The organism is Nocardia lasii, assembly GCF_042658545.1.
GTDB classification, from domain to species: domain Bacteria; phylum Actinomycetota; class Actinomycetes; order Mycobacteriales; family Mycobacteriaceae; genus Nocardia; species Nocardia lasii.
In genome coordinates this window covers 1-186,951 of record NZ_JBHSQN010000014.1, presented here as the reverse complement: position 1 = coordinate 186,951, position 186,951 = coordinate 1, and the positions used below count along the sequence as shown (strand labels likewise).

The 186,951-nt window shown below is 67.9% G+C and carries 191 protein-coding genes, 1 pseudogene and 3 riboswitches; of the genes and pseudogenes, 76 read left to right on the top strand and 116 right to left on the bottom strand.

Annotated elements, in window-relative coordinates; all coding sequences use genetic code 11:
* Positions 1 to 565: deoxyribose-phosphate aldolase (gene deoC / locus ACFP3H_RS21465; RefSeq protein ID WP_378608716.1), on the bottom strand; the 565-nt coding region annotated here is incomplete at its 3' end.
* A gap of 97 nt (positions 566 to 662) precedes the next feature.
* Here deoC and ACFP3H_RS21460 point away from each other — a divergent pair.
* Positions 663 to 1,190, top strand: coding sequence for a GNAT family N-acetyltransferase (locus tag ACFP3H_RS21460; RefSeq protein ID WP_378608715.1), 528 nt, complete (start codon positions 663 to 665; stop codon positions 1,188 to 1,190).
* 1 nt (position 1,191) lies between these two features.
* Here ACFP3H_RS21460 and purU read toward each other — a convergent pair whose 3' ends face one another.
* The 6 genes from purU to ACFP3H_RS21430 form a co-directional block, all read right to left on the bottom strand.
* Positions 1,192 to 2,085 (bottom strand): formyltetrahydrofolate deformylase, encoded by an 894-nt coding sequence (purU, locus tag ACFP3H_RS21455; RefSeq protein ID WP_378608713.1) that lies wholly within the window; start codon positions 2,083 to 2,085, stop codon positions 1,192 to 1,194.
* 20 nt (positions 2,086 to 2,105) lie between these two features.
* Positions 2,106 to 3,158, bottom strand: a complete 1,053-nt coding sequence (locus ACFP3H_RS21450; protein ID WP_378608712.1) for an alpha/beta fold hydrolase — start codon at positions 3,156 to 3,158, stop codon at positions 2,106 to 2,108.
* Between the two features lie 78 nt (positions 3,159 to 3,236).
* Complete coding sequence (locus ACFP3H_RS21445; protein ID WP_378608710.1) at positions 3,237 to 3,533, bottom strand: DUF2516 family protein; 297 nt, start codon at positions 3,531 to 3,533, stop codon at positions 3,237 to 3,239.
* Positions 3,534 to 3,728: 195 nt separating this feature from the next.
* Complete coding sequence (locus tag ACFP3H_RS21440) at positions 3,729 to 4,376, bottom strand: heparin-binding hemagglutinin (RefSeq protein ID WP_378608709.1); 648 nt, start codon at positions 4,374 to 4,376, stop codon at positions 3,729 to 3,731.
* A complete protein-coding gene (locus ACFP3H_RS21435; RefSeq protein ID WP_378608707.1) occupies positions 4,373 to 4,822 on the bottom strand; it encodes a helix-turn-helix domain-containing protein in 450 nt (149 codons plus the stop codon). Before ACFP3H_RS21435 ends, ACFP3H_RS21440 begins: the two co-directional genes overlap by 4 nt.
* 93 nt (positions 4,823 to 4,915) lie before the next feature.
* Complete coding sequence (locus tag ACFP3H_RS21430) at positions 4,916 to 6,247, bottom strand: DUF445 domain-containing protein (protein ID WP_378608706.1); 1,332 nt, start codon at positions 6,245 to 6,247, stop codon at positions 4,916 to 4,918.
* Positions 6,248 to 6,507: 260 nt separating this feature from the next.
* Between ACFP3H_RS21430 and ACFP3H_RS21425 the strand changes: the two genes are divergently transcribed.
* The 7 genes from ACFP3H_RS21425 to ACFP3H_RS21395 all read left to right on the top strand — a co-directional run bounded on the left by ACFP3H_RS21425 (position 6,508) and on the right by ACFP3H_RS21395 (position 12,969).
* A complete protein-coding gene (locus ACFP3H_RS21425) occupies positions 6,508 to 7,194 on the top strand; it encodes a TetR/AcrR family transcriptional regulator (RefSeq protein WP_378608704.1) in 687 nt (228 codons plus the stop codon).
* Positions 7,195 to 7,317: 123 nt separating this feature from the next.
* Positions 7,318 to 8,745 (top strand): ABC1 kinase family protein, encoded by a 1,428-nt coding sequence (locus tag ACFP3H_RS21420; RefSeq protein WP_378608703.1) that lies wholly within the window; start codon positions 7,318 to 7,320, stop codon positions 8,743 to 8,745.
* 26 nt (positions 8,746 to 8,771) lie between these two features.
* Positions 8,772 to 10,019 (top strand): saccharopine dehydrogenase family protein, encoded by a 1,248-nt coding sequence (locus ACFP3H_RS21415; protein ID WP_378608701.1) that lies wholly within the window; start codon positions 8,772 to 8,774, stop codon positions 10,017 to 10,019.
* Positions 10,016 to 10,648, top strand: coding sequence for a class I SAM-dependent methyltransferase (locus ACFP3H_RS21410; RefSeq protein ID WP_378608700.1), 633 nt, complete (start codon positions 10,016 to 10,018; stop codon positions 10,646 to 10,648). The genes ACFP3H_RS21415 and ACFP3H_RS21410 overlap by 4 nt, the downstream gene beginning before the upstream one ends.
* A 46-nt stretch (positions 10,649 to 10,694) precedes the next feature.
* A complete protein-coding gene (locus tag ACFP3H_RS21405; protein WP_378608698.1) occupies positions 10,695 to 11,540 on the top strand; it encodes a polyphosphate kinase 2 family protein in 846 nt (281 codons plus the stop codon).
* Positions 11,541 to 11,620: 80 nt separating this feature from the next.
* On the top strand, positions 11,621 to 12,406 hold the full coding sequence (locus ACFP3H_RS21400) for a DsbA family protein (protein ID WP_378608697.1): 786 nt from the start codon (positions 11,621 to 11,623) through the stop codon (positions 12,404 to 12,406).
* Positions 12,403 to 12,969 (top strand): vitamin K epoxide reductase family protein, encoded by a 567-nt coding sequence (locus ACFP3H_RS21395; RefSeq protein ID WP_378608695.1) that lies wholly within the window; start codon positions 12,403 to 12,405, stop codon positions 12,967 to 12,969. Before ACFP3H_RS21400 ends, ACFP3H_RS21395 begins: the two co-directional genes overlap by 4 nt.
* On the opposite strand, the gene ACFP3H_RS21390 is transcribed toward ACFP3H_RS21395, so the two are convergent.
* Positions 12,970 to 14,031, bottom strand: coding sequence for a S1C family serine protease (locus tag ACFP3H_RS21390; RefSeq protein WP_378608694.1), 1,062 nt, complete (start codon positions 14,029 to 14,031; stop codon positions 12,970 to 12,972).
* Between the two features lie 99 nt (positions 14,032 to 14,130).
* Between ACFP3H_RS21390 and ACFP3H_RS21385 the strand changes: the two genes are divergently transcribed.
* Genes ACFP3H_RS21385 through ACFP3H_RS21375 form a run of 3 tightly spaced genes read left to right on the top strand, consistent with a single transcriptional unit; the run spans position 14,131 to position 17,115 of the window.
* Entirely contained in the window at positions 14,131 to 15,183 is a 1,053-nt protein-coding gene (locus ACFP3H_RS21385; RefSeq protein WP_378608692.1) for an NAD(P)-dependent alcohol dehydrogenase, read from the top strand.
* Positions 15,184 to 15,236: 53 nt separating this feature from the next.
* Entirely contained in the window at positions 15,237 to 16,376 is a 1,140-nt protein-coding gene (locus tag ACFP3H_RS21380; protein WP_378608691.1) for an AI-2E family transporter, read from the top strand.
* A 7-nt stretch (positions 16,377 to 16,383) separates the two neighbouring features.
* Positions 16,384 to 17,115, top strand: coding sequence for a ZIP family metal transporter (locus ACFP3H_RS21375; RefSeq protein WP_378608689.1), 732 nt, complete (start codon positions 16,384 to 16,386; stop codon positions 17,113 to 17,115).
* On the opposite strand, the gene ACFP3H_RS21370 is transcribed toward ACFP3H_RS21375, so the two are convergent.
* Positions 17,116 to 18,399 (bottom strand): phthiocerol/phthiodiolone dimycocerosyl transferase family protein, encoded by a 1,284-nt coding sequence (locus ACFP3H_RS21370; protein ID WP_378608688.1) that lies wholly within the window; start codon positions 18,397 to 18,399, stop codon positions 17,116 to 17,118. It abuts the gene before it with no gap.
* A 96-nt stretch (positions 18,400 to 18,495) separates the two neighbouring features.
* On the opposite strand from ACFP3H_RS21370, the gene ACFP3H_RS21365 reads away from it, so the two are divergent.
* Positions 18,496 to 19,038: a TetR/AcrR family transcriptional regulator gene (locus tag ACFP3H_RS21365; protein WP_378608686.1), complete on the top strand. Its 543-nt coding sequence runs from the start codon at positions 18,496 to 18,498 to the stop codon at positions 19,036 to 19,038.
* A 19-nt stretch (positions 19,039 to 19,057) separates the two neighbouring features.
* Here the strand turns inward: ACFP3H_RS21365 and ACFP3H_RS21360 are convergent, their stop codons facing one another.
* From ACFP3H_RS21360 to ACFP3H_RS21340, 5 genes are all read right to left on the bottom strand, one after another.
* Complete coding sequence (locus ACFP3H_RS21360) at positions 19,058 to 19,477, bottom strand: VOC family protein (protein WP_378608684.1); 420 nt, start codon at positions 19,475 to 19,477, stop codon at positions 19,058 to 19,060.
* 87 nt (positions 19,478 to 19,564) lie between these two features.
* On the bottom strand, positions 19,565 to 21,889 hold the full coding sequence (metE, locus tag ACFP3H_RS21355; RefSeq protein ID WP_378608683.1) for a 5-methyltetrahydropteroyltriglutamate--homocysteine S-methyltransferase: 2,325 nt from the start codon (positions 21,887 to 21,889) through the stop codon (positions 19,565 to 19,567).
* Between the two features lie 418 nt (positions 21,890 to 22,307).
* Positions 22,308 to 23,180 (bottom strand): 3-hydroxybutyryl-CoA dehydrogenase, encoded by an 873-nt coding sequence (locus tag ACFP3H_RS21350; RefSeq protein ID WP_378608681.1) that lies wholly within the window; start codon positions 23,178 to 23,180, stop codon positions 22,308 to 22,310.
* Positions 23,181 to 23,332: 152 nt separating this feature from the next.
* Positions 23,333 to 24,622 carry an isocitrate lyase gene (gene aceA, locus ACFP3H_RS21345; protein WP_378608680.1) on the bottom strand — a complete coding sequence of 430 codons (1,290 nt, stop codon included), beginning with the start codon at positions 24,620 to 24,622 and terminating at the stop codon, positions 23,333 to 23,335.
* 503 nt (positions 24,623 to 25,125) lie between these two features.
* Positions 25,126 to 25,383: a hypothetical protein gene (locus ACFP3H_RS21340; protein ID WP_378608678.1), complete on the bottom strand. Its 258-nt coding sequence runs from the start codon at positions 25,381 to 25,383 to the stop codon at positions 25,126 to 25,128.
* A 122-nt stretch (positions 25,384 to 25,505) separates the two neighbouring features.
* Between ACFP3H_RS21340 and ACFP3H_RS21335 the strand changes: the two genes are divergently transcribed.
* Positions 25,506 to 26,645, top strand: coding sequence for an alpha/beta hydrolase family protein (locus ACFP3H_RS21335; RefSeq protein ID WP_378608677.1), 1,140 nt, complete (start codon positions 25,506 to 25,508; stop codon positions 26,643 to 26,645).
* 18 nt (positions 26,646 to 26,663) lie between these two features.
* Here ACFP3H_RS21335 and ACFP3H_RS21330 read toward each other — a convergent pair whose 3' ends face one another.
* Together ACFP3H_RS21330 and ACFP3H_RS21325 are read right to left on the bottom strand one after the other, a co-directional pair.
* Positions 26,664 to 27,596, bottom strand: a complete 933-nt coding sequence (locus tag ACFP3H_RS21330) for a nucleotidyl transferase AbiEii/AbiGii toxin family protein (RefSeq protein WP_378608675.1) — start codon at positions 27,594 to 27,596, stop codon at positions 26,664 to 26,666.
* 24 nt (positions 27,597 to 27,620) lie between these two features.
* On the bottom strand, positions 27,621 to 28,442 hold the full coding sequence (locus ACFP3H_RS21325; RefSeq protein WP_378608674.1) for a type IV toxin-antitoxin system AbiEi family antitoxin domain-containing protein: 822 nt from the start codon (positions 28,440 to 28,442) through the stop codon (positions 27,621 to 27,623).
* 93 nt (positions 28,443 to 28,535) lie between these two features.
* On the opposite strand from ACFP3H_RS21325, the gene ACFP3H_RS21320 reads away from it, so the two are divergent.
* Both ACFP3H_RS21320 and ACFP3H_RS21315 read left to right on the top strand, forming a co-directional pair.
* A complete protein-coding gene (locus ACFP3H_RS21320; RefSeq protein WP_378608672.1) occupies positions 28,536 to 28,697 on the top strand; it encodes a hypothetical protein in 162 nt (53 codons plus the stop codon).
* Between the two features lie 1,077 nt (positions 28,698 to 29,774).
* Positions 29,775 to 30,065: a hypothetical protein gene (locus ACFP3H_RS21315; protein ID WP_378608671.1), complete on the top strand. Its 291-nt coding sequence runs from the start codon at positions 29,775 to 29,777 to the stop codon at positions 30,063 to 30,065.
* Positions 30,066 to 30,148: 83 nt separating this feature from the next.
* Here the strand turns inward: ACFP3H_RS21315 and ACFP3H_RS21310 are convergent, their stop codons facing one another.
* The 11 genes from ACFP3H_RS21310 to uraD all read right to left on the bottom strand — a co-directional run bounded on the left by ACFP3H_RS21310 (position 30,149) and on the right by uraD (position 41,217).
* Entirely contained in the window at positions 30,149 to 30,565 is a 417-nt protein-coding gene (locus ACFP3H_RS21310; RefSeq protein WP_378608669.1) for a GNAT family N-acetyltransferase, read from the bottom strand.
* A gap of 86 nt (positions 30,566 to 30,651) precedes the next feature.
* Complete coding sequence (locus tag ACFP3H_RS21305) at positions 30,652 to 30,921, bottom strand: type II toxin -antitoxin system TacA 1-like antitoxin (protein WP_378608668.1); 270 nt, start codon at positions 30,919 to 30,921, stop codon at positions 30,652 to 30,654.
* 47 nt (positions 30,922 to 30,968) lie between these two features.
* Positions 30,969 to 31,880, bottom strand: coding sequence for an allantoinase PuuE (puuE, locus tag ACFP3H_RS21300; RefSeq protein ID WP_378608666.1), 912 nt, complete (start codon positions 31,878 to 31,880; stop codon positions 30,969 to 30,971).
* Complete coding sequence (gene alc / locus ACFP3H_RS21295) at positions 31,877 to 32,851, bottom strand: allantoicase (RefSeq protein WP_378608665.1); 975 nt, start codon at positions 32,849 to 32,851, stop codon at positions 31,877 to 31,879. The genes puuE and alc overlap by 4 nt, the downstream gene beginning before the upstream one ends.
* Positions 32,852 to 33,040: 189 nt before the next feature.
* Complete coding sequence (locus ACFP3H_RS21290; protein WP_378608664.1) at positions 33,041 to 34,261, bottom strand: DUF6986 family protein; 1,221 nt, start codon at positions 34,259 to 34,261, stop codon at positions 33,041 to 33,043.
* Entirely contained in the window at positions 34,258 to 37,167 is a 2,910-nt protein-coding gene (locus ACFP3H_RS21285; RefSeq protein WP_378608662.1) for a molybdopterin-dependent oxidoreductase, read from the bottom strand. The genes ACFP3H_RS21290 and ACFP3H_RS21285 overlap by 4 nt, the downstream gene beginning before the upstream one ends.
* Positions 37,164 to 38,018, bottom strand: a complete 855-nt coding sequence (locus ACFP3H_RS21280; RefSeq protein ID WP_465263771.1) for an FAD binding domain-containing protein — start codon at positions 38,016 to 38,018, stop codon at positions 37,164 to 37,166. The genes ACFP3H_RS21285 and ACFP3H_RS21280 overlap by 4 nt, the downstream gene beginning before the upstream one ends.
* 152 nt (positions 38,019 to 38,170) lie before the next feature.
* Positions 38,171 to 39,526 carry an 8-oxoguanine deaminase gene (locus ACFP3H_RS21275; RefSeq protein ID WP_378608661.1) on the bottom strand — a complete coding sequence of 452 codons (1,356 nt, stop codon included), beginning with the start codon at positions 39,524 to 39,526 and terminating at the stop codon, positions 38,171 to 38,173.
* Positions 39,523 to 40,416, bottom strand: coding sequence for a factor-independent urate hydroxylase (gene pucL, locus ACFP3H_RS21270; RefSeq protein WP_378608659.1), 894 nt, complete (start codon positions 40,414 to 40,416; stop codon positions 39,523 to 39,525). The genes ACFP3H_RS21275 and pucL overlap by 4 nt, the downstream gene beginning before the upstream one ends.
* A gap of 1 nt (position 40,417) precedes the next feature.
* A complete protein-coding gene (gene uraH, locus ACFP3H_RS21265) occupies positions 40,418 to 40,735 on the bottom strand; it encodes a hydroxyisourate hydrolase (RefSeq protein WP_378608658.1) in 318 nt (105 codons plus the stop codon).
* On the bottom strand, positions 40,732 to 41,217 hold the full coding sequence (gene uraD / locus ACFP3H_RS21260; RefSeq protein WP_378608656.1) for a 2-oxo-4-hydroxy-4-carboxy-5-ureidoimidazoline decarboxylase: 486 nt from the start codon (positions 41,215 to 41,217) through the stop codon (positions 40,732 to 40,734). The genes uraH and uraD overlap by 4 nt, the downstream gene beginning before the upstream one ends.
* Positions 41,218 to 41,343: 126 nt before the next feature.
* On the opposite strand from uraD, the gene ACFP3H_RS21255 reads away from it, so the two are divergent.
* Together ACFP3H_RS21255 and ACFP3H_RS21250 are read left to right on the top strand one after the other, a co-directional pair.
* Entirely contained in the window at positions 41,344 to 41,937 is a 594-nt protein-coding gene (locus tag ACFP3H_RS21255; protein ID WP_378608654.1) for a nucleotidyltransferase family protein, read from the top strand.
* Between the two features lie 17 nt (positions 41,938 to 41,954).
* On the top strand, positions 41,955 to 42,962 hold the full coding sequence (locus ACFP3H_RS21250; RefSeq protein ID WP_378608653.1) for an XdhC family protein: 1,008 nt from the start codon (positions 41,955 to 41,957) through the stop codon (positions 42,960 to 42,962).
* Positions 42,963 to 43,011: 49 nt separating this feature from the next.
* On the opposite strand, the gene ACFP3H_RS21245 is transcribed toward ACFP3H_RS21250, so the two are convergent.
* The 4 genes from ACFP3H_RS21245 to ACFP3H_RS21230 are packed head-to-tail and all read right to left on the bottom strand — an operon-like array spanning position 43,012 to position 46,489.
* Positions 43,012 to 44,076 (bottom strand): ABC transporter substrate-binding protein, encoded by a 1,065-nt coding sequence (locus ACFP3H_RS21245; RefSeq protein WP_378608651.1) that lies wholly within the window; start codon positions 44,074 to 44,076, stop codon positions 43,012 to 43,014.
* 60 nt (positions 44,077 to 44,136) lie between these two features.
* A complete protein-coding gene (locus ACFP3H_RS21240; protein ID WP_378608649.1) occupies positions 44,137 to 44,937 on the bottom strand; it encodes an ABC transporter permease in 801 nt (266 codons plus the stop codon).
* Positions 44,934 to 45,686, bottom strand: coding sequence for an ABC transporter permease (locus ACFP3H_RS21235; protein ID WP_378608865.1), 753 nt, complete (start codon positions 45,684 to 45,686; stop codon positions 44,934 to 44,936). Before ACFP3H_RS21235 ends, ACFP3H_RS21240 begins: the two co-directional genes overlap by 4 nt.
* A gap of 8 nt (positions 45,687 to 45,694) precedes the next feature.
* The gene (locus ACFP3H_RS21230; RefSeq protein ID WP_378608647.1) at positions 45,695 to 46,489 is read right to left on the bottom strand and encodes an ABC transporter ATP-binding protein; all 795 of its coding nucleotides are present in this window, start codon (positions 46,487 to 46,489) and stop codon (positions 45,695 to 45,697) included.
* 267 nt (positions 46,490 to 46,756) lie between these two features.
* Between ACFP3H_RS21230 and ACFP3H_RS21225 the strand changes: the two genes are divergently transcribed.
* The gene (locus ACFP3H_RS21225) at positions 46,757 to 47,776 is read left to right on the top strand and encodes an alpha/beta hydrolase (RefSeq protein WP_378608645.1); all 1,020 of its coding nucleotides are present in this window, start codon (positions 46,757 to 46,759) and stop codon (positions 47,774 to 47,776) included.
* A gap of 56 nt (positions 47,777 to 47,832) precedes the next feature.
* Here the strand turns inward: ACFP3H_RS21225 and ACFP3H_RS21220 are convergent, their stop codons facing one another.
* The 5 genes from ACFP3H_RS21220 to ACFP3H_RS21200 all read right to left on the bottom strand — a co-directional run bounded on the left by ACFP3H_RS21220 (position 47,833) and on the right by ACFP3H_RS21200 (position 52,029).
* Complete coding sequence (locus tag ACFP3H_RS21220) at positions 47,833 to 48,459, bottom strand: TetR/AcrR family transcriptional regulator (protein ID WP_378608644.1); 627 nt, start codon at positions 48,457 to 48,459, stop codon at positions 47,833 to 47,835.
* 145 nt (positions 48,460 to 48,604) lie between these two features.
* Complete coding sequence (locus ACFP3H_RS21215; protein WP_378608642.1) at positions 48,605 to 48,961, bottom strand: DUF3349 domain-containing protein; 357 nt, start codon at positions 48,959 to 48,961, stop codon at positions 48,605 to 48,607.
* Positions 48,962 to 48,972: 11 nt separating this feature from the next.
* Positions 48,973 to 49,254: a hypothetical protein gene (locus tag ACFP3H_RS21210; protein ID WP_378608640.1), complete on the bottom strand. Its 282-nt coding sequence runs from the start codon at positions 49,252 to 49,254 to the stop codon at positions 48,973 to 48,975.
* Positions 49,255 to 49,266: 12 nt separating this feature from the next.
* Positions 49,267 to 50,442 (bottom strand): inorganic phosphate transporter, encoded by a 1,176-nt coding sequence (locus ACFP3H_RS21205; protein ID WP_378608639.1) that lies wholly within the window; start codon positions 50,440 to 50,442, stop codon positions 49,267 to 49,269.
* Between the two features lie 72 nt (positions 50,443 to 50,514).
* Positions 50,515 to 52,029: an ATP-dependent DNA ligase gene (locus tag ACFP3H_RS21200; protein ID WP_378608637.1), complete on the bottom strand. Its 1,515-nt coding sequence runs from the start codon at positions 52,027 to 52,029 to the stop codon at positions 50,515 to 50,517.
* A 96-nt stretch (positions 52,030 to 52,125) separates the two neighbouring features.
* Between ACFP3H_RS21200 and ramB the strand changes: the two genes are divergently transcribed.
* From ramB to ACFP3H_RS21165, 7 genes are all read left to right on the top strand, one after another.
* Positions 52,126 to 53,532: an acetate metabolism transcriptional regulator RamB gene (ramB, locus tag ACFP3H_RS21195; RefSeq protein WP_378608636.1), complete on the top strand. Its 1,407-nt coding sequence runs from the start codon at positions 52,126 to 52,128 to the stop codon at positions 53,530 to 53,532.
* Positions 53,533 to 53,766: 234 nt separating this feature from the next.
* The gene (urtA, locus tag ACFP3H_RS21190) at positions 53,767 to 55,017 is read left to right on the top strand and encodes an urea ABC transporter substrate-binding protein (RefSeq protein ID WP_378608634.1); all 1,251 of its coding nucleotides are present in this window, start codon (positions 53,767 to 53,769) and stop codon (positions 55,015 to 55,017) included.
* Between the two features lie 75 nt (positions 55,018 to 55,092).
* Positions 55,093 to 55,977 (top strand): urea ABC transporter permease subunit UrtB, encoded by an 885-nt coding sequence (gene urtB, locus ACFP3H_RS21185; RefSeq protein WP_378608632.1) that lies wholly within the window; start codon positions 55,093 to 55,095, stop codon positions 55,975 to 55,977.
* Positions 55,974 to 57,101, top strand: a complete 1,128-nt coding sequence (urtC, locus tag ACFP3H_RS21180) for an urea ABC transporter permease subunit UrtC (RefSeq protein ID WP_378608631.1) — start codon at positions 55,974 to 55,976, stop codon at positions 57,099 to 57,101. Before urtB ends, urtC begins: the two co-directional genes overlap by 4 nt.
* Positions 57,098 to 57,904 (top strand): urea ABC transporter ATP-binding protein UrtD, encoded by an 807-nt coding sequence (gene urtD / locus ACFP3H_RS21175; protein WP_378608629.1) that lies wholly within the window; start codon positions 57,098 to 57,100, stop codon positions 57,902 to 57,904. Before urtC ends, urtD begins: the two co-directional genes overlap by 4 nt.
* Complete coding sequence (gene urtE, locus ACFP3H_RS21170; RefSeq protein WP_378608628.1) at positions 57,897 to 58,589, top strand: urea ABC transporter ATP-binding subunit UrtE; 693 nt, start codon at positions 57,897 to 57,899, stop codon at positions 58,587 to 58,589. Before urtD ends, urtE begins: the two co-directional genes overlap by 8 nt.
* 15 nt (positions 58,590 to 58,604) lie before the next feature.
* Positions 58,605 to 59,315, top strand: a complete 711-nt coding sequence (locus ACFP3H_RS21165) for a GntR family transcriptional regulator (RefSeq protein ID WP_378608627.1) — start codon at positions 58,605 to 58,607, stop codon at positions 59,313 to 59,315.
* Here the strand turns inward: ACFP3H_RS21165 and ACFP3H_RS21160 are convergent, their stop codons facing one another.
* Positions 59,316 to 60,194 carry an NERD domain-containing protein gene (locus ACFP3H_RS21160; protein ID WP_378608625.1) on the bottom strand — a complete coding sequence of 293 codons (879 nt, stop codon included), beginning with the start codon at positions 60,192 to 60,194 and terminating at the stop codon, positions 59,316 to 59,318.
* Between the two features lie 203 nt (positions 60,195 to 60,397).
* On the opposite strand from ACFP3H_RS21160, the gene ACFP3H_RS21155 reads away from it, so the two are divergent.
* Positions 60,398 to 60,946 carry a carboxymuconolactone decarboxylase family protein gene (locus ACFP3H_RS21155; protein WP_378608624.1) on the top strand — a complete coding sequence of 183 codons (549 nt, stop codon included), beginning with the start codon at positions 60,398 to 60,400 and terminating at the stop codon, positions 60,944 to 60,946.
* Position 60,947: 1 nt separating this feature from the next.
* Here the strand turns inward: ACFP3H_RS21155 and ACFP3H_RS21150 are convergent, their stop codons facing one another.
* From ACFP3H_RS21150 to ACFP3H_RS21130, 5 genes are all read right to left on the bottom strand, one after another.
* Entirely contained in the window at positions 60,948 to 61,274 is a 327-nt protein-coding gene (locus ACFP3H_RS21150; RefSeq protein WP_378608864.1) for a DoxX family protein, read from the bottom strand.
* 107 nt (positions 61,275 to 61,381) lie between these two features.
* Positions 61,382 to 62,077: a polysaccharide deacetylase family protein gene (locus ACFP3H_RS21145; protein ID WP_378608622.1), complete on the bottom strand. Its 696-nt coding sequence runs from the start codon at positions 62,075 to 62,077 to the stop codon at positions 61,382 to 61,384.
* Positions 62,078 to 62,128: 51 nt separating this feature from the next.
* Entirely contained in the window at positions 62,129 to 62,623 is a 495-nt protein-coding gene (locus tag ACFP3H_RS21140) for a L,D-transpeptidase (protein ID WP_378608621.1), read from the bottom strand.
* Between the two features lie 340 nt (positions 62,624 to 62,963).
* Positions 62,964 to 64,367, bottom strand: coding sequence for a dihydrolipoyl dehydrogenase (lpdA, locus tag ACFP3H_RS21135; RefSeq protein ID WP_378608619.1), 1,404 nt, complete (start codon positions 64,365 to 64,367; stop codon positions 62,964 to 62,966).
* Between the two features lie 152 nt (positions 64,368 to 64,519).
* Positions 64,520 to 65,494, bottom strand: a complete 975-nt coding sequence (locus tag ACFP3H_RS21130) for a dipeptidase (RefSeq protein WP_378608618.1) — start codon at positions 65,492 to 65,494, stop codon at positions 64,520 to 64,522.
* Positions 65,495 to 65,636: 142 nt separating this feature from the next.
* Here ACFP3H_RS21130 and ACFP3H_RS21125 point away from each other — a divergent pair, with 142 nt between their 5' ends.
* Positions 65,637 to 66,167 carry an AMIN-like domain-containing (lipo)protein gene (locus ACFP3H_RS21125; RefSeq protein WP_378608616.1) on the top strand — a complete coding sequence of 177 codons (531 nt, stop codon included), beginning with the start codon at positions 65,637 to 65,639 and terminating at the stop codon, positions 66,165 to 66,167.
* 28 nt (positions 66,168 to 66,195) lie between these two features.
* On the top strand, positions 66,196 to 68,253 hold the full coding sequence (locus tag ACFP3H_RS21120) for a prolyl oligopeptidase family serine peptidase (protein ID WP_378608615.1): 2,058 nt from the start codon (positions 66,196 to 66,198) through the stop codon (positions 68,251 to 68,253).
* Positions 68,254 to 68,257: 4 nt separating this feature from the next.
* Here the strand turns inward: ACFP3H_RS21120 and ACFP3H_RS21115 are convergent, their stop codons facing one another.
* From ACFP3H_RS21115 to ACFP3H_RS21080, 8 genes are all read right to left on the bottom strand, one after another.
* Positions 68,258 to 69,127: an alpha/beta hydrolase family protein gene (locus ACFP3H_RS21115; protein WP_378608613.1), complete on the bottom strand. Its 870-nt coding sequence runs from the start codon at positions 69,125 to 69,127 to the stop codon at positions 68,258 to 68,260.
* Positions 69,127 to 69,759 carry a TetR/AcrR family transcriptional regulator gene (locus tag ACFP3H_RS21110; RefSeq protein ID WP_378608612.1) on the bottom strand — a complete coding sequence of 211 codons (633 nt, stop codon included), beginning with the start codon at positions 69,757 to 69,759 and terminating at the stop codon, positions 69,127 to 69,129. Before ACFP3H_RS21110 ends, ACFP3H_RS21115 begins: the two co-directional genes overlap by 1 nt.
* A gap of 316 nt (positions 69,760 to 70,075) precedes the next feature.
* On the bottom strand, positions 70,076 to 70,672 hold the full coding sequence (locus ACFP3H_RS21105; protein ID WP_378608611.1) for an alkylhydroperoxidase domain protein: 597 nt from the start codon (positions 70,670 to 70,672) through the stop codon (positions 70,076 to 70,078).
* The gene (locus ACFP3H_RS21100; RefSeq protein ID WP_378608609.1) at positions 70,669 to 71,148 is read right to left on the bottom strand and encodes a hypothetical protein; all 480 of its coding nucleotides are present in this window, start codon (positions 71,146 to 71,148) and stop codon (positions 70,669 to 70,671) included. The genes ACFP3H_RS21105 and ACFP3H_RS21100 overlap by 4 nt, the downstream gene beginning before the upstream one ends.
* Positions 71,145 to 71,891 carry an ABC transporter ATP-binding protein gene (locus ACFP3H_RS21095; protein ID WP_378608607.1) on the bottom strand — a complete coding sequence of 249 codons (747 nt, stop codon included), beginning with the start codon at positions 71,889 to 71,891 and terminating at the stop codon, positions 71,145 to 71,147. Before ACFP3H_RS21095 ends, ACFP3H_RS21100 begins: the two co-directional genes overlap by 4 nt.
* Positions 71,881 to 72,792 (bottom strand): ABC transporter ATP-binding protein, encoded by a 912-nt coding sequence (locus ACFP3H_RS21090; RefSeq protein ID WP_378608606.1) that lies wholly within the window; start codon positions 72,790 to 72,792, stop codon positions 71,881 to 71,883. Before ACFP3H_RS21090 ends, ACFP3H_RS21095 begins: the two co-directional genes overlap by 11 nt.
* Complete coding sequence (locus ACFP3H_RS21085) at positions 72,773 to 74,608, bottom strand: ABC transporter permease (protein WP_378608604.1); 1,836 nt, start codon at positions 74,606 to 74,608, stop codon at positions 72,773 to 72,775. Before ACFP3H_RS21085 ends, ACFP3H_RS21090 begins: the two co-directional genes overlap by 20 nt.
* On the bottom strand, positions 74,608 to 75,771 hold the full coding sequence (locus ACFP3H_RS21080) for an ABC transporter substrate-binding protein (RefSeq protein ID WP_378608603.1): 1,164 nt from the start codon (positions 75,769 to 75,771) through the stop codon (positions 74,608 to 74,610). The genes ACFP3H_RS21085 and ACFP3H_RS21080 overlap by 1 nt, the downstream gene beginning before the upstream one ends.
* 20 nt (positions 75,772 to 75,791) lie before the next feature.
* Positions 75,792 to 75,906, bottom strand: a riboswitch (SAM riboswitch).
* A 209-nt stretch (positions 75,907 to 76,115) separates the two neighbouring features.
* Between ACFP3H_RS21080 and ACFP3H_RS21075 the strand changes: the two genes are divergently transcribed.
* Together ACFP3H_RS21075 and ACFP3H_RS21070 are read left to right on the top strand one after the other, a co-directional pair.
* Positions 76,116 to 76,742, top strand: coding sequence for an FMN-dependent NADH-azoreductase (locus tag ACFP3H_RS21075; protein ID WP_378608601.1), 627 nt, complete (start codon positions 76,116 to 76,118; stop codon positions 76,740 to 76,742).
* Complete coding sequence (locus ACFP3H_RS21070; protein WP_378608600.1) at positions 76,720 to 77,910, top strand: MFS transporter; 1,191 nt, start codon at positions 76,720 to 76,722, stop codon at positions 77,908 to 77,910. Before ACFP3H_RS21075 ends, ACFP3H_RS21070 begins: the two co-directional genes overlap by 23 nt.
* Positions 77,911 to 77,954: 44 nt before the next feature.
* Here ACFP3H_RS21070 and ACFP3H_RS21065 read toward each other — a convergent pair whose 3' ends face one another.
* The 4 genes from ACFP3H_RS21065 to ACFP3H_RS21050 form a co-directional block, all read right to left on the bottom strand.
* On the bottom strand, positions 77,955 to 78,167 hold the full coding sequence (locus tag ACFP3H_RS21065) for a DUF2191 domain-containing protein (protein ID WP_378608598.1): 213 nt from the start codon (positions 78,165 to 78,167) through the stop codon (positions 77,955 to 77,957).
* 92 nt (positions 78,168 to 78,259) lie between these two features.
* The gene (locus ACFP3H_RS21060) at positions 78,260 to 79,102 is read right to left on the bottom strand and encodes a hypothetical protein (RefSeq protein ID WP_378608597.1); all 843 of its coding nucleotides are present in this window, start codon (positions 79,100 to 79,102) and stop codon (positions 78,260 to 78,262) included.
* A complete protein-coding gene (locus ACFP3H_RS21055; protein WP_378608595.1) occupies positions 79,096 to 79,818 on the bottom strand; it encodes an HAD family hydrolase in 723 nt (240 codons plus the stop codon). Before ACFP3H_RS21055 ends, ACFP3H_RS21060 begins: the two co-directional genes overlap by 7 nt.
* Complete coding sequence (locus ACFP3H_RS21050) at positions 79,815 to 80,594, bottom strand: AfsA-related hotdog domain-containing protein (RefSeq protein ID WP_378608594.1); 780 nt, start codon at positions 80,592 to 80,594, stop codon at positions 79,815 to 79,817. Before ACFP3H_RS21050 ends, ACFP3H_RS21055 begins: the two co-directional genes overlap by 4 nt.
* Positions 80,595 to 80,608: 14 nt before the next feature.
* A riboswitch (SAM riboswitch) is annotated at positions 80,609 to 80,720 on the bottom strand.
* 146 nt (positions 80,721 to 80,866) lie between these two features.
* On the opposite strand from ACFP3H_RS21050, the gene ACFP3H_RS21045 reads away from it, so the two are divergent.
* Positions 80,867 to 81,319 carry an SRPBCC family protein gene (locus ACFP3H_RS21045; protein ID WP_378608593.1) on the top strand — a complete coding sequence of 151 codons (453 nt, stop codon included), beginning with the start codon at positions 80,867 to 80,869 and terminating at the stop codon, positions 81,317 to 81,319.
* A 140-nt stretch (positions 81,320 to 81,459) separates the two neighbouring features.
* On the opposite strand, the gene ACFP3H_RS21040 is transcribed toward ACFP3H_RS21045, so the two are convergent.
* A complete protein-coding gene (locus tag ACFP3H_RS21040; RefSeq protein WP_378608592.1) occupies positions 81,460 to 82,239 on the bottom strand; it encodes an alpha/beta fold hydrolase in 780 nt (259 codons plus the stop codon).
* Between the two features lie 207 nt (positions 82,240 to 82,446).
* On the opposite strand from ACFP3H_RS21040, the gene ACFP3H_RS21035 reads away from it, so the two are divergent.
* Complete coding sequence (locus ACFP3H_RS21035) at positions 82,447 to 83,247, top strand: DUF6585 family protein (protein ID WP_378608591.1); 801 nt, start codon at positions 82,447 to 82,449, stop codon at positions 83,245 to 83,247.
* A 166-nt stretch (positions 83,248 to 83,413) separates the two neighbouring features.
* On the opposite strand, the gene groL is transcribed toward ACFP3H_RS21035, so the two are convergent.
* Together groL and ACFP3H_RS21025 are read right to left on the bottom strand one after the other, a co-directional pair.
* Positions 83,414 to 85,039 carry a chaperonin GroEL gene (gene groL / locus ACFP3H_RS21030; protein ID WP_378608589.1) on the bottom strand — a complete coding sequence of 542 codons (1,626 nt, stop codon included), beginning with the start codon at positions 85,037 to 85,039 and terminating at the stop codon, positions 83,414 to 83,416.
* Between the two features lie 226 nt (positions 85,040 to 85,265).
* Complete coding sequence (locus ACFP3H_RS21025; RefSeq protein ID WP_378608588.1) at positions 85,266 to 85,991, bottom strand: Clp protease N-terminal domain-containing protein; 726 nt, start codon at positions 85,989 to 85,991, stop codon at positions 85,266 to 85,268.
* Between the two features lie 55 nt (positions 85,992 to 86,046).
* On the opposite strand from ACFP3H_RS21025, the gene ACFP3H_RS21020 reads away from it, so the two are divergent.
* On the top strand, positions 86,047 to 86,406 hold the full coding sequence (locus tag ACFP3H_RS21020) for a hypothetical protein (protein ID WP_378608586.1): 360 nt from the start codon (positions 86,047 to 86,049) through the stop codon (positions 86,404 to 86,406).
* Here ACFP3H_RS21020 and ACFP3H_RS21015 read toward each other — a convergent pair.
* The 5 genes from ACFP3H_RS21015 to ACFP3H_RS20995 all read right to left on the bottom strand — a co-directional run bounded on the left by ACFP3H_RS21015 (position 86,387) and on the right by ACFP3H_RS20995 (position 90,691).
* Complete coding sequence (locus ACFP3H_RS21015) at positions 86,387 to 87,469, bottom strand: NAD(P)/FAD-dependent oxidoreductase (protein ID WP_378608585.1); 1,083 nt, start codon at positions 87,467 to 87,469, stop codon at positions 86,387 to 86,389. The two genes, ACFP3H_RS21020 and ACFP3H_RS21015, sit on opposite strands and share 20 nt — an antisense overlap.
* 209 nt (positions 87,470 to 87,678) lie before the next feature.
* Positions 87,679 to 88,554: an RNA polymerase sigma-70 factor gene (locus tag ACFP3H_RS21010; RefSeq protein ID WP_378608583.1), complete on the bottom strand. Its 876-nt coding sequence runs from the start codon at positions 88,552 to 88,554 to the stop codon at positions 87,679 to 87,681.
* 202 nt (positions 88,555 to 88,756) lie between these two features.
* On the bottom strand, positions 88,757 to 89,638 hold the full coding sequence (locus tag ACFP3H_RS21005) for a CDP-alcohol phosphatidyltransferase family protein (RefSeq protein WP_378608582.1): 882 nt from the start codon (positions 89,636 to 89,638) through the stop codon (positions 88,757 to 88,759).
* A complete protein-coding gene (locus ACFP3H_RS21000) occupies positions 89,635 to 90,348 on the bottom strand; it encodes a phosphatidylserine decarboxylase (protein WP_378608580.1) in 714 nt (237 codons plus the stop codon). Before ACFP3H_RS21000 ends, ACFP3H_RS21005 begins: the two co-directional genes overlap by 4 nt.
* A gap of 70 nt (positions 90,349 to 90,418) precedes the next feature.
* On the bottom strand, positions 90,419 to 90,691 hold the full coding sequence (locus ACFP3H_RS20995) for a GlsB/YeaQ/YmgE family stress response membrane protein (protein WP_378608579.1): 273 nt from the start codon (positions 90,689 to 90,691) through the stop codon (positions 90,419 to 90,421).
* Between the two features lie 238 nt (positions 90,692 to 90,929).
* Between ACFP3H_RS20995 and ACFP3H_RS20990 the strand changes: the two genes are divergently transcribed.
* The 5 genes from ACFP3H_RS20990 to ACFP3H_RS20970 all read left to right on the top strand — a co-directional run bounded on the left by ACFP3H_RS20990 (position 90,930) and on the right by ACFP3H_RS20970 (position 95,870).
* Positions 90,930 to 91,958, top strand: a complete 1,029-nt coding sequence (locus ACFP3H_RS20990; protein ID WP_378608577.1) for a beta-ketoacyl-ACP synthase III — start codon at positions 90,930 to 90,932, stop codon at positions 91,956 to 91,958.
* 189 nt (positions 91,959 to 92,147) lie between these two features.
* Positions 92,148 to 92,339 carry a hypothetical protein gene (locus ACFP3H_RS20985; protein ID WP_378608575.1) on the top strand — a complete coding sequence of 64 codons (192 nt, stop codon included), beginning with the start codon at positions 92,148 to 92,150 and terminating at the stop codon, positions 92,337 to 92,339.
* Positions 92,340 to 92,396: 57 nt separating this feature from the next.
* Positions 92,397 to 94,064 (top strand): NAD(P)/FAD-dependent oxidoreductase, encoded by a 1,668-nt coding sequence (locus tag ACFP3H_RS20980; RefSeq protein ID WP_378608574.1) that lies wholly within the window; start codon positions 92,397 to 92,399, stop codon positions 94,062 to 94,064.
* An 8-nt stretch (positions 94,065 to 94,072) separates the two neighbouring features.
* A complete protein-coding gene (locus ACFP3H_RS20975) occupies positions 94,073 to 95,530 on the top strand; it encodes an ATP-binding protein (protein ID WP_378608572.1) in 1,458 nt (485 codons plus the stop codon).
* Positions 95,523 to 95,870 carry a UBP-type zinc finger domain-containing protein gene (locus ACFP3H_RS20970; protein ID WP_378608571.1) on the top strand — a complete coding sequence of 116 codons (348 nt, stop codon included), beginning with the start codon at positions 95,523 to 95,525 and terminating at the stop codon, positions 95,868 to 95,870. The genes ACFP3H_RS20975 and ACFP3H_RS20970 overlap by 8 nt, the downstream gene beginning before the upstream one ends.
* A gap of 1 nt (position 95,871) precedes the next feature.
* On the opposite strand, the gene ACFP3H_RS20965 is transcribed toward ACFP3H_RS20970, so the two are convergent.
* Entirely contained in the window at positions 95,872 to 96,246 is a 375-nt protein-coding gene (locus ACFP3H_RS20965) for a hypothetical protein (RefSeq protein WP_378608570.1), read from the bottom strand.
* Positions 96,247 to 96,407: 161 nt separating this feature from the next.
* Here ACFP3H_RS20965 and ACFP3H_RS20960 point away from each other — a divergent pair, with 161 nt between their 5' ends.
* The 8 genes from ACFP3H_RS20960 (at position 96,408) to mnhG (ending at position 105,937) form a co-directional block, all read left to right on the top strand.
* Positions 96,408 to 98,612, top strand: a complete 2,205-nt coding sequence (locus ACFP3H_RS20960) for an AAA family ATPase (protein WP_378608568.1) — start codon at positions 96,408 to 96,410, stop codon at positions 98,610 to 98,612.
* Between the two features lie 52 nt (positions 98,613 to 98,664).
* The gene (locus ACFP3H_RS20955; protein WP_378608567.1) at positions 98,665 to 99,954 is read left to right on the top strand and encodes a hypothetical protein; all 1,290 of its coding nucleotides are present in this window, start codon (positions 98,665 to 98,667) and stop codon (positions 99,952 to 99,954) included.
* 114 nt (positions 99,955 to 100,068) lie between these two features.
* A complete protein-coding gene (locus tag ACFP3H_RS20950; protein WP_378608565.1) occupies positions 100,069 to 102,858 on the top strand; it encodes a Na+/H+ antiporter subunit A in 2,790 nt (929 codons plus the stop codon).
* Positions 102,855 to 103,238 (top strand): Na(+)/H(+) antiporter subunit C, encoded by a 384-nt coding sequence (locus ACFP3H_RS20945; RefSeq protein ID WP_378608564.1) that lies wholly within the window; start codon positions 102,855 to 102,857, stop codon positions 103,236 to 103,238. The genes ACFP3H_RS20950 and ACFP3H_RS20945 overlap by 4 nt, the downstream gene beginning before the upstream one ends.
* Positions 103,235 to 104,830 (top strand): Na+/H+ antiporter subunit D, encoded by a 1,596-nt coding sequence (locus ACFP3H_RS20940; protein ID WP_378608562.1) that lies wholly within the window; start codon positions 103,235 to 103,237, stop codon positions 104,828 to 104,830. The genes ACFP3H_RS20945 and ACFP3H_RS20940 overlap by 4 nt, the downstream gene beginning before the upstream one ends.
* Entirely contained in the window at positions 104,827 to 105,381 is a 555-nt protein-coding gene (locus ACFP3H_RS20935; RefSeq protein ID WP_378608561.1) for a Na+/H+ antiporter subunit E, read from the top strand. Before ACFP3H_RS20940 ends, ACFP3H_RS20935 begins: the two co-directional genes overlap by 4 nt.
* Positions 105,378 to 105,638 (top strand): monovalent cation/H+ antiporter complex subunit F, encoded by a 261-nt coding sequence (locus tag ACFP3H_RS20930; RefSeq protein ID WP_378608559.1) that lies wholly within the window; start codon positions 105,378 to 105,380, stop codon positions 105,636 to 105,638. The genes ACFP3H_RS20935 and ACFP3H_RS20930 overlap by 4 nt, the downstream gene beginning before the upstream one ends.
* Positions 105,635 to 105,937, top strand: coding sequence for a monovalent cation/H(+) antiporter subunit G (mnhG, locus tag ACFP3H_RS20925; RefSeq protein ID WP_378608557.1), 303 nt, complete (start codon positions 105,635 to 105,637; stop codon positions 105,935 to 105,937). Before ACFP3H_RS20930 ends, mnhG begins: the two co-directional genes overlap by 4 nt.
* A 138-nt stretch (positions 105,938 to 106,075) precedes the next feature.
* On the opposite strand, the gene ACFP3H_RS20920 is transcribed toward mnhG, so the two are convergent.
* From ACFP3H_RS20920 to ACFP3H_RS20900, 5 genes are all read right to left on the bottom strand, one after another.
* Positions 106,076 to 107,425 (bottom strand): phosphatase PAP2 family protein, encoded by a 1,350-nt coding sequence (locus tag ACFP3H_RS20920; protein WP_378608556.1) that lies wholly within the window; start codon positions 107,423 to 107,425, stop codon positions 106,076 to 106,078.
* Positions 107,426 to 107,475: 50 nt separating this feature from the next.
* On the bottom strand, positions 107,476 to 108,618 hold the full coding sequence (locus ACFP3H_RS20915; protein ID WP_378608554.1) for a glutamate--cysteine ligase: 1,143 nt from the start codon (positions 108,616 to 108,618) through the stop codon (positions 107,476 to 107,478).
* 10 nt (positions 108,619 to 108,628) lie between these two features.
* Positions 108,629 to 109,324 (bottom strand): superoxide dismutase[Cu-Zn], encoded by a 696-nt coding sequence (gene sodC, locus ACFP3H_RS20910; protein ID WP_378608552.1) that lies wholly within the window; start codon positions 109,322 to 109,324, stop codon positions 108,629 to 108,631.
* Positions 109,325 to 109,414: 90 nt separating this feature from the next.
* On the bottom strand, positions 109,415 to 109,981 hold the full coding sequence (locus ACFP3H_RS20905; protein WP_378608551.1) for a LytR C-terminal domain-containing protein: 567 nt from the start codon (positions 109,979 to 109,981) through the stop codon (positions 109,415 to 109,417).
* Between the two features lie 42 nt (positions 109,982 to 110,023).
* Positions 110,024 to 110,350: a DUF3263 domain-containing protein gene (locus tag ACFP3H_RS20900; RefSeq protein WP_378608549.1), complete on the bottom strand. Its 327-nt coding sequence runs from the start codon at positions 110,348 to 110,350 to the stop codon at positions 110,024 to 110,026.
* A gap of 169 nt (positions 110,351 to 110,519) precedes the next feature.
* On the opposite strand from ACFP3H_RS20900, the gene ACFP3H_RS20895 reads away from it, so the two are divergent.
* The 7 genes from ACFP3H_RS20895 to thiC all read left to right on the top strand — a co-directional run bounded on the left by ACFP3H_RS20895 (position 110,520) and on the right by thiC (position 119,934).
* Positions 110,520 to 111,107, top strand: a complete 588-nt coding sequence (locus ACFP3H_RS20895) for a peptide deformylase (protein WP_378608548.1) — start codon at positions 110,520 to 110,522, stop codon at positions 111,105 to 111,107.
* Between the two features lies 1 nt (position 111,108).
* Complete coding sequence (locus ACFP3H_RS20890) at positions 111,109 to 112,095, top strand: N-acetylglutamate synthase, CG3035 family (RefSeq protein ID WP_465263769.1); 987 nt, start codon at positions 111,109 to 111,111, stop codon at positions 112,093 to 112,095.
* A gap of 444 nt (positions 112,096 to 112,539) precedes the next feature.
* Positions 112,540 to 113,364 carry an exodeoxyribonuclease III gene (locus ACFP3H_RS20885; protein ID WP_378608547.1) on the top strand — a complete coding sequence of 275 codons (825 nt, stop codon included), beginning with the start codon at positions 112,540 to 112,542 and terminating at the stop codon, positions 113,362 to 113,364.
* A gap of 41 nt (positions 113,365 to 113,405) precedes the next feature.
* A complete protein-coding gene (locus tag ACFP3H_RS20880) occupies positions 113,406 to 114,596 on the top strand; it encodes a homogentisate 1,2-dioxygenase (protein ID WP_378608546.1) in 1,191 nt (396 codons plus the stop codon).
* Entirely contained in the window at positions 114,593 to 115,777 is a 1,185-nt protein-coding gene (gene fahA / locus ACFP3H_RS20875) for a fumarylacetoacetase (protein ID WP_378608544.1), read from the top strand. Before ACFP3H_RS20880 ends, fahA begins: the two co-directional genes overlap by 4 nt.
* A 115-nt stretch (positions 115,778 to 115,892) precedes the next feature.
* The gene (locus ACFP3H_RS20870) at positions 115,893 to 118,130 is read left to right on the top strand and encodes an MMPL family transporter (RefSeq protein ID WP_378608543.1); all 2,238 of its coding nucleotides are present in this window, start codon (positions 115,893 to 115,895) and stop codon (positions 118,128 to 118,130) included.
* 163 nt (positions 118,131 to 118,293) lie between these two features.
* Positions 118,294 to 119,934: a phosphomethylpyrimidine synthase ThiC gene (gene thiC, locus ACFP3H_RS20865; RefSeq protein WP_378608541.1), complete on the top strand. Its 1,641-nt coding sequence runs from the start codon at positions 118,294 to 118,296 to the stop codon at positions 119,932 to 119,934.
* Between the two features lie 172 nt (positions 119,935 to 120,106).
* Here the strand turns inward: thiC and ACFP3H_RS20860 are convergent, their stop codons facing one another.
* On the bottom strand, positions 120,107 to 120,421 hold the full coding sequence (locus ACFP3H_RS20860) for an endonuclease domain-containing protein (protein WP_378608540.1): 315 nt from the start codon (positions 120,419 to 120,421) through the stop codon (positions 120,107 to 120,109).
* Between the two features lie 188 nt (positions 120,422 to 120,609).
* Between ACFP3H_RS20860 and ACFP3H_RS20855 the strand changes: the two genes are divergently transcribed.
* Together ACFP3H_RS20855 and ACFP3H_RS20850 are read left to right on the top strand one after the other, a co-directional pair.
* Complete coding sequence (locus tag ACFP3H_RS20855; protein WP_378608862.1) at positions 120,610 to 121,392, top strand: thioesterase family protein; 783 nt, start codon at positions 120,610 to 120,612, stop codon at positions 121,390 to 121,392.
* A 50-nt stretch (positions 121,393 to 121,442) separates the two neighbouring features.
* Positions 121,443 to 121,652, top strand: a complete 210-nt coding sequence (locus ACFP3H_RS20850) for a hypothetical protein (RefSeq protein WP_378608538.1) — start codon at positions 121,443 to 121,445, stop codon at positions 121,650 to 121,652.
* Positions 121,653 to 121,662: 10 nt separating this feature from the next.
* Here ACFP3H_RS20850 and ACFP3H_RS20845 read toward each other — a convergent pair whose 3' ends face one another.
* The 9 genes from ACFP3H_RS20845 to ACFP3H_RS20805 form a co-directional block, all read right to left on the bottom strand.
* Positions 121,663 to 122,169 (bottom strand): SRPBCC family protein, encoded by a 507-nt coding sequence (locus ACFP3H_RS20845; RefSeq protein ID WP_378608537.1) that lies wholly within the window; start codon positions 122,167 to 122,169, stop codon positions 121,663 to 121,665.
* A gap of 15 nt (positions 122,170 to 122,184) precedes the next feature.
* Positions 122,185 to 122,514 (bottom strand): ArsR/SmtB family transcription factor, encoded by a 330-nt coding sequence (locus ACFP3H_RS20840; RefSeq protein WP_378608535.1) that lies wholly within the window; start codon positions 122,512 to 122,514, stop codon positions 122,185 to 122,187.
* Positions 122,504 to 122,935, bottom strand: coding sequence for an SRPBCC domain-containing protein (locus ACFP3H_RS20835; protein WP_378608534.1), 432 nt, complete (start codon positions 122,933 to 122,935; stop codon positions 122,504 to 122,506). The genes ACFP3H_RS20840 and ACFP3H_RS20835 overlap by 11 nt, the downstream gene beginning before the upstream one ends.
* A gap of 75 nt (positions 122,936 to 123,010) precedes the next feature.
* Positions 123,011 to 124,528 (bottom strand): MFS transporter, encoded by a 1,518-nt coding sequence (locus ACFP3H_RS20830; protein WP_378608532.1) that lies wholly within the window; start codon positions 124,526 to 124,528, stop codon positions 123,011 to 123,013.
* A gap of 207 nt (positions 124,529 to 124,735) precedes the next feature.
* Positions 124,736 to 125,728 (bottom strand): ABC transporter substrate-binding protein, encoded by a 993-nt coding sequence (locus ACFP3H_RS20825; protein ID WP_378608530.1) that lies wholly within the window; start codon positions 125,726 to 125,728, stop codon positions 124,736 to 124,738.
* 34 nt (positions 125,729 to 125,762) lie between these two features.
* A complete protein-coding gene (locus tag ACFP3H_RS20820; RefSeq protein WP_378608529.1) occupies positions 125,763 to 126,527 on the bottom strand; it encodes an ABC transporter ATP-binding protein in 765 nt (254 codons plus the stop codon).
* A gap of 40 nt (positions 126,528 to 126,567) precedes the next feature.
* Positions 126,568 to 127,374: an ABC transporter permease gene (locus ACFP3H_RS20815; protein ID WP_378608528.1), complete on the bottom strand. Its 807-nt coding sequence runs from the start codon at positions 127,372 to 127,374 to the stop codon at positions 126,568 to 126,570.
* A 45-nt stretch (positions 127,375 to 127,419) separates the two neighbouring features.
* The gene (locus tag ACFP3H_RS20810; protein WP_378608526.1) at positions 127,420 to 127,842 is read right to left on the bottom strand and encodes a VOC family protein; all 423 of its coding nucleotides are present in this window, start codon (positions 127,840 to 127,842) and stop codon (positions 127,420 to 127,422) included.
* A gap of 143 nt (positions 127,843 to 127,985) precedes the next feature.
* Complete coding sequence (locus ACFP3H_RS20805; protein WP_378608525.1) at positions 127,986 to 129,131, bottom strand: GTP-binding protein; 1,146 nt, start codon at positions 129,129 to 129,131, stop codon at positions 127,986 to 127,988.
* A gap of 76 nt (positions 129,132 to 129,207) precedes the next feature.
* On the opposite strand from ACFP3H_RS20805, the gene thiD reads away from it, so the two are divergent.
* The gene (gene thiD / locus ACFP3H_RS20800) at positions 129,208 to 130,077 is read left to right on the top strand and encodes a bifunctional hydroxymethylpyrimidine kinase/phosphomethylpyrimidine kinase (RefSeq protein WP_378608523.1); all 870 of its coding nucleotides are present in this window, start codon (positions 129,208 to 129,210) and stop codon (positions 130,075 to 130,077) included.
* Positions 130,078 to 130,195: 118 nt separating this feature from the next.
* On the opposite strand, the gene ACFP3H_RS20795 is transcribed toward thiD, so the two are convergent.
* Positions 130,196 to 130,924 (bottom strand): TetR/AcrR family transcriptional regulator, encoded by a 729-nt coding sequence (locus ACFP3H_RS20795; RefSeq protein ID WP_378608522.1) that lies wholly within the window; start codon positions 130,922 to 130,924, stop codon positions 130,196 to 130,198.
* 150 nt (positions 130,925 to 131,074) lie between these two features.
* On the opposite strand from ACFP3H_RS20795, the gene ACFP3H_RS20790 reads away from it, so the two are divergent.
* The 3 genes and pseudogenes from ACFP3H_RS20790 (at position 131,075) to ACFP3H_RS20780 (ending at position 135,268) form a co-directional block, all read left to right on the top strand.
* A complete protein-coding gene (locus ACFP3H_RS20790) occupies positions 131,075 to 131,701 on the top strand; it encodes a class I SAM-dependent methyltransferase (protein ID WP_378608520.1) in 627 nt (208 codons plus the stop codon).
* A gap of 67 nt (positions 131,702 to 131,768) precedes the next feature.
* Positions 131,769 to 132,968, top strand: a pseudogene (locus ACFP3H_RS20785) (bifunctional glycosyltransferase family 2/GtrA family protein); the annotation flags it as partial.
* Positions 132,969 to 133,204: 236 nt separating this feature from the next.
* On the top strand, positions 133,205 to 135,268 hold the full coding sequence (locus ACFP3H_RS20780; protein ID WP_378608519.1) for a glycosyltransferase family 39 protein: 2,064 nt from the start codon (positions 133,205 to 133,207) through the stop codon (positions 135,266 to 135,268).
* Positions 135,269 to 135,320: 52 nt separating this feature from the next.
* Here ACFP3H_RS20780 and ACFP3H_RS20775 read toward each other — a convergent pair whose 3' ends face one another.
* From ACFP3H_RS20775 to ACFP3H_RS20735, 9 genes are all read right to left on the bottom strand, one after another.
* On the bottom strand, positions 135,321 to 135,752 hold the full coding sequence (locus ACFP3H_RS20775) for a PIN domain-containing protein (RefSeq protein WP_378608517.1): 432 nt from the start codon (positions 135,750 to 135,752) through the stop codon (positions 135,321 to 135,323).
* Positions 135,743 to 135,949 (bottom strand): DUF2191 domain-containing protein, encoded by a 207-nt coding sequence (locus ACFP3H_RS20770; RefSeq protein WP_378608516.1) that lies wholly within the window; start codon positions 135,947 to 135,949, stop codon positions 135,743 to 135,745. The genes ACFP3H_RS20775 and ACFP3H_RS20770 overlap by 10 nt, the downstream gene beginning before the upstream one ends.
* A gap of 71 nt (positions 135,950 to 136,020) precedes the next feature.
* Positions 136,021 to 136,635, bottom strand: a complete 615-nt coding sequence (locus ACFP3H_RS20765) for a TetR/AcrR family transcriptional regulator (RefSeq protein ID WP_378608514.1) — start codon at positions 136,633 to 136,635, stop codon at positions 136,021 to 136,023.
* A 4-nt stretch (positions 136,636 to 136,639) separates the two neighbouring features.
* Entirely contained in the window at positions 136,640 to 137,422 is a 783-nt protein-coding gene (locus ACFP3H_RS20760; RefSeq protein WP_378608513.1) for an enoyl-CoA hydratase family protein, read from the bottom strand.
* Positions 137,423 to 137,449: 27 nt separating this feature from the next.
* Positions 137,450 to 138,610 carry an acyl-CoA dehydrogenase family protein gene (locus ACFP3H_RS20755; RefSeq protein ID WP_378608511.1) on the bottom strand — a complete coding sequence of 387 codons (1,161 nt, stop codon included), beginning with the start codon at positions 138,608 to 138,610 and terminating at the stop codon, positions 137,450 to 137,452.
* Positions 138,607 to 140,676: an acetyl/propionyl/methylcrotonyl-CoA carboxylase subunit alpha gene (locus ACFP3H_RS20750; protein ID WP_378608510.1), complete on the bottom strand. Its 2,070-nt coding sequence runs from the start codon at positions 140,674 to 140,676 to the stop codon at positions 138,607 to 138,609. Before ACFP3H_RS20750 ends, ACFP3H_RS20755 begins: the two co-directional genes overlap by 4 nt.
* 8 nt (positions 140,677 to 140,684) lie before the next feature.
* On the bottom strand, positions 140,685 to 142,283 hold the full coding sequence (locus tag ACFP3H_RS20745) for an acyl-CoA carboxylase subunit beta (RefSeq protein WP_378608508.1): 1,599 nt from the start codon (positions 142,281 to 142,283) through the stop codon (positions 140,685 to 140,687).
* Positions 142,280 to 143,431 (bottom strand): acyl-CoA dehydrogenase family protein, encoded by a 1,152-nt coding sequence (locus ACFP3H_RS20740; RefSeq protein WP_378608506.1) that lies wholly within the window; start codon positions 143,429 to 143,431, stop codon positions 142,280 to 142,282. Before ACFP3H_RS20740 ends, ACFP3H_RS20745 begins: the two co-directional genes overlap by 4 nt.
* Positions 143,428 to 145,143 (bottom strand): acyclic terpene utilization AtuA family protein, encoded by a 1,716-nt coding sequence (locus ACFP3H_RS20735; protein WP_378608505.1) that lies wholly within the window; start codon positions 145,141 to 145,143, stop codon positions 143,428 to 143,430. The genes ACFP3H_RS20740 and ACFP3H_RS20735 overlap by 4 nt, the downstream gene beginning before the upstream one ends.
* Before the next feature lie 84 nt (positions 145,144 to 145,227).
* Between ACFP3H_RS20735 and ACFP3H_RS20730 the strand changes: the two genes are divergently transcribed.
* Complete coding sequence (locus tag ACFP3H_RS20730; protein WP_378608503.1) at positions 145,228 to 145,371, top strand: hypothetical protein; 144 nt, start codon at positions 145,228 to 145,230, stop codon at positions 145,369 to 145,371.
* 6 nt (positions 145,372 to 145,377) lie between these two features.
* On the opposite strand, the gene ACFP3H_RS20725 is transcribed toward ACFP3H_RS20730, so the two are convergent.
* The 6 genes from ACFP3H_RS20725 to thiO form a co-directional block, all read right to left on the bottom strand.
* Positions 145,378 to 146,214, bottom strand: a complete 837-nt coding sequence (locus ACFP3H_RS20725) for an adenylate/guanylate cyclase domain-containing protein (RefSeq protein WP_378608502.1) — start codon at positions 146,212 to 146,214, stop codon at positions 145,378 to 145,380.
* Positions 146,215 to 146,564: 350 nt separating this feature from the next.
* Complete coding sequence (locus ACFP3H_RS20720) at positions 146,565 to 147,323, bottom strand: ABC transporter permease (RefSeq protein WP_378608500.1); 759 nt, start codon at positions 147,321 to 147,323, stop codon at positions 146,565 to 146,567.
* On the bottom strand, positions 147,323 to 148,270 hold the full coding sequence (locus ACFP3H_RS20715; RefSeq protein WP_378608499.1) for an ABC transporter ATP-binding protein: 948 nt from the start codon (positions 148,268 to 148,270) through the stop codon (positions 147,323 to 147,325). The genes ACFP3H_RS20720 and ACFP3H_RS20715 overlap by 1 nt, the downstream gene beginning before the upstream one ends.
* Positions 148,271 to 148,352: 82 nt before the next feature.
* Positions 148,353 to 149,111, bottom strand: coding sequence for a thiazole synthase (gene thiG, locus ACFP3H_RS20710; RefSeq protein WP_378608497.1), 759 nt, complete (start codon positions 149,109 to 149,111; stop codon positions 148,353 to 148,355).
* Complete coding sequence (gene thiS, locus ACFP3H_RS20705; RefSeq protein WP_378608495.1) at positions 149,104 to 149,319, bottom strand: sulfur carrier protein ThiS; 216 nt, start codon at positions 149,317 to 149,319, stop codon at positions 149,104 to 149,106. Before thiS ends, thiG begins: the two co-directional genes overlap by 8 nt.
* The gene (thiO, locus tag ACFP3H_RS20700; RefSeq protein WP_378608494.1) at positions 149,316 to 150,398 is read right to left on the bottom strand and encodes a glycine oxidase ThiO; all 1,083 of its coding nucleotides are present in this window, start codon (positions 150,396 to 150,398) and stop codon (positions 149,316 to 149,318) included. The genes thiS and thiO overlap by 4 nt, the downstream gene beginning before the upstream one ends.
* A 107-nt stretch (positions 150,399 to 150,505) precedes the next feature.
* Between thiO and thiE the strand changes: the two genes are divergently transcribed.
* Complete coding sequence (gene thiE, locus ACFP3H_RS20695; protein WP_378608492.1) at positions 150,506 to 151,204, top strand: thiamine phosphate synthase; 699 nt, start codon at positions 150,506 to 150,508, stop codon at positions 151,202 to 151,204.
* Between the two features lie 219 nt (positions 151,205 to 151,423).
* Here the strand turns inward: thiE and ACFP3H_RS20690 are convergent, their stop codons facing one another.
* Positions 151,424 to 152,065, bottom strand: coding sequence for an NUDIX domain-containing protein (locus ACFP3H_RS20690; RefSeq protein WP_378608491.1), 642 nt, complete (start codon positions 152,063 to 152,065; stop codon positions 151,424 to 151,426).
* A gap of 127 nt (positions 152,066 to 152,192) precedes the next feature.
* Between ACFP3H_RS20690 and ACFP3H_RS20685 the strand changes: the two genes are divergently transcribed.
* Genes ACFP3H_RS20685 through ACFP3H_RS20675 form a run of 3 tightly spaced genes read left to right on the top strand, consistent with a single transcriptional unit; the run spans position 152,193 to position 157,296 of the window.
* Complete coding sequence (locus tag ACFP3H_RS20685) at positions 152,193 to 153,674, top strand: hypothetical protein (protein WP_378608489.1); 1,482 nt, start codon at positions 152,193 to 152,195, stop codon at positions 153,672 to 153,674.
* Positions 153,671 to 154,627: a glutamate ABC transporter substrate-binding protein gene (locus ACFP3H_RS20680; RefSeq protein ID WP_378608488.1), complete on the top strand. Its 957-nt coding sequence runs from the start codon at positions 153,671 to 153,673 to the stop codon at positions 154,625 to 154,627. Before ACFP3H_RS20685 ends, ACFP3H_RS20680 begins: the two co-directional genes overlap by 4 nt.
* A gap of 5 nt (positions 154,628 to 154,632) precedes the next feature.
* Positions 154,633 to 157,296 (top strand): serine/threonine-protein kinase, encoded by a 2,664-nt coding sequence (locus ACFP3H_RS20675; protein ID WP_378608486.1) that lies wholly within the window; start codon positions 154,633 to 154,635, stop codon positions 157,294 to 157,296.
* 209 nt (positions 157,297 to 157,505) lie between these two features.
* Here the strand turns inward: ACFP3H_RS20675 and ACFP3H_RS20670 are convergent, their stop codons facing one another.
* Together ACFP3H_RS20670 and pta are read right to left on the bottom strand one after the other, a co-directional pair.
* Positions 157,506 to 158,699: an acetate kinase gene (locus ACFP3H_RS20670; RefSeq protein ID WP_378608485.1), complete on the bottom strand. Its 1,194-nt coding sequence runs from the start codon at positions 158,697 to 158,699 to the stop codon at positions 157,506 to 157,508.
* Positions 158,696 to 160,774 (bottom strand): phosphate acetyltransferase, encoded by a 2,079-nt coding sequence (gene pta / locus ACFP3H_RS20665; RefSeq protein WP_378608483.1) that lies wholly within the window; start codon positions 160,772 to 160,774, stop codon positions 158,696 to 158,698. Before pta ends, ACFP3H_RS20670 begins: the two co-directional genes overlap by 4 nt.
* Positions 160,775 to 160,814: 40 nt before the next feature.
* Between pta and ACFP3H_RS20660 the strand changes: the two genes are divergently transcribed.
* The gene (locus tag ACFP3H_RS20660; protein WP_378608481.1) at positions 160,815 to 161,321 is read left to right on the top strand and encodes a nitroreductase/quinone reductase family protein; all 507 of its coding nucleotides are present in this window, start codon (positions 160,815 to 160,817) and stop codon (positions 161,319 to 161,321) included.
* Position 161,322: 1 nt separating this feature from the next.
* Here ACFP3H_RS20660 and ACFP3H_RS20655 read toward each other — a convergent pair whose 3' ends face one another.
* Complete coding sequence (locus ACFP3H_RS20655; RefSeq protein WP_378608480.1) at positions 161,323 to 161,670, bottom strand: hypothetical protein; 348 nt, start codon at positions 161,668 to 161,670, stop codon at positions 161,323 to 161,325.
* A 339-nt stretch (positions 161,671 to 162,009) separates the two neighbouring features.
* On the opposite strand from ACFP3H_RS20655, the gene ACFP3H_RS20650 reads away from it, so the two are divergent.
* Complete coding sequence (locus ACFP3H_RS20650) at positions 162,010 to 162,642, top strand: DJ-1/PfpI family protein (RefSeq protein WP_378608478.1); 633 nt, start codon at positions 162,010 to 162,012, stop codon at positions 162,640 to 162,642.
* The gene (locus ACFP3H_RS20645; RefSeq protein WP_378608477.1) at positions 162,639 to 163,091 is read left to right on the top strand and encodes a MarR family winged helix-turn-helix transcriptional regulator; all 453 of its coding nucleotides are present in this window, start codon (positions 162,639 to 162,641) and stop codon (positions 163,089 to 163,091) included. The genes ACFP3H_RS20650 and ACFP3H_RS20645 overlap by 4 nt, the downstream gene beginning before the upstream one ends.
* 165 nt (positions 163,092 to 163,256) lie before the next feature.
* Here ACFP3H_RS20645 and ACFP3H_RS20640 read toward each other — a convergent pair whose 3' ends face one another.
* A complete protein-coding gene (locus ACFP3H_RS20640; protein WP_378608475.1) occupies positions 163,257 to 164,708 on the bottom strand; it encodes an AAA family ATPase in 1,452 nt (483 codons plus the stop codon).
* 95 nt (positions 164,709 to 164,803) lie between these two features.
* Positions 164,804 to 165,562, bottom strand: a complete 759-nt coding sequence (locus ACFP3H_RS20635; protein ID WP_378608861.1) for an HAD-IIA family hydrolase — start codon at positions 165,560 to 165,562, stop codon at positions 164,804 to 164,806.
* Positions 165,563 to 165,737: 175 nt separating this feature from the next.
* On the opposite strand from ACFP3H_RS20635, the gene fgd reads away from it, so the two are divergent.
* The gene (gene fgd, locus ACFP3H_RS20630; RefSeq protein ID WP_378608474.1) at positions 165,738 to 166,748 is read left to right on the top strand and encodes a glucose-6-phosphate dehydrogenase (coenzyme-F420); all 1,011 of its coding nucleotides are present in this window, start codon (positions 165,738 to 165,740) and stop codon (positions 166,746 to 166,748) included.
* Here the strand turns inward: fgd and ACFP3H_RS20625 are convergent.
* Both ACFP3H_RS20625 and ACFP3H_RS20620 read right to left on the bottom strand, forming a co-directional pair.
* Positions 166,708 to 168,018, bottom strand: a complete 1,311-nt coding sequence (locus tag ACFP3H_RS20625; protein WP_378608472.1) for an ATP-binding protein — start codon at positions 168,016 to 168,018, stop codon at positions 166,708 to 166,710. The genes fgd and ACFP3H_RS20625 overlap by 41 nt on opposite strands.
* Before the next feature lie 148 nt (positions 168,019 to 168,166).
* Positions 168,167 to 168,541 (bottom strand): hypothetical protein, encoded by a 375-nt coding sequence (locus ACFP3H_RS20620; protein WP_378608471.1) that lies wholly within the window; start codon positions 168,539 to 168,541, stop codon positions 168,167 to 168,169.
* A 72-nt stretch (positions 168,542 to 168,613) separates the two neighbouring features.
* Here ACFP3H_RS20620 and ACFP3H_RS20615 point away from each other — a divergent pair, with 72 nt between their 5' ends.
* Positions 168,614 to 169,402 (top strand): hypothetical protein, encoded by a 789-nt coding sequence (locus tag ACFP3H_RS20615; protein WP_378608469.1) that lies wholly within the window; start codon positions 168,614 to 168,616, stop codon positions 169,400 to 169,402.
* A 13-nt stretch (positions 169,403 to 169,415) separates the two neighbouring features.
* Here ACFP3H_RS20615 and ACFP3H_RS20610 read toward each other — a convergent pair whose 3' ends face one another.
* The 11 genes from ACFP3H_RS20610 to ACFP3H_RS20560 all read right to left on the bottom strand — a co-directional run bounded on the left by ACFP3H_RS20610 (position 169,416) and on the right by ACFP3H_RS20560 (position 178,093).
* The gene (locus ACFP3H_RS20610; RefSeq protein ID WP_378608468.1) at positions 169,416 to 169,628 is read right to left on the bottom strand and encodes a hypothetical protein; all 213 of its coding nucleotides are present in this window, start codon (positions 169,626 to 169,628) and stop codon (positions 169,416 to 169,418) included.
* A 326-nt stretch (positions 169,629 to 169,954) separates the two neighbouring features.
* A complete protein-coding gene (locus ACFP3H_RS20605) occupies positions 169,955 to 170,800 on the bottom strand; it encodes a hypothetical protein (RefSeq protein ID WP_378608466.1) in 846 nt (281 codons plus the stop codon).
* Entirely contained in the window at positions 170,797 to 171,114 is a 318-nt protein-coding gene (locus tag ACFP3H_RS20600; protein WP_378608465.1) for a hypothetical protein, read from the bottom strand. Before ACFP3H_RS20600 ends, ACFP3H_RS20605 begins: the two co-directional genes overlap by 4 nt.
* 756 nt (positions 171,115 to 171,870) lie before the next feature.
* Positions 171,871 to 172,632, bottom strand: coding sequence for an ESX secretion-associated protein EspG (locus tag ACFP3H_RS20595; protein WP_378608463.1), 762 nt, complete (start codon positions 172,630 to 172,632; stop codon positions 171,871 to 171,873).
* Positions 172,625 to 173,821 carry a superantigen-like protein SSL4 gene (locus ACFP3H_RS20590; protein ID WP_378608462.1) on the bottom strand — a complete coding sequence of 399 codons (1,197 nt, stop codon included), beginning with the start codon at positions 173,819 to 173,821 and terminating at the stop codon, positions 172,625 to 172,627. Before ACFP3H_RS20590 ends, ACFP3H_RS20595 begins: the two co-directional genes overlap by 8 nt.
* Positions 173,818 to 174,207 (bottom strand): hypothetical protein, encoded by a 390-nt coding sequence (locus tag ACFP3H_RS20585; RefSeq protein WP_378608460.1) that lies wholly within the window; start codon positions 174,205 to 174,207, stop codon positions 173,818 to 173,820. Before ACFP3H_RS20585 ends, ACFP3H_RS20590 begins: the two co-directional genes overlap by 4 nt.
* 70 nt (positions 174,208 to 174,277) lie before the next feature.
* On the bottom strand, positions 174,278 to 174,862 hold the full coding sequence (locus ACFP3H_RS20580; protein ID WP_378608459.1) for a DUF3558 domain-containing protein: 585 nt from the start codon (positions 174,860 to 174,862) through the stop codon (positions 174,278 to 174,280).
* 277 nt (positions 174,863 to 175,139) lie between these two features.
* Entirely contained in the window at positions 175,140 to 175,625 is a 486-nt protein-coding gene (locus ACFP3H_RS20575; protein WP_378608457.1) for an STM3941 family protein, read from the bottom strand.
* A gap of 192 nt (positions 175,626 to 175,817) precedes the next feature.
* Positions 175,818 to 177,026, bottom strand: coding sequence for an O-succinylhomoserine sulfhydrylase (locus tag ACFP3H_RS20570; RefSeq protein ID WP_378608456.1), 1,209 nt, complete (start codon positions 177,024 to 177,026; stop codon positions 175,818 to 175,820).
* Positions 177,027 to 177,036: 10 nt separating this feature from the next.
* Positions 177,037 to 177,453: a rhodanese-like domain-containing protein gene (locus tag ACFP3H_RS20565; protein ID WP_378608454.1), complete on the bottom strand. Its 417-nt coding sequence runs from the start codon at positions 177,451 to 177,453 to the stop codon at positions 177,037 to 177,039.
* 17 nt (positions 177,454 to 177,470) lie between these two features.
* Positions 177,471 to 177,589, bottom strand: a riboswitch (SAM riboswitch).
* A 45-nt stretch (positions 177,590 to 177,634) separates the two neighbouring features.
* Positions 177,635 to 178,093 carry an Rv0361 family membrane protein gene (locus ACFP3H_RS20560; protein WP_378608453.1) on the bottom strand — a complete coding sequence of 153 codons (459 nt, stop codon included), beginning with the start codon at positions 178,091 to 178,093 and terminating at the stop codon, positions 177,635 to 177,637.
* A gap of 179 nt (positions 178,094 to 178,272) precedes the next feature.
* On the opposite strand from ACFP3H_RS20560, the gene ACFP3H_RS20555 reads away from it, so the two are divergent.
* Together ACFP3H_RS20555 and ACFP3H_RS20550 are read left to right on the top strand one after the other, a co-directional pair.
* Positions 178,273 to 179,661 carry an FAD-dependent oxidoreductase gene (locus tag ACFP3H_RS20555; RefSeq protein WP_378608451.1) on the top strand — a complete coding sequence of 463 codons (1,389 nt, stop codon included), beginning with the start codon at positions 178,273 to 178,275 and terminating at the stop codon, positions 179,659 to 179,661.
* A gap of 36 nt (positions 179,662 to 179,697) precedes the next feature.
* Positions 179,698 to 180,552, top strand: coding sequence for an amidohydrolase family protein (locus ACFP3H_RS20550; RefSeq protein ID WP_378608450.1), 855 nt, complete (start codon positions 179,698 to 179,700; stop codon positions 180,550 to 180,552).
* 1 nt (position 180,553) lies between these two features.
* Here the strand turns inward: ACFP3H_RS20550 and ACFP3H_RS20545 are convergent, their stop codons facing one another.
* Positions 180,554 to 181,036, bottom strand: coding sequence for a DUF456 domain-containing protein (locus ACFP3H_RS20545; protein ID WP_378608448.1), 483 nt, complete (start codon positions 181,034 to 181,036; stop codon positions 180,554 to 180,556).
* Positions 181,037 to 181,164: 128 nt separating this feature from the next.
* On the opposite strand from ACFP3H_RS20545, the gene ACFP3H_RS20540 reads away from it, so the two are divergent.
* Positions 181,165 to 182,262 carry a CaiB/BaiF CoA transferase family protein gene (locus tag ACFP3H_RS20540; RefSeq protein ID WP_378608447.1) on the top strand — a complete coding sequence of 366 codons (1,098 nt, stop codon included), beginning with the start codon at positions 181,165 to 181,167 and terminating at the stop codon, positions 182,260 to 182,262.
* Positions 182,263 to 182,307: 45 nt separating this feature from the next.
* A complete protein-coding gene (locus ACFP3H_RS20535) occupies positions 182,308 to 182,712 on the top strand; it encodes a hypothetical protein (protein WP_378608445.1) in 405 nt (134 codons plus the stop codon).
* On the opposite strand, the gene yczR is transcribed toward ACFP3H_RS20535, so the two are convergent.
* Entirely contained in the window at positions 182,699 to 184,198 is a 1,500-nt protein-coding gene (gene yczR, locus ACFP3H_RS20530; protein ID WP_378608443.1) for a MocR-like transcription factor YczR, read from the bottom strand. The genes ACFP3H_RS20535 and yczR overlap by 14 nt on opposite strands.
* Positions 184,199 to 184,260: 62 nt before the next feature.
* Here yczR and ACFP3H_RS20525 point away from each other — a divergent pair, with 62 nt between their 5' ends.
* From ACFP3H_RS20525 to ACFP3H_RS20515, 3 genes are all read left to right on the top strand, one after another.
* The gene (locus tag ACFP3H_RS20525) at positions 184,261 to 184,524 is read left to right on the top strand and encodes a hypothetical protein (RefSeq protein ID WP_378608442.1); all 264 of its coding nucleotides are present in this window, start codon (positions 184,261 to 184,263) and stop codon (positions 184,522 to 184,524) included.
* Between the two features lie 37 nt (positions 184,525 to 184,561).
* Positions 184,562 to 185,125, top strand: a complete 564-nt coding sequence (locus ACFP3H_RS20520) for a methylated-DNA--[protein]-cysteine S-methyltransferase (RefSeq protein WP_378608440.1) — start codon at positions 184,562 to 184,564, stop codon at positions 185,123 to 185,125.
* A gap of 211 nt (positions 185,126 to 185,336) precedes the next feature.
* Positions 185,337 to 186,152, top strand: a complete 816-nt coding sequence (locus ACFP3H_RS20515; RefSeq protein WP_378608439.1) for an alpha/beta hydrolase — start codon at positions 185,337 to 185,339, stop codon at positions 186,150 to 186,152.
* 124 nt (positions 186,153 to 186,276) lie between these two features.
* On the opposite strand, the gene ACFP3H_RS20510 is transcribed toward ACFP3H_RS20515, so the two are convergent.
* On the bottom strand, positions 186,277 to 186,564 hold the full coding sequence (locus ACFP3H_RS20510; protein ID WP_378608437.1) for a hypothetical protein: 288 nt from the start codon (positions 186,562 to 186,564) through the stop codon (positions 186,277 to 186,279).
* Between the last annotated feature and the right edge of the window lie 387 nt (positions 186,565 to 186,951).

Here is a 186,951-nt window from a genome sequence, read left to right as displayed (position 1 = left end):
CGCCGCTGGCCTTGACCCCGAGTCGACCCCCGACCGTCTCGGCCATCAACCGCACCGCGTGCACACTGGCCCCGCCTGCGGGATGAAAACCGGTGGAGGTCTTCACGAAATCGGCGCCCGCCTGCTCGGCGGCCCGGCACGCGCCGACGATCGCCTCGTCGGTGAGCGCGGCCGATTCGATGATCACCTTGAGCAGCGCCCGATCCCCGATCGCCTCCCGCACCGTGATGATGTCGGCGAGCACGGCATTGAAGTCCCCGGCCAGCGCGGCGCCCACGTCGATCACCATGTCGACCTCGGTGGCACCCTGATCCACCGCAAGGCGCGCCTCGGCGCCCTTGACCAGCGAATGATGCTTGCCGGAGGGGAATCCGGCGACGGTGGCCACCACCACGCCCGGCGCGCGCACCGGCAGCATCGAGGGCGAGATACAGATCGCGTACACGCCCAGCTTGCGGGCCTCGGCGATCAGCGTGTCCACCTCGGCCGGGGTGGCCTCCGGGGCGAGCAGGGTGTGGTCGATCAGGTCGGCCACGGCGGCCCGGGTCAGCGGCGCGGAAGTCATTTCCCGAGCATCGCACATGTTCGGGCGGGAGCGGCGCACGGTATCGCCGCCGCGGAGTCATTGCGCTCGTCTACTCCCATCCGGGAGACTTGACCCTGTGCTGATTCGTCGCGAGACCCCAGCGGACGCCGCGGCGATCGCCGCCATCCACCGCGCCGCCTTCGCCCCGCACTACGCGAGCGATCCGGCCGTCACCGAACCCCCCGAACCCGCCCTCGTCGACGCCCTGCGCACCGACGAGTCCTGGATGCCGACCCTGTCGCTGGTCGCCCTGGAATACGACACCGTCGTCGGCCACCTCACCCTCACCAGGGCGGGCATCGGCCCCTTCCCGGTGCTGGCGCTGGGCCCGCTCGGCGTCGACCCCGAACACCAGAAGTCCGGCGTCGGCTCGGCCCTGGTGCACGCCGCGCTCGGTGCCGCCGACGCCCTCGACGAATCGGTGGTCGGCCTGGTCGGCGACCCCGACTACTACGCCCGCTTCGGTTTCGTCCCCGGCGCGCGCCTGGGCATCGTCCCCGACGAGGCCGAGTGGGCGCCGTACTTCCAGGTCCGCCCGCTCACCGCCTACGATCCGGCGGTCACCGGCGAATTCCGTTACGCGGCACCGTTCTACGACCTGTGACTCACTCGAACACCACCGTGCGCCGCCCGTGCACGAGCACCCGCCCCTCGAGGTGCCAGCGCAGGCCGCGCGCGAGCACCACCCGTTCGATATCGCGCCCCTGACGCACCATGTCGCGCACGTCGTCGGCATGATCGACCCTGATCACGTCCTGTTCGATGATCGGCCCCGCGTCCAACTCGGCGGTCACGTAGTGACATGTCGCCCCGATCAGCTTCACCCCGCGCGCGTAGGCCTGGTGATAGGGCCGCGCGCCCACGAACGAGGGCAGGAAGCTGTGGTGGATATTGATCGCGCGCCCCGCCCAGTGCTCGCACAGCTCCGCCGGCAGCACCTGCATGAACCGGGCCAGCACCACCGCGTGCGGATCGTGCGAGTCGACCAGCTCGCGCACCTGGTCGAAGGCCGGTCCGCGCTCGGCCGGATCCTTCGGGAACGGCACGTAGTGGAACTTCACCCCGTGCGCCTCGGTCATCCCGGCCAGATCGGGATGATTGCCGATCACCGCCTCGATGGTGGCGGGCAGCTCACCGGCCTGCGCGCGCCCGAGTAGGTCGTGCAGGCAGTGCCCGTCCTTGCTCACCAGCAGCACCACCCGCCGCGGCTCCCCCGAATCGAGCAGCTGCCAATCGGTCTCGGGCCCGAACTCCGCGGCCACCTGCGCGAAGCGCGAGCGCAGCTCGTCGATCCCGAACGGCACCGTCGCGGCCTGCACCGACTGGCGGGTGAAGAACCAGCCGATGTCACCGTCGGAGTGGTACCCGGCCTCGGAGATCGAGCCGCCGAACTCGGCGATGAACGAGGAGATCCGGGCGATGATGCCCGGCCGGTCGGGACAGCCGAGGGTCAGCACGAAACGGCGGTCGTCCGAGGTCACGGGGGCGATGGTGCTCATGCCCTCATCCTCGCAGGCGATCAGGCCATGGCGCGCGCAGGCTCGGTGGCGGCGGTGAGCAGGGCGTTCAGTTCGGCGTTGAACAGGTCGTAGCGCTCCACATTGCCCAGGTGTCCGGTCGGCAGCACCTTGAACGCGACCAGGCTGCCCGCGTCGGCCAGCAGCGCGGCCAGGCGCTCGGCGTGCAGGCGCGGGGTCATGTCGTCGCGGTCACCGGCGAGCACGGTGGTGGGCACGCACAGGTTCTTCGCGTCGTCGCCCAGGTGCAGGTTGGTGAGCAGCAGCCCGTAGCGCGAGCGCGTCATGATCGGGCAGGCCCGCACCACCGACAGCGCGTAGTCGAGCTTGGCGCGCGAGGTGTCCAGGGTCATCACCTGGCGGGCGAAGATCCACCGCACCGGTTTGATCGGCGGCAGCACCACCGGGGTGCCGAGCACGAGCTTGCCCAGCCAGTCCGGGGTCGGCAGCGCGCGACCGCGCAGCAGCTGCAGCGGCTTGTTCAGGCCGGGGATCATGGTGGAGACCTCGACCAGCGAGTGGGCGCCGGTGTTGGTCAGGATCACCGCGGCGGCCTGTTCGGCGACCCGCTCGGGGTAGCGCCCGGCCCAGGCGATCAGGGTCATGCCGCCCATGCTGTGGCCGGCCAGCACCGCGCGCTGACCCGGCAGCAGCACCGCGTCGAGGACATCGCACAGGTCGTCGGCGAGCAGGTTGGTGCTCGGCTTGGCGTAGCCGTTGGTGCTCTCGCCGTGGCCGCGCTGGTCGTAGGCGATCACGCGGTACTCGCCGGCGAAGGCGTTGATCTGGGCGTTCCAGTATTCGAGCGAACACGTCCAGCCGTGCGAGAACACGATCACGGGCGCGTCGAGGGGGCCGTAGGCGTGCACGCGCAGCCGGGCGCCGTCGGCGGTGACCACCGGGATCACGTCGTAGGGCAGCCGCGGCGGATCGAGGGCCGCGTCGCCGTGGGACCTGGTCCGCAGGTCGGCACGGTGGGCCGCCCGAACCGTCTCGACCATGCTGGATACCTGACGGAACCCCTCGGCGAGAGCCGTCGACAACTTTGCGCGCATCGGCACACTCCTTTGTGTTACTGATAGAAACAGTAACACCGCGTACCACACACCCGGAAGGCTATCGGCGGGGAGATTTCACCACCGCGGACCGCGCTGCACCTCATCGACCTTGGGCCGCACATCAGCCAGGTACACCCCCGTCGCGATGATCGCGATGAACGTGAGCAGCCCCAGCCCACCGGCCGCGATCAGCAGAAACACCACGGCCCCACCGAGAATCGCCATCCAGATCGGCTTGGTCAGCTTGTCGGCCGCGGTAAAAGCGTCCGACCGCTGCCGCACGGCATGGATCAGGGCGAACACCGTCGCGCCGAAAGCCACCACCCAGATGACCAGCATGATCAGCGCCGTCAGATTGTTCACCGTATTCACACCCCCATCATACGAACAGCGACCCCGCACACACTGTGTACGGGGTCGCTGTCAACGATCTGGGACCGTCTTCCAAAACAAGGATCCAGCCAGAAGCCCGATCAACCGAGCCTCACTGTCAACGATCTGGGACCGTCTTCCAAAACAAGGTTCCAGTCAGAAGCCCGATCAACCGAGCCTCACTGGCCTGCAGTCTTAGACCTTCTTCGGCGCGGCCTTCTTGGCGGGAGCCTTCTTGGCGGGCGCGGCCTTCTTAGCGGCGGGGGCCTTGGGGGCGGGGGCCGGCTCGGTGGTGACCGCGACGACCTCGGCCTCGACGACGGCCTCGGCGGTGTCGGCGGCGGCCACGACCTCGGCCTTGCCGCGACCCAGCAGGTCGTTGACCTTGGTCAGGGCGTCTTCGGCGCGGGCGGAGGCATCCTTGTAGATGGTCTCGACGCGACCGATCTGCTCCTCGACGGCCGGGGTGGTCTTGAGCCGGTCGACGGTCTCCTCGCCGCGGACCGCGAGGTCGGCGTAGATGTCGAGGGCCTGGCGGTAGTACTGCTCGGCCAGCTTGCGCAGCTCTTCGGTGGTGAACTTCTCGCGCAGCTCGGCGAGGTCCTCCGGGAGCTCGGTGGGCAGCACGGACAGGCGCTCGCGCAGGGTGTCGAACTGGGCCTGCACGTCGGCGGGCACGTTGGCGATGCGCTCACGGGCCTCTTCCACGCGCGCCTTGGCGTCGGTGGTGGCCACTCGCTCACGGACGTCGGCCACGACGTCGTTCACGGCGGTGTAGATGGCATCACCGGCGCCGACGGTGGCGTAGAGCGGCTTGGTCACAGTGGCGGTCTTCTCGGTCATCTGTCTTCATTCTCCTGGTGTGGCGGAGTGTCAGTTGTCGTGAACGAAACGTCACTGTCCCGTTCGTTCCCCCCTGAGCCGGTGTCTTCCCCGTTTTCCCGGCGAAACGACTCATAGATTTCCAGCAACACCTGTTTCTGCCGCTCGGACACCGAAGTGTCGGCCAGCAGGGCGTCCCGGACCGGGCTGTGCGGGCGCTGTTCGAGAAAACCGGCCCGCACATACAACACCTCCGAGGAAACGCGCAGTGCCTTGGCGATCTGTGCGAGTACTTCGGCGGAGGGATTGCGTAATCCGCGTTCGATTTGGCTCAGGTACGGATTACTGACCCCAGCCAGAGCGGCGAGCTGACGCAGGGACACTTGCGCGCTTTCGCGCTGTGCCCTGATGAAACCTCCGATGTCTTGAGCCGCGTGCGCTACACGACTCTCGGGTTGGTCTGTCATCGCTCACCTTCTGGTGTTGTAAGGCCAATAGTAGAACAGGGTGCTAACTATTGCAAGCACTTCTGTTAGCACCGGTCCGGCTAACGGTTCGGGTCAGTGGAACAGCAACTGCGAGATCGTGTAGATGGCCAGGCCGGCGAGCGATCCGACGACCGTGCCGTTGATCCTGATGAACTGCAGATCCCGGCCCACCTGCAATTCGATCTTCTTGCTCGCCTCGTCGGCGTCCCAGCGCGCGACCGTGTCGGTCACCAGGGTGGAGATCTCACTGGCGTAGTTACCGACCAGATAGCGGGCGCCCCGGTCGATCCACCCGTCCACCTTGCCACGCATCTGCGGATCGTCGCGCAAGCGCTCGCCGAGCTGCTGCACATTTTCGGCGACTTTGCGACGCAGCGTGGAGTCGGGATCGTCGGCCGACTCGAGGATCAACCGTTTGGCCGCGCGCCAGGTGGCCTCGGCCATTCCGGTGATCTGCTCGCGGCCCATGATCTCGGCCTTGACCTTCTCGGCCTTGGCGATCATCGCGTCGTCGTGTTGCAGGTCCTCGGCGAAATCCTGCAGAAAGCGATCGGCGGCCTTGCGCAATTCATGATCGGGATCGGAGCGGACCTTCCAGGTGAACTCCACGAGTTCGCGATAGATTCGCTCCGAGAGCAGCGTGTTGACGAATTTCGGCGCCCACTGCGGCGAATCGCGCACCACGATCCGGTCGATCGTGTCCTGCGAACCCAGCGCCCACTGGTGCGCCCGCTCGGCGAGCAGGTCGATCAGCGGCCGCTGCCGGTTGTCGGCGATCATCTCCGAGAGCACCCGCCCCAGCGGCGGACCCCACAGCGGTTCGGCGATCCGCTTGACGATGGTGTTGTCGATGATCTGCTCGACGTCCTCGTCACGCAGCGTGTTGACCACCGCGGTCAGGATGGTGGCGCTCTCCTTGGCCACCCGCGCCGCGTTCTTCGGTTCGGCCATCCAGCGCCCCACCCGCAGCGAGATCTGCGCCGACTCCAATCGCGCCGAGACCACGTCGGGGGCCAGGAAGTTGGTGCCGACGAAGGCGCCCAGGCTCTCGCCGAGCTGGTCTTTCTTCTTGCGGATGATCGCGGTGTGCGGGATCGGCAGCCCGAGTGGGTGTTTGAACAGCGCGGTGACGGCGAACCAGTCGGCCAGCGCGCCGACCATGCCCGCCTCCGAGGCCGCGCGCACATAGCCGACCCACTCCCCGCCCCCGCCGCGCGATTCGAGCCAGCGGCACAGCAGGTAGATCACGCTGGCCACCACCAGGAACCCGGTGGCCAGCGCCTTCATCTTGAACAGGTCACGTCGTTTGCCCGCCTCATCGGTCATCACCGCGAAGCCGGCGGGCCGCTCGGCGGGTTCGGTGCGCGGCGCGAGAACCGCCGTGTTGCCGGGAGATTTCTCCATAACCACCATTCTGCTGTGCGCGCGGCGAGTACGCCGCCGCCAGCCCCGCGTGGCGGGTGCCGCGACACGGCGACAGCGCTGTTTCGGCTACGCGCGGGTAGCCGCGGGGGTGTGGTAAATGCCGCAACGTCGCTCAAAAATGCACCACCTCACACCTACGCGCCTAAGCTGTTCGGTAGAGACCGCCACATCGATCCAAGGGGGCTGTTCTGTCCACCGAAGACCTTGTCGAGATCGGCGAGCAGACACCGCGTCCGAGCGTGCGCGGCGGCGCCCAGGCCGACGGCCGCAAACGTCGGTGGCGCCAGCACAAGATCGACCGCCGCGAGGAGCTGGTCGACGGCACCCTCAATGCCATCCGGGCCAGGGGCAGCCAGTCGGGCATGGACGAGATCGCCAGCGAGATCGGCGTGTCCAAGACCGTGCTGTACCGCTATTTCGCGGACAAGAACGACCTGGTGCACGCCACCATGCAGCGCTTCATCGAAACCACCCTGCTGCCACGGGTGTACGGCGCGATCAGTCTCGACGCCGACGAGTACCAGCTCGTGCGCGCCGCGATGACCGAGTACGTCGGGACCGTCGACGACGATCCCGAGGTCTACCGGTTCATCATGAGCAACACCGCGGGCGATCAGTCCTCGCTGGCCGAGTTCGAGCGCCTGTTCGCCGAGGTGGTGGCCACGGTGCTCGTCGATCGGGCGGGCGCCAAGGGCATCCGCACCGACGGCGCGCTGCTGTGGTCGTATGTGCTGGTCGGCGGCATCCAGCTGGCCACCCACTGGTGGACCAACACCGACAAGGCCATGCCGCGCCAGGATGTCATCGACTACCTCACGATGATGGCCTGGAGCGCGATCGAGGGCATCGCCCGCGCCGGTGGCTCGCCGCAACTGTTCACCGCGGCGTCGCATCCGCTGCCCGAGGTTCCGCCCCAGCCGCTCTGATCTGCCCTTTCCCCTATTCCAGGGAGCGGAACTCGACAACCCGGCGTGGTTGGCTACGCTGAACCGAGCGGGACACTGTGGTTTGTGTCACCGTCGCGCGTCGGCACCAACGGAGGTATCTCGATGGCGAAGAACATGCCGACTTCCCGGCTGGCCCGTGGGACGAAGCTGGGCGCTGTCGCGGCGGGGTCGGTCATCCGGTCGAAGAAGACCAGGCTCTCGATGCGCGGCCGTTCCGACGCCGTGCGCGCGCGGATGGCCGAGGAGTCGATGATCCGCACCACCGAGCAGGTGGTCATGGTGCTGGGCACCATGAAGGGCGTCGCCATGAAGCTGGGCCAGATGATGTCGGTGCTGGATCTGGATCTGGTGCCGGAGAATCACCGCGAACGGTTCCAGCAGCGCCTGGCCGTGCTGCGCAATGCCGCTCCCACCGTGTCGTTCGAGTCCATGCGCGCGGTGATCGAGCAGGATTTCGACGCCCCGCTGGCGGAGATCTTCGCCGAGTTCGATCCCGAGCCGATCGCCGCGGCCTCGATCGGCCAGGTCTATCGGGCCACCCTGCACGACGGGCGCGCGGTGGCGGTGAAGGTCCAGTACCCCGGCATCGACGCCGCGGTGCGCGCGGATCTGAAGAACCTCACCATGTTTCGCCGCGTATTGGCCTCGGCCATGCCGTGGATCACCCCCGCGGTGCTCGACGAGCTGAAACTGAACATGGAGAGCGAGCTCGACTACCGCGCCGAGGCCGCCACCCAGTGCGAGATCGCCCACCTCTACCGCGAGCACCCGTTCATCGTGGTGCCCGCCGCCGTGCCCGAGTTGTCGACCACGCGCGTGCTGGTCAGCGAGCTCATCGACGGTGACGGTTTCGAGGAGATCCGCAAACTCCCTGCCGCGCAACGCAATCGGATCGGCGAGATCATCTACCGGTTCTACGTCGGCTCGCTGTTCACCTTCAACGAGTTCTGCGGCGACCCGCACCCCGGCAACGTGCTGCTGGCCCGCGACGGCCGCGTGGCCTTCCTCGACTTCGGCCTGTTCAACCGCATGGACCCCAAGCTGGTCCACTTCGAGATCCGCTGCCTGCGCGCGGCGGGCGAGGATCGCGCCGAGGACCTGCGCCAGTTGATGATCGAGCGCGGCGTGATCGATTCGCCCGAGGAGATCGGCGCCGAGGAATGCCTCGAGTACGTGCTGGCCGCCTCGGAGTGGTGTCTGGTCGACGAGGAACTCACCATCACCCCCGAGCTGGCCAGCGGCGCGTTCCTGCTCGCCGTCGACCCGAGGGCCAGTGAGTTCACCGGCATGAAGCAGCAGAATCTGCCGCCCGAGCACCTGTTCTCGCGCCGCGCCGACTTCCTCACCTTCGGCATGCTCGGCCAGCTCGACAGCACCAACAACTGGCATTCGATCGCCCGCGAGTGGCTCTACGGCGACGCCCCCGTCACCGAACTGGGCCTGGCCCACCACGAGTGGTTCGCCACCCATCCACCCAAGCCGGTCAAGAAGAAGACCCGCGCGCCCAAGGCGCCGGCGACCAAGCCCTGATCACCACCCTTTTCGAGAGGCGCGCAATGCCGCAGCACCGCGAGTTCGACCTGATCCTGTTCGGCGCGACGGGTTTCGTCGGCAAGCTCACCGCCGAGTACCTGCTCACCGCCGTTGCGGCCGACGCCAGGATCGCGCTGGCCGGTCGCTCGTCGAGCAAGCTGGCCGCCACCCGCGACGAACTGGGTCCGGCCGCCGCGCACTGGGATCTCGTCGTCGCCGATTCCAGTGATCCCGCGTCGCTGGCCGCGATGGCCGAGCGCACCAAGGTCGTGGTCACCACCGTCGGCCCGTACCTGCGCTACGGCATGCCCCTGGTCGCCGCGTGCGCGACCGCGGGCACCCACTACGCCGACCTCACCGGCGAGCCGCTGTTCATCCACGACGCCATCACCGGCTACGAGCAGATCGCGATCGACTCCGGCGCCAAGATCGTGAATTCCTGTGGCTACGACTCGATTCCGTCGGATCTGAGCGTGTACGAGATCTACCGCGCCACCCTGGCCGAGGACACCGGCGAGCTCGAGGACACCACCCTGGTCGCCTACCTCAAGGGCGGCATGAGCGGCGGCACCGTCGATTCCGGTCGCGCCATGCTCGAGGACGTCGCCGCGAATTCCGCGCGCGCCAAGATCCTGGCCCACCCGTATTCGCTGAGCCCGGACCGCAGCATGGAACCGGAGGTGGGCCGCCAGTCCGATCAGGCGCTGGCCCGTGCCGACAGCATCGACCCGAGCCTGCACGGTTGGGTCACCACGTTCATCATGGCCTCGCACAACACCAAGGTCGTGCGCCGCACCAACGGTCTGCTCGGCTGGGCCTACGGCAAGCAGTTCCGCTACCGCGAAGTGATGAACGCGGGCACCTCGGCCGCCGCGCCGCTGGTCGCGGCCGGGATCGCCGGTGGTATCGCGGCCGGGATGGCCTCGGGCGCGGTGCTGTCGCGGGTGTCGTTGGGCCGTAAGCTGCTCGACCGTATCCTGCCCGCTCCCGGCACCGGCCCCGACGAGAAGGCACGGCGCAGCGGCTGGTTCACCATGAAGACCTTCGCCCGCACCAGTTCCGGTGCCAAGTACCAGGCCACCTTCTCCGGCACCGGCGACCCCGGCTACCAGGCCACCGCCGTGCTGCTCGGCCAGGCGGGCCTGTCGCTGGCCTTCGACACCCTGCCCGATCGCGCGGGCGTGCTCACTCCCGCCTCGGCGATGGGCGAGGCGCTCACCGAGCGGCTGCGCGCGGCCGGTATGACGATCGAAGTCACCCGCGTACCGTGAATCTCGCCCGCAAGACCATGAATGCCCCGGCCCTGGCGGCGGTGTACGAGCGCGCGTGGCGACCCGCGGTGTTCTACCTCGCCAGCGGCCGCACCACCGGCACCGACCGTCGCGACGCTGTCGACGCGCTGCGCCTGCGCGGCCCGCAGAAGGTGCTCGATCTCGCCTGTGGCCCCGGCAATTTCGCCCACTACCTCAGCGGGTACCTCACCGACGGCGGGTTCGTGACGGGCCTGGACTACTCCCCCGCGATGCTGGCCAAGGCCGCCGCCGACAACGCGGGTCCGCGCGTGGGCTACGTCCGCGGCGATGCCCGCACCCTGCCCTTCGCCGACGGCACCTTCGACGCCGTCTGCTGTTTCGGCGCCCTGTACCTGATCCCCGACCCGTTGGCCGCCGCCCGCGAGATGATCCGGGTGCTGCGTCCGGGCGGCCGTATCGCGATCAGCACCAGCTTCCGCGAGGACAACCTGTTCGGCACGGTCAGCACCGCGGCGGCGGGCCTGAGCGGGCTGCGCCTGTTCGACCGCGACACCTTCCCCGACCTGTTCGCCGCGGCGGGCCTGATCGACATCGACCAGCGCGTGCACCGTTTCATGCAGTACGTGGACGCCACCCGCCCCGAGTGAGCTCGGAGCTACCCGCGAACCGGTCGACTAGTGGTAGGTATGGGAAATGGCGAAACAGTGGATCGACCGTGCTGATGTCGTGCTGCGGGCCGACGGTCAGCGAGTCGCCGACCTCGATACCTCGAGCACGCCCGGCTTCGACGGCGGCAAACGCGAGGGCAAGGAACTGCTCGCCGAGCGGGCGCAGGTGCTGTCGGTGCTGCAGGAGAAGCTGTTCGCGCACGGCCGCACCGGCGGTCAGCGCAGTGTGCTGCTGATCCTGCAGGGCATGGACACCGCGGGCAAGGGCGGCATCGTGCGCCACGTGATCGGTTCGGTCGATCCGCAGGGTGTCGATCACGCCTCCTTCGGCGTACCCACCGACGAGGAGAAGCAGCACGATTTCCTGTGGCGTATCCGCAAGCGGCTGCCCGCGCACGGCCAGATCGGCGTGTTCGACCGCTCCCAGTACGAGGACGTGCTGGTCGTGCGCGTGCACGACCTCGTGCCGCAGGCCGAGTGGGAGCAGCGCTACGACCAGATCAACGCCTTCGAGAAGCAGGCCGCCGACGCGGGCACGGTGATCGTGAAGGTCGCCATGTTCGTCTCGCTCGACGAGCAGAAGAACCGGCTGCGCCAACGCCTCGAACGCCCGGACAAGTACTGGAAGTTCAGCCCCGCCGACATCACCGAGCGCGCCTACTGGCCCGAGTACCAGAAGGCCTACCAGGCCGTTCTCGACCGCACCAACACCGATTACGCCCCCTGGTACGTGCTGCCCTCCGACCACAAGTGGTACGCGCGCCTTGCGGTCACCGAACTGCTGATCGGCGCGCTGTCCACGTTGAAACTGGACTGGCCGCCCGCGAACTTCGACATCGCCGAGCAGCTGCGCCGACTCGACGAGTCCTGAACGCCCGCTTTGCGGAAACTCTCAGGTTCGGCCCGCATGATGATGAGGTTCGCGATGGGGTGCCAACGAGCGAAAGGCGTGTGACAACGGTGACCACGGGCAAGAATCCTTCCGGCAAGGGTCCGGCGGGCAAGAATCCGCTGGCGGCGGCGGAAGAGGCCGACAAGAAGCGCAAGATCATGATCCAGGTCGGGGTGGCCGCGGTGTTGGTCGCGCTGGTCGCGGCCATCGGCATCGGCCTGGCGGTGAAGAAGTCCGACTCCGACAGCAAGGAGTCGACGAGTTCGGCGGCCCAGCTGCCCGCGACCGGCGGCTCGGTCACCCCCACCGGCACCGTCATCATCGGCAACCCGGCCGCCCCGGTGAAGGTCCGCGTCGTCGCCGATCTCCAGTGCCCGGCCTGCAAGCAGTTCGAGGCGGCCAACGGCGCGGCCCTGGCCAAGGCGGCCGCCGACGGCAGCGCCTCGGTGGAGTACCAGATCATCTCGTTCCTGGACAAGGCCTCCACCGACCAGTACTCCTCGCGCGCGGCCAACGCGTCGTTCTGCGTGGCCAAGTCCGATACGACCAAGTATCAGAGCTGGTTGCAGACCATGTTCGAGCAGCAGCCCGCCGAGGGCGGCGCGGGCCTGAGCAACGACCAGCTCGTGCAGATCGCGACCGACGCCGGCTACACCGATCCCGCCGTCGCCACCTGCATCAACGGCAAGCCCTACAACGACGACATCCAGAAGTTCACCCAGGCCGCGCTGCAGGGCGGCGTGCAGTCCACCCCCTCGGTCTACATCAACGGTCAGCTCGAGCAGTCCGACGCGATCTTCACCGAGGACGGCCTGACCTCGGTGATCGCCGACGCGGCCAAGTGATCACCGCCCCCGCCCGCGCCGCCTGGCTGATGCTCGTCGCCGGGCTGGCGGGCTGGTTGGCGTCGTTCACCCTCACCGTCGAGCGCTACAAGCTGTTCGTCGACCCGAATTACGTCACCTCGTGCAGCATCAACTCGGTGCTGTCGTGCGGGTCGATCATGAAGACCGATCAGGCCGCCGTCTTCGGCTTCCCCAACCCCCTGATCGGCGTGGTCGGCTTCTCGGTCGTGGTCACCCTCGCCGTCCTGTCGGTGGTCGGCGTCGGTTTCCCCCGCTGGATCTGGGCCGGTCTGTGGGTCGGCACGGTCCTGGGTCTGGCGGGCCTGTGCTGGCTGATCTTCCAGAGCCTGTACCGGATCAACGCCCTGTGCCCGTACTGCATGGTCGTCTGGGCCGCGGTTCCCATCCTGTTCGCCGTCACCACTCAGGAACTGTGGGGCCGCTCCCGAGGCGTCCTCGGCATCCTCGCCGAATGGCGCTGGACCCTGGTCGTCCTGTTCTACGCGATTGTCCTCCTGCTGGTCTTCCTGAAGTTCCAGGACTATTGGTTGAGCCTGGTCTGACTAGCTGGGCGTGCCGGTCGCCAGTACCGCTTCGACCGTCCGACGTTCCCCATCGGGCGAGGTGACCTCGAGTCGGACCAGGTCGGCGGGCTTGCGCACGCTGATCGCCGCGCCCAACGCCTTCGCCGTGGTGATCGAGACCCCGTCCACCGAGGTGATCACGTCACCGATGTTGATCCCGGCCTCGCGCGCGGGCTGACCGAAGAACGCCCAGCTGACCTGCGCCCCCGCCGGTCGCCCGTCGATCACCTGCACGCCCAGCGTCGCGGTCGGCCCGATGTGCACCGTCTCGGTCGGCGTCCCCGAGCGGATCTGCTCGACGATCCGCATGACGGTGTCGATCGGCACCGCGTACCCGTTGGCCGGTTTGCCCTCCGCGCGCGCCTCCTGCCCGGACGCGGCCGCGATCACCCCGACGACCGCGCCGCTGCCGTCGACCAGCGCCCCACCGGACTGTCCGCCCACCACCGGGGCGGCGATCTCCACCATCCCGTGCAGTGCCTTGCGGCTCAGGTCGGCGGCGTTCATCGCCACGATCGTCGCGTCGAGGTCGGTGACCGGGCCGGATACCGCGGTCGGGTCGCCGCCGTCACCGCCCGCGTCGCCGATGGCCAATACGTCCTGGCCGATCCGCAGGTCCGAGGAGCTGCCGATCCAGGCGACCGGCAAGCCCGACGCCCCGCCCAGCGAGAGCAGCGCGATATCGGCGGCGGCGTCGTAGCCGAGCACGCTCGCCTCGTACTCGAGCCCGTTGGCGATATCGGTGACGCGCAGTTTCTCGGCGCCCTTGATCACGTGATGGCTGGTCAGGATCTGTCCGTCCGGGGTGAGCACGATCCCCGAGCCGGCCGCGCCGACCCCCGAGCCCGCGCTCGCGGCGTCGATGTTGACCAGCACCGGTTCCAGCTGTCCGGCCACCGCGACCGGGTCGAGCGGCACCAGCACCGGTGCCTGCGCTTGCGCCACGAACTGCGGTTCGACCAGCGCGTATTCGCTGCGGAATCCGAGAAACGCGCCAAGCCCCAGCAGCGCGACCACCAGTAATCGTCCGACACTTTTCACAGGACATGTCCTCTCTTGCGAGCCGACCTATCCATTGTGACCCGATTTTCGCCGCGTTCGGTCTCGATCAGGATGCGGTAGTCCTGTAGGCATGTAGCCATGAGCACCGCAGCCGCCTACGCCATGCCGTCCTCCGACGGCGCCTTCGAGAAGGTCACGATCCAGCGTCGCGAGGTCGGTCCCGACGATGTGCTGATCGATATCAAGTTCGCCGGCATCTGCCATTCCGATATCCACACCGCCCGCGACGAGTGGGGTGGCGCGAAGTACCCGTGCGTGCCCGGCCACGAGATCGCGGGCATCGTGGCCGAGGTGGGGTCCTCGGTGCGCAAGGTCGAGGTGGGCGATCGGGTCGGCGTCGGCTGCCTGGTGAACTCCTGCGGCAAGTGCGCGCCGTGCCTGGCAGGCGAGGAGCAGTACTGCGCCACCGGCCCGACCTGGACCTACAACTCGCCCGTCGCCGAGACCGTGCAGCCCGGCGGTTACACCCTCGGCGGCTACGCCACCCAGATCGTGGTCGACGAGAGCTTCGTGGTGTCGATTCCCGAGGGCATCGGCCTCGATGTCGCCGCACCGCTGCTGTGCGCGGGCATCACCTTGTTCTCGCCGCTGAAGCACTGGAACGCGGGGCCGGGTAAGAAGGTCGCGATCATCGGCATGGGCGGGCTCGGGCACGTGGGGGTGAAGATCGCGTCGGCCCTGGGCGCGGAGGTCACCGTGCTGAGCCAGTCGCTGCGCAAACGCGACGACGGCCTGCGCATGGGCGCCACCCACTACTACGCCACCAGCGACAAGGAGACCTTCCGGCAGTTGCGCGGCCAGTTCGACCTGATCATCAACACCGTCTCCGCCGACCTGCCCATCGACAACTACCTGCGCCTGCTGGCCGTCGACGGCACCCTGGTCATCCTCGGCCTGCCCGAGAGCCCGATGAGCGTCACCGGCCGCAACCTCGCCGGCTACCGCCGCTCGCTGGCCGGTTCGATGATCGGCGGCATCGCCCAGACCCAGGAGATGCTCGACTTCTGCGCCTCGCACGGCATCGGCGCCGACATCGAGCTGATCTCCGCCGACGAGATCGACTCCGCCTACGAGCGGGTGGTCGCCAGCGATGTGCAGTACCGCTTCGTGATCGACACCGCCACCGTGTGATTCGACGCGCGCGCCGAGAGGCCGGGTAGGCGCGCGCTGGGTACCGTGGCACCGTGGTTGCCGAGAACGAACCCGCCCCCGCGAAGGCCATGCCCGCCTCCTGGTCGGCGCGCACGCCACCGCGCTGGTTGCCGCGCGCGCTGCTGTATGCCGCGCTGGCGGTGGCCGGGCTGATCGCGGCGTTCTGGGCGTTGGACAAGATGCAGGGTCTGCTGACCGTGCTGATGGTCTCGCTGTTCCTGGCCTTCGCGATCGAACCGGCGGTGAATTGGCTTGCCGCGCGCGGCATTCCCCGCGGGGTGGGTACCGGGGTGGTGTTCGGTGCCGTGCTGGTGGTGATCGTCGCGTTCGTGTGGACGCTCGGCGCGCTGCTGATCAACCAGGTGAGCATGCTGGTCACGAACGCGCCCACCTACATCCAGGACCTGGTCGACTGGGTCAACAAGACCTTCCACCAGGACATCTCGGGCGACGACCTGACCGATTACGCCTCGGAGTGGAGTTCCACGATCGAGAAGTACCTGGTCGGCATCGCCGGAAACGTCTGGGGCATCGGCACTGTCGCGATCGGCGCGCTGTTCCAACTGCTCGGCGTGTTGCTGTTCACCTTCTACTTCGCCGCCGACGGACCGCGCTTTCGCCGCTGGGTGTGCTCGCTGCTGCCGCCCAAGCAGCAGAAACACGTGTTGCGCGCGTGGGATATCGCGGTCGACAAGACCGGCGGCTACATCTACTCGCGTGCCCTGCTGGCGCTGTGCTCGGCCCTGGCCCACTATGTGGCGCTGCGGGTGCTCGATGTGCCGTCGGCGTTCGCGCTGGCGCTGTGGGTGGGTGTGGTCTCGCAGTTCATCCCGACCGTCGGCACCTACCTGGCCGGTGCGCTGCCGGTGCTGGTGGCGCTGGTGCACGACCCGATCACCGCGGTGTGGGTGCTGCTGTTCATCGTCGCCTACCAGCAGTTCGAGAACTACATCCTGCAACCGCGGATCACCGCGACCACCCTGGACATGCACCCGGCGGTGGCCTTCGGGGCGGTGATCGCCGGCGCCGCGCTGCTCGGCCCCACCGGCGCCCTGCTGGCCATCCCCGTCACCGCGACCCTGCAGGGTTTCGCGGGCGCCTACGTGCGCCGCTACGACGTCATCGACGCGACCGACACACCTTCCGAATCCGCGGGCTCCACCGACGAATAGGCAGATCATGGCGATTCTGTTGTCCCTGGTGTCGATGATCTCGACCCTGTTCGGCGGCTTCGTGGCGATGCGCATCGGCGACCGCAAACACCTGGTTCTCGGCCTGGCCGCCGGGGTGATGCTCGGCGTGGTCGCCTTCGACCTGATCCCCGAGGCGCTCGAACAGTCCGACGGCGAGTTCCACGGCATCCCGGTGGTGATGATCGCCGCGGTCGTCGGCTTCCTGAGCCTGCACATCATCGAACGCGCGGTCGCCATTCACAAGGGCCATGAACGCGAATTCGGCGCGCACAAACACGGTTTCGAGTCGGTCGGCCTGCTCGCCGCCGGTGGCCTGATCTTCCACAGCACCCTCGACGGTTTCGGCATCGGTCTTGGCTACCAGGCGGGCGCCGCCGTCGGCATGTCGGTGGCGATCGCGGTCATCTGCCACGATTTCGCCGACGGTTTCAACACCTTCACCATCCCCACCGTCTACGGCAACGCCCGCAAACGCGCCCTCATCCTGCTCGCCATGGACGCCGTCGCCCCCGTCGTCGGCGCCATCCTCGGCACCCTGATCCGCGTCCCCGAGAACTGGATCGGCCTCTACATGGGCTACTTCGCCGGCTTCCTCCTCTACCTCGCCACCGCCGACATCCTCCCCGAAGCCCACGCCGGCCACCCCTCCCGCCTCACCCTCCTCTGCACCGTCCTCGGCGTAGCCGCCATGTTCGCCGTCGCCGCCCTGAGCCACTGATCATTCGACGGTCTGCAACAACTCCACCAATGTCAGTCGCAGCTTTTCCATCTGGGAGCGGCTGTAGTGGTCGGTGTCGTATTCGAGTTGGAGGGTGAGTCGACCGGCGATGGTGAAGGCGGTGAGTTTCGGGGGCATGCCGGGGCCCATCGCGTACACGTCGTCGCGGAGGAAGGCGATGTGGTCGGGGATCGAATGTGGGGGCACCCGACCGATATTGGAGATCGCGAGCGTCGGGGGTGCGGACAGCAGCGCGGCGGTGAACGGGTCGCGCACGAGCTGGGCGGCGAGTGGGAACAGGGCCGGTTCGCGGCGTTCGCGTGCCGCGCGCAGGCCCGTTTCCACCTGCTGGGCGAGTTCGAGTTGGGTGGTGTCGCCGGTGGCTCGCACGAGCGTGCCCGCCCCGGAGGCGAAGTTGACGATCGTCTCGACGGGCACCGCCGGGTCGAATTCCCCGCGAACATCGGCGGCGAACCCGCAGAACATCGCCACCTCCCCCGATTCGGGAAACCGCGTCCGCACGGCCGCCAACGCCGCCCCGCTGAGCACGCTGTTCACCGACAGCCCCCGCTCACGCGCCACCGCGACGAGTGCGGCCGTCTCCTGCGCGGTCAACTCCACCCGCTGCATCGCGAATCGTCCGACCGGATCCCCCGGCGCACCGTCTCGAGGCAGCGTGCGCGGCGCGTCCGCCGGATCCATGGCCGCCGCTCCCGCCGCGACCATCGCCAACCACCCCTCGGCCTCCTCCGTCGAAACCACTTCACCCAAGCGAACATCCAATGCTTCGGGCAGTCGCGCATCCGAATTCACCGACGGCCCAACATCTCCCGCCACGTGCGCGCTGTAGCGACTCCACAGCTGCTCGAGCAACGCGAATCCTGATCTCCCATCAGCGATCCCGTGATGCACGACCAACACCACCTGCTGCCGCAACCCCGCCCTCAGCAGATACGCCCGAAACAACCCCTGCTCCCACTCCGGCGCCCGGTTGATCAACGCCAGATACTCGGCTTCCCCACCGTCGATGAAGTCGAGCCGAGGCCGGAACTCGTCCTCGCGCACGAAGAACTCGCCTCCGTCCTCGCGCACCACCCGACTCCGCAACAGCGGATGCGCGGCTGCGAGTTCGGCGAGCACGGTCGCCAACAGCGCGGGATCGAGCACCCCGTGCACGGTGGTGCCGAGAAACAGCGGCATCCCGCCGGTGGGCACGCTGCCGAGGGTCGTACCGGCACCGAAGTAGCTGGATTCGAACGGGGAAACGCGTCGCCGAGAGCTCATACTCGAACCATACAACCGTTTCAAACACTTGTCACTGACGTTTGTTTGAAACCGATGTCACAAACGTCCGTATGCCCCACTTGCTATCGTGCCCGGGTGGGAACCCGAGAAGATCTCCTCGACGCCGCCAAGCAGTGCCTGGCCGAGCGCGGCTACGCCCGCACCACCGTCCGCGACATCGTCGCCGCCTCCGGCACCAACCTCGCGGCCATCAACTACCACTTCGGCACCCGCGACAAACTCCTCCAGCAGGCCATGCTCGAATCCAGCGCCGAAGCCGTCAACGAGATCCTCGAAGCCCTCCCGCCCGAAAACCCCACCGACCCCACCGCCCGCCTAGAAGCCTTCTGGCAACGCCTCCTCACCTCCTTCGCCGACAACACCCCCCTCTGGCACGCCAACGCCGAATGCCTCACCCAAGCCCTCCACTGCCCCGACCTCCGCACCGAACTCGCCACCGCCCAAGCCCGCGCCCGGCACGGCCTGTCGCAGGCTTTCGGCAGCGGCGACAGCAACGTTGGCGCGATCCTGCAAACGATGATCGGCGGTCTGCTGCTCCAGTGGCTGATCGACCCGACCAACGCCCCCACCCCGGCCGAACTCACCGCCGGCGCCTCCGCGATGAGCCTCCCCCGCTGACACCCGGCACCTGACGACCTCAGAACACCGGCTGCGGCACCAACATCACGATCCACCCATCCGGATCGGGAAACCCGACACCCCCGGTGGCCGCCCAGTAGGGATTCTCCGCTTCCACCGGCTCGACCCCGAACGCAATGAGCCGCCGCACTGCCTCCCCCATCGCCTCGGCCCCGTCGAAATACAGCACCAGCAGGTTCTCCGCACTCGGCGCCGCCCCCGGACTCCCGTCGACGTGACTGGTGAACTCCAGGTGATAGTCGACCCCCGGCAGCCCCACCATCACCCCGTCGTAGCCGGCGTGCCCCGCGAACCGCCCCACTTCCGGCAGTCCGAGCCCGTCCACGTAGAACCGCACCACCTCCGCGAGCCGATCGGTCGGCCGCGCCACCCGCACCTGCGCGACCCGCAGCGAATCGGGCCAGCTGTTCTCGCTCATGTCCGGCACAGTACCGCCGCCCGGTGACACGATCGCGGAGACGACGAACGGGCGCACCGAAACACGGTGCGCCCGTTCGATATTCGCCTACTCGGACTCGGCGGCCGCTTCTTGCGCCGCCAACGCCCGCCGCCGCACCCGACGGGCCGCGGCGACCATGTTCCGCAACGAGGGATCCAACTGCCAGTAGTGCCGGGTCTTGAGCCCGCCGTCCGGGTTGGCCCACAACCGTTGCGGCGTCACGGCTTCAGCCGCCTGGGTGAGCAGTTCGTCGAACTCGTCGATGTCGGGAATGCGCGCGGAGCGGCTCTCGTAGACGCCGGGGCCGACGCCGTGGGTGAGCCCGTGACCGGAGGACAGGTCCTCGGTGAGGGCTTCGATGACCCATTCGATGGAGCGGGTCGCCACGATGGCGGTGACGTCGGCGTCGAGCTGGTCGATCGCGTCGACCACTTCGGTGCGCCCGGAATAGCCGATGTGGGTGTGGATCTGGGTGTCGGGCCGCACGCCGGAGGTGGCGAGTTTGAAGGCGCCGACGGCCCAGCGCAGGTATTCCTCGCGACCGTTCGGGCGTCCGGGCAGCAGTTCGCGGATGGCGGGTTCGTCGACCTGGATGATCGCGATGCCCGCCTTCTCCAAATCGACCACTTCGTCGCGGATGGCCAGCGCCACCTGGTCGGCGGTCTCGTAGAGCGGCTGATCCTGGCGCACGAACGAACGCGCCAGCATCGTGACCGGCCCTGTGACCATGCCCTTGACCGGCTTGTCGGTCAGCGACTGCGCGTAGGCGGTCCACTCCACCGACATCGGCGCGGGCCGGGCCACGTCGCCGTAGACGATCGGCGGTCGCACGCACCGGGATCCGTACACCTGCACCCAGCCGAAGCGGGTGGTGGCGAAACCGTCGAGCTGTTCGGCGAAGAACTGGATCATGTCGTTGCGCTCGTGCTCACCGTGCACGAACACGTCGAGGCCGATGTCCTCCTGCAGGCGGATCGTCGCCTCGATCTCGGCTTCGACCAGCTTGCGGTAGTCGTCCTCGGACAGCCGCCCGGAACCCACCTCGTAGCGGGCCTGCCGCAGTTTGGCGCTCTGCGGGAACGACCCGAGCGTGGTGGCAGGCACCAGCGGCAGGTTCAACCGTTCCTGCTGGGCCGCCGCGCGCACCTCGTAGGGCGCGCGTTCGCGCATCTGCGGCGTCACCGCGTACACCCGCTGCCGCACCGCGTGCTTCTGCTTGAAGTGCACCTGGGTGGGCCGCTTGCGCCAGTTCTCCGAGGGCCCCTCGGTGAGCGCCTTGGCGAGCGAAACGACTTCGCCCACCTTCTGTTTCGCGAAGGCGAGCCGGTCGGCCACGTTGCCTTCGATGTCGTATTCGGACAGCACGTCGTAGGGCACGTGCAGCAGCGTGGTGCCGGTCGACACCACCAGGTCCGGGCACACCTCGGCGATAGCGTTGAGGTAGTTCAGCGTGACGAACCGGTCCGCGCGCCACACATTGGTGCCGCTGATGACACCGGCGTAGATCCGCTTGCGCTTGATCCCCGGAATCGCCGCGAGCTCCTCGGGCTGCATCCGGTAGGAGGCGAGGTCGAGCCCGATCGCCTCGACGTTGCTCGCGGCCAGAATCCGCAGTGCCTCACCGAAATCGCCGTACTGCCCGGTCACCAGGATGCGCGGACGCAGCGGGGCCTTCGACAGCTGGGTGTAGGCCTTCTCGAACGCCGCCAGCTCGGCGGGCGTGCGCTCACCGGTGAAGCAGGGTTCGTCGAGCTGCACGCACGTCGACCCGCGCTTGGCCAGGATCGAGAACAGCTCCTCGTAGAACGGCAGCAGCTGATCGAGCAGGCTCAGCGTGTCGAACTCGGCCTCGCCCGGCACGTGCCCGGCCTTGGACAGCAGCAGCAACGACACCGGCCCCAGCACCACCGGACGCAGTTCGATTCCGCGCTGCGCGGCCCGATCCCACTCGTCGAGCAGGGCTTCGGGGTGCAGCGAGAACGTGGTGTCGGCGTCGAGTTCGGGCTGGCGGTAGTGGTAGTTGGTGCCGAAGAAACGCACCAGTTCCAGCGGCGGGACGTCCGGGTTGCCGCGCGCCATCAGGAAGTAGAAGTCCAGCGGGTCGAGCCCGTCGGCGAATTCCTTGAAACGCGAGGGCACCGCGCCGAACAGCAGCGCGTTGTCGAGAATGTGATCGTAGAAGGAGAAGGTGTTGCCCGGCACCTGCGTGAGTCCGGTGGCGGCCAGCTCGTTGAACTGACGCTCCTGGATGTCACGGCCTACCGTGAGCAGTTCCTCGCGTTCGAGCGATCCGCGCCAGTACGCCTCGAGCGCGCGCTTGAGTTCGCGGTGCGGACCGATTCTCGGGTATCCGAGAACGCTCGACCCGAATCCGTCGGTGACGTTGACCATGACCGCCGATACTCCTTTTCGATCACACGCTGCGCTCGACATAGCACCGGCCGCGCGAACACCGCCGGTATCAGCAGCTTAGGCCGCAAGAGCGCCCCCGCGCCGCTCCCCCCACCAAACCCGACCCGCGAATCCCCATCAGGAGCGACCGCCACGCAAACGCCTCAGCACCCCCGCCCAACCTGAGTCATCAAAAACTCCCCGCCAAAACCCAGCCCCGCACATCCCGACCTCGAGGAGGGATCGCCGCGCAGCGGCGTAGCGGCCCGGCCGCGAGTTAGCGCCCGTTGCGTCCGCGGCGCAGCCGCCAGCAACGGGTGCTAACTCGCGGCCCCTGGGGGGCCGCGCTCGAGCGCGCCAGCGCTCCAAAAACACAGCCTGCGAACCCCCTGGGCCCACCGAACCTGAGTCCCGAAACCTACTTACCGTACTGGTAGAACCCGGCCCCGGTCTTCTTCCCGAGCAGCCCAGCCTCCACCATGCGCATCAGCAACGGCGGCGCCGAGTACAGCGGCTCCTTGAACTCCGAGTACATCGAGTCCGCGATCGACTTCACCGTGTCGAGCCCGACCAGGTCGGTCAGCGCCAGCGGCCCCATCGGGTGCGCACAGCCAAGAACCATCGCCTTGTCGACGTCTTCCTTGGTGGCGAAGCCCGACTCGACCATCCGGATCGCCGAGAGCAGGTACGGCACCAGCAGCGCGTTGACCACGAACCCGGACCGGTCGGCCGAGCGCACGATCTGCTTGCCGAGGATCTCCGCGGCGAACTGCTCGGCCCGCTTGGCGACCGGCTCGCTGGTCTTGAGCGTGGTGACCAGCTCCACCAGCGGCAGCACCGGCACCGGGTTGAAGAAGTGCAGGCCGACCACGCGCTCGGGGTTGGCGGTGGCGACGGCGATCTTCATGATCGGGATGGAGGAGGTGTTGGAGGCGAGCACGGCTTCGGGGTCGGTGACGACCTTGTCCAGCTCGCTGAAGATGGCCGTTTTGACCTCTTCGTTCTCGACAACGGCCTCGACCACCAGCTGACGATCGGCGAAATCGCTCAGATCGGAGGTGAAGCGCAGCCGCCAGGCGGCCTGCTCGCGCTCGCGCTCGGTGATCTTGCCGCTGCTCACGCCACGATCCAGCGAACGCAGGATGCGCGCGCGGCCCGCAGCGGCGAGTTCACGGGTGGTCTCGTAGACGAGGACATCGACGTGCGCGCGTGCGCACACTTCGGCGATGCCGGCGCCCATCTGTCCGGCGCCGATGATGCCAACGCGCTGAATCTTCTCGCTGCTGCTCACGTCCCGCTCCTGCTGTGTGTCTGGCTGTGGGGTGGCTGGGGAGGTCATAGCGACCAAAGTATAGGGATGCCCTCCCTCACCGAGGGCTGATCGGCGAGGGAGGGCGTACACCCCTACCGGAGTAGAGGAAAGGTGCTGCTATTCAAAGCAACTCAGTGGAACTGGCCCTCTTCGGTGGAGCCCTTGAGGGCAGCCGTCGAGGTGTTGGGGTCCACGGTGGTGGCGATGGTGTCGAAGTAGCCGGCACCGACCTCACGCTGGTGCTTCACGGCGGTGAAGCCACGCTCGGCGGCGGCCTTGAACTCGCGCTCCTGCAGGTCGACGAACGAGGTCATGCCCTCGCGAGCGTAGCCGTACGCCAGGTCGAACATGCCGTAGTTGAGCGAGTGGAAGCCGGCCAGGGTGATGAACTGGAACTTGAAGCCCATCGCGCCGAGCTCACGCTGGAACTTCGCGATGGTCGCGTCGTCCAGGTGCGCCTTCCAGTTGAACGAAGGCGAGCAGTTGTAGGCCAGCAGCTGGTCCGGGAACTCGCTGCGGACGGCCTCGGCGAACTTGCGCGCGACCTCGAGGTCCGGCACGCCGGTCTCCATCCAGATGAGGTCGGCGTAGGGGGCGTAGGCCTTGGCACGCGCGATGCAGGGCTCGATGCCGTTCTTCACGCCGAAGAAGCCCTCAGCGGTGCGGGTGCCGTCGAGGAACTCACGGTCGCGCTCGTCCACGTCGGTGGTGAGCAGGGTGGCGGCCTCGGCGTCGGTGCGGGCGATGATCACCGAGGGCACGTCGGCGACGTCGGCGGCCAGACGGGCCGAGGTCAGGGTGCGGATGTGCTGCTGGGTGGGGATCAGCACCTTGCCACCGAGGTGGCCGCACTTCTTCTCCGAGGCGAGCTGGTCTTCCCAGTGCACGCCGGCCGCGCCGGAGGCGATCATGGCCTTCTGCAGCTCGTAGGCGTTCAGGGCGCCACCGAAGCCGGCTTCGGCGTCGGCCACGATCGGGGCCAGCCAGTTCTTGACCGAGTCGTCGCCTTCGACCTTGGAGATCTCGTCGGCGCGCAGCAGCGCGTTGTTGATGCGACGCACGACCGCGGGAACCGAGTTCGCCGGGTACAGCGACTGGTCCGGGTAGGTGTGGCCGGACAGGTTGGCGTCACCGGCGACCTGCCAACCGGACAGGTAGATGGCCTTCAGGCCGGCGCGAACCTGCTGCACGGCCTGGTTGCCGGTGAGGGCGCCGAGGGAGTTGATGTAGTCCTCGTTGTTCACGAGGTCCCACAGGATCTCCGAACCGCGACGGGCGAGGGTGTGCTCCTCGACGACGTTGCCCTGCAGCTTGACGACCTGCTCGGCGGTGTAGCTACGGGTCAGGCCCTTCCAACGCGGGTTGGTGTCCCAATCCTGCTGGATTTCGGCTGCGGTCTTCGGGGTGCCGGGGAGAGACATCTCTTGACTCCACTTCCTCGTGTGGTCGGTGCGCCACGCAGACGGCGTGCGAATCAACCGGCGGCTGAACGCTTTCGGTTGCACATCTCGTACTGCTGGCGCAATTTGCAGGCTTGCTAGGACTTACTAGGGCCCAAGGGGTGTACTTCCAAACAATGGCACACCCAGAAATAGCCGTCTACCTGTTGGTTGTGTGAATCTCAGCTAGTTTTGCCGACGCGTTTGCTAACTTTGCGAAATTAGCGGGCGGATTGCAACCGTTCTGTCTACCGAGGGGTAGTGCTGACCAGGAGTTTCAGCATAACGCTCGTACTGTTAGCGATCATGACCACCCGCCGCGTCGACACACCCGAGCCTCCCACTCTGTGAGGGCTCTCACACACCACGCCGGGTCACGGACGTGTGCGTGTCGTCACTCATTTCGGACACAGCACGAGGGCCCCGCCGTCAACCGACGACGAGGCCCTCGACAACCGAACGCGCCTAGCGCACTCGACCCACCATCAACCGGCCGAGCCGAGCGCACTCGAACCGAGGTTGAGCATCCTCCCCACCTCGGCCAGCGACCCGAAGATCACTCCGAGCGGGCCGTAGTAGTAGCAGGTCGTGTTGCAGTATCCGCCGCCGAGCCACTCCAGATCCGCGGAGCCGACCACCGGTCGCACGCTTGTCGGCGCGCCCACCTCCGCCGACGCGGGCGCGGCGCCCCCGGCGATCAACGCCCCCGAAAGCAGGATCGTCGCGATTACGGATCGCTTCATAGCGGTTCCTCCCAGCTAAGTGAAATATCGTTATTTCACCACTGCGGATGTGTGCCGTGCCACACCCCGAAAATGGGGGCATGCGGGCGGACCGGGCACAATCGGCCTGGTCGAACGAGGGAATGAGGGTCATGGGTAAGTCGAGAATTGTGCTGATCGCGGCCCTGGTGGCACTGGGTGCCGTGCCGCACGCGACGGCGAACGCGCAGCCTGCCGGGCAGGTCGTCGCCGTCGAATCGCTGCCCGCCGCGGCGACCGCGCCGGACTCGGCCCGCGCCGAGCGCCTGATCTACCGCTCGACCACCGCGAACGACGAGCCGACCACCACCAGCGCGGCCGTCTACTTCCCCGCCGGCGAAGCACCCGAGGGCGGCTGGCCGGTGATCGCGTGGGCGCACGGCACCGTCGGCCTCGGCGACGAATGCGCCTACAGCATCGCGGGCCCCGCCGCCGTCGACCGCGACTGGGCCTACCTCGGCACCTGGTTGAACCAGGGCTACGCGATCGTCGCCGCCGACTACGCGGGCCTGGGCGGTCCCGGCGAACACCCCTACCTCAACGGCGTCGCCGAAGCCCACAACGTGGTCGACGCCGTCCGCGCCGCCACCGCGCAGTACCCGTCGCTGTCGAACAAGTGGGTCGCGGTCGGCCAGTCCCAGGGCGCGGGCGCCGCGGTGACCACCGCCCGCTACGCCACCGAATTCGGCGGTCCCACACTCGATTACCGAGGCGGCGTCGCCACCGGCATCCCCGCCTACATCGAGGACGCCATCCAACTCCTCGGCCCCGCCCTGCCTCCCGTCCCCCTGAGCTCCCACCTCACCGCCTACGTCCTCTACATCCTCAGCGGCCTGCGCACCACCTACCCCACCCTCGACATCGACTCCTTCCTCACCGACACCGGCCGAACCTGGCTCACCCGAGCCCAATCCACCTGCATAGGCCCCCTGGGCGAAGACCTGGCCACCACAAAACCCACCCTCGCCTCCTTCTTCACCCGCCCCCTCGCCGACATCCCCCACCTCCACACTCTGCTGACCGGCTACATGGGCCTCCCCGAATCCGGCTACAACCGCCCCCTCTTCCTAGCCCAGGGCCTGGAAGACACCGACGTAATCACCCCCCAAACCCTCCGCTACGCCGCCACCCTGAAAGCCAACGCCCAACCCCTCACCTTCCACACCTACCCCACCGACCACAACGGCACCGTCAACGCCTCTCTAACCGACTCGATCCCGTTCGTCCGAAGCTTGTTCGCGTGACCTCATCCCGCCACATGTTCAACCGCCGGACTGCGCTTCATCGCGCCAACTCTGCATCAGCGGATCCCACGTCCCAGAGTTCCGAGTGCCGTCGAGCAGCGGGCAGAGGAAAGCCGTCAGCACGGCCAGCGCGTCTCCGAGCGCGTGCAGACGGGATTCGAGCCTGGCGTTGCGCGCCTCGGCTCGATAGCCGGAGTCCCATTGGGGACCGGGGCTTCTCACCGCTGTCGGCAGCGTGAGATTTTCACGCCGCTGCTGTTGAAGTCTCAGCGCGGCAACGGTACTCGCCGCATCGACGGGGAACCGCGCGATGATCAGCAGCAGGTCCACCAGGTCGTGGTAACGGGTGGAAGCAGTAACACTCGCAGGCCCATAGAGCTGGTACATCGCCGCCACCTTGTCCGCGATCTGGTCTGCCAGCGACATAACCCGGAAGGCCGGAAGTTCGGCGAAACCGTCGAGGTCGACGATCGATGTCGGGACAACGCGATCGGTACCGACGGCGAGGCCGGACCGGATCGACAGGTCGATCGGAAAGGCGTGTAACTTCGTCGGCCCGAAGTACACCTCTGCCTTGAGCTGCGCCGAATCCGACCGCCCCGTATCGGCTTTACTTCGCCCGACCTGGAAGGTCAGCGGATCGAGATGAGTAGAGCCGTCTACGAGAATCTGAAGCTCGGCCACTGCTTCCTCGATAGTCACGTCGATACGCATCAGATCGACATCGCGACTGTGGCGAGCACCGTCGTTGATGCGAACCAGCAGTCCGCCACCGCCTTTGAGCACCCAGGGGCTGGCCGGGTCGACGAAGACACGCGCGAGGAACCTGAAGAGATAGACCTCGCGATGGATCTGCTCGGGGCGTCTGCCGGTGCGAGTCGACGCGGCCCTGGTTTTGGCGTTGAAAGACGATTGGAAGGCAGAGACTGATCGGCGCGGTGTTGATGTCAACGTAGCTCCTGTAGTCAGGTCGGATCATCCGTGTTCGTCATGCGCGCCGGGGCCCGTGATCGCGGCCTCGCGCGGAAGGTTTGCGAAGCCGCCGGTCACCAGCGCTTCCGACACGGCTTTTCGGATGGCGTCGAGCAGTTCGGGACTCAACTCGACGCCGGGTCGTTGGCTTGCCTGTGCGAGAGCGACGGCCGAGGTTGGCACTCCTGCGGTATGGATAAAGGTTCTGACCAGATCGATTCCGTCGCCAGGCAGGGACCCGTACTTGTGGGCGTAGTTTCGCAACGCTTCGGCGATCACCGCGAAGGTCGTGCCACCTGCGAGAATCGCATCGCGAACAACACTGGCCAGGTGTCCGCCGTCGGTGTTCACGGCGGCCAGATCGACAACCGTGCGTAGTGGGCGCGTGACGGGCAGCCCCTCGACCAGGTGCCACTGGTCGGAATCAAGCTCGGCGACAACAAAAGTCACCTCGGAACTGCGACTCCGGCGAGGGCGGTGAACTGTGAACTGGTGGATGTCGGCATCGAGATCCCCCAGGTCCTGCAGTACTGCGGCAGACCGATGCGACACCACCCCGAAAGGGACCGGATCGCCGAGTCGATCACCAGCCGTCCGAGCAGGCTCCAGCGCCAGCCACGCGCCGCGGATCGCCTCATGCCGAGAAGTCGGAACCCCCGCGATTCGGTAAACACCGTGCCGGATCCGAACAAGATGACCATGATCGGTCAGCCGTTTGAGCTGCAGCGGCGTCACCCCGCACTCGACTGCCGCCTGCCTGCTGGTGAACAGGCCCCACTGCCCCTCCCCCAGAGTGGCGAGTTCCAGCAGCGGCCCGTTCAGCATGGTCCCGATATTATCACTCCCATACACGATAATTTCATATATTCTGAAACTATCGTGTACGGCTCAGCCGCTGGTTGACCCCCAGGAGGTTCGATGACAAACCCCGCCAATAGCCGGAACTGGCCGACCTACCGCAATATCGAGGAGTTGCTCGCCGAACTCGACCTGGACAGCACGGACATGGCCGCAGCCGTTCAGACCACCAACGACTATGTGAAAACGCGGCGCGTCCACGCTGCCGACGGTCACCGATAGCGGCCGAATCACCACCGCCACAGCCTGTTTGCTGATCCGTTACCCGAGGTGTACCGTCGCGCACAGAGATCGGCCCCCGGGAGCGCTACCAACGCTCACCGAGGGCCTGGGTACGAAACAGCACGAACTGTTCGCACCGTAGGGAAAACCCTACCCGCACCTCCTCGGAGTGCTCCAATGCCGAGGTCGTCGTCCCGACGCCAGGAGTCACCATCCTCCCGCGCGCGGACCGCGAACATTCTGTTTCCCCAGGCCCTGGGCCCTTCGCGGTCGTTACCGACGAGCCCGACCGGGGAGCATCCAACCCACCAAACAGCCGTCTGCGAGTACCACAGTCGTACGCCTCGCACGTACGCACCGTGACGGTTCGGGAGTGCACACCTTCGCCACGGTCCAACCAGCCACGCGCCCTCCGGGACGCGCGGCCAGAAGTGTTGGCCGAGAGGGTCTATCGGGGCATGGTGATCGGGAGGTCGGGGAAGTGGGGATACGACACCGGCACCCCTGGGTGCTCGATACGGTCCAACACAGCCCGCAGGTCCTCACGACCGCAACAGCCGAATCCCTTCCTTACCGCACCGCCCGAAGCAGTACTGACACTCCATGTCGGTCGGATCATCAATCGCGACAACAGACTTCAGGTCATAGTCCCGATCCTTGACGCCCCGAACCTTCCCGCACAGCGTCCGATAGGTCCCGTCGGCCTTGACCTCGCGAACGTAGTGCGCGCGCGTCCCGGTCTTCGTGCGAACCCAACGTCCTACCCGCACAGCGCTATCCGGAGGCTCGCCGAGTGGTTGCTCGCCCCGCTTTCCTCGACTCACACGCGCACGACGGTCGGGCGAAGACTCAGCACCGATCGATTCATCAGCCGGATTGGTACGCACCACGCGACGGTACCGCGCGTCGTCTTGGCCGCGAGGTACCAGACCAACCGAGTGTTCACCCTCGACGAAGGCGATTTCCGGCGACTGTCTCCACTGGATTCACACTCCCACTTCACCTCACTCTCTGCAGCTCCGCCCACAGCGTGTGGTGCCCACCATGGTCGGTGAAACCTCGATTACTGTTGTGCGAGTGAAGATTATGAGATCCGCCGTCCTTGCCGGCTTCGTCGTACTCGCCGCCCCGGCATTCGCCCACGCGGACCCGCCACCGCCGATCTTCACCCAGGAAGAGCAGTGCGAGACCACCCGCGCGTTGGTCGACAGCGTCCGGGCGAACAACCCTGACGCCACCCCGGAGGAGATCGCGGACGCGTTCGTCAACCAGATGGACTCGCTGGGCGCCTACACCCGGGTGCCGAAGGCCAAGGAATCCGATCGCCAGATCACCCTGAGCAATATCGAACGCTGCGGGCTGGCGTAAACGCACACACCAACGAAAATCAGATATATCCCGGCATGGCGAGCAGTCCGCTGTAGCACCCGGGTCCGAGTCCGCATCGGATCTCAGTGCACGCCGAATGCCGCCATCGCGGTCGACATCTTCATGACCAAGCGATTCTCGGTGTTACGAACCGGAGTGAATCCGAACCGCGCATAGAACGCGGCAGCGGACTCGTCGATGGCGTCGACCACGATGAGACGGCCGCCCGTGGCCTGCGCGGCCCCCATGATCTTGGTGACCGCGTCGACCAGCAGCTGCTCCCCCAGGCCCTGGCGGTGCAGCTGCTGGTCGAGCGCGAATTTCGCCAGCAGGAAGGCGGGGACAATCTTCAGTCCGGACGACAGCGACTGCGACAGGCCGTCGATATCACGTTCGACCTGGGTGGGCGCGATCGCGTAGTACGCGCGCACGGTGGGGTCGTCAGCCGTGATCCAGACATAGGTGCGGCTTGTCCAGCGCTGCTCGGCCTGCAGCGCCATCCGCTGCAACCAGTCGTTGAGAACCGTTTTGCCACAGTCGAATTCACTCAGCTTGTGGTCGACGGAGATCGCCGTCGATACCCAACTCACCGGCGGACGAAGACTCGGGGCTTGGCGGCGGCATTCGCCAACGCCGGGGCCGCGTCCGGGGTGTCGAGCGATGACATCATCGCGTCGAACTGCTCGGCAGGCATCAAGGTGCGGCTCGACAGCGCCAGGATCCGATCCGCCCGATCGAAGGCCGCGGCGCGAATGAACTCGCTCAGCGACTCGTTCACCGCATCCGCCGCAGCCTGGATCTGGGCTTGTCGTTCCTTGTCGAGCCGAACTTCGACTCGTTGGGTCTTGGCGGTCATACCCACCACTGTACGGACAATGTACGGAACTATCCAGTGAGTTGCGCTCAGTCCAGCACCCCCGCCGGATGCACCTTGCGCCAGTGTTCGGCGATGTCGATGCGTCGAGTTATCCACACCCTGTCGTGGGATTGCACGTGGTCGAGGAAGCGCTCGAGGGCGGCGACGCGGGCGGGGCGGCCCGCGATGCGGCAGTGCAGCCCCACCGACAGCATTTTGGGGGCCCCTTCGGTGCCTTCGCGGTAGAGGATGTCGAAGGCGTCGCGCAGGTGGGCGTAGAACTCGTCGCCGTTGGCGAAGCCGGCGGGAGAGGCGAAGCGCATGTCGTTGGTGTCGAGGGTGTAGGGGACGACCAGGTGGTTCTGGCCGTTGACCGAGGTCCAGTAGGGCAGGTCGTCGGCGTAGGAGTCGGAGTCGTAGACGAAGCCGCCGTGTTCGACGACGAGTTGGCGGGTGTGGGGTGAGTCGCGGCCGGTGTACCAGCCAAGGGGGGCGGCGCCGGTGAGTTCGGTGAGGATGCGCACGGCTTCGGCCATGTCGGCGCGTTCGACGTCCTCGTCGACGAGCTGGTAGGACTTCCACCGCAGCCCGTGGCTGGCGATCTCGTATCCGAGCTCCGAAAAGGCCGCTACCGCTTCGGGATTGCGTTGCATGGCGCGCGCGACGGCGAAGACGGTGAGTGGCAGATCGCGCCGTTGGAACGCGCGCAGCACCCGCCACAGTCCGGCGCGCGACCCGTATTCGTAGAGCGATTCCATGCTCATGTGCCGGTTGGGGAAGGCGTCGGCGGGTGTCATCTCCGACAGGAACGTCTCCGAGTGCGCCGACCCGTCGAGGACGTTGTTCTCCCCGCCCTCTTCGTAATTCAGCACGAACTGCACCGCGATGCGGGCGCCGTCGGGCCACTGCGGGTCGGGCGGGGTGGGCCCGTAGCCGAGGAAATCGCGGATGCCGCTCATGCGCTCAGCTCCCCGTAGAGGCGCAGGCGGGCGAGGCCGCCGTCGGGATAGATGTCGAGCCGCACCTCTTCGACACCCGGCACCGGCTCGAGCACGAACCGGTGCCGGGTGTCGGGCAGCAGGTCGGTGCGGGGCAGGAGTGCGATCTCGGTGCCGTTGTGGGTGTAGCCGGTGAGCGAGGCCGCGCCGGGGCTGTTGCCGAGGAAGCAGGAGGTGTCGATCTCGGCGAGCCGGATGGAGCCGGGTCCGGCGAGCTTGATGCGGACCCAGTCGTTGCTGTCGTCGCGGCGGCGCGCGGTCTCCCAGCCGTCGCCCATCACCCGGGCCTGGCCGGGGTAGAGCAGCTGGTTGGGTGAGCTGTAGAAGCGGTTGGAGCACGCCTGGACCAGGGCGCCGTTCTCGAGCGCGGCCAGGTCGATGGGGCCCAGGTGCAATAGGGCCGGGTCGGGTCGACCTTCGCCGTGGACGCGTAGTCGGGCGATCCCGCCGTCGGGGTGCATGGTGAGTTTGACGTGGGTCCAGCGGTCTTCGCTGTCGATGGCGAACGGGTTGCGCGAGTCGCCTTCGACCTTGCTGCGGTCGAGCAGCGTGACCCAGTCGGTGCGTGCGGCGATCTCCTCGGCGGGCGGGTAACCGTCGATCTCGAGCGCCTCGATCGACACCTCGGGCGGGAAGTTGCCCTTGAACCAGCGCGTGTCGACCACGACCCCGCGGATCACCCCGGGCACGCCGAGTCGCACGATGGCCACGTCGTCGCCGGGCTTGCCGCGATGCCTGCGGGTCTCCCACCCGTCGTAGACCTGGCCTTTGTGCCCGAAGGTCGAGATCTGATATTCGGGTGGTCCGACGTTGACCAGATTCTCCTTCTCCGCGAAGAATTCGTCGTTGGCCCAGATCACCGACCCGCCGAGGGGTCGGACCGCCAGATCTGGAAGCAACGTGAAGTCGTCGCTGCCGAGATGTCTGCTCACCGTGTCTCCTATGCCTTCAGGTGCCGCGAAGCATCCGCCGCGCACCCCGTTGTGTACTGCTCCGCGCGTCGAGCCGCGCCTGTTCGGATCTGTGTCACCGCCACCGCGAACATCGTCCCAGTCGGGAGGCGTTGGGCTGCCGATATCGCGGGTGCCGACGCCGCGACGGCACGCTCGTCGGAGGACCCATCACGAATCCTGCGGCGGGGCCTGCCGGGCGGCCAGCGCTTCGAGCGCGGAAACGCCAAGGCGCGGGTCCAGTTCGTCCGCGCCGGTCGCCCCGCATCGCAGCCCGCGCAACACCGTGGTGGCCAGTGCCTCCGCCGTGGCGGGCTCGTCGACGACCCCACCGGAGCGCCGATCGAGGTAGGCGCCAAGGCGCGGAACGGCCGCGTCGGTGGCGACGCGGAAGAAGTTGTAGGTGGCCAGCCAGCGGGTGATCAGGTGCCCCGGGTGCATGTCCCAGCCCTGGTAGTAGCCGCGCCGCAGTGCCCGTTCGACCAGGCGGTAGTGGTTGGCCAGCGCCCCTTCCGGATCGACATCGGGCACGATCTGGGTCGATCCGTCGCAGATCCATACGCCGGTCTGGGCGGCGGCCACCTGCATCACCGATTTGGCGTAGTCGGCGGCCGGGTGGTCGAGGGTCTGGTCGGTGGCGGCGATCCCGCAGGCGGCGGTGTAGTCGTAGGTGCCGAAATGCAGTGCGCTGCAACGCCCCTCGGCCAGTTGGATCATGCGCGGAATGGGCACGGTGCCGTCGGGGGCCAGGACGGCCTGCGGGCTCTCGATCTGCAATTCGAACCGCAGCGACCGCTCCGGCAGCCCGTGACCGCGCTCGAGCCCGGTGCACAGGTCGACGATCGCCGTAACCTGTTCTGCCGCACGGATTTTCGGCACGGTGAACACGAACCCGGGCAGCACCCCACCGGCACTGTCGAGCACCAGTTCCAGCGTGCGCAGCGCGCGCCTGCGCTCCTCGGCGGCCAGCCCTTTCGCGCGAACACCGTAGGAGGCGGGCGCGCCGGGGGTGTCGGCCCAGGCCGCGAGGGCCGCGCCCGCCGCCTTGGCCGCCGCGTCCTCCTCCTCGTCGGCGCGGAACCCGTAACCGTCCTCGAAGTCGATGCGCATGTCCTGGATGGGTTGCTCGGCGAGGCGGCGGCGCACGGCGGGCAGCGAGCCGGTGGTGTCGAGTTCGACGAGGAAATCGGCGTGCCGGTGCAGCAGTTCGAGTGCGGCGGCACCCCATTCGGCGGGGGTGTCGGCGCCGGCGCGGTCGGCGGGCACGTAGGCGGTGTGCACGGGCTGCACCCGCTCCCCCGCACCGGGGTAGCGGGTCCGCAGGTCGGCGTCGACCGCGTCGAGCACGGCATCGACGCGGGCCAGAATGTGTTCGGGCAGACGAGTACTCACCCGGCGGCTCCTTCCTGGATGGCGCGCCACACGCGGTCGGCGGTCATCGGTAGTCGGTTCGGGCGGGCGCCGACGGCGTCGCGGATCGCGTTCGCGAGGGCGGGCGCCACCGGGTTGTAGGGGGACTCACTCATCGATTTGGCACCGAGTGGGCCGAGTTCGTCACTGGTTTCGGCGAAATAGACCTCCGTGCGCGGCAGGTCGGCGAACTGCGGGATGTGATAGTGGCGCAACGTTTTCGTGGTCACCACGCCGTTCTCGGAGCGCATGTCCTCATACAGCGCGGTCCCGAGCGCCTGTGCGACACCGCCTTCCACCTGACCGCGCAACTGCACCGGGTTGATGACGGTGCCCGCGTCGGCGACCTGGATCGATTGCAGGATCCGCACCGCGCCGGTCGCGGGCCGCACGGCCACCCGGAACGCGTGCACGTTGAAACTCACCGAGCGCGGGGTGCCCGCGTGGGTACCGTGGGCGATGAGTTCGCCGTCGGCGAGCAGTTGGGCGGCGGTGATCAGTTCGTCGCCGCAGCGCACACCGCCCGATTCGAGCACGCAGTCGCGTTCGGGATGACCGCTCACCTTCGCGGCCCTGGCCAGCAGCATGGCGTGCAGTTCGAGGGCGGCGGCGTAGGAGGCCTTGCCCGCGACCATGGTGCCGGTGGAGCCGAAGGCGCCGGTGTCGTGGCCGACGAGGTCGGTGTCGGACTGGCGCACGCGGATGCGCTCGGCGGTGGTGGCCAGTGCGGTGGCGGCGAGCTGGGTGTGCACGGTGGTGGTGCCGTTGCCGAATTCGGCTGTGCCGACGCCGAGTTCGTAGCTTCCGTCGGGCAGCAGGCGGGCGGTGGCGTCGGAGTGGTGGCCGCGCGGGGGGACGGTGGCGATCATCGCGACCGCCATGCCCTCGCCCTCACACCAGTCCGGGCCGGGCGCGGTGACGCCGTTGCCGCGACGCAGGGCCCGCTGCGCGGTGTCGAGGCACTGGTCGAGGCCGTAGCTGCCGAAGGTCAGGTCGGACTCGTCGACCTCGTGCCCGGTGAACCGGTCGCCCGGGATCACCACATTGCGGCGCCGGAACTCGAACGGGTCGATGTCGAGTGCGCGGGCGAGGTCGTCGATGGCCGATTCGACCCCGAAGATCACCTGGCCGAGGCCGTAGCCGCGGAAGGCGCCGGAGGGAATGTTGTTGGTGTACACCGCCTGTGCGTCGACGCGCTTGTTCGGGCAGCGGTAGACGGCCACCGATTCGCCGACGGAATGGAACATGACTCCGGCGCTGTGATTGCCGTAGGCGCCTGCGTCGGCGAGGACGTCGATGGACAGGGCGGTGAGGATGCCGTTCGCGTCGGCGGCCGCGGTGACGGCCACGCGCATGGGGTGGCGGCAGGTGGCGGAGGTGAATTCGTCGGTGCGGGTGAATTCGTACTGCACCGGGTGGCCGGTGCGCAGGACGGCCAGCGCGATCAGGTCCTCGGCCAGCATTTCCTGCTTGGCCCCGAAGCCGCCGCCGACGCGAGTCGCGAAGACCCGCACGCGCTCCCGGTCGAGTCCGAAGACGTGGCACAGTTCGTCGCGCACCAGGAAGGGAACCTGGGTGCTGGAGCGGATGACGAGCCTGCCCGCGTCGTCGAGCCAGCCGATGCCGCCGTGGGTTTCGAGGTGCACGTGCTGCACGCGCGACGAATTCCACACGCCGCTCACCACTTTCGCGGCCTCGGCGATTCCGGCGTCGAAATCACCGACGCCGCCGTGGATCTCGGCGATCAGGTTGTGTTCGGGGTCGGCGATGCGCGCGGACTCCGGTTTGTCGGCGTGCAGCTTCGGAGCGTCTTCCGTCAATGCGGCTTCGGGATCGAAAACAGCTGGCAGCACGTCATATTCGACGCGCAGTGCCCGCACACCAGCACGTGCGGCGTCGAGGGTCTCCCCCACGACCGCCGCGACCCGCTGCCCTACGAAACGCACCGATCGATCGAGTACGAAGGTGTCGTCCGGATCGTCTTCGCGCAGTTCGTGTCGTGCCGTGGAGAACGCCGTCCCCGGCGCATCCACATGCGTCAACACCACCCGCACCCCCGGAACAGCCTGCGCCGCACGCACATCGATCGACACGATCCGCGCGTGCGCGTGCGGACTGGTCAGCACCGCGAGATGCCACGGCGCCGTCGGCGGCATCCGCTCCCCACCCCCGACCACCACATCCATCGTGAACGGCTCCCCACCCCGCACGATCCGCCCACCGGCGGGCGCCCGCACCCCATCCCCGATCTGCCCCGCCCCATACTTGCGCCGCATCACCCCACCGACCCGCGCCGCTGCGGCCAACACCTCCCCACCACCGACCTCCGGCCCCCGCCCGTCACACGCGCCGGGGACCGTCGAGGCCGTCGAGGAACCTCCTGCTTCCCGAGCAGACGGCGCCTGACCCGCGCAACCAGTGGCATCAGTGGTGCACAGCGACGCACAGGACCCCGACAGCGCATCGGCGATCGACCGGTACCCCGTGCAACGGCACAGGTTCCCCTTCATCAACTCGGCGCGTTCACCCTCGGTCACTTCCGAGTCGGACCGTGCGGCGGCCAACCCGGAAGCCGTCACCACCATGCCCGCCGTACAGAACCCACACTGGAATCCCGCGTTCTCCACGAAACTGCGCTGCACCGCGTTCGGCTCGTCCGCGTCCGCGAGCCCGGCGGCCGTGGTCACCGTGCGGTCGGCCGCGCGGTGGGCGGGGATGAGGCAGGAGTGGACCGGTTCGCCGTCGAGCAGGACCGAGCAGGCGCCGCAATCGCCGGAGTCGCAGCCCTTCTTGACCGCGAGTTCGCCGTGTTCGCGCAGGACCGTGCGCAGGCACTGGCCCGGTCGGGGGCTCACCTCCACCGGGCGGCCGTCGATTTCCAGTCTCATAACTCACCTCCGGCGAGTTCGGCCGCCACCTCGCCGACGAGCAGGCCGGTGACGTGTTCGCGCCAGTCGGGGGCGCCGTGCGGATCGTCGAACCACAGCTCCGGTTCGATGTCCGCGAGGGCGGCGGCGAGCTGCGAGCGTGTCGGCACACCGTCGAAGTCGAGGACGACGGGGCGCACGGTGGCGGCGGTGATGGTGATGGCGCAGCGGTCGTCGCGTTCGCGCCTGCCCATCACGACCGACCCGGAACGACCGAGCGGCGCCAGGGCGATCTTGCGAAAGCTGGTGTGCGCCAGCAGGCTCGAGGTCGGCACCAGGAACGAGCGCACCACGGCACCCGTCGCCAGCAGGTTCTCACCGGGTCCGGTCACGAAGTCACGCAACGGAATCCGGCGTTCGCCGCCGCCACGCGGCCAGATCACCACGGCCGCGTCCAGCGCGACCAGCGCCCCGAGCACCGCCCCGGCGGGCAGCGACAGACACACGTTCCCGCCGACCGTCGCCGTGCGCCAGATCTTGTGCGAGGCCAACAGCGCCCGACACGCCTGGGCGAACAGCGCCGTCCCCGGCCACTCCGGCCGCAACCTCGACATCCCGAGTTCGCGACCCGGTGCCGCACCGGCGAACTCGGCCAGCGTGCAGGTGGCGGCGATCTCGAGACCCCGGGTCCGCTTCGTCAGCGGCACCCAGCCGAGGGTGGTGATGTCGACGAGTCGATCGAGGTGATCGTGCGGCTCGGAGAACAGGAACGTGCCGCCCGCCAGCACCGCGCTCCCGGCGCCGAGCCGCGCCAGATCGGCGCGTTCCCGGGCGAGGACAACCTCTCGAACAGTATCCAGATCCACGTTCACCTCGCTTACCTCTCCGGCCACAGTAGGGGCCGGGAGTTGCCACGGTGTTGCACGAAACCCGCGCCAGATTGCGCCGCGGTTAACCCGGTGTACGCCCTCCAGTGTGCGCCGAACAGAGCAAATCCGCAGCTCAGCGCGCCGAGGGCACACACTCACCGGTCGGCGAGCAGCGCGGCCTGCGCCTGGGCCACCTCGGCCCCTACCGACTCCTCGTCCACCGTCAACACCACATCGTCACGAACCACTTCGCGCCCGTTCACCACCAGCGCGGCCAGCGGCGGCGCCTGCCCGAGCACGAGCGCGACCACCGGGTCCTCGATCCCCGCGTGCGCGGCCGTATCGAGCCGCCACAGCGCCAGATCCGCCAGCTTGCCCGGCTCGATCGACCCGATCTCGGCCTCGCGCCCGAGCACCCGGGCCCCGCCCATCGTCGCCAGTTCCAGCGCGGTCCGCACCGTCATCGCCCGTGGGCCGCCGACCGCGCGGGCGTAGAGCAGCGCGTTGCGGGGTTCCTCGATCATCGAACTCGACTCGTTGCTCGCCGCGCCGTCGACCCCGAGTCCCACCGGCACCCCGGCCGCGACCAGATCGGCGATCCGCGCGATTCCGGCCCCCAACCGGCCGTTGGAGGTCGGGCAGTGCGCGATCCCGGTCCCGGTCCGCGCCATCGCGGCGATCGCGGGATCGTCGAGGTGCACGGCGTGGGCGTACCAGACATCGTCGCCGAGCCAGCCGAGCTGTTCCATGTACTCCGCGGGCGTGCAGCCGAAACTCTGCTGGCAGAACTCCTGCTCGTCGAGGGTTTCGGCGAGGTGGGTGTGCAACCGCACCCCGGACGAGCGCGCCAGGGCGGCCGATTCGCGCATGAGGTCGGCGGTCACCGAGAACGGCGAGCACGGGGCCAGCGCGATCCGCACCATCGAGTCGAAGGACGGGTCGTGCCAGTCGGTGATGGCGGCCGAGCTCGCGGCGAGGATGTCGTCGATGGACTCGACCACGTTGTCCGGCGGCAGCCCGCCCTTGCTCTGGCCCAGATCCATCGACCCGCGCGCCGGATGGAACCGCAGCCCCACCTCGGCCGCCGCGCTGATCTCGGCGGCGAGCAGGTCACCGCCGTCGCGCGGGAACAGGTAGTGGTGATCGGAGGAGGTCGTGCACCCGCTGCGCGCGAGTGAGACCAGCGCGCCGGTGGCCGCGGTGCGCACCGACTTCTCGTCGATACGCGACCACACCGGATACAGCGTGGTCAGCCATTCGAACAGGGTATTGTCGGCGGCCAGCCCCCGGGTGATCCACTGGTAGAGGTGGTGGTGGGTGTTGACCAGGCCCGGGGTGAGCACGCAGCCGCGCCCGTCGATCCGGCGCACCTCCGGCCCGACCGCCGGCGGCGCGCCCGTACCGAGCGAGTCGATCCTGTTGCCGCGCACCAGGACCCAGCCGTCGCGGTACTCGGTGCCCGCCGCGTCGACGGTCACCACCGCGCAGCCGTGAATCAGCAGTTCGCTCATGGCAGCCACGCGATTCCCGCATCGGGGGCGTCGGCGCGCGCCAGGGTGGCGTGGATGGAGCCGTAGGGGCGATCTGCCGCCCAGAACACCTCGCCCTTGTTCTCGATCTCGAACCGGGCCAGGTCGTAGTCGAAGTGGTGCTTGTTCGGGGCCGAGAGGCGGATCTCGGCGAGTACCGGGAACCGTTCCAGCACAGCGGTTCCCATCGCGTAGAGGGTCTGCTGTAGGGCCTTGGAGTAGGTGGTCGCGAACAGTTCGAGCAGGGTGGCACGGATGCCCGCGTACACCTCGTCCCAGTCCACGCCCTCGGTCTCGGCGAACCGCCACTGCACCACCAGCGAACTGGCCAGCACCCGATCGTCGGTGGGCGCGAGGGTCGTGTACTCGTCGGTGAGGAAGCCGTTGAACTCCGAGCCGGTCGACTTGAGCAGCACCAGGTCCTTGATCCCGCCGATCACCCAGGTCCGTTCGGCCGTCACGGTCACCGCGGCGGTGCGCACCTCCGGTCCCACCCGCGCCCAACTGTGGTCGTGCTCGACGCCGTCGATCGAAATCCGCTGCCACCCATAGGAGTCCACGTCGATCCGCGCGCTCGCGACCGGCTCCACCGTGTCGACGAAATGCTTCGCCAACGCGATCGCGTAGTCCTCGATGGTGTCCAGGCCCGGCTTCTTCGAGAAGACGAACGCCATGTGCTTCTGGGTGTCGGTGGGCAGCACGTGACCCTGGTCACCCTCGGTGTAGGCCGCCTCGAAATCGCCGCGCAGCGTGGTCGAGACGTTCACATCGCGAATCTCGTGGCGCGCGTTCTCCTTGTAGAAGCGCACCACCCGATTCTCGGCCTTGCCATATCGGTGATCGGTCAACACGATCGGGCCGGTCAGTGCCATCTCAGCTCCCTCGGTAGGTCGAATAGGCGAACGGCGACAGCAGCAGCGGCACATGCAGGTGTGCCTGCGCGCCCACCGTGAACGCGAGACAGACCTCCGGGTAGAAGGTCTCGGTGCCCTGCGCCGCGAAGTAGGCGCCGGTGTCGAAGAACAAGCGGTAGTCGCCCGGATTCAGCCCGGCCGCAAGCTCTTTCACGCGGCCGTCGGCGTCGGTGAGCGCCTCGGTGAGCCGCTGCTCGCCGCGCGTGAGCCACACCGCCACCCCGGCGGCGGGCACCCCGCGCACGGCGTCGAGCACGTGCGTACTCAGGCTCGTCATGCCAGCACCCGCGCCAGCCGCAGTGCGTTGATCTTGCCCAATTCCGTGCGCATGACCTGCCTTTCGGTCGCCGGATCGTTGTCGAGTCGGGCGCGCAGCACCGCGAGCAGTTCCGCGCCACCGCGCCCCGCCGCGCACACCAGGTAGATGTGGCCGAACTTCTCCTCGTAGTCCCGGTTGCCCGCGGCCAGCTCGGCGCGCAGGTCAGCGGCCACCCCGGCCTGCTCGCGCGCCGATGCCGCCGAGGTCGGCTTGTCGCCGATGCGCGGGTGACCGGCCAGTGCCTGATCGATATCGGTGTCGTCGAGTGCGCGCAGCGCCGCGTCGGCCGCGTCGAGCAGCGAGGCCGTGGTGGCGTACGGCCGCGCGGCCGCGACCGCCTGTGCCCACCGCGGCGCGGAGCAACAGGCAAGCAATACCTCTTCGGCGGCCGCGACGGGGAGTTCGTTGAAACCCGCGAGGCCGATCCCTTCGCTTGTCATCGATCCAGCATCGCGCGAACCCCACCCCCTCGCCACCCATGTGGAATCCGTCACGTCGGCGTGTCGTCGTCGCGGCGGCTCCCCGCCGTAATCGACCGGCAACATTGGGTCATTACCTTTCCTCACATGCCCCCCGCCGCCCCTTCCGCGCCTCGTTCGTGCGCGGGCATCGTCCTGGCGGCGGGCGCGGGCACGCGATACGGCAAACCCAAGGCACTCGCCGAGAACGGCGCCTGGTTGCGCGCCGCCGTCACCGCCCTGCGGGCCGGCGGCTGCGACCCGGTGATCGTCATGCTCGGCGCCACGGGACCCGATCCCGAGGCCGTCGCACTGCCCCCGCACACCCGGTCGCACTGGGTCGCGGACTGGGCGAGCGGACTGTCGGCGACGGTGCGCGCGAGCCTGCGCGCCGCCGCCGCGATCGACAGTCGCTATGTCGCCTTCCTGCCCGTCGATATCCCCGATATCGGGCCCGATGTGGTCGCCCGAGTACTCGCCGCGGCGCGGTCGAGCGAGAGCGGACTGGCCCGCGCTGTGTTCCACGCCACACCGGGACATCCCGTTGTGATCGAGAACAAGCACTGGGACGCGATTTCGGAGCTCGCCGTAGGTGATCACGGGGCCGGTTCCTATTTGGGCACCCGACAGGATATGGTGTGCGTCACGTGCGACGACTTGGCGACAGGGGCCGATCGTGATTTCCCGGAAGTCGGCGCATGATGATCGGAGTTTGAGCTATGCGCGATATCGTCGATGACCTTCTGCGAGTGTGGCATTCGGGCCGTACCGGAGGATTGGCCACCGTAGTCCGTACTATCGGCACCAACTCCGTTCCGATCGGTTCGTCGATGCTCGTCACCCCCAATGGCGGCGTATTCGGTTCCATCGCCGCGGGGCGCCTGGAAGAGACCGTGTACGAGGCCGCATTGGAAGCCGCCCGCACCGGCGTCCGGCAACTACGCCGCTACAGCATGCTCACCGGGCAGGAATCCAGTTCCGACGACGGCACTCTCGTCGATATTTTCGTCGAACCCTTCTCCTGCCGTGATTTTCCCGAATTCCCCACCATCGCCGCCGATATTCAGGCCCATCGCCGGGTCACCGTATTCACCGTGGTGTGGAATCAGGACCCCGATGTGATCGGCCAGCATCTGGTCACCGATCGCAAGCACGCCACCGAACTCGTCGCCCTGCCCGAGTCGGATCTGTTCGTCGCGTCCTACTGCCCGCCGCCGCGCCTGATCATCTTCGGCGCCAACGCCTACGCGGCCACCCTGGTGGCCCAGGCGCGCGCCATCGGGCACCGCGTCACCATCTGCGACTCGCGGCCCGAGTTCGCCGACCCGGCCTCGTTCCCCGGCGCCGAGGTGGTCGTGGACTGGCCGCACCGCTACCTCAACACGCTCTCGGCCTCGGGCGAGATCGACTCGAGCACCGCCATCGTGGTGCTGGCCAACGAGCCGCGTTTCGAGATCCCCCTGCTCACCGTCGCGCTCCGCCTGCCCGAACTCGGCTACCTCGCGGCGCTGGGCACCCCCGCCGACCAGTCGCGTCGCCTCGACGACCTACGCGCGGGCGGCTTCGACGAGCCCACCCTGGCCCGCATGCACGTGCCGGCCGGGCTGGAATCGGGTCCGCGCACCCCCGCCGAGACCGCGGTGTTCATCACCGCCGACTTCCTGGCTTCGCGTGCGGGCCTTCGCCTTTCGGCCCAGCGCGACTACGCGGCCGCGGTCGCTATCTGAACATGAGAAAGTCGGCGCCGCTGATGTGCGGCGCCGACTCCATCAGGGCTTACTTCAGGCCCGGGTTCTCCGCGTAGATCTCCTTCAGGATCGACAGGTCGAACAGCTGCTCGGCAGTGATGTCGATCTTGGCCGTCTTCAGCGCGGCGATGTTCTGCGCGATCAGCGCGTCACTGATCGTGAACAGGCCGTTGGCCTTGGTCTCGTCGGAGACGACCAGGTCGTTCTGCGCGGTGGCTTCCAGGGTCTGCTCGGCCAGGTCGAGCTTGAGATCCTTGCCGTAGACCTCCACCGCCAGGCGCGCGGACTCGGCCGGATCGGCCACCGCGTCCTTCCAGCCCTTGATCTCGGCGATCAGGAACGCCTTGAGCTTGTCGCGCTCGTTGTCGATGGTGTTCTGGCTGACGGTCAGCGTCTCGGCGACCAGCGGCAGCCCGAAGTCGGCGAACAGGAAGTGCTCGTTGGCGAAGCCCTTGGCGGCCAGGGTGATCGGCTCGTTGGTCACGTAGCTCACCCAGCCGTCGACCTCGCCGTTGGCCAGCGGGGTCGGGTCGAACTGCGCGGGCACGATGGTCACGTCGGCGGGGTTGATGTTGTTGGCGGCCAGCAGGGCGTTGAAGATGAGCTGGTTGGTGTCCTGGACGCCGATCTTGCGGCCCTTCATGTCCTGCGGGGACTTGATCGGCTTGGCCGCCGAACTCACGATCGCGAACGGGTTCTTCTGGAAGGTGGCGCCGACGATCTTGGCGGGCAGGCCCTCGAGGATGGCGGGCGCGGTGGTCTGCGGGGCCGACAGGCCGAGCCAGATCTTGCCGGTGTCGAGCCCGGCCTCCACCGAGGTCGAGGCCGCGCCGCCGGCGACGAGATCGACCGCGCCGAAGCCGGCTTCCTTGAAATAGCCCTTGGAATCGGCGAAATACTCACCGGCGAATTCGATGTTCTTGATCCAGGACAGCTGGATGGCGACCTTGCCGTATTTCGACCCGTCGTCGGTCGAACCGTTCGAGGAGGTGCCCGAACTGCCGCCACAGGCGGCGAGCAGACCGGCGCCGCCGAGTGCGGCGCCGGTCAGTGCGGTAAAGCGGAGAAAGGAACGACGGTCGATATTGCTCATACGCAGAATGTAGATTCGCCGCGTTTCGTTCTCTTTGCGCCCACGTTCCGCAGGTATTCCCTACTTACCGGCGTTGGGCCCGAACCGGGCGAGGACCAGGTTCTCGATCACGCCGACAATCGCGTAGAGCAGAACCGACACAACCGTAACCACCACAATGGAAGCCCACAGTCGGTTGTATTGGAACATCGGAATGGCGCGCACCAAACTCGCGCCCAATCCCGTTCCGCTCCCGAGCCATTCACCCAGCAGCGCGCCGATCAACGCACCGGGCACCGAGACCCTGGCCGCGGCGAACACCGACGGCAGCGCGGCGGGAATCGCGACCATGCGCAATCGCGTCCATCGCGAGCCGCCGTACGCGGTCACCAATTCCATTGCCTGCCTTGGCGCTTCCCGCAATCCGGTCATGATCATCACCAGCGCGGGGAAGAACACCACGATCGCCGACAGCACCGTCACGCCCGTGGTGCCGCGCCCGAAGACCAGCACCACGATCGGGCTCAGCGCCACCAGCGGCACCGAACGCAACAGCATCGCCACCGGCATGAACGTCTGTTGCACCGCCGAATACAGCACGAACACCGCCGCGACGCCGAGCGCGCCGAGCATGCCGACGACGAACCCGGAGGCCGCGTCGCCGAGGGTGATCCACAGGTCGTCGAAGATGGCCGCGCGCGCGGTGGCCGCACCGGGCGAGGTGACCAGGTAGGTCCAGATATCGGACGGCGTCTTGCCGACCCGGGGGCCGATCTGCGGGTACAGGCGAAGGAACAGCGTCCAGATGACGAGCAGCAGGATCAGCGAGGTCGCCAGCGGCAGCAGGAAGCGCCCGATCCGGCGTAGCACTGTGATGGTCATCGGCTCTCCTCCGCGGTCGCCGTCCACGGCGTGATCAGTCGTGCCGCACCCGCTACCAGCAGATATCCCAGTCCGGCCAGTGCGGCGGCGGCCAGGGCCATGCCCCAGGTGCGCGGCACGTTGTAGGCGGTCTGGGCGGCGGTCAGCGCGACGCCGATCCCGCTGTCGACACCGCCGAGGTACTCACCGATGATCGCGCCCAGCACCGCCGAGGGCGCGGCGATCTTCAACGCCGCGAACGTATTCGGCAGCGCCGCGATGGCCTGCACGCGATAGAGCTGCTGCCAGCGGCCGCCGCCGTAGGCGCGCACCAGATCCAGGCTGGCCGGATCAGCCGACCGCAGGCCGCTCACCGCCCCGACCATGGTGGTGAAGAAGCAGTACATGGCGGCCAGGAACACCGTGGGCGTGCGCCCGCCGAACACCACCAGAATGATCGGGCCCAGCGCCACCAGCGGGACGCAGTAACTCAGAATCGCGAGCTGGGTGGCCAGCGGTTCGATCCGCGGCACCAGCATGACCAGCGCCGCGACGCCGATCGCCGCGATATTGCCCCACAGGAAGCCCTTGAACGCGCCCCACGCGGTGATCTGGAAGTTCGGCCCGTACAGGCCCCACCCGTCGGACCACATGGTGGACAGCACCCGCCACGGAGTGGGAATCGTCCCACCCGCGACCCCGGCCGCGGCCAGGCCCCACCACAGCGCGATCAGCGCGACGATGCCCAGCGCGCCTGCCAGGCGTCCCATTCGCGCACTCACGCCACTCCACCCCGCCCGAACAGCAGCTCGGACAGGTAGTCGCAGAGCTTGTGGAATTCCGGGGTGCGCATCATCTCGGGCGTGCGCGGGCGCGGCAGGTCGATCTCGACCAGTTCCAGCACCCGGCCGGGGCGCGGGCTCATCACCGCGACCACGTCGGAGAGGAACACGGCCTCGCTGATGCCGTGGGTGACCATCAGGGTGGTGGCGGGCTTCTCGGTCCAGATGCGCAGCAGCTCGAGGTTCAGCCGCTGGCGGGTCATGTCGTCGAGGGCGCCGAAGGGCTCGTCGAGCAGCAGCACCGAGGGCTGCACCACCAGGGCGCGCGCGATCGAAACCCGTTGGCGCATACCGCCGGACAGCTGCGCGGGCTTGGCCTTCTCGAAGCCCTCCAGACCCACCAGCGCGATCAGCTCGGCGATGCGGTCCGGTTCGGCGGGCAGCCCGGCCACCTGCAACGGCAGCCGAATATTCGATTCCACGCTGCGCCACGGCAGCAGCGCCGAATCCTGGAACGCGATGCCGAGCTGATGGCCGCCGCGCAATTGCGCCGGGCTCAGCCCATTGATCCGCGCCGTTCCCGCACTCGGTTCGTCCAGGCCGGCCAGAATGCGCAGCACCGTCGATTTGCCACAGCCCGAGGGGCCCAGCAATGACAGGAATGCGCCGTGCGCGGTGTGCAGATCGACCGACTCGAGCGCGTTGACGGTGTTGCGGCCCACCTTGAAGGTCTTGCTCAACCCGCTGATCTCGATCCCGGTGGTCGCGCTACCGGGGATTTCCTTACCCATGCTCGTCACCATAAGAGCGCCCGGTTGCGGTGGGATTTCCTGAGCGGGGTCGATATTGCGTCGTCGTTAACCGTGCGCGTGGTAAAGCTAAAGCGTGCTCGAGGTCACCCAGAAAAGTGAACCAGTAACGATTATGTCTCGGCGGAGGACATAGAATGTCAGAGGATCTGCCAGCCTGGAGCTTGTCGAACCGATAGGGTCGCACAAGCTGGGGAAACACTGCGATGACGTGCCCGACAGGGCCGTGGACTGGAACCGACTGTTCGAATGAAGCTCTCTGCACTCCGTACTGTGGCCGTGATGCGCACGACCGCCGTCGCCCTGACCGCCGCGCTGTCGGTGGCCGTGGTCGCCGGTGGCTCCGCTGCCGCCGAACCCGAGAAGCCCTCGGCCGTGTCGTCCATCGTCAAGGACGGGCGCACCTGGCATCTGAAGGTGTACTCGGCGGCGATGAAGAAGGACATCACTGTCGACGTGCAACGTCCTGCGGACGAGTCGACACCCGCCCCCAACTTCTACATGTTCTCCGGCCTCGACGCCGGTGAAGGCTCCGCCAGCTGGCAAGCCCAGACCGACGCGCTCGGCTTCCTCGCCGACAAGCACGTCAATGTCGTGCTGCCCATCGGCGGCCGCGGCAGCTACTACGCCGACTGGCAGCAGGAAGACCCGAAGCTGGGCCTGAACAAGTGGAGCACCTTCTTCACCGAGGAGCTCCCGCCGCTGCTGGACAAGACCCTCAACTCCACCGGCCTGAACTCGCTGGCGGGCCTGTCCACCTCCGGCACCTCGGTGCTGCAGCTGGCCGAGCAGAAGCCGGGCCTGTTCAAGTCCGTCGCCGCCTACAGCGGCTGCGCGCAGATCGCCGATCCGATGGGCAAGCAGTTCGTCAAGTTCTCCGTGGAGGCCTGGGCGGGCGGCAACACCCAGAACATGTACGGCCCGGACAACGATCCGGCCTGGGTCGCCAACGACCCGGTCATCAACGCCGAGAAGCTGCGCGGCACCAACCTGTTCATCTCCAGCGGTAGTGGTCTGCCGGTGATGGAAGACGTGCGCTACTACACCGAGGGCAACGGCCCGATGGGCGTGGTCAACCTCGGACTCGGTGTCGCCATCGAGGCCGCGACCAATGCCTGCACCGCGAACCTGAAGACCAAGCTGGACTCCCTCGGGATCCCGGCCACCTACATGTTCAACCCGGTCGGCACCCACTACTGGCCGTACTGGGAGCAGGCCCTGCACGAGTCATGGCCGATGCTGGCCGAGGGCATGGGCATCCCCGCCTGATCTCTCGCACACGAAACGGGAGGCATCCGCACCGGATGCCTCCCGTTTTTCGTCGGCTAGGTGGGCAGGACCGCCGGTGTGCGCACGGTGAGCCCGGAGCGGATGAAGTAGGCGATCTCGTCGCAGATCTCGTCGACCGAGATCGCGGCGCCGGGCACGCTGGTGTGCACCATTTCCTGGGCCAGCGAATTCACCGCGCCGATCACCGCCAGCCCGAACAGGTGCAGGCTGCGCGATTCGGCCTCGCCGCGTTCGGCGGCCCGCTGGGCCTCCCGGGTGAGCAGCGCGGAGATGGCGCGGCGTTGCGCGCGCCGCCACTCCTCGACCACCGGGCTCACCCCGACGACCTCGACATAGAACACCCGTGCCGCGCGCCGATCCCGGCAGGTCACGGCGAGAAACGCGCGGAAACTCTCCACCACGCGCACCACCAGCGGCTGCTCGTTGGTGCGCTCCAGTGCCTCGTCGAGGCGGCGCAGCGCGGCCGAGTTCAGCCGGTCCACCAGCGCGATCAGCAGCGCCTCGCGGCTGCCGATGTCCTCGTAGAAGCTGCGCGTGGACACATTCGCGGTCGCGCACAGGCGTTCGATCGAGGTCGCCGAATAGCCCTGGGTGCCGAAGAGTTCCAGCGCCGCGTCGGTCAATCGGGTGCGGCGTAGCGCGACCCGCTGCTGGCGCGACAATCCACCGTAACTACGTCCACCATCGGTTACATCCGCGCGCCGAACCACGGGTGAATGCTAGCGCGCACGCAGGCGCCGCCCCGGCGATTCGGATTGTCGAACTTTGCGAATTACCGTGCCGCACCGAATTTTCGGCGCGCGCGGATCAATTCTGTTCGGAAGTGGGTTCACCGTCGTCGAGCGGTTCGTCCAACGGCCAGCCGCCGGCGGCCAGATGTTCGGCCACCCTTGTCACATCGGCGGGCGCGGGCTGCTGCTTGGCGAAATCGGCGATGGCCGCGGCGATATCGGACTCGCTGATCGCCTCGCCCTCGCGGTAGGCCTCCACGAGCCGCTCCGCGATCACCACCACCTCGTAGTCGGTGAGGTGGCGGTGCAGCACCGCCAACAGCGCCACATAATCCGATTTCGGAATGCCCTGCGGGTATCCGGCGCGCAGCCAGTCGAGCACGCGGGCGAGCACATTGGGCCGTACCGGGCCGGGGGTGGTCGGATCGGACATCGGGTCCTCGCTCATGATTGGCCGAACAGGTGAATACCGAACTGATGGGCGATGAAAGCCTTGGCGGTGAACAGGATTCCGGAGATCACCACCACGACGATCGCGACCATACAGAGCAGCGCACCGGTGAGCGCGACGTAATTACGGCGCACCTGACCGTCGGCGCCGACGGTCTCGGCCTGTGCCCACCAGCGCACCGCGAAGGCGAACACCGCCGGTACTCCGACGCCGAGGACCAACGCCGCGATCAACACATCCCACAGTTCGCGCAGATTCAGCCACAGTGTGTGCATGGAATGTGCCTCCTATCCCATCTGCTTCTGATCATCGGTCCGGGCCGGTTCGACCGTGTCCCATTCCTCGTTCACGTTGTGGTGGTCGACCGGGGCCTTGCGGGAACGCCAGTAGATGCCGAGCCCGCCGCTGATCAGTACAGCGAAGACTACGAGAACTCCGGCCAGCCCGCCGATCAGGTGGGCCAGCGCCCAGCAGATCGCGCCCACGATGCCCGCCGCGGGCAGCGTCAGCAGCCAGGCCACCACCATCCGGCCCATCACGCCCCAGCGCACCTCGGCGCCCTTGCCGATGCCGGAACCGAGGATCGAGCCGGTGGCGGTCTGGGTGGTCGACAGCGGCAGGCCGAAGTGCGCGGAGGTCAGGATGATCGCGGCCGAGGTCGACTCGGCGGCCAGTCCCTGCGGCGCCTCGATCTCGACCAGGCCCTTGCCCAGGGTGCGGATGATCCGCCAGCCGCCCAGGTAGGTGCCCAGCGCGATCGCGACCGCGCAGCTGGCCATCACCCACAGCGGCATGTGGTCGTCGGCGTCGATCGAGCCGTAGGCGACCAGCGCCAGGAAGATGATGCCCATCGTCTTCTGCGCGTCGTTGGTGCCGTGCGCGAGCGAGACCAGCGAGGCCGAACCGATCTGGCCCCAGCGGAAGCCCTCGTCGGTCTTGTCGGTGCCGACCCCCCGGGTGATCCGGTAGACCAGGAAGGTGCCGATGGCCGCGACCAGTGCGGCCACCACCGGCGCGAGCACGGCGGGCAGCACGATCTTGACCAGCACGCCCTCGGTGCCCGACACCCAGATCACGCCGCTCCACCCGAGCGCGGCGATGGTCGCGCCGATCAGGCCGCCGAACAGCGCGTGCGAGGAACTCGACGGCAGCCCGAGCAGCCAGGTGAACAGGTTCCACAGGATGCCGCCGACGAGGCCGGCGAAGACTATGACCAGCAGATCCTGCCCGTGCACCTCGTTGAGCCGCACGATGCCCTTGGCGACGGTGGCGGCCACCGCCACCGACAGGAAGGCGCCGACGAGGTTCAACAGGCCCGCCACCGCGACTGCCACCTTCGGCTTCAACGCGCCGGTGGCGATCGAGGTGGCCATCGCGTTGGCCGTGTCGTGGAAACCGTTGGTGAAGTCGAAGAAGAGAGCTGTGACGATGACAATCAACAGGACCACTAGTTCGGCGCTCACCCGAACAGTGTGTCGTATGCTGCGCCCGGATTGCCAAACTGTTGCGGGAAAGTCTCGCTGATCTGCGCGAGTTCAGCCCGACGGCATGGCGAGTCCGCGCACCGTGTCGATCGTGTCGGCTTCGTCCGGTTCCTTGTCGGGCCGGTAGCGCACCACGCGGGCGAAGCGCAGCGCCACGCCGCCCGGATACCGCGTGCTCGTCTGCACCCCGTCCAGCGCGACCTCCACGACGATCCCCGGCCGCAGATACACCGTCTGGGCGTCGCGGTGGGTTTCGTGGCGGGGGAACTCCTCGGTCTGCCAGCGCAGCAGTTCGTCGGTGAGGCCCTTGAACGTCTTGCCGACCATCACCGGCTCCCCCGTCACCGGATCGCGCGCGCCCAGGTGCAGGTTCGACAGGAATCCCGTCCGCCGCCCGTAACCCCACTCCGCGCCGAGCACCATCAGGTCGAGGGTGTGCGCGGGTTTGATCTTCTGCCACGCCTTGCCGCGCCTGCCCGCCGCGTACGGCGCGTCGAGGGACTTGACCATCACGCCCTCGTTGCCGACCGCGAGGGCGTCGTCGTAGGCCGCGGCGGCCGCTTCGGCGTCGGGGGCGACGAGGGCGGGGATGCTGTGCTCGCCCGCGACCTTCTCCAAGGCCGCGCGACGGGTCGCGAGCGGTTCGTCGATGAGGTCGGTGCCGTCCAGGTGCAGGCAGTCGAAGAAGTAGGGGTGCAGCTGTCGGGGGTCGCCGATGGTGGCGAAGCGGCTCATCGTCTCCTGGAACGGGCGGGGGCGGCCCGCATCGGTGAGGGCGAGGGTCTCCCCGTCCAGGACCACGCTGGTGCACTCGAGGGTTCGGACCAGTGCCACGAGTTCGGGGACACCGGCGGTGATGTCGCGCAGGGTTCGGGTGAACACCCGCACGTCGTCGCCGGCGCGGTGCACCTGGATGCGGGCGCCGTCGAGTTTGTGTTCCACGCTGACGCGGGGGCCGAGTTCGGCGAGGGCCTCGTCGAGGGAACCGCCGGGCGAGGCGAGCATCGGGGCCACCGGACGACCCACTTCCAGGCGGAATTCCGACAGGGCCGGTTCGCCGCCGGACAGGGCGGCGATCGCAGTGGTGGGCAGGTCGCCCGAGAGCATGTGGGCCCGGCGCACGACCTCGACGGGGATCGCGGTGGACTGCGCGAGCGCCTCCACCACGACCGCGGCGAGCGCGCCCTGGCGCAACTCCCCGGTGAGCAGGCGGATCAGGAAGGACTGCTCCGGCGCGGTGGCGGCGGTGAACAGGTCGGTGAGCAGTTCGCGGCGGCGAGCGGTGGAGCCCTTGCCGCCGAGGCCGGTGAGCTGGGTGAAGAGGGCGTCCACCGCTTCGACCGTGAGGCTCGCCTCGGCACTGCGCGGGGTGTCGAGTCCGGCGACCGTGCGCCAACCCGCGCCGATGCGGCCCTGCACCAGCTCCCCCGACAGCCACGCCACCACGGTGCCGATCTCGTTCGGGCCCGCGACCTCGAAAAGCCCGGCCAGCTCGGCGATCTTCGCCTTGCGTGACCGGGTGGCTCGGACGGCGTCGGAGGCCGCAACGACATCGCTGAACAGCACCTCACGACCCTAACGCGGGGGTCCGACAGAAACCGGCGGGGCGCGGTTGCTAACAATCGCTTGGCAAGGCTGTGAAATCGCCCCTAAACTGGACATATGGCCAAAACGTATGTCGGAGCGCGGCTGCGTCAGCTGCGCACCGAACGCGGACTGAGCCAGGTGGCGCTCGCGCAGAAGCTGGAGATCTCGGCCAGCTATCTCAACCAGATCGAACACGACGTGCGCCCACTCACCGTGCCGGTGCTCACCCGCATCAACGACGTCTTCGGCGTCGACCCCACCTTCTTCTCCGCCCAGGACGACACCCGCCTGATCGCCGAGCTGTCCGAGGTCGTGATGGACGCCGAGCTCGGCATCGAGGCCGACACCCAGCAGATCGCCGACATGGTCTCGGCGCACCCGTCGATGGCGCGCGCCCTGGTGGCCCTGCACAACCGCTACCGCAACACCAGCGCCCAGCTCGCCGCCGCCACCGAGGACCGCTTCGCCGACGGCTCCGGCAGCGCCGCGATCTCCAAGCCGCACGAGGAAGTGCGCGACTACTTCTATCAGCGCCAGAACTACATTCACGAACTCGACACCGCCGCAGAGGATCTCACCGCCCGCATCCGTTTCCACGGTGGCGAGGTGAGCACCGAGATCGTGCGCCTGCTGCGTTCGCACGATGTGCGGGTGATCGAGCGCATCGACCTCGGCGAGGGCGTGCTGCACCATTTCGACCCCGAGACCAGGCAGCTCGAGATCTCCCCGCACCTGTCCGGCGGGCAGCGCACGTTCAAGCTCGCCGCCGAACTCGCCTACCTCGAATGCGGCGCCCTGCTCGAAAAGCTGGTCGACGAGGGCAATTTCGCCTCCGAAGCCTCCCGCAAGCTCGCGATGCTGGGCCTGGCGAACTACTTCGCCGCGGCGATGGTGTTGCCCTACACCCACTTTCACGATGTAGCCGAGAACTTCCGCTACGACATCGAGCGCCTGTCGGCGTTCTTCTCGCAGAGTTTCGAGACCATCTGCCACCGCCTGTCCACCCTGCAACGCCCCACCCTGCGCGGTGTCCCCTTCTCCTTCGTGCGCGTGGACCGCGCGGGCAATATGTCGAAACGCCAGTCCGCCACCGGTTTCCACTTCTCCGCCAGCGGCGGCACCTGCCCCCTGTGGAACGTCTACGAGACCTTCGCCTACCCCGGCAAGATCATGACCCAGATCGCCCAGATGCCCGACGGCCGCAAATACCTCTGGATCGCACGCACCGTAGAACGCCGCGCCACCCGCTACGGCCAACCCGGCAAAACCTTCGCCATCGGCCTGGGCTGCGAACTACGCCACGCCGGCCGCGTCGTCTACGCCGACGGCATCGACCTCGGCGAAGCCGCCGCCACCCCCATCGGCGCCGGCTGCCGAGTCTGCGTCCGCGCCAACTGCCCCCAACGCGCCTTCCCACCCCTGGGCAAAGCCCTAGACATCAGCGAACACCGCAGCTCGGTCTCCCCGTATCTCATCAAGTAACGCCACCTCTCCGGCCCGGTCGGCCTGTGTGGATGAACAATTCACATGGATGAAACAGACGAAACGGGCATGTGATCGGGCGATATTCCGGGGCAACATCGCCCGTTTACTGTTCGCACCACGAATACAGCTTCTGTATACAACTCGGTGTACATCCAGTCCCGGGGCAGGCAGCGGCGGTATTCGTTGTGGCGCGTGTGGCGCCGCCGTAACACCTGATGAGGAGAACGCCCCATGTCTGAAACCCGTTTGGTCAAGGCACTTTCAGTGTCTGCCGCGGTGGCCGTCGCAGGCCTGCTGCTCACCGGCTGTGGTGCGCGCGATGACGCGTCGGAAGGCTCGACCGCCGCCTCGTGCGTCGACACCACCAAGGACACCATCAAGGTCGGCTCGCTGCACTCGCTGTCGGGCACCATGGCCATTTCCGAAGTCACCGTGGCGAATTCGACCAAGCTGGCGATCGACCAGATCAACGCCGCCGGTGGCGTCAACGGCAAGAAGATCGAGATCGTCCTCGAAGACGGTGCCTCGGATCCGAAGACCTTCGCCGAGAAGGCGGAGAAGCTGATCAGCTCCGACTGTGTCGCCGCCGTTTTCGGTGGTTGGACCTCGTCGAGCCGCAAGGCCATGAAGCCCAAGTTCGAGAGCCTGAACTCGCTGCTCTACTACCCCGTGCAGTACGAGGGCCTGGAAGATTCCAAGAACATCTTCTACACCGGCGCCACCACCAACCAGCAGATCATCCCCGCGCTGGACTACCTGAAGCAGAAGGGCATCACGTCCCTCTACCTGGTCGGCTCGGACTACGTCTTCCCGCAGACCGCCAACCGCGAGATCAAGGCCTACGCCGCGGCCAACGGCATCGAGATCAAGGGCGAGGACTACACCCCGCTGGGCTCGACCGACTTCTCCACCATCGTGAACAAGGTGCGTGCCGCCAAGGCGGGCGCGGTGTTCAACACCCTCAACGGTGACTCCAACGTCGCCTTCTTCCGTGAGTACACCAACGCCGGTCTCAAGGCCGCCGAGATGCCGGTCGTGTCGGTGTCGATCGCCGAGGAAGAGGTCGCCGGTATCGGCGCGCAGAACATCGCGGGCCAGCTGACCGCCTGGAACTACTACCAGACCATCGACACCCCGGCCAACAAGAAGTTCGTCGCCGACTACAAGGCCGCCTTCGGCGCCGACAAGCCGACCTCGGACCCGATGGAAGCCGCCTACGCCTCGGTCTACCTGTGGAAGAACACCGTCGAGAAGGCCAAGTCCTTCGCCGTCGCCGACATCCAGGCCGCGGCCGACGGTGTCAGCTTCGAAGCCCCCGAGGGCCTGGTCACCATCGACGGCTCCAACCACCACATCACCAAGACCGCCCGCATCGGTGAGATCCGCCCCGACGGCCTGATCTACACCGTCTGGGATTCCGGCACGGCCATCACCCCGGACCCGTACCTGAAGTCCTACGAGTGGGCCAAGGGCCTGAAGTAAGTCGCCCGAAGGTGGTGGGACGCGCCTGATTCCGGGCGCGTCCCACCACCGTCCATCTTTGCTAGGAGTCCTGCAATGGACGTGCTGATCAGTCAGCTCTTCACCGGGCTGAGTCTGGGATCCATTCTTCTGCTCGCCGCGCTCGGCCTGTCGTTGACCTTCGGTCAGATGGGCGTCATCAACATGGCGCACGGCGAGTTCATCATGGCCGGTTGCTACACCACTTATGTTGTGCAGCAGATCTTCTCCTCGGCCGGCGTCTCGCTCGTCGTGTCCCTGTTCATGGGGTTCTTGATCGGTGGCCTGCTCGGCGCCGCCCTGGAAATGGGGCTCATCCGCTACATGTACGACCGCCCGCTCGACACCCTGCTGGTCACCTTCGGTGTCGGCCTGGTGCTCCAGCAGGCCGCGCGTGACATCTTCGGCGCCCCCGCCAAGAACGTGCTCGTCCCCGAATGGCTCAGTGGCGGCATCACGATCGCCGGTGCGGTGGTCCCCAAGACCCGCATCTTCATCCTGGTGTTGGCGATCGTCGCGGTGACCACGCTGGCCGCCGTGCTCAAGACCACCCCGATGGGCCGCCGGATCCGCGCCGTCGTGCAGAACCGCGGCCTGGCCGAAACCAGTGGCATCTCCAGTCGTTTGACCGATATCAGCACGTTCTTCATCGGTTCGGGCCTGGCGGGTGTGGCCGGTGTGGCCCTCACGCTGATCGGCTCGACCAGTCCCACCATCGGCCAGAGCTATCTGATCGACGCGTTCCTCGTTGTCGTGATCGGTGGCCTCGGCCAGATCAAGGGCACGGTGATCGCGGCGTTCGCGCTCGGCCTGCTCAACTCGTTCATCGAATACTCCACCACCGCGTCCATCGCGAAGGTGATCGTGTTCGTGCTGATCGTCATCTTCCTGCAGGTTCGCCCGCAGGGCCTGTTCACCGTGCGGACGAGGAGCCTGGCATGACCGCACTCACCGACCGTCTGCGCGAATATCCGCGCCTGACACCGCTACTCGGCTTCGGCATCGCGGCGATTCTGCTGTTCGCTGTCGCCCCGGCGGTTCTGAGCGATTTCCGTCTGAACCTGCTCGCCAAGTTCCTCTGCTTCGCCATCGTGGCCGCTGGCATCGGATTGGCTTGGGGCCGTGGCGGCATGCTCACCCTCGGCCAGGGCGTGTTCTTCGGCATCGGCGCCTACATCATGGCCATGCACATGCAGCTCGCCGACGCCGCGCGCCTCGGTAACGAGGTCCCGGAGTTCATGGAGATCTCCGGCATCAGCACACTGCCGGGCTTCTGGCAGCCGTTCAGTTCCGCGCCGGTCGCCATCATCGGCATCCTGGTGCTGCCCGCGCTGGTCGCGGCGGTGCTCGGGTACGGCGTGTTCAAGCGGCGGGTGCGCGGCGCCTACTTCGCCATCCTGAGCCAGGCGCTGGCCGCGGCGCTGGCGATCCTGCTCACCGGCCAGCAGGCCATCGGCGGGTTCACCGGCCTGTCGGACTTCCGGTCCTTCTTCGGTTTCCGCCTGTCGGATCCGGCCAACCGCCAGATGCTGTTCTTCATCGCCTCGGCCACGCTGCTGCTGGTGGTGGCGCTGATCCGTCAGCTCAACCGCAGCCGCTACGGCGAACTGCTGGTCGCGGTGCGTGACGCGGAGGAGCGCGTGCGCTTCCTCGGCTACGACCCGGCCAACGTCAAGATCGTGGCGTACGTGGTGGCGGCCTTCCTGGCCGGTATCGCGGGCGCGCTGTTCACCCCGATCGTGGGCATCATCTCTCCCGCCGACATCGGCGTGATCCCCTCGATCGCGTTCCTCATCGGCGTCGCCATCGGCGGCCGCACCACCCTGCTCGGCCCGATCCTGGGCGCGATCGGCGTGGCCTGGGCGCAGACCTCGCTCTCGGAGCAGTTCCCGTCGGGCTGGACCTACATGCAGGGCATCCTGTTCATCGTGGTCGTGGGCTTCATCCCCGCCGGTCTGGCCGGGCTGTGGCCGATGGTCAAGGGCTGGCTCGACAGCCGTAAGAAGCTGCCGCCCGCGCCCACCGAACCCGCTGTCGTCACCGAGGAGAAGGTGGAAGCGCGATGACCACGCACGAACCCAAAGCCGGTGGCAACGCGGGCATGGACAGCGACTACCTCGAAATCCGTGGCCTCACGGTCAGTTTCGACGGTTTCAAGGCGGTCACCGACGTCGACCTGACGGTGCTGCAGGGCGACCTGCGGTTCCTGATCGGCCCGAACGGCGCGGGCAAGACCACCCTGATCGACGCCATCACCGGCCTGGTCCCGGCCACCGGTTCGGCGCAGAAGGCCGGGGTGGAACTGCTCGGCAAGAAGGTGCACCAGATCGCGCGCCTGGGCATCGGGCGCACCTTCCAGACGGCCAGTGTCTTCGAGCAGCTCACGGTGTTGCAGAACCTCGATATCGCGGCGGGCGCGGGTCGCTCGCCGTGGTCGCTGCTGCGCACCCGCAAGGGCGTGCTGCCCGCGATCGAAGAGGCTTTGGAGACAACGGGTCTCACCGCCCTGCGGGACAAGCCCGCCGGGGTGCTGGCGCACGGACAGAAGCAGTGGCTCGAGATCGGCATGCTGCTGGTGCAGAACGCCTCGGTGCTGCTGCTCGACGAACCCGTCGCCGGCATGAGCGCCGAGGAGCGCGAGGAGACCGGAAACCTGTTGCGCCGCATCGGCGGTGACCGCGTGGTCATCGTCGTCGAGCACGACATGGACTTCATGCGCTCCTTCGCCACCTCGGTCACCGTGCTCGCGGGCGGCAAGGTGCTCAGCGAGGGCAGCGTCGAACAGGTGCAGGCCGATCCGAAGGTGCAGGAGGTCTACCTCGGCACCGCGAATCTGGCTGGGACAGACAAGGAGTCGGCCGATGCTTGAACTACACGAGGTCCATTCCGGTTACGGCCGCACCGAGGTGATCCACGGTGTGACCATGACCGTGCCCGACGACAGCGTGGTCGCCATCATGGGCCACAACGGCGCGGGCAAGACCACCCTGCTGCGGACCGCCGTGGGTCTGCTGCCCACCAAGTCGGGCACCATCACCTTCGACGGCGAGAAGATCACCAAGCTCTCGCCCTCGCAGCGGGTCAAGCGCGGCATCGGCTACGTGCCGCAGGGTCAGCAGAGCTTCGGTCAGCTCACCACCGCGGAGAACCTGCAGGTGGTCGCCGACGGACGTAAGCGCGGCAAGGCGCTGATCGACGAATCCCTCGACCTGTTCCCCGCGTTGAAGGACCTGCTCACCCGCAAGGCCGGGCTGCTCTCGGGCGGTCAGCGTCAGCAGTTGGCCATCGCGCGGGCGCTGATCACCGAGCCGAAACTGCTCATCCTCGACGAACCCACCGAGGGCATCCAGCCCTCGGTGGTCGCCGAGATCGAGCGCACCATCATCGAATTGACCCAGCGTGGCGGTTTGAGCGTGCTGCTGGTGGAACAGCACATCGGCTTCGCCCTGCAGGCCGCCCAGCACTACTACGTGCTGCATTCGGGCCACCTCGGCTCGTCCGGGACCGGCGGCGCCGGTGCCGAATCCGCGGTGCGCGCGGCGATGGCGATCTGAACGCAGCCCACGCACATGGGACGCAGGGGGCGGGTCTCGCTGGCCGAGCGTGTCTACGAGGAGCTACGCCACGACCTCGCCACCGGCACACTGCAGCCCACCGAACGACTGCGGGCCGAACGGTTGGCCCAGCGCTACGGCGTCTCGCGCACTCCGGTGCGCGAGGCGCTGGCGCGACTGGAGGCCGACGGCCTTGTCCAGCGCCACACCGACGGCCTCTACCTCTACCGTCCGCGCCTGGACGAACTCGATGAGCTCTACGAGCTACGAATCGTGTTGGAATCCCGGGGTTTCCAACGCATCGCCGCCGGGGGTTCGGTCCAGGTGCACGTTCCCGCCGCGCACGATCTGCCCACCGTGCGCGCCGAACTCGCCCGCTGGCGCGAGTACCGCGACACCCCGCCGGAGCCCGGCCCCGACCTGGTCGCCGCCGACGAGCGCTTCCACACCGAATTGCTCAGGGCCGCAGGTAATCCCGCGCTCGTCGAGGCGCTGACCGCCGTGTACCTGCGGGTGCGCCCGGTGCGCACCATGGACGTCCCCACCGCCGAGCGCGTGGCCGCCATGACCGCCGAGCACATCACCATCGCCGAACAGGTGCTCGCCGGCGACGACCAGGCCCTGCAGACGCTGACCGCGCACATCCAATCCTCGCGCGCGCATGTGCGCGTACGCGCCGAGCAGGCGATCGCCTTCACCAAACTCGGTCGCGCCGTACGGGATTGATCAGCACTGCTGCTGGAACGGGAAGCACTCGGTCTTGCGCGGGGTCGGCGTCGGCGCGTTGGTGGTGCTCTGCGAGGTGTCCGACATCGGCCGCGGGCGCGGCGACTCCTCCAGCAGCGCCATCCCGGCCACCAGGAACACCACGAACACCCCCACCAGGGCCGCCGCGAACAACCCGATCCCGACGAAACGGCCGTGGCGGGTGGGGTCGCTCGGCGTCGGCGGCGGCGCGCTGACCCGGCGCACCGGGACCACCACCGGCTTGGGCTCGGGGCGGTTGGCCGCGAAGCCCTCCTCGACCAGCTCGGCGCGCGAGGGCGGTTCGGCCACCCCCAGCGCCGTGCACGTGGTGAGCACGCGATCCACGGTCCAGCCGGGCGGGCCCGCCGAGAAGTTGCTCAGGTACGTCCGAAGTTCGTGCGCGTCAACGGTATTGGCGACCACCACGTCCAAACCGGGCCGCAGCACCGTCCGTGCGGGCCGGACGACCACGCCCCGGTACGGCACCAACACCACCGCCCCGCAGACGTGCCTGCTGTCCTGCAACGCCTGTTCCAGCGCCACCCGCACCGCGTGCACCCCGTGCTCCACCCGGTCGGTGAGCCCGCTCGACGGCTCGGCGTCCAGATCCAGCGGACTGTCGCTGATCATCCAGCCGCCGTCGGCCGTCATGGCCAGCAGCCCGCTCTGGCGCCGCCGGAAACCCTTCACCTCGAGCACCGTGATCCCGCGCGGGGTCACGATCACCGCCCCCAGCCGCCGATCACCCACCCGGCAATCGACCAGCGCGAGCCCCGTACTCGCGAAGTCACGCAGGCATTCCACGAGCTCGCGCTCGGCGCCGGTGAGCTCTGCACCAGGTCTGATCCGAACCAGCATGTGCGATGTTCCCCTACCAGTGCTGCGTCCTCACACCGCCGCTGCGCGCTGCGGTACCCACCGATCATGACGCGCAACTGTTCCGAAAACCACTGGAAACCAAAGAAAATCGGTGTGAATACAGGAGCGGCCTCCGGTATCGATACCGCCGAGTACGCTCGTGATCCGGGCCGAGGACGTTCGAGACGACAGGTGGACCGAAGATGGACGCAGCACCCCTACCACGGGTTTCGCCCGGACGACTCGGTGAACTCGGGCCGATCAACTGGGTTGTGTGGCAAGTACTTTCCCGCGCGTCGGGCACCGACGACGCGCACCTGTTCAGCACACTGGGCCGCACCGGGGGCCTGTTCCGCGGCTGGCTGCACTTCTCGGGCAAGCTCATGCCCGGCGGGCGGCTGCCGCGCGCGGAGGCCGAGCTGGTGATCCTGCGGGTGGCGCACCTGCGCGAATGCGACTACGAGACCGACCACCACCGTCGCCTCGGCCGCAAGGCGGGCTTGACGGCCGAGGAGATCGAACGCGTCGCCGCCGGACCGACGGCCGAGGGCTGGACGCCACGGCAGCGGGCCCTACTGGCCACCGTCGACCAGCTGGTCAGCACCCGCACCGTCGACGACGCGACCTGGTCCGGGCTGGCCGCCCACTACGACGATCGGCGCCTCATCGAGATCGTGCTGCTGATCAACCAGTACGAGGGCCTGGCCGCCACCATCACGACCCTGCGCATCGACCGCGACACCTTCGCCTGAGTTAGCGCCCGCGCGCCACCCGCAGCGCGGCCACCAGCATCGGGATCTGCAACGGCAACCGCGCCAGGACGCCCGCCTTGAACGCGGTGGGCGCCTTCGGGTTACCCACCACGTCGACGGTCATCTGGATATTGGCCGGGAAGACGCCGATGAACAGCGCCGCGGCCAGCCAGCCGCCGAGCTTGCGGGTGCGCGGCACCGCCAGCGCGGTCGCCACGCCGAGCTCGGCCACGCCGGAGGCGTAGGTGTAGGCGCGCGGGTCGCCGGGCAGCTGCGGCGGCACGATCTTGTCGAAGGGCTTGGGTGCGACGAAGTGCAGGGTGCCCATCACGAACAGCAGTCCACTGAGGTAGGAGTGCGTCCGTCGACGAGAGGAGTTGTCAGCCACGCCGCCGATACTAGCCGGTAACCGGACCGGCCGGTCGGGGCTCGGATTCAGCGCTCGACAAGCTCGGACACGGTCACGAACCGGTAGCCCTTCGCGCGCAGGCCACGCACGATATCGGGCACGGCGGCGGCGGATTCGGTGCCGTACATGACGTGCAGCAGGATGATCGACCCCGGCCGGGTCCGCGCGAGGGTGTCCTCGACGATCCGCGCCCGCGAGGCACCACCCGCGGAATCGGGCTCCACATCCCAGGTCACCGTGGTGCGATCGTGCCGGGCCAGGTAGTGCGGAAGTTCCCAGAGCTTCTTGCCGTAGGGCGGCCGGAAGGTGATCTCGCCCTGGTAGCCGGTGCGCCGGATCTGCTCGTCGGTCCGCTCGATCTCGGAGCGCACCGTGTCGGCGGAGACCAGCACCATGCGGTGGTGGTTGTAGGTGTGGTTGCCGAGCTCGTGGCCCGCGGCGGCGATCGCCGTGCCGTACTCGGGGTGGGCGGCCAGGTCCTTGCCGACGAGGTAGAACGTGGCGGGCACGTCGAGTTCGGCCAGCATGGCCAAGACCTCGGGGGTGCGCTCGGTCGGGCCGTCGTCGAAGGTGAGCGCCACGACCTGCTCGTCGGTCTCGACCCGATCCACCAGCCGCCCCTGCAGCTGATAGGTCCGCGAATTCATCAGCACGTACAGCCCCGCCGCCACCGCGAGCACCACGACGATCCCGACCGCCACACCGATCAACCATGTACGCACGCGCAAGACGGTAACCCACCGGAGCGCGGGCCCCGGTGGGTCGACGGAGTCCTACTCGATGACCTGGGTGATATCGCCCGGCTTCAGGTAATCGAAGAAGCGGTGCGCGCCGTCCTCGGTCATCCGCACACAACCGTGCGATTTGGAATCCACCGGGCCGACATGGAATGCCATGTCCCCGTTGAAGAACGTGGCCCAGCGCATCGGCGCGTTGTGCATCGTGCTCCAGTGGAATTCGCGCTTGAACGAAATCCGTGTGACCGCCGGCGGGGTCTCGTACCCGGCCATACCGTGCGAGATCGGCGTCGGGCCGAAAATCACCCGGCCGTTGTCGACCAACCACGCCTCATTGGTGGACAGGCGCATACAGGCCCTCGCCTCGACCACCGGGCAGGGCGAGGGGGTGGGAACGATCGCGGGAACGCCCGGAATATCGGGCCCACTGGGAAAGAGAGGTTCGGCCAGAGCCGGTGTCACCACCCCGAGCCCCATGACAGCCACAGCTGCCGTGATTCGCGCCGCCCAACCGAAGATTCGCTTACTCATCCGAGTTCGTAGCCTCTCTGTTCCGCCTCTCCGCGCCTTTTACCGGTCATCGAGTGCGACGACAGCACGGTGCCGGGCCGGCGGTTCACGAAGGATTCGGCTTGTGGGCGTGCCCGGCGAGTTACCCATGTACTCACGAGATCAGGTGCTGCGACTAACAAGCGAACTTAGAGCTACACGGATCATCGGGCACGCAGCCCACTTCGACCAAATCGACGCGCGGTGAATAGCGGAGAACCGCCCAAATACACCAAATGGCTGAGCATTTTCGTGCAAACAAACGCCCACATGGCCTATTTCGGGCCATGTGGGCGAAGGTTTGCACGTTTATGCCATCACATCAGAAGTTGATCATGTGTCCCGCGAGGCCGTGGATCGCTTCCTGCACCGCTTCGCTCAGCGTCGGGTGCGTGTGCACATTGCGCGCCACCTCGTTGACCGTGAGGTCCCACTTCTGGGCCAGGGTCAGCTCCGGCAGCAGCTCGGAGACGTCGGGGCCGATCAGGTGGCCGCCGATGAGTTCGCCGTGGGCGGCGTCGGCGATCAGCTTCACGAAGCCGGTCGGGTCGCCGAGGCCGTGGGCCTTGCCGTTGGCCATGAACGGGAAGGTCGCCACCTTCACGTCGTAGCCCTCGTCGCGGGCCTGCTCCTCGGTGAGGCCGAAGCTGGCCACCTGGGGCTGGCAGAACGTCGCGCGCGGCATCATGCGGTAGTCGCCCAGCGTCATGGTCTCGGCGCCGCCGATGGTCTCGGCCGCGACCACGCCCTGCGCCTCGGCCACGTGGGCCAGTTGCAGCTTGGCGGTGACGTCACCGATCGCGTAGATGTGCGGCACATTGGTGCGCATGTAATCGTCGATGTCGATCGCGCCGCGGTTGGTGAGCTCCACGCCGGTGGTCTCGAGGCCGTAGCCCTCCACGCGCGGGGCGAAGCCGACCGCCTGCAGCACCTTGTCGACCGTGACGGTCTCGATCGCGCCGGACTTGTTGTCCTTGATCGCCACGGTGACCTTGGAGCCGTCGTCGTCGATCGACTGCACGGCCGCACCGGTGGTGATGGTGATGCCGAGCTTCTTGTACTGCTTGGTGATCTCCTTGGACACGTCGGCGTCCTCGTTGGGCAGCGCCCGGTCGAGGTACTCCACGATCCGCACGTCCACGCCGTAGTTCTTCAGGACGTAGGCGAACTCCATGCCGATCGCGCCCGCGCCGACGATCAGGATCGAGCCGGGCAGGTCACGGGTGAGGATCTGCTCCTCGTAGGTGACCACGTTCTCCGAGAGCGAGGTCCCCGGCAGCAGGCGGGTGGTGGTGCCGGTGGCGATGATGACGTTGTCGAACGTGATCGTCTCGACGCCGCCCTTGGTGAGGTCGACATCGATCGAGTTCGGGCCGGTGAACACACCGAGGCCGTCGAACTCGTCGATCTTGTTCTTCTTCATCAGGAAGTGCACGCCCTTGACGCGCCCGTCGGCCACCTTGCGGCTGCGATCGAAGGCGACCCCGAAGTCGAAGCTGACCTCACCGGAGATGCCGAAGGTCTTGGCCTCCTTGTGGAAGATATGGGCCAGCTCGGCGTTGCGCAGCAGTGCCTTGGACGGGATGCAGCCCACGTTCAGGCACACGCCACCCCAGTATTTCTGCTCGACAATCGCTGTTCGCAGGCCGAGTTGAGCGGCACGGATCGCGGCGACATATCCGCCGGGACCAGCGCCGAGAACGACGACATCGTAGTGGGAAGTCACGCCCCCGAGCCTAACTCTGTTTCCCCCTCCTCACCCACCCGTCCCCCACATCGGTGAGACGCACCCCCCACGCCTGGTCGGTTGATCACCACGCTCCGGTGGTGCGAGATGCGGGAAATGCCGCCACCGGAGCGTGGTGATCAGGTGTCCAGTCAGGTGCGCCAGACCTGGGTGGCGGCGCGGGCGAAGTTGGTGCCGAAGAGGGCTGCGCGTTCGGTGGGGGTGAAGCCGTGTTCGGTGAGGAGTTGGTCGAGGCCGGGGACGTCGGATTCGCCGAGGAGGTCTTCGGGTGGGGTCCACTGGAGGGGGCCCCATTTGGTGTAGTCCTCGGAGAAGGTGTCGGGGTGGTCGCGGATCTGGGCGTTGAATTCGGCGGCGTCGAAGGAGTAGTCCGAGCCGATGCCGATGTGGTCGATGCCGACCAGGTCGACGCCGTAGCGGATCTGGTCGGCCATGCGCGCCACACGTTCGGCGCGGGCGTGGGGGTCGTTGCAGCCGAGGAAGATTCCGACGCCGTTGATGCCGATGACGCCGCCGGTGGCCGCGCACGCGCGGGCCTGTTCGTCGTCGATATTGCGCGGATGTGGGTGCAGGGCGGCGAAATTGGAGTGGCTGTAGATCATGGGCACCGAGGTGTGGGTGGCGATGTCGAGGCCGGTGCGGCGAGAGCAGTGCGAGCCGTCGGCGAACATGCCGACCTCGTTGAGCTTGCGCACCAGGTCTTTTCCGTAGCCGGTGAGCCCGGTGTCGACGGTGTCGAGGCAGCCGCATCCGGCCGCGTTGGCGTGGTTGTAGGTGGGCAGCAGCGAGCGAACGCCGAGGTCGTAGAACAGTTCGACATTGTCGAGGTCGCCTTCGAGCGGCGCGGAGTCCTCGAGGTCGAACGCCAGGCCGCGCACATGCGGCGCCCCGATGTCGGTGACGCGGTCGACCAGCCGAAATCGTGGATCCGCCTGGGCCTGTTCGCGGAACAGCCCGAGCAGCGCGAGCGAATCGGCCTTGGTCTCCCCGGAGTAGCCGACGTTCACCGACAGGTACGACCCGGCCGGATACCGCGCCAGTTCCGCGATCCGCGCCGTCGGCAGCAGGGGCAGACAGCAGTGCTGTTCCCACAGGAACACAGACACCTCCGGTTGATTCGTGACCTGCGATCCTACGTTTCGCCGCCCGGTCGACACCGGACCGACGCTAACGAGATGTCGGATTCGCCCGATGAAACCTAGTACTCCGTCCCCCTACCGAGGGCCCCCGATCCAAAGGCGGTGCGACATGCGTCGCGTCCTAGTCCTACTTGCCTGCCTCGCGACCTGTCTCGGTCTGTCGACCGTGCCCGCCGCCGCCACTCCGTCCTACTGCGGCCTCGTCTGGGGTTCGCAGGACAAATCCTCGGGGACCTACGCTCCCGCCACCGTGGGCAATGTCCGCGCGGGCCGCCACGAGTGCTTCGACCGCCTGGTCATCGACCTGTCCGGGCCCGTCCCCGGCTACCAGGTCGGCTACGTCGGCACCGTCACCCAGGACGGTTCCGGCACGGCCGTGCCCCTGCGCGGCGGCGCGTTCCTACAGATCACCGTGCACGCGCCCGCCTACGACACCGCAGGCAGCAGCACCTACAACCCGGCCGACCGCACCGAACTGGTCGATGTGCGCGGCTACCCGACCTTCCGTCAGGCCGCTTTCGCCGGCTCCTTCGAGGGCCGCACCGCCGTCGGACTCGGCGTCCGCGCGCGCCTGCCGTTCCGGGTCAGCACCCTCGAGAGCCCCGCGCGCGCGGTGATCGACGTCGCCCACTACTGGTGACCTGCGCCGCATCGGCAACAATAGGGGGATGAGCGGCGTTGAGCAGAACGTGACCGATCCCTACCTCTGGCTCGAAGACGTAACCGGCGAACAGGCCCTGGACTGGGCGCGGGCCCGCAACGACGTGGTCGCGGCCCGTTTCGCGGCCACCGACCGGTTCGCCGAGATGGAGCAGCGCATCCTCGCGATGCTCGACGACGACACCAAGATCGCCTATCCCGGCCGACGCGGCCAGTGGCTCTACAACTTCTGGCGCGACGCCGAGCACCCGCGCGGGCTGTGGCGCCGCACCACGTTCGAGTCCTACGCCACCGACGAGCCCGAGTGGGACGTGCTGATCGACGTCGACGCGCTCGCCGAGGCCGACGGCGAGAACTGGGTGTGGGCCGGTGCCGCGGTGCTACGTCCTTCGCAGGAACGCGCCATCATCCACCTCTCGCGCGGCGGTGCCGACGCCAGCGTGGAACGCGAATTCGACCTCACCACACGGCAATTCATCGCTCCCGAGGACGGCGGCTTCGCCGTCGCCGAGGCCAAGACCCGGATCGGCTGGATCGACGCCGACACCGTCTACATCGGCACCGACTTCGGACCTGGCTCGCTCACCGATTCCGGCTACCCCCGGATTTCCAAGCGCTGGCGTCGCGGCACCGAATTGTCCGCCGCCGAAACAGTTTTCGAGGGCAAGCCCGGCGATGTCTCGATCGGCGCGGGCTACGACCGCCATCCCGGTTTCGAGCGCCACTACCTGCACCGTTCCACGGACTTCTTCAACAGCGAGGTCTCGCTGCTCCAGGACGGCGAGTGGCGCCTGATCGAGACCCCCACCGACGCCGATGTGGACTGGTACCGCGACTGGCTGCTGGTGCGGCTCAAGACCGAGTGGAGCCCGGCCGAGACCACCTACGCCCCCGGCACCCTGCTGGTCACGAACCTGAACGAATTCCTCGACGGCACCCGCGATTTCGAGGTGCTGTTCACCCCCGACGCGCACACCTCGCTCGAGGGCTGGGGCTGGACCGAGAACCACCTCATCCTCACCACCCTGCAGGACGTGCAGACCGGATTCCGGGTGCTCACCCCCGGCCCGGACGGCTGGGCGGTCAGCGAGCTCACCGACTCCCCCGCGATGTCGTCCACCTCGGTCGCCAACCTCGACCCGCTAGAGGGCGGTGACGAGTTCATGCTCACCACCACCGGTTTCACCACCCCGACCACGTTGTTGCGCAGCGCGATCGGCGAACAGGCCGAGATCCTCAAGCAGGCCCCCGGCTACTTCGACCCCACCGGCATCGAGACCGAGCAGTTCTTCGCCACCTCCGACGACGGAACCTCGGTGCCCTACTTCGTGATCCGCCACCGCGACCGTCGCGGCACCCCCGGCCCGACGATCATGAACGGCTACGGCGGCTTCGAGATCTCCAAGACCCCCGCCTATCTCGGCTCGGCGGGCATGAACTGGCTCGAGCGCGGCGGCACCTACGTGGTGACCAATATTCGCGGCGGCGGCGAGTACGGCCCCGAATGGCACACGGCCGCCCTGAAAGAGCACCGCCACCGGGCTTTCGAGGACTTCGCCGCGATCGCGCGCGACCTGGTGACGCGCGGCATCACCACCCCCGACCGCCTCGGCGCGATCGGCGGCAGCAATGGCGGCCTGCTGATGGGCGTGATGCTCACCCGCTACCCCGAACTCTTCGGCGCGATCGTCTGCCAGGTGCCGCTGCTCGACATGCGCCGCTACCACCTGCTGCTCGCGGGTGCCTCGTGGATGGCCGAGTACGGCGACCCGGACAAGCCGGCGGAGTGGGCCTTCCTCAGCGAGTACTCGCCGTATCAGAACACCGATACCGGCAAGCAGTACCCGCCGATCCTGCTGGCCACCTCCACCCGCGACGACCGGGTGCACCCCGGCCACGCGCGAAAGATGGCCGCGCTCTTGGAATCCCAGGATCGCACCGTCTGGTACTACGAGAACATCGAGGGCGGGCACGGCGGTGCCGCCGACAACAAGCAGTCGGCGTACCTGTCTGCGCTGGTCTACGAGTTCTTCATCCAGACGCTGATCGAGGGCCGCGGCCGGTAGGGCCTCAGCGGTCGCGTAACCACTTCTCCACCGCGTCGACCGTCGAATCGGGATTGGTGATCCAGCCGTTGTGCCCCAGCGGCTCCGGCTGGAACCACCGGGTAATCCGCGCGTCGGGGAATTTGCTCAGCAGGTGGTCGGCGGAGGACTGGGGCGCGAGGTCGTCGCCCTCGACGGTGATCGACAGGACCGGGAACTTCAGCCGCGACATGCGCTCGTCGTAGTCGATATCGGCGCCGACGGGCACGAACCGGCCGGTGCGCGCCAGCCGCGCCCAGTCCGACATGAGCACCTTGGACTGTCGACCGTAGGCCCGCTTGCCGAGCAGATCACCCGGCCAGAAACCGGCCAGGTTCGACGCCACCGCCACCGCGGCGGTGCCGACCAGCATGCCGGGCACGAGCACACCTCGGTAACCCCGGAAATACGGTGTGCCCGAGGCGATCAGGATCAGCCCGCCGAGCCGCCCGCGCACCCGCGCGGCGTACATCGCCGAGAGCTGCCCGCCCATGCTGTGGCCGAGCAGGTAGGGGGTGCTGGCGGGGAAACGCGTGCGCACGGCGGCCAGCACCGCCGGGAAGTCGACGGTGACCAGTTCCTGATACCCGTAGGCGCTGTCGGCGTCGGGGCGGTGCGTGCTCTCGCCCTGGCCGCGCATCTCGCCGATGGCGACGTCGAAACCGCAGGCGGCCAACCGGTGCCCGAAGTACTCGTAGAACTCCCCCGGGACCGCCAGGCCGGGCGCGATCACCACCACCGGACGCGGGGCGTCCGGGGTCACCGCGTGGCGGTGCGCGCCGGTGGCCGGAATGAGTCGCACCGGCAGCGTGCTGCCGTCGGGTACTTGGATCTCGACGATCTCGACCCGTGCCATCAGGCTCCTACCGCGCCGAGGATCACCCTGCTCAGTACCTTGATCACTTCGTCGAGCGAGGGGCGCGGATCGCTGCCGCTCCACCCGTCGACCACGTAGTTCACCGCGCCGATGATGGCCAGCACGCGCAATTCGTAGTCGCCCGCCGGGATCTGGCCGTGCAGGGCCGCGTCCTCGGCGGCGCCTGCCAGCAGCGATCCCCACACGCGCCGCAGTTCGAGCCGGAACTTCTCGACCTTGGGACCGGCGCCGACCACCTCGACCAGCGCCACGCGCGCCTTGCGCGGATCGGTGCCGATCGATTCGACGTAGGCACGCACGGCCGCGTCGATCTGGTCGAGCACGGGCGCCTGCGCCTTGTCCTCCAGCGCCGTGGCCACCGCTTCGCGCGAGAACCTGTCGATCTGCTCGTAGAGCTCGAGCAGCAGGGATTCGCGTCCGGTGAACTCCTCGTAGAACTGCCGGGACGACAGTCCCGCGTCCTTACAGATGGCGCCGACCGAACTGTTGGCGTACCCGTCGCGCGCGAAGACCGTCAGGCCTGACTCAAGAAAACGCGCACGCCGCTGGCGTTGCCGGTCCTCTACGGGTTGCCCGGCATACATTCGTCCCGTATTCGCATCCTGTGACATTATCGCTGACAATACCGAAGGGCCTGATCCCCTCGTCATGGATCAGGCCCAACGGGTGCCCATTCGACCAACCGCGCGTTAGCCGAAAGATGGCTACTGCCTACTCAGTTGCCGGATGCCTGTGCGGAACCGGTGCTGAGCGAGCTGCTGAGCAGGCCGAGCAGCAGGCTCAGAATGTTGCCGTCGCTGCTGTCGTCAGTGATGTTGTAAAGCATGTATCACTCCAAGTGGATGTTTTGTGGCCGCGTTGCCACCGGCCATTTGCCGTCTCGGACGATACCGACGAAGAATGTGAAGCGTGGGCGTTTTAAAGAAATCAAGCCCTCGAAACCTGGGGCTCACCCAGACTCAGCATGAGCCGATTGGCCCACGAGAACGACGCCGTCGACAGCACCAGATCGTGGATATCGGCATCGTCGAAACCCAACGCGCGCAACCGATCCAGTTCCGCGTGCGCGGGCCGGGGCGGTTGCGCGGCCAGCGCGGCGGTGAAATCGATGATGGCGTCCCAGCGTTCGTCGAGGCGGACCGTGGTCCCCTCGTCGAGCAGGCGCTGCACCTCGGCGACCCGCTTGGACAGCTGCGAGGTGAACCGCGAGTGCACCGAGGCGCAGTACTCACACCCGTTGAACCGGGACGTGACCGTGGCCGCGAGCTCGCGCTCGGCCCGGCTCAGGCCCTCCCGGCTGTAGAAGATGTCCTTGTCGTTGGCGCTGCGGTGGGCGAGCACCTCGGCATTGCGGGCGAGCAGCCGGAAGTACGGGCTCTCGCCGCGTTGACCCTCGAGCAGCGGGCGCTGGTGTTCGTCGGCGTCGGCCAGGGCGATCGGCTCGACCCAGGGCACCCAGTCGAGGTGGTCCTGGGTGAAACCGGTCGGCCGGTCGGCGGGGTCGACATCGCGGACTTCGGTCATGACCGGGCTCCGATCAGGGCGAGGCCGGCCAGCAGGCGAACCTGGTAGTTCACGAAGCCGACCAGCTGGGTGACGGTGACGATGTCGGTCTCGGACAGGCCCGCCGCGAGCAGCACCTCGAGGTGGGCGTGGGTGCTGGTCGCGGGCGCCTCGGTGAGCCGGACCGCGTGGCGCAGCGCCGCCGCGAGCTTGCCGTCGCCAGCCGAATCCGATTCCGTGCCCGCGCCTTCGGCCAGCTCGGTGTAGTAGGCGGCCAGGGTCTTCGCCTCGCCGAGCGCGGCGACGTGGGCGGCGATGGCGGCCAGGCGCTGCCGTCCGAAGGCGCGACCGGCGGGGCCGTCGAACAGGGCGTCGTGCACGCCCTGGGTGTGTGCGACCACCTCGGGCCTGCGCTGTCGAATCGGTGCGACCGCGGCCGCGATCTCGACACCGAGCGCTAGGTCGATGACGTCTGACAACGTATTCAGTCCTCTCATGCGGGCACCTTGCCCAGGTACGCGTCGCGGATGGCCGGGTTGTCGAGCAGTTCGGCGGCCGTGCCGTGCAGCACGATCTGCCCGCCGCGCAGCACGTTGCCGGTGTGCGCGATCGACAGCGCCAGCTCGGCCTGCTGCTCCACGATCAGGATCGCCAGCCCCAATTCGGTGTTGAGCCGGGCGATTTCGTCGAGCACCCGGTCCACGAACAGCGGCGACAGGCCCATGGTCGGCTCGTCCATGCAGATCAGGCGCGGTTTGCTCATCAGCGCCCTGGCGAAGGCGAGCATCTGCTGTTCGCCGCCGGACAGGGTGCCCGCCTGCTGGGTGCGACGTTCGCGCAGGCGCGGGAAGTGCTCGTAGAGCTCGTTGGCCCGCGCGAGCTGCACCGAGCGCCGTTCCCTACGGATGTAGGCGCCGACGATCAGGTTCTCCTCCACCGTCATCGCCGGAAACACCCGGCGCGCTTCGGGAACCGAGGCCAGCCCGGCTTCGATCCTGGTCGCCGGCGAGGTGGAGCTCACGTCGACCCCGTCGATCCGCACCGCGCCCGAGGTGGGGCGCAGCAGGCCGAGGGCGGTTTTCATGGTGGTCGACTTGCCGGAGGCGTTGCCGCCGAGCAGCGAGACGATCTCGCCGGGGCGGACCGTGAGCGAGACCTTGTCCAGGGCTTTCGACGGGCCGTAATGCACGGTGACCGCATCGAATTCGAGGATGGGAGTGGACTTTTCGTCAATCGGCACCGACGGTCACCTTCTCTGTTCCGGTCTCGGCCACCGCGTCACCGACGCGGGTGCGCGCGCGGCGTCGGCCGAGATACGCCTCGATGACGCGTTCGTCGTTCTGGATCTGTTCGGGGGTGCCCTCGGCGATGACGCGGCCCTCGTCGAGCACGAGCACCCGATCCGAGAGCGCGTTGACCAGTTCCAGCTTGTGTTCGACGAGCACGATGGTCTGCCCGGCCGCTTTGAGTTCGGCGAGTTGTTGGCCGACCTCGGCGGTTTCGGTCTGGTTCATGCCCGCGGCGGGTTCGTCGAGCAGCAGCACCGTGGGGCGAAGGGCCAGGGCCCTGGCGATCTCGGTGCGGCGGCGGTTGGCGTAGGACAGGGTGTAGGCGTTGTTCTCGGCGCGCGGGGCCAGTCGCTCGGAGAACCGCGCCAACTGGGTGTCGACCAGCGCGTCGGTGGCGCGACGCTCGGCCCGCACGGCCGGGGTGGGCACCAGTGCCAGCGCGGTTTCGGCCAGCAAGGGCAGCCAGCGAAGTAGCGGGAATCTCGCCAGCGACTGCCACGGCCGACCGGTGGTGAGGGTCGTGTGCAAGCCGATCTCGACGTTCTCACGCACCGTGAGACTGCCGAACACGCGCCCGTTCTGGAACGTGCGCGCGATCCCCGCCCCCGCCGCGGCCTCCTGCGAACCCGACCGCAGTCGCTGACCCGCGACCTCGACCGTGCCCGCATCGGGGCGGAGCAGGCCCGAGATGAGATTCACCGTCGTCGTCTTGCCGGACCCGTTGGGTCCGATGATCGACACGAATTCCCCTGGTGCCACGCTGAATTCGACACCGTCGACCGCGTGCACCCCACCGAAGGACTTGCGCAGCCCCCGCACGGCCAGCACCGGATCAAGCAACGACTCGGACACGTTCACTCCTCACCAACACGCCCTGCGGACGGAACCGGATGATCAGCAGCAGCACCACGCCGTAGAGCAGGATGCGGGCCTCCGGTGCCAGCCGCAGCGCCTCGGGAACGCCGATCAGGACCACCGCGCCCAGCACGGCACCGTAGGGCGAACCCGTCCCGCCGAGCACGAGGATGGTGATGATCAGCAGGGACATGGGCAGGTTGAACACGGTCGGATCGATGTAGCTGTACTGGTGGGCCAGCAGCGCGCCGGCGATCCCGGAGAACAGGGCGCTGATCGCGAAGGCCAGCGCCTTGTAGTCGCGCACCGGGATACCGGAGGACCGCGCGGCCACCTCGTCGGCGCCGACCGCGCGCAAGGCCGTGCCGAGGCGCGAGCGCTGCACCCCGACCACCACCGCGAGGGTGATCGCCAGGAACAGCAGGTCGAGCAGGTACACCTCGGTGTTCTCGGTGAACTCGTGGCCGAAGATGCTCGGCACCGGAATGCCGAAGATGCCGTACGAACCGCGCGTGAGCGATTCCCAGTTGCGGATCACCGCCACGATCACGATGCCGATCCCGAGCGTGGCGATGGCGACATAGTGCCCGTTGAGGTTCCACAGCGGCGCGGCCAGCACCGAGGAGATCACCGCCGCCAGCACCCCGCCGGCGAGCGCGGCGGCCAGGAACGGCCAGTCGTGGTTCACCGTGAGGATGGCCGAGGCGTAGGCGCCGATCGCGATCGGACCGGCCTGCCCGATCACCAACTGCCCGGCCGAGCCCGCCACCAGCGTCATCGACACCGCGACGATGGCATACGCCAGGATCTGGGTGCCGACCACGATGGCGTAATTGTTGGCCACCAGCGGCACCACGATCGCGGCGAGAGCGAACACGATGACCGCGTGCCACCACCGCACCCGCAACTGCCGCCCGATCCCGAGGAAGGTCCCGGTGAGCGGTTCGGCGCTGATCGCGGGGGCCTTGGCCAGCAGGCCGCCGGGCCGCAGCACCAGGAAGGCCACCAGCACGCCGAAGGTGATCAGGTCGCGGTAGCCGTCGCCGAAGGTGTAGATGCCGAAGGCTTCGATGATGCCGAGCGCGAACCCGCCGATCACCGCGCCCGGGATCGACCCGAGACCACCGATGGTGGCCGCGACGAACCCGGTCAGGCCGGCCAGCGTGCCGCTGTGCGGGGAGATATTGGAGTTGTAGATGCCGACGAAGATGCCCGCCAGTCCGCCGAGGCCCGACGCGATCGCGAAGGCGAGCAACTTGATTCGGGCGACCCCGATGCCCATCTGCGCGGCCGCGTCCGGGTCCTGGGCGGTGGCGCGGATGGCCAGGCCGTAGCGGCTGAACCGCAGGAACCCGGCCAGCCCGACCATCACCACGAGGGTGATCGCGAACATCACCAGATCGGAGGTGCCGAAGCGGACGCCGCCGAGCTGGAAGTTGTTGGTGGGCAACACCTGCGGGAACGGTCGGGTGTCGGGACCGAAGACGATCTGGGTCAGGTTCTCGATGATCAACCCGGCCGCCACCGTCGCCAACAGCGCCGCGATGGCCGGTGCCTTGCGCAGCGGATGCACCGCCAGCAGGTCGATGAGGATGCCGACGATGGCGGTGGCCGCGACCACCAGCACGATGGTCAGCCACAGCGGGAAGCCCTGCTCGGCGATCAGCCACCAGCCGAGAATGGAACCGAGGGCGAACACCGCGCCGTGCGCGAAGTTGATGACGTTGGTGACGCCGAAGATGAGGGTGATGCCCACGGCAAGCAGCGCGTACGCGTTGCCGTGGACCACACCTGCGATGAGCGTGTCGAACATCAGCGGTTGCCGGTCGGCACGAACTTGCCTTCCTTCAGCACCAGCTCGCGCGGGGACACGCCCTTGGGGCGACGCGTCTCCTGATGGAAAGCGAAAGTGCCCAAACCGATTCCGGTGAACTGGGTCTCGGTCTTCAGTCCCTCGAGGATGCCCTCGCGCGTCGCGCCGCCCTTCTTCGCGGCCTGGACGAGCACATTGATCGCGTCGTAGGCGTAGACGTTGAAGTCGCCGGGATCGGTGTTGAACTTCTTACGGAACTTGGTGACGAAGTCCTGGACCTTGGGGTCGGGGTCCGAGGGGCTGAAGATGCCGTTGACGATGTCGCCCTCGGCAGCCGCACCGGCCAGCGAGATGAACTGCGGGGTGTTCTGGCCACCGAAGAACTGACCGGAGAAGCCCACGTCACGCAGCTGCTTGACCACCAGCGCGCCGTCGGGGCCGTAGCCCAGGTGCACGAACGCCTCGGGGTTGGCCTCGCGGCCCTTGATCAGGATCGGCTTCACATCGGTGGAGTCGGGCAGGATCGGCGAGGAGTAGACGATCTCCACGCCCTTCTCCTTGGCGAACTTCTCGAAGAAGGTGAAAGCCTGCTTGCCCCAGTCGGTTTCGAGGTAGACGACCGAGACCTTCTTGGCCTTCTTCGACACCCACTCGGCATTGCGCTCCTGGAACACATCCAGGGTGATCGAGGGGCTCCACGAGTACTCGCCGCCCTTGGTGAAGTCCACCGCGGAGTTGGTGAAGCCGTACTGGACGAGCTTGCCGCGGTTGTAGATCGGCGAGGCCGCGATCGAGGCGGGCGAGGAGAAATCGCCCAGCTCGGCGATGATGGACTTGTCGTCGACGAACTTGGTGGCGATCGGGACGGTCTGCTTGGGGTCGGACTGGGAGTCCTCCCACTTCAGCTCGACCTTGCGCCCGTTGATGCCACCGGCCGCGTTGACCTCCTCCAAGGCCAGATCGAAGCCCTGCTGCCACAGGCGACCGTACTCGGCCGAGGGCCCGGTCTTCGGACCCGAGACACCGAAATACACCGGGCCGTCAGCGGATTCGCCACTGCCGGAATCACTGCACCCGACCACCGCGGCCGCCACGGTGAGCGCGGCCAGCGCGCCCGCCACGATCTTGACACGACGGCGCGAGCCGAGAGAGAACTTGCTCATTGCTGGTTTTTCCTTCTTGGATACAGCGCTTGCGATACCTGATCGATATCGCCTGGTCGTCACCCGGGGCACCCCACCGCAAGCGAGGGTTGCCGATCAGCGAGCCGGGGCTCGAAACTGCTGATACTCGTGACCGTGGGGCGAAATGTAGCAGCGGATTCGGCAGTGCCCCGGGTACCCGATGTGGTTGCGGGGCAGTCGGATACCGGGCTAGCTGCGACAATCCGCGCGTACGTCGTTGGGATCAGCTCGAGACAAAAGAACGCGGTCGCGGCGGGTGCGGTGATCGGCGCAGGATGCGACAAATCATTGTCGTCGACGGCCCCGATCGGTACTTCTAGTCCATGACCACTCTGCTGCACATCAATGCTTCCGCACGTGGCGAACTCAGCCAATCCCGCTCTATCGCAACGACTTTCATCGAAGCGCTCGCGACGAAGGATCACGATCTGACGGTCGACACCCTCGACCTGTTCGAGGCGGGCCTACCCGACTTCGGCACGCACGCCGCCGCCGCCAAACTGGCGGTGTTCACCGGCTCCGAGCAGACCCCCGAACAGGTCGCCGCCTGGGAGCGGGCGCGCGCGGTGTTCGACCGGTTCGCCGCCGCCGACCTCTACGTGCTCAACCTGCCGATCTGGAACCACGGGCTGCCCTACATCCTCAAGCAGTACATCGACATCGTCACCCAGCCCGGCTGGGCGTTCGGTTTCGACCCCGAACTCGGCTACAGCGGCCTGCTCGAGGGCAAGCGCGCGGTCACCGTGTTCACCGCGGGCGTGCACCAGCCGGGCGTGCCGATCGAGTTCGGCAGCGACTACGCCACCCCCTACGTGCACGACTGGCTGCGCTTCGTCGGCGTGAAGGACGTCGCGGAACTGCGGCTCGCGCCGACCGTGCTCACCGAGGACCCGCAGGTCGGGTTCGCCGCGGCGCAGGAGCGAGCGCGTGAGCTCGCCGGCGACTACTGAGACGGCGGAGCGGGGGTGGGCGCCGACGGGGAGAACAGTCGCGACGATCTGTGCCGTAGGGATTCTCGTCGTCGGCCAGCTCTACGTGGTGCTGCCGGTGCTCGGCGATCTGGCCGCGGAGTGGGGCACCTCCCGCGCCGCGGCCACCTGGACAACGACTGCGTTCGGGCTCGCCTACGGCGCCGGGTTCCTGGTCACCGGCCCGCTCTCGGACCGGTGGGGTCGTCGCCCGGTGATCGTCGGGGGCCTGGCGGCGACAACCTTGTCCACCCTTGTGGTGATCGCGGCGCCGAGTCTGAGCGCCGGGCTCGCCGCGCGGGTGGTACAGGGCCTGACGGCTTCCTTCTTCGCGCCCGCCGCGTTCGCCTACCTGGCCGAACGCATCGCACCGCGGCGTCGAGTCCTGGCACTGACGTGTCTGACCAGCTCGTTTCTCGGCGCAGGCGTGATCGCGCAGGTGCTGGCCCAGCTCGTCGACGACGCCTTCGGGTGGCGGGCGGTGTTCGTGGCGGGGGCGGTGGCGTTCGCGATCTCGGCGCTGGTGTCGCTCGTGGTACTCGAACCCGGCGCCGATCGGAATGCCTCGGCGGGCTCGGCCTTCACCGCGTTCGCCGCCTTGCTGCGCGTCCCACGATTGGCCCTGCTCTACGCCAGCTGCCTGGCGATCCTCGGCTCCTTCGTCGGGATCTACACCGGCGTGCAACTCGCACCGCCCGACGGCGTCGGCACCAGTAGCGCGGCCCTGCTCGCCCTGCGCGCCAGCGCCATCCCCGCGATGATCGCCATCCCCCTGCTGGCCACCCGCCTCGCCACGATCAACCCCGAACGACGCCTGATCACCGCCCTCACCGTCGCGGGCGCCACCGCCGCGATCGCCGCCGTACCACTCGGCGGAATCTGGGTCGCCACCTGGCTTTTCGTCTTCGTCGCCGCCATCGCGGTAGCCGCCCCCGCCGCCGTCCAAGCCATCGCCACCCACGCGGGCCCCGCCCGAGGCACCGCCACCGCCCTCTACACCTTCACCCTCTTCCTCGGCGCCAGCGCAGGCCCCCAACTAACCAACCTGGTAGCCCACCACGGCTTCCCCACCGTCTCCCTAACCATCGCCACCCTCGCCCTAACCGGCGCCACCCTGGCTTTCGCCTCCACCAAGACCCCCACCCCCTGACCCACCGGGCCGTCACCGCACAGTGGGGCCCGGTTTCCATCGGTTCATCGGCGGTAGGCGGACTTGTTGCCCAGGAACTCGTCGAAGTCGCCCGCGTCCGCCATCTCACTCAGCTTCGACAGTGCGCGAAGGCGTTCCAGGCGGGCGCTCACTTCGCGCAGGGCAGCGTTGACGGTGTCGTTCTCCGACTTCGTCCCGAGTACTTCCGCTGCGGCTGCCAGCGCGTCCACGTCGATCTCGAGGGATGTCCTCAGCATCTTCATGTCCACCTCTGTACACCTGTACGCCGCCGCGTAACGCAGAAAGGCCCCCGCCGGGGAAAGGGGCGGGGGCTGTCTGTTGTCGGGGTTCAGGGGCGGGTGGTGAAGTCTTCGAAGGTGGGGGTGGGGGGTTTGAGTTGGGCGTGGATGTCGCCGCCGAGTCCGAAGTGGCCGATGGCGCCGCCGTAGTTCTGTTGGTAGCTCTGCCAGAGGACTACGACGCTGATGATGCGGTTGGCGTCGGGGGTGGTGGGGGCGGGGAAGGGGTTGGGGAGGGTGGCTCGGTAGGTGGCGGTGCCGTCGGTGGCGGTGGTGAAGACGTTCGGGACACCGAGCGGGCCTGGGCGGGTGGGGGACTCGGGGTCCAGGTCGCGGGAGCGCAGGGACATCACGGTGTAGAGGGAGTCGGGGATCAGGCCGGTGAAGTCGAAGGCGAAATGGGCTGCGCGTTCGTCGTCGCTGAGGGATACCTCCACCGTGCCGCGGGCTTGCAGCCACTGGCCGAGGGTGACCGGTTCGGTGAGTTTGCGGCCGTCCTCGACGCGCAGGTCGGGGATCGGTACCTCGTGGAAGGGGTAGCTGGGGCGGGTCACCTCGGCCGCGTGGGGTAACTGATCGGGGGCGAAGACGATCGGATAGTTGTTGGCGGGCAACGGTAATGGGAGGGTGTGCAGGACCAGCGCGGCGTCTTCGGCCGAAAGTTCTTCCGGCAGTTCACGAACCACCCGGTAGGGCAGATTCGTGCCGAAGGGCGGCAGCGCGGTGTCGGCCGCGACGACGGCACGCCCCCACCGCCTGATCACCGAACCATCGGGACCTTCCTCGTTCAGGAACCCCACCACGATGAAATCGCCTGCGGCATCGACGATCTCACTGGGCGGATAGAGCGGCCCCTGCGTGGTGGGAGTCAGCTCGTACAGACGCTTCACCATACGGACGCCGCCTCTCGATCATCGGCGAACTCGTTGCCGTGGGCATCACCGAGGGCATCGCCCAGATGACGCCAGGCACCGCTCTCGGCGGCCCGCACCAGCGTCGGATCACTGCCGCGATAGGCGGGACGCGCGACCAACCAGAGAAACGGCAGGTCCGTGCCGTGATCGCCGTACCCCCAGGTGTCACGGGCACTGATCTCGTGCGCCCGCAGGTACTCCACCACCGCCTCCCCCTTGGCCGCGCCGATCATCGGCCTGCGCACCTCACCGGTGAGCACGCCGAACTCGTCGACCACCGGCTCGGTGACGATGAGGTCATCGGCCCCGATCGCCGCCCCCACCGGCCCGATCACCGGCGCGAACGATCCGGACAGCAACACCGTGCGCACCCCGGACGCGGCGTGCTCGCGCAGGGCCCGCACCGGCTCGGCGTAGAACGCGGCACCCTCGGCCACGAACCCGTCGAACCAGCGCTGCCCGGCGGCCACCAGCGCGGCGTACTCGACGCCGCGATAGGTCCGGTAGTACTCCCGATTGATCTCCTCGCGCGGTGCGCCCGCCTGCGCCCGCGCCTTGAGATCGTCGGCGACACGGGCGTATTCGCTGCCGTCGTCCCCGTTCTCGGCCAGCCAGAACCGCAGGAACGTGAACATCGACTTCACGGTGATCAGGGTTTCGTCGACGTCGAAGAACGCCACGCCGTGATCGCTCATGCCGACGCCGCCAGGTACGCGGTGACCGCCTTGGCCGCCTTGGCCCGCTCGATCTGGGCGATCCGCTCATTGGGCAGCGCCGCGAACTCGATCCGCGAGCGCGCCACACTCTTGCCGAACTGGCGCACCTCGGTCTCGATCACGAACTCCAACTTGCCCGGATCCTCGACCGAGACCGGCGTGAGCTGGGCGTGCAGGGTCGCCGGGAGCGGGAACAGGAACGAGGTGAACCGCAGGTCGACGTTGTTCCAGACGAGGTAGAAGTGCTCCTGCGGGCTGCGCACCCCGTATTCGAGTTCGAACGCGGCCAGGAACAGCTGGCGCACCGCCTCGATCACCACGATGCCCTGCACGTGCTCGCCGGTCTGATGATCGAGCAGCAGCTCGTTGTCGCTGTCCAGGCGCAGCTCGGCCCGGAAGACGTTCTCGTCGGTGCGCGTCAGATCGGCCAGCAACACATTGGAGTGCTGGTACTTGTGCACGTGGTGGCGACGCGCCGGCTCGGCGACCTCGCCGAGCACCCGCACGCGCGCCTGCGGTGCGTGCACGGCCGCCACGTGCTCGAGGTAGTCGAGATCGTGGCGGGTGAGCCCCTGACCCAGGTGAACGACCAGTTCCGACCCGGTGAAGCGACCGCCGCGCAGCAGCGCGACCAGGCCCGACACGGTGTGTACCCGCTCGTCGGCGGTGATGCCGAGGAACCGGTCGGCCACCACGACGAAGGTGGTCGCCACCGCCTCGGGGGTCTGGGTTGAGTCGAGCTGGACAACAGACATGACAGACCTCCAGGAAAAGACGCTTACGGGGGGATCCCCACCCATCCGGTCGTCACCCGGAGCACCCCGCCGCCGATGGAGGGTTGCCGCCCAGCAAGCCGGGGCTCGAAGCTGGAACTCGTGACCGTGTCCTGAAACTTATTCCGGCGCAATAGTTTTGAAAACCATTCCGACCAGCATGCGAAAAAATCCGACTCCGGGCGGAGGGCGGGCCGGGTCGCGGTGCCTATGCTGTGCGTGACTGTCCGTCACGCATAACCCCGGAGGCAACGTTGCCGAACACCCTCGAAGCCAGCATCGACATCGCCGCATCGCCGGAGAAAGTGTGGGCGGTGCTGTCCGACCTGCGCCGGATGCCCGAACTCAGCCCGACGACGGTGAAGATGATCGCGCTCGGCGGGGTGCGCGACGGCGCGTTCACCGTCAACGTGAACAAGGTCGGCTGGAAGGTCTACCCGACCACCTCGCGGATCGTGCGCTTCGACGCCAACCGCACGCTGGCATTCCGCATGAACGAGAACCGCACCGTGTGGACCTACCTGCTCGAGCCGACCGCCACCGGCACCCGCGTGGTCGAGACCCGCACGGTCGACCCCAAGGGCCTGCCCGGCTGGCTGACGGCGGCGATCAAGGTCGCGATGGGCGGCGAGCAGAAGTTCGAGGCCGACCTGGTCGCGGGCATGGAGGAGACGCTGAACCGGGTCAAGGTCGCCGCGGAGCGCTGACCTTGACCGGAGCCCGTCGGAGCTGATCCGGCGGGCTCTCGTCGTCATGTCAGGTTGTCGCCGTCGAGCGTCTGCGCGCCGCGCGGTTTCCGGAGCGCCGCGAGTTGGTGGGCCGATGGGCGCCGGGGACGTTCGTGGTGTCAGCGGGTTCCAGCGATGAAATCGCCCAGGACGGAGACGAATTCGTCGGGCTGCTCGATCTGCGGGGAGTGACCCGCGTGTTCGACGAGGTGGGTTCGCGCGCCCGCCGCGGCGAAACGGGCCAGGGTTTCGGTGCTGTCGTAGAGGTTGTCGTGGCGGCCGTGGATGGCCAGGACCGGCTGGCGGAGGGCTCGCGCGCGGACGTCGAGCGGCTTCGCGGCGAAGTCGTCGGCGCGGGCGCCCACCGCGTAGGCGAGGCCGGTAGGCAGGGCGGCGCGGAAGTCACGCACGAGCGCGTCGGCCAGGCCCGGCGCCGACTGGTAGCGGAAGCGGGACGCGAAGAAGGAACGGTTCGCCAGCCGGATCACCGGGCCGGGCGTCCACTGCTGGGCCAGCCGCACCGACCACGGGCGCACCACCCATTTCGCGACGGACGGGATACTCGCCGCACCGTAGTCCGGGGCCTGACCGACCACCACGACGCGGGCCACGCGTGGGGAGACCGCAGCCAGTTCCAGGGCGATCTCGGCGCCGAAGGAGTGTCCGACCACCGTCACGTCGGTGAGGTCGAGGTCGTCGAGCAGCGCGGTAAGCGGGACGGTGCGGGCCGCGGCGCTGAAATCGCCGTCGGCGCCCAATTCCCGCGTGTCCACCCGGATCACCCGGTACTCCCCCGCCATCCGCTCGGCGATCCCGGCGAACCAGTCCACCGAACCCGGGATGCCGTGGACGAACACGATCGCGGGCGCGGCGGGATCGCCTTCATCGATGGAGAGCACGTAAACCACCCTAGATCAGGTGGTGTCGACGCCGACAGCGGCGAAGTCAGCCGTTGCCTGCCGCATTACCAACGATTCTTGCGCCGCGCTACCCTCTGCTCGAGCATTCCGCCCGGTCGTGGCAAGGATTCTCGCCCCACACCGGTGGCAATATTCCGCCGGTTCGCTTACGCTTCGCCGCGGATGAATCGCCTCATGGAGGGATTAGTGATCACTCCGAACAGGCCGGAGGACGGTGCCGACAACCGGCACCGGGTGCCGTTGACCCAACTGATACACCTGATGTCGGAGTATCAGCACCTCGGCGCGCATCGAGACACCTTCCTCGCCACCCCCGCCGACGACACCTTCGTGCGCGGCTGCGGCATCGTCGCGGGCTGTATCGCCACCATCGGCGTCATCGTGGGCGCCGTCGGGTCGTGGCAGGGCGGTCTGACCCTGCTCGTCGTGGCCGCCGCGCCCGTGCTGCTCGCGCTGCGACGCGGGGTGATCAACCGGCAGAACCGCGCGGCCCGGATCGACCTGTTCGACCACGGCGTCACCGTCTACCGGTCCGGGCAGCGGGTGGCCGGATTCCGTTGGGACAGCACCGAAGTGCGCCAACACGAGATCCCGTTCCACGACACCGTGCCGGTCACCTACCTGCTGGAACTGTCCGGCCCCGGCGGCGTCGAGGCGACCATCGACGAAGAGGGCTTCGCCCGCGCCCGCGAATGGGCCCGCGCCATCCAATCCGCCGTCACCGCAACCCAACTCCCCGCCGCGGTAGCCGCCATCGACAACGGCGAAACCGTCGCGTTCGGCGACGTCGCCCTGTCCCTGGACGCCCTCACCTACCGCACCGAATCCCTTGCCTGGGAAGACATCCAACTCATCGACGCCCGCAGCGGCCACATCCGCATCAAACTCGCGGGCATGTGGATGTCGCTGGCCCCCGTCAGCACCATCCCCAACTTCTACATCTTCAACGAACTAGCCGAAAGACTCCGCCTCACCCCCGTCGGCTGAGACATCACCCCACGACGAGTCGCTCCGCTCCGAAGTCCGCGATGATCTCCATGCGGCCACCGAGCGCCTCGATGTAGGCGGCGAGAGGAAGCTGTGGAACGACGAAGGCCGGTCCACTCGGAAGTGGACCGGCCTTCGTGGCTTGCGGGAACTGCTGATCAGGGGATCAGAAGTCCATGCCGCCCATGCCACCGGTGGGGTCGCCCGCGGGGGCGGACTTCTCCGGCTTGTCGGCGACGACGGCCTCGGTGGTGAGGAAGAGCGCGGCGATGGAGGCCGCGTTCTGCAGGGCAGAACGGGTCACCTTGACCGGGTCGGCAACGCCGGCGGCCAGCAGGTTCTCGTAGACACCGGTGTCGGCGTTCAGGCCTTCGCCCTCGGGGAGGTTGGAGACCTTCTCGGCCACGACGCCGGGCTCGAGGCCCGCGTTGAAGGCGATCTGCTTGAGCGGAGCCGACAGCGCGACGCGCACGATGTTGACACCGGTCGCCTCGTCGGCGGTCAGGCCGTTGAAGCCGTCGAGCGCGGGCGCGGCCTGCAGCAGCGCGACGCCACCACCGGCGACGATGCCCTCTTCGACGGCGGCCTTGGCGTTACGCACGGCATCTTCGATGCGGTGCTTGCGCTCCTTGAGCTCGACCTCGGTAGCGGCACCGGCCTTGATCACCGCGACGCCACCGGCCAGCTTGGCCAGACGCTCCTGCAGCTTCTCACGGTCGTAATCCGAATCCGAGGACTCGATCTCGGCGCGGATCTGCTGCACGCGGCCCTTGATGGCCTCCGCGTCGCCCGAACCCTCGACGATGGTGGTCTCGTCCTTGGTGATGACGACCTTGCGCGCGGTGCCGAGCAGCTCGAGACCGGCGGTCTCCAGCGACAGGCCGACCTCTTCGCTGATGACCTCGCCACCGGTGAGGATGGCGATATCGGCCAGCTGGGCCTTGCGACGGTCACCGAAGCCGGGCGCCTTGACGGCGACGGACTTGAAGGTGCCACGGATCTTGTTCACGACCAGGGTCGAGAGGGCTTCACCCTCGACGTCCTCGGCGATGATCAGCAGCGGCTTGCCGGCCTGGATGACCTTCTCCAGCAGCGGCAGCAGGTCCTTGACGGTCGAGATCTTCGACGCGACCAGCAGGATGTACGGATCCTCGAGGACCGCTTCCTGACGCTCGGGGTCGGTCACGAAGTAACCGGAGATGTAGCCCTTGTCGAAGCGCATGCCCTCGGTCAGCTCCAGCTGGAGCCCGAAGGTGTTGCTCTCCTCGACGGTGATGACACCTTCCTTGCCGACCTTGTCCATCGCCTCGGCGATGAGCTGGCCGATGGCCGGGTCGCCCGCGGAGATACCAGCGGTAGCAGCGATCTGCTCCTTGGTGTCGATCTCCTTGGCGGTGTCGAGCAGACGAGCGGTGACGGCCTCGACGGCCTTCTCGATGCCGCGCTTGAGGCCGAGGGGGTTCGCGCCGGCCGCGACGTTGCGCAGACCTTCACGCACGAGCGCCTGGGCCAGCACGGTGGCGGTGGTCGTACCGTCGCCGGCGACGTCATCCGTCTTCTTGGCGACTTCCTTGACCAGCTCGGCGCCGATCTTCTCGTACGGGTCCTCGAGGTCGATCTCCTTGGCGATGGACACACCATCGTTGGTGATCGTGGGGGCGCCCCACTTCTTCTCGAGCACGACGTTGCGACCCTTCGGGCCCAGCGTCACCTTGACAGCGTCGGCGAGGGCGTTCAGACCCCGCTCGAGGCCGCGACGGGCCTCTTCGTCGTACGCAATTGTCTTGGCCATTGCGTTGAGATCCTCCACATGTCTATGGCTGACACACGAGACGACCACAGGTTGGATCGCCCCAAAGTACGCTGGCCAGGAGGTGCCCGCGACGGACGACCGAGGGTGTCGATGGAACCCGATCTCACCGTCCCGACCTGGCACTCACAAGTGCAGAGTGCCAAAGCCTTTTTAGCACTCACCGGTGCCGAGTGCAAGGTCGAGACGATGCGATCAGGCCGTGTCGCTACTCGTCGGCGGGGGTCAGAAAAGCAGCCAGCAGCTCGACGAGATCGGTTTCGACCTGGTTCTTGTCGAGCCCGAGTCCGCTGAGCACGCCCGATCCGTTCTCCTGCTCGAGCAGTGCGAGCAGGATGTGCTCGGTGCCGACATAGTTGTGGCCCAGGCGCAGCGCCTCGCGAAAGGTGAGTTCGAGGACCTTCTTGGTGTCACCGTCGAACGGGATGAGCGCGGGGACGGCACCGTCGGCGGCGGGCAGCGAGGCGGTGGCGGCCACGCGCACCGCGTCGAGATCCACCCCGCGCGCGACGATCTCCCTGGCCGCCAACCCCTCGGACTGCCCGATCAGACCGAGGATCAAGTGCCCCAGCGAGATCTGGCCGCTGCCGGACGTGCGCGCCGCCTCCTGCGAGTCGACGACCACCGCCCTGGCCCGATCGGTGAACTTGGCGAAGCCGGCCTGCGGGTCCATCGCGGCGGTGTCGCTGGGCCCCTTCGGCACGAATCGCTTCTGCACGGCCTGCTTGCTGACGCCCATGCTCGCGCCGATATCGGTCCAGGAGGCGCCGGAGCGACGGGCCTGGTCGACGAAGTGGCCGATCAGATGGTCGGCGGTCTCGCCGAGATGACCGGCGGCGACCACGGCGTCGGAGAGTTGGTCGAGGACATTGTCGGGGCGGGCCTTCTTGATGCCGTCGATGAGGTCGTCGAGGCGAATGTTCGGAGTGCTCATGCGTCAACTCTAGGTTGACGTTGCGTGGTCGTCAACGGTTGGTTGACGATCGGTGATGGCACAGCGGGCGATCGTCGTCACGGTGGCGTGCGTGGTCGGCGCCGCGCGACTGCTGTGGCCGCGGCCCGGACTCGACGAACAACCCGGTTCGACACAGCGGCAGTTGGCGTTCGTTCGAGATGCCCTCGACGAAGGGTCCGATACCGCCGCGCAGCAACTGTTTCCGGAGGGCTACCTGTTCTCGAACGTTCTCTACGGACTCACGTGGGTGCAGGCCGCGCACACCGACCCGGGGCTGCGCGAAGGTGGCATAAACGTGCACACAGGCGCGAATGTGCGCCCGAATTCGGCCTCGACTCACCACGAGTGCACGTTTATGCCACTCATCGGGCTCGCTAGCGCAAACCCACCGTGAAGGCGGTGCCGCGCACGATCAGTTCCTTCAGCACCACACCGATCCGGCCGGTGAACACCGTGTTCGTCGGGGTGTCGTCAGCCTTGACGACCTGCAACACCGCGTCGTGGCGCCCGAGGCTGATGCACTGCGCGAGGTAGCGGCCCGCCATCGGCTCGGGGTCGCGGCCGCGCGCTCGCGCCGCGATGGCGCCGACCACGTACTGGCCCGCGGGAATGGCTGTCGCGCAGGCCATTCGCAGCGGGCGGCCGTCCACGCCGGTCATCAGCGCGGCATCGCCGATGGCGTAGATGTCGGGGTGGGAGATCGAGCGCAGGGTGTCGTCGGTGCGGATGCGGCCGTCGTCGGCGACCGCGAGGCCCGCTCGGCGAGCCAGGTCGGGGACGGTGAAACCGGTGGTCCAGACGGTGGTGGCGGCGGGCACCAGGGTGCCGTCGGCGAGCCGGAGGGCATCGGGCAGCACCTCGACAACCTTGGCGCCGGAACGGATTTCGACGCCGAGTCGGGTGAGTGCGGCGCGGATCGCCGCGTGCGCGCGCGGGGAGAGCCAGGCGCCGGGGTCCTCGGAGCCGAGCAGGGTGATCGGCGAATCCGGTTGCGACTCGGCCAGTTCGGTGGCGAGTTCGATGCCGGTGGGGCCCGATCCGACGATGACGATCTGGCCCGACAGCTCGGTCACGTCCTCGGCGGTGGCGACGAACTTCGCGTGCTCGGCGGCACCGGGTACGGCGTGGCGGTCGGCTTGGCTGCCGAGGGCGTAGACGAGGGTGTCGTAGTGGATCGTCCACTCGCCGTCGATGGCGACGATCTTGCGTTCCGGGTCCAGATCGGTGACGCGGGCCTGGATGAACTCGATACCCTTGCGCGCCAACGACTTGCGCAGGTCGAGCCGTTTGACCGACTGGCCCGCGGCCTCCTGGTGCAGGCGCACCCGCTGCACGAATTCGGCGCGGCCGTCCACGACGGTGATCTGGGTGTCGCGAGTCTTCTTCGCGAGGGCGCGTGCCGCGGTGAGGCCCGCGTACCCGGCGCCGAGGACGACGATCCGATGCTGACCGGTCATGAGGTGGCTCCTTCTCTCGAAATGCCGACACACCTCAGACCGATCAGCCGCCCCGTTCCTGACACTTCCGTTCGGTGATCCACCTCACAGGCGCGCCGGGTCGGTCGATCGTCACGCACGCGGGGTGGTGACCAGTCGAACGCACCGCCCTCGCAACCCGCACCCAACCGCGGCGCCGAACCCGCGATCCAGCGGTTCCGGTCGCCCGATCACGCGCCGACGGCGGCCAGTTTGGCCGGGTTCACCACCGTGCGGACGGCCGCGATGGCGCCCGCTTCGTCGAAGTCGAAGGCCAGGACGCCGTAGGCCGCGTCGGCATCGAACAGGGCCAGGCTCAGCTCGCCGTTGATCTCGAGGAAGTCGAACCGCACCGTCGGGCTGAGGAAGCGGCGCAGGTTGGACAGGTAGCGCGCGACCACCTCGCCGCCGACCACCGGGCGCTTGGCCGCGACGACCTTGCCGCCGCCGTCGGCGATCGAGACCACGTCGTCGGCGAGCAGTTCGCGCAGCCCGGCCACGTCGCCGGTGGTCGCGGCCAGCAGAAACTTCTCGATCATGGTGCGCGCGTGGTCGGCCGACACCACGAAGCGCTGCTTGCCGGTGCGGACCCGCTGCCCGGCGCGGTGGAAGATCTGCTGCGCGTTCGACTCGGTGAGGTCGAGCATCGCCGCGATCTCGGCGTGCGGATAGCCGAACGCCTCGCGCAGGACGAACACCGCGCGCTCGATCGGGCTGAGCCGTTCCATCGCGGTGAGCAGGGCCAGCGACACCGATTCCCGTTCCTCGACGGAATCGAGCGGACCGAGCGCCCCGCCACCGGTCGGGACGGGTTCGGGCAGCCACTGACCGACATAGGTCTCGCGCCGCGCGCGGGCCGAAACCAACTGGGTCCGACACAGATTCACGGTGACGGTGGTCAACCACGCCTCGGCGTTGCCGATTTCCCCGCGATCGGCCGCGGCCCACCGCAGGTAGACCTCCTGCACCACGTCCTCGGCCTCGGTCGCCGCCCCGAACATCCGATAGGCGAGCGAGAACAACCGCTGCCGATGCCCGATGAATTCAGCGACGCCCTCGGATTCCACCTGTGCCCCTTCGCCCGCAGCCCGATTGCGCAACGGTACCGCCGCGCACCCCGCTTCTCGCCGGCTGTGGTTCATCTCGCAGGCCCGAGGCGGCGGCACCGATCCGGAGCAGTACCGCGAACCCGCCACTCGCCCGCTGTGCTGGTCAGCCCTCGGACCCGAAACGGACGCGTCGACCCGCACGCTCCGGGTGCCGCGGCGATCAGTCGTTGCGTGGGCGCCGTAACCGCAACCGCGCGGAACCCCGCACAGCCGGTCGACGGATCGCAGGCCGACGAATCCCCGGCATCCGCCGCTGGGCGCGACGCTGGGCGCGGCGTTCGGCGGGCTTGTGCTGCCAGGTTTCCGGGCGGGCCGCCACCCAGCGTGCCGATCGCCAGGCGAACGGGATGTGGATCAGGTACAGCGCGACCAGGATCAGCAGCAGCACGATCGGGTAGGTGACCAGCAGCGCGGCGGCCAGGGCGACCAGGACCAGCAGGCCCGCCGCGGCCTGGGGGGCGACCGAGACCGACTTCATGGCCAGGGTCGGGATGGTGCTCACGCACAGCAGGGCGGCGAAGACCGTCCAGGCGGCGACGAAGGCGAAGCTGTCCCACCAGCCGTCACCGAACTGGACCTTCAGCGCGATCGGGACCAGCGCGATCAGCGCGCCGGCGGGCGCGGGCACGCCGACGAAGTACTCGCGTGCCCAGTTCGGGCGGGAGTCGTCGTCCATCAGCGTGTTGAAGCGGGCCAGGCGCAACACCAGGCTCACCGCGAACAACAGCGCCACGATCCAGCCCGCGCTCGACCCGTCGAGCAGGGTCACGTAGATGATCAGCGCGGGCGCGACGCCGAAGGAGATGGCGTCGGAGAGCGAGTCGAGTTCGGCGCCCATCTTCGAGGTCGCGTCGAGCATGCGCGCGAGGCGACCGTCGAGGGTGTCGAGCACCGCGGCCGCGCCGACCATCGCCAACGAGATACCGAGCTGGCCGTCGAGACCGAACTTCACCGCCGACAGGCCCGCACACAGCGCGAGGATGGTGACGACGCTCGGCAGCAGTCGCACCGAACGCGGGCGCCTACGAGCCTGTTCGATCATCCCAGCACAGCCAGGACGGTTTCGGCCCCGATCGTGCGCTGCCCGGGGGCCACCAGCAGTTCGGTGCCGAGCGGGAAGTACGTGTCGACCCGGGAGCCGAAGCGGATCAGGCCGTAGGTGTCGCCGATGGTGAGCACGTCGCAGACGCGGGCGTCGCAGATGATGCGTCGCGCGATCAGGCCGGCGATCTGGACCACCACGACCTGCGCGCCCGCGGCGGTGTCGATCACCATGCTGTTGCGCTCGTTGGCGTCGGAGGCCTCGGGCAGATCGGCGGAGAGGAACGTGCCCGACTGGTAGGCCACCTCGCGCACGGTGCCCGACACCGGAACGCGCTGCACGTGCACGTCGAGCACCGACAGGAAGATGCTCACGCGCGGCAGCGGCGTCTGGCCGAGACCGAGTTCGGCGGGCGGCACCGCGGTGTCGACGAGGGCGACCTCACCGTCGGCGGGCGCCACGACGACGCCGGGCCGGTTCGGCGGGACGCGGTGCGGGTGCCGGAAGAACGCGGCGCACGCGGCGGCGCCCAGCAGGCCGACGCGGCGCACCCACTTGTTGCGGCCGCCGACGACAGCCACCGCCAACGGCACCGCGACGAACGGCAGTCCGGCGGGATGTAGCGGCGGTACAGCGGCCCGCACCAAGTCGACGACGTGGCCGACAGCGGTGGTATCGGGCGTGCCGGGCGGGGTGGGGCGGCGTGCCACGGGCTCCCTCTTTCGTGTGACGACTACAAGCGATCACACCTTACGGGAAGCCCGCGACATCCACCCGTGGTCAGTGCGCCGATTTGCGTCCGGTGAACAGCTTCACCAGGTACAACAGCAGGCAGGCTCCGGCCAGGCAGGTGAAGAAGCTGAAGAACCAGCCACCGCCCGCGACGTCGACACCCACCGCGGCGAGCAGGAAGCCGCCGAGCAGGCCACCCACCACGCCGACGACGATATTGAGCAGAATGCCCTGCTGCGCGTCGGTCTTCATGAACTTGCTGGCTATCCAACCGGCGAGGCCGCCGATGATGATCCAGCCAATGATCCCGAGTCCGAGCATGGGGTCCTCGATCCCTCGAAGGGCGGCGAACAAACGCCTTGCCCCGAGGAAATACCCCCGATCGGTTGTGACAATCGACACTCACATCACGATTGAGACGCTAATATGAGGGTGCCTCATGTCTGAGCGTTCACATGTAGTCCACGCACAGGTCACGGGTGATGAGGGACCGATTTCCATGCTTCGCGTACATCCTGCGGTGTAACCGCACGGTGACAGGTACATAGGAGACGCACAGATGGCTGCTCGAATCGCCCAGACGACCGGTGCGCGGCACACCGCCCTCCTCGGCTTGGGCGTGTATCGCCCCGCCCGGGTGGTCACCAACGACGAGGTGGCCGGGGCGATCGACTCGAGCGACGAGTGGATTCGCACCCGTTCCGGCATCAAGTCCCGCCGCTTCGCCTCGGCCGAGGAGACCATCCAGTCGATGAGCGTGGCCGCCGCGCGCGACGCCATCATCGCCGCCGACGTGGAGGTGGACCAGATCGACTGCGTCATCGTGGCGACCTCCACGCACCTGCTGCTCACCCCCGCGATCGGCCCGCGCATCGCCGCCGAACTGGGCATGATCGGGGCGGCCGCGTTCGACATCTCGGCGGGCTGCGCGGGGTTCTGTCACGCGGTGGGCCTCGCCTCGGATCTGGTGCGCGGCGGCACCTCGCAGCACGTGCTGGTGATCGGCGTCGAAAAGCTCACCGACGCTTTGGATTTCACGGACCGATCCACGGCGTTCCTGTTCGCCGACGGGGCGGGCGCGGTGGTCGTGGGCCCCGCACGCGAGCCGGGCATCGGCCCGACGGTGTGGGGTTCGGACGGCACCCAGCACCACGCCATCCGCCAGACCAAGGACTGGGTGGAGTACTTCGACGAGGTCGCCGACAAGGGCACCGACTCGGTGCGGCCCTACCTCACGATGGAGGGCACGGCGGTGTTCCGGTGGGCCGCGCACTCGCTCGAGAAGGTCTGTCGCGAGGCGATCGACCGGGCCGGGGTGAGCACCGACGACCTGGACGCGATGATCCCGCACCAGGCCAACGGGCGGATCATCGAGATCATGGCCAGGGTGCTCGAACTGCCGGGGCACTGCGCCCTTGCCGACGACATCGAGGAATCCGGCAACACTTCGGCAGCGTCGGTGCCGCTGGCGATGGAGGCGCTGCTGCGCACGGGTCGGTCCGAGCCGGGTGATACCGCGTTGCTGATCGCCTTCGGCGCCGGACTGTCCTATGCCGCACAGGTTGTCGCGCTGCCCGCCTGGAACTGACCGATCGGCGAAGCCTGCGAATCCGGCCTGGCCTGCGATGAAGCAGGCTTTCGGCCGGTTGGCTCGCCGTGTCCACCTTGTCCCGGTTGCACTGGATCGGACCAGCTGGCAAACTTTTCGCTACCGACGTTCGCTGATCGACGATGCTCAGCCCAAGGCGTACCCGCCGTCAACCCGAGGTGATCGGCCGTGAAACTGCGCTCATTCCTGCCCCGCAGGCCCATCAACGACGTCCCGCTCCTGCCGAGCAACGGACCCGACGACACCTTCGCGCTCCCCAGCGCGTTCGTGCCCCGCGGCACCCGCCGCAAACGCGAGGAACGCCTCGAACGCCTCCTCACCCCCACCGAACTCGATCTGGTGTTGCACCACCAGCTGTGATCGGCGCACCTCGCTCGAGCGCGCCAGCGCTCCGACAAGAGGGGCATACTCGAAGTCGTGAGCACTCCTTCGGTCACCAAACCGGCCATTCTGAGCGTTGACGACGATCCCGGTGTCTCCCGGGCGGTGGTGCGTGACCTGCGCCGCCGCTACGGCGCCGACTACCGGATCCTGCGGGCCGAATCGGGTCCGCAGGCGCTGGAGGCGCTGCGCGAGATGAAGCTGCGGGGGCAGCCGGTGGCGGTGTTGATCGCCGATTACCGGATGCCGGGGATGGACGGGATCGAATTTCTCGAGCAGGCGATGGACCTGCACCCTTTCGCGCGCCGCGTGCTGCTCACCGCCTACGCCGACACCGATGCCGCGATCGACGCGATCAATGTCATCGATCTCGACCACTATCTGCTCAAGCCGTGGGATCCGCCGGAGGAGAAGCTGTACCCGGTGATCGACGGGTTGCTCGACGCGTGGCGCAGCGCCGATCAGCGCCCGGTGTACGAGACCAAGGTGGTGGGCGATCGGTGGTCGCCGCGGTCCTCGCAGGTGCGAGAGTTCTTGGCGCGCAACCAGTTGCCGTATCGCTGGTATCCGGTCGACGAACCGGAGGGCACCCGCCTGCTCGAAGCCGCGGGCGCCGATCCGCTGACCTGTCCGGTGGTGATCACCGCCGAGGGCACCGCGCTGATCCAGCCCACCGACAGCGAACTGGCCGAAAACGTCGGTCTCACTGTCGAACCCAGCGGCGAGTTCTACGACCTGATCGTGGTCGGCGGCGGCCCGGCCGGGCTCGGCGCCGCGGTGTACGGCGCCTCGGAGGGGTTGCGCACGGTGCTGGTGGAGCGCACCGCCACCGGCGGACAGGCGGGGCAGAGTTCGCGGATCGAGAACTATCTCGGCTTCCCCGACGGGGTTTCGGGCTCCCAGCTCGCCGATCGCGCACGACGGCAGGCCGCGAAGTTCGGGGCCGAGATCATCACCACGCGCGATGTGGTGGCCCTCGAGGTGAACGGGTCGGCGCGCACGGTGCGCTTCGCCGACGGCGGAAAGCTGTGTGCTCATACGGTTCTGATCGCCACCGGCGTGGACTATCGACGCCATCCCGCACCGGGCGTGGACGAGTTCACCGGGCGCGGCGTGTTCTACGGTTCGGCGATGACCGAGGCGGCCGACTGCGCCGACCAGGAGGTCTATGTCGTCGGCGGGGCGAATTCGGCCGGGCAGGCGGCGGTGTTCCTGTCGCGCAATGCCCGTCGCGTGCACCTGGTGGTGCGCGGTGATTCGCTGGAGCGGTCGATGTCGCACTATCTCGTGCAGCAGATCGCCGAGATCCCGAACATCGTGGTGCACACCGAGACCGAGGTGGTCGGCGTCGACGGTGACACCCACCTCGAACGAATCGTGTTGCGCGACAACCTCAATGGCACCGAGGACAAGGTCGATGCGCAACGACTGTTCCTGTTCATCGGCGCCGCGCCGAAGACCGGCTGGCTCGACGGGGTCGTCACCCGCGACGCCGCCGGGTACGTCCTGGCGGGCCCCGACCTCATGATCGACGGCGCGCGCCCACCGGGCTGGGAGCTACCGCGCCCACCGCACCACCTCGAGACCAGCGTGCCCGGCGTGTTCGTGGCCGGTGACGTGCACGCCGAATCGGCCAAGCGGGTCGCCTCCGCGGTCGGTGAGGGCGCGATGGCGGTCATGCTCGTCCACCGGTATCTGGCCTAGGAGAGCTCGTGATCTGCGATCCGGAAGAACTGCGCACCCTGTTCCTGTTCGAGCGGCTCGACGACGCGCAACTGGCCGAACTGTGCGCGGCGGGCACCATCGAATACGTCGACCCCGGACCGGTTTTCCGCGAGGGCGAACCGGCCCGCTGCTTCTACGTGCTGATCGAGGGCGAGGTGCGCCTGACCAAACTGTCGGGCGGGGTCGAGATCGAGATCATCCGCTCCGAACAGCGCGGCGCGTACGCGGGCGCGTGGATGGCCTACCTGGGCGACAAGGTGAACCAGGACTACAACGGCTCGATGTACGTGCTGCGCCGCTCCCGCTTCCTCGTGCTCGGCGCCGCGGATTTCGCCCGGATGATGACCGAGTGGTTCCCGATGGCGGTGCACCTGCTCGAGGGCGCGTTCTTCGGCGGCCAGCGATCCAGTCAGCGGATCGCCGAACGGGAGCGGCTGCTCGCGCTCGGATCGCTCTCGGCCGGGCTCACCCACGAACTCAACAATCCGGCCGCCGCGGCCGTGCGCGCCACCTCGGGCCTGCGCGAACGCGTGGCCGGGATGCGGCACAAGCTCAAGATGATGGCCGAGGGCAAGTTCCCGCCCGATGCGCTGGTCAAGCTCGTCGAGTTGCAGGAGCAGGCCGCCGACCAGGTCGCCAAGGCCCCGGATCTGAGCCCGCTGGAAGCCGCCGATCGCGAGGACGCGCTGGCGGACTGGTTCGAGGAGCGTGGCATCGCCGACGGCTGGAACCTGGCGCCGACCTTCGTGCAGGCCGGCCTGGACACCGACTGGCTCGAGGGCGTGCACGCCACGCTCGAGGCATGCCACGCGCCAGTGTTCGAGGGGGCGGTGCGCTGGCTGAACTACACCATCGAGACCGAGCTGCTGATGAACGAGATCTTCGACTCGACCACCCGCATCTCCACCCTCGTCGGCGCGGCCAAGCAGTACTCGCAGATGGATCGCGCGCCCTATCAGGTCGTCGACCTGCACGAACTGCTCGATTCCACGCTGGTGATGCTCAATCGCAAACTCGGTGACGGGGTGCGCGTGGTCAAGGACTACGACCGCGCGCTGCCGCCGGTCCCCTGCTACGCCGCCGAACTCAACCAGGTGTGGACCAACCTCATCGACAACGCGGTCTACGCGATGGGCGGCGAGGGCACCCTGACGATCCGCACCTACGAGGAGAACGACTGCGCCGCGGTCGAGATCGCCGACACCGGCCCCGGCATCGATCCCGAGGTGACGAGCCGCATCTTCGAACCGTTCTTCACCACCAAACCGGTCGGCGACGGCACCGGCCTGGGCTTGGACATCTCGTTCCGCATCGTGGTGAACAAGCACCACGGTGACATCCGGGTCGAATCCGAACCCGGCAACACGCGGTTCATCGTGCGCCTGCCTTTGCACCCGGCAGCGGAGGATGTGAACACACCGACAACAGGAGGTCAGGATGGCTGAAGCGGGAATCGATCCGAGCGTGCCGCCCAGTGGGCCCGGCTGCGTGGAATGCGACGAGGCGGGCGGCTGGTGGGTGCACCTGCGCCGCTGCGCCCAGTGCGGGCACGTCGGCTGTTGTGACAGCTCGCCGAGCAAGCACGCGACCAAGCACTACCAGTCCACCTCGCACCCGTTCATGCAGAGCTACGAGCCCGGCGAGGACTGGTTCTGGAACTTCCCGAGCGGGGAGATCTACGACAACGGCCCCGAACTCGCCCCGCCGACCAGCCATCCCGCCGACCAGTCCGTGCCCGGTCCCGCCTCGCGCGTTCCGGCCGACTGGCAGTCGCTGATCAGCTGAGCTACGGCTTCATCCCGGCGGCGTCGACGACGGGCTTGTCGGCATTGGACGGAATCACGCAGACCAGTTTCACGGTGCCCAGCGCCACGTTGGGGCTGCCGTCGAACGGGCCGCCGGGGTTGGCGGCGATGATCGCCTCGATCGTCGCCTTCTCCGCGTCGGAGTCGAGGGTCTTGAACTCGGCGCAGGTGAGGTCGGTGCGCACGGTCGCGGTGCCGCTCGGCTTCGCACTCGAGGTCGGGGTCGCCGAGGCACTGGCACTGGGCGTGCCCTTGCGCAGGCCGCTGGCCTCGGTGGCCGCTTCGTCGGATCCGCACCCGGTCAGGGTCAGGGTGAGAGCCCCGGCGGCCGCGACGGCGAGAGAGATTCGTTTCATCTGCTGGCTTCCCCGGTAGATCGCGGCGCCGGTCGCTCCGGCGCGTCCGGTGCAGCGTACCGACTGGCGGCGAGTGTTCGTCATGTCCGCCAGAATGGCCGCTCGACCTTGGCGTCGGCCTATCGATTCCTGATGCGGGCGCGACACGGCAGAATGGGGCAGTGGCTGAACTTTCGCTCACCGCCCGGCTCAACCCCTCCGCCGCCGACGCCCGCCGCGGGGTGGTGCGCCTGCACCCCGAGACGCTCACCGCGCTCGGCCTGCGCGAATGGGACGGCATCGCCCTGATCGGCGCGCGCCGCACGGCCGCGGTGGTCGCGAAAGCGCCCGTGGACAGCCCGCCGGGGGTGGCGTTGCTCGACGACGTGACCCTGTCGAATGTGGGGTTGCGCGAGAACGCGGCGGTGACCGTGGCCCCGGTGACGGTCTACGGGGCCAAGCAGATCTCGCTGAGCGGTTCGGCGCACGCGATGGCCTCCATTCCGGCGGCCACCCTGCGCCAGGCCCTGCTGGGCAAGGTCGTGACGGTGGGTGACACGGTGTCGCTGCTGCCGCGCGACCTCGGACCCGACATCAGTTCGTCGGCGGCCACCCAGGCCCTCTCGCGCACCTTCGGCATCGCTTGGACCACCGAACTGCTCACCGTCACCGCGATCGAACCGATGCCGGGACCGGTCAGCGTGCAACCGAATTCGGCCGTCGGCTGGGGTGCGGGCGCGGCGGCGGCGCAGCACACGCTGGAACGCGACGGCGGCGCGGTGTCGGTGCCGTCGACCGATCAGGTCGTGACGGTGAGTTCGGGCAGCACGCCGATCCAGCTCGAGGATCTGGCCGGCGTGCAGGGTCAGGCCGCGAAGCTGGCCGAGTGGCTGAGCCTGGCGCTCGACGAACCCGAACTGCTCAAGACCCTCGGCGCACCGGCGCATCTCGGCGTGCTCATCACCGGGCCGGCCGGGGTCGGCAAGGCGACGTTCGCCAAGGCGGTCGGCGCACCGCGTCGCGTCGTCGAACTCGACGGTCCGGGTGTCGGCGCGACCGAAGGCGGCGCGCGGCTGCGTGCGGTCGCCGAGGCGGTCGCCGATGTCGCCACCGGTCAGGGCGGGGTGCTGCTGATCAGCGATATCGACGCGCTGCTGCCCGCCGAGCCCGAACCGGTCGCCACCCTCATCCTCGATCAATTGCGCGCGGCCGTGCGCACCCCGTGCGTCGCCCTGCTCACCACGACCGCCCATCCCACCCAGGTGGATTCGCGATTGCGGGCGCCGGAGGTGTGCGACCGCGAACTCGCCCTGCCGCTGCCCACGGCGGCGATCCGCCGGGCCCTGCTCGAACAACTCCTGCGCAAGGTTCCGGCCGGCGAACTCGACCTCGACGTCATCGCCTCGCGCACACCGGGTTTCGTGGTCGCCGACCTGAGCGCCCTGTGCCGCGAAGCCGCCGTGCGCGCCGCCGGACGAGCCAGCCGCGACCACACCGACCCCGCCCTGATCCAGGACGACCTGCTCGGCGCGCTCGACGTGATCCGCCCGCTGTCGCGTTCGGGCACAGAGGAATTGGCGATCGGTTCACTGAGCCTCGACGACGTCGGCGACATGGTCGAGACCAAACAGGCCCTCACCGAAACCGTGCTGTGGCCGCTGCGCCACCCCGACTCCTTCGCCCGCCTCGGCATCGACCCACCCCGTGGCGTGCTGCTCTACGGCCCGCCCGGCTGCGGCAAGACCTTCCTCGTGCGGGCACTGGCAGGCACCGGCCAACTCAGCGTGCACGCGGTGAAAGGCGCTGAGCTGATGGACAAATGGGTCGGCTCCTCCGAACGCGCTGTGCGCGAACTGTTCCAGCGGGCCCGCGATTCGGCGCCGTCGCTGATCTTCCTCGACGAGGTCGACGCCCTGGCCGCCCGACGCGGGCAGAGCAGCGACTCCGGCGTCTCGGACCGCGTCGTGGCCGCGCTGCTCACCGAACTCGACGGCGTCGAACCCCTGCGCGATGTGGTGGTGGTCGGCGCGACCAACCGCCCCGAACTCATCGACCCGGCCCTGCTGCGCCCCGGTCGACTCGACCGCCTCGTGTTCGTCCCGCCGCCCGACGGCCCGGCCCGACTCGAGATCCTGCGCACGGCGGGCCGCTCGGTCCCGCTCGCCGACGATGTCGACCTGGCCGCGCTCGCCGAGGATCTCGACGGCTACTCCGCCGCCGACTGCGCCGCGCTGCTGCGCGAGGCCGCGCTCACCGCGCTGCGCCGCGACATGGCCGCCGCCGATGTCACCGCCGAGGACGTGGCGGCCGCGCGCGCGAGCGTGCGCCCCTCGCTCGACCCCGCGCAGGTCGAGTCGCTGCGCGCCTACGCCGAGAGCCGACACTGACACCACCCGTCGACATCCCCGGTAGCTGGGATTTCGCCGGTATCGTCGGTGCGTGCCCAAACTCCGGGATGTCGTCGACGCTGCGACGGCGTTCACGGGCGCGATCGTCGCGGGCATGGCGCTGTTTCTGCCGTTCACGTTCAGCACCGCCGACTCGATCGGCTCGCCGTATCGGGTGACGAGTCTGGTCAACAGCGTGCCAAGAGCCGCCGCGCTCGGCTTGATCGTGGCGGCCTGTGTGGCGGTGATGGTGCGCCCGCTCTCGCGACCCGGCCTGGTCTGGTTGACGGCCACCTGCGGCTCGGCGGTGCTCACGATCAACTACTTCATCGGCCGCAACGTGACCTCGGCCGACATCCTCACCACCCAGAACTACATCGACGCGCTCAGCGGCGGCTTCGTCTTCGGCGCGCTCGGCATCTGCTCGCTGCGACAACGCTGGCCCGCGGTGGGTTTCGCGCTCGGCACCGTGCTGGTTTTCGTCTACGGCGAAGTGGTCGCGGTGTTCAGCGCCAATGTCGCCACCGCGAACAAGGTCGTGCACACGCCCGCGTGGATGGTGGTGCTCGCGACGATCCTGCTGATCGTGAACACCGTGCGTCACCGGCACGGGATCATGTTGCCCACCGGTGGCCGACAACCCGCCGACCTCCCGATCAGCCCGATCGTCGGCGCGACCGTGTTGTCGCTGACGGCGCTGCTGGCCACCGAATGGTTGTCGAACGAATTCGACGGCCAGAAGGCGAATGTCTGGGAGATCGCGCTCGCGGTACTGGCCTCGGTGGGCGCCGCGTTCCTCGCCGCGATCCTGCTGCCGGGACGTGACGGGGCCGGGGTGCTGATCGCGATCGCGGTCGCCGCGGCGGCCGACGCGCTGGGCGACGCGCAGAGTCTGGGCTGGGCCATCGTGCTCGTCGCGGTGCTGGCCACGACGGGAATCCTGGTCGGGCTGGCCCGGCCCGCGCCCTGGCTGGTGCTGCTCGGCGCCGGCGTCATCAGCGTGTACTCGATCTTCGCCGCGGGGCTGGAGTGGATGTCGTCCTGGGTGATCGGCGTCGCCATGATCTCCTATCTGGCCGGATTCGGTTTCGGCTCGGTGCGGGTCACCTACCTGCCGAGCGCGATCCTGGCGCTGGGCGCGCTGTACCTGCCCTCGATCCTGTGGGCGATCCCGACCGCGCTGCGCACCTGGCCCGTCGGCGGACCCGACGCCAACGCCGCCACGCCGGGTCGAACCGCGTTGGCTATCACCGCAGCTACGGCCGTCGCGCTGCTGCTGCTCTATCGGATCCGGCCCGCCGCGACCGCGCGTCGTCGACCGGTATCCGCCCCGGATACCTAGCCGTCCGGGATGTGACATGTCCGACGCGAGAGCCGACGTGGCCGCTTCCTGACACCTCGCCCCCGTAGGATGACTTCGCGCTACTCGACCGCTACCTACCCGACGGAGGGGGACTTGCCAGCCGTACTGCTCGTGCACGCCCTGGCCGCGCTGCTGGCCCCGCTGTGCGTACGAGTGCTGGGACGCAACGCTTTCTACGTGCTTGCCCTGGTACCGCTCGGCAGCCTCGGCTGGGTATTCGCCAACTGGGGAACCACCGTCGAGACCCAATGGCAGTGGGCCCCACAGATTTCGATGAACATCGATCTGCGGTTCGACTCGCTCGCCGCGGTGATGTGCACGCTGGTGCTCGGCGTCGGCGCGTTGATCCTGGCCTACTGCGGACGCTATTTCGGCCGTGACGAAGCCCGCCTCGGGGTGTTCGCCGCCGAGCTCACCGGGTTCGCGGGCGCCATGTTCGGTCTGGTCACCAGCGACAACATGCTGTTGCTGTTCGTGTTCTGGGAAATCACCACGGTGCTGTCGTTCCTGCTCGTCGGGCACTACGCCGAACGGTCGGCCAGTCGCCGGGCGGCGATCCAGGCGCTGTTGGTGACCGGCGCGGGCGGGCTGGCGATGCTGGTCGGCATCATCATTCTCGGCCTGCGCTACAACAGTTTCCTGCTCTCCGACATCCTCGCCGCCGACGCGCCACCGGGTGGCAGCGCGGTATCGGTCGCGGTCGGTTTGGTTCTGCTCGGGGCGATCAGCAAGTCCGCGATCGTGCCGCTGCACTTCTGGCTGCCCGGCGCGATGGCCGCGCCCACCCCCGTCAGCGCCTATCTGCACGCGGCGGCGATGGTGAAGGCGGGCATCTACCTGGTAGCCCGGCTCGCTCCCGCGCTCTCCCAGACTTTCCCGTGGCATGTGATGCTGCTGCCACTGGGCCTGATCACCGTGTTGCTGGCCGGTTGGCGGGCGATCCAGGTGCACGATCTCAAACTCGTGCTGGCCTTCGGCACCGTCAGCCAGCTGGGTCTGATGATCATGATGGTCGGCGTCGGCACGCCCGACGCGGCCCTGGCCGGGCTCGCGCTGCTGGTGGCGCACGGCATGTTCAAGGCGTGCCTGTTCATGGTGGTCGGCATCATCGATCACGGTGCGGGGACCCGAGATCTGCGCAGGCTGTCCGGGTTGGGTCGACGCTCACCGGTGCTGTGCGCGGTCGCGGTGTTGGCCGCGGCCAGCATGGCCGCGCTGCCGCCGCTGTTCGGTTTCGTCGCCAAGGAGTCGGCGCTGGGCGCCCTGTGGACGGCGGAGGTGCTGAGCCCGTGGATGCGGGTCGTCCTGATCGCCGGCGTGGCCGTGGGCTCGGCGTTCACCGTGGCCTACAGCGTCCGATTCGTCTGGGGCGCCTTCGGTACCACCTCCAATCCCGATCCCGTCACGACCTGGCACGCGCCCGGTCCGCTGCTGCTCGGCCCGCCCGCGGTGCTCGCGGTGGCCGGTCTGGCCGCCGGTCTCGGCGCGCCCCTGGTCGACCGGTGGCTCAGTCCGTACGCGAAAACCCTTCCCGGCCATCTCGATTCGCATCTGTCGCTGTGGCACGGGTTCAACGGCCCGCTGCTGCTGACCGTGCTCATCATCATCGCGGGTATCGCGCTGTTCCTGATCCGCGGCTGGATCGGCGAACCCGAACACCCGCGCCTCGGCAACGCCGACCGCAACTACGACGCCGCCCTGCGCGCGATGGATCGACTCTCGCTGCGCATCACCGGCACCGTGCAGTCCGGTTCGCTGCCCGCCAGCCAGGCCACCATCCTGTGCACCCTGGTCATCCTGCCCACGATCCTGCTCGCGGTGGGCACCCGCCGCGGCATCGAACTGCGCCTGTGGGATTCGCCGTTGCAGGCGGCCATCGGCGCGATCATGATCGCCATGGCGCTGGCGGCCACCGTGCTGCGCAACCGGCTGGCCAGCGTGCTGGTGGTCGGTGTCACCGGCTACGGCTGCGGCGTGATCTTCGCGCTGCACGGCGCCCCCGACCTGGCCCTGACCCAATTCCTGGTCGAGACGCTGATTCTCGTCGTCTTCGTGCTGGTGCTGCGCGCCTTCCCCGCCGAGATCACCGAGAGCCAGGGCACCGCGTTCAAGATCCGCCGCGCCCTGCTCGCCATCGCGGTCGGCGTCACCGTGCCGGTACTCGGCGCCTTCGCCATCGCCGCCAGGCACGGCGATCCGATCTGGCGGGCCATCCCCGACGCTGCCTACGCGATCGGCGGCGGCAAGAACGCGGTCAACGTCCTGCTCGTCGACATCCGCGCCTGGGACACCCTGGGCGAGATCTCGGTGCTCGTCGTGGCTGCCACCGGCGTCGCCTCCCTGGTCTTCCGCAGTCGCCGGTTCGGTGGCGCGCCCCGCGCCAGCGAATCGCCGAACTACGACCCCGACAAGGTGAGCTGGCTGCCCGCCGCGCGCCTGCTCGACCGCCGCGATCGTTCGATGGTCCTGCAGATCACCACCCGCCTGGTCTTCCCCACGATCATGGTGCTGTCGGTGTACTTCTTCTTCTCCGGCCACAACGCCCCCGGCGGCGGCTTCGCCGGTGGCCTGGTCGCCGGGCTCGCGCTGACCCTGCGCTACCTCGCGGGCGGGCGCTACGAACTCGGCGAGGCGCTGCCGGTCGACGCCGGACACCTGCTCGGCACCGGCCTCATCCTGGCCGCGGGCACCGCCACCGCCTCGCTGCTGCTCGGCGCGCCGCCGCTGTCCTCGGCGATCATCGAGGTGACGCTGCCGCTGCTGGGCCACATCAAGCTGGTCACCGCCCTGTTCTTCGACCTCGGCGTCTATCTGGTGGTCGTCGGGCTGGTCCTCGATGTCCTGCGCAGTCTCGGCGCCCGCCTGGACAAGGAACTCGTATGAGTGCCAATCTCGCTCTGCTGATCACCATCGGCGCGCTCACCGCGTGCGGGGTCTACCTGCTGCTCGAGCGGGTGGTCTCGAAGATGCTGCTCGGGATGATCCTGCTCGGCAACGCGGTGAACCTGCTGATCCTCACGATGGGCGGCCCCGACGGGAAGCCGCCGATCATGGGCAGCACCGACACCGCGCACGAGGGCGAGGCCGATCCGCTCGCCCAGGCCATGGTGCTCACCGCCATCGTGATCACCATGGGCCTGGCCGCGTTCGTGCTCGCGCTGGCCTACCGCGCCTACATGCTGACCACCACCGAAGACGTGATCAACGACCCCGAGGACGCCCAGGTCGCCGCGCGACGCGACGGGGAGGATCCCGCACAGTGACCCTGTCCCCCAGTCTGCTGCCCACGCTCGCCGCCCTGCCCGTTCTCGTCCCGCTGCTCGGCGCCGCGCTGACCCTGGTGTTCGGTCGCCGCCCGCGCCTACAGGCCATGGTCTCGCTGACCGCGCTGTCCGCGGTGCTGGTGATCAGCGGGCTGCTGCTCTACCTCGCCGACCGCGACGGCACCACCGCCGTGCAGGTGGGCGGGTGGGATTCGCCGATCGGCATCACCCTGGTCGTGGATCGACTCAGTGCCGCGATGCTGCTGGTCTCGGCGTTCGTGCTGCTGGTCGTGTCGATCTACGGTGCGGGCCAGAACATCTCCGACGGCGACGAACACCAACCGACCTCGATCTATCGACCCACCTACCTGATCCTGACCGCGGGCGTCTCGACCGCGTTCCTGGCCGGTGACCTGTTCAACCTGTTCGTCGCCTTCGAGGTCCTGCTGGTCGCCTCGTTCGTGCTGCTCACCGTGGGCGCCACCGAGGAACGCATCCGCACCGGCATCGCGTACGTGATGGTGTCGATGGTGTCGTCGCTGATCTTCCTGATCGGCATCGCGCTCACCTACGCGGCCACCGGCACCCTGAACCTCGCGCAGCTGGCCGTGCGACTGGAAGCGACCCCGAGCGGGGTGCGCACCGCCTGCTACGCGGTGCTGCTGGTGGCGTTCGGGATCAAGGCGGCGGTGTTCCCGCTGTCGAGCTGGCTGCCCGACTCCTACCCCACCGCGCCCGCGCCGGTCACCGCGGTGTTCGCGGGCCTGCTCACCAAAGTCGGTGTGTACGCGATCATCCGCACCCACTCGCTGTGGTTCCCCGACGGCGCCTTCGACAACATCCTGATGGTGTGCGGCCTGTTGACGATGATCGTCGGCATCCTCGGCGCCATCGCCCAGTCCGATATCCGACGACTGCTGTCCTTCACCCTGATCAGCCACATCGGCTACATGGTGTTCGGTATCGGCCTGGCAACCACCGCGGGCCTCACCGGCGCGGTGTACTACGTGGCCCACCACATCCTCGTGCAGACCGCGCTGTTCCTGGCGGTGGGTCTGATCGAACGCCAGGCCGGTTCGGTGTCGTTGCGCCGAATCGGCGGCCTTGCCACCGCGAGTCCCCTGCTCGGCGTGCTCTTCCTGCTCCCGGCCTTGAATCTCGGTGGTATTCCACCCTTCTCGGGATTCATCGGGAAGGTGGCGCTGCTGGAGGCGGGCGCCGAGGCGGGCAGCGTGCTGGCCTGGGTCCTGGTCGCCGGTTCGGTGATCACGAGCCTGCTGACCCTGTACGCGGTCGCGCGGGTGTGGAGCAAGGCGTTCTGGCGGCCCCGCGAAGAGGCGCCAGAGGGCCACCTCACCGCCGCGAATCTGCCCACCCTGGTGGAGGATTCGACCGACGTGCACTACGACGACCGCACCGACCCCGGCCGGATGCCGGTGCTGATGGTGCTCGCCACGGTCGGACTCATCGGCGCCGGGCTCGCGCTCACCGTGTTCGCCGGACCGGTGCTCGGCATCGCCGAACGCGCCGCCGACGACCTGCACAATCCGGCCGTCTATATCGACTCGGTACTCGGACCGGAGCTGCGATGAGCCGACTCGTCAACCGTGACAACGTCCTTCGCCTCGGCGTGGTGGCCTGGCTCACCGCCGTGTGGGTCGCGCTGTGGGGTGATCTGACCTTCGCCAATGTGGCGGGCGGATTCGTGGTCGCGCTGGTCGTGGTCTTCGCGCTGCCGCTGCCCAATGTCCCGGTGGCCGGTCGGTTCCATCCACTCTCGTTCATCCAATTGGTCGCGGTCAGCACCTATTACGCGCTCGAATCGAGCCTGCAGGTGGCCTGGTTCGCCATCCGCCCGAGCGGTCCGCCGGTCTCGGGCGTGCTGCGCGTGCACCTGAGCATCCAGTCCGATCTGGTGCTGGTGATCTGCACCAACCTGCTCAACCTCATCCCCGGCACCATGGTCCTGGAACTGGATCGGCCGCGGTGCGTGGTCTACGTCCACGTCCTGGACATGGGCAGCGACGAGGCGGTCGAGAAGTTCTACCGCACGACCCGACGGCTGGAGCACCTGATGATCAACGCCTTCGAACGTCCGAGTGAACGTCGTCGCGTCCGACCCACCGAGGAGGCGCAGTCGTGACCGTCGTCGCCATCATCGCCGCCGTGCTGCTCGTGGCCGCCGCGGTGATCACCAGCTACCGCGTGCTGGCCGGACCGAGCACCCTGGACCGGGTCGTCGGCATCGACTCGCTGATGGCCATCTCCGCGGCCGGACTCGCGGTCTGGGCCGCCTACAGCAACGACACCACCGTGATCCCCGCGATCGTGGCGCTGTCCATCGTGGGCTTCCTCGGCTCGTCGGCGGTCACCCGATTCCGTGTGCGAGACGACCGGTGAGCCCGTTCGAGTGGGTCTCGGCGATCCTGATCCTGAGCGGCTGCGCGCTGGCGTTCACGGCCTCGATCGGCATCGTCCGCTTCCCCGACACCCTCACCCGCATGCACGCCGCCACCAAACCGCAGGTGGTCGGCCTGATCCTGGTGCTGGTCGGCACCGGCATCGACATCCGCGACGACGTCAACGTCTGGATGTTGGTCCTGACCGGGCTGTTCACCATCATCACCGCCCCCGTGATCGCCCATCTTCTGGGCCGCACCGCCTACCGCGAACAGCGCGAACGGGATGGGATTTTTTAGCGGGTGGCGTATTTTTTAGCGGCCGGGGCCGCGGGATTTTCGGCCCTGCGGGCCTCGAATCCGAGGGGCGATACTCCGCCTGCGGCGTTACGTCTCGCCCCTCGGATCCGAGGCGGCCGAAAATCCGTGGTGGCTGGGCTAGGCCTTGTGTAGTGCGGGGGCGGGGGCGGGGGCGGGGGTTTCGGCGAACCAGGTGTTGTGGAAGGCGACCGCGAGGGACGCCAGCAGGCCGATGAGGATCGCGCCCGCGGCCATCGGGTATTCCGACATCGGGACGGCCAGGTAGCGGTAGGACAGCAGCAGGCCGGCGAAGAGGACCGCGCCGAAGGCCACCAGGCGGATGCGGAAGGCCCCCCAGCCGCGCTCAGGGGCGCGCAGGGCCGATTCGACGGTCAGGCACAGCACCGCGCCCGCGACGAGGTCCACGCCGTAGTGGTAGCCGAATCCGAGCGTCGCCGCGAGGGTGGCGAGCAACCAGAACGCGCCGCCCCAGCGCAACCAGATCGGGGCGCGGGAGCCGTCGATATCGCGGCGGGTGTGGATGAACAGCGCGAGCGCCCACGCGGTGTGCATCGAGGGCATGCAGTTGCGCGGGGTGAACTCGTCGAACGGCAGCGCGGTCGGACTCGAGTCGAGCGGCGGCAGCGCGGTGGGCCAGAAGTTGCCCACCTGGAAACCGTGGCCGTCGGCGCCGTAGGCGAACATCGGACCCACCACCGGGAACAGCACGTAGAACAGCGGCCCGATCAACCCCAGCACCAGGAACGTGCGCACCAGATAGTGCCCCGGCCACTGCCCGGTCGAGACCACCTTGCGCAACTGCCACACCGCCACCGCGATCGCCGCGACCGGCAGCTCGATGTAGACCCAGTGCAGCACCGCGTACACCTCGGGCCCGAGCACGTCCAGGACCCGCCCGACGACCCAGGACGGGTCCCCGAGCGCGTGATCGGCGAGCATGACGTACTCGTCGAGCACCGTGGCGTGGGCGGTGGTGGTCAGGTGCAACCACACGTCCCCGACCTTGGTGGCCAGCACCAGCAGCGCGCCCAGCGCGACGGCTTTGAGCGCGTCGGTGCGCTCACGCCCGCGCCAGCGCACCGCGGCGATCACCGCCAGCGCGGTCAACACGATGGTCGGCCCGTTGCCCATCGAGAACGGATGCCCGTCGACGAGCCGCAGCGCGACCCACACCGCGTCGATCCCGACCGCCGCGGCCAGGGCGATCACCCGCCTGCGCACCGAGATCCCCACCAGCGCGAGCAGCAGCCCGGCCCACGGCACCGACATCGACTTGGGCGTGCCGACGAAATCACGGGCCAGACTGGCCAGCGGCCCCTCGAAACCCTGGATCGACGCGACGACCTGCAATCCGATCAGCAGCGCGAGTACGGCACCCACCGCGAGCGCGGCCAGGGTCCGTGGTTCGCGCAGCCGGGAACCGAGGGTGGCACCCCCCGCCACGATGCGGGGATGTTCGACAAGCATCCGACCATCGTAAACAACGGGTGAACGCGAGCCCGCTCGGCAGCTGAACGCTACTGATCGAGCTCCCGCACGAGCGCGTCGACGACGGCGACCATATCGCCCTGGGTGGCGGCGGCGACCCGACGTTGCCGCTGGTAGGAGGCGCCGTGGCGGGGAATGTCGGCGACCGAGGCCAGCTCGGCGGCGCAGCCGAGGCGCTTGGCGGTGGGCTCGAGCCGGGTGAGCAGGTCGTCGAGGTCATCGGTGACCAAACGCTCATTGCTGGCGTCGTCGACGATCACGATGGCGTCGAGCCCGTAGCGCGCGGCCCGCCACTTGTTCTCCTGGACGTGCCACGGCGGCAGCGTCGGCAGGTCCTCGCCGTCGCACAGCCGCTGGTCCAGATCCACGATCAGGCAGTGGATCAGCGCGGCCACCGCGGCCAGTTCGGCGCGACTGGACAGCCCGTCGCACACCCGCACCTCGATGGTGCCCCACTTGGGCGCGGGGCGGATGTCCCAGTGCATGCCGCCGAGTTGTTCGAACACACCGGTTTTCATCTGGTCGTGCACGAAACCCTCGAACTGGCGCCAGTTCTCGAACTGGAACGGCAGCCCGGCGGTGGGCAACTGCTGGAACATCAGCGCGCGGTTGCTGGCATAGCCGGTGTCGTCACCGGACCACATCGGCGAGGACGCCGACAGTGCCAGCAGGTGCGGGTACGACAGCAGCAGCGAGTTCAGGATCGGAAAGACCTTGTCCCGGTGCGAGACTCCCACGTGCACGTGCACGCCCCAGATGAGCATCTGGCGGCCCCACCACTGGGTGCGTTCGATGAGTTCGTCGTAATGCGGTGAGCGCGTGAGCTGTTGGGCCGACCACGCCGCGAACGGGTGGGTGCCCGCGCAGAACAGGTCGACGCCCAGCGGGTCGGCCGCGCGACGCACCGCGTCCATGGTGGTGTGCAGATCCTCGACGGCGCTACCGACCGTCTCGTGCACGCCCGTCACCAATTCGACGGTGTTGCGCAGCAATTCCTTGGTGACCTGCTGGGTGCCGTCGTGCGCGCGCAGGTCACCGACCGCGTCGAACACCGCCGAGGCGGTATTGGACAGATCGCGCGTCACCTTGTCGACGAGCGCGATCTCCCATTCGATGCCGATGGTCGGCCGGGGCGAACCGTGGAACTCGACTGGCTGGAAGGCCCCGGACATCTCGGGCTCGCTAGCCGACCACGCCGCACGCCACCCGGGCGCCGGCGTCACCGGTGGTCAGGGTGGTCTCGTCCGGCCCGGTGCCGCCCTCACGCGAGTAGCGCGGGGGGATGTTGCCGAAGTTGTCGGCGTCGGCGTGGATGATCAGCGCCTTGCCCTTGACGTTGTCGAGGGTGACCGAGTCGGTCCGGGTGACCAGCTTGGCCGTGCCGTCGGCGCCGACCTGCAGCGAGGTCAGGTCACCGCTGGCCGGGTGCGCGGTGGCCGGGCCGACCTGCAGATGCCCACCGGCCGAGGCGAAGTCGCCCTCACAGGTGCCGTTCTGGTGGAAGTGCAGCCCGTGGAAGCCGGGGGTCAGACCCTTGGCCTCGACCGTGACGACGAGGTGGTTGCCCTCGGCCACGATCGTGGCGGTGCCGACCTCGGCGCCGGTGCCGTTCTTCAGCGTGGTCTTCAGGCCGCCGGCGGGCGCGCCGTGATCGTCGCCGTGGCCGGGCGCGGCGCTGGTCGCGGGGGCGCCGTGCGAGTCACCGTGTCCGCCACTCTCGCTCGCCGGGGCGGGCGAGCTCGTCCACACCGGCGGCGTCGTACCCGCGACGTCGGTCGACTCCTGGCTGTTGGAGCATGCGGTGAGCCCGAACGCGGCGACCGCGAGCACCGGGGTCACAATGCGCCAGGACGGGCGACGAGTTGTCGACGTGGCCATCAGGGGACTCCTTATCGGACTGGGGCGATACCGCTCAAGATGATGCCACAGCGGCGAGTCGGCTTGCGGCACCGCGTGCCGCGCCCCGGTTCAGCTACCGGTCAACACGACGACCACGCCGGGCGCGGTGTCGCCGGTCTTGGGCGCGACCGTGCCGCCGACCTGCGCGGCGATCTCGGCGGCCGCGGCCTTGTCGCCCGCGCCGCTGCCGTAGTACACGGTGGTGGTGGTCAGGTTCGCGCCGTTGTAGTTGCCGGTGCTGACATTGCTCCAGCCCGCCGCGCCCAGTTCGCTCGCGGTGCGCGCGGCCAGGCCGACGACGAGGCTGTTGTTCAACACGCGCACGGGCACAGCCTGATCCACGCCGCCGGTGGCGGGCGCGGGGGGCGCCGCGGTGGTCGTCGTCGGCGCGACCGTCGTCGTGGCGGTGGTCGTGGTGGGGGCGGCCGCGCTGGTGGTCGTCGGCGCGGCGGAGGTGGCGGGCGCCTTGGCGACCGCGCTCGAGGTGGTGGTCTCGGTCTGCTCGTCGGCGGCGGTGGCGTCGGAGTTCGACAGCGACATCGCACCCAGACCGGCGAAGACGATGGCCAGCGCGATCAACACCATCGCCAGCGCGCGCAACGGCGGGCCGCCGGGGGTGGGATTCGGGTTGCTCACCCGGCCAACCCTAGCCGCAACGGGCGGTGCGTGACTCTCATGTCAGACCTGGAAACCGAGTTTGCGGGCGGCCCGGGACTTCTGCCTGCTGGCGCGCAGCCTGCGCAACCGCTTGACCAGCATCGGGTCGGCGGCCAGCGCCGCCTCGGAGTCGACGATCGTGTTGAGGACCTGGTAGTACCGGGTGGCCGACATGGCGAACAGTTCGCGGATCGCGTCTTCCTTGGCGCCCGCGTACTTCCACCATTTGCGCTCGAAGTCGAGGATGTCGAGTTCGCGCCGGGTCAGCCCGCTGCCGTCGGAATCCTGTTCGCCCACAGGGGAGCCATCGGGAGTCCCGGGGATATGCCGAGCCGCTGCGCCGTCCATCTTGCTCCCTCGCCGAGTATCACGAGACGATGACTACCGTCGCCATTCAACCACGGGTTCGGCCCAACCCTCGACCCGTGCCGCGGTGTGTTGCTACGCGCCGGTAGGGGTGTCGCACCCCACAGGGGTCGCCGCCGCGGTGCGCGCGCGGGCGGCGATAATGGCGAGCATGGCAATTCTCCCGATCGTGATCGTCGGTGACCCCGTTCTCCACAACCCCACCGCACCGGTGACGGAGACCCCCGCGGAGCTCGCCGAGCTGATCGCGGACATGTACGACACGCTGGAGGAGTCCAAGGGTGTCGGTCTCGCGGCCAACCAGGTCGGCGTCGGCAAGCGACTGTTCGTCTACGACTGCCCCGATTTCGACGCCACCGGCAACCCGATCCGCCGCAAGGGCGTGGTGGTGAACCCGGTGCTCGAGACCTCGGCCATCCCCGAGACCATGCCCGATCCCGATGACGACGAGGAAGGCTGCCTGTCGGTGCCCGGCGAGCAGTTCCCGACCGGTCGCGCGGACTGGGCCAAGGTCACCGGCACCGACGAGAACGGCGACCCGGTCGAGCTCGAGGGCGAGGGTTTCTTCGCGCGGATGTTGCAGCACGAGGTGGGCCATCTCGACGGCTTCCTCTACGTCGACGTGCTGATCGGCCGCAACGCCCGCGCCGCCAAGAAGGCGATCAAGCGGAACGGTTGGGGCACACCGGGTCTGAGCTGGATCCCCGGCACGGTTCCCGACCCGTTCGGCCACGACTGACGTGCGCGATCCGGTTCCGTCACCCGACGCCGCGAGCGCGGCGATCCCGCTCGGTCGCCGGGTGGTGATGCGGTACCGGCTGCCCGCCGGTTATCCCCAGCCGCTCACCGATGTGATCGGCGAGCTGGTGTCGATGACGCCGCCGGCGGTGCGCACCGCCGAGGGCGAGCTGGTCACGGTGTCGGCCGACCGGGTCGTGGCGCTGAAAGCCCTCGGGCCGCGCCCGATTCGCACCAAGGAGATCCGCTCGCTGGAAACCGCCGCGGCCCTGGCCTGGCCCGGCACCGCGCACCGGTGGATCGACGGCTGGCTGGCGCGGGCCGGCCACGGCTACACCGGCCGCGCGAATTCGGCGGTGCCACTGGGCGAGTCGGGCGTGCCCGCGGTGCTCTCGATCGACACGATGCGCAAGATCGCGGACTGGTACACCGAGCAGGGCCTACCGCTGCTGCTCCAGCTGCCCGACCGCCTCGCACCGGTGCCGCCGGGCTGGAACACCTGGAACGAGACCGTCGTCCTCGGCCTCGACATCGCGAATTTCGTCCTCCCCCAAGGCCCCTCGATGGTCCGCGTCGCCGACGCCCCCGACGACGCCTGGTTGGCGACCCACCGCTACCGCGGCGAGCCCCCACTCGACCCGACCGTGCGCGAACCCGACCGCCGCGTCCTCACCGCCACCATCGACGGCACCCTCGGTTTCGCCTCCCTCGGCCTACCCGAACCCCTGTCGATCGGCCGCGGCGCGGTGACCACCGCCCCCGACGGCCGCCGCTGGATCGGCCTCACCTGCGTCGCGGTCGCCGCCGCCCACCGCCGCAACGGCCTAGGCGCCCTGGTCTGCGCGGAACTGATCCGCTGGGGCGCCGAACACGGCGCAACCCACGCCTACGTCCAAGTCTCGATAGGCAACGCCGGCGCCCTGAGCCTCTACCGAGACCTCGGCTTCCTAGAACACCACACCTACCGCTACACCGCCCCCCGCCACTAACACCAACCACCAACACCCAGTTCAATCACCTGAGCCCAGCCCACCTGGGAGTCCGCGGAGTCAACCGCCCAGACATCGACGCCAAACCACCAACAAACCCAGTTCAATCACCTGAGTCCAGCCCACCTGGGAGTTCTCGGCGCGCCTCCGCCTCTGGACTGAGTGGAGGGTGCGACGAAGGAGTACCCGGAGCGAGGGAAGAGGCGGAGTCAAGCGCCGAGAACGCGGCGCCAGCCGCCAAAAACACAGCGCCAGCCGCCAATAACCCAGTTCAAAAACCTGGGCCAGGTACCCCTGAATGTTCTCGGCGCGCCTCCGCCTCTGGACTGAGTGGAGGGTGCGACGAAGGAGTACCCGGAGCGAGGGAAGAGGCGGAGTTAAGCGCCGAGAACAGCGGCGCCAGCCGCCAATAAACACAGCGCCAGCCGCCAATAAACTAGCGCTATGCGTCTCGCCACCTGGAATGTCAACTCGATCCGCTCCCGCGTCGACCGGGCGATCGCCCTGCTCGAACGGCACGACATCGATGTGCTGGCACTACAGGAGACCAAGTGTCGTGACGATCAGTTCCCGTTCGAGCGGTTCGAGGCGGCCGGGTACGAGGTGGCCCATGTGGGGCTCAATCAGTGGAACGGTGTGGCGATCGTGTCGCGGGTGGGGCTCGCCGATGTCGAGGTCTCGTTTCCCGATCAGCCCGGTTTCGACAAGGACGCCGGTGATTCGCTGATCGAGTCGCCGGTGCTCGAGGCGCGCGCGATCGGCGCGACCTGCGGCGGGGTGCGGGTGTGGAGCCTCTATGTTCCCAATGGGCGTGCGCTGGCCGACCCGCACTACACCTACAAGCTGAACTGGCTCTCGACCCTGCGCGAGCAGGCGAGCGGGTGGCTGGCCGAGGACCCGCAGGCCAAGATCGCCCTGGTCGGGGACTGGAATATCGCCCCGACCGATGACGATGTGTGGAACCCGGAGCTGTTCGTCGGCAAGACCCACACTTCCGCGCCCGAACGCGAGGCCTTTCAGTCGATGCTCGATCTCGGCTTCCGCGATGTGATGCGCGCGTTCGCGCCCGGCCCCGGCGTCTACACCTACTGGGATTACACCCAGCTGCGTTTCCCCCGCAAGGAGGGCATGCGCATCGACTTCGTCCTGGCCTCGCCCGCCCTGGCCGCCACGGTCGCCGACGCCTCGGTCGACCGCGAGGAACGCAAGGGAAAGGGCGCCAGCGACCACGCCCCCGTTCTCGCCGATTTCGATATCGGCGAGAGTTAAGCTGAATACTCCCCAGCGATGCGGAGAGGCGGTCAGCACAGATGTTCTATCGCCGAGTCGGGTCGGTGCCACCCAAACGGCACACCCAGCATCGTGACGAAAGCGGCAATCTCTATTACGAGGAGCTGATGGGCGAGGAGGGATTCTCCGGTGATTCCTCGCTGCTCTATCACCGCACCCTTCCCCCCGCGATCGTCGACTCGACCGTCTGGGAATTGCCCGACCAGACCCTGTCCCCGAATCATCCACTGCGACACCGCCATTTACGATTGCCGCTGCTGTTCCCCGGCGACACCGCCGCCGACACCGACCCGGTGACCGGGCGCAGACTATTGCTCGCCAACGCCGACGTGCGGATCTCGTACGTGGTCGCCGAGCGCGCGTCCCCGCTCTACCGCAACGCCATCGGCGACGAACTGGTGTACGTGGAATCCGGTGCGGCCGTGGTGGAGAGCGTGTTCGGCGTGCTCTCGGCCCATCAGGGCGACCAGGTGCTGATGCCGCGCGCGACGACCCACCGCTGGCTGCCGATGAGCGAGGAACCGCTGCGCGCGTATGTGATCGAAGCGTCGAGCCACATCACCCCGCCCAAGCGGTACCTGTCGAAATTCGGTCAGCTGCTGGAGAATTCGCCGTATTGCGAACGGGATCTGCACGGTCCACTCGAATTGTTGCTCGTCGAGGACACCGACGTGGAGGTGCTCGTGAAGCATCGCGCGGGCAACGAGGTGATCGGCACCAGAATGGTCTACGCGACGCACCCGTTCGATGTGGTCGGCTGGGACGGTTGCCTGTATCCCTACACCTTCGATATCGCCGATTTCGAGCCGATCACCGGCCGCGTGCACCAACCGCCGCCGGTCCATCAGGCTTTCGAGGCCACCAATTTCGTCATCTGCAATTTCGTGCCGCGCAAGGTGGACTATCACCCGCTGTCGATTCCGGTGCCGTATTACCACTCGAATGTGGATTCCGACGAGATCATGTTCTATTGCGGCGGAAACTACGAGGCGCGCAAGGGTTCCGGGATAGCCCAGGGTTCGGTCTCGGTGCATCCGGGCGGTTACGCCCACGGCCCGCAGCCCGGAGCGTATGAACGCAGTATCGGTGCCGAGTTCTTCGACGAATTGGCGGTGATGGTGGATACGTTTCGACCACTTCAGCTCGGTGAGGGGGCGCTGGCCTGCGAGGACCCGTCCTACGCGTGGACCTGGTCGGGGCGGCACCGATGAGGGGGCGGCTGCGGGTGGAGGTCCCCGCCGATTCCCTGTTCGGACCCGAGAACATGCCCTACGGGGTGTTCGCGCCGCCCGACGGCGAGTTCCGGGTGGGCTGTCGACTGGGCGATACGGTGCTCGATCTTGCTGCGCTGCTGGATGATTCGACCTTCGCCCGCGCCGATCTGAACGCGTTTCTGGCACAGGGTGCCGCCCGGTGGGGTGAGGTCCGTTCGCGACTGCGCGAGCTCGCCGACACCGCACTGCCGGTCGACGCGCTGCACCCGCTGCCGACGGTGCGAATGGCGTTGCCGGTGCGCATCGGCGACTACGTCGACTTCTACGCCAGCATCGACCACGCCACCCACCTCGGCATGCTCTTCCGCCCGGATTCCGCACCGCTGCTGCCGAATTGGCGTCACCTACCGGTGGGTTATCACGGCCGAGCGGGCACCGTCATCGTCTCGGACACGCCGGTGATCAGACCGAACGGCCAGCGCAGAACATCGTCCGGCACACCGATTTTCGGCCCGTCCGAGCGCGTGGATATCGAGGCCGAACTCGGCTTCGTGATCGGCACCGCCTCCACTCTCGGCCTGCCGGTGACCGTCGACGAATTTCCCGACTACGTCTTCGGAGTAGCCCTGGTCAACGACTGGTCGGCCCGCGATATCCAGGCCTGGGAGTACCAGCCGCTCGGCCCGTTCCTCGGTAAGTCCTTCGCCACCTCGATCTCGGCCTGGATCACCCCGCTCGCCGCCCTGGCCGAGGCACGCGTCCCCCTGCCGACCCAGGACCCCGAACCACTCCCCTACCTGCGCGGCGACGCGAACCACGGCCTCGATATCGACCTCACCGTCACCTGGAACGGCGAGGTCGTCACCCGGCCGCCCTATTCGCGCATGTACTGGTCGCCCGCGCAGATGCTGGCCCACCTCACCGCCAACGGCGCCTCGATCCGCCCCGGCGACCTCTACGCCTCGGGCACCATCTCGGGTCCCGAGCGCTCCCAGTCGGGTTCGTTCATCGAATTGTCCTGGGGTGGAACGGAACCCGTCACGGTGTCCGGTGCGCAGCGCACGTTCCTCGCCGACGACGACGAAGTCACCATCACCGCCACCGCCCCCGGCACCGAGGGACGCCGGATCGGCCTGGGCGCGGTGACCGGTCGCCTCCTGCGGGCGCATACCGACTGAACCACCCAGGGGCGGAGATCGTAGGTCATAGATATCCACCTCGAGTGGGTATCGGCGGAAATCCGGTGCGGGCTACGGTGGGCTTTCGACGTTTCCGAACAGAGGGCAGCCGACGATGTTGACGAGAATCGCCCGCACCGCCGTCGGCCGTCCCCGGCTGATCGTCGCGGTCGCGCTGTTGCTGATGGTGCTGTCCGGTGCGATCGGCGCCACGGTGCATTCGCACATGAAATCGGGCGGATTCGTCACCGAGGATCTCGAATCGGTGCGGGCCGGAAAGTACCTGGCCGAGAACTTCCCCGGCAGCGAGCCCAACTTCGTCCTCACGATCACCGCCGCCGACGGCCCCGATTCCGACGCCGCCCGCGCGGCCGCCGACCGGACCATCGCCGCCCTGCGCACCTACCCCTACGTCACCGGCGTGCAGTCGTACTGGACCGCGCGACCGGATCTCAAACAGGTGATGCGCAGCCAGGACGGCAAGCGCGCGCTGATCCTGGCCACCATCGACGGCGATGACGCCGAACTGCCCGACCGGGCAGCCGTCCTGAGCAAGGAACTCCAGGTCACCGATGGTCCCGTGATCATCCAGACCGGTGGTCTCGCCGCGACCTTCGCCGATATCAACACCCAGATCAGCAAGGACCTGATCCTCGCCGAGGCCATCGCGATCCCGATCACCGGCCTGCTGCTGGCGCTGGTGTTCGGCAGCCTGGTGGCCGCGTCGCTGCCGATCGCCATCGGCCTGTTCGCCATCGCGGCGGCACTGGGCATCCTGCGCGTGCTCACCGCCCTCACCGACGTGTCGATCTTCGCCCTGAACATGACCACCGCCCTCGGTCTGGCCCTGGCGATCGACTACAGCCTGTTCATCGTCAGCCGCTACCGCGAGGAACTCACCGCCGGCGCGACACCCGCCGACGCGGTGACCCGCGCGATCCGGACCGCCGGGCGCACCGTGGTGTACTCGGCGCTCGTCGTCGCGCTGTCGCTGTCGGCGCTGCTGGTCTTCCCGCAGTACTTCTTCAAATCGTTCGCCTACGCGGGCATCGCCGTGGTGGCCGCCGCCGCGGGTGCCGCGGTGATCGTGCTGCCCGCGCTGCTCATCCTGGTCGGCGACCGTATCGACGCCGGTGACCTGCGCGGACCGCTGCGCCGGGTGTTCCGGTTGCCGCCCCGCCGGGAGAAGCAGCCGCGCGAGACCTTCTGGTATCGCCTGGTCACGGCGGTGATGAAGCGGCCGATGACGATCGCGCTGGCCACCACCGCGTTCCTGCTGCTGCTCGGTTCGCCGTTCCTCGGCGTCCAGTTCGGCTACCCCGACGATCGCTCGCTGCCCACCGATGTCGCCAGCCGCCAGGTCGGTGACATCCTGCGCACCGAGTTCGACGCCGACCTCGCCTCCAGCACCACCGTGGTGCTGCCCGAATTCCGGGGCAGCACACAGGAACTCGACGCCTACGCGCGCGAGCTGTCCAAGATCCCCGAGGTGCCAGCCGTGCTGAGCAGTGCGGCGGTGTACCGCAACGGATTACGGGTGGCGGCGGGCATTCCCGAGATGAGCAGCCCGCAGCACGGCGCGTACCTGTCCGTCGCGACCTCGCTGGACCCCTATTCCGACGAGGGCGGCGCCCAACTCGACACCCTGCGCGCCGTGCCCGCGCCCTCGCCCACCCTGATCACCGGACCGGCCGCGCTCAATCAGGACTCCGTCACCGCCATCACCGGCAAACTGCCGCTGGCGGGTGCGCTGATCGCCATCACCACCCTGGTGCTGCTGTTCCTGTTCACCGGCAGCGTGGTGTTGCCGGTCAAGGCCCTGATCCTCAATATCCTCTCGCTGGCGGCGACCTTCGGTGCGATGGTGTGGATCTTCCAGGAGGGGCACCTGTCCGGGCTGCTCGGTTTCACCGCCACCGGCACCCTCAACCTCGCCATGCCCATCCTCATGTTCAGCCTGGCCTTCGGCGCCTCGATGGACTACGAGGTCTTCCTGCTCTCGCGCATCCGCGAGGAATGGTTGGCGGGCCCGAAGACCAGCGCGGGCAACACCGAGGCGGTGGCGATGGGCGTGGCCCGCACCGGCCGCATCTTCACCGCCGCGGCCCTGCTGATGAGCATCGTGTTCCTCGGCGTCGCCACCTCCGGGGTGTCGATGATGAAGCTGTTCGGCCTCGGTTGCGCGCTGGCCGTCATCAGCGACGCGACGGTCATCCGCGGCCTGCTCGCGCCCGCCCTCATGCGCATGATGGGGACCTGGAACTGGTGGGCGCCCAAGCCACTCGTGCGGCTGCACAACAGGTTCGGACTGCACGAAGCCGACGAGGCCGAAAAGCAGCCCGTGTCAGTGTGACTCGGAGCTCGGGTGCACCGGGTAGGGTCGGCCCGGACAATTTCACACGCCAACGGGGGCTCGCACCAGCGGGCTGAGAGGACGGCTAGCCCATTTTTCGGGCGCTCAGGGCCGTCGACCGTATGAACCTGACCGGGTAATGCCGGCGTAGGGAGGAACGACTATGGGCTCGAACACGTCTGCCCACGAGACGGTCGACACCGTCACCACGGGACCGATCCAGGGCAGTGTCAAGCATTACAAAGAGGTCGATGACCTGCGCATTCCGGTGCGCCGGATCAACCTCACCAACGGCGACACCTTCGATGTCTTCGATACTTCCGGCCCGTACACCGACAACAATACGGTGATCGATCTCGAAGCCGGGCTGCCGAAGCTGCGCGACGGGTGGGACAAGCCCGCCGTCGAGGGCCCGCGCACCCAGTTGCATTGGGCACGGCAGGGCATCATCACCCCCGAGATGCGGTTCATCGCCGCCCGCGAGGGTGTTTCGGCGGAATTGGTGCGTGACGAGGTGGCGCGCGGGCGCGCGGTCATCCCGGCCAACCACCAGCATCCCGAGCTGGAGCCGACCATTATCGGCAAGAAGTTCCTGGTCAAGATCAATGCCAATATCGGCAATTCGGCGGTGTCGTCCTCGATCGCCGAGGAGGTCGAGAAGATGGTGTGGGCCGCACGGTGGGGCGCGGACACCATCATGGATCTGTCGACCGGCAAGAACATCCACGAGACCCGCGAGTGGATTCTGCGCAATTCGCCGGTCCCGATCGGCACGGTGCCGCTGTATCAGGCGCTGGAGAAGGTGAACGGTGATCCCACGCGCCTGAGCTGGGAGATCTACCGCGACACCGTGATCGAGCAGTGCGAGCAGGGTGTGGACTACATGACCGTGCACGCGGGCGTGCTGCTGCGCTACATCCCGCTGACCGCGCGGCGCGTCACCGGGATCGTCTCGCGCGGCGGTTCGATCATGGCGGCCTGGTGTCTGGCGCATCATCGAGAGTCGTTCCTGTACACGCACTTTCGCGAACTGTGCGAGATCCTCGCGCGCTACGACGTGACCTTCTCCCTCGGTGACGGCCTGCGTCCCGGCTCGATCGCCGACGCCAACGACGAGGCCCAGTTCGCCGAACTGCGCACCCTCGGCGAGCTGACCACGATCGCGAAATCCTATGGGGTGCAGGTGATGATCGAGGGTCCCGGCCACGTGCCGATGCACAAGATCGTCGAGAACGTGCGGCTCGAGGAAGAGCTGTGCGAAGAGGCCCCGTTCTACACCCTCGGCCCGCTGGCCACCGATATCGCGCCCGCCTACGACCACATCACCTCGGCCATCGGCGCCGCGATCATCGCACAGGCGGGCACCGCCATGCTCTGCTACGTCACCCCCAAGGAACACCTGGGCCTGCCCAACCGCGACGACGTCAAGGTCGGCGTGATCACCTACAAGATCGCCGCCCACGCCGCCGACCTCGCCAAGGGCCACCCGCACGCCCAGGACCGCGACAACGAATTGTCCAAGGCCCGTTTCGAATTCCGCTGGCACGACCAGTTCGCCCTGTCGCTGGACCCCGACACCGCCCGCGAATACCACGACGAAACCCTGCCCGCCGAACCCGCCAAGACCGCCCACTTCTGTTCCATGTGCGGCCCGAAGTTCTGCTCCATGCGTATCTCCGCCGACGTGCGCGAGTACGCCGAGAAACAGGGCCTCACCGACGTGGCCGCCATCGAGGCGGGCATGGCCGAGAAATCCGCCGAGTTCGCCGACCACGGCAACCAGGTCTACCTCCCGGTCGTCTGATCCCGCTGCCCGGCCCACCTCGGATCGACCCGCAGTGGGTCGACGATTCCTTCGACGGAGTCGCCGAGGTGGGCTGGGTACCCAGTTGTCGCCGCATCCGCCCGACGTCGATCGACCGATTCAGCGACGGCACGCCACCGATCGACCGCACTGGGGTGTCATTTCCGTGCACCTACTCACCGCTGGCGGCTATTTCAGGCCCGAACCGCAAGCGACTGCACGTTTTTGCCACCTTGCGGCGCGCGAGAACCACACGTTGCACCTCGTCGGCGCACTGGTCGAGGTTGTGCATGACGTCCTGGGCCGCGTAGCGCAGAACCAACCAACCGCGCACGACCAACCAGTTCTGCCGCCGACGATCGCGGCGGAAAACCACCGCGTCACTGTGGAACTCGCGCCCATCCAGCCCCGTTGGCGCGATTGTGGATAATTCTGGGGCTGTGGATAGCTCTGGGGGGGTGGCATTTTCGTGCGACTGTGTGCCCATAGCGCCGGAAGAGGGGTTCGGCGAGGCATCGGTGCACGTTTTTGCTATCGGTATGGCACTGGCCGCAGCTGGAAACCGCAGCAACTGCCTTCAGCGTGAGAGGCGGCCCGGGTTCGGTGGACACCGGGACCGGGTCCGACCGGTCGTGGCGTTGTTAGCGGTCGGGTGGCTAGGGTCGATATGTGAGCATGGCTTTCTATCTTTCCGATCCCGGCGACCCGAGCCGCTTCCACTCGACCGAGCTCACCAGGGGTCCCTGGTCGCCGGACGCGCAGCACGCCGGACCGCCGTCGGCGCTGCTCGGGCATGTGATCGAGCGCTGCGATCCCCGGCCGGGGTTCCAGGTCGGGCGGGTCGCGGTGGAGATCCTCGGGCCGGTGCCGTTGGCGCCGCTGACGGTCACCGCGAAGGTGGTGCGTTCGGGGCGCAGTGTCGAGTTGATCGAGGCGACAATGTCGTCGGAGCGTGGGCCGGTCATGCAGGCGACCGCCTGGCGGCTGCGGGTGGCCGAGCCGGTTCTCGACGTGCCCGCCGAGTTCCTGCCGAGCGGAACCCGTGAACTGCCCGTGTCCGGGACCGAGGTCTTCCCGACCGACCAATCCGTCGGCTTTCACACCGGCATCGAATACCGTTTCGCCGCCGGATCTTTCCTGACGCCCGGCCCGGCGGTCTGCTGGATTCGCCTGAAGTACCCGATCGTCGAAGGCACCACCCCGTCGCCCCTCGAGCGCGCCCTGGCGGCCGCCGACTCGGGCAACGGCGTGAGTTCGGTGCTCGACTGGGCCGAGTACCTGTTCATCAACACCGACCTCACCGTCACCCTGCACCGCCACCCGATCGGCGAATGGGTCTGCCTCGACGCCATCACCCACCCCCAACCCCACGGCATCGGCCTCGCCGAATCCGCCCTCTTCGACGAAACCGGCCCGCTGGGCCGCAGCACCCAAACCCTCCTGATCGCCCCACGCTGACCAGGTTTTCGGGGTCTTTCCTTACTCCGGGAGCTCCGTAGGCTGCTGTCATGTCTTCTCGTACACAACGTTTCGTTGCCGGTGCCGTCGTGGCCGCCGCACTGTCTCTGGCCGCACCGGCCGGCATCGCGCAAGCGGCGCCCCTGCCGGTTGCCGACTCGGGGTCGGCGTCGTGGGGTTGCACCTCGACCGATATCAATCCCTGCCCGATCCGTCCGCTGCTCGATATGTGGACCTGGCTGTTGAGTGGGTCCGGGTAGGGGTCGGCGGTTAGGGGCGCGGCTTGATCAGGGCGGTGTTGCCGTGCTTGTGCAATTCGGTTTCGAAGGTGCTGTCGAGGCGGAACGGGTCGCCGGTGCCGGTGGTGATCAGGTCGTGCAGGCTTTTGGTGATGTAGCCGCCCCAGGCGTTGGCGCAGACCTCGTAGCACTCGTCGGTTGGGCGCAAACCCACGTGGGTGAAACGGATTTCGGTGCGGCCGTCGTTGTCGGCGAGGTCGAAAACCACCTCGGTGTCCTCCCATTCGGCCGGGTCGGCGATGAAGGAGAGGTGGGCGTCGGTGACGTGCCAGACCAGGCGCAGGCCGGGGACCGAGTCGGTGGTGGTCATGGTGCAGCGGTGCGCGCCGGGGACTTCGAAGCGGTAGCTGTCGCCCACGGTGCCCGTGGTGCCCTCGATGGTTTCGTTCCACCAGCCGCGCACATTGTTGATCGCGGCGAACGCTTCCTCGGGGGTCGCGTCGACGGTGGTTGTCACGGTGAAGTTGTTGTCGATCATTGTGTTTCCTTCGGTTCAGCCGTCCAGGTGTTTGCGGAGGGCGTCGAGGGGGCCGTCCCAGTCGCGGGCCATGGCGGCCAGGAACTGTTGGGCTACTCGCATGGGGGCGGAGTCGAGGCGGTAGCGGACGCGGCGGCGTTCGCCCGGTTCGGCGATCACCAGGCCGGCTTCCGCGAGCAGGGCGAGGTGTTTGGCGATCGCCTGGCGGGTGATGGGGAGGCGGTCGGCGAGGTCGGTCGCGGTGGCGGGGCCGTCGGCGGCGAGGGTGGCCAGCACCGACCGCCTGCTCGGATCCGCCAGCGCGACGAACACCCGTTCGGCGGTCGCTTCCGACTCAGGACGCATCGAGGTATTCGACCAGCTCACCCAGTTCACTCTGCCAGCCGCCGGTATTGCCCTCGAACGCCTCCTTGTGGACCTCGTCGGGCAGTTGGGCGAACCCGGTCTCGACCACGGTCAGTCGGGTGCCCGCGCCGACCGGTTCGAGCGTGAACTCCACGTAGGTGCGGCGCGGGTCGTCGTCGGGCAGGCCGGAGATTCCCCAGGTGTAGCCGAAGATCGTGGGTTCCTCGACCCGCTCCACGCGCATGTTCGCGACGTGGCCCTCGATCCAGGTCATCCGCGCCTCGCCGCCGGGGCGCAGGTCGATGGTGGCGGTGTTGCCGAACCAGCCGGCCAGGCCCTCGGCGGTGGTGATCGCCGCCCACACCGTCGCCGGCGGATGGGCGAGCTCGATGGTCCGCACGATCTGATCGGGAAATCCCATGATGCGCCTCCTAGTTATAGCAACCGATTGGTTGCCACTAAAGATATTGCAACCAGCGGGTTGCGTCAAGGGTAGTCAGTGCCCGCCGGTGATGCGGAAGCCCCGCGGCACCAGTCGGACCGCGGCGATCGCCACCACCGCGACGACGGCCGCCGAGAGATAGGACGTGGTGGTGAGGGCGGCGTCGAAGGCGTGGGATGCGGTGGCGATCACCTCGGCGCTCGCGGGTTCGGGCAGGCTCGACGCCACGTGGACGGCGCCACCCACCGAACCGGTCGCCTCGGCCAGTCGATCGGCGGGCACGGGCAGGTCGGTCATGTGCTCGGTGAACAGGCGCGCGTGCAGGCTGCCGAGCAGGGCCACGCCCAGGCCGATGCCCAGCTCGTAATTGGTCTCCTCGACTGCCCCCGCCTGACCCGCGCGATCGGCGGGAACGGCCGCCACGAGAATGGCGGCGGCAGCGGTCACCGCCATCCCGTCACCGATGCCGAAAGACACCAGGACCAGCGCGATCACGGGATAGGTCGTCGGCTCGGGACTCACCGCGAGCAGCAGGAACCCGAGCGCGACAGCGCCGAGCCCGACGCCGAGAACCACCCGCACGCCCAATTTATGCATCAGCAACGGGGTCAGCAGTGAGGCCGTGAGCAGGGTGAGAGCGGCGGGGAGCATGCGGATGCCGGCCTGCGAGGGACTGAACCCGTGGACGTACTGCAACCACAGCGAGATCAGGAACATGGCCGCGCCGATGGCCATCATGGCCAGCAGGGTCGCGATCGCCGCCGCGGTGAAGGCGCCGTTGCGGAACAGGCGGACGTCGAGCAGCGGGTCGGCGGCGCCGAGTTGCCGCCGGGTGAACCAGGCCAGCGCACCGAGCGCGACCAGCAGGATCGCCCAGTCCCGCAGTCCCGCTTCGCCTTTCGCGAGATGCTTCAGAGCCCACGCCAAACAGACGATCCCGGTCACCGACAGCGCCGCCGCGAACCAGTCCAGCCCACCCGCCTGCGGCGCCCGATACTCCGGCAGCACCCACAGCCCGACCACCACCGTCACCAGCACCACCGGCACATTCAGCCAGAACGCCGACGCCCACCCGAAGTGCTCGACCAGGAACCCGCCGACGATCGGCCCGACCGCCGCGCCGACCCCGGCCACCGCCGCCCAGATCCCGATGGCCATCGTGCGTTCGCGCTCGTCGGCGAAGACGGTGCGGATGAGCGAGAGCGTGGAGGGCATCACCATCGCCCCGCCGATCCCGAGCAGCACCCGCCCACCGATCAGCTGGGCCGCGCTGCCCGCCGTCGCCGCGACCACCGACGCGATCCCGAACAGCACGAAACCGCTGATGAACAACAACTTTCGGCCCACCCGGTCGCCGAGCGCGCCGGTGGTGATCAGCAACCCGCCGAGGACAAGCCCGTAGATGTCGATGATCCACAGCTGCTCCATCGGCCCGACCCGCAGGTCCTCGATCAGCGACGGCAGCGCCACATTGAGGATGGTGGCGTCCATCGCCACGAGCAGCAGACTCGCGCACAGCACCGCGAGCATGACCCACCGGATCGAACCGTAGGTCCGGGTCGACTCGCTCATCGCGCCACCTCACCGTCCGATTCCGCTCATGACCGGCATCCGGATCCGCAGCACTCGATCCGCTGCTCAACCTAGCCGCTCGACAACGGTTCGCCCGCGAACAGCGCTCGGGTGTTCGCGGCGCGGCCGCGATGCCCGCGAGCCGATCGGTGACGCGCGAACGGCGCCCCCGATCCGACTGGATCGAGGGCGCCGCGCGGGTGAGGACTACTTGTCGAAGCGGGTGTCGACGAAGGACTTGAAGTCGACCTTGCCGGGGATGGCCTTGGCGTCGGTGAAGGCGTCGGCGATCTCCTGCTCGGAGGCGATGACCTCGTCGGAGAGCGTGATCGGCTCCTTGATCGAGCGGGTCCAGGTGGTGCGCGAGGCGTCGACGCTGATCTGGGTCAGTTCGGCGTACTTGGTGGACCAGGTGTCGAGGTTGTCCGAGGACCACTTGGTGGCGGTGGCGTAGCGCTGGAAGAAGTCGGCGATCGCGGCGGACTTGGCCGGGTCGGCCACGGCCTTGTTGCCCGCGACCCAGAAGTTGTAGCCGTTGGCGGCCTGGTCGGCGGTGGCGATGGTCTTGGCGCCGACCTCCTTCTCGGCGATGGCGGTGTAGGGGTCCCACACGGCCCAGGCGTCGACGTCGCCGCGGGTCAGCGAGGCGTAGCCGTCGGCGGGGGCCAGGTAGACCGGCTCCACATCGGTCAGCGACAGGCCCGCCTTCTTCAGTTGCAGCAGCAGGTTCGCGTTGGCCGAGCTGCCCTTGGTGACGGCGACCTTCTTGCCCTTCAGATCCGCGACCGAACCGACGGTGGAGTCCTTGCCGACCAGGATGGCGTCGCCCTTGCCGGTGGCCGAGAGCGCGCCGACGATCTTGATGTCGGCGTTGGCGGCCGCGCCGAAGATCACCGGGGTATTGCCGACCTGCGCGAGGTCGATACCGCCCGCGCTGGCCGCCTCGACCAGCGGCGGGCCCGCGGTGAAGGTGGAGAACTCGATCTTGTACGGCAGGTTGTCCAGCTGACCCGACGCCTTGAGCAGCACCTCGATCGAAATGGCTTTCTGGTCACCGACTTTCAGCGTGACGGTGCTCAGATCCACCGGACCCGACGGGGCGGCGTCGGTGGCCGCGTCGTCACCGCAGGCGCTGAGCGAGAGCGCGGCGACGACGGCGAGGGCGAGTCCGGCCAGGCGGGACTTCGGAGTGCGTTTCACGGGAACAACTTTCGTGCGGAAGGGTTGTCGATCATCAGTGGGTGACGCCGAGGTGAGCGAGTAGCTCGGTCGCGTACCGCGCGACCTCCGGTGCGGCGGCGGTGCGTGGGCGGGGTAGCTCGATGGCCACCTCGGCGGCGATCCGGCCCTCGTCGAGCACCAGGACGCGGTCGGCGAGCGTGATCGCCTCGAGCACGTCGTGGGTCACCAGCAGCACCCCGAATTCGCGCTGGGCGTGCAGGCCCAGCAGCAGTTCGTGCATGGTCAGGCGGGTGAGCGCGTCGAGGGCGCCGAAGGGTTCGTCGAGCAGCAGCAGGGTCGGCTCGGCCACCAGGGCCCGCGCCAGTGCCGCGCGCTGCGCCTCGCCGCCGGACAGGGTCAGCGGCCACGCGTCGGCGCGACCGGCGAGGCCGACCTCGGCGAGCAGGGCGCGCGCGGCCTTGTCGTCGGCGCGACGATTGCGCGGCTTTGGCCTGCCGAGCACGACATTGCGCACCACCGGCTGCCACGGGATCAGCCGCGCCTCCTGGAACACGATCGTCGGCCTGCCCGCGACGGAAACCTCACCGCGCGAGGCGGAATCGAGGTCGCCGAGGATGCGCAGCAGGGTCGATTTGCCCGAGCCGCTGCGCCCGACCAGCGCGACGATCTCGCCCGCGCCGATCTCGAGATCGATCCCGTCGAGCACGGTGCGATCACCGAAACGCTTGGCCAGCCCGCTGATTCGCGCGGCGGGGGCGCCGGTGGGCTTCTTCCGGGGCAGGGGGGTGACGGTGGAGGCGGAAGCGGCGGCGGTCATGACGTGGTCCTCGCGATCGGGCGGTGGCGCGGTGGGTACATCAGCGATTCACCGCCGGGCGCCAGCGCAGGGCGCGGCGTTCCAGAATTCGCACGATCGAATCGGTGAGCAGACCGAGCAGGCTGTAGATCACCAGACCGAACACCACGATGTCGGTGCGCAGGAATTCGCGGGCGTTGTTGACGACGAAGCCGAGCCCGGCGTTGGCGTTGATCTGCTCGGCGACCACCAGCGAGAGCCACGCGATGCCCAGACTCTGCCGCACGCCGACCAGGATCTGCGGCAGCGCGCCGGGCAGGATCAGCAGCCGCAGCCGCTCGCCCAGCCCGAGCCGCAGCGCACTGCCCAGCTCGAGCAGCTTGGGGTCGAGCTGGCGGATGCCGGCGAAGGTATTGAGATACAGCGGGAAGAACACGCCGAGCGCGATCAGGTAGACCTTGGGTTCCTCGCCGATGCCGAACCAGATGATGAACAGCGGGATCAGACCGAACAGCGGGATCGTGCGGATCATCTGCAACGGCGGGTCGACCGCGTACTCACCGACCTTGCTCAGCCCGGCGAGGATGCCGAGCACCAGCGCCAGGATCGCGCCGAGGGCGAAGCCGTAGAGCGCACGCTGTCCGGACACCAGCAGGGCGTCGCCGAGCTGACCCGAGCGATAGGTTTCCAGCCCCGCGTCGAACACCGCCGAGGGCGCGGGCAGTTTCTTGGCCGGGATCCAGCCGCTGGTGCTGCCGATCTGCCAGACGAGCAGCACCACGATCGGCGAGAGCGCGCGCAGGAACCCCGGGCGGCGGTACAGCGGGACCCGTCGCTCGTCGGTTCCGGTGGGCTTCTCCAACAGCATTCACGCATGGTGCCCGCCCGAGCGCCCGCCCCGACAGGGTTGAAATCAGCTCGAGGATTTCTCGGCTCGACTCGAGATCTGCTGGACAGCCCAGCTGTTGCCGTCGGGATCGTCGAAGAACACGAACCCGACGTTGTCGAGCGGATGCGGGGTGGGCGTCGGATTCACGCCGAGTTCCTGGATATCGCTGACCGCGACGCCGCGCGCCACCAGTTCGGCGTGCGCCGCCGCGATATCGGGCACGACCAGTTGCAAACCCTTGAGCGACCCCGGCGGCATGTGCGGCACCGCGCCCTTGCCGATCACGATGGAACAGCCGGAGCCGGGCGGGGTCAGTTGCACGATACGGACTTCCTCGCCGACGACCGTGTCGTGGTCGACGACGAAGCCGAGTTGGTCGGCGTAGAAATCTTTGGCCCGATCGATGTCGGCGACCGGAACAATCACGACTTCCAGGGTCCAGTTCACTACGCGCCTCCGAAGAGTGGTCGGGGTGAGAACACCGAGTCTGCCACCCCGCGCCGCGGCCCACGCTCCCCTCATCGGCGCGTGGGTCGCGGCCACCTCGAATCATGCACCAGCACAGTGTGATACGTGCACATCGATACCAATCAGTGATGCTCGTGCAGTTCGCCCCAGGCGGGGAAGGGATCGGGGTAGGCGCTCCACGCGGTCGGGCCCGCCGCGAACTCCGCGGGGGTGAGCAGGGCGGCGTCGAGGTCGCGACGCAGGGCGGGCGCGTCGAGGCGAACGCCGATGAAGACCAGCTCCTGACCGGGGGCGAGGTCGAGTTCGGACCACCACGCGCCGGGTTCGAAGGTCATGTTCGGACCCGCCTGCGACCAGATCGCCGCCAGGTCAGGGCGGCTGGCGATCCAGCAGAAGCCCTTGCTGCGCAGCATCCCCTTCATCCGCGCGAGCGCCTCGGACAGGCGGTGGGGATGGAAGGGGCGGTCGGCGAGGTAGCTGAGGCTGCTGATCCCGTACTCCTCGGTTTCGGGGGTGTGTCCGCCCGCCGCCTCCTCGGCCCAGCCGTCGGTCTCGGCGGCCACCACCGGGTTGTAGCGGCCGGTGGCCAGCACCTCCGACAGCTCGACGACGCCCTTCTCGGTGCGCAGTACGTGCGCGCGCGGGTTGAGCCTGCGCACGGTCGCCTCGACGGTGGCGGCGGCGTTGGGGCTGACCAGGTCGGCCTTGTTGATCAGCAGCACGTCGGCGAATTCGACCTGGTCGACCAGCAGATCGGCGATCGAGCGCGAATCGCCCTCGCCCGCTTCGAGATTCCGCGCGGCCAACGCCTCGCCGCGGACGAGTTCGGCCAGGAAGGTGGCGGCGTCGACGACGGTGACCATGGTGTCGAGCCGGGCGATGTCGCCGAGGCGGAAGCCGTCCTCGAACTCCCAGTCGAAGGTGGCCGCCACCGGCATGGGTTCGGAGATGCCGGTCGACTCGATCACCAGCTGGTCGAAGCGGCCCTCGCGCGCCAGCCGGGCCACGGCCTCGATCAGGTCCTCGCGCAGGGTGCAGCAGATGCAGCCGTTGGTGAGTTCGACCAGTTTCTCCTCGGTGCGATCGAGGTGGCCCTGCCCCGCGACCAGCGCCGCGTCGATATTGATCTCGCTCATGTCGTTGACGATCACCGCCACGCGGCGGCCGTCACGGTTGGCGAGGATGTGGTTGAGCAGCGTGGTCTTGCCCGCGCCGAGGAAACCGGACAGGACGGTGACGGGCAGCGGTGTCGGAGAGTGGGTCACCATTTAATGATAATGGTTTTCATTTACATCAGTACGGGTGGGGTCTCCCCGCGGCCACGCCGGTCGTAGGGTTGGGGCCGTGAAGATGTTGCCCCTGACCCCCGCCGGCCAGACCCCCGTTCGCGCGCTCACCATCGCCGGCACCGACTCCGGCGGCGGCGCCGGTATCCAGGCCGATTCGCGCACGATGGCGCTGTGCGGGGTGCACGCGTGCGTGGCGGTGGCCGCGGTGACCGTGCAGAACACGGTGGGCGTCAGCGGTTTTCACGAGATCCCGCCGCAGGTGGTGGCCGATCAGGTGCGCGTGGTGGTGCGCGATATCGGCATCGGCGCCGCCAAGACCGGCATGCTGGCCTCGACCGCGATCATCGAAGCCGTCGCCGGGGTCTGCCGTGAACTCGGCATCGGCCGCGACGGCACCATCCCGCTGGTGGTCGACCCCGTCGCGGCGTCCATGCACGGCGATCCGCTGCTGCACGCCGAAGCGCTGGAAGCCGTGCGCACCACCCTGATTCCGCTGGCCACGGTGGTCACCCCCAACCTCGACGAGGTCCGCCTGATCACCGGCATCGAGGTCGTCGACGACCCCACCGCCCGCAAAGCCGCCGAGGCGCTGCACGCCCTCGGCGCGCAGTGGGCGATCGTGAAGGGCGGCCACCTGCGCACCTCGGAGGTGAGCACCGACCTGCTCTACGACGGCGACACCTTCCGCGAATACACCGCCCCGCGCATCGCCACCGGCAACGACCACGGCGGCGGCGACACCCTCGCCGCGGCCATCGCCAGCGCCCTCGCCAACGGTTACTCGGTGCCCGACGCGGTGGAGTTCGCCAAGGAGTGGACCTACCGCTGCCTGGCCGCGTCCTACGACCTCGGCGCAGGTCACGGGCCGGTTTCGCCCCTCTGGCGACTCCACACCTCGCCGGCGTCCACACCGGTCACGGGCTGACCGACCGACTCGCCGGCCACCGCCACCGGCGTAGCATTTTCGTGCAGTTCTCCGCACTGCGGGGCAAAAAATGGCTCGGCGTGCGGTCGAGTGCACGAATATGCCACCCCGCCGCGAATCACGGGGCGGCGGAGAACGCTTCGCTGAGGGGTTTCGCGGGGTCGATCTCGATGCCGTTGAAGCGGGCGTGGGCTTGGGCCAAGGCCGAGATGCTCTCGGCGAGGTAATCGACGAAGCGCTCGACCGGCATCGCCGACACCGCGCGCTGATTCGCGCCGAGCCACCAGTCCGTGGCCGAGGCGACCGCACCGAAGATCGAATAGTTCACCAGTTCGATCCCGGTGACGTCGACCGATTCCGTCGGCAGCACACCCGCGACGAATTCGGCCGCGCGCCGGGCGGATTGGCGCGCGGCGACCAGGGCGCGTTCGGTTTCCTTGGCCTGCTGGCTGAAGTGGCTGTGCAGCATGAACCGGAAGACGTTCGGATGCTCCGAGACCAGCGCCACGTATTCGGCGGCGGCGGTGTGGACGAGTTCGGCGATCGAGTCGTCGGTGAGGTTCACGCCGGTGAGCACGCGCTCCCAGACCATGTCGCGCACCCGGTCGACGATCGCGTTGTAGAGATCGGTCTTGTCCTCGAAATGGCGATACAGCTTCGGTTTCGCGGCGCCGGCTTCCTTGGCGATATCGCCCATGCTCACCTCGGGACCGAATCGGTCGAGGGCGCGGAAGGCGGCGTCGACGAACTGGATTCGGACCTGCACGCGATGTTCGCGCCAGCGTTCGGTGCGGGCGTCCACACGACGACGCGGCGTCTCATCCGTTCGAGGGTAACCGCGCGTCACGCCAGTAATACTAGGGCGAACCGCAACCAGGGTTACGTTCCCCTGCGAGAGCGGGAACACATTTGCCGAATCGGCAATTTTCCTGGCGGTCTTCGACGGGGTCGATGCACTATCGGATATCCCTTCCACCCGCACTGACCAGGAGTATCGATGACCGACACCGTGGCGAACGCCGAAGAGTTCTGGGAAGACTTCTACCGCGAGCGTCCGCAGATCTGGACCGGCAACCCGAATCCGCTGCTGGTGCGCGAGGTGTCCGGGTCGGCGCCGGGCACGGCGCTCGACCTCGGCTGCGGCGAGGGCGCGGACGCGATCTGGTTGGCCGAGCGCGGCTGGCGGGTCACCGCGGTCGACATCTCCGCGACCGCGATGGAGCGCGGGGCACAGCGGGCCGCCGAGGCCGGGGTGAGCATCGTCTGGGAACGCCACGACCTCCAGGCGAGCTTCCCGGCGGGCAGTTTCGACCTGGTGTCGGCGCAGTTCCTGCACTCGCCGGTGGAGCTGCCCGATGAGCGGGCCGCGATCCTGCGCAGCGCGGCGGCGGCCGTCGCGCCGGGCGGGGTGCTGGTGGTCGGCTCGCACGCGGCCGCGCCGAGTTGGGCTTCGCACGCGATGCACGCCCACGTCTTCCCGACCATCGAGCAGGTGCTCGCGCAGCTGGCGCTGGGCCCGCAGTGGCAGGTCGAGACGGCCGAGCTCGTCCACACCCCCTCGACCAGCCCGGAGGGCGTGCCCGGCGAGCGGGCCGACAGCGTGCTGCGCCTGCGTCGCGGCTGAGCGATCCCCAGCAACCTCCCAGCTCGGTCCCAGCTCGGTGGCAGCGCCGCCGTCGAGGGTGGGTGCCATGACTCAGACCGAGGCCGAGCCGAAGGCCACCCCGAGCAGCCGCGCGCCGGTGCTGGACGTGGTGATCCCCGTCTACAACGAAGAGGTCGATCTCGGCCTCTGCGTGCGCAGGCTGCATACCTATCTGCGCGCCGGATTCCCGTTCCCGGCCCGCATCACCATCGCCGACAACGCCAGCACCGACGCCACCCTGGCCGTGGCCGAACTGCTGGCCGCCGAACTCGACGGCGTGCGGGTCTTGCACCTGGACGCCAAGGGGCGGGGGCTGGCCCTGCGGGCGGCGTGGGCGGGGTCGGACGCGGCGGTGGTGGCGTATATGGATGTCGACCTGTCGACGGATCTGGACGCGCTGCTGCCGTTGGTCGCGCCGCTGGTGTCGGGGCATTCCGACCTCGCGATCGGGACCAGGCTCGACGCGGCGGCGCGCGTGGTGCGTGGGCCCAAGCGCGAGATCATCTCGCGCTGCTACAACCTGCTGTTGAAAACGACACTGCGCGCGCGCTTCTCGGACGCGCAGTGCGGGTTCAAGGCGGTGCGGACCGAGGTCGCGCGCGAGCTGCTGCCGCTGGTGCGCGACGGGGAGTGGTTCTTCGACACCGAGCTGTTGGTGTTGGCCGAGCGGGCGGGGCTGCGGATTCACGAGGTGCCCGTCGACTGGATCGACGATCAGGACAGTCGGGTCGATATCGTCGATACCGCGCGTAAGGATCTGCGTGGGATCTGGCGGTTGACCAGGGCGTTGGCCACCGGGGCGCTCCCGCTGGACGAATTGCGGGCCGCCGTCGGGCGCGAACCGTTGGTCGTCGGGGTGCCGCTCGGGATGGTCGGGCAGCTGGTGCGGTTCGCGATCGTCGGAGTGAGCTCGACGCTGGCCTATATCGTCCTGTACCTGCTGCTCCAGCCGCTGCTCGGCAGCCAGGGCGCGAACCTGGTGTCGCTGCTGATCACCGCGGTGGGCAATACCGCCGCCAACCGCGCGTTCACCTTCGGTGTGCGCGGGCGCGGCAAGGCGGTGGCGCACCAGTTCCAGGGGTTGGCCATCTTCGGCTTCGGGTTGGCGATCACCAGCGGGTCACTGTTCGCCCTGCACCGGTGGGCTCCCGACGTGCCGGTCGCGGTGGAGCTGGCCGTGTTGATCGCCGCGAATCTTGTTGCGACGCTGGCGCGTTTCGTGGGGTTGCGGTGGGTGTTCGGGTCCGGCGCTGGTCCTGGCAACGCGACGGTGCCGCTCGCTGTCCGGTCCTTCGCCGCACCAGATGGCACCTTGGGCGGTCCGGTTGCCAACGGCCCGAGTACCGGCGATCCCGCACCGGACGCTGGCTCTCTGGGAATGGACTGTGGCGCTGTGGCTTTCGCCTCTGACACCGGCCCGTTCGGCGACGGCGCTCGTGCTTCACGCACTCGTGCGCGCCAGGGTGTTTCGGAGGTTCGGCGATGACCGAGACGCTGGTGTCCCCCGTGGATGGTTCCGTGTCGGGCCGACCTCGTTGGGAGCGAACGGCTTTGGTCGCGCTTCTGCTCGGAACGCTGGTGGCCTATCTGATCAATCTGAGTGCCAACGGGTGGGCCAACAACTTCTATGCGGCGGCGGTGCAGGCGGGGTCGCGGTCGTGGGAGGCGTTCTTCTTCGGGTCGTCCGATGCCGCCAACTCGATCACCGTGGACAAACCGCCCGCGTCGCTGTGGGTGATGGAGCTGTCGGTGCGGGTGTTCGGGCTCAGCAGTTGGAGCATGTTGGTGCCGCAGGTGCTGCTCGGGGTGGCGAGTGTGGCGCTGCTGTGGGCGACCGTGCGGCGGGCGTTCGGGCCCGCGGCGGGGTTGATCGCGGGCGCGGTGCTCGCGGTGACGCCGGTCGCGGTGCTGATGTTCCGGTTCAACAATCCCGACGCGCTGCTGGTGCTGTTGATGGTCGCGGCCGCGTGGGCGATGACGCGGGCCGTCGCGGACGGGCGGTGGCGGTGGCTGGTGCTCACCGGCGGGCTGATCGGTTTAGGGTTCCTGGCCAAGCAGTTGCAGGTATTGCTCGTGGTGCCCGCGTTGGCGCTGACGTATCTGATCGCGGGGCCGCCGAAGCTGGGTAAGCGGGTGGCGCAGCTGTGCGCGGCCGGCGCGGCGATGGTGGTCGCGGCGGGGTGGTGGTTGCTGACGGTGGAGCTGTGGCCCGCGGACTCACGACCGTGGATCGGTGGGTCGCACGAGAATTCGATCATCGAACTGACCCTCGGTTACAACGGGCTCGGGCGGTTGAACGGCAATGAGCGCGGCAGTGTGGGGCCGGGCGGTGAACTGCCCGCCGGTGGGAACGGGATGTGGGGCAGCACCGGGATCACCCGGATGTTCGAGCCCGCGCAGGGCGGTCAGATCGCGTGGTTGATTCCGGCGGCGTTGGTCGCGCTGGTGGTGGGGCTCGTGCTGCGCGGGCGCGCACCACGCACCGATCGGCGGCGGGCCGCGCTGATCCTGTGGGGCGGTTGGCTTCTCGTGACCGGGCTGGTGTTCAGCTTCATGGCCGGGATCTTCCACCAGTACTACACGGTGGCCCTGGCGCCCGCCGTCGCGGCGCTCGTCGGGATCGGGGCCGTGCGGATGTGGGCGGCGCGTGATCGGGTGTGGGTGCGGGGTGCGACCGCCGTCGCCCTCGGCCTGACTACCGCGACCGCGTGGATGTTGTTGTCGCGCAGCGCTTCCTTCCTGCCGTGGTTGCGGTGGGCGATCCTGGTGGTCGGCGTGATCACCACTGTGGCCCTGCTGTTCCCGCTGGCCCGGAGGCAATCGGTGCTCGTCGCCCTCGCCGCCGTGTTCGTCGGTCTCGCGGGCCCAGTCGCCTATTCCGTCGATACCCTCGCCTCCGCGCATTCCGGTTCGATCCCGTCGGCCGGACCGAACGCGGGTGGGATGCACGGGCCCGGTATGCGGCCCGGCGGAGATGGTCGGATGGGTTCGGGAGCCGACGGTTCCGATGGGTTCGCCGCGCCCGGGTCAACGCCACCCGACGGGACCCGAGGTGGGGCCGCATTTCCGCGCGGTGGATGGCAGGGCGGTGTGGCGCCCGACGGTTCCGCACCGGGTGCGGCGGCAGACGGGTCTACGCCCGGCGCGGGAGCCGGTGGCGAGCGAGCAGGCGGTCCCGGCGGGCTGCTCGGCGGATCGCGGCCGAGTGATCAGGTCGTCGCCTTGCTCGAGCAGGACGGGACGAACTACACGTGGGTCGCGGCGACGGTCGGGTCAAACAGTGCTGCCGGGTATCAGCTCGCGACGGAATTGCCGGTGATGCCGATCGGGGGCTTCAACGGAAGCGACCCCTCCCCCGGTCTCGAACAGTTCCAGCGGTACGTGGCCGAGGGCGAGATCCACTACTTCGTCGCCGGTGGACACGGTGGTCCCGGTGGGGGCAGTGCCTCGACGAGTTCGGCGATCACCGCCTGGGTGACGGCGAACTTCACCGCCACCACCGTCGACGGGGTGACGCTCTACGACCTGACCCAGCCGACGGCGTAGTTCTGATCCCGGGAAGGTCGGGCCGAGCGATTCGGTTCCGACCTTCCTGGTCTCAGGAGGTCTCGAGCGTTCCCCGTGGCGCGACCCAGCGATGGTTGAGATCGACCACCGAGGCGACGGTTTCGAAGTCGGCGTCGTAGTGGAACAGGACGAGGCGATGCTCGATCGCCAGGACCGAGGCGAGCAGGTCGTGGATGCCGACCGCTCGGTAGCGGCCGGTGCGGGCCAACTCCCGCTGGATCGCGAAGGCGCTCGACCAGTGCTCGTCATTGGTGGGTAGGTACTCGTACGCCGCCCGTCGCCGGAACCGGATCTGCTCGTACTCGGTGGGATTGCGAGCACTGTAGAGCGCTTCGGCGTCGAGTGGTGCGCACGTGGCGACCAGACCGGCCTTGACCAGCGGACCCAGTTCAGCGACGACCCCTGGGTGCCGCATCCGAGCCGCCGCGCTGGTGTCTACGAGATAGCGCGCCGTTATCGCCATACGTCATCGCGCCGTTCCTTGTCGGCCATCTCGGCCATCCCGCCCTCGGCCAGCCACTCGACTTCGGCAGCGCGCGCACGGGCCACGACGGCCGAATTCAACGCCGCGCGCACCGTATCGGAGACGCCGGTCGTCCCGAGCGCGTCCTGCGCGGACTCGAGTAGCTCGTCGTCGATCTCGATCAGTCGCTTGGTCATGCCGGTATCCCTCGATATATATGCCCCCATGGGGCGACTATATACCCAGATCGTGGCTGGTCACAAGGGGTTCAGTCGCCCAGATTCAGGGCCGAGTGCAGGGTGGTGGCCCACTGGTCGACGATCAGTTTGCGGCGGCTGGAATCGTCGGTGAGGACGTCGGCCAGGCCGAGTCCGCGCGCGAGATCGAGGGTCGCCTGGACCAGATGGTGGGCCACCGGGTCGGAGTCGTCCACGCCGAGCGCTTCGACGGCGCGGCGGTGCGAGGTCCGACCGAAGCGGGCTTCCAGCGGCAGGATGCGTTCGCGCAGCACGGGATCGGCGGCGGCGTGGGTCCACACCTGCAGTGCCGCCTTGAAGAACGGGCTCGTGTAGGACTCGACCAGCGCGGACACCACCGCGCGGGTATGGCCCACCCCCTGCGCGACCTCGGCGACCGCTTCGGATTCGGCCTTGGCCTGGTCCATCCTGAACTCGAACATGTACTCGAGCGCGGCGGTGATCAGGTCCTCGCGGGTGGGGAAATGGTGCTGGGCCGCCCCGCGCGACACCCCGGCCCGCTCGGCGACCACCGAGACGGTGGCGGCTGCCCAGCCGGTCTCGGCCAGGCAGTCGATGGTCGCCTCCAGCAGCCGCTGCCGGGTGGCCCGGCTGCGGTCCTGCTTGGGTTCGTGGGGTGTCGCCATCGGGCTATTGTGCCCAGCTGGGCGGGCGCTTCTGGAAAAAGGCCGTCATGCCCTCGATCACCTCGGGGGTGCCGAAGAAGCCCGCCGAGCGCTTCGCCAGCACCTGCGCCTGGGCGTCGAACTCGGCCAGCAGCGTCGCGTTGACCAGTCGCTTGGACTCGGCCAAACCCTGCGGCGAACCCTTGCGCAGCTCCCCACACAGGCGTTTCACCTCCGCGGCGGCGTCGGCGGCCGCCACGGTCACCAGGCCGATCTCCTGCGCGGTGGCCGCGTCGAACTTCTCCCCGGTGAGGAAGTAGCGACTCGCCGCGCGCTGGTCCATGCGCGGCACCAGCGTGAGCGAGATCATGAACGGCGCCATCCCGATCCGCACCTCGGTGAGCGCGAAACTGGCCCCCGGCCCGGCGACCACGAGGTCGCAGGCGCCGATGATCCCCATCCCGCCGGCCCGCACGTTCCCGTCGATCCGGGCGAGCACCGGCTTGGGCGAGGTGAGGATGCCGCGCAGCACGTCGATCATCACCCGGGTCCGCTCGTCGGCGGCCACCGCCGGATCCAGGGTGCTCGCCTCCTTGAGGTCGGCACCCGCGCAGAACGTGTCGCCGGTGTGGGCGAGCACGATGCCGCGCACCGCCGGATCGTCGGCGGCGGCCGCGAATCCGGCGAGCAGTTCACGAACCAGCTTGGCCGACAGCGCGTTTCGATTGTGCGGCGAGTCGAAGGTGAGCGTGGCGAAGCCGTCGACGACCTCGTAGCGAACGTAAGGGACTTCGGTGGCTTCGCTCATCGCTTCTCCTGACGTGGTGGGACCGGCTCAGTACGACTTCGGCAGCCCGAGCGAATGCTGGGCGACGAAGTTGAGGATCATCTCGCGGCTGACCGGAGCCACCCGCATGATCCGCGCGACGCCGAGCATCGCGGCCAGGCCGACCTCGGCGGTCAGACCGGATCCGCCGTGAGTCTGGATCGACTGGTCCAGTGCCTTGATCGAGGCTTCGGCGCCGGCGTACTTGGCCATGTTCGCGGACTCGGCGGCACCGAACTCGTCGCCGGAGTCGTAGAGCGCGGCGGCCTTCTGCATCATCAGCTTGGCCAGCTCGAGCTCGATCTTGACCTGGGCCAGCGGGTGCGAGATGCCCTGGTGCGCGCCGATGGGGGTCTTCCACACGGTGCGTTCCTTGGCGTACTCGACCGCCCGGTCGATGGCGTAGCGACCCGCGCCGATGCCCATCGCCGCGCCCATGATCCGCTCGGGGTTCAGGCCGGCGAACAGCTGCGCGAGGGCCGCGTCCTCCGAGCCGACCAGCGCGCTCGCGGGCAGCCGCACATCGTCGAGGAACAGCGTGTACTGCCGGTCCGGCTCGAGGATGTCCATCTCCTGCGGCGTCTTCTCGAAGCCGGGGGCGTCGGTCGGCAGGATGAACAGGGCGGGCTTGAGCTTGCCGGTCTTGTTGTCCTCGGTGCGCGCCACGATCAGCACCGCGTCGGCCTGGTCGACGCCGGAGATGAAGATCTTGCGCCCGGACAGGATCCAGTCGCCGCCGTCACGGCGCGCGGTGGTGGTGATCTGGTGGGAGTTGGATCCGGCGTCGGGTTCGGTGATGCCGAAGGCCATGATCTTGGTGCCGTCGGCCAGGCCGGGCAGCCATTCCTGCTTCTGGTCCTCGGTGCCGTACTTGGCGATGATCGTGCCGCAGATCGCGGGCGAGACGACCATCAGCAGCAGGCCCGCGCCCTGGGCGGCGAGTTCCTCTAGCACCAGCGAGAGCTCGTACATGCCCGCGCCACCGCCGCCGTACTCCTCGGGCAGGTTCACGCCGATGAAACCGAGCTTGCCCGCTTCGGCCCACAGCTCGCTGAGCGGCTCGTTCTTGCGCGCCTTGGGCAGCACGTAGTCGCGGTAGTTGTACTTGGCCGCCAGCGAGGCGACCGCCGCGCGCAGCGCCTTCTGCTCTTCGGTTTCGATGAAGCTCATTCCTGCTCCTGCTCTTGTTCCTCGACGACCGCGAGTACGGTTCCGACCTCGACCTGCTGGCCGACGGTCACATTCAATGCGCTGAGAATGCCGGTGGCGGGCGCGGCGATGGTGTGTTCCATCTTCATCGCCTCGAGCCACAGAATCGGCTGGCCCTGCCTGACCTGGTCGCCCTCGGCGGCGCCGAGGCGGATCACGCTGCCCGGCATCGGCGCGAGCAGCGAGCCGGCCGCGACCTGCGCGGACGGGTCGGTGAAGCGCGGCAGCCTGCGCACGGCCACCGGGCCGAGCGGGGAGTCGATCGCGATGTGGTCGCCGTAGCGGGCGATCTCGAATTGCCGTCGCACCGAACCACGTTCACCCGGCACTCCGAGCACGACGCGGTCCGGCGCGACCGAGATCAGCTCGAGCCCGTCGTGGCCCTCGACCTCGACACCGGTGCGGGTGAACCGGTAGCGCACCTCGTGGGTGCCGGTGGTGCGGCTCTCGTAGGACTTGGTCTGCGGCTGCGACGGCAGGTTGCGCCAACCGCTGGGGGTCAGCCCGGCCAGGCGCGAGGTGGTGCGGTTGAGGGCCGAATCCGCCAGTGCCGCAGCGACGATGGACAGCGCCTCGTCGGCCTCGGTGGCCAGCGGCGCCGAGAGCACCGCGAGGTCGTGCGTGGCGAAGAAGGCCGTGTCGGTGTCACCGGCGAGGAAGGCCGGGTGCCGCAGGACCCGCACGAGCAGATCACGGTTGGTGACCAGGCCGTGGATCTTGGCGCGCTGCAAGGCGGTGGCGAGCAGATGTGCTGCCTCCGCGCGGGTTTCGGCGTAGGAGATCACCTTGGCCAGCATCGGGTCGTAGTGCACCCCGACCAGCGAACCGTCCACGACGCCGGTGTCCAGACGCACGCCGGTCTGGTCGAGCACCGTGAATTCCGCTGCGGTGAACGGGATCTCGATCTTGTGCACCGGACCGCTCTGCGGCTGCCAGTCGTGCGCGGGATCCTCGGCGTAGAGGCGAACCTCGATCGAGTGACCGCGCAGGGCGGGCTGGGTCGCGGGCAGCGGCAGACCGGCGGCGACCTGCAATTGCAGGCGAACCAGGTCAAGGCCGGTGGTCTGCTCGGTGACCGGATGTTCCACTTGCAGACGGGTATTCATCTCCAGGAAGAAGAAGTCACCCTTCTCGTCGGCCAGGAACTCGACCGTGCCCGCACCCTCGTAACCGATCGCCTCGGCGGCCAGACGCGCCGCCTCGAACAGCCGGTCCCGCATGCTGCTCCCACCGGCGCTGCGCACGGGGCCTCCGTGGTCACGCTCCGCTACCGCCTCCGGCCCCTGAGCTCGCAGCGCGTCGATCTTCTCGACCAGCGGCGAGGGCGCTTCCTCGACGACCTTCTGATGCCGGCGCTGGATCGAGCACTCCCGCTCGCCCACCGCCCAGGTCTTGCCGAAGGTGTCCGACATGATCTGGACCTCGATGTGCCTGCCGGTCTCGAGATAGCGCTCGCAGAACACCGTCGGATCACCGAAGGCCGACTCGGCCTCGCGCTGGGCGGCGGCGATCTGATCCCGCAGTTCGGCCAGCTCACGCACGACCCGCATACCGCGACCACCGCCACCGGCCGACGCCTTGATCAGCACGGGCAGGTGCGCCTCGGTGACCTCGGCCGGATCCAGCTCGGCCAGCACGGGCACTCCGGCGGCGTCCATCATCTTCTTGGACTCGACCTTGGAGCCCATCTGCTCGATGGCGGCGACCGGGGGCCCGATCCACACCAGACCCGCGTCGAGCACCGCGCGCGCGAATTCGGCGTTCTCGGAAAGGAATCCGTAGCCGGGGTGGATCGCGTCGGCCCCGGCCGACAGCGCCGCCTCGATGATCAGCTCACCGCGCAGGTAGGTCTCGGCGGGGGTGTTGCCCGGCAGCCGGATGGCCGCGTCGGCCTCGGCCACGTGCGGGGACGCGGCGTCGGCATCGGAGTAGACCGCCGTGGTCCCGATACCCATCCGACGGCAGGTGGCGAACACCCGCCGCGCGATCTCGCCGCGATTGGCAACCAGCACATTCGTCATGGTCATCTCGCGCCTCACATTCGGAAGACGCCGAAACCATCGGCGCCCTTGATCGGGGCTGTGTGAATGGCCGACAGGGCCATCCCCAGCACGGTGCGGGTGTCGCGGGGGTCGATGATGCCGTCGTCGAACAGCCTGCCCGACAGGAAGATCGGCATCGCCTCGGCTTCGATCTGCGCCTCGACCATCGCGGCCAGCCCGGCGGCGCCTTCCTCGTCGAAGGGCAGGCCCTTGGACTCGGCGGCCCCGCGCTGCACGATGGTGATGACACCGGCCAGCTGCGCCCCGCCCATCACGGCGGACTTCGCGCTCGGCCAGGCGAACAGGAAGCGCGGGTTGAACGCGCGCCCGCACATGCCGTAGTGCCCGGCGCCGTAGGAGGCGCCGATCAGCAGCGAGATGTGGGGCACCTTGGAGTTGGCGACCGCGTTGATCATCATCGCGCCGTGCTTGATGATGCCGCCGTGCTCGTACTCCTTGCCGACCATGTAGCCGGTGGTGTTGTGCAGGAACAACAGTGGCGTGTTCTTCTTGTTCGCCAGCTGGATGAACTGGGTGGCCTTCTGCGATTCCTCGGAGAACAGCACCCCGCGCGCGTTGGCGAGGATGCCGATCGGGTAGCCGTTGATCTCGGCCCAGCCGGTGACCAGGCTCGAGCCGTAGAGCGGCTTGAACTCGTCGAAGTCGGAGCCGTCGACCACGCGGGCGATGACCTCGCGCGGGTCGAACGGGATCTTCAGGTCCGAGGGCACGATGCCGAGCAGTTCCTCGGGATCGTAGAGCGGCGAGATGACCTCGGCGCGTGGTTCGGGGCCCTGCTTCTTCCAGTTCAGGCGGCGAACGATGTTGCGGCCGAGGCGAATCGCGTCCTGCTCGTCGGCGGCCAGGTAGTCGGCCAGACCCGATGTGCGGGCGTGCATCTCGGCGCCGCCGAGGGTCTCGTCGTCGGAGTCCTCACCGGTGGCCATCTTCACCAGCGGCGGGCCCGCGAGGAAGACCTTCGCGCCCTCCTTGACCATGACCACGTAGTCGGACATGCCGGGGATGTAGGCACCACCGGCGGTGGAGTTACCGAAAACCAGTGAGATGGTGGGGATTCCGGCGGCAGAGGCCTGGGTGAGGTCGCGGAACATCGCGCCGCCCGGGATGAAGACCTCTTTCTGCGTCGGCAGATCCGCGCCGGCGGACTCCACCAGCGAGATCACCGGCAGCCGGTTCTCCCGGATGATGTCGTTGATCCTGAACTGCTTGCGCAGCGTCCACGGGTTCGAGGCGCCACCGCGCACGGTCGGGTCGGGCGCGACGATCATGCACTCGACCCCCTCGACCAGGCCGATGCCCGCGATGGTGGACGCGCCGACCTGGAAGTCACTGCCCCAGGCCGCGAGTGGGCACAGCTCCAGGAACGGCGAGTCCTCGTCGAGCAGCAGTTCGATGCGCTCGCGGGCGGTGAGCTTGCCGCGCTTGTGATGTCGGGCCACCTTGTCGGGGCCGCCGCCGCCGATGGCCTTGGCGAACTCCGCCTCGACCTCGGTGAGCTTGGTCGACATCGCCTCGGCGGCCGCGGCGTACTCGGGCGAGGCGGTGTCGAGCGTGGAGCGGAACGTGGTCATGCCTGGTACCCCAATACTTTCGACGCCAGCATGGTCAGGATCTCGTTGGTGCCGCCGCCGATGCCGATGATGCGCACATCGCGGTAGATGCGCTCGACCTCGGACTCGCGCATGTAGCCCATCCCGCCGTGCAGCTGCACGGCCTGATTGGCCACCCACTCGGCCGTTTCGACGGCGTCGTTCTTGGCGAAGCAGACCTGGGCGATGAGGTTCTGTTCCCCGGCCACGTACCGCTCGACCAGCGCGCGGGTGTACACGCGCGAAACATCCACGCGCTGAGCCATATCCGTGAGCGTCATCTGCACCTTCTGGCGGCTGATCAGCGGCCGCCCGAAGGTCTCGCGATCGCGGCACCACTGCACGGTGAGATCGAGCGCGCGCTGGGCCAGCGAGTACGCCTGCACCGCGAGGCCGACCCGCTCGGAGACGAACGCGGCCGCGATCTGGGCGAAGCCGCTGTTCTCGGCACCGACCAGGTTCGTCGCGGGCACCCGCACGTCCACGTAGGACAGCTCGGCGGTGTCCGAGGCCAGCCAGCCCATCTTCTCCAGCTTGCGGCTGACGGTGAAGCCGGGCGTGTCCGTGGGGACCAGGATCAGCGAAACACCCGCCGCGCCGGGGCCGCCCGTGCGCACGGCGGTGACGACGAAGTCGGCGCGACAACCCGAGGTGATGAAGGTCTTGGCGCCGTTGATGATGAAGTCCTCACCATCGCGCACGGCGGTGGTGGTGAGGTGGCCGACATCGGAGCCGCCGCCGGGTTCGGTGATGGCCAGCGAGCCGATCAGGTCGCCGGTCAGGGTCGGCTTGGCCCACTGGTCGATCTGGGCCTGATTGCCCGAGGCGATCATGTGCGGCAACGCGATTCCGCAGGTGAACAGCGAGGCCCACAGCCCGCCCGAGCCACCGGCGAGGTGGATCTCCTCACCGACGATCACCGAGTCGATGGCGTTGCCGCCCTCCCCGCCGGCCGATTCGGGGTACTCGATGCCGAGCAGGCCGAGTTCGCCCGCCTTCTTGTGCAGTTCGCGCGGCAGTTCACCGGCGCGCTCCCAGGCGTCGAGGTCGGGCAGGATGTCGCGCTCGACGAACCCGCGCACGGTGGCGCGCAGTTCCCGGCGCTCCGGGGTTTCCCAAACAGATGTCATGTGAGCAGCTCCGTCGGCACGTCGAGGTGGCGGGAGCGCAGCCATTCGCCGAGCCCCTTGGCCTGCGGGTCGAAACGCGCCTGGTAGGCGACGCCCTTGCCGAGCAGGCCGGAAATGATGAAATTGACCGCGCGCAGGTTGGGCAGCACGTGGCGGGTGACGGTCAGCCCGGCCGTCTCGGGGAGCAGTTCGCGCAGCTTGGAGACCGTGAGGGTGTGCACCAACCAGCGCCATTGCTGGTCGGTGCGCACCCAGACGCCGATATTGGCGTCCCCGCCCTTGTCGCCGCTGCGCGCGAGCGCGATCGTGCCGAGCGGAACTCGGCTCGTGGCGGCGGGCGGGAGATCCACCGGCAGGTCTGGTTCGGAAAGCGGTTCGAGCACAGCGGTTTCCGTGGCGGGAGCGATCTCGACCCGGGTGCCGTCGGCCAGCACGGCCACGTGCGGGACCTCGTGGATATCGACGTAGCCGGGGGTGAAGACGCCGTAGGGCGAACCGTTGCCCGGCATCGAGGTGAAGGTGGCGCCGGGGTAGCTGGCCAGCGCCAATTCGACAGCGACACTGGAGAATCCGCGGCCGACCTTGTTCGGGTCGGGGTCGCGGACCACACAGCGCAAGATCGCGCTGGCCTGCTCCTCGGTGTCGGCGTCGGGGCGGTCCAGGCGCGCCAGGGTCCAGTTCAGCTCGGCGGGCCGCTCGGGCAGCCAGGCTTCCAGCTGTCGTTGGGCCAGTGCGGCTTTCGCCTCGATGTCGAGGCCGGTGAGGATGAAGGCCATCTCGTTGCGGAAGCCGCCGAGGGTGTTGAGCGAGACCTTGAGCTGCGGCGGCGGGGCCTCGCCGGTGACGCCGCTGATCAGCACGCGATCCCTGCCCTGCTGGGTCAGCTCGATGCTGTCCAGGCGGGTGGTGACATCGGGTCCGGCGTAGCGCGCGCTCTGGATCTCGTACATGAGCTGGGCCGCGACGGTGTCGACGGTGACCGCGCCGCCGGTGCCGTCGTGCTTGGTGATGACGCTGGAACCGTCACGGCGGATCTCGGCGATCGGGAAACCAGGGCGGCCGATATCGCCGAGTTCGGTGAAGAAGGCGAAGTTGCCGCCGGTGGCCTGGGTGCTGCACTCGATCACGTGACCCGCCACCACCGCACCGGCCAGCGCGTCGTAATCGGTACGCGCCCAACCGAAGTGGGCGGCGGCGGGGCCGACGATCACCGAGGCGTCGGTGACCCGGCCGGTGACGACGATGTCGGCGCCGGAGTTCAAACACTCCACGATGCCCCAGGCGCCGAGGTAGGCGTTGGCGGTGAGCGGCTGACCGAGGTCGAGTTCGGCGGCGCGGCCCACCAGGTCGTCGCCTTCGACGTGGGCGATCTTGGCGTCGAGGCCGAGTTCGGCCGCGACCTTGCGCAGCTGCTCGGCCAGCCCGGCCGGATTCAGCCCGCCCGCGTTGGTGACGATCTGGACGTTCTTCTCGAGCGCGAGGCCGAGACAGTCCTTGATCTGCTTGACGAAGGTCTTGGCGTAGCCGAGGCTCGGGTCCTTCATCCGGTCGCGGCCCAGGATCAGCATGGTGAGCTCGGCGAGATAGTCGCCGGTCAGCACGTCGAGATCGCCGCCCTCGAGCATCTCGCGCATCGCACTGAGGCGGTCGCCGTAGAAGCCGGAGCAGTTGCCGATCCTGATCAGATCCGGGTCCGCGGCGAGTGCACTCATGGCACCCAGGATCGCAGCGGTTCATAAAAAAAGCAAGCACGCGTGCTTGTTAATTTCGAGCAATTCACCAGGCAAAATGGAGCCATGCTGTCAGTCTTGCTCTTCGCCCTCGCCGGATTCCTGCTCGGCGGCGCCTACACGACCTGGAAGAACAACCGCGCCATGTCGATCGGGCTGATCGTCGCCGCGGTCCTGGCCGCACTGGGCGGGGTGCTCTGGCTGGAATAGCGCCGATCAGCTCGCCGAATGCACGCGGAAGATCTTGATCTCGTCGGGGATGCCGCTCAGCGGCGCCGCCCAGAACGGGCGCTTGTAGGGCTTGACGGTGACGCCGAGCTCGAGCAAGGTCTCCGGCCGCAGCGCGGCCTCGGTGGTGCTCGACAGCATCATGTTGCCGTTGCCGCCCGCCTCCATCATCCGCGCGGCGATATTGACATCGACGCCGAGCCAATCGCCGCCGATCTCGCGCGGCGAACCGGTGTGCAGACCCACGCGCATGCGCGGGGTGTAACCGTCGAGGTCGACCTCGGCGAGATTGCGGCGCGCGGCCACGGCGGCGCGCACGGCGCGATCCGGCGAGGAGAACACCGCCATCAGCCCGTCACCCATGCGCTTGACCACCTGACCGCCACGCTCGACAACCGGCGGCTCGATGGCCTTGGCGACCTTGCGCAGCAGTTCCAGGGTTCGCTCATCCCCCGCGGTCAGCGCCCAACTCGAGAAGCCGACCAGGTCGGTGAACACGATCGTCACCTCCTCGGTGCCGCGACCACGACCGATCCGCTCCAGCCCGGCCTGCCACACCTGCAACGCGCCGAAACCGATCTCCCTGGCCGCGGTGGGAGCGCCGCCGGCGATCTTGTCGGCGGCCCGCGCGACCGCGCGCGCACCACCGGGGCCGGTCACCGACAGGGGATCGCCGAAAGAAGGGTCGCCGGGGAGCTGTTGGCGGGCCCGACGCAAAGCGCCGATCACGTCGGCGCGGCGGTTGGCGGCCTGCAGTTTCGAGGAGATCTGGGCGCGCTTGCGGGCGGGCCGGGTGCCGGTGTCGGCTTCGGCGGGGTCACTCACGATCGGCTCCGGCGGGAGAGAGACCTCGGCGTGCCTGCGCCTCGGATCCACCCCACCAGAAGGCGTTTCACTCACCCCCGCAGCCTAGCTGACGGTTCCGCCTCTCCGAGTTTCCTGGCCTGGCTCAGGTGCGGGGTGAGATGGCAACGCGGCCGGAGGTATGGAGGTGGGTGGGTTTGCCCGTGCCCGGGGAGTTACCCATGTTCTTGCGGGATCTGGCGGGGCATTTTTGTACGCGAAACCCCCCACTCCGGGCAGCGGATTGGGGGGTTTCGGGTAGGCGCGTCCTCCCGACAAGGGCGCGGCCTTGGTGGCCCGGGCGGGATTGCGAGGGTGCCCGGGCAGGATTATCAGGCGTCGCGGCGGTTGATCATGACGAGCGCGCCGGCGAAGATGACGCCGACGAAGGCGGCGAAGTAGATCAGGCTGCCCCAGGCGCCCCAGTGCCAGTTGCCGGTGACGGGTTGGTCGCTGAGGAAGCGGTTGGCGTTCTGGAAGGGGAGGAAGGGGGTGACGGTGCGGCCGAAGCTGCCGAAGGCACCGAGCAGGGTTTCGATCAGCAGGGGCCACAGGATCAGCAGGGAGATCGCGGCGGCGGACTGGCGGACCAGGACACCGACCGCGACGGCGAGGATCACGCACAGCAGGGCGTAGATCGGCAGGCCGTAGATGGCTCGCCAGTTACCGTCGAGGACCAGCTCGGGGGCGCGGTCACCGCTGATCGCCTTCGCGACGACGAACGCGATCAGCGCCAGCACGCCGGTGAGCACGGCGGAGTAGACGCCGACCAGCGCGGTCTTGGACACGATGACCTTGGACCGGTTGGGCACCGCCAGGAAACTCGAGCGGATGACGCCGAAGCGGTATTCGCTGGTCACCGACAGCGCGGCCATGATCATCAGGACCATCACGCCGAAACCGGAGATGCCCGACACCGCCATGCTCGGGGTGAGCGGCGGGGCGCCCTCGCCCGAATCGCTGGTGTCGACATTGAGGACCAGCGCCATCAGGACGGCGAATCCGATACCGAGGAAGACCACGATCGCCGAGCACCACCACGGTGAACGGGTCGAGGTGAGTTTGATGCGTTCCGCAGCGAGCACGCCCATCAGAGCGCACCTCCCATCGGCTTGTCGAGGCTGAGCTGGTCGAAGCTTTCACCGTGGTACTGCACGGCGCCGCCGGTCATCCGCATGAACGCCTCCTCGAGGGAAGCCTGCTGCGGTGCCAGCTCGTAGAGCGTGACGTTGTTCTCCCCCGCCAGCTTGCCGACCTCGTCGGGAATGACCCCGGCGACGATCAGCGCGGCGTTGCCGTCTTCCTTCACGGTCATGCCGTGCGAGGTGAGCAGGCTGCGCAGCTGGTCCAGCTGCGGGCTGCGCACGCGCACCGACTGCTCGGAGGCGCGCTCGATGAAATCCTTGGTGCTGGTGTCGGCCATGAGCTGACCGCGACCGATCACGATGAGCTGCTCGGCGGTCTGGGCCATCTCCGAGAGCAGGTGGCTCGACACGAACACCGTGCGACCCTCGGCGGCCAGGCGCTGCATGAACCGGCGGATCCACAGGATGCCCTCCGGGTCGAGGCCGTTGACCGGCTCGTCGAACAGCAACACCTTCGGGTCGCCGAGCAACGCGCCTGCCAGGCCGAGGCGCTGGGACATGCCGAGGGAGAACCCGCCCGCGTTCTTGTTCGCGACCTCCGACAGGCCGACCAGGCGCAACACCTCCTCGACCCGCGACTTCGGCAGGTCGTTGGAGGCGGCCATCCACTCCAGGTGGGCCCGCGCCGACCGGTTCGGGTGCACCCACTTGGCGTCGAGCAACGCGCCGACCTCGGTCAGCGGGCGCTCCAGATCCTGGTAGCGCTTCCCGTCGATCAACGCGGACCCCGAGGTGGGCTTGTCCAGCCCGAGGATCATCCGCATGGTCGTCGACTTACCGGCACCGTTGGGCCCGAGGAACCCCGTCACCAGTCCTGGTCGGACGGTGAACGTGAGATCCTGCACCGCGACGGTCTGCCCGAATTTCTTCGTCAGGCCCTTCAGCTCGATCATGACCCCAGCTTGCCCGAACTTCCCGCGCCCCGCGTCGCCGCGAGGTAGCGAGTCGCGTCATCCTCGAGGATGACCCCGACCCTTAGATCGCCGGGGAGGAAGCCTGAGCCCAGAAACGCTTGGGGATGCGGCCGGCCTGTCGGGCCAGGTAGCCCGCGCGGACGGCCGAGGACATGGCGGCGGCCATCAGTTCGGGGTTCTTGGCCCTGGTCACGGCGGTGGCGAGCAGGACCGCCGAGCAGCCGAGTTCCATCGCGAGGGCGGCGTCACTGGCGGTGCCGATGCCCGCGTCGAGGATGACGGGCACGTTCGCGGCGGCGACGATCATCTCGATGTTGTGGGGGTTGCCGATGCCGAGACCGGTGCCGATGGGCGAACCCAGCGGCATGACCGCGGCGCAGCCCGCCTCCTCGAGGCGGCGGGCCAGGATGGGGTCGTCGGTGGTGTAGGGCAGGACCACGAAACCGTCGTCGACCAGCTTCTCGGCGGCGTCGAGGAGCTCGAAGGGGTCGGGCAGCAGGGTGCGGTCGTCGGCGACGACCTCGAGTTTGACCCAGTTGGTGTCGAGGGCCTCGCGCGCCAGTTGGGCGGTGAGCACGGCCTCGGCGGACGTGCGACAGCCCGCAGTGTTCGGCAGCAGGGTGATGTCGAGGCGCTTGAGCAGGTCCAGCACCCCGGTGCCACCGGCGGCGTCGACGCGGCGCATGGCCACGGTGGTGAGTTGGGTGCCCGAAGCGATCAGGGCCTGTTCGAGGACGGCGAGGTTATCGGCGCCGCCGGTGCCCATGATCAGGCGCGACCCGAACTCCCTGTCGGCGATCCGCAACGGCGAGTCAGCCACCCTGCACCGCCGTGAGGACCTCGATGGTCCAGCCGCGCCCGACCGGCTCGTCCCAGCGGGACTTCGAGAACACCGCGCCGTCGACCGCCAATGCCACACCCTGGCACGGCAATTCGAGCCTGGCCAGGAGTTCGCGGACGCTGAGCGGCTCGGCGAACTCGTGGTCGACACCGTTGACGGTGACGCCGATCGGAATGGTCGAGGTCATCGAACTCCTCCTTGCAGGGTTGGCATCACCGATGCCGGAAAACGGTGGGGCGCGGCGAGCTCGGCGATCGCCGAGGTTTCGCCGTCGAGTAGGGCCGGGACGAGCGCGGCGGTCAGCGCCAGGGTGAGCATGCCGTTGCGACCGTGCCCGGTGGCGGCGACGACCCGGTCGTCGAGGTGGCCGAGCAGCGGCAGGTTGTCGGGGGTGCCCGGTCGCGAACCCGCGTTCGCCTCGGCCAGTTCGTATTCGGCGATGCCGGGCAGGATGGTCTCGGCGTCGGCGATGAGATCGCGCACGCCGCCGACGGTGACGGCGGTGTCGAACCCGGCTTCCAATTGTGTTGCGCCGACGACGATTCCGTCCTCACGCGGCACGAGATAGACCTGTCGACCGTGAACCCGGGCGCGGATCACCCTGGTCGGCGGCGGCGCGACACCGGGTCGGTGGCGCAGGCGCAGGATCTCGCCCTTCACCGGGCGCACCGGCAGGCCGGGCCAGAGTTCGGCGGAACGGGCGCCGGCCGCGAGCACGATCCGATCGTGCGGCAGCTCATCCAGCGAGGTCACCGCTTCGGCACGAATCTCGATGCCGGAACAGGCTTTTCGCAGGGCGCGCAGGACCCGGCGGTTGTCGATGGCGGGTTCGGTTCTCGCGTGCAGGCCGGCACGGACGGTGCGGGCGAGTGCGGGTTCCAGGGCACGAACCCCGGCCCGGTCCAGCACCCGCAGGTCGTGACCGAAACCGGCCAACCAGTCCGAGACGGTGCGCAGGTCGGTGACGTCGGCGCTGTCGAGGGCCACGGTCAGGGTCTCGTCGGCCACGAACATCGACTCACCCGCGATCTCGCGCAGGTCGGCGGCGAAGGCGGGCCACTGCGCCAGCGCGGCCGCGCCGAAGGTGAGCACCCGGTCCTCGCCGGGCCAGCCCTCCGACAGGGGCGCGAGCATGCCGCCCGCCACGTAGGAGGCGCCGCGCGCGGGTTCGGGATCGAAGACCGTGACCGTCCAGCCCGCCTCGGCGGCCCGCCATGCGACAGCGAGGCCGATGGCACCGCCACCGACGACCGCCAAGGTTCGCATCGAGGTCCGCCCATCTGTCTCACTCGCGGCTGGTGCCGCCGGTATTCGGCCACTCCCTTGTGCCGCGTCGTTCGCAGTTCCACGGTAGCGCGACTACCGTCGTCATCGTGCAGCCCTCCCATCCGAACCGTTCCGTCCCGCCCCGGGAGCGCCTGTCGAGTGCGCTGCTGTATCTGTGCACCGACGCGCGCCGGGAGAAGGGCGATCTGGCCCGCTTCGTCGACGCGGCGCTCGCGGGCGGGGTCGACATCGTGCAGTTGCGCGACAAGGGGTCGCCGGGTGAGGCCGAATTCGGGCCGCTCGAGGCGAAGGCCGAGCTCGGCGCGCTGGCCGAGATCAAGGCCGCGACCCGGCGCCACGGCGCGCTGCTCGCGGTGAACGACCGCGCCGATATCGCGCTGGCCGCGGGCGCCGACGTGCTGCACCTGGGCCAGGGCGACCTCCCGCCCGCCTACGCGCGCCGCATCCTCGGCCCCGACGTGGTGATCGGCCGCTCCACCCACAACCGCAACCAGGCGAGCCTGGCCGCCATCGACGGCCACCTCGACTACTTCTGCACCGGCCCGATCTGGACCACCCCCACCAAACCCGGTCGCCAGGCCGCGGGCGTCGACTTCCTCCGCTCGACCACCGACTCCCACCCGACCCTGCCGTGGTTCGCCATCGGCGGCGTCGACCTCGAACGCCTCCCGGAGGTGCTCGAAGCGGGCGCCCGCCGCGTCGTCGTGGTCCGCGCGATCACCGCGGCCGCCGACCCCGAAGCCGCCGCCCGCGAACTCAAGCAGGCCCTGCTCGCCGCGAACTGAACAACATCCCGCTCGCGGTGCGGGTTTCCGGCTGTCGCTACTCGATGGCGGTTCCCACGGCGAACGACTCGAACGCCGACGACTCGCCTGCCACCGACTGAACCGCTTCGGCCGGGCCGCTACTCGGGGACGGTCCGGCGGCGACGAACCGGACCCGACGAACGCAGGGGCAGTGGCGCGATGTGCGCACCTACGCGGCGTTGCGATTCGACCGATGCGTCAGGACAGCAGGTGCTCGCGGGTCAAGGTCGGCACCTCGGCCGCCTCGGATTCGAGACTCACTTCGGCACCGGGCCCGTCCATCCGGGCGTGCAACCAGAAGAATCCCCGGTCGGGCAGCTCGATCGTGCGGGGTAGGGCCCGCGTGAGTTCGGGGTCGGCGGCGGGCACGCGCACGCGCAGCGGCACCGCGCGCAGTTCCGTCCAGGCCAGGGCGAAGCCGGGGTGCAGGGTCAGGTCGGTGACCTCGTCCTCGGGGACCCAGGCCAGTTCGACGCTCTCCTTGTTGACGATCGTGGCCAGCGGTTCGTCGGCGTCGGCGACCACGGTGATGTAGGTCCAGCCGCTGGGGGCGGTCATGGTCAGGCGTTCGGCGCGAACCCGCAGGTCGGAGGCGGTGATGCCGGCTTCCTCCTCGGCTTCGCGGACTGCGGCGTGCTCGGGGGTCTCGTGCGAATCGCGCGCGCCGCCGGGCAGCGCCCAGGTCCCGCCCTGGTGACTCCACGGCGCCCGATGCTGCAGCAACACCGCCGATCCACCGGCGGGCAGGGGCGCGCGCAGCAGCAGTCCCGCCGCACCGAACCTGCCCCAGTGCTTCGCCCCGTCAGGGCTTTCGTACCAGCCGTCTCCGTCGCCGCGCATCCCCTACTCTTTCCTCGAGCAGCCGAGCAGCAACCGCTCGGGGGGTATGCGCGGGGCTGCACGACAGGTAAAGCAACAATAAACTCCGCACGAGAGATGGTGCGCGGACTGCACCGGGAGGTGAACGATGGTCGAACCGGGGAATCGCAATGCCTCGACGGAGGTCGCGGCCGTCCGCACCCGCCCGTCTTCGCAGGTCAACGGAGGTAAGGAAGCCACGGAGTCGGCCTCGACCAGACCGGTGAGCCAGCGTCGGTTGCCGCTGCGCCGGCCGAGCGTGATCCTGGAGCGTCCGCCCGCGCCCGACGTCGCGGCGTTGCGCGCGCAGTTCCATCCGGCGCGTTTGCGCGGTTTCGCGCAGTCCTCGCCGGGCCGTCTGGTCGCGGCCGGGTTGGTCCTGATGGTGCTGTGCGTGACCGCCGGGGCGGTGACTTCGACGACGGTGGCCGAGCGCCAGCAAGCTCTGGGCACTCTGCTCGACGACACCGAACCCGACGCGCACTCGGCCAATCACCTCTACACCTCGCTCTCGATCGCCGACGCCGCCGCGGGCACCGCGTTCATCGCCGGCGGCCTCGAGCCGAAAGCGGTGCGCGACCGCTACACCCAGGCCATCGGCGAGGCCGCGGCCGAACTCGTGACCCAGGCCGGACACATCTCCGACGAGGAGGCGGCCGACCCGTCGGGCACCGACCGCCGCCTGCGCACCGGCATCGCGACCGGCCTGCCCGTCTACACCGGGCTCATCGAGACCGCCCGGGTCAACAACCGCAACGGATTCCCGGTCGGCGCCGCGTATCTGAGCGAGGCCTCGCACCAGATGCAGACCACCCTGCTGCCCATGGCCGAGGAGCTCGAGGACCACCGCTTCGACGCGGTCACCGCCGCCCAGTACCGGCACGTGCAGCCGCCGTGGACGGCGATCGTGCTGCTGATCGTGGCGCTCGCCGCGCTGATCTGGGTGCAGGTCGAGCTGGCGCGGCGCTCGCGCCGGTTCTTCAATATGGGGCTGCTGCTCGGCACGGGCGCGTTGGCGTTGACGCTGCTGTGGACGGTGGCGGCCGGTTCGGTCTCGGCGGTGGCGATGATCCGCTGTCGCGACGAGGGCGCGGTGCCCTCGGCGCGCTTGGCCGAGAGTCGAATCCTGGTGCAGCAGGCCAGATCCGCGGAGATGGTGAAGTTGGTGCGCCGCGACGCGACCGGCGATTACGACCGCACTTTCGACACCAACACCGCCCGCCTGATCGAATTGCTCGATGGCTACCCCCAGAACGCGCCCGCCCGTGACGAAGTGGCGCGGGCGCGCGCGGCGCTCACCCGCTGGCAGTCCGCACATCAGCGCATGAACGACACCCTCGCGCGCGGTGATTTCCTCGGCGCGGCCGCGGTGGCCACGGGGCTCAACGCCGCCGATTCGGCCGCGCAGGTCGACGCGCTCGACCGCGCGCTCGACGAGGCGGGCGCGACGACCCGACAAACCTTGCGCGCCAAGGTTTCCCAGGCGATCGACGTGCTGTCGTTCCTGTCCCCCGGCGCGTTCGTGCTCGGCATCGCGGCGGCGGTGTGGGTGGGCCTCGGTCTGTGGCCGCGACTGCGGGAGTACCGGTGAGGCGCGGGCGCGTCCTCGCGACGCTGCTGCTGGTGGGCTTGCTCGCCGGTTGTTCGGACAGCACGCCCGCGCCGGTGCAGCGCGGGGTCTATTCCGAACCGCCGTTGCCCGCCAAGGCGATTCCGATCGGCACCGACACCCCGGTGCCCGCCGCGGGCGGCGAACAGTGCGGCGATCCGACCGCGAGCCTGCGGCCGAGCACGGCGTCCGGTCCGACGATCGAGGCGATTCGCGCGCGCGGGCGGTTGATCGTGGGACTCGACGCGGGCTCGAACCTGTTCAGCTTCCGCGATCCGCTCACCGGGCGCATCGTGGGCTTCGACGCCGATATCGCCCGCGAGATCGCCCGCGACCTGCTCGGCAACCCCGATCTGATCGAATACCGCAGTCTCGCTTCGGAAGAGCGCGAACAGGCACTGCAGGATCGCACGGTCGATCTGGTCGCGAAGACGATGACGATCACCTGCGAGCGACGCCAGCGGGTGTCGTTCTCGACGGTGTACCTGCGCGCCGATCAGCGCGTGCTGGCGGTGAAGGGCTCCGGCATCACCGGGCTGGCCGACCTGGCGGGCAAGCGGGTGTGCGTGGTGCGCGGCACCACCTCGCTCGACCACATCCGCCGCGAGCAACCGGCGGCCACCATTCTCACGGTCCCGACCTGGGCGGACTGCCTGGTGGTGCTGCAACAGCGCCAGGTCGACGCGGTGAGCACCGACGATTCGATCCTGGCCGGGCTGGCCGCGCAGGACCCCTACACCGAAGTGGTCGGCGGCAGTATCAGCCCCGAGCCCTACGGCATCGGCATCCCCAAGGGCGACGACGACCTGGTGCGTTTCGTCAACGCCACCCTCGACCGCATCCGCAACGACGGCACCTGGACCCGCGTCCACCGCCGCTGGCTCGCCTCCCTGGGCGAGACCCCCAGCCCGCCGACCCCGAAGTACCAGGACTGACGGCCATGAGCACCCCCAGCGACGACGCCCAGCGCCACGAGCCGACCCAACTGACCCACCGCCCGCCCCCGGGCACCCTCCCCGGCGGCTGGACCCTGCCACCGGACCCGGCCGACGACGAAACCCGCCCGCTGCCGGTCATCACCGCCGAGGCCGCGGCGGAATTCGCCCGCCGACAGCAGTGGAGTCACGACCAGACCCCGGCCACCGACAGCACCCGACGATCGGATTCCCCGCAGTCGCCGCCCCCGGACGGCGACGCGCGGATACCGCTGGGCCCCGACAGGTCCCGCGATGAGTCGGCCAGGGCGTCCGAGGAGCACGCCGCCACGCAGCGGGTGGAGCACGCGCCCGGCACCGACACACCTCCGGTGCCGCTGCCGGAGCACGCGCCGACCGAGGCGGCCGCCCGACCGGACTCCTTCGCGGCGACCGAGGCCGCCGAGCGGGTCGAACCGCCGGGCACGCAGGCCACGCCGCCCGATTCCGACCGGTGGGCCTCCGGGCCGCAGAGCGGTCCGAGCACCTCGCGGTCGGGGCGCAGTGTGCGCACGGCACGGTCGCGGCCGACGCGGCGGCTCGGGGCGGGACTGGTGCCGATTCCCACGGTCGCGCCCGCTGATCCGCGCGATGCCGTGCTGTCCGATCCGATGGTGTCGGAGGGGCGACGGTTCTGCTGGCGGTGCACCAATCCGGTCGGGCGTTCGACCCCGGCGCGGGCGGCCTCGACCAGCGGTGAATGCGAAACCTGCGGCGCGGCTTACGATTTCCGGCCGTCGTTGCAGCCGGGCGATATGGTCGCGGGCCAGTACGAGATCCAGGGCTGCATCGCCCACGGCGGGCTCGGCTGGATCTATCTGGCCATCGACCGCAATGTGAGCGATCGGTGGGTGGTGCTCAAGGGGTTGCTGCACGCCGGTGACGCCGAGGCGCAGGCCGTGGCGATGGCCGAGCGGCAGTTCCTGGCCGAGGTGGCCCATCCCAGCATCGTCAAGATCCACAACTTCGTCGAACACAGTTCCGGCGACGGGTGCATCGGCTACATCGTGATGGAGTACGTGGGCGGTCATTCGCTGCGCGACATCCTCGACGCGCGACCGCGCGGTGAGCAGATGCCGCTGGCCGAGGCCATCGCGTACGTGCTCGAGATCCTGCCCGCGCTCGAGCACCTGCATTCGATCGGACTCACCTACAACGACCTCAAGCCCGACAATGTGATGGTCACCGAGGACCAGGTCAAACTGATCGACCTCGGCGCCGTGGCCACCATCGACGCCTACGGAAACCTCTACGGCACCAAGGGTTTCCAGGCCCCCGAGATCGCCCGCACCGGCCCGACGCCCGCCTCCGACGTCTACACCGTCGGCCGCACCCTGGCCGCGCTCACCCTGAACCTGCCCAGCGAACACGGCCGCTACCTCGACGGCATCCCGAGCCCCGCCGACGAACCGCTGCTGGCCCGCTACGAGTTCTTCCACCGGTTCCTGCTCACCGCCACCGATCCCGATCCGGCCCAACGCTTTCCGTCGGCGCGGGCGATGGGCGCGCAGCTGGCGGGCGTACTGCGCGAGATCCTCGCCTACGACACCGGCGCCGAACATCCCCAACTGTCCACAGTGTTCAGTCCCCAGCGCACCAGCTTCGGCACCGAGGAACTGATCAGCCAGACCGACGCCTACCTCGACGGCGTCGGCCGCTCACCACTGCTGGACTCCCGCGATGTGGTTGCGGCACTGCCGATCCCGCTGCTCGACCCCGCCGATCCCTCCGCACCGCTGCTGGCCGCCACCGCCAATCCCGAGCCCGAGCGTGTTCTCGAGGCACTGCACGACTCGCGCGAGCGAGCCGAAGCCGACCCCGAGCACGCCCCCGAAACCCTGGCCTGCGAACTGCTTTTCGCCGAAGTCAGGGCGCGGCTCGAACTGGGCGAATCGGCGGCGGTCCTGCATCTGCTCGACCGTCCACCGAACGAATCCGATTGGCGCACCGACTGGTTCGCCGGACAGGCGTATCTGCTCGAGCTCGACTACGAGGCGGCCTTCGCCTCGTTCGAGCAGGTGCTGCGCGTGCTGCCCGGTGAGATCGCGCCCAAGATCGCGCTGGCCGCTACCGCCGAACTGATTCTCCAGCACTGGGATTCGGACGATCCCGAACAGTGGCGGTCCTTCGCCGAACGGTATTACGACACCGTCTGGCGCACCGACCGGGCAGTGGTGAGCGCGGCCTTCGGGCTGGCGCGGCAGCTCACGGTGGCGGGGCGCGTCGGAGAGGCAGTGCACGCGCTCGACGATGTGCCCGCCGCGTCGAGACACTTCACCACCGCACAGACGACCGCGATTCTGTTGCTGCTCACCAGTTCACCCGTCGCCGAGCTCGACGAGCAGATCCTGCGGTTGGCAGCTTCTCGGGCCCAGGCTGTCGCGGTTGGTGAACAGCGGGCGGTTCTTATGCGGACGCTGGTGCGGGGGACGGCGCTGGCTTGGTTGCAGGCGGGGAACAGTCCTAAACGTAAGGACGCCAAGTTGTTCGGGCAGCCGTTTACTGAGCGGGCGCTGCGGGATGGGACGGAGTCTGGGTTACGTACTTTGGCGCGCAATGCGCCGGAGCGGGCCCACCGGTACGCATTAGTCGACCTAGCCAACTCACTACGCCCGAAATCCTGGTTCTGAAACTCAGCCATCGGCGGCTGCCGCCATGGCGACAGCCGCCCACCAACAAATAGACCCAGTTCAAACACCTGGGACAGGTCCACCTGGGCGTTCTCGGCGCGCCTCCGCCTCTGGACTGAGTGGAGGGTGCGACGAAGGAGTACCCGGAGCGAGGGAAGAGGCGGAGTTAAGCGCCGAGAACCGCGGCGCCAGCCGCCAATAAACACAGCTCAGGCTGAGACGAGTTTGTGGGCTGCTCGGGCTATGGCTAGTTCCTCGTTGGTGGGGACCACCAGGACGTCTACCGGTGCGAAATCTGGTGATATGCGGCGGATTCCGGGGGTGCGGGTTTCGTTGCGTTCCGGGTCGATTTCGATGCCGAGGTTCTGCAATCCCGCTAGGGCGTCGGCGCGGACCGCTGGGCTGTTCTCGCCTACGCCCGCGGTGAAGACGATGGCGTCGACGGTGCCCAACTGGACCAGGTAGGCGCCGAGGTAGCGGCGTAGGCGGTGGACGTAGACGTCGTAGGCGAGTTTGGCGTCGGCGTCGCCGGTGTCGATGAGTTTCTGGAGTTCGCGGAAGTCGTTCACGCCGGACAGGCCCTTGAGGCCGGAGTTGCGGTTGAGTAGTTGTTCGACGCCGCTCACGTCCAGGTCGGCCGCGCGCATCAGGTACGGCGTGATGCCGGGGTCGAGGTCGCCGGGTCTGGTCCCCATGACCAGGCCTTCCAGCGGGGTCATGCCCATGGTGGTGTCGATCGCGACGCCGCCCTGGATCGACGACGCCGACGCGCCGTTGCCGAGGTGGAACACGATCTGGTTCAGGTCCTCGGCCGGCTTGCCGAGGAATTCGGCGGCCTTCTCCGACACGTACTGGTGCGAGGTGCCGTGGAAGCCGTACTTGCGGATATCTTGCGCGGCAGCGATTTTCGCGTCGATCGCGTAGGTTCTCGCCGCGTCGGGCATGGTGTGGAAGAACGCCGTGTCGAAGACCGCGACCTGGGGCAGGTCCGGCAGGAGCTCGCGGGTCGACTCGATGCCGACCACGTTCGCGGGGTTGTGCAGCGGGGCGAGCACCGAGAGTTTCTCGATCGCGTGCAGCACCTCGTCGGTGATCAGCGTCGGCTTCCAGAACACCTCGCCGCCGTGCACCACCCGGTGTCCGACCGCGCCGATGCCGAGGGTCTTCAGGTCCAGGCCGGTCTCGCGGAACATCTCGAACGCGCGCGCCAGTCCGGCCTTGTGGTCGGGGATCTTCCCGTCGTAGACGAGCTTGGCGGGACCGGCCTCGTGCACGATCCGCCCGCTGTCCTCGCCGATCCGCTCGACCAGCCCAGACGCCAGCACCTCGGCCGAGTCCGAGTGCAGCAGTTGGTATTTGATCGACGAGGAGCCGCTGTTCAGGACGAGTACGAGGTCGCTCACTTGGCATCTCCCTGCGCCTGGATGGCGGTGATCGCCACCGTGTTGACGATGTCGGCGACGAGCGCGCCGCGCGACAGATCGTTGACCGGTTTGCGCAAGCCCTGCAGCACCGGCCCGATCGCGACCGCGCCCGCGCTGCGCTGCACGGCCTTGTAGGTGTTGTTGCCGGTATTGAGGTCGGGGAAGATGAACACCGTGGCCTTGCCCGCCACCGCCGAATTCGGCAGCTTGGCGCTGGCCACGGCGGGCTCGATCGCCGCGTCGTACTGGATCGGCCCCTCCACCGGCAGCTCGGCGTCGCGATCGCGCACGAGTTCGGTTGCGGCACGGACCTTGTCGACATCGGCGCCGGTGCCGGACGCGCCCGTCGAGTACGACAGCATCGCCACCCGCGGCTCGATCCCGAAGCGGGCGGCCGTGCCCGCCGAGGAGATCGCGATATCGGCCAGCTGCTCCGAACTCGGGTCCGGCACCACCGCGCAGTCGCCGTAGGCGAGCACCCGGTCGGCCAGGCACATCAGGAACACGCTCGACACCGTCGAGACGCCCGGCACGGTCTTGATGATCTCGAACGAGGGGCGAATGGTGTGCGCGGTGGTGTGCGCGGCGCCGGAGACCATGCCGTCGGCGATCCCCTTGTAGACCATCATGGTGCCGAAATACGAGATGTCGGCCATGGTTTCGCGCGCTCGCTCGAGCGTCATGCCCTTGTGTTTGCGCAGTTCGGTGTACTCGGCGGCGAATTCGTCGAGGTAACCGGAGGTGCGGGGGTCGAGGACCTGCGCGTCGGCGATGTCGACGCCGAGCTCGGTGGCGCGCGCCCGCACCGAGTTCTCGTCGCCGAGGATGGTGAGGTCGGCGATCTTGCGCTGCAACACCCGGCCCGCCGCGCGCAGGATGCGGTCGTCGTCGCCCTCGGGCAGCACGATGCGTTTGCGATCGGAGCGGGCGCGTTCGATCAGCCGGTACTCGAACATCTGCGGGGTCACCACCGTCGAGGACGGAACCTGGATGCGCCGCAACAGTTCCGGGGCGTCGACCCGCTGCTCCATCAGCGCGAGCGCGGTGTCGACCTTGCCCGGACTGCCCGCCCACATCCGGCCGCGGGTGCGGTGCACGGCGCTGGCGGTGTCGTAGGTGCCCAGTTCGGTGGCGAGGATGGGCAGCTTGGGGTGCAGGCCCTCCATCAGTCGGGCGATGGCCGGATGCGGGCGAAGGCCACCGTTCATGATCACGCCCGCCAGCGACGGAAAGCCCGCTGCCTCATGGGCATTCACCAGACTGAGCAGCACGTCGGACCGGTCGCCCGGCGCGATCACCACCACACCGTCGGTGAGGCGTTCCAGGATGTGCTCGGCCGTCATGCCGCCGACCATGATGCGCAGGGCCTCACGTTGCAGCAATTCCGGGTCGCCACTGTAGATTTCGCCGTCGATCGCGTGACACAGCTCGCCCATGGTGGGCGCCATCAGCAGCGGCACCTCGGGCAGGGTCCAGGACGGGACATCGAATTCGCCCAGGGCGGTACCGATTTCGTCCAGCTCGTCCGGCGCGCAACGGTTGGCGACGATCGCGACCAGGTGGGCGTGCTCGGTAGCCAATTCCGTGGCGCACAGCTCCACGAGCTGCTTCACCTCGGCGGGGGTGCGGTCGGCGCCGCGCACGACCAGCAGCACCGGGGCGCCGAGATTCACCGCGATGCGGGCGTTGAAACGCAACTCGCTGGGACTGGCGACATCGGTGTAGTCACTGCCGACGATCACCACCGCGTCACACGCCTTGGCCACATCGTGGAACCGCATCACGATGTCGCTGATCGCGGCGGTGGGGTCGCGGTGCACGTCCTCGTAGGTGACGCCGACGGCCTGCTCATAGCTGATATCGGCGGTGCTGTGCTCGAGCAACAGTTCGAGGATGTAATCGGGTTCGTCGGCGGATCGAGTGATCGGCCGGAACACCCCGACCCGCGCGGTTGTCGCGCACAGCATTCCCAGCACACCCAATGCCACCGTCGATTTTCCGGTGTCACCCTCGGGTGAGGCTATGTACACGGTGGACGGCGCTTGTTCGACCATGACCGCGAGCTTAGTGAATCCGCGCCGATATAGTCCGGCCATGACATCGCTGTTCCCGGATCGCCGGTGGGGCTCGGCCACCAGCCCGCTGTCCCGCGCCGCCAACCGTTTCGCCGCGACCGGGGCAGGATCGTGGCTGATCCGCACCCTCACCCCGCTCGATCGCACCGTGCTGACCAAGACCGACGCCAAGTACACCGTGCTCGGGCCGATCGGCGCCCCCGTCATCCTGCTCACCACCACCGGCCGCAAAACCGGGCAGCCGCGCACGCAACCGCTGCTCTACGTCCACGACGGCGACACCCTCTACGTCCTCGGCTCCAACTTCGGCCAGGCCCACCACCCCGCGTGGACCGCCAACCTGCTGGCGAACCCCGCCGCCACCGTCGCCATCGCGGGCGAGCGCATCCAGGTGGTCGCGACCCCGGTCCCCGACGCGGAGAAGGAAGCGATCTTCCCGCGCTTCGTCGAAACGACCGAGGCCTACACCGCCTACCGCAAGCGGACCACCCGCGATCTGCGCATGTTCGCGCTGCGGCGGGCGTAGGTCACGCGGACCGGGCGGCCTCGAGACGCGCGATCACCTCGTCGATCTCCCCGATCACGAACAGTTCGGTGCCCTTGTCGGTGTCCAACCGCAGGCGGGTCCGCAACCCACCGCTGAACAGACCGCCGTCCGGGGCCTCCTTCCCGATCCCGCGAACTTCGCTCACCCGCGTTTCCCAGCGCTTACCGCCGGTCGCCGCGTCGAGGTGGTTGGGCACGAAGAGCAGGCGCGTCTCGGTCAGATGCAGGCGACCCCCGACTGCTCTGCGGCCTTGCGTCCGATTGGCGAGCTGCTCCCACACGACATGTTCGGAGGCGTCCAGCGCGGGGCTACCGATCCACAATCCCATCGTTGTTCCTTGCGTCGATCCGGTATTGGTCACCGTTGATCGACGGACGCCGGATCCCTGTTAATCACCTGGGTGGCCTCACGGACTCACCATCCGCTCGTAGCCTGCACTGAGCCGATAGCTTCTCCCCTTCCTGGAGGCATCTTCGACCTCGAGAAACCCGCCGATGATCCATTTGCGTACCAACGTATTCGCGGTCCGTGTGCTGACTCCGAGATGCGCGGCGATGTCGGCGGTGGTGATGACAGCGCTGGTCAGGAACAGTTCGAGGAGCCGCCGCTGTCATGGAATCCAGCACCGTCATTGACAGTTCACTGTCAAATATGACAACATGCTGTCATGACGAAGAAGACAGTTCACGTGGCCGTGTACGACACTCTCGCCGACTGGGAGGTGGGCGCGGCTACCGCGCACATCGCCAACCCCTCCTTCCAGCGGGAGCCGGGAACGTTCGAGGTCGTGACCGTCGGACTCACCACCGACCCGATCACCACGATCGGGCGGATGCGGATCACCCCCGATCTGGCGATCGCCGATCTCGAACCCGCCGACAGCGTCATGCTGATCCTGCCCGGCGCCGAACTGTGGGAAGGCGACGATCTGAACGCGTTCGCGCACAAGGCAAGACAGTTCGTCGAGGCGGGCGTGCCGGTCGCCGGTGTCTGCGGCGCGACCTTCGGTTTGGCCAAGGAAGGACTGCTGGACGACCGCGCCCACACCAGCAATGCCGCCGAATACCTTGTCTACAGCGGCTATTCGGGTGCCGAACACTACGTGGACGAGGCCGCTGTCACCGACCGTGAGGTGATCACCGCGGATGCCATGTCCCCCTTCGAATTCGCCCGCGAGGTCCTCGCCCGCCTCGACGTCTACGAACCCCACATCCTCGAAGCCTGGTACAAGGTCTTCGCGCAGAAGGACCCCGCCGGTTACGCCGTCCTCGCCGAATACGAAGCGAGCCAGGCCGCTTGAACGCGGAACAGGATCTCCTCGACGCCGCCGCGCTCACCGTCTTCCGACTCAACGGCCAGTTCCTCACCATCGGTGACAGCCTGTCCGCGCCGGTCGGGATCTCGGTGGCCTGGTGGCAGGTGATGGCCGCGATCCAGGAGGACCCGCTCCCGGTCGCCGGGATCGCGCGCGCGATGGGCATCACCCGCCAGAGCGTCCAGCGGATCGCCGACCTGCTGGTCGACAAGGGCCTGTGCGAATACCGCCCCAACCCCGCCCACAAACGCGCCAAACTGGTCGCGATCACCGAACAGGGCCACGCCGCCCTACGCCGCATCAACCCCCAGCACGCGGTCATGGCCGCCCGCCTCGCCCAGGCCCTGGGCCCCGCCGACTTCGCCGCCACCGTCGCCACCCTGACCCGACTCGCGACAACCCTCGACACGATCATCGCCGACGCTGACGGGTAAGGGGTCAGGGACGACGTGCCGCTAGGGTACGCCGACCTGCGATCCGCTCCGACACTTCGCTACGAAGCGACGCTGCCTGGCGGGGCGGTTCGCACCAGGTGTGTCGAAGCTTCGAGATCGGCGGGCTCAACGACACGGTTATCCAGGTGGAGCACCCTGTCAGGCTTACCCAGCGGCGTACAAAGTCTCGAGGTCGACCAACAGCACGTCGTTGCGAGCCCGCAGTGCCGGACTGAAACCTGCTCCGCTGTAGCAGGCAAGCAGTGTCGAACTCACGTCGTATCCCTTGCCTGCCAGCAACTCTCGGGCTCTTTCCAGCCGTTGAACGTGGCCGACGTCCATGACCCTGTCCCATTTCGACTCGCCCAGCGAGAGCACTCGTTTGGGCAGGCCGGGTTCCTCTGCCGCGAGCACCACGACGTCGACCTCGATCTGCGTGCGGGACTTCGCGTCATTGATCGACGCCGACGCGACGTGCCCGACGAGATCGCCGAAGATGGCGGGTCCCGCCATGAGTGCCCAGTCGCGGCAGATCGATTCGAAGTTCGGTCCCACGACTTTCGAGAGGAAGGTCGACTGCGATCCTGACCAGGCGACCTGCTCGTAACCACGTTCGAGCAGGGTCCACTGCCGACGCATGATCGCCTCGTAGTACACGAGCAGTGGTTCGCAAATCCGGTATAGCGGTTTGCCTTTCGTCAATGGATCGGCTTCGCGAACGATCAGCTGCGAATCCTCCAACACCGAAAGCGGGTGGCCGATATCGGTAGACGGGCGACCTATCGCCCCCGCGATCCCCCCTCTGGTGGAATTGCCGCCCGCGATCGCGCCGAGTACCGCGTGATAGAGCGCGACGTCGCGAATTTCGGTTTCCTCGGCGAGCAAGTAGCGCGCTTCCCGAAACAGCGGAACCTGCGGGTTGAGAACGGTGCGCAGCACCCAGGAATCGAAGTCCGCCAACGAATCCGGTGCGTCACCTGCCACGAACTCGCGACGGTAGGCGGGGGTACCACCGACCACCGAGTGAACGAGCACCGCCAAGCGGGGGTCCGCTATGCCCCAGAACTGCGCAGCCTGCCGGTAGTCGAGTGGCTTGACGATCAACTCGAGACTTGCCCGGCCGCGCAACGGCGCGGTCCCCGCCAGCAGCCCGCCCATCACCGACATCGCGGAACCACAGAGCAGCACTCGCGAGCCCGCCACCCGGGCCTGCCCCCGAGGGTCGAGGGCGCGCTGCAACTCCGAGGGCAGCGACGGCGAGGCCTTGACGAGGTAGGGGAACTCATCCAAGACGACGAGTCGATTTCCCACCACCGCGAACAGGCGTTCCAGCGCCTCTTCCCAGTTGTTGAACGCGTACCGCCCACCGCCGGCGAAGGCGGCGACCGCGCGTCCGAACCGTTCCAGCGTCTCGCGCTCTGTCGACTCGGTCGCCGCGAAGAAGAACCCGCCGGTCTGCTCGGCCAACGCGTCGAGCAGGAAGGTCTTGCCCTGTCGCCGCCGCCCGCTGACGATGCCGAGGCGAACATCGGCGCTGGGCGAAGCAGCGAATCGGGCCAGACCGTCCCATTCACGGACTCGGCCGAACACGCGTTCAGGCTTCCGGGGCAGGTCCATGTATAGAACCATACACCTTAGAAGTATAGTTCTATACAGTACCGAGGTCAGTAAATACCGGCGCTGAGGTGGATAGATACCGCGAATTCTGCCGCTCAGTCGGTGAAGGGGCGGCGGGTGTGGCCGATGAGGTCGGCTACCGAGTCGACGACCATGGTGGGACGGAAGGGGTAGGCCTCTACGGAGGACTTCGTGGAGATGCCGGAGGTGACCAGGACGGTGCGCAGGCCGGCTTCCAGTCCGGCGATGACGTCGGTGTCCATGCGGTCGCCGATCATCACTGTCGATTGGGAATGGGCGCCGATGCGGCGCAGGGCCGAGCGCATCATGAGGGGGTTCGGTTTGCCGACGTAGTACGGCTCCTTGCCGGTGGCCCTGGTGATCAGGGCGGCGACCGAGCCGGTGGCGGGTAGGGCGCCGTCGCGGGAGGGGCCGGTGGCGTCGGGGTTGGTGGCGATGAATTTGGCGCCCCGGTCGATCAGGCGGATCGCGGTGGTGATGGCCTCGAAGGAGTAGGTGCGAGTCTCACCGAGGACTACATAGTCTGGGTCGCTTTCGGTGAGGACGTAGCCGATCTCGTGCAGCGCGGTGGTGAGGCCGGATTCGCCGACCACATAGGCGGTGCCGTCGGGGCGCTGTTCGTCGAGGAAGGTCGCCGTCGCGAGCGCGGAGGTCCAGATCGACTCCTCGGGGATGTCGAGCCCGGTTTGGCGCAGGCGGGCCTGGAGATCGCGTGGGGTGCGGATCGAGTTGTTGGTGAGCACGAGGAACGGGATCTCGTTGGACCGCAGTTCGGCGAGGAACTGGTCGGCGCCGGGAATCAGCTGATCCTCGTGCACCAGAACGCCGTCCATGTCGGTCAGGTACGACAGGATCTGCTCGTCTTTGGTGGTCACCAGTTAATTGTCCGCTAAAAATCGCGGGCGTGGGGACGAAACTCCCCGGCGGTCTCGGGCGCGATGATGTCGGCCCTGTTGGTTAGGGTCGTAGGGCAGGGGCCGCGCGCAGCGAACGACAGGAGTGGCTGGAATGGTTGAGCTCAAGCTCGGGTACAAGGCATCGGCGGAGCAGTTCGGACCGCGCGAGTTGGTCGAACTCGGCGTCGCCGCCGAGCAGCACGGACTCGACAGCGCGACCGTGAGCGACCACTTCCAGCCGTGGCGCCACGACGGCGGGCACGCCCCGTTCTCGCTGGCCTGGTTGGCCGCCGTCGGCGAGCGCACCGATCGCATCCAGCTCGGCACCTCGGTGCTCACACCCACCTTCCGCTACAACCCGGCGGTGATCGCGCAGGCGTTCGCGACGCTGGGGTGCCTGTACCCGGACCGGGTGATGCTCGGGGTGGGCACCGGCGAGGCGCTCAACGAGATCGCCACCGGGTACAAGGGCGAATGGCCGGACTTCAAGGAGCGTTTCGCGCGGCTGCGGGAAGCGGTGAAGTTGATGCGCGAGCTGTGGACCGGCGACCGCGTCGATTTCGACGGCGAGTACTACCACACCGTCGGCGCCTCGATCTATGACGTGCCCAAGGGCGGAATCCCCGTCTACATCGCCGCCGGCGGCCCGGTCGTGGCCCGATACGCCGGCCGCGCGGGCGACGGTTTCATCTGCACCTCGGGCAAGGGCATGGACCTCTACACCGAGAAGCTGCTGCCCGCCGTCGCCGAGGGCGCCGCCAAGGCCGACCGCGACGTCGCGAACATCGACAAGATGATCGAGATCAAGATCTCCTACGACACCGATCCCGAACTGGCACTACAGAACACGCGATTCTGGGCCCCCCTGTCGCTGACCCCCGAGCAGAAGCACGACATCACCGACCCGATCGAAATGGAGAAGGCCGCCGACGCCCTCCCGATCGAACAGGTCGCCAAGCGCTGGATCGTCGCCAGCGACCCCGACGAAGCCGTCGCCGCGATCAAGCCCTACCTCGACGCCGGCCTCAACCACCTCGTCTTCCACGCCCCCGGCCAAGACCAACTCCGCTTCCTCGACCTGTTCAAGAGGGACCTGGCCCCGCGTTTGCGCGCGCTGGGCTGAGGGTGACCGGGTCTGCGGCGCCTGTTTGCCAGAGAGCGCTGACCGGCATCGCGAGCATCTTCGGCCCGAACGACATCGTTTGTTGCCCGGTATGCAGGACGATTCCGACGCGGAAGTCATCGCCGAGGCGCTCCGACAGGTGGCGAAGACCTCGAAAATCGGCGGGACCGACAGTAGACGCCGCTTTGACTTCGACGCCGACCACTTCACCCCGCCGATTTTCCAGGACGGCGTCCACTTCGACCTGATCGCGGGTTCGGTAGTGGAAGAGTTCGATTTCTTGGTCGGACCAGGTCAGCTGGCGGGCGAGTTCCATCAACACGAAGCCTTCGAGAAGACCCCCGAGTTGGCCGGTCGGCCGCAGCAGGCTGCGTGCGTCCGCGCCGATTTGGTGGGCGGCGATACCGGAGTCCACGAAAGCCAGCTTCGGCATGGTCGTCGCGCGGCTACTGATGTTTCGGGACCATGCCGGAATACGTTTGACCAGGAAAACTTCCTCGAGCAGTGCGACATAGCGTTTCACCGTGGACGCACCGAGTCCGAGCTCGTTGCTCAACGTGGTCGTCGAGAGCAGCTGCCCCGAGCGCGACGCGAGCATCTGTACCAGTGCGCGCATCTCCGCGGTGCGCTCGATCTCGGTCAGCTGCTGGATGTCACGCGCGATCAGGTCGGCCACATAGGAACTGAAAAACGCCCGGCGTCTGCGGTCGTTGGTACGAGCGATCGCTTCGGGAAATCCGCCCCGGACAATGCGCTCGGCGTACTCGGCTCGGGTGACGGTCGAATCGTGCCGCAATGTGCCGCCGTGGTCGAAGGCCATGTCGACGAACCGGTCAGGGGTACCGTCGATCTCCCCCTGAGCGAACGGCCACAACTCGATGGTCTCCATCCGGCCGACCAGCGTGTCAGGAAGAGACCGCAGGCCCAAGACCCGGGCTGAGCCCGTCAACAGAAACTGGCCGGGGCGAGGATCTGTGTCGACCCGAGCTTTGATCGACAGCAGCAGGTCAGGTGCTCGCTGAATCTCGTCGATCACCATCGGCGCGACAGAATCGACGAATCCGTCGGGGTCGTCCAGCGCGGCGTTTCGAGTCAGTGCCGTATCCAGATCTCGCCATTCGATATCGCGATCTCGGGCCGTCAGCCGGACCAGCGTGCTCTTGCCGCTTTGGCGAGCTCCGTTGATCAGAACAACCCGCGTATCTTCTAGCGCTGCCGCGACAGCGGCCTCCGCATGCCGCGGTCGCGGCGGTCCGAGCAAGGTTCGCATGGGGACTCCCGGGGATCAGACACAGCTCATCAGTCGATCAAACGCCATCGTACTGGCTGATCTGCCGCAAGTGTTGTGGTTGATCTGCCGCTTCCGACGTGGTTGATCTGCCGCACGACTGATGGCTGATCTGCCGCAGACGCACGTCCTAGTTCGAGGTCTCGGATACGGACGCGGCGATCAACATCCGAAGCAGTCCGTCGGTGCGTTCAACGAACTTGGCGGCCGCCTCCGTGGTCACAGTCGCGACTTCGGTCCCCGCCATGCCGACCCGCACGGCGTCGGCAGCATCGATCAACCCCTGTCGCGCCAGGCCCAAGTCGGTGGCAGCTTTGGCGGCCGATTCCCTGGACAGATCCGTGGTAGGAGCCTCTACGAGCACCTCGAGCAGGTCCGACGCCGAATCACACTGCGCCCCCAGCTCGCCCAACTTATCCGCGAACACGGCCAAGGTTTCGGGGCGCCAAGCCATCACCTGCGACAATGTGACCTGTGGCTGACCATTTTCAGTACGCTCCTGCATGCCCAGCAAGGATACGCATCCTGGTGACATAGGCCACTCGACATCGTGCGGGCGGCCTGCCAGGCTGAACGGATGGGTGAGACGCTGGATTGGATCGAACCGTACCTGCTGGCGCTGACCCCCGAGCAGGTGGGAACAGAATTCCGAAATCGCTTCTGCCGCCCCGAAGTCGGACTCGAGGAAATCGGTGACCAGCTGCGAGTCTGGAACACGATCCTGGATGCCGTTCACGGCGAACCACTTCCGACAGACCCCCAACGCCGGTGGCTGATCGAATCCGCGTTCCACATCACGCGGTGGCTGCAACACGAACTCGCCGAACGGTCCGACGCGATGCGTGATCTCGCCCGCCACGCGCACAAGGTCGGACATCGACTAGAGCTGATGCTCCGAAAAGTTTCACAGGTCGCAGATTCATTGGTCGTCAATTCTGCCCAGATCACGAAAATCATGGAGTCCATCACCGTGGAAGGATTTCAGCTCACACCGTTGGGTGTCTTCACAACGCCCGGCTACGACTACAGCCACTTGGGGGCCGATCTCGCCGCCATCGAACGACGCCGAGCCCAACTCGAGTCCGAACTGGTGCGCCTGGCGAATGAAGGCCACGCCATACAAATGCGCACCACCGCGTACTGCCGCACCCAACTCGGCGCAGACGAGCGGGGAATTCCTTCGATAATCCTCGAATCGCAGCGACTGGGGATAGATACTATCGAACCGTTTCGAATCGCCCGCGACGCGATGCCGGACTCTCCTCTGCGAGACGCGTTCGAACAGTACGTCACCGACGCGGAATTGGCTCAACGTTTGATCGACGATCCGACCTCGAACATCGAGCCCTACCGGGTGTGCACGTAAGACTCGACACAGCTCAGCCCTTCATCGCACGCACCAAGCGAACCAGTGTTTCCGCGCCAGATTCGGCGGCTTCGTCACTGCCTCTTTTGAATGCCAGTTCGCCGCCCCATCCGTCGATGATGACCTTCAGAAAATAAGACGGAGGCATCGCATGGGGGTCATGGGTTGACAGCAACGGGCCGGTGCGGAGCTCAACGGAAACACCGTCGGACTCGAGCCGCCGCACGGGTGGTCCTTTCCCGCTAGACAGGTCCAAGGTATCGCTGACTCTCCACAGTGCGACCTTGCCGAGGTATTCCCGATACTGACCCTCGCCCGTCTCGTAGCTACAAATATTTCCGGCCTTTATCGGATCTTCGAAAGTCGTCCCCGGAAGGTCGTCTATATCCAGATTCGTAGTGTCGAAATGACTCGACAAAAATGGGACAGGAAAGTTACACAATTCCCGGACTGTCTTCGTGCTGTACGCGGCACCCGATGGACGCGAGCTGGACAGGAGTGAACAACCCGTAAGCAGCATGGACATTGCCAACAATGCCCCGATGTGGGCCCTCATCTCGCCGCCCATTTTTCGTTATTAGGGGCATCAATCTTGACATCCGAGGCGCCTACCGACGGCCACTTGTTATTGTGAAAGCCCTTCGGATTATCTATCGACCCTTCGATTTGGTTGATATTCGCGCGCTGCGTCCTCAATGCGGATCCGAGTTCCAGGCTATAATCGACAACCTTTTGAATGATCCAGGCAGCCGCATCGATCGCATCGCCGATTCCAACCGGCGCTGCGATTCCAGTCGCGATCTTCGTCAGCGCCGCAGCAAAGTCTATGAAGAATTTCGCCAGATCACTGACGATCTTCGAGTAGAAGGTCCACGATGCGTCGGAAATCTCAACTAGGCAGGTACTCATGGTCGCGCAGTTCGCGATCAAGGTTTCGTGGGCGGTGATTTGTAGTTGCTTCTTCGCGAAATAAGCATCAGCAGCCGAACCGCTCCAATTTCCGCGAAGATCTGCGTTGACCTCGATCCAATTCCTCGCGACATTTATCTCTGTCTGAACACTCAACCACGCCCCACTCGACTGCAGGAATGCTATCGGCGCCCGGAGGCCGTCGATAGCGGCCTGAAGAGAGGCCAAGAGTTCGACAATCTTATTTTTTATCTCCTTCTTATTGCGCTGCATAGTGCCGGTGAAGTCATCCTCGGTAACCGATCCGTAGATATAGCCGAGTATCGCTCCTCCTAGCGCTCCAACCGTCCCGCCTTCCGCTGCTGCAACATATTTCGCGGCTTGGCGAAACGCCTCGTCGACCTCGCTCGGAGTATTACGAATTTTTTCAACCTTGGCGGAGAATTCCGCGAGAACAGTATCCAGATCTTCAAGAGTCTTTGTCGTCACAGATCAGCCACGCTACTCTTGATCAGCACCCTGGCGAAATTCTCGTCCTGCTCCATCAGCACCTTCACGACGTGATTGAGTGCGTCGCTCATCGCTTGCAACTCGATCGCACCTTCCTTCAAGCGTTCTTTAGTGTAACGCACAGCCTTGAGATTGGCGTCCCATGAATCCTGAAACACCGCCCACACGACTTCCTTGTTACTGAATTCTATCTCTTCGGCCTCCACAACCCCTTCGTGCAGGTTGTTCGATCCGTATCCCCACGCGTCTGCGGAGAATACCAATCGATTGAGGTCTGCTGAAAAATCTGGCATTACTGGCTCCTCATCAGATAGCCTCTGTATCTATCGATCTCACGCTCGAGTTCATCGTCCGAACGATTTCCCCACGAGCCATTTTGTTCGAAATTCGGACGTTTCCGACGGATCTGATCGGCACAGTCCAATATGTCGGCCCTAATATGGAAGGCGCTAGCGGTCGCGGCCCATTGAGGGTCGATACGGATACTGGTTATCCACGATAGGTTCGCAGTTACGGACATCGACGGCAAACCGAGGTCCGTAGTGGGACCGGCCGCATTCAACAGGGATCGGCCTGCGACGAGACCTTCTATCAATTCGAACTCAGAAATCGAACGCGACCCGAGAAGCGCGATAATTTGCCCTCTACGATGTGGCCCAGAGCCGATTTCAGAGAAAAGCCCCTTTCTTGCAATAATTGGCGTTGCTCGCTCCCAGATTGCAAGATGATATCCCGTCATAGCCGCTAGGGTAATATTTTCCGGCCCTATACGATTATGAATCCCACGGTCGACATCGACCTCAACCGGCAGATTACCACTATCGAGCCTCATCTTGAATATTCCGGCACCGAAGAAGGGGTCAGGCGAGGGCGTGATGTCTCGCGACCTTCCCCGATCGGATTCGGAAGTCCTCTCGGGCTCGCGAATAATTTTCGATTCACGAGACAGAGTCGCGCGCTTAACCTCCAGCGGCTCTTCGTCCCAGAATTCATCGGGATCGTCGTAGTGATTATACCAACCTTGCGTTGCCAATTGTGTGTCCGTCCATTCATCGACTCTGAGATCGGTAGGTGTTGTGCAATTCTTTGACGAGCCACTGTGTCAGCTCTGCTGCGATACCTGCCCGCCGTACAGGAAAAATACGCACTACATCACCTACTATCCGGCGGTCATAGCGTCCGTCATCCGCAAAATCAAGCCACTCCATTATGCGGACTGGCTCTGAACGGCTATGCAGACCTCCAATTCTTATCACCGCCGACCCCATGCCGACGAGCGGGCGGTTGACCAGCCGGGCGTATCGCTCACGAGGGCTGTTGTACGCGACATCGGAGAAGTAGCTGTCCCGCTCAAGTTTAGTATCTCGCTGGTAGAATTCCTCCCCTCTGAGCGTACCCGGCGCGCATTCCGGAATGCGGCTCGTAATTCCGTTGCCCAGATAATCAGGCCGTCCTTGACGAACCCATACCGGCCCAGCAATCTCGTTGGATATCGACTGAGCGGCGATAACAGCGTGCTCGATATCGCGGACACCGACAATCTTGTGAAGGACCCGGTCACTCGGATCCAGCAGTCCGGTCTCTGCCGATACTTCGATTCGAATCTCTGACTTCTCCAACGTTCCCAGCGCTAGTTCTATTGCTCGCGTCTCCTCGCTCGCGTATCGGGAACAGATCGCCGCACGGTGAGCCTCGAATTCTTCGCGGTAGCGGAACCGACTGGTGAAGTGCAGAGGACGTGGAAAGCGATCGCGTGCCTCGTTGAACCACAGCGCGGCGAAATCATCTGGCGCCCAGCTCCATTCAGACATCAGATGCACTCTCGCGAGGCGGGTTCGCCGAGGGGTACTGGCTACCGAGCACTCCGCCTTCGATCACGAATCCGCGGTCGCCGATCAACTCTTCCGAGTTGGCTGCCGTGATCAAGTATTCCGGAATCGAGTGCTCTGATTGATCGTCCTTGCCGCGCCCGGCTCCAGCGCCACCACCCATCATGCCTGGCATACCGGACGTCCCGCGCGCACTTCCGGTCGTTCCGCCCGCCGATGACGTTGCGGCCAGGGGTGAGGACGGCGAGCTTCCAGGGATCGGTGTCCCCGCGATTGGCGTGCCCGTGCTCGGTGAGCCGCCGCCGAGGTTAGCTCCGCCACCAGGTAGTCCGCCGGCGCCAGGCGATGGTGCTGCTGGTATTGCTGCAGACGGGTTCGTGGCGCTCGGGCTCGTGGCTGCCGGTGAAGTGGACGGAGAATCGGTGACTTGATCCGTGTCATCGGATGCGACTTCGTCGCCATTCTCAGAGCTCGGCGTGGTCGCGGTCGGATCTTCCGACTCGGTGTCCTCGGCCGGTGTTTCGAGTGTGCCGTCTGGTTCTGTGAGCTGTTGCTGCGGCTGTGTTGTCGAGCCGGGGTTCGTCGGCTGTCCTCCACCATCCGCGCGGCTTCCTAACGGCCCGGCACCCGAATCAGCCTGCTCCTGCGTGGGATTGGCAGGACGAGGCAGGACTGGGATCGCGGTGTCAGTGCCAGCGAAGGGTGTCACATACTTGTTGTCCATAACTTCGCGCGCTTCGCTCTCGGCTTCCTCGCGCTTGCCCCGGACCACCGCCTTGTTCCAAGGCATACTGTCCAAGAATCCCGGATCGAACTCGCCGGGAAGCCACGACTTGGTGTTCACCGCAGATGCGGCTGCGGCGGTGACTTGGGTACTCATCGCGGTGAAGGCGGGAGTGAGCTTGTCGGCATCAGCGGTGTAGCGGCGAATCGCGTTGATCGAAGCGGTTGCCGAATTCCCTTCCCATGCTGACGCGATCGTGACCTCCATGCGCTGCCGAAACCTCTCCACCGCCTGTGTCCACAAGACTCCCGACTCACGATATTTCGTTGCCGCGCCGTTCGCCGGTTCCGTGGCTATCTGTTCGAAAGCGGTCAGGATGTCCTGGTGGGACCAATTCTGTGGATGCTCGGTCGTCGGCGGGATCTGCGGCCCCTCGGTTCCAGTCACATCGCGCCGGACTGTGCGAGGGCAGTTGCCTCGGTGGTGAAACGAGCTGCCCATTCCTCGTCTGCGGCCATGAACCGATCGCGGATCAGCTGATGGAGGACGCGGATCTCCTCCACGATGATGTAGTGCTCTTCGAGGACATCATAGAAGGAATCGGTGCCACCACGAGCCTTGTCACGGAATCGGAAGGCCATCACACGGGCCGAGGTCAGGCCGGACTCCGCGTTGTCGCCGAAACCCCAGGTGTTGATGGCGGAGATGTCGGTCATCGTCTGTTGGATCTGTCCGATGACTGTCTGGAATTCAGTGCACTCCCGATCGAGACGCGCGAACTCCTCCGGCTCCATACGTACTGTCAACGCGCCTGCCCGCGCCTGCTCGATCAAGACCGAGAACGGTCCCTGACCGGATCTCTCTTCTGCCACTGCCCCTCCTAGCTCGATATCCTGTTGCGAGTCAAAGATTCTCGGGAATCGACGGCGTGATCTTGGCAGCTAGTCCACGGGCGATCTCGCAAGAGTCGAGGTGCCCGGTGTCCCGCCGGGACGGCGGATTGACCACATTGACTTCCATGCTCCCACCGCGCACTGCCACATTGACGTCGCAGACGTCTTTAGTGCTTCGTCCGGCCTCCTGGCGCCAGACGATCGCTTCGCGACCATCGATAGTCAGTTCGCCCGAGTCCGGCAGGTTGCGATCTCGGACCATCGCGACAGTCAGGTTCGTGATCCGAACGCTCATCGCGTAACCACCACCGCCGAGATAGACCCAGTCGCAGCCCTGCCAGCGCACTCCACCCGGCGCTTCGGTCAGATCCGGCCTCTTCGAGCCCAGTCTCTCCTCTGTGAGTATCTGGGAGGGGATATCCGTACATGGGTCGAAGCCGGATGGTACTTCTTCGGCGAGCTCGATCCCGTTGACGGAAAGCGTGGTGGTCGAGGCTGAGCCGCCCTCGGTGGCCGCACCGCACCCGAGCAACGTAACTGTCCCGAACAGCACTGGGACGATGGCGACGTATCCGGGCCTGAACAGGCGATTCATGCGTCCCCTCCCGTGCGCAACAGACGAAGGGTAAGCCCCCCCCCCGAGATTCGTCAACACGAACCGGCATGCATATGGCTTCTGCCACTCCGTGCGAGAAGACTTCAGCGAACGTCAGTATGGCGTGTACGAATCAATCTGTCGGAGAGAGTCATCCAACCCTCAGCCCGTCGTCACGCGTGCGTCCGGACGCGCTTGTTGATCGGTCAACCGCCCGCAGATGGTTGATCTTCCGCTGGTCGACTGGTCGATCTGCCGCAGCCGACTTCCTCCCCCGCTACTGCCGAATAGGCAAGGTTGGGTGGTAGTGGCGCATTGCCGCTAGGGCCTGTTCGCTGGGCGCGCCGAGTAGGACGCTCGACAGGACGACGCAGTCGGGCGTGAATCCGCGGTTGAGCCTGTGCATCGTCCGCACCCACAGTGAACTTCGCGCGAAGAACGCGGTGGGATCACGCAGGACGACGCGGAGGTTTCGGTGCTCTATCGGGCCCCGAGTACGGGTGATCCAGATGTCGGCGTGGGCAACCTCGTCCCAGCCGATCCAGCCGAACTGTCGGAAGTAGAGGCCGTCGTAGGTCACCACCAATTCCGGCTTGCGCCAGATCAACCGGCTCGCGATGAACACGGTGCCGAAGGCACAGAACAGCAGGCCTGCCACGCCCACGATGCGTGTCACGTACGCTTCGTCGCCGGCCAGCACCATGCAGAAACCGATCCCCGCGAACATAACGAATGCCGCGAGCATCAACCAGGCATATGCCACCGAGGGGTAGTAGAACGTGGCAGGTCGTTGGACTCCCCCGGCAGTCATATCGGCAGTGTAATTCCTTGTGGGCGAACAGATCTGCTCGTCTACGAACCTGAGCCTGGGCGTGGCGCCGGTCAGTTGGGAGGGGCAGCGGACGCGAAACAGCCCGTCGAGTTCGGCTTCTCGACGGGCTGATTTCGGTGGGTGCTAGCTCAGGGCGTGGTCGAGGTCGCCGAGGAGGTCCTCTAGGTCTTCCAGGCCGACCGAGATGCGGACTACGCCGTCGGAGAGGCCGATGGAGGCTCGGCCTTCGGGGCCCATGGCTCGGTGGGTGGTGGTGGCGGGGTGGGTGATGAGGGTTTTGGCGTCGCCGAGGTTGTTGGAGATGTCGATGATGCGCAGGCGGTTGAGGACCTCGAAGGCACGTTTCTTGCCGTCGTCGCCCGCGAGTTCGAAGGTGACGACGGTGCCGCCGCCCGACATCTGCTCGGTGGCGAGGGCGTGTTGCGGATGTGATTCCAGGAAGGGGTATTTCACCCAGTTGACCGACTTGTTGGACTCCAGGAACTGGGCGACCCGCAGGGCCGACTCGGTGGAGTGGCGCACGCGCAACGGCATGGTTTCCAGGCCCTTGAGCAGGGTCCAGGCGTTGAAGGGGCTCAGGGCGGGGCCGGTGTGGCGCATCAGGTTCTTGACGGGGCCGTCGATGTAGTCCTGGGCGCCGAGGATGGCGCCGCCGAGCACGCGGCCCTGGCCGTCGATGTGCTTGGTGCCCGAGTAGACGACCACGTCGGCGCCGAGTTCGAAGCCGCGTTGCAGCAGCGGGGTGGCGAAGACGTTGTCCAGCACCACTTTCGCGCCCGCGGCGTGAGCCAGCTCGGAGACCTTGCGGACGTCGACGAGGGTCTGCATGGGGTTGGCGGGGGTTTCGAAGAAGACCGCCTTGGTGGGCACGGACAGGGCCTGCTCCCACTGCTCGAGGTCGTCACCGTCGACGAAGACGGTTTCGATGCCCCAGCGCGGCAGGATCTCGTTGCACACCACGAAGCACGAACCGAACAGGCTGCGCGCGGCGACGAGCCGGTCGCCCGCCTGCAGCAGCGCGCCCAGCGCGGTGAACACCGCGGACATGCCGGAGGCGGTGGCGAAAGCGGCCTCGGCGCCGTCGAGCAGGCGGATGCGCTCCTCGAACATGGCGACGGTGGGATTGCCGTAGCGGGAGTAGACGAAGTGCTCGACCTCGCCGGTGAAGGAGGCTTCGGCGGCCTCGGCGCTCTCGTAGACGAAACCCGAGGTCAGGTACAGCGCCTCGGAGGTCTCCTCGAAGCCGGAACGGCGCAGCCCGCCGCGCACGCCGAGCGTGGCGGGGCCGACGCCCTCGGGCAGTGGCTTGTCGAACGAACCACCGGTGATCATGCTTTTCTCCTTATGCCTGACGCCACGGCAGGCCGACCGCGCGCCAGCCCACGCTGCCACGCCGACCGAACGCGTCGGGGCCACCCTCGAAACCGTCGAGCACGTTGTAGGACGGGGCGAAACCGGCGGCGGTCGCCACGGTCGCGGCGCCGATGGAGCGCTGACCGGAGCGACACAGGAACACCACGGGGGCGTCGTCGGGGCGGCCCGCCAGGGCCCGCTCGAGCTGCGCGTCGAAGGCGGGATTGCGGGTGCCGGTGCCGTCGACCCATTCGATGAAATGGGCGGGGCGGTCGATCGAGCTGGTGTCGGGGATGCCGATGGCGGCCCACTCGCCCTCGGTGCGCACGTCGACCAGCACGGCGCCGGGGTGCTCGGTGAGCAGCTCCCACGCCTTCTCAGGGGTGATATCGCCGGCGTATGTCATGTCGATCCTCCTGCGTGAACCCGCTCTTGCCGTGCCGGAACTCCGGAACACACGGCCAGGTCGTCACCCGGAGCACCCCACCGCGGAGGAGGGTTGCCGACCAGCGAGCCGGGGCTTGTCGCTGGCACTCATGACCTTGCGATCTGAGATTGCCTCGCCACCGGTCACCGTGTCAAACGATTCAGAAATCGCAGACCAGCCACGCGCCGTCGACCCTGGTCAGTTTCCAGGTGTCGGTGGTGTCGGTGCCGTTGACGTCGATGGTGGCGTCGATTTTGGCGCGGTCGCCGTTGACGGTGGCGTCGGTGAAGCCCCTGCCGTCGATCGTGACGGTGGATTTCGGGCCGCCGAGGCGCTCGGCGAGGCCGGATTTCTCCTCGTCGAAGCCGGGGCAGGCGACGCCGGTGGGCGGACGCAGGTCGCTGCGGGAGCGGGCGTCGATATAGTTGGTGACGGCGGCCGCGAGTCGGTCGGCCTCTGTGACATTTTTCTCAGCGGGGGCGAGCAGTCCGCCCGCCACGATGCCGATGAGCACCAGGATCGCCACCGCCGCGGCGGCGACGAACGGGACGATGGAACGCTTGTCGGTCTGATCCACCACGATGGGTTTGTCATCCGAACCTGTTTGCTCCTCGTTCATGCTGTAATCCTGACAGACCCGAGCGGGCAGCTCCGACCGCGCGCCGGGTAGCGACAACACCGCAGATAGAATCGCCAGGATTGCGGTGGATGGCAGCTGCCAGTAAGCCGGTGAGTCGACTTAGCCTAAGCTAAGTCGACGCCGTCAAATCAGTTCTCGACCAAAGGGTGCGCGTAAAGATGACCGAACAGAGTGCAGCGACTCGCCCGCTTCGCATCGCGATCGTGGGTGCGGGACCGGCCGGTATCTACGCCGCCGACGCGTTGATGAAGTCCGATGCCGACGTGAGCATCGACCTCTACGAGCGCATGCCCGCGCCCTTCGGTCTGATCCGCTACGGCGTCGCCCCCGATCACCCGCGCATCAAGGGCATCATCACCGCCCTGCACAAGGTCCTCGACAAGGACCAGGTGCGCCTGCTCGGCAACATCGACTACGGCACCGACATCACCCTCGACGATCTGCGTCAGTTCTACGACGCGGTCATCTTCTCCACCGGCGCCAACGCCGACCGCGCCCTCGGCATCCCCGGCATCGAACTCGACGGTTCCTACGGTGCCGCCGACTTCGTGTCCTGGTACGACGGCCACCCGGACGTGCCGCGTAGCTGGCCCCTCGAGGCCGAGAAGGTCGCGGTGCTCGGTGTCGGCAACGTCGCCCTGGACGTGGCGCGCGTGCTGGCCAAGACCGGCGACGAACTGCTGCCGACCGAGATCCCGCCGAACGTCTACGAGGGACTCAAGGGCAACAAGGCCCTCGAGGTCCACGTGTTCGGCCGCCGCGGTCCCGCCCAGGCCAAGTTCACCCCGCTCGAGCTGCGCGAACTGGACCACTCGCCGACCATCGAGGTCATCGTCAACCCCGAGGACATCGACTACGACGAGGGCTCCGAGGCCGCGCGCCGCAACTCCAAGCAGGTCGACATGGTCGCCAACACCTTGGAGCAGTGGGCCATTCGCGACCACGGCGATCGCCCGCACAAGCTGTTCCTGCACTTCTTCGAGTCGCCCGCCGAGGTGCTCGGTGAGGACGGCAAGGTCGTCGGCCTGCGCACCGAGCGCACCCAGCTCGACGGCACCGGCAACGTCAAGGGGACCGGCAACTTCACCGACTGGGACATCCAGGCCGTGTACCGCGCCGTGGGCTACCTCTCGCAGAACGTCACCCAGCTGCCGTTCGACGATCAGGCGGGCACCGTGCCCAACGAGGCCGGTCGCGTGATCGCCGACGACACCGCCGAGGGCGAGGCCCGCTTCATGCCCGCCACCTACGTGACCGGCTGGATCAAGCGCGGCCCGGTCGGCCTGATCGGCCACACCAAGGGCGACGCCAACGAGACCATCGCCTGCCTGCTCGACGACGCCAAGGGCTTCGCCCCCGCGCCCAAGCCGGAGCTGGACGCCGTCACCGAGTTCCTCGAGGACAAGGGCATCCCGTTCACCACCTGGGCGGGCTGGTACCGCCTCGACGCCCACGAGCGCGCCCTGGGCGAGCCCGAGGGCCGTGAGCGCGTGAAGGTCGTCGAGCGCGAGGACATGCTCCGCGCGTCCGAGCCGAACAAGGCCTGAGCTGCCGCCACCATCGAGATAGGGCATTCTGTAACGGTGTTCGATGCCCACGTCCACATCATCGATCCGCGGTTTCCGCTGATCGAGAACGAAGGCTATCTGCCCGAGCCCTACGTGATCGATGACTATCGAAAGCGGATGGGGCACTTCGATGTTCGCGGCGGCGCTGTGGTCAGCGCGTCTTTCCAAGGCGCCGACCAGTCGTATCTGACAGCAGCGCTGGCCGCGCTCGGGGACGGGTGGGTCGGGGTCACCCGGCTCGCCCCCGATGCCACCGACGACGAGATCCTCGCCCTCGACCGGGCGGGGGTGCGGGCGTTGCGGTTCAATCTCAAGCGGGCCGCCGCCGACATCACCGAGATGACCCTGCAGGCCCTGCGCGCCAACGAACTGGCGGGCTGGCATGTGGAGCTCTACATCGACGGGCAGATGCTGGCGTCGTTGCAGCCGGTGATCTCGAAGCTGCCGTCGATCTCGATCGACCATCTCGGCATGTCGCAGGAGGGCTTGCCCTACCTGCTCGACCTGGTGGATCGGGGCGCCAAGGTGAAGGCGACCGGGTTCGGCCGGGTGGAGATGGATGTGGCCGAGACGCTGCGCCGGATCCACACGGTGAATCCGGGGGCGCTGATGTTCGGCAGCGACCTGCCCGGCACCCGCGCGGGCCGCCCGTTCGAGGACCGCGATATCGACCTGATCTGCCAGGTCGTCGGCGCGGATCTGCACGCGGTGCTCGAGGACAACGCGCGCGAGTTCTACCGCCTGCCGCCGGTGCGTCGGGTCGAACCCGCGCCGCCGCCGCGCGCCGACAATCCGACCATCCCGATCCCGCGCAACGAACTGCCCGGCGCCGACGACCAGACCCGTCCGCTGCCGGTCATCGAGCGCTGAGTCAGGTCAGGATCGCGCCGGTGAGCCACACGCCGGCGGCGACCAGCGCGCCGAACAGTTCGACCAGCATCGACAGGCCGACCCCTTTGAGCGCGTGCACTGTTGCGGGCCAAGCCAAGTCGTTGGTCTTCAGGCGGTACAGCTCGGCCAGGTAGACGCCGAGCACGAACCCGATGAACAGCCCGACGATCGGGATGACGAAGAAGCCGACGATGCCGAAGATCGCGCCGATCAGCAGCGCCCGGTTCGACACGCCCGCTTCGCGCATCCGCTTGCCCGGCCAGGTGTATTTGACGACGCCGGAGAGCACCAGCGCCACGGTCGCGATGGTGAACACCGTCCAGGCCGTGGCTCCCCCGGTCAGGAACGCCCAGACCGCGATCGCCGCGAAAATGAGGATCACCCCCGGCAGAATCGGCACGATCACGCCGGTGATGCCGACCAGAATGACGAGGCCGACCAGGACCTCACCCCACACGCTCACTACCGGGTCCTCCCGTTGCCGCGCCGAGTCGCGCTCGTGCGAATTCTCGCCCATGCCCTACCCGAGCCGCCACCCCAGCGCTATTGTCATGTTGTCAATACCGTTCGACGACGAACAGAGGTCACCGCGTGAGCACGGAGTCCACCACCAAGCAGGGCCCGCTGGCGGGCGTCAAGGTCATCGAGTTGGCCGGGATCGGGCCGGGACCGCACGCCGCGCTGCTGCTGGCCGATCTCGGTGCCGACGTGGTGCGCGTGCAGCGCCAAGGCCAGCTGCCCGGTTTCCTCGAGCGCCCGCAGTGGCGTAATCGCACCATCGTCGAGGCGAATCTGAAAGATCCCGCCGACGTGGCCAAGGTGCTCGACCTGGTCGAGAAGGCCGATGTGCTGCTGGAGGGCTTCCGACCCGGCGTCACCGAGCGGATGGGGCTCGGGCCGGACGAGGCGCTGGCCCGCAACCCGCGCCTGGTCTACGGGCGGATGACCGGGTGGGGCCAGTACGGTCCGCTGGCCGAGCGCGCCGGGCACGACATCAACTACATCTCGCTCACCGGCGTGCTCAACGCGATCGGACGCAAGGGCGAGCGGCCGGTGCCGCCGCTGAACATGGTGGGTGACTTCGGCGGCGGCTCGATGTTCCTGGTCTTCGGCATTCTGGCCGCGCTGATCGAGCGGCAGAACTCAGGACAGGGTCAGGTGATCGACGCGGCCATGGTCGACGGTGCGCTCGCGCTGTCGCATTTCGTGTGGGGCATGCGCGGGGTGGGCCTGTGGTCCGACGAGCGCGGCGAGAACCTGCTCGACACCGGCATGGCGTTCTACGACACCTACGAGACCGCCGACGGCAAGTACATGGCGGTCGGCGCGATCGAACCGCAGTTCTACGCGCAGCTGCTGGCCGGACTCGAGATCGACCCGGAAGGGCTGCCCGCGCAGATCGACCCGGCCGGGCAGGAGCACCTGCGCAAGCTGTTCACCGACAAGTTCAAGACCAAGACCCGCGACGAGTGGACCGCGATCTTCGACGGCACCGACGCCTGCACCACGCCGGTGCTGACCTTCACCGAGGCCACCGAGAACGAGCACATCGTGGCCCGTACCGGCCTGATCGACATCGACGGGGTGGTGCAGCACGCGCCCGCGCCGCGCTTCTCGCGCACGCCCGGCGGCACGCCGACTCCGCCGCCGTCCGTCGCGACACCGATCGAAACGGTCTGGGCTGACTGATTTGTCGGCCTGTCGTCGGTAGAGTCCTCAACTATCGATGACAGGTTGAGGGTTCAAGTCCGGCGGCGACACCCGAAGGTGATCGCCGCGATCGTCGCGGTCACCACCTTCGGCGCCGCGATCGTGGCGTTCGTCCTGGCCGAGCGGCTCTTCGACAGCCGACCGGACTGGTCGACCGAAACCCACTGTCGCGCCGAGGCACCCGTGCCGGTGCTGGTCACCACGCTCAACGGGCTCGCGACCGGGCTGCTGCTGGCGGCCGGGATCGCGCTGCTGTGCCTGCTGATGTTGATGCTGCGCTACCCGTCCGAACGCAGTGCGCTGGCGGTGCCGTTGACCGCGGTGGCGTTCGTGCTGTCGGTGCTGTTCATGTTCGGGGCGGGGTACGAGACCGTCCGCCCCGAACCGGCGTCGGTGGGATTCAACCCGTGCGGGTTCAGTAGCAGGTGAGCGGTTGCAGCGGGTCGGCGGCGCGCGGAGTGAGCGCGTCGAAGGCGGCGGCGATGGACTTCACGGCGATCCGCAGGTCGGCTTCGGGATGGGTGAACGGCAGGCGGATGAAGCGTTCGAACGCGCCCTGGACCCCGAAGCGCGGGCCCGCGGCCAGCAGCACGCCGTGGTTGGGGGCGGTGGCGGCCAAGGCGGTGGAGACCGGGCTCGGCAGCTGCGCCCACACCGACATGCCGCCCGCGCCGACGGTGACCTGCCAGGCCGGGAGTTCCTCGGAGACCGCGTCGAGCAGGGCGGTGCGCTGGGCACGGAGTTGTTCGCGACGGCGTTCGAGGATGGGGTCGGCGTTCTCGAGCAGGTGGACCGTGGCGAGCTGATCCATCACCGGGGTGCCGAGGTCGACGGTGGAGCGGATGCCGAGCAGCTTGGTGATCAGCGGCTGGCTGGTGCGGATCCAGCCCACGCGCAGACCGCCCCAGAACGACTTCGAGGCCGAGCCGATCGTGATGATCTCCGAGCCCTTCGCGAACGCGGCGACCGGCGGGGGCATCGGCGCGCCGGACAGGTTCAGCTCGCCCATCGACTCGTCGACGATGACGGTCATCCTGGTGTCGCGGGCGATGGCGGCCAGTTCGGCGCGGCCCTCGGCGTTGAGCAGCAGGCCGGTGGGGTTGTTGAAGTCGGGGACCAGGTAGGCCAGGGTGGCCGCGGTCTGCCGGGCCGTGCTGCGCAGACCTTCGAGATCCCACCCGGCGTCGGGGAATTCGGGGCGCAGCGGGACCGGGATGGGGCGGGCGCCGACATCGCGGATGGCCTCGATGGCGTTCGGGTAGGAGGGGTGCTCGATCAGGACGCGGGCGCCGGGTGCGGCGAGCACGTTGAGCAGCAGGCGCAGGCCGTGTTGCGCGCCGAGGGTGACCAGGATCTGCTCGGGTTCGGTCGGCAGGCCGCGGGCGGTGTAGCGCCGCGCCAGCGCCTCGCGCAGGGCGAGGATGCCGACCGGGTCCATGCCGTGAGTGCCCAGGTAGGACGGGATGCCTTGCAGGGCAATCGAATACGCGTCGTTCAGTTCCGCCGCGGCGGGCATGGCGGCATAGGTCATGTCGATGGTGGGCAGTTCCGGCTGCGCCATCAGGGCCATGATGCCGCGGGTCGGCTTGGAGCCGTCGTGCTGGATGGCCGGGGGCAGGGCGACGGTGCTGCGCGAACCCTGGCGGCTGATCAGGTAGCCGTGCTCGCGCAGCAGCGAGTAGGTGGAGGTGATGGTGGTGCGGCTGACGCCCAGGGTGCCCGCCAGATCGCGTTCGCTGGGCAGGGCGACGCCGAGGGGGGCGCGGCCATCGTGGATGAGCAGCCGGATGGCCTCGGCCAGGGCCAGATAGGCCGGGCGGTGCGGGCGGCGTTCGGCATCGCCGTCGGTCTCGGGGTCACGCCACCGACCCAGGTCGCGAGCCAGACCCGCCGCGCCGATCACTCTTGTCGCCATAACGTCCAGTATTCCCTAAGTGGATATTTAACACCAAGGCCAGTGGCCGCGATTCTAAGGACATGACCACATTCCTTGCCCTGGCCGTCGCTTCCGCCGTCGGCTTCGCTGTCTACTATTTCGCCCCCAAAGAGGGGGAGCTGCCGTTCTGGCCGTTCCAAGATTCGCCGCATGACCGGGCTTTCGGCACCTATGACGAGCAGCGGCTCCATCGCGACCTGGACGCGGTCCGGTCGCGGACGGTCGGTGACGATGCAGTCCAGTTGCCCGAAACTGGACCCTTCGAGCAGGCCAGTGACACGCGACCGGACTCCCTCGCCGCGTGAGCGTGTCTTTGTCGGTGGGGCGGCGCACACTGTGTGCATGAGTGATTCGACGCAGACCGAGACGGTGGTCTCGGCCCTGTTCGACACCGCGATCGGGCTGTGCGCGATCGCCTGGCACGGTGACGCCGTGGTGCGGTTCCAGCTGCCCGAGGCCAGCGAGGAGGAGACCCTCGCGCGGATCACCCGCCCCTTCGACGGCGCGCCGGTGCCCGAGAGCGCGCCGGGCCCGGTGATCGTCGAGGCCATCGCGGGGATTCGCGCCCACCTCGACGGGGCGCTCGACGCGCTGCGCTGGATCGAGGTGGATCTGCCGGGCGTGCCGGAGTTCCATCGGGCGGTCTACGCGGTGACGCGCGAGATCGACCCCGGCCACACGCTCAGTTACGGCGATATCGCGAGTCGGCTCGGCGCGCCCGGCTCCGCGCAGGCCGTCGGGCAGGCGCTGGGCCGCAATCCGGTGCCGATGATCATTCCGTGCCACCGGGTGCTCGCGGCCGACCATGCGCTGCACGGGTTCTCGGCGCCGGGCGGGATCGGCACCAAGGCGCGACTGTTGGAGATCGAGCGGACACCGGGTTTCGGCGAGCCGATGCTCTTCTGATCCGCCGCCCCGCGACTCTTGGCCAGATCTGGGGGCGCGGAGAGCTGAGTTGGCGGCCAGACAGTGGCCGTGGCTTGGTCAGCCCTTGCCCGGTGAGTTACCCAGGTGCTGACGAGATCAGTTGTCGGGTGTGTGAAACCCGCGCGGACCTGCGGTCGAGGTGATCGCGTACCGTCGAGCAACGGCGGCCCGTTATCGAGAGGAATCCCCCATGCAGACTGTGACGTCGGCCGACGGCACCACGATCGCCTACGACCGGGTCGGTGACGGCACCGCCGGGACCGTGATCCTGATCGGTGGCGCGTTCAGCTACCGCGAGTTCTCGACGATGGTCGAGCTCGCGAACACCCTGGCCGACGACTACGGGCTCACGGTGCTGAACTACGACCGGCGCGGGCGCGGCGACAGTGCCGACTCCCCCGGCGTCTACGACGTGGCCAACGAGATCGCCGACATCGCGGCACTGGTCGAGGTCGCGGGCGGGAAAGCGGCGCTGTTCGGCTGGTCCTCGGGTGCGGCGCTGGCGCTACTGGCCGCCGCGGCGGTGCCCGGCGTGACCGAGGTGGTCGCGTTCGAGCCGCCGTTCGTGGTCGACCCGAAAGACCATGTGCCGCCGAAGGATCTGGCCGCCAAGCTGCATCCGATGATCGCTGGAGGCAAGCGCAACAAGACCGTGCGCTACTACATGACCAAGGCGATGGGGATGCCCGCGCTCATGGTGGCGACCATGCGGATCACCCCGTTCTGGAAATCCCTTGCCGCGACCTCGAATTCGACCGCGCACGACTGGGCGGTCATGCAGCCCTACATGCAGGGCAAGAAGCTGGACCCGGCGGATTGGGAGAAGGTGCGGGTGCCGGTGCTGGTGCTCGCGGGCGCAAGAAGCTGGACCCGGCGGATTGGGAGAAGGTGCGGGTGCCGGTGCTGGTGCTCGCGGGCGATCGGACCGCGCGGGTGCTCACCAAGGGCGCCAAGGCGGCGGCCGAGGTGCTGCCCGAGGCCACGTTCGCCGAACTGCCCGGGGTGAGTCACAACCCGAAGGTGTCGATCCTCGCACCGGCGATCGGCGAATTCCTCACTCGCGCGGAGTAATCCGGGAGCACGCGCCGTCGGTCAGCGACTCGACGTGAGCTCGGACGCCCCGGTGCGGATCACGGTGGGGGCGGGTGGTCCCGGTAGAACTGGCACGGGTCGCCGGTGAGGTAGCCGTCGAGGCAGGCGAAGTAGGACTGGACGCAGCTGTTGCTGGTGCAGCCGGCGGTGTAGAGCATGCCGCGGATGCGTTCGTTGCGCTGTTGCTCGGGGGCGAGGGTTTGGGCAGGTCGCGGCGTGGAGGTCGCCGGGGCGGCGGTGGGTGACGGGGTCGGAGATTGCGGAGCGGCGCATCCGGGGAGCACCGCCAACGCCAACAACGTCGCCATCGCGAGACCACCACGCACTGCCGTCACCTCCTGTACGAACTCGTTCCGACGCTACTCCCGCACCCGATCCTGCTACCGCCGACCCGATCCGACGACCACGGGCCCAGTCCTGCGACCACCGGCCCAGTCCGACGGGCGCCAGCCCAGTCCTGCGACCACGGCCCAATCCTGCGACCACCGGCCCGATCCGACGGGTGCGGCCCGCTGACGCCCATCCCTGTGATTCGAGCCAGCGGTCGCGAGTCAGGCCGTGGCCGGTCGGTCGGTGGGGTCAGAGGGTGGCGCCGACTCCGCTGCCGAGGACGCCACCGGCGACCGCACCGGCTGCGGCGGCCGGGAGGCCGAGGGCTGCGGCGCCCGCTGCCGCGCCGACGCCGGCGCCGATGGCCGCGCCCGCGCCGGTCG

What these genes read in the sequence shown, in the direction of transcription:
- purU (WP_378608713.1), bottom strand. Translation starts at nt 2,085, where the DNA reads ATGAGCACCATCGCCCCCGTGACCTCGGACGACCGCCGTTTCGTGCTG.
- ACFP3H_RS21450 (WP_378608712.1), bottom strand. Translation starts at nt 3,158, where the DNA reads ATGCGCGCAAAGTTGTCGACGGCTCTCGCCGAGGGGTTCCGTCAGGTA.
- ACFP3H_RS21440 (WP_378608709.1), bottom strand. Translation starts at nt 4,376, where the DNA reads ATGACCGAGAAGACCGCCACTGTGACCAAGCCGCTCTACGCCACCGTC.
- ACFP3H_RS21435 (WP_378608707.1), bottom strand. Translation starts at nt 4,822, where the DNA reads ATGACAGACCAACCCGAGAGTCGTGTAGCGCACGCGGCTCAAGACATC.
- ACFP3H_RS21430 (WP_378608706.1), bottom strand. Translation starts at nt 6,247, where the DNA reads ATGGAGAAATCTCCCGGCAACACGGCGGTTCTCGCGCCGCGCACCGAA.
- ACFP3H_RS21420 (WP_378608703.1), top strand. Translation starts at nt 7,318, where the DNA reads ATGGCGAAGAACATGCCGACTTCCCGGCTGGCCCGTGGGACGAAGCTG.
- ACFP3H_RS21415 (WP_378608701.1), top strand. Translation starts at nt 8,772, where the DNA reads ATGCCGCAGCACCGCGAGTTCGACCTGATCCTGTTCGGCGCGACGGGT.
- ACFP3H_RS21405 (WP_378608698.1), top strand. Translation starts at nt 10,695, where the DNA reads ATGGCGAAACAGTGGATCGACCGTGCTGATGTCGTGCTGCGGGCCGAC.
- ACFP3H_RS21385 (WP_378608692.1), top strand. Translation starts at nt 14,131, where the DNA reads ATGAGCACCGCAGCCGCCTACGCCATGCCGTCCTCCGACGGCGCCTTC.
- ACFP3H_RS21375 (WP_378608689.1), top strand. Translation starts at nt 16,384, where the DNA reads ATGGCGATTCTGTTGTCCCTGGTGTCGATGATCTCGACCCTGTTCGGC.
- ACFP3H_RS21370 (WP_378608688.1), bottom strand. Translation starts at nt 18,399, where the DNA reads ATGAGCTCTCGGCGACGCGTTTCCCCGTTCGAATCCAGCTACTTCGGT.
- ACFP3H_RS21360 (WP_378608684.1), bottom strand. Translation starts at nt 19,477, where the DNA reads ATGAGCGAGAACAGCTGGCCCGATTCGCTGCGGGTCGCGCAGGTGCGG.
- metE (WP_378608683.1), bottom strand. Translation starts at nt 21,889, where the DNA reads ATGGTCAACGTCACCGACGGATTCGGGTCGAGCGTTCTCGGATACCCG.
- aceA (WP_378608680.1), bottom strand. Translation starts at nt 24,622, where the DNA reads ATGTCTCTCCCCGGCACCCCGAAGACCGCAGCCGAAATCCAGCAGGAT.
- ACFP3H_RS21340 (WP_378608678.1), bottom strand. Translation starts at nt 25,383, where the DNA reads ATGAAGCGATCCGTAATCGCGACGATCCTGCTTTCGGGGGCGTTGATC.
- ACFP3H_RS21335 (WP_378608677.1), top strand. Translation starts at nt 25,506, where the DNA reads ATGAGGGTCATGGGTAAGTCGAGAATTGTGCTGATCGCGGCCCTGGTG.
- ACFP3H_RS21325 (WP_378608674.1), bottom strand. Translation starts at nt 28,442, where the DNA reads ATGCTGAACGGGCCGCTGCTGGAACTCGCCACTCTGGGGGAGGGGCAG.
- ACFP3H_RS21320 (WP_378608672.1), top strand. Translation starts at nt 28,536, where the DNA reads ATGACAAACCCCGCCAATAGCCGGAACTGGCCGACCTACCGCAATATC.
- ACFP3H_RS21310 (WP_378608669.1), bottom strand. Translation starts at nt 30,565, where the DNA reads ATGGCGCTGCAGGCCGAGCAGCGCTGGACAAGCCGCACCTATGTCTGG.
- ACFP3H_RS21305 (WP_378608668.1), bottom strand. Translation starts at nt 30,921, where the DNA reads ATGACCGCCAAGACCCAACGAGTCGAAGTTCGGCTCGACAAGGAACGA.
- puuE (WP_378608666.1), bottom strand. Translation starts at nt 31,880, where the DNA reads ATGAGCGGCATCCGCGATTTCCTCGGCTACGGGCCCACCCCGCCCGAC.
- ACFP3H_RS21285 (WP_378608662.1), bottom strand. Translation starts at nt 37,167, where the DNA reads ATGAGACTGGAAATCGACGGCCGCCCGGTGGAGGTGAGCCCCCGACCG.
- ACFP3H_RS21275 (WP_378608661.1), bottom strand. Translation starts at nt 39,526, where the DNA reads ATGAGCGAACTGCTGATTCACGGCTGCGCGGTGGTGACCGTCGACGCG.
- pucL (WP_378608659.1), bottom strand. Translation starts at nt 40,416, where the DNA reads ATGGCACTGACCGGCCCGATCGTGTTGACCGATCACCGATATGGCAAG.
- uraH (WP_378608658.1), bottom strand. Translation starts at nt 40,735, where the DNA reads ATGACGAGCCTGAGTACGCACGTGCTCGACGCCGTGCGCGGGGTGCCC.
- uraD (WP_378608656.1), bottom strand. Translation starts at nt 41,217, where the DNA reads ATGACAAGCGAAGGGATCGGCCTCGCGGGTTTCAACGAACTCCCCGTC.
- ACFP3H_RS21255 (WP_378608654.1), top strand. Translation starts at nt 41,344, where the DNA reads ATGCCCCCCGCCGCCCCTTCCGCGCCTCGTTCGTGCGCGGGCATCGTC.
- ACFP3H_RS21250 (WP_378608653.1), top strand. Translation starts at nt 41,955, where the DNA reads ATGCGCGATATCGTCGATGACCTTCTGCGAGTGTGGCATTCGGGCCGT.
- ACFP3H_RS21245 (WP_378608651.1), bottom strand. Translation starts at nt 44,076, where the DNA reads ATGAGCAATATCGACCGTCGTTCCTTTCTCCGCTTTACCGCACTGACC.
- ACFP3H_RS21240 (WP_378608649.1), bottom strand. Translation starts at nt 44,937, where the DNA reads ATGACCATCACAGTGCTACGCCGGATCGGGCGCTTCCTGCTGCCGCTG.
- ACFP3H_RS21235 (WP_378608865.1), bottom strand. Translation starts at nt 45,686, where the DNA reads ATGGGACGCCTGGCAGGCGCGCTGGGCATCGTCGCGCTGATCGCGCTG.
- ACFP3H_RS21230 (WP_378608647.1), bottom strand. Translation starts at nt 46,489, where the DNA reads ATGGGTAAGGAAATCCCCGGTAGCGCGACCACCGGGATCGAGATCAGC.
- ACFP3H_RS21225 (WP_378608645.1), top strand. Translation starts at nt 46,757, where the DNA reads ATGAAGCTCTCTGCACTCCGTACTGTGGCCGTGATGCGCACGACCGCC.
- ACFP3H_RS21215 (WP_378608642.1), bottom strand. Translation starts at nt 48,961, where the DNA reads ATGTCCGATCCGACCACCCCCGGCCCGGTACGGCCCAATGTGCTCGCC.
- ACFP3H_RS21210 (WP_378608640.1), bottom strand. Translation starts at nt 49,254, where the DNA reads ATGCACACACTGTGGCTGAATCTGCGCGAACTGTGGGATGTGTTGATC.
- ramB (WP_378608636.1), top strand. Translation starts at nt 52,126, where the DNA reads ATGGCCAAAACGTATGTCGGAGCGCGGCTGCGTCAGCTGCGCACCGAA.
- urtA (WP_378608634.1), top strand. Translation starts at nt 53,767, where the DNA reads ATGTCTGAAACCCGTTTGGTCAAGGCACTTTCAGTGTCTGCCGCGGTG.
- urtB (WP_378608632.1), top strand. Translation starts at nt 55,093, where the DNA reads ATGGACGTGCTGATCAGTCAGCTCTTCACCGGGCTGAGTCTGGGATCC.
- urtC (WP_378608631.1), top strand. Translation starts at nt 55,974, where the DNA reads ATGACCGCACTCACCGACCGTCTGCGCGAATATCCGCGCCTGACACCG.
- urtD (WP_378608629.1), top strand. Translation starts at nt 57,098, where the DNA reads ATGACCACGCACGAACCCAAAGCCGGTGGCAACGCGGGCATGGACAGC.
- urtE (WP_378608628.1), top strand. Translation starts at nt 57,897, where the DNA reads ATGCTTGAACTACACGAGGTCCATTCCGGTTACGGCCGCACCGAGGTG.
- ACFP3H_RS21165 (WP_378608627.1), top strand. Translation starts at nt 58,605, where the DNA reads ATGGGACGCAGGGGGCGGGTCTCGCTGGCCGAGCGTGTCTACGAGGAG.
- ACFP3H_RS21160 (WP_378608625.1), bottom strand. Translation starts at nt 60,194, where the DNA reads ATGCTGGTTCGGATCAGACCTGGTGCAGAGCTCACCGGCGCCGAGCGC.
- ACFP3H_RS21155 (WP_378608624.1), top strand. Translation starts at nt 60,398, where the DNA reads ATGGACGCAGCACCCCTACCACGGGTTTCGCCCGGACGACTCGGTGAA.
- ACFP3H_RS21150 (WP_378608864.1), bottom strand. Translation starts at nt 61,274, where the DNA reads ATGGGCACCCTGCACTTCGTCGCACCCAAGCCCTTCGACAAGATCGTG.
- ACFP3H_RS21140 (WP_378608621.1), bottom strand. Translation starts at nt 62,623, where the DNA reads ATGAGTAAGCGAATCTTCGGTTGGGCGGCGCGAATCACGGCAGCTGTG.
- ACFP3H_RS21125 (WP_378608616.1), top strand. Translation starts at nt 65,637, where the DNA reads ATGCGTCGCGTCCTAGTCCTACTTGCCTGCCTCGCGACCTGTCTCGGT.
- ACFP3H_RS21120 (WP_378608615.1), top strand. Translation starts at nt 66,196, where the DNA reads ATGAGCGGCGTTGAGCAGAACGTGACCGATCCCTACCTCTGGCTCGAA.
- ACFP3H_RS21115 (WP_378608613.1), bottom strand. Translation starts at nt 69,127, where the DNA reads ATGGCACGGGTCGAGATCGTCGAGATCCAAGTACCCGACGGCAGCACG.
- ACFP3H_RS21110 (WP_378608612.1), bottom strand. Translation starts at nt 69,759, where the DNA reads ATGTCACAGGATGCGAATACGGGACGAATGTATGCCGGGCAACCCGTA.
- ACFP3H_RS21105 (WP_378608611.1), bottom strand. Translation starts at nt 70,672, where the DNA reads ATGACCGAAGTCCGCGATGTCGACCCCGCCGACCGGCCGACCGGTTTC.
- ACFP3H_RS21100 (WP_378608609.1), bottom strand. Translation starts at nt 71,148, where the DNA reads ATGAGAGGACTGAATACGTTGTCAGACGTCATCGACCTAGCGCTCGGT.
- ACFP3H_RS21085 (WP_378608604.1), bottom strand. Translation starts at nt 74,608, where the DNA reads ATGTTCGACACGCTCATCGCAGGTGTGGTCCACGGCAACGCGTACGCG.
- ACFP3H_RS21080 (WP_378608603.1), bottom strand. Translation starts at nt 75,771, where the DNA reads ATGAGCAAGTTCTCTCTCGGCTCGCGCCGTCGTGTCAAGATCGTGGCG.
- ACFP3H_RS21075 (WP_378608601.1), top strand. Translation starts at nt 76,116, where the DNA reads ATGACCACTCTGCTGCACATCAATGCTTCCGCACGTGGCGAACTCAGC.
- ACFP3H_RS21065 (WP_378608598.1), bottom strand. Translation starts at nt 78,167, where the DNA reads ATGCTGAGGACATCCCTCGAGATCGACGTGGACGCGCTGGCAGCCGCA.
- ACFP3H_RS21060 (WP_378608597.1), bottom strand. Translation starts at nt 79,102, where the DNA reads ATGGTGAAGCGTCTGTACGAGCTGACTCCCACCACGCAGGGGCCGCTC.
- ACFP3H_RS21055 (WP_378608595.1), bottom strand. Translation starts at nt 79,818, where the DNA reads ATGAGCGATCACGGCGTGGCGTTCTTCGACGTCGACGAAACCCTGATC.
- ACFP3H_RS21050 (WP_378608594.1), bottom strand. Translation starts at nt 80,594, where the DNA reads ATGTCTGTTGTCCAGCTCGACTCAACCCAGACCCCCGAGGCGGTGGCG.
- groL (WP_378608589.1), bottom strand. Translation starts at nt 85,039, where the DNA reads ATGGCCAAGACAATTGCGTACGACGAAGAGGCCCGTCGCGGCCTCGAG.
- ACFP3H_RS21025 (WP_378608588.1), bottom strand. Translation starts at nt 85,991, where the DNA reads ATGAGCACTCCGAACATTCGCCTCGACGACCTCATCGACGGCATCAAG.
- ACFP3H_RS21020 (WP_378608586.1), top strand. Translation starts at nt 86,047, where the DNA reads ATGGCACAGCGGGCGATCGTCGTCACGGTGGCGTGCGTGGTCGGCGCC.
- ACFP3H_RS21015 (WP_378608585.1), bottom strand. Translation starts at nt 87,469, where the DNA reads ATGACCGGTCAGCATCGGATCGTCGTCCTCGGCGCCGGGTACGCGGGC.
- ACFP3H_RS21005 (WP_378608582.1), bottom strand. Translation starts at nt 89,638, where the DNA reads ATGATCGAACAGGCTCGTAGGCGCCCGCGTTCGGTGCGACTGCTGCCG.
- ACFP3H_RS20995 (WP_378608579.1), bottom strand. Translation starts at nt 90,691, where the DNA reads ATGCTCGGACTCGGGATCATTGGCTGGATCATCATCGGCGGCCTCGCC.
- ACFP3H_RS20990 (WP_378608577.1), top strand. Translation starts at nt 90,930, where the DNA reads ATGGCTGCTCGAATCGCCCAGACGACCGGTGCGCGGCACACCGCCCTC.
- ACFP3H_RS20970 (WP_378608571.1), top strand. Translation starts at nt 95,523, where the DNA reads ATGGCTGAAGCGGGAATCGATCCGAGCGTGCCGCCCAGTGGGCCCGGC.
- ACFP3H_RS20965 (WP_378608570.1), bottom strand. Translation starts at nt 96,246, where the DNA reads ATGAAACGAATCTCTCTCGCCGTCGCGGCCGCCGGGGCTCTCACCCTG.
- ACFP3H_RS20945 (WP_378608564.1), top strand. Translation starts at nt 102,855, where the DNA reads ATGAGTGCCAATCTCGCTCTGCTGATCACCATCGGCGCGCTCACCGCG.
- ACFP3H_RS20935 (WP_378608561.1), top strand. Translation starts at nt 104,827, where the DNA reads ATGAGCCGACTCGTCAACCGTGACAACGTCCTTCGCCTCGGCGTGGTG.
- ACFP3H_RS20920 (WP_378608556.1), bottom strand. Translation starts at nt 107,425, where the DNA reads ATGCTTGTCGAACATCCCCGCATCGTGGCGGGGGGTGCCACCCTCGGT.
- ACFP3H_RS20915 (WP_378608554.1), bottom strand. Translation starts at nt 108,618, where the DNA reads ATGTCCGGGGCCTTCCAGCCAGTCGAGTTCCACGGTTCGCCCCGGCCG.
- sodC (WP_378608552.1), bottom strand. Translation starts at nt 109,324, where the DNA reads ATGGCCACGTCGACAACTCGTCGCCCGTCCTGGCGCATTGTGACCCCG.
- ACFP3H_RS20900 (WP_378608549.1), bottom strand. Translation starts at nt 110,350, where the DNA reads ATGGACGGCGCAGCGGCTCGGCATATCCCCGGGACTCCCGATGGCTCC.
- ACFP3H_RS20895 (WP_378608548.1), top strand. Translation starts at nt 110,520, where the DNA reads ATGGCAATTCTCCCGATCGTGATCGTCGGTGACCCCGTTCTCCACAAC.
- ACFP3H_RS20885 (WP_378608547.1), top strand. Translation starts at nt 112,540, where the DNA reads ATGCGTCTCGCCACCTGGAATGTCAACTCGATCCGCTCCCGCGTCGAC.
- ACFP3H_RS20880 (WP_378608546.1), top strand. Translation starts at nt 113,406, where the DNA reads ATGTTCTATCGCCGAGTCGGGTCGGTGCCACCCAAACGGCACACCCAG.
- fahA (WP_378608544.1), top strand. Translation starts at nt 114,593, where the DNA reads ATGAGGGGGCGGCTGCGGGTGGAGGTCCCCGCCGATTCCCTGTTCGGA.
- ACFP3H_RS20870 (WP_378608543.1), top strand. Translation starts at nt 115,893, where the DNA reads ATGTTGACGAGAATCGCCCGCACCGCCGTCGGCCGTCCCCGGCTGATC.
- thiC (WP_378608541.1), top strand. Translation starts at nt 118,294, where the DNA reads ATGGGCTCGAACACGTCTGCCCACGAGACGGTCGACACCGTCACCACG.
- ACFP3H_RS20860 (WP_378608540.1), bottom strand. Translation starts at nt 120,421, where the DNA reads ATGGGCACACAGTCGCACGAAAATGCCACCCCCCCAGAGCTATCCACA.
- ACFP3H_RS20855 (WP_378608862.1), top strand. Translation starts at nt 120,610, where the DNA reads ATGGCTTTCTATCTTTCCGATCCCGGCGACCCGAGCCGCTTCCACTCG.
- ACFP3H_RS20850 (WP_378608538.1), top strand. Translation starts at nt 121,443, where the DNA reads ATGTCTTCTCGTACACAACGTTTCGTTGCCGGTGCCGTCGTGGCCGCC.
- ACFP3H_RS20845 (WP_378608537.1), bottom strand. Translation starts at nt 122,169, where the DNA reads ATGATCGACAACAACTTCACCGTGACAACCACCGTCGACGCGACCCCC.
- ACFP3H_RS20840 (WP_378608535.1), bottom strand. Translation starts at nt 122,514, where the DNA reads ATGCGTCCTGAGTCGGAAGCGACCGCCGAACGGGTGTTCGTCGCGCTG.
- ACFP3H_RS20835 (WP_378608534.1), bottom strand. Translation starts at nt 122,935, where the DNA reads ATGGGATTTCCCGATCAGATCGTGCGGACCATCGAGCTCGCCCATCCG.
- ACFP3H_RS20830 (WP_378608532.1), bottom strand. Translation starts at nt 124,528, where the DNA reads ATGAGCGAGTCGACCCGGACCTACGGTTCGATCCGGTGGGTCATGCTC.
- ACFP3H_RS20820 (WP_378608529.1), bottom strand. Translation starts at nt 126,527, where the DNA reads ATGACCGCCGCCGCTTCCGCCTCCACCGTCACCCCCCTGCCCCGGAAG.
- ACFP3H_RS20815 (WP_378608528.1), bottom strand. Translation starts at nt 127,374, where the DNA reads ATGCTGTTGGAGAAGCCCACCGGAACCGACGAGCGACGGGTCCCGCTG.
- ACFP3H_RS20805 (WP_378608525.1), bottom strand. Translation starts at nt 129,131, where the DNA reads ATGGTGACCCACTCTCCGACACCGCTGCCCGTCACCGTCCTGTCCGGT.
- ACFP3H_RS20790 (WP_378608520.1), top strand. Translation starts at nt 131,075, where the DNA reads ATGACCGACACCGTGGCGAACGCCGAAGAGTTCTGGGAAGACTTCTAC.
- ACFP3H_RS20780 (WP_378608519.1), top strand. Translation starts at nt 133,205, where the DNA reads ATGACCGAGACGCTGGTGTCCCCCGTGGATGGTTCCGTGTCGGGCCGA.
- ACFP3H_RS20775 (WP_378608517.1), bottom strand. Translation starts at nt 135,752, where the DNA reads ATGGCGATAACGGCGCGCTATCTCGTAGACACCAGCGCGGCGGCTCGG.
- ACFP3H_RS20770 (WP_378608516.1), bottom strand. Translation starts at nt 135,949, where the DNA reads ATGACCAAGCGACTGATCGAGATCGACGACGAGCTACTCGAGTCCGCG.
- ACFP3H_RS20765 (WP_378608514.1), bottom strand. Translation starts at nt 136,635, where the DNA reads ATGGCGACACCCCACGAACCCAAGCAGGACCGCAGCCGGGCCACCCGG.
- ACFP3H_RS20760 (WP_378608513.1), bottom strand. Translation starts at nt 137,422, where the DNA reads ATGAGCGAAGCCACCGAAGTCCCTTACGTTCGCTACGAGGTCGTCGAC.
- ACFP3H_RS20755 (WP_378608511.1), bottom strand. Translation starts at nt 138,610, where the DNA reads ATGAGCTTCATCGAAACCGAAGAGCAGAAGGCGCTGCGCGCGGCGGTC.
- ACFP3H_RS20750 (WP_378608510.1), bottom strand. Translation starts at nt 140,676, where the DNA reads ATGACCATGACGAATGTGCTGGTTGCCAATCGCGGCGAGATCGCGCGG.
- ACFP3H_RS20745 (WP_378608508.1), bottom strand. Translation starts at nt 142,283, where the DNA reads ATGACCACGTTCCGCTCCACGCTCGACACCGCCTCGCCCGAGTACGCC.
- ACFP3H_RS20740 (WP_378608506.1), bottom strand. Translation starts at nt 143,431, where the DNA reads ATGACATCTGTTTGGGAAACCCCGGAGCGCCGGGAACTGCGCGCCACC.
- ACFP3H_RS20735 (WP_378608505.1), bottom strand. Translation starts at nt 145,143, where the DNA reads ATGAGTGCACTCGCCGCGGACCCGGATCTGATCAGGATCGGCAACTGC.
- ACFP3H_RS20730 (WP_378608503.1), top strand. Translation starts at nt 145,228, where the DNA reads ATGCTGTCAGTCTTGCTCTTCGCCCTCGCCGGATTCCTGCTCGGCGGC.
- ACFP3H_RS20720 (WP_378608500.1), bottom strand. Translation starts at nt 147,323, where the DNA reads ATGGGCGTGCTCGCTGCGGAACGCATCAAACTCACCTCGACCCGTTCA.
- ACFP3H_RS20715 (WP_378608499.1), bottom strand. Translation starts at nt 148,270, where the DNA reads ATGATCGAGCTGAAGGGCCTGACGAAGAAATTCGGGCAGACCGTCGCG.
- thiS (WP_378608495.1), bottom strand. Translation starts at nt 149,319, where the DNA reads ATGACCTCGACCATTCCGATCGGCGTCACCGTCAACGGTGTCGACCAC.
- thiO (WP_378608494.1), bottom strand. Translation starts at nt 150,398, where the DNA reads ATGCGAACCTTGGCGGTCGTCGGTGGCGGTGCCATCGGCCTCGCTGTC.
- ACFP3H_RS20690 (WP_378608491.1), bottom strand. Translation starts at nt 152,065, where the DNA reads ATGCGCGGCGACGGAGACGGCTGGTACGAAAGCCCTGACGGGGCGAAG.
- ACFP3H_RS20685 (WP_378608489.1), top strand. Translation starts at nt 152,193, where the DNA reads ATGGTCGAACCGGGGAATCGCAATGCCTCGACGGAGGTCGCGGCCGTC.
- ACFP3H_RS20675 (WP_378608486.1), top strand. Translation starts at nt 154,633, where the DNA reads ATGAGCACCCCCAGCGACGACGCCCAGCGCCACGAGCCGACCCAACTG.
- pta (WP_378608483.1), bottom strand. Translation starts at nt 160,774, where the DNA reads ATGGTCGAACAAGCGCCGTCCACCGTGTACATAGCCTCACCCGAGGGT.
- ACFP3H_RS20660 (WP_378608481.1), top strand. Translation starts at nt 160,815, where the DNA reads ATGACATCGCTGTTCCCGGATCGCCGGTGGGGCTCGGCCACCAGCCCG.
- ACFP3H_RS20655 (WP_378608480.1), bottom strand. Translation starts at nt 161,670, where the DNA reads ATGGGATTGTGGATCGGTAGCCCCGCGCTGGACGCCTCCGAACATGTC.
- ACFP3H_RS20650 (WP_378608478.1), top strand. Translation starts at nt 162,010, where the DNA reads ATGACGAAGAAGACAGTTCACGTGGCCGTGTACGACACTCTCGCCGAC.
- ACFP3H_RS20640 (WP_378608475.1), bottom strand. Translation starts at nt 164,708, where the DNA reads ATGGACCTGCCCCGGAAGCCTGAACGCGTGTTCGGCCGAGTCCGTGAA.
- ACFP3H_RS20635 (WP_378608861.1), bottom strand. Translation starts at nt 165,562, where the DNA reads ATGGACGGCGTTCTGGTGCACGAGGATCAGCTGATTCCCGGCGCCGAC.
- fgd (WP_378608474.1), top strand. Translation starts at nt 165,738, where the DNA reads ATGGTTGAGCTCAAGCTCGGGTACAAGGCATCGGCGGAGCAGTTCGGA.
- ACFP3H_RS20625 (WP_378608472.1), bottom strand. Translation starts at nt 168,018, where the DNA reads ATGCGAACCTTGCTCGGACCGCCGCGACCGCGGCATGCGGAGGCCGCT.
- ACFP3H_RS20620 (WP_378608471.1), bottom strand. Translation starts at nt 168,541, where the DNA reads ATGCAGGAGCGTACTGAAAATGGTCAGCCACAGGTCACATTGTCGCAG.
- ACFP3H_RS20615 (WP_378608469.1), top strand. Translation starts at nt 168,614, where the DNA reads ATGGGTGAGACGCTGGATTGGATCGAACCGTACCTGCTGGCGCTGACC.
- ACFP3H_RS20600 (WP_378608465.1), bottom strand. Translation starts at nt 171,114, where the DNA reads ATGCCAGATTTTTCAGCAGACCTCAATCGATTGGTATTCTCCGCAGAC.
- ACFP3H_RS20595 (WP_378608463.1), bottom strand. Translation starts at nt 172,632, where the DNA reads ATGTCTGAATGGAGCTGGGCGCCAGATGATTTCGCCGCGCTGTGGTTC.
- ACFP3H_RS20580 (WP_378608459.1), bottom strand. Translation starts at nt 174,862, where the DNA reads ATGAATCGCCTGTTCAGGCCCGGATACGTCGCCATCGTCCCAGTGCTG.
- ACFP3H_RS20570 (WP_378608456.1), bottom strand. Translation starts at nt 177,026, where the DNA reads ATGATCACCGGTGGTTCGTTCGACAAGCCACTGCCCGAGGGCGTCGGC.
- ACFP3H_RS20565 (WP_378608454.1), bottom strand. Translation starts at nt 177,453, where the DNA reads ATGACATACGCCGGCGATATCACCCCTGAGAAGGCGTGGGAGCTGCTC.
- ACFP3H_RS20560 (WP_378608453.1), bottom strand. Translation starts at nt 178,093, where the DNA reads ATGAACGAGGAGCAAACAGGTTCGGATGACAAACCCATCGTGGTGGAT.
- ACFP3H_RS20555 (WP_378608451.1), top strand. Translation starts at nt 178,273, where the DNA reads ATGACCGAACAGAGTGCAGCGACTCGCCCGCTTCGCATCGCGATCGTG.
- yczR (WP_378608443.1), bottom strand. Translation starts at nt 184,198, where the DNA reads ATGGCGACAAGAGTGATCGGCGCGGCGGGTCTGGCTCGCGACCTGGGT.
- ACFP3H_RS20525 (WP_378608442.1), top strand. Translation starts at nt 184,261, where the DNA reads ATGACCACATTCCTTGCCCTGGCCGTCGCTTCCGCCGTCGGCTTCGCT.
- ACFP3H_RS20520 (WP_378608440.1), top strand. Translation starts at nt 184,562, where the DNA reads ATGAGTGATTCGACGCAGACCGAGACGGTGGTCTCGGCCCTGTTCGAC.
- ACFP3H_RS20515 (WP_378608439.1), top strand. Translation starts at nt 185,337, where the DNA reads ATGCAGACTGTGACGTCGGCCGACGGCACCACGATCGCCTACGACCGG.